The organism is Streptomyces sp. NPDC031418 (assembly GCF_055581605.1).
In genome coordinates, this window is sequence record NZ_JBVIJC010000005.1 from 114,192 (window position 1) to 344,877 (window position 230,686).

Annotated in this window: 163 protein-coding genes and 1 pseudogene (1 of these 164 running past the window's edge); 76 read left to right on the forward strand and 88 right to left on the reverse strand. The window is 72.5% G+C overall.

The features are described from left to right. Positions 1-98 precede the first annotated feature (98 nt). From ACZ5CZ_RS08230 to ACZ5CZ_RS08250, 5 genes are all read left to right on the forward strand, one after another. Positions 99-2,420, forward strand: coding sequence for a GH92 family glycosyl hydrolase (locus ACZ5CZ_RS08230; RefSeq protein ID WP_468940367.1), 2,322 nt, complete (start codon positions 99-101; stop codon positions 2,418-2,420). Positions 2,421-2,562: 142 nt separating this feature from the next. Next, complete coding sequence (locus tag ACZ5CZ_RS08235; RefSeq protein ID WP_385846124.1) at positions 2,563-3,894, forward strand: wax ester/triacylglycerol synthase family O-acyltransferase; 1,332 nt, start codon at positions 2,563-2,565, stop codon at positions 3,892-3,894. A 195-nt stretch (positions 3,895-4,089) separates the two neighbouring features. Beyond that, positions 4,090-5,583: an SDR family NAD(P)-dependent oxidoreductase gene (locus ACZ5CZ_RS08240; protein WP_468940370.1), complete on the forward strand. Its 1,494-nt coding sequence runs from the start codon at positions 4,090-4,092 to the stop codon at positions 5,581-5,583. Positions 5,584-5,958: 375 nt separating this feature from the next. Further along, entirely contained in the window at positions 5,959-6,132 is a 174-nt protein-coding gene (locus tag ACZ5CZ_RS08245; protein WP_385846121.1) for a hypothetical protein, read from the forward strand. Positions 6,133-6,192: 60 nt separating this feature from the next. Continuing rightward, positions 6,193-6,678 carry a GNAT family N-acetyltransferase gene (locus tag ACZ5CZ_RS08250; protein ID WP_468940373.1) on the forward strand — a complete coding sequence of 162 codons (486 nt, stop codon included), beginning with the start codon at positions 6,193-6,195 and terminating at the stop codon, positions 6,676-6,678. 51 nt (positions 6,679-6,729) lie between these two features. On the opposite strand, the gene ACZ5CZ_RS08255 is transcribed toward ACZ5CZ_RS08250, so the two are convergent. Then, the gene (locus ACZ5CZ_RS08255; RefSeq protein ID WP_468940375.1) at positions 6,730-7,506 is read right to left on the reverse strand and encodes a MerR family transcriptional regulator; all 777 of its coding nucleotides are present in this window, start codon (positions 7,504-7,506) and stop codon (positions 6,730-6,732) included. Positions 7,507-7,602: 96 nt separating this feature from the next. Between ACZ5CZ_RS08255 and ACZ5CZ_RS08260 the strand changes: the two genes are divergently transcribed. After that, positions 7,603-8,697: a serine hydrolase domain-containing protein gene (locus ACZ5CZ_RS08260; protein ID WP_468940378.1), complete on the forward strand. Its 1,095-nt coding sequence runs from the start codon at positions 7,603-7,605 to the stop codon at positions 8,695-8,697. Positions 8,698-8,721: 24 nt separating this feature from the next. Here ACZ5CZ_RS08260 and ACZ5CZ_RS08265 read toward each other — a convergent pair whose 3' ends face one another. From ACZ5CZ_RS08265 to ACZ5CZ_RS08305, 9 genes are all read right to left on the reverse strand, one after another. Continuing rightward, positions 8,722-10,068: an amidase gene (locus ACZ5CZ_RS08265; RefSeq protein WP_385846115.1), complete on the reverse strand. Its 1,347-nt coding sequence runs from the start codon at positions 10,066-10,068 to the stop codon at positions 8,722-8,724. A 162-nt stretch (positions 10,069-10,230) separates the two neighbouring features. Then, positions 10,231-11,667: an SMI1/KNR4 family protein gene (locus ACZ5CZ_RS08270; protein ID WP_468940381.1), complete on the reverse strand. Its 1,437-nt coding sequence runs from the start codon at positions 11,665-11,667 to the stop codon at positions 10,231-10,233. 35 nt (positions 11,668-11,702) lie between these two features. Beyond that, the gene (locus tag ACZ5CZ_RS08275; RefSeq protein WP_468940384.1) at positions 11,703-13,358 is read right to left on the reverse strand and encodes an alpha-keto acid decarboxylase family protein; all 1,656 of its coding nucleotides are present in this window, start codon (positions 13,356-13,358) and stop codon (positions 11,703-11,705) included. Between the two features lie 18 nt (positions 13,359-13,376). Then, on the reverse strand, positions 13,377-14,168 hold the full coding sequence (locus tag ACZ5CZ_RS08280) for an MBL fold metallo-hydrolase (RefSeq protein WP_468940386.1): 792 nt from the start codon (positions 14,166-14,168) through the stop codon (positions 13,377-13,379). Positions 14,169-14,220: 52 nt separating this feature from the next. Beyond that, positions 14,221-15,213 (reverse strand): sugar phosphate isomerase/epimerase family protein, encoded by a 993-nt coding sequence (locus tag ACZ5CZ_RS08285; RefSeq protein WP_468940389.1) that lies wholly within the window; start codon positions 15,211-15,213, stop codon positions 14,221-14,223. Positions 15,214-15,215: 2 nt separating this feature from the next. Further along, positions 15,216-16,130 (reverse strand): myo-inosose-2 dehydratase, encoded by a 915-nt coding sequence (gene iolE, locus ACZ5CZ_RS08290; RefSeq protein ID WP_468940392.1) that lies wholly within the window; start codon positions 16,128-16,130, stop codon positions 15,216-15,218. After that, positions 16,127-16,651 (reverse strand): hypothetical protein, encoded by a 525-nt coding sequence (locus tag ACZ5CZ_RS08295; protein ID WP_468940395.1) that lies wholly within the window; start codon positions 16,649-16,651, stop codon positions 16,127-16,129. Before ACZ5CZ_RS08295 ends, iolE begins: the two co-directional genes overlap by 4 nt. Further along, a complete protein-coding gene (locus tag ACZ5CZ_RS08300; RefSeq protein ID WP_468940397.1) occupies positions 16,648-17,760 on the reverse strand; it encodes a ferritin-like domain-containing protein in 1,113 nt (370 codons plus the stop codon). Before ACZ5CZ_RS08300 ends, ACZ5CZ_RS08295 begins: the two co-directional genes overlap by 4 nt. Continuing rightward, positions 17,757-19,658, reverse strand: a complete 1,902-nt coding sequence (locus ACZ5CZ_RS08305) for a GMC family oxidoreductase (RefSeq protein WP_468940399.1) — start codon at positions 19,656-19,658, stop codon at positions 17,757-17,759. Before ACZ5CZ_RS08305 ends, ACZ5CZ_RS08300 begins: the two co-directional genes overlap by 4 nt. 587 nt (positions 19,659-20,245) lie before the next feature. Between ACZ5CZ_RS08305 and ACZ5CZ_RS08310 the strand changes: the two genes are divergently transcribed. Beyond that, complete coding sequence (locus ACZ5CZ_RS08310) at positions 20,246-22,084, forward strand: glycoside hydrolase family 15 protein (RefSeq protein WP_385846104.1); 1,839 nt, start codon at positions 20,246-20,248, stop codon at positions 22,082-22,084. Between the two features lie 29 nt (positions 22,085-22,113). Here the strand turns inward: ACZ5CZ_RS08310 and ACZ5CZ_RS08315 are convergent, their stop codons facing one another. Beyond that, complete coding sequence (locus tag ACZ5CZ_RS08315) at positions 22,114-23,535, reverse strand: lipase maturation factor family protein (protein ID WP_468940403.1); 1,422 nt, start codon at positions 23,533-23,535, stop codon at positions 22,114-22,116. A 187-nt stretch (positions 23,536-23,722) separates the two neighbouring features. Between ACZ5CZ_RS08315 and ACZ5CZ_RS08320 the strand changes: the two genes are divergently transcribed. Together ACZ5CZ_RS08320 and ACZ5CZ_RS08325 are read left to right on the forward strand one after the other, a co-directional pair. Beyond that, positions 23,723-25,807 (forward strand): SpoIIE family protein phosphatase, encoded by a 2,085-nt coding sequence (locus ACZ5CZ_RS08320; RefSeq protein WP_385846101.1) that lies wholly within the window; start codon positions 23,723-23,725, stop codon positions 25,805-25,807. A 42-nt stretch (positions 25,808-25,849) separates the two neighbouring features. Then, the gene (locus ACZ5CZ_RS08325; RefSeq protein WP_468940406.1) at positions 25,850-26,713 is read left to right on the forward strand and encodes an Fpg/Nei family DNA glycosylase; all 864 of its coding nucleotides are present in this window, start codon (positions 25,850-25,852) and stop codon (positions 26,711-26,713) included. Positions 26,714-26,734: 21 nt separating this feature from the next. Here the strand turns inward: ACZ5CZ_RS08325 and ACZ5CZ_RS08330 are convergent, their stop codons facing one another. From ACZ5CZ_RS08330 to ACZ5CZ_RS08340, 3 genes are all read right to left on the reverse strand, one after another. Further along, positions 26,735-27,388, reverse strand: coding sequence for a zf-HC2 domain-containing protein (locus ACZ5CZ_RS08330; protein ID WP_468940408.1), 654 nt, complete (start codon positions 27,386-27,388; stop codon positions 26,735-26,737). Positions 27,389-27,666: 278 nt separating this feature from the next. Further along, positions 27,667-28,182: a hypothetical protein gene (locus ACZ5CZ_RS08335; protein WP_385846097.1), complete on the reverse strand. Its 516-nt coding sequence runs from the start codon at positions 28,180-28,182 to the stop codon at positions 27,667-27,669. Between the two features lie 144 nt (positions 28,183-28,326). Continuing rightward, entirely contained in the window at positions 28,327-28,875 is a 549-nt protein-coding gene (locus ACZ5CZ_RS08340; RefSeq protein ID WP_450783983.1) for a sigma-70 family RNA polymerase sigma factor, read from the reverse strand. 293 nt (positions 28,876-29,168) lie between these two features. Here ACZ5CZ_RS08340 and ACZ5CZ_RS08345 point away from each other — a divergent pair, with 293 nt between their 5' ends. Then, entirely contained in the window at positions 29,169-30,320 is a 1,152-nt protein-coding gene (locus tag ACZ5CZ_RS08345; RefSeq protein ID WP_468940411.1) for a CapA family protein, read from the forward strand. Between the two features lie 22 nt (positions 30,321-30,342). On the opposite strand, the gene ACZ5CZ_RS08350 is transcribed toward ACZ5CZ_RS08345, so the two are convergent. Together ACZ5CZ_RS08350 and ACZ5CZ_RS08355 are read right to left on the reverse strand one after the other, a co-directional pair. Further along, positions 30,343-31,767, reverse strand: coding sequence for an amino acid permease (locus tag ACZ5CZ_RS08350; protein WP_468940413.1), 1,425 nt, complete (start codon positions 31,765-31,767; stop codon positions 30,343-30,345). A 1,009-nt stretch (positions 31,768-32,776) separates the two neighbouring features. Next, positions 32,777-33,232, reverse strand: a complete 456-nt coding sequence (locus tag ACZ5CZ_RS08355) for a universal stress protein (protein ID WP_385846092.1) — start codon at positions 33,230-33,232, stop codon at positions 32,777-32,779. 89 nt (positions 33,233-33,321) lie between these two features. Here ACZ5CZ_RS08355 and lysX point away from each other — a divergent pair, with 89 nt between their 5' ends. Next, a complete protein-coding gene (gene lysX / locus ACZ5CZ_RS08360; protein ID WP_468940415.1) occupies positions 33,322-36,606 on the forward strand; it encodes a bifunctional lysylphosphatidylglycerol synthetase/lysine--tRNA ligase LysX in 3,285 nt (1,094 codons plus the stop codon). Here the strand turns inward: lysX and ACZ5CZ_RS08365 are convergent. After that, positions 36,542-38,026, reverse strand: a complete 1,485-nt coding sequence (locus tag ACZ5CZ_RS08365) for an MFS transporter (protein WP_468940418.1) — start codon at positions 38,024-38,026, stop codon at positions 36,542-36,544. The two genes, lysX and ACZ5CZ_RS08365, sit on opposite strands and share 65 nt — an antisense overlap. A gap of 190 nt (positions 38,027-38,216) precedes the next feature. On the opposite strand from ACZ5CZ_RS08365, the gene ACZ5CZ_RS08370 reads away from it, so the two are divergent. After that, a complete protein-coding gene (locus tag ACZ5CZ_RS08370; RefSeq protein WP_468940421.1) occupies positions 38,217-39,056 on the forward strand; it encodes a polysaccharide deacetylase family protein in 840 nt (279 codons plus the stop codon). A gap of 33 nt (positions 39,057-39,089) precedes the next feature. Here the strand turns inward: ACZ5CZ_RS08370 and ACZ5CZ_RS08375 are convergent, their stop codons facing one another. Further along, the gene (locus ACZ5CZ_RS08375) at positions 39,090-39,761 is read right to left on the reverse strand and encodes a class F sortase (protein WP_387055431.1); all 672 of its coding nucleotides are present in this window, start codon (positions 39,759-39,761) and stop codon (positions 39,090-39,092) included. A 332-nt stretch (positions 39,762-40,093) separates the two neighbouring features. Between ACZ5CZ_RS08375 and ACZ5CZ_RS08380 the strand changes: the two genes are divergently transcribed. Then, the gene (locus ACZ5CZ_RS08380; protein ID WP_468940424.1) at positions 40,094-40,927 is read left to right on the forward strand and encodes a hypothetical protein; all 834 of its coding nucleotides are present in this window, start codon (positions 40,094-40,096) and stop codon (positions 40,925-40,927) included. Between the two features lie 52 nt (positions 40,928-40,979). Here the strand turns inward: ACZ5CZ_RS08380 and ACZ5CZ_RS08385 are convergent, their stop codons facing one another. The 3 genes from ACZ5CZ_RS08385 to ACZ5CZ_RS08395 all read right to left on the reverse strand — a co-directional run bounded on the left by ACZ5CZ_RS08385 (position 40,980) and on the right by ACZ5CZ_RS08395 (position 42,636). Next, positions 40,980-41,537 carry a hypothetical protein gene (locus ACZ5CZ_RS08385; RefSeq protein ID WP_468940427.1) on the reverse strand — a complete coding sequence of 186 codons (558 nt, stop codon included), beginning with the start codon at positions 41,535-41,537 and terminating at the stop codon, positions 40,980-40,982. A 172-nt stretch (positions 41,538-41,709) separates the two neighbouring features. Further along, positions 41,710-42,474, reverse strand: a complete 765-nt coding sequence (locus tag ACZ5CZ_RS08390) for a bestrophin-like domain (RefSeq protein WP_385846085.1) — start codon at positions 42,472-42,474, stop codon at positions 41,710-41,712. Between the two features lie 33 nt (positions 42,475-42,507). Further along, positions 42,508-42,636 carry a hypothetical protein gene (locus tag ACZ5CZ_RS08395; RefSeq protein WP_385846083.1) on the reverse strand — a complete coding sequence of 43 codons (129 nt, stop codon included), beginning with the start codon at positions 42,634-42,636 and terminating at the stop codon, positions 42,508-42,510. Between the two features lie 666 nt (positions 42,637-43,302). On the opposite strand from ACZ5CZ_RS08395, the gene ACZ5CZ_RS08400 reads away from it, so the two are divergent. The 4 genes from ACZ5CZ_RS08400 to ACZ5CZ_RS08415 all read left to right on the forward strand — a co-directional run bounded on the left by ACZ5CZ_RS08400 (position 43,303) and on the right by ACZ5CZ_RS08415 (position 48,765). Continuing rightward, positions 43,303-44,262, forward strand: a complete 960-nt coding sequence (locus ACZ5CZ_RS08400) for an SCO0930 family lipoprotein (RefSeq protein ID WP_385846137.1) — start codon at positions 43,303-43,305, stop codon at positions 44,260-44,262. Between the two features lie 253 nt (positions 44,263-44,515). Beyond that, on the forward strand, positions 44,516-45,328 hold the full coding sequence (locus ACZ5CZ_RS08405; protein ID WP_385846082.1) for an SAM-dependent methyltransferase: 813 nt from the start codon (positions 44,516-44,518) through the stop codon (positions 45,326-45,328). Continuing rightward, a complete protein-coding gene (locus tag ACZ5CZ_RS08410; protein ID WP_385846081.1) occupies positions 45,325-47,469 on the forward strand; it encodes a putative bifunctional diguanylate cyclase/phosphodiesterase in 2,145 nt (714 codons plus the stop codon). The genes ACZ5CZ_RS08405 and ACZ5CZ_RS08410 overlap by 4 nt, the downstream gene beginning before the upstream one ends. Positions 47,470-47,493: 24 nt before the next feature. Then, complete coding sequence (locus ACZ5CZ_RS08415) at positions 47,494-48,765, forward strand: protein kinase domain-containing protein (RefSeq protein ID WP_468940432.1); 1,272 nt, start codon at positions 47,494-47,496, stop codon at positions 48,763-48,765. Positions 48,766-48,771: 6 nt separating this feature from the next. On the opposite strand, the gene ACZ5CZ_RS08420 is transcribed toward ACZ5CZ_RS08415, so the two are convergent. Next, complete coding sequence (locus tag ACZ5CZ_RS08420; protein WP_385846079.1) at positions 48,772-49,656, reverse strand: LysR family transcriptional regulator; 885 nt, start codon at positions 49,654-49,656, stop codon at positions 48,772-48,774. A gap of 120 nt (positions 49,657-49,776) precedes the next feature. Between ACZ5CZ_RS08420 and ACZ5CZ_RS08425 the strand changes: the two genes are divergently transcribed. The 5 genes from ACZ5CZ_RS08425 (at position 49,777) to ACZ5CZ_RS08445 (ending at position 55,008) form a co-directional block, all read left to right on the forward strand. Then, a complete protein-coding gene (locus tag ACZ5CZ_RS08425; protein ID WP_450784236.1) occupies positions 49,777-50,448 on the forward strand; it encodes a succinate dehydrogenase in 672 nt (223 codons plus the stop codon). A gap of 1 nt (position 50,449) precedes the next feature. Beyond that, on the forward strand, positions 50,450-52,399 hold the full coding sequence (locus tag ACZ5CZ_RS08430) for a fumarate reductase/succinate dehydrogenase flavoprotein subunit (protein ID WP_385846077.1): 1,950 nt from the start codon (positions 50,450-50,452) through the stop codon (positions 52,397-52,399). Further along, positions 52,396-53,145, forward strand: coding sequence for a succinate dehydrogenase/fumarate reductase iron-sulfur subunit (locus ACZ5CZ_RS08435; protein ID WP_385846075.1), 750 nt, complete (start codon positions 52,396-52,398; stop codon positions 53,143-53,145). Before ACZ5CZ_RS08430 ends, ACZ5CZ_RS08435 begins: the two co-directional genes overlap by 4 nt. Positions 53,146-53,389: 244 nt before the next feature. Then, positions 53,390-54,160, forward strand: coding sequence for a GNAT family N-acetyltransferase (locus ACZ5CZ_RS08440; protein WP_468940436.1), 771 nt, complete (start codon positions 53,390-53,392; stop codon positions 54,158-54,160). Then, on the forward strand, positions 54,160-55,008 hold the full coding sequence (locus ACZ5CZ_RS08445) for a lysophospholipid acyltransferase family protein (RefSeq protein ID WP_468940439.1): 849 nt from the start codon (positions 54,160-54,162) through the stop codon (positions 55,006-55,008). The genes ACZ5CZ_RS08440 and ACZ5CZ_RS08445 overlap by 1 nt, the downstream gene beginning before the upstream one ends. 15 nt (positions 55,009-55,023) lie before the next feature. On the opposite strand, the gene ACZ5CZ_RS08450 is transcribed toward ACZ5CZ_RS08445, so the two are convergent. From ACZ5CZ_RS08450 to ACZ5CZ_RS08480, 7 genes are all read right to left on the reverse strand, one after another. Beyond that, positions 55,024-58,347, reverse strand: a complete 3,324-nt coding sequence (locus ACZ5CZ_RS08450; protein ID WP_468940441.1) for an SAV_2336 N-terminal domain-related protein — start codon at positions 58,345-58,347, stop codon at positions 55,024-55,026. After that, the gene (locus ACZ5CZ_RS08455; protein WP_385846070.1) at positions 58,344-59,294 is read right to left on the reverse strand and encodes an AAA family ATPase; all 951 of its coding nucleotides are present in this window, start codon (positions 59,292-59,294) and stop codon (positions 58,344-58,346) included. The genes ACZ5CZ_RS08450 and ACZ5CZ_RS08455 overlap by 4 nt, the downstream gene beginning before the upstream one ends. Then, positions 59,291-61,435: a VMAP-C domain-containing protein gene (locus ACZ5CZ_RS08460; RefSeq protein ID WP_468940444.1), complete on the reverse strand. Its 2,145-nt coding sequence runs from the start codon at positions 61,433-61,435 to the stop codon at positions 59,291-59,293. Before ACZ5CZ_RS08460 ends, ACZ5CZ_RS08455 begins: the two co-directional genes overlap by 4 nt. A 3-nt stretch (positions 61,436-61,438) precedes the next feature. Beyond that, on the reverse strand, positions 61,439-61,855 hold the full coding sequence (locus tag ACZ5CZ_RS08465) for a CU044_2847 family protein (RefSeq protein WP_468940446.1): 417 nt from the start codon (positions 61,853-61,855) through the stop codon (positions 61,439-61,441). A gap of 93 nt (positions 61,856-61,948) precedes the next feature. Next, positions 61,949-64,285, reverse strand: a complete 2,337-nt coding sequence (locus tag ACZ5CZ_RS08470) for an ATP-binding cassette domain-containing protein (protein ID WP_468940448.1) — start codon at positions 64,283-64,285, stop codon at positions 61,949-61,951. A gap of 30 nt (positions 64,286-64,315) precedes the next feature. After that, positions 64,316-64,507 (reverse strand): antitoxin, encoded by a 192-nt coding sequence (locus ACZ5CZ_RS08475; protein WP_385846063.1) that lies wholly within the window; start codon positions 64,505-64,507, stop codon positions 64,316-64,318. 70 nt (positions 64,508-64,577) lie between these two features. After that, positions 64,578-65,585, reverse strand: coding sequence for an LLM class flavin-dependent oxidoreductase (locus ACZ5CZ_RS08480; protein WP_468940451.1), 1,008 nt, complete (start codon positions 65,583-65,585; stop codon positions 64,578-64,580). Positions 65,586-65,754: 169 nt separating this feature from the next. On the opposite strand from ACZ5CZ_RS08480, the gene ACZ5CZ_RS08485 reads away from it, so the two are divergent. Then, complete coding sequence (locus tag ACZ5CZ_RS08485; RefSeq protein WP_385846060.1) at positions 65,755-66,246, forward strand: phosphatase domain-containing protein; 492 nt, start codon at positions 65,755-65,757, stop codon at positions 66,244-66,246. 24 nt (positions 66,247-66,270) lie between these two features. On the opposite strand, the gene ACZ5CZ_RS08490 is transcribed toward ACZ5CZ_RS08485, so the two are convergent. Beyond that, complete coding sequence (locus ACZ5CZ_RS08490) at positions 66,271-66,486, reverse strand: dodecin (RefSeq protein WP_385846059.1); 216 nt, start codon at positions 66,484-66,486, stop codon at positions 66,271-66,273. Between the two features lie 193 nt (positions 66,487-66,679). Here ACZ5CZ_RS08490 and ACZ5CZ_RS08495 point away from each other — a divergent pair, with 193 nt between their 5' ends. Continuing rightward, positions 66,680-67,939, forward strand: a complete 1,260-nt coding sequence (locus ACZ5CZ_RS08495; protein WP_468940456.1) for an extracellular solute-binding protein — start codon at positions 66,680-66,682, stop codon at positions 67,937-67,939. A 1-nt stretch (position 67,940) separates the two neighbouring features. Here ACZ5CZ_RS08495 and egtD read toward each other — a convergent pair whose 3' ends face one another. From egtD to ACZ5CZ_RS08525, 6 genes are all read right to left on the reverse strand, one after another. Continuing rightward, positions 67,941-68,903: an L-histidine N(alpha)-methyltransferase gene (gene egtD, locus ACZ5CZ_RS08500; protein WP_385846056.1), complete on the reverse strand. Its 963-nt coding sequence runs from the start codon at positions 68,901-68,903 to the stop codon at positions 67,941-67,943. Next, complete coding sequence (gene egtC, locus ACZ5CZ_RS08505) at positions 68,900-69,679, reverse strand: ergothioneine biosynthesis protein EgtC (RefSeq protein WP_468940461.1); 780 nt, start codon at positions 69,677-69,679, stop codon at positions 68,900-68,902. Before egtC ends, egtD begins: the two co-directional genes overlap by 4 nt. Further along, positions 69,679-71,016 carry an ergothioneine biosynthesis protein EgtB gene (gene egtB, locus ACZ5CZ_RS08510; protein WP_468940463.1) on the reverse strand — a complete coding sequence of 446 codons (1,338 nt, stop codon included), beginning with the start codon at positions 71,014-71,016 and terminating at the stop codon, positions 69,679-69,681. Before egtB ends, egtC begins: the two co-directional genes overlap by 1 nt. Next, on the reverse strand, positions 71,013-72,374 hold the full coding sequence (gene egtA / locus ACZ5CZ_RS08515) for an ergothioneine biosynthesis glutamate--cysteine ligase EgtA (protein WP_385846051.1): 1,362 nt from the start codon (positions 72,372-72,374) through the stop codon (positions 71,013-71,015). The genes egtB and egtA overlap by 4 nt, the downstream gene beginning before the upstream one ends. Before the next feature lie 343 nt (positions 72,375-72,717). Then, positions 72,718-73,164 carry a type II toxin-antitoxin system PemK/MazF family toxin gene (locus tag ACZ5CZ_RS08520; RefSeq protein WP_450783947.1) on the reverse strand — a complete coding sequence of 149 codons (447 nt, stop codon included), beginning with the start codon at positions 73,162-73,164 and terminating at the stop codon, positions 72,718-72,720. Positions 73,165-73,218: 54 nt separating this feature from the next. Beyond that, a complete protein-coding gene (locus ACZ5CZ_RS08525; RefSeq protein ID WP_468940467.1) occupies positions 73,219-73,647 on the reverse strand; it encodes a cupin domain-containing protein in 429 nt (142 codons plus the stop codon). A gap of 119 nt (positions 73,648-73,766) precedes the next feature. On the opposite strand from ACZ5CZ_RS08525, the gene ACZ5CZ_RS08530 reads away from it, so the two are divergent. Together ACZ5CZ_RS08530 and ACZ5CZ_RS08535 are read left to right on the forward strand one after the other, a co-directional pair. Further along, positions 73,767-74,441 carry a helix-turn-helix transcriptional regulator gene (locus ACZ5CZ_RS08530; protein ID WP_468940469.1) on the forward strand — a complete coding sequence of 225 codons (675 nt, stop codon included), beginning with the start codon at positions 73,767-73,769 and terminating at the stop codon, positions 74,439-74,441. Positions 74,442-74,494: 53 nt separating this feature from the next. Beyond that, entirely contained in the window at positions 74,495-74,923 is a 429-nt protein-coding gene (locus ACZ5CZ_RS08535; RefSeq protein WP_385846045.1) for a hypothetical protein, read from the forward strand. A 24-nt stretch (positions 74,924-74,947) separates the two neighbouring features. On the opposite strand, the gene ACZ5CZ_RS08540 is transcribed toward ACZ5CZ_RS08535, so the two are convergent. The 5 genes from ACZ5CZ_RS08540 to ACZ5CZ_RS08560 form a co-directional block, all read right to left on the reverse strand. Continuing rightward, on the reverse strand, positions 74,948-76,408 hold the full coding sequence (locus ACZ5CZ_RS08540) for an SPFH domain-containing protein (RefSeq protein WP_385846044.1): 1,461 nt from the start codon (positions 76,406-76,408) through the stop codon (positions 74,948-74,950). A gap of 134 nt (positions 76,409-76,542) precedes the next feature. Continuing rightward, complete coding sequence (locus tag ACZ5CZ_RS08545; RefSeq protein ID WP_385846043.1) at positions 76,543-76,761, reverse strand: hypothetical protein; 219 nt, start codon at positions 76,759-76,761, stop codon at positions 76,543-76,545. A 29-nt stretch (positions 76,762-76,790) separates the two neighbouring features. Next, positions 76,791-78,212, reverse strand: coding sequence for an amidase (locus ACZ5CZ_RS08550; RefSeq protein WP_468940473.1), 1,422 nt, complete (start codon positions 78,210-78,212; stop codon positions 76,791-76,793). A 50-nt stretch (positions 78,213-78,262) separates the two neighbouring features. Then, positions 78,263-79,258 carry an alpha/beta hydrolase gene (locus ACZ5CZ_RS08555; RefSeq protein ID WP_385846041.1) on the reverse strand — a complete coding sequence of 332 codons (996 nt, stop codon included), beginning with the start codon at positions 79,256-79,258 and terminating at the stop codon, positions 78,263-78,265. 35 nt (positions 79,259-79,293) lie between these two features. Then, positions 79,294-80,529 carry an MFS transporter gene (locus ACZ5CZ_RS08560; RefSeq protein WP_468940476.1) on the reverse strand — a complete coding sequence of 412 codons (1,236 nt, stop codon included), beginning with the start codon at positions 80,527-80,529 and terminating at the stop codon, positions 79,294-79,296. Positions 80,530-80,992: 463 nt separating this feature from the next. Here ACZ5CZ_RS08560 and ACZ5CZ_RS08565 point away from each other — a divergent pair, with 463 nt between their 5' ends. After that, the gene (locus tag ACZ5CZ_RS08565; RefSeq protein WP_468940478.1) at positions 80,993-81,562 is read left to right on the forward strand and encodes an ArsR/SmtB family transcription factor; all 570 of its coding nucleotides are present in this window, start codon (positions 80,993-80,995) and stop codon (positions 81,560-81,562) included. 66 nt (positions 81,563-81,628) lie between these two features. Here ACZ5CZ_RS08565 and ACZ5CZ_RS08570 read toward each other — a convergent pair whose 3' ends face one another. Next, the gene (locus tag ACZ5CZ_RS08570) at positions 81,629-82,192 is read right to left on the reverse strand and encodes an NAD(P)H-dependent oxidoreductase (RefSeq protein ID WP_467544704.1); all 564 of its coding nucleotides are present in this window, start codon (positions 82,190-82,192) and stop codon (positions 81,629-81,631) included. A gap of 99 nt (positions 82,193-82,291) precedes the next feature. Between ACZ5CZ_RS08570 and ACZ5CZ_RS08575 the strand changes: the two genes are divergently transcribed. After that, positions 82,292-82,981, forward strand: a complete 690-nt coding sequence (locus ACZ5CZ_RS08575) for a TetR/AcrR family transcriptional regulator (protein WP_385846035.1) — start codon at positions 82,292-82,294, stop codon at positions 82,979-82,981. Positions 82,982-83,090: 109 nt separating this feature from the next. Further along, positions 83,091-84,092 carry a LacI family DNA-binding transcriptional regulator gene (locus tag ACZ5CZ_RS08580; RefSeq protein WP_385846034.1) on the forward strand — a complete coding sequence of 334 codons (1,002 nt, stop codon included), beginning with the start codon at positions 83,091-83,093 and terminating at the stop codon, positions 84,090-84,092. 54 nt (positions 84,093-84,146) lie between these two features. Here the strand turns inward: ACZ5CZ_RS08580 and trxA are convergent, their stop codons facing one another. Beyond that, positions 84,147-84,521, reverse strand: a complete 375-nt coding sequence (gene trxA, locus ACZ5CZ_RS08585) for a thioredoxin (protein WP_385846032.1) — start codon at positions 84,519-84,521, stop codon at positions 84,147-84,149. Between the two features lie 131 nt (positions 84,522-84,652). Here trxA and ACZ5CZ_RS08590 point away from each other — a divergent pair, with 131 nt between their 5' ends. Continuing rightward, positions 84,653-86,083 (forward strand): dihydrolipoyl dehydrogenase family protein, encoded by a 1,431-nt coding sequence (locus ACZ5CZ_RS08590; RefSeq protein ID WP_468940483.1) that lies wholly within the window; start codon positions 84,653-84,655, stop codon positions 86,081-86,083. A gap of 9 nt (positions 86,084-86,092) precedes the next feature. Here ACZ5CZ_RS08590 and ACZ5CZ_RS08595 read toward each other — a convergent pair whose 3' ends face one another. The 4 genes from ACZ5CZ_RS08595 to ACZ5CZ_RS08610 form a co-directional block, all read right to left on the reverse strand. Further along, positions 86,093-86,737, reverse strand: a complete 645-nt coding sequence (locus ACZ5CZ_RS08595; RefSeq protein WP_468940485.1) for a peptide deformylase — start codon at positions 86,735-86,737, stop codon at positions 86,093-86,095. 87 nt (positions 86,738-86,824) lie between these two features. Beyond that, on the reverse strand, positions 86,825-87,172 hold the full coding sequence (locus ACZ5CZ_RS08600; protein ID WP_385846134.1) for a tetratricopeptide repeat protein: 348 nt from the start codon (positions 87,170-87,172) through the stop codon (positions 86,825-86,827). Between the two features lie 93 nt (positions 87,173-87,265). Further along, positions 87,266-88,603, reverse strand: a complete 1,338-nt coding sequence (locus ACZ5CZ_RS08605; protein WP_468940487.1) for a jacalin-like lectin — start codon at positions 88,601-88,603, stop codon at positions 87,266-87,268. A 181-nt stretch (positions 88,604-88,784) separates the two neighbouring features. After that, positions 88,785-90,116 carry a phosphoribosyltransferase family protein gene (locus tag ACZ5CZ_RS08610; RefSeq protein WP_468940490.1) on the reverse strand — a complete coding sequence of 444 codons (1,332 nt, stop codon included), beginning with the start codon at positions 90,114-90,116 and terminating at the stop codon, positions 88,785-88,787. 197 nt (positions 90,117-90,313) lie between these two features. Here ACZ5CZ_RS08610 and ACZ5CZ_RS08615 point away from each other — a divergent pair, with 197 nt between their 5' ends. Next, positions 90,314-91,420 carry a baeRF2 domain-containing protein gene (locus ACZ5CZ_RS08615; protein ID WP_468940492.1) on the forward strand — a complete coding sequence of 369 codons (1,107 nt, stop codon included), beginning with the start codon at positions 90,314-90,316 and terminating at the stop codon, positions 91,418-91,420. Between the two features lie 54 nt (positions 91,421-91,474). Here the strand turns inward: ACZ5CZ_RS08615 and ACZ5CZ_RS08620 are convergent, their stop codons facing one another. Next, entirely contained in the window at positions 91,475-91,894 is a 420-nt protein-coding gene (locus tag ACZ5CZ_RS08620; protein ID WP_385846024.1) for a CBS domain-containing protein, read from the reverse strand. Positions 91,895-92,136: 242 nt separating this feature from the next. Here ACZ5CZ_RS08620 and ACZ5CZ_RS08625 point away from each other — a divergent pair, with 242 nt between their 5' ends. The 4 genes from ACZ5CZ_RS08625 to ACZ5CZ_RS08640 all read left to right on the forward strand — a co-directional run bounded on the left by ACZ5CZ_RS08625 (position 92,137) and on the right by ACZ5CZ_RS08640 (position 95,702). Next, a complete protein-coding gene (locus ACZ5CZ_RS08625) occupies positions 92,137-92,523 on the forward strand; it encodes a DUF190 domain-containing protein (protein WP_385846023.1) in 387 nt (128 codons plus the stop codon). A 31-nt stretch (positions 92,524-92,554) separates the two neighbouring features. Further along, entirely contained in the window at positions 92,555-93,763 is a 1,209-nt protein-coding gene (locus ACZ5CZ_RS08630) for an MFS transporter (RefSeq protein ID WP_468940495.1), read from the forward strand. Positions 93,764-93,917: 154 nt separating this feature from the next. Next, positions 93,918-94,781 (forward strand): esterase/lipase family protein, encoded by an 864-nt coding sequence (locus ACZ5CZ_RS08635; RefSeq protein WP_468940497.1) that lies wholly within the window; start codon positions 93,918-93,920, stop codon positions 94,779-94,781. A 42-nt stretch (positions 94,782-94,823) separates the two neighbouring features. After that, positions 94,824-95,702 carry a GNAT family N-acetyltransferase gene (locus tag ACZ5CZ_RS08640; RefSeq protein WP_468940499.1) on the forward strand — a complete coding sequence of 293 codons (879 nt, stop codon included), beginning with the start codon at positions 94,824-94,826 and terminating at the stop codon, positions 95,700-95,702. A gap of 20 nt (positions 95,703-95,722) precedes the next feature. Here the strand turns inward: ACZ5CZ_RS08640 and ACZ5CZ_RS08645 are convergent, their stop codons facing one another. The 4 genes from ACZ5CZ_RS08645 to ACZ5CZ_RS08660 all read right to left on the reverse strand — a co-directional run bounded on the left by ACZ5CZ_RS08645 (position 95,723) and on the right by ACZ5CZ_RS08660 (position 100,462). Next, positions 95,723-96,730: a hypothetical protein gene (locus ACZ5CZ_RS08645; RefSeq protein ID WP_468940501.1), complete on the reverse strand. Its 1,008-nt coding sequence runs from the start codon at positions 96,728-96,730 to the stop codon at positions 95,723-95,725. A gap of 246 nt (positions 96,731-96,976) precedes the next feature. Further along, positions 96,977-97,336: a DUF488 domain-containing protein gene (locus tag ACZ5CZ_RS08650; protein ID WP_467541167.1), complete on the reverse strand. Its 360-nt coding sequence runs from the start codon at positions 97,334-97,336 to the stop codon at positions 96,977-96,979. Positions 97,337-97,467: 131 nt separating this feature from the next. Then, positions 97,468-98,280, reverse strand: a complete 813-nt coding sequence (locus tag ACZ5CZ_RS08655; RefSeq protein WP_468940504.1) for a hypothetical protein — start codon at positions 98,278-98,280, stop codon at positions 97,468-97,470. A gap of 169 nt (positions 98,281-98,449) precedes the next feature. Further along, complete coding sequence (locus ACZ5CZ_RS08660) at positions 98,450-100,462, reverse strand: ATP-binding cassette domain-containing protein (protein ID WP_468940506.1); 2,013 nt, start codon at positions 100,460-100,462, stop codon at positions 98,450-98,452. A 216-nt stretch (positions 100,463-100,678) separates the two neighbouring features. Here ACZ5CZ_RS08660 and ACZ5CZ_RS08665 point away from each other — a divergent pair, with 216 nt between their 5' ends. The 3 genes from ACZ5CZ_RS08665 to ACZ5CZ_RS08675 all read left to right on the forward strand — a co-directional run bounded on the left by ACZ5CZ_RS08665 (position 100,679) and on the right by ACZ5CZ_RS08675 (position 104,428). Further along, on the forward strand, positions 100,679-101,869 hold the full coding sequence (locus ACZ5CZ_RS08665) for an NAD(P)/FAD-dependent oxidoreductase (protein WP_468940509.1): 1,191 nt from the start codon (positions 100,679-100,681) through the stop codon (positions 101,867-101,869). 10 nt (positions 101,870-101,879) lie between these two features. Further along, positions 101,880-102,818, forward strand: a complete 939-nt coding sequence (locus ACZ5CZ_RS08670) for a sigma-70 family RNA polymerase sigma factor (RefSeq protein WP_468940512.1) — start codon at positions 101,880-101,882, stop codon at positions 102,816-102,818. A 209-nt stretch (positions 102,819-103,027) separates the two neighbouring features. After that, a complete protein-coding gene (locus ACZ5CZ_RS08675) occupies positions 103,028-104,428 on the forward strand; it encodes an NAD(P)/FAD-dependent oxidoreductase (protein ID WP_468940514.1) in 1,401 nt (466 codons plus the stop codon). Between the two features lie 12 nt (positions 104,429-104,440). On the opposite strand, the gene ACZ5CZ_RS08680 is transcribed toward ACZ5CZ_RS08675, so the two are convergent. The 5 genes from ACZ5CZ_RS08680 to ACZ5CZ_RS08700 all read right to left on the reverse strand — a co-directional run bounded on the left by ACZ5CZ_RS08680 (position 104,441) and on the right by ACZ5CZ_RS08700 (position 110,171). After that, a complete protein-coding gene (locus ACZ5CZ_RS08680) occupies positions 104,441-105,892 on the reverse strand; it encodes an amidase (protein ID WP_468940517.1) in 1,452 nt (483 codons plus the stop codon). A 59-nt stretch (positions 105,893-105,951) separates the two neighbouring features. Next, on the reverse strand, positions 105,952-107,061 hold the full coding sequence (locus ACZ5CZ_RS08685; RefSeq protein WP_468940519.1) for an alpha/beta fold hydrolase: 1,110 nt from the start codon (positions 107,059-107,061) through the stop codon (positions 105,952-105,954). Positions 107,062-107,259: 198 nt separating this feature from the next. After that, positions 107,260-108,009: a thioesterase II family protein gene (locus ACZ5CZ_RS08690; RefSeq protein ID WP_468940522.1), complete on the reverse strand. Its 750-nt coding sequence runs from the start codon at positions 108,007-108,009 to the stop codon at positions 107,260-107,262. After that, positions 108,006-108,257 carry a DUF5132 domain-containing protein gene (locus ACZ5CZ_RS08695; RefSeq protein WP_468940525.1) on the reverse strand — a complete coding sequence of 84 codons (252 nt, stop codon included), beginning with the start codon at positions 108,255-108,257 and terminating at the stop codon, positions 108,006-108,008. Before ACZ5CZ_RS08695 ends, ACZ5CZ_RS08690 begins: the two co-directional genes overlap by 4 nt. A gap of 105 nt (positions 108,258-108,362) precedes the next feature. Further along, a complete protein-coding gene (locus tag ACZ5CZ_RS08700) occupies positions 108,363-110,171 on the reverse strand; it encodes a DUF885 domain-containing protein (protein WP_468940528.1) in 1,809 nt (602 codons plus the stop codon). Positions 110,172-110,327: 156 nt separating this feature from the next. Here ACZ5CZ_RS08700 and ACZ5CZ_RS08705 point away from each other — a divergent pair, with 156 nt between their 5' ends. The 5 genes from ACZ5CZ_RS08705 to ACZ5CZ_RS08725 all read left to right on the forward strand — a co-directional run bounded on the left by ACZ5CZ_RS08705 (position 110,328) and on the right by ACZ5CZ_RS08725 (position 117,260). Continuing rightward, positions 110,328-111,926, forward strand: a complete 1,599-nt coding sequence (locus ACZ5CZ_RS08705) for an ABC transporter substrate-binding protein (RefSeq protein WP_468940531.1) — start codon at positions 110,328-110,330, stop codon at positions 111,924-111,926. A 34-nt stretch (positions 111,927-111,960) separates the two neighbouring features. After that, entirely contained in the window at positions 111,961-112,947 is a 987-nt protein-coding gene (locus tag ACZ5CZ_RS08710) for an ABC transporter permease (RefSeq protein ID WP_385846003.1), read from the forward strand. 85 nt (positions 112,948-113,032) lie between these two features. Then, complete coding sequence (locus tag ACZ5CZ_RS08715) at positions 113,033-114,892, forward strand: dipeptide/oligopeptide/nickel ABC transporter permease/ATP-binding protein (protein WP_468940534.1); 1,860 nt, start codon at positions 113,033-113,035, stop codon at positions 114,890-114,892. Further along, positions 114,889-115,929, forward strand: coding sequence for an oligopeptide/dipeptide ABC transporter ATP-binding protein (locus ACZ5CZ_RS08720; protein WP_468940537.1), 1,041 nt, complete (start codon positions 114,889-114,891; stop codon positions 115,927-115,929). The genes ACZ5CZ_RS08715 and ACZ5CZ_RS08720 overlap by 4 nt, the downstream gene beginning before the upstream one ends. After that, entirely contained in the window at positions 115,926-117,260 is a 1,335-nt protein-coding gene (locus tag ACZ5CZ_RS08725) for an NAD(P)/FAD-dependent oxidoreductase (protein ID WP_468940540.1), read from the forward strand. Before ACZ5CZ_RS08720 ends, ACZ5CZ_RS08725 begins: the two co-directional genes overlap by 4 nt. 62 nt (positions 117,261-117,322) lie before the next feature. Here ACZ5CZ_RS08725 and ACZ5CZ_RS08730 read toward each other — a convergent pair whose 3' ends face one another. The 7 genes from ACZ5CZ_RS08730 to ACZ5CZ_RS08760 all read right to left on the reverse strand — a co-directional run bounded on the left by ACZ5CZ_RS08730 (position 117,323) and on the right by ACZ5CZ_RS08760 (position 146,552). After that, a complete protein-coding gene (locus ACZ5CZ_RS08730) occupies positions 117,323-117,511 on the reverse strand; it encodes a hypothetical protein (RefSeq protein WP_468940542.1) in 189 nt (62 codons plus the stop codon). A gap of 31 nt (positions 117,512-117,542) precedes the next feature. Then, positions 117,543-118,280, reverse strand: a complete 738-nt coding sequence (locus ACZ5CZ_RS08735) for an SRPBCC family protein (protein WP_385845997.1) — start codon at positions 118,278-118,280, stop codon at positions 117,543-117,545. A gap of 30 nt (positions 118,281-118,310) precedes the next feature. Beyond that, on the reverse strand, positions 118,311-119,558 hold the full coding sequence (locus tag ACZ5CZ_RS08740; protein WP_468940544.1) for a cytochrome P450: 1,248 nt from the start codon (positions 119,556-119,558) through the stop codon (positions 118,311-118,313). Between the two features lie 10 nt (positions 119,559-119,568). Further along, a complete protein-coding gene (locus ACZ5CZ_RS08745; protein ID WP_385845994.1) occupies positions 119,569-119,784 on the reverse strand; it encodes an MbtH family protein in 216 nt (71 codons plus the stop codon). 5 nt (positions 119,785-119,789) lie between these two features. Further along, positions 119,790-143,603 carry a non-ribosomal peptide synthase/polyketide synthase gene (locus ACZ5CZ_RS08750; RefSeq protein ID WP_468940547.1) on the reverse strand — a complete coding sequence of 7,938 codons (23,814 nt, stop codon included), beginning with the start codon at positions 143,601-143,603 and terminating at the stop codon, positions 119,790-119,792. 108 nt (positions 143,604-143,711) lie between these two features. After that, the gene (locus ACZ5CZ_RS08755) at positions 143,712-146,006 is read right to left on the reverse strand and encodes an ABC transporter ATP-binding protein (RefSeq protein ID WP_468940550.1); all 2,295 of its coding nucleotides are present in this window, start codon (positions 146,004-146,006) and stop codon (positions 143,712-143,714) included. Between the two features lie 168 nt (positions 146,007-146,174). Next, positions 146,175-146,552 carry a DUF5132 domain-containing protein gene (locus ACZ5CZ_RS08760; protein WP_467541206.1) on the reverse strand — a complete coding sequence of 126 codons (378 nt, stop codon included), beginning with the start codon at positions 146,550-146,552 and terminating at the stop codon, positions 146,175-146,177. A 619-nt stretch (positions 146,553-147,171) separates the two neighbouring features. Here ACZ5CZ_RS08760 and ACZ5CZ_RS08765 point away from each other — a divergent pair. Continuing rightward, positions 147,172-150,330: an NACHT domain-containing protein gene (locus tag ACZ5CZ_RS08765; RefSeq protein WP_468940555.1), complete on the forward strand. Its 3,159-nt coding sequence runs from the start codon at positions 147,172-147,174 to the stop codon at positions 150,328-150,330. A 33-nt stretch (positions 150,331-150,363) separates the two neighbouring features. Here ACZ5CZ_RS08765 and ACZ5CZ_RS08770 read toward each other — a convergent pair whose 3' ends face one another. Genes ACZ5CZ_RS08770 through ACZ5CZ_RS08800 form a run of 7 tightly spaced genes read right to left on the reverse strand, consistent with a single transcriptional unit; the run spans position 150,364 to position 156,833 of the window. Continuing rightward, positions 150,364-151,551 carry a 4-hydroxybenzoate 3-monooxygenase gene (locus ACZ5CZ_RS08770; RefSeq protein ID WP_468940558.1) on the reverse strand — a complete coding sequence of 396 codons (1,188 nt, stop codon included), beginning with the start codon at positions 151,549-151,551 and terminating at the stop codon, positions 150,364-150,366. Next, positions 151,548-152,693, reverse strand: coding sequence for a bifunctional 3-oxoadipate enol-lactonase/4-carboxymuconolactone decarboxylase PcaDC (gene pcaDC / locus ACZ5CZ_RS08775; protein WP_468940560.1), 1,146 nt, complete (start codon positions 152,691-152,693; stop codon positions 151,548-151,550). The genes ACZ5CZ_RS08770 and pcaDC overlap by 4 nt, the downstream gene beginning before the upstream one ends. Beyond that, positions 152,693-154,042, reverse strand: coding sequence for a 3-carboxy-cis,cis-muconate cycloisomerase (gene pcaB / locus ACZ5CZ_RS08780; RefSeq protein WP_468940564.1), 1,350 nt, complete (start codon positions 154,040-154,042; stop codon positions 152,693-152,695). Before pcaB ends, pcaDC begins: the two co-directional genes overlap by 1 nt. Further along, complete coding sequence (pcaG, locus tag ACZ5CZ_RS08785; protein WP_385846225.1) at positions 154,029-154,598, reverse strand: protocatechuate 3,4-dioxygenase subunit alpha; 570 nt, start codon at positions 154,596-154,598, stop codon at positions 154,029-154,031. The genes pcaB and pcaG overlap by 14 nt, the downstream gene beginning before the upstream one ends. Then, positions 154,595-155,377, reverse strand: coding sequence for a protocatechuate 3,4-dioxygenase subunit beta (pcaH, locus tag ACZ5CZ_RS08790; RefSeq protein WP_468940567.1), 783 nt, complete (start codon positions 155,375-155,377; stop codon positions 154,595-154,597). The genes pcaG and pcaH overlap by 4 nt, the downstream gene beginning before the upstream one ends. Continuing rightward, positions 155,374-156,078, reverse strand: a complete 705-nt coding sequence (locus ACZ5CZ_RS08795) for a CoA transferase subunit B (RefSeq protein ID WP_468940570.1) — start codon at positions 156,076-156,078, stop codon at positions 155,374-155,376. The genes pcaH and ACZ5CZ_RS08795 overlap by 4 nt, the downstream gene beginning before the upstream one ends. Next, positions 156,078-156,833 (reverse strand): CoA transferase subunit A, encoded by a 756-nt coding sequence (locus tag ACZ5CZ_RS08800; RefSeq protein ID WP_468940572.1) that lies wholly within the window; start codon positions 156,831-156,833, stop codon positions 156,078-156,080. The genes ACZ5CZ_RS08795 and ACZ5CZ_RS08800 overlap by 1 nt, the downstream gene beginning before the upstream one ends. 139 nt (positions 156,834-156,972) lie before the next feature. Between ACZ5CZ_RS08800 and ACZ5CZ_RS08805 the strand changes: the two genes are divergently transcribed. From ACZ5CZ_RS08805 to ACZ5CZ_RS08865, 13 genes are all read left to right on the forward strand, one after another. After that, positions 156,973-158,601, forward strand: a complete 1,629-nt coding sequence (locus ACZ5CZ_RS08805) for an IclR family transcriptional regulator domain-containing protein (RefSeq protein ID WP_468940574.1) — start codon at positions 156,973-156,975, stop codon at positions 158,599-158,601. A 148-nt stretch (positions 158,602-158,749) separates the two neighbouring features. Continuing rightward, positions 158,750-159,394, forward strand: coding sequence for a dihydrofolate reductase family protein (locus ACZ5CZ_RS08810; protein WP_468940577.1), 645 nt, complete (start codon positions 158,750-158,752; stop codon positions 159,392-159,394). Positions 159,395-159,569: 175 nt separating this feature from the next. After that, the gene (putP, locus tag ACZ5CZ_RS08815; RefSeq protein ID WP_468940580.1) at positions 159,570-163,151 is read left to right on the forward strand and encodes a sodium/proline symporter PutP; all 3,582 of its coding nucleotides are present in this window, start codon (positions 159,570-159,572) and stop codon (positions 163,149-163,151) included. Positions 163,152-163,598: 447 nt separating this feature from the next. Next, on the forward strand, positions 163,599-164,678 hold the full coding sequence (locus ACZ5CZ_RS08820) for an SGNH/GDSL hydrolase family protein (protein ID WP_468940745.1): 1,080 nt from the start codon (positions 163,599-163,601) through the stop codon (positions 164,676-164,678). 233 nt (positions 164,679-164,911) lie between these two features. Next, entirely contained in the window at positions 164,912-165,973 is a 1,062-nt protein-coding gene (locus ACZ5CZ_RS08825; protein WP_385846215.1) for a sugar ABC transporter substrate-binding protein, read from the forward strand. A 49-nt stretch (positions 165,974-166,022) separates the two neighbouring features. After that, positions 166,023-167,552 (forward strand): sugar ABC transporter ATP-binding protein, encoded by a 1,530-nt coding sequence (locus tag ACZ5CZ_RS08830; protein WP_468940584.1) that lies wholly within the window; start codon positions 166,023-166,025, stop codon positions 167,550-167,552. After that, the gene (locus tag ACZ5CZ_RS08835; RefSeq protein WP_385846213.1) at positions 167,545-168,585 is read left to right on the forward strand and encodes an ABC transporter permease; all 1,041 of its coding nucleotides are present in this window, start codon (positions 167,545-167,547) and stop codon (positions 168,583-168,585) included. Before ACZ5CZ_RS08830 ends, ACZ5CZ_RS08835 begins: the two co-directional genes overlap by 8 nt. A gap of 92 nt (positions 168,586-168,677) precedes the next feature. Beyond that, complete coding sequence (locus ACZ5CZ_RS08840; protein ID WP_385846211.1) at positions 168,678-170,003, forward strand: L-fuconate dehydratase; 1,326 nt, start codon at positions 168,678-168,680, stop codon at positions 170,001-170,003. 21 nt (positions 170,004-170,024) lie between these two features. Then, positions 170,025-170,462: an RbsD/FucU family protein gene (locus ACZ5CZ_RS08845; RefSeq protein ID WP_385846210.1), complete on the forward strand. Its 438-nt coding sequence runs from the start codon at positions 170,025-170,027 to the stop codon at positions 170,460-170,462. Beyond that, on the forward strand, positions 170,459-171,502 hold the full coding sequence (locus ACZ5CZ_RS08850; RefSeq protein ID WP_385846209.1) for a zinc-dependent alcohol dehydrogenase: 1,044 nt from the start codon (positions 170,459-170,461) through the stop codon (positions 171,500-171,502). Before ACZ5CZ_RS08845 ends, ACZ5CZ_RS08850 begins: the two co-directional genes overlap by 4 nt. Next, entirely contained in the window at positions 171,499-172,260 is a 762-nt protein-coding gene (locus ACZ5CZ_RS08855; RefSeq protein ID WP_385846207.1) for an SDR family oxidoreductase, read from the forward strand. The genes ACZ5CZ_RS08850 and ACZ5CZ_RS08855 overlap by 4 nt, the downstream gene beginning before the upstream one ends. Before the next feature lie 39 nt (positions 172,261-172,299). Next, positions 172,300-173,310, forward strand: a complete 1,011-nt coding sequence (locus ACZ5CZ_RS08860; RefSeq protein WP_385846206.1) for an aldo/keto reductase — start codon at positions 172,300-172,302, stop codon at positions 173,308-173,310. Then, positions 173,301-174,017, forward strand: coding sequence for a FadR/GntR family transcriptional regulator (locus ACZ5CZ_RS08865; RefSeq protein ID WP_385846205.1), 717 nt, complete (start codon positions 173,301-173,303; stop codon positions 174,015-174,017). Before ACZ5CZ_RS08860 ends, ACZ5CZ_RS08865 begins: the two co-directional genes overlap by 10 nt. On the opposite strand, the gene ACZ5CZ_RS08870 is transcribed toward ACZ5CZ_RS08865, so the two are convergent. The 3 genes from ACZ5CZ_RS08870 to ACZ5CZ_RS08880 all read right to left on the reverse strand — a co-directional run bounded on the left by ACZ5CZ_RS08870 (position 174,009) and on the right by ACZ5CZ_RS08880 (position 178,153). Beyond that, complete coding sequence (locus ACZ5CZ_RS08870) at positions 174,009-176,003, reverse strand: glycoside hydrolase family 31 protein (protein ID WP_468940589.1); 1,995 nt, start codon at positions 176,001-176,003, stop codon at positions 174,009-174,011. The two genes, ACZ5CZ_RS08865 and ACZ5CZ_RS08870, sit on opposite strands and share 9 nt — an antisense overlap. 33 nt (positions 176,004-176,036) lie before the next feature. Continuing rightward, positions 176,037-177,017, reverse strand: a complete 981-nt coding sequence (locus tag ACZ5CZ_RS08875; protein ID WP_468940592.1) for an expansin EXLX1 family cellulose-binding protein — start codon at positions 177,015-177,017, stop codon at positions 176,037-176,039. A 92-nt stretch (positions 177,018-177,109) separates the two neighbouring features. Next, positions 177,110-178,153: a LacI family DNA-binding transcriptional regulator gene (locus ACZ5CZ_RS08880; protein ID WP_468940595.1), complete on the reverse strand. Its 1,044-nt coding sequence runs from the start codon at positions 178,151-178,153 to the stop codon at positions 177,110-177,112. Positions 178,154-178,657: 504 nt separating this feature from the next. Here ACZ5CZ_RS08880 and ACZ5CZ_RS08885 point away from each other — a divergent pair. The 17 genes and pseudogenes from ACZ5CZ_RS08885 to ACZ5CZ_RS08965 all read left to right on the forward strand — a co-directional run bounded on the left by ACZ5CZ_RS08885 (position 178,658) and on the right by ACZ5CZ_RS08965 (position 206,065). After that, positions 178,658-180,100, forward strand: coding sequence for an arabinofuranosidase catalytic domain-containing protein (locus ACZ5CZ_RS08885; RefSeq protein ID WP_468940747.1), 1,443 nt, complete (start codon positions 178,658-178,660; stop codon positions 180,098-180,100). 93 nt (positions 180,101-180,193) lie between these two features. Next, complete coding sequence (locus tag ACZ5CZ_RS08890) at positions 180,194-182,644, forward strand: RICIN domain-containing protein (protein WP_385846199.1); 2,451 nt, start codon at positions 180,194-180,196, stop codon at positions 182,642-182,644. A gap of 57 nt (positions 182,645-182,701) precedes the next feature. After that, complete coding sequence (locus ACZ5CZ_RS08895) at positions 182,702-183,841, forward strand: ricin-type beta-trefoil lectin domain protein (protein ID WP_385846197.1); 1,140 nt, start codon at positions 182,702-182,704, stop codon at positions 183,839-183,841. Between the two features lie 39 nt (positions 183,842-183,880). Then, a pseudogene (locus tag ACZ5CZ_RS08900) lies at positions 183,881-185,347 on the forward strand (glycoside hydrolase family 10 protein); the annotation flags it as partial. Positions 185,348-185,749: 402 nt separating this feature from the next. Continuing rightward, positions 185,750-187,171: an arabinofuranosidase catalytic domain-containing protein gene (locus tag ACZ5CZ_RS08905; RefSeq protein ID WP_468940600.1), complete on the forward strand. Its 1,422-nt coding sequence runs from the start codon at positions 185,750-185,752 to the stop codon at positions 187,169-187,171. Between the two features lie 43 nt (positions 187,172-187,214). Further along, positions 187,215-188,852: a glycoside hydrolase family 27 protein gene (locus tag ACZ5CZ_RS08910; protein ID WP_385846194.1), complete on the forward strand. Its 1,638-nt coding sequence runs from the start codon at positions 187,215-187,217 to the stop codon at positions 188,850-188,852. A 138-nt stretch (positions 188,853-188,990) separates the two neighbouring features. Continuing rightward, positions 188,991-190,460: an arabinofuranosidase catalytic domain-containing protein gene (locus ACZ5CZ_RS08915; RefSeq protein ID WP_468940750.1), complete on the forward strand. Its 1,470-nt coding sequence runs from the start codon at positions 188,991-188,993 to the stop codon at positions 190,458-190,460. A 22-nt stretch (positions 190,461-190,482) separates the two neighbouring features. Continuing rightward, on the forward strand, positions 190,483-192,891 hold the full coding sequence (locus ACZ5CZ_RS08920) for a ricin-type beta-trefoil lectin domain protein (protein WP_385846193.1): 2,409 nt from the start codon (positions 190,483-190,485) through the stop codon (positions 192,889-192,891). Between the two features lie 54 nt (positions 192,892-192,945). Next, entirely contained in the window at positions 192,946-194,928 is a 1,983-nt protein-coding gene (locus ACZ5CZ_RS08925; protein ID WP_468940604.1) for an alpha-L-fucosidase, read from the forward strand. 53 nt (positions 194,929-194,981) lie between these two features. Further along, the gene (locus ACZ5CZ_RS08930) at positions 194,982-196,307 is read left to right on the forward strand and encodes a ricin-type beta-trefoil lectin domain protein (RefSeq protein WP_385846190.1); all 1,326 of its coding nucleotides are present in this window, start codon (positions 194,982-194,984) and stop codon (positions 196,305-196,307) included. A 140-nt stretch (positions 196,308-196,447) separates the two neighbouring features. Further along, on the forward strand, positions 196,448-197,698 hold the full coding sequence (locus ACZ5CZ_RS08935) for a sugar ABC transporter substrate-binding protein (protein WP_468940606.1): 1,251 nt from the start codon (positions 196,448-196,450) through the stop codon (positions 197,696-197,698). Positions 197,699-197,708: 10 nt separating this feature from the next. Continuing rightward, positions 197,709-198,629: a carbohydrate ABC transporter permease gene (locus ACZ5CZ_RS08940; RefSeq protein ID WP_385846188.1), complete on the forward strand. Its 921-nt coding sequence runs from the start codon at positions 197,709-197,711 to the stop codon at positions 198,627-198,629. Positions 198,630-198,688: 59 nt separating this feature from the next. Then, positions 198,689-199,450 (forward strand): carbohydrate ABC transporter permease, encoded by a 762-nt coding sequence (locus ACZ5CZ_RS08945; RefSeq protein ID WP_468940753.1) that lies wholly within the window; start codon positions 198,689-198,691, stop codon positions 199,448-199,450. A 77-nt stretch (positions 199,451-199,527) separates the two neighbouring features. Next, entirely contained in the window at positions 199,528-201,264 is a 1,737-nt protein-coding gene (locus ACZ5CZ_RS08950; RefSeq protein WP_468940610.1) for an amylo-alpha-1,6-glucosidase, read from the forward strand. Positions 201,265-201,336: 72 nt separating this feature from the next. Continuing rightward, positions 201,337-203,187 (forward strand): RICIN domain-containing protein, encoded by a 1,851-nt coding sequence (locus tag ACZ5CZ_RS08955; RefSeq protein WP_468940612.1) that lies wholly within the window; start codon positions 201,337-201,339, stop codon positions 203,185-203,187. A 671-nt stretch (positions 203,188-203,858) separates the two neighbouring features. After that, positions 203,859-204,875 (forward strand): helix-turn-helix transcriptional regulator, encoded by a 1,017-nt coding sequence (locus tag ACZ5CZ_RS08960; RefSeq protein WP_468940615.1) that lies wholly within the window; start codon positions 203,859-203,861, stop codon positions 204,873-204,875. Between the two features lie 41 nt (positions 204,876-204,916). Then, positions 204,917-206,065: an MFS transporter gene (locus tag ACZ5CZ_RS08965; RefSeq protein ID WP_468940617.1), complete on the forward strand. Its 1,149-nt coding sequence runs from the start codon at positions 204,917-204,919 to the stop codon at positions 206,063-206,065. A 26-nt stretch (positions 206,066-206,091) separates the two neighbouring features. Here the strand turns inward: ACZ5CZ_RS08965 and ACZ5CZ_RS08970 are convergent, their stop codons facing one another. Genes ACZ5CZ_RS08970 through ACZ5CZ_RS09025 form a run of 12 tightly spaced genes read right to left on the reverse strand, consistent with a single transcriptional unit; the run spans position 206,092 to position 222,686 of the window. After that, positions 206,092-207,543, reverse strand: coding sequence for an MFS transporter (locus ACZ5CZ_RS08970; RefSeq protein WP_468940620.1), 1,452 nt, complete (start codon positions 207,541-207,543; stop codon positions 206,092-206,094). Beyond that, positions 207,540-208,349 (reverse strand): thioesterase domain-containing protein, encoded by an 810-nt coding sequence (locus tag ACZ5CZ_RS08975; RefSeq protein ID WP_468940622.1) that lies wholly within the window; start codon positions 208,347-208,349, stop codon positions 207,540-207,542. Before ACZ5CZ_RS08975 ends, ACZ5CZ_RS08970 begins: the two co-directional genes overlap by 4 nt. After that, on the reverse strand, positions 208,342-211,509 hold the full coding sequence (locus tag ACZ5CZ_RS08980) for a non-ribosomal peptide synthetase (RefSeq protein ID WP_468940624.1): 3,168 nt from the start codon (positions 211,507-211,509) through the stop codon (positions 208,342-208,344). Before ACZ5CZ_RS08980 ends, ACZ5CZ_RS08975 begins: the two co-directional genes overlap by 8 nt. A gap of 58 nt (positions 211,510-211,567) precedes the next feature. Further along, positions 211,568-212,392 carry a shikimate dehydrogenase family protein gene (locus tag ACZ5CZ_RS08985; protein WP_468940627.1) on the reverse strand — a complete coding sequence of 275 codons (825 nt, stop codon included), beginning with the start codon at positions 212,390-212,392 and terminating at the stop codon, positions 211,568-211,570. Further along, positions 212,392-213,372 carry an amidohydrolase family protein gene (locus ACZ5CZ_RS08990; RefSeq protein WP_385846176.1) on the reverse strand — a complete coding sequence of 327 codons (981 nt, stop codon included), beginning with the start codon at positions 213,370-213,372 and terminating at the stop codon, positions 212,392-212,394. Before ACZ5CZ_RS08990 ends, ACZ5CZ_RS08985 begins: the two co-directional genes overlap by 1 nt. 26 nt (positions 213,373-213,398) lie before the next feature. Continuing rightward, entirely contained in the window at positions 213,399-213,668 is a 270-nt protein-coding gene (locus tag ACZ5CZ_RS08995) for a phosphopantetheine-binding protein (protein WP_385846175.1), read from the reverse strand. Further along, entirely contained in the window at positions 213,668-214,645 is a 978-nt protein-coding gene (locus ACZ5CZ_RS09000) for an amidohydrolase family protein (protein WP_385846174.1), read from the reverse strand. Before ACZ5CZ_RS09000 ends, ACZ5CZ_RS08995 begins: the two co-directional genes overlap by 1 nt. After that, positions 214,642-216,159 (reverse strand): AMP-binding protein, encoded by a 1,518-nt coding sequence (locus ACZ5CZ_RS09005; protein WP_468940630.1) that lies wholly within the window; start codon positions 216,157-216,159, stop codon positions 214,642-214,644. The genes ACZ5CZ_RS09000 and ACZ5CZ_RS09005 overlap by 4 nt, the downstream gene beginning before the upstream one ends. A gap of 23 nt (positions 216,160-216,182) precedes the next feature. Further along, complete coding sequence (locus ACZ5CZ_RS09010; protein WP_385846171.1) at positions 216,183-217,871, reverse strand: aspartate aminotransferase family protein; 1,689 nt, start codon at positions 217,869-217,871, stop codon at positions 216,183-216,185. Between the two features lie 16 nt (positions 217,872-217,887). Beyond that, a complete protein-coding gene (locus ACZ5CZ_RS09015; protein WP_385846170.1) occupies positions 217,888-218,556 on the reverse strand; it encodes a GNAT family N-acetyltransferase in 669 nt (222 codons plus the stop codon). Then, positions 218,553-219,500 (reverse strand): fatty acid desaturase family protein, encoded by a 948-nt coding sequence (locus tag ACZ5CZ_RS09020; protein WP_385846169.1) that lies wholly within the window; start codon positions 219,498-219,500, stop codon positions 218,553-218,555. The genes ACZ5CZ_RS09015 and ACZ5CZ_RS09020 overlap by 4 nt, the downstream gene beginning before the upstream one ends. A gap of 60 nt (positions 219,501-219,560) precedes the next feature. Further along, a complete protein-coding gene (locus tag ACZ5CZ_RS09025; RefSeq protein WP_468940634.1) occupies positions 219,561-222,686 on the reverse strand; it encodes an amino acid adenylation domain-containing protein in 3,126 nt (1,041 codons plus the stop codon). 510 nt (positions 222,687-223,196) lie between these two features. On the opposite strand from ACZ5CZ_RS09025, the gene ACZ5CZ_RS09030 reads away from it, so the two are divergent. After that, positions 223,197-224,282 (forward strand): NAD(P)-dependent alcohol dehydrogenase, encoded by a 1,086-nt coding sequence (locus tag ACZ5CZ_RS09030; RefSeq protein WP_468940637.1) that lies wholly within the window; start codon positions 223,197-223,199, stop codon positions 224,280-224,282. Between the two features lie 103 nt (positions 224,283-224,385). Continuing rightward, a complete protein-coding gene (locus tag ACZ5CZ_RS09035; protein ID WP_385846166.1) occupies positions 224,386-224,556 on the forward strand; it encodes a hydrophobic protein in 171 nt (56 codons plus the stop codon). Between the two features lie 86 nt (positions 224,557-224,642). On the opposite strand, the gene ACZ5CZ_RS09040 is transcribed toward ACZ5CZ_RS09035, so the two are convergent. Both ACZ5CZ_RS09040 and ACZ5CZ_RS09045 read right to left on the reverse strand, forming a co-directional pair. Beyond that, complete coding sequence (locus tag ACZ5CZ_RS09040) at positions 224,643-227,054, reverse strand: SpoIIE family protein phosphatase (protein WP_468940641.1); 2,412 nt, start codon at positions 227,052-227,054, stop codon at positions 224,643-224,645. An 82-nt stretch (positions 227,055-227,136) separates the two neighbouring features. Then, on the reverse strand, positions 227,137-230,686 hold the 3' portion of the coding sequence (locus ACZ5CZ_RS09045; protein WP_468940643.1) for a HAMP domain-containing protein. 728 nt of this gene lie beyond the right edge of the window; only the last 3,550 of its 4,278 coding nucleotides appear in the window; its start codon lies off the right edge, out of view; it ends in the stop codon at positions 227,137-227,139.

Below are 230,686 nucleotides of genomic sequence, written 5' to 3' on the forward strand. Positions count from 1 at the left end.
GCGACGCGTTCCGTGTGATTCCTGTCGGTTGCCCGGGTTTGCGCCGCCCGGCCCTCAGGATGCAGGCAACGATGTCGAACCTCCGGAGGTCATCCGACATGAGAGGGACCCGGCGCACACGGCTGTGCCTGGCCGGGGTGATGGCAGCGTCCGCGCTGATCGCCACCCCCGCCGCACGGGCCGCCGAGCGGACCGACGGCCACCTCGCCGACCTGGTGAACCCCTTCATCGGGAGCCAGAACGAGGGCAACACCTTCCCGGGCGCGGCCGTGCCCTTCGGCATGGTCCAACTCTCCCCGGACACCGGGCACAGCACCGGCTACGACTACACCCAGGACCGCATCCGCGGCTTCTCCCTCGTCCACCTCTCCGGCGTCGGCTGCCGGATCGGCGGCGACCTGCCCGTCCTGCCCACCACCGGCGAGGTCACCCAGACGGACGCCGCCCGGTACGCGGCCGCCTTCTCGCACCGGGACGAGGAGGCGAGCCCCGGCTACTACCGCGTCGGCCTCGCCTCCGGCATCCGCGCCGAACTGACCGCGACCGCGCGCACCGGCGTGCAGCGCTACACCTTCCCCGCCACCGACAAGGCCAACGTCCTGCTGAACGCGGCCCAGGCACTGCACAAGCCGGGCGGCAGCAGGGTCGAGATCCTCGACGACCGCACCGTGCGCACGGAGATCACCGGCCACGGCTTCTGCCGGGACACCGGCCCGTACACCGTGTACACCGTCACCCGCTTCAACCGGCCCTTCACGGCGTACGGCACCTGGGACGGCCCGGCCGTCACCCCGGGCGCGCGCAGCGGGACGGGCGGCGCCTACGTCCGCTTCGACACCACCGGGGACCGCACCGTCGAGGCGACCACCGCGCTGTCGTACGTCGACGCGCGCGGCGCCGCCACCAATCTGCGGGCCGAGGGCGGGCGTTCCTTCGACGCCGTGCGCGAACGGGCGCGCGGGCAGTGGGAGCGGCGGCTCTCCGCCGTGCGGGTCCAGGGCGGCACGGGCACCCTGCGCCGTACCTTCTACTCCTCGCTGTACCGGTCGTTCCTGGCGCCGAACGTCGGCAGCGACGCCGACGGCCGCTACACCGGCTGGGACCGCCGCACCCATCACGCGGACGGCTACACGTACTACCAGAACTGGTCGCTGTGGGACACCTACCGCACCCAGGTCCAGCTGCTCGCGCTGCTCGCGCCGCGCGAGACCCGGGACATGGCCCGGTCGCTGCTCGCGGTCGACGAGGACGGCGGCTGGCTGCCCAAGTGGGGGTACGGGCCGGTCGAGACGAACGTGATGAGCGGGGACCCGGTCACCCCCTTCCTGACCACCGCCTACCAGACGGGCCTGCTCAAGGGGTTCGAGGAGCGGGCTTACCGCGTGCTCCGGAAGAACGCCGACGGGGTGCCGCCCGCCGACTACCCGGGCATCGGCCGCGAGGCCAACGCCGAGTACATCGAGCACGGGTTCGCGCCGTACATCAAGGACCGCCCGTACGCCAAGATGGGCGACTCCGACTACCACCACGGCGGCTCGGTCACCCTGGAGTACGCCCTCGCCGACGCGATGCTCGCCCAGATGGCCCGCGGTCTCGGCCACGAGGGGGACGCCGCGCGGTACGCGGCCCGGTCGCGCAACTACCGGAACGTCTTCGACCCGGCCACCGGCTTCTTCCGGGCGCGCGACGCCTCCGGCGCCTTCACCGGCCCGGCCGACCCGGCCCGCGGGACCGGCTTCCACGAGGGCACGCCCTGGCAGTACCAGTGGCTCGTCCCGCAGGACCTGCCCGGCATGATCGACCTGATCGGCGGCAGGAGCGCCGCGAACCAGCGCCTCGACCGCTTCTTCGCCTACGACCGGCTGCTCGCCGACCCGGCGCGCACCGCCCGCGAGGTGTGGGTGCACGGAGACCCGTACGCCTACTACAACGCGGCCGTGTACAACCCGATGAACGAGCCCGACCTCATCGCGCCGTACACCTACCTGGCCACCGGCCGGCCCTGGAAGACCACCGATGTCGTGCACGCGGCCCTGACCCTGTTCACCGACGGTCCCACCGGGATGACCGGCAACGACGATCTCGGCACGATGTCCGCGTGGAACGTGCTGTCGTCCATCGGCCTGTTCCCGATCCAGCCCGGCTACGACACCTGGGGCCTGTCCACCCCGGTCTTCGACCGGGTCGACCTCGCCCTCGACCGCCGCTGGTGGCCGAGCGGCCGGCTGACGGTCACGGCGCCCGGCACCTCCGCCGCCGACCGCTACATCCAGGACGTGCGCGCCGACGGACGGCCGCAGGCACGGACCTATGTGACGACGGGCGCGCTGCGCTCGCTGCGCTCCCTCGCGTTCACGGTCGGCCCGCGCCCGTCCGAGTGGGGTACGTCACCCGAGGCGGCCCCGCCCGTACTGAGGTGACCAGCTGTTTGCCGAGTTCCGCCCCGTTCCAGGGGCGGGACTTAATCCGCCGTTAACGGTGCGTAACTTGATCGTACTTGACCGTAATCGGCGGACAGGGATTGACTGCTGTGCATCCGTCGCCGACGTGTGAGGCAAGCCCTTGACTTCCGATCTGCTCGCTCCCCTCGACCTGGCGTTCTGGAACATGGAGTCCGACCGGCACCCGATGCACCTCGGTGCGCTCGGTGTCTTCGGCGCGCACTCGCCGACCGCGGGAGCGCACGCCGCCGACCTGCTCGCCGCCCGCGCCGCCGCCGTCCCCGGGCTGCGCATGCGCATCCGGGACGTCTGGCAGCCGCTCGCCTTCGGCGCCGCCGCCCGGGAACCCGACCCGGACTTCGACCCGCTGCACCACGTCCGGCTGCACGCCCCCACCGGCGACTTCCAGGCGGTCGCCGGCCGGCTGATGGAGCGCCCGCTGGAGCGCGGCCGGCCACCGTGGGAGGCGCACGTACTGCCCGGCGAGGACGGGGTGTCCTTCGCGGTGCTGTTCAAGTTCCACCACGCGCTCGCCGACGGGCTGCGCGCGCTCAAGCTCGCCGCCGGCGTCCTGGACCCCATCGACCTGCCCGAGCGCCCACCCCGGGCCATCGAACCGCCACGCGGCCTGCTGGCCGACGTGCGCCGGCTGCCCGGACTCGTCCCCGAGCTGGTCAGGGGCGCCCTGTCCGACGTCGGCCGGGCCCTGGACATCGGCGCCTCGCTGGCCCGCTCGACCCTCGGCATGCGCCCGACCTCCGCGCTCACCTCCCCACCCAGCGGCACCCGCCGCACCGCCGGGGTCGTCCTCGACATCGACGATGTGCACCGGGTGCGCAAGACCGTCGGCGGCACCGTGAACGACGTCCTCATCGCCGTCGTCGCCGGTGCGCTGCGCCGCTGGCTGGACGAGCGCGGCGACGGCAGCAAAGGGGTGGCGCCCCGCGCCCTGATCCCCGTCTCGCGGCGCCGCCCGCGCACCGCGCAGCCGCAGGGCAACCGGCTCTCCGGCTACCTGATACCGCTGCCGGTGGACGAACCCGACCCGCTCCACCGCCTCGGTGCCGTGCGGGCCGCGATGGTCCGGAACAAGGACGCGGGCCCCGACCGGGGCGCGGGTGCCGTCGCCCTGCTCGCCGACCATGTCCCCGCGCTCGGCCACCGGCTCGGCGGCCCGCTGGTCGGCCAGGCCGCCCGGCTGTGGTTCGACATCCTCGTCACCAGCGTGCCGCTGCCGGGGACCGGGCTCCGGCTCGGGGGCCACGAACTGGCCGAGGTGTATCCGCTGGCGCCGCTCGCGCCCGGGCAGTCCCTGGCGGTGGCGATCTCCACCTACCGCGGCCGGGTCCACTACGGCCTGGTCGCCGACGCACAGGCCGTGCCGGACCTGGACGTGTTCGCGCGGGCGGTGGTGGAGGAGGTCGGGTCGCTGCTGGTGGCCTGCCAGGCCTGAGCCACGGTGGCGGGAGGTGGGGCGGAGCCGGTCCGCCCCACCAGCCCCAAAGGCCCCACCAGCCCCAAAAAAGCCCCGGCAGACCCGGTTCTGATCACGGGTTTGGTGGCCGGGCCCACCGCTTCGTAAAATTCAGCGTTCGAAAGCGGGCGCGAGTCGGAGCGCTGCGCGGGTGATCAGGGAAGCGGCAGCGCGATGACGGTGACAGAAGACGGCCCCACGGCCATGGACGAGGTCGTCTACGGCCCCGGTATCGACCCGGAGCGGCTCGCCGTCTGCCTGAGCGTGCTGGAGGAGCTGGACCGGCTCGACGTGGACCACCCCGACGCCATCGCGGTGCGCCGGGCCACCTCGCACATCTACCGCACGGTGAAGCAGCGCCGCCGCCAGGAGCGCCGGGCCGCCAAGACCGCGCACGACAAGGCGGTCACCGAGGCCACCGCCACCGGCTCCGCCGAGCGCATCGACGACGAGACCGAGGGCATCCTTCCCTCCTCCAAGGTCGAGGAGGGAAGGATCGCGGGCATACTCCAGCGCCCGCGCTCCTGCTACACCTGCAAGACCCGCTATGTCGAGGTCGACTACTTCTACCACCAGCTCTGTCCCGAGTGCGCCCGGCTGAACCGGACCAAGCGGGACGCCCGCGCCGACCTCACCGGCAAGCGCGCCCTGCTCACCGGCGGCCGCGCCAAGATCGGCATGTACATCGCGCTGCGGCTGCTGCGGGACGGCGCGCACACCACCATCACCACGCGCTTCCCCAAGGACGCCATCCGCCGGTTCAAGGCGATGGAGGACTCGGCGGACTGGCTGCACCGGCTGGAGGTCGTCGGCATCGACCTGCGCGACCCGGCGCAGGCCGTGGCCCTGTCCGAGCAGGTCGCCGAGGCCGGCCCGCTCGACATCCTGATCAACAACGCCACCCAGACCGTGCGCCGGCTGCCCTCCGCCTACGCGGCCCTGGTCGAGGGCGAGAACGCCCCGCTGCCCGCCGGTGAACTCCCCGCCCACCAGGTCATCGGCGCCTTCAACTCCGGCGCCGTCGACGGCATCGCCGCGCTGCCCGTCGGCACCAGCGGCCTGGAGGCGCAGAAGGTCGCCGACCTCGCCCTGGTCGCGGGCAACGCCAGCGTCGCCCGGCACCTGGACGGCACCGCCATCGACGCCGGCGGCCTCCTCCCCGACGTCGTGGAGAGCAACACCTGGGTGCAGACCATCGAGCAGATCTCCCCGGTCGAGCTGCTCGAGACCCAGCTGTGCAACTACACCGCGCCGTTCATCCTCATCAGCACGCTGCGCCCGGCGATGGCCGAGGCCGCGCGGAAGGCGTCCAGCGGGCGCTCGTACGTCGTCAACGTCTCGGCGATGGAGGGCGTCTTCAACCGTGGCTACAAGGGCGCCGGTCACCCCAACACCAACGCCGCCAAGGCGGCCATGAACATGGTCACGCGGACCAGCGCCGACGAGATGTTCCGGACCGACGGCATCCTCATGACCTCCGTCGACACCGGCTGGATCACCGACGAGCGCCCGCACTTCGACAAGCTGCGGCTGGCCGAGGAGGGTTTCCACGCCCCGCTCGACCTGGTCGACGGCGCCGCTCGCGTATACGACCCGATCGTCCGCGGCGAGGCCGGCGAGGACCTCTACGGCGTCTTCATGAAGGACTACGCGCCCGGCAAGTGGTGACCGGACGTTCGCACACGTAGGCCGGACGGGTGATTCAGTCGACCCCTCATGTGCTGCGCTTGGTTACAAATAGCGGCATATTGAGGGGTATTGAGGGGCTGGGCTTAGCGCGATAGTTACACCAAGTTTGCGCTCCCTATCGAGCGCAGGGGCGCTCATTTGGTTAACCTGAGGTGGACGGACAGCAGTCAGGGGTCCCACCCACACCCACCGTCCGTCCCGGGGCGAGCCGGTCGACAACGGCCTGCTCCGCATGAGGTACCGGCGCCACCGCGTCCGAACTGGCCCTGTATCCAGACCTGAGCGGGCGTTGACCGCCGGAACGCAAGCTGTCCGGTATGCCCCAAGGGTGACCCGACACATAAGGAGTGCGCGGTGACACCGGAGAAGACGAATCCCGAACAGCGCCCCAAGGAACGCACGGAGCGCACGGGCCGGCGGCCCGGAGAGATCGGCAGCCTCGACGTCTGGGCCCGGTCGGCCCCGATCCGCCTCGCCGGCTACGAGGACGACCTCGCCGAACCCCACATCCTGCCCAGCGTGGACTGACCCCCGGGCCACCTCCGCACGATGGCGCACGCATGGGCGTGACATGACAGACTCACGCCCATGCAGATCAGAGAAGCCGTGGCCGAGGACTGGCAGCGGATCTGGCCTTTCTGGCACCGCATCGTCGCCGCCGCCGAGACCTACTCCTGGGACCCCGACACCACCCAGGAAGCGGCCCGCGCACTGTGGATGGCCCCGGCCAAGCGCGTCTACGTCGCCGAGGACCACGACGGCACCGTGGTCGGCTCCGCCTGTCTCACCGCCAACTACGGCGGACCCGCGGCCCGCGTGGCCAACGCCGGCTTCATGGTCGACCCGGACCACACCGGCCGCGGCATCGGCCGCGCCCTCGCCGAGCACGTCCTGGCCGAGGCCCGCACGCACGGCTACCGCGCGATGGTCTTCAACGCCGTGGTGGAAACCAACCCCGCCGTCCGCCTGTGGACCTCCCTCGGCTTCACCGTCCTCGGCACGGTCCCGGCGGCGTTCGACCATCCCCGGCACGGACCGGTGGGTCTGCACATCATGTACCGCGCCCTTGACTAGGGCCTGTCTTTCGGACGCCGGCAAGATCCGAAAGGCAGGCACTGGGGTCCGTCACTGACGCGGGACCTCGATGCCCGCCGCGCGCAGATGCCCTTCGATCAGCGTGTTCAGCCGTGCGATGGACGGTGCCTCGTCCTCCCGATGATGGTTGACCACGCCGTACCGGGAGGCCGCGTCGGGCCGGTGCCGTCGTACGGTCGGCATCGTCAGCAGCGCGCGGTCGGCCAGCAGGTTGGCGGCCACCGCGGAGGCCAGCTCCTCGATCCGCGGGTCGTCGGGATCCCAGGACCGCGCCTCCCAGCCGCGCTTGGTCAGCTCGACGAACTCGGGGTCGCCGAGCCGGTGTTCGAGGTTGACCAGGAAGAGGTCGAAGACCTCGGGAGCGAGCGCCCGCGACAGCACCAGGGCCTCCCGCTGGGTGGTGACGTAGTCGGGGCTGAAGCCGAGCTCGGCGAGTCGGTCCAGGACCGCGCAGGCCCGGTCGGGCAGCAGGGCCCGATCGCCGTGGGCGAGCCGGTGCAGGGTGTCGCGGCGGGCGGTCAGCTCCTCGATCTGTGCGGTGAGCCGGCGGCGGACGTCGTCCAGGGCGGTGGCGAACCGCTCGGGCTCGGCGTCGAGCAGCTCGCCGATCTCGGCCAGCGGCACGCCCGCCCCCGCCAGGGCCCTGACCTGGACAAGGCGCAGCAGATCGGCTGACCCGTAGCGCCGGTAGCCGGAATGGTCCCGTTCCGGTTCGGCGACCAGGCCGAGCCGGTGGTAGTGCCGCACCGTCTTGACGGTGATACCGACGAAAGCCGCCGCCTGACCGATCGTGAGCCCGTCTGCCATGGGGCGAGGCTAGCCCTCATCTGTCGCCTTGACCTTGACCTTGGGGCAGGGTCCACGCTCCTCTCACACCCGCTGACGCGAGATGAGGGAATCACCATGAGTGAGCAGAACACCGCCGCCGCGCAGGACCGCCCCGAGCTGCGGAAGGCCATGCAGGAGATCGTCGACGCCGGTTTCGCCGGCGTGCAGCTGCGCGTGAACGACGAACTCGGAGAGTGGGTCGGCAGCGCCGGGGTGAGCGAGCTGGGCCGGACCGCGAAGCCGCCGACCGACGGGCACTTCAGGGTCGGCAGCGCCACCAAGACCTTCGTCGCGACCGTCGTCCTGAAGCTGGTGGCCGAGGGCCGGCTCGGTCTCGAGGACCTGGTGGCCGACCACCTGCCCGAGTTCGGGCTCGACCGGCGGATCACGGTACGGATGCTCCTCCAGCACACCAGCGGGCTGTTCAACTTCACCGGCGAGTTCTCCCAGGACGGGTCGGTCGAGGCCGGTGTGGTCGCCGGATGGGGCAAGGAGTGGGCGGACCTCCAGCATGCGACCTACCGGCCGGAGGAGCTGGTGCGGGGCGCGCTGGCGAAGCCGGCGCGGTTCGAGCCGGGAACGGCCTGGAGCTACTCCAACACCAACTACGTCCTGGCCAGGCTGCTGATCGAGCAGGTCACCGGCCGCTCGCTGCCGGAGGAGACGCACCGGCTGATCCTGGGCCCGCTTCGGCTGACGGGCACCCTGCTGCCGGAGACCGGCGAGGAGATCCCCGAGCCGCACGCCCACGGCTACTACGGCTACGACGACGCCGGCCGGTGGAAGGTCATCGACACCACCCGCTTCAACCCCTCCTGGATATCCGCCGCCGGCGACATGATCTCGACCAGCCGGGACCTCCACACGTTCTTCGCCGCACTGAACGGCGGCACGCTCATCCCGTCCGAGCTGCTGGCCGAAATGCGCGTCCCGGACCCCCCGATGGGTTACGGACTGGGCGTGTTCGTGGAGGAACTGGACGGCGGCGGCACCGTCCTCCACCACAACGGAGGGTTCTGGGGCTGGGGCGCGCTGATGTACAGCACGCCCGACGGCACCAAGACCCTGACCGGCTCGCTGACCTCCGGGGACGCCGAAATGGACCTGCCCACCATGGCCGGGACGTTCGAGAAGGTGAAGCAGACCCTGGTCAAGGCGGTGTTCGCCTAGGGGGGCGTCCCCGGGACGGCGCCGCTAGCCCGCCACCGGCGCCGTCCGCCGCCAGGGGTGCAGCCGCTCCAGCTCCTCCGCCACGGCCAGCAGGGTGGCTTCCGTGCCCGGGCGGCCGACGAGCTGGACGGCGCACGGTGCGCCCGAGGGCAGGGTGCCGAAGGGGACGGACATCGCGGGCCAGCCCGTCAGGTTCCACGGCGGGGTGAACGGCGAGTACGCCGTGTTGGCCAGCACATTGCGCAGCCAGCCGTGCTGGTGCCACGGCCCGGCCTGCGGGGAACGCCGGGCCAGCGCCGGGGTGAGCAGCACGTCGTGCTCGGTCAGGAACGGCAGCAGCCGGTTCCGCAGCCGCTCCCGGCCGTCGCCGGTGCGCACCGTGCGGACGAACCGCCGGCCCACCGCCGCGTGCACCCGGGTCCGCGGGGCCAGCCGCGCCGGATCCAGCGCCGCCGCGTCCACCGCCGTACCCGCCGTCCAGTGCTGGAGCGAGGTCACGCCCAACGACAGCGGGTACGGCGGCTCGGCCCGCCGCACCCGGTGCCCGGCCCGCGCCAGCAGCCCCGCCGCCTGCCGCACCGCGGTCGTGTACGGGCGGCTCACGCGCACCCCGGCGAGCGGACTGCGCAGCCCCACGGCGATCGTCAGACGGGCCGGCTCGTCCGCCGCCGGGACATCCGTGCCGCCCAGCACACCGAGCATCAGCCGCAGATCCGCCACCGTCGTGGCCAGCGGACCGTTCTCCGACATACCGAACCAGTCGCCGTTGCCGATCCCCGCCGGCAGCACCCCGTGTCCCGGCTTCAGCGTCACCAGACCGCAGTTGGCGGCCGGGATGCGCAGCGAGCCCATGCCGTCGTTGCCGAGCGCCAGCGGCACCAGCCCCGCGGCCACCGCGGCCGCGCTGCCCCCGGAGGAACCGCCCGCCGTACGGGAGGGATCCCACGGATTGCGCGTGGTGCCGTACACCCCCTCCGTGGTGCCGAAGACACACAGCTCGGGCACGTTCGTCAGACCCACCACGACCGCACCGGCGGCCCGCAGCCGGGCCACCGTGACATGGTCCTCGGCGGCCGGTGTGTCGGCGGTGGCGGCCGAGCCGTTCCGGCACGCCTCACCGCGCACGGCCAGATTGTCCTTCACCGCCACCGGCACACCGGCGAGCGGCAGTTCGGCGAGGTCGGAACGGGCGGCCACCTCGTCCGCCTCGGCGAGCGCCGCCGCGCCGCGGACCTTCCGGAACGCCTCGATCCGTCCGTCGAGCCGCTCGATCCGCGCGAGGTGCTCGGCCACCACCTCCCGGGGCGTGACCCGCTTCCCGCGCACAGCGTCGGCGATCTCGATGGCGCTCCGCCCGGCCCAGTTCCCCACGGCACTCCTCGACTACTCGCTGGTATCAAGCACGGTGCAGGGAGAACTGTGCCGCCTCCGCGCCGCCACGTCGAGAGGCGGGCGGGCGTACCGTCCGCGGACCCGGTGGGCGGGGTACGACCACCACGGTCCGGGTCTCGCTGCTGCGCGCGCCCCACGCCATCACGGCAGCGGCCCGAGGTCTCCTTCGAGGGCGGTCTGGATGATCGGGGGCCGGTCCCACAGGGCCAGCAGTTCATTGGCGAGCGCCACGACCGGCAGCGGATCCTCGGTGCCGTACACCGAGACGGCGGCGGCCGACAGGGTGCGCGGCACGGCTTCGGCGTCCAGGAGGCGGCGCCAGTCCGCGGGACCGAGTTCCAGGAACTCCAGCCCGGTGAGAGCGGCGATCTCCAGCGGATCGGCCAGCGTGCCGGGGTAGGCGGTGAGGGTCCGCAGCCGGGGCAGCCCGACGACCGGGGCCAGGCTGAGCGGTTCGGCGTCCCACACCCCGATGGACAGGACCTCCAGGCCGGGGTGCGCGGCGGCCTCGACACCGGGCACGCCAACGCCACTGCTGTTGACGTACGCCACCGCCTCCGGCCCGCCCGTACCTTGCGAGCCTCTGCCGTGCTCGACGTGCCGGCCCAGCACCAGATCGGTCAGCGAGTGGGCGATCAGTTCGGCGCCGATGTTCTCCTCATGGCCGATCATGATGATCTGCCCCAGGTGGCCGCGTGGGCCGGGCGTCAGATCGACGGCCAGCCGGTCGCCGCCGCCGTTGTCCCCGAACACGATCCAGCCGGGGGAGCCGACCAGGCCCTGCACGGCGGCGTCCGGCGGGGTGACGACCGCTTCCTTGGCCGCGAACCGCCAGGGGCAGCGCCGGGACGACGCGACGGCGACGTAGAGGTCGTCGAGCGGGAAGAGTTCGCAGCCGACCGCTCTGCACTCGCGTTCCGCCGCCTCGTCGTCGTCACCCCAGTCCTCCCAGCGGGCCCGGGTCACCCGGTAGAGCGCCTTCAGCTCCTCGGGCAGGGCGATGCAAAGGCGCGCTTCGGCCGCCGCGATCTCCTCCTCCGTCGCGCCGACGGCGCCGGGCAGCCGCTCGCGGAGCGTGCGGTGCAGGAGCCGTACGTCGGCGGACGGGGCCGGCACCGCCCCCGGCACCGGTTCGGGTCCGCGGCGCCACGGCTCGGGCACGGCGCCCTCGACCAGCACGAGCGCCCCCGGATGCGGCCTGCCGAGGCCGGGCTCCACGGCCGGACTGGGGGCGAGCAGCCGCAGTACCGTCCTGCCGTCCGGTGCCGTCTGCGCCGTGAACGAGATGTCACCGATGCCGGCTTCCGCGAGCGCGCCCTGCACCCGCTCCACGGCCTCGACCTCCTCGCGCATGTCCTCGTACTGCGCGGCCCGGCCCGGCCGCCGCCGGTGCCGCACGGGCAGACTCCAGCCGTGCCGGCCTATGTTCCCCGCGACGCGGAGACCGGCCGCGTTTTGTTCGGCCGCAGCGCTGCCCCGCAGCAGCCGCAGCACGGGCGCCCAGGTCGCGAAGTCGTGGAGCGAGGCGGAGGACGCAGGGGAAGCCGGGGAAGGCGGGGGAGGGATCCGATCAACCATGCTCCGACCGTAGTACGAGGCTGCCCTGGCACCCGTCAATGGGCCTTCCAGTTCGCATTGTCGGGGATCGTCTTGTCGGGCACATGCACCTGGATCAGGGACGGGCCGCCGGTGTTCTCCAGCGCGCCCGTCACGGCATCCCGCAACTCGCCGTACGTCCCCACTTCCCACCCCCGGCAGCCGAAGACCTCTGCCAGCTTGCTGTACTTCCACCGGTGCAGCAGGCAGGGCTTGTAGAACGGCTCGTCGGAATGGAACACCCCTGCGTCGGCGAGCCACTGCTCCACGGCGTAGACGCCGTTGTCGATGACGAAGATGATCGGGTCGAGCCCGAACCGGGTCTGTGTCGAGAGGCATTGGGCGGTCATCTGGAAGCCGCCGTCACCCGAGAAGACCAGGACCCTCTGTTCGGGGCCCTTCGCCAGGCAGATCCCCGTCGCGGCCGGCCCGCTGTAGCCGATCGACGAGTACGACGACTGTACGACGAACCCTCCCGGCCTGGGCACATCGAGCAGCAGGCTCCCGAAATAGTTCATGCTCGCGTCGGCGCTGACGATGGTGTTCGTGTCGACGTACTGCTGGATGTAGGTGTAGAACCCCTGGTACGTGATGACGTCGGTATCGCCCCCGGTCGGCACGCTGTGCGCCGGCTTGTCCGGGAGCTTCCGCTCTCTGCGTTCGATCTGCCTCGCCAGGATGTCGTCGACCAGGTGCTCGAGCGCGACCTGGCCACCGAAAAAGGTTCCGAACTTGACCGCGTCGAACGACGCGAACGCCGTCTTGTCATAGTCCGGGTCCCAGCCCAGCGAGTTGATGTCCGTCAGCCACACGCCGAGGGCCAGAATGAAGTCGGACTGGTCGGCCAGAGTCGTCACGGCCGTCGAGGACGCCTGGCCGTCGAGCACGCCGACGAACAGCCCGTCGTCCTCGGAGACGACCGCCTTGCTCAGGAGTTCCGTGACGAACGGGATATTGAGTTGGTGGATCAGACTCAGGGCCTTGTCCTGGAGGCCGAACCGGTCGATCTCCACACCGAGCCAGATGAGCGGGTTCTCGGCGCTTTCGAGCCGTGCGCAGATCCTGTCCACCGACTGTTGCAGGCTGGTCTCGTCCGACAGGATCCTGGCCGGCTTCAGCTCACCTCTCGGCTGCTCGCACTCCAGGTCGACCATGTCCTGGAGCAGCTCGATATAGATCGGACGCCGCTCGCTGATGCACTGGGTCAGCGCGTAATCTATCAACGTCGGCGCGAGGTCCGGATTGTCGATCCGTATGGCCGCGACCGTCAGGTGCTCGAACGACTGAAGATCCGTCTGGCGTCCGCTGATGAAGTGATGCGCACTGAAGCCGGTCTGCTCGAAGGTGATGGTCTTCTTGACGCTCGGTGTGCCGTTGATCAGCACCAGCGGCACCTTCTCGACATACGCGCCGGCGACCGCGTTCACGGCACACAGTGCCCCCGCGGAGTAGGTGACGCAGAGGGCGCCGATTCCCTTCATCCTTGCATAGCCGTCCGCCGCATAACCGGCGTTCACCTCGTTGACTTCCTCGACGATGTCGATTCCGTTGGGCGCGACATACCGGTTCAGCCACTCTATCGAGTAGTCGCCCGCGATGGCGAACAGGTGCTCCAGACCGAGCTGGCGCAGGCGGTCCACCAGGTATCGTCCTACAGTGCAGCCGTCGTTCATGGCGGAACACCTCCGTGGTCAGTAGTCGCTCGCGCCGCCGAACAGCCGGGGCATGTAGATGTCGAAGATGCCCGGGCACTTCCGCTCCGGATACCGTTGCAGCAGGAAGTCCTTGAAGGCGTCGTCCATCAGCCCGTTGCCGATGGCCTGTTGTGCGGCAGCGAGGTACTCGATGTTGCGGGCGACCTCGTTCTTGTCGGCGGGCAGGCCGTGGCCCGGCATGATCAACTCGCAGTCCGACGCCAGGATTCCTTGCAGCACCCGAATCCAGTGGTCCATGTGTTTCGTCAGATAAAGATGGGTGCCGCTGTAGACCAGGTCCTGAGCGAAGAACACGCCCAGGTCGGGGAGTTCCACGGTGAGGTGGTAGTCGATCTCGGTATCCGTCACCCGGTCGAGGACATACCTGACCCCGTCGATCGTCTCCGCACCGGGACGGGCGACTTCTTTCGGCACGACTATGCGCTCCGGGGCGAGGTCACCGAGTTTCCAGTGGTCGCTTCTCGACTCCTCCCCATGGTCGTGGATGAAGGCCATGGTTTCGGACAGCGCGTAGACCGTGATGTCGGTGAACGCGGTCCCCAGACCGAACCAGTGGTCGGGGTGCCGGTGGGAGAGGTACAGCCGCTCGATCGGCTTGCCCAGGCTGTCCGCGTAGTCCCGGAACGCTCTCGCATAGGGGACGAGGAACTGTCCGTCGATGAGAACCAACTGGTTCTTGGTTTCTATGATGTGCGTGGCGTTCGCGATATTGCTGTACGCGAAGGACGCGACGAACGTGTGAATACGGACATCGCCCGTCTGCTTCACGACCATGACGATGGGATCTGACAGCTGACCCGGCATGCGAAACCTCCCGAGGCTATGGGATCCGCGACCGCAGCTCCTCCAACGCGGCCTCTGCGACGTCGTAGGCGCTGTCCCTGCCGGGCACCGGGTCGTCCTCGCCCGGTCGCCAGAACCGCCGGCGTGCCATGCGCATGGAGCGGTCGAACGGCGGGATCGCGTTGAACACTTCGATCAGGTACGGCCCCTGATACACCGGCTCGATCTCGTTCAGGACGGTGTCCCACGGGATCCAGCTGTCCTTCACCGCGCCCCGGTCGGGGGCAGAGATATGGACGTAGTAGAGCCGCTGCTGTTCCACGGCTCGCCTGACGTTCTCCTTGAAGACCGACGGACCCCGGCTCTCCATCACGAGCTGCGCGGTGTCGATCGTCACGCCGCCCTGCGGGTGCTCCAGGCCCTCGAGGAAGTCCAGTGCCTCCGAGACCATGTTGGGTGGCGGTGTCTCCCAGCTCTTGACGGGTTCGACGGCGAGCTTCACCTGTTGCGCGGTGGCGTACTCCACCAGCTCTTCGAAGACGGAACGCGCCGCGTCGTAGCGCGGCTTCATCCAGTCTTGCAGGGCGTCGCTCCAGATCGGCTCATCGGTGTCGGTGACCGGAAAGACCCCGTAGGGGTAGAGGAACGGCCCGGACATGATCGAGTCGCCGCCCAGGACGCTCGTGATGTCGACGCGTGACTTCAGGTAGGACAGAGCCTGCCTGCGCTGCTCCTCGTACGGCGACGTCGGGTCGAAGGTCCGCGTGGTCCCCACATTGGTGGTGAACCTGACCCCGCCGAACCCGGCCTGGTCGAAGGCCTTCCTGAGGCGGATGTAGCTGTCGACCTCGAGCTTGTGCACGACGTTCGGGGGCTGTGCGGCGATATGCACGTCGAAGCCGTCGTAGCCCATGGCGGTCAGGGCGTCCAGGTGATCGACCAGGGTGCGCGTGTACCGTGCGTCCAGCGGCCGCAGGTCGGCCGTGAACATGAAGAAGCTGAAGAACACGTCTCGTCGTTTCGCGTTCATCGTCACCAGCCCAGAACGTCGGTGAGGTAGGCGCGGGCCTTCTTGGCGTACTCGAGCGGAACGGCCTTGTTCGGATCCTGCTCCGCCTCCACGACCAGCCACCCCTGGTAGTGCGCTGCGGCCAGCACGTCGAGGATGGGCCGGAAGTCGATCGCGCCGTCTCCGGGCACGGTGAAGACGCCGAGCGCGATGGCCTCCTGGAAGGAAAGGCCCTCGTCGCGCACCCGTTTCACGACCTCGGGCCGGATGCTCTTCAGGTGGACGTGGCCGATGCGGTCGGTGTGGGCCCGGGCCACCAGCAGCGGGTCGTCGCCGGCGAAGGCCGCGTGTCCGGTGTCGAGCAGCAGATGGACCAGGTGCGGGTCGGTCGATTCCATCAGCCGGTCGATGTCGGCCCGGGTCATGACGCCGGTGCCCATGTGGTGGTGATAGCTGAGCCTCATCCCGGCCGAGCTAGCGATCTTGCCCAGCTCGTCCAGGCCCGACGTCAGGTCGTCCCACTGGGCGTCGGTGAAGACCGGGCGGTTGGCGAACACGTCCACCGGAAGCAGGTGTGACGAGGCGCCGAACTCGGCCACGACCAGCTCGGTCCCGCCCAGTGCCCTGATATGGGCCAGCGTCTCCTCGAAGGCGGCGATCGTCTTCCGCCGCATCCTGCTGATGGTGAAGTACGTGCTCGTCCAGGGCTCGGAGACCCGTAGGCCGCGCAGATCGAGAGCGGCCTTGAGCTCCGCGGCGTCCGTCGGGTACTTGTGCCCGATACTGCATCCCTCGAAGCCGGCGAGCGCCATCTCGCTCACGGCCTGGCCGAAGGGGATACCGGCGTCGATGCCGGGGAAGTCGTCGTTCCACCACAGGGTGCAGCAGACGCCGAGCTTCACCGTGTCCGGGCTGAGGCGGTCGGCCGGATCCCTCATCCTGTCGCCCCTTTCAGGTAGCGCTCCGGGATACGGGGCGGCTGGGCCCAGGAGCCGTATCCGGGTGCCTTGGCACCGGGGGGATTGGCCCCGATGGCCCGCCACAGCAGCCCTTCCTGATAGGAGGCGGCGGTGACCGTGGAGGTGCGGGCCGCGGTGTGGGCCCCGTGGCGGTCGACCCACTCGGGCGGCAGCGCGTACCACATCCCGGCGTACCAGAGCTTGATCACATTGCGGGCCACCGGGCCGAGCCGGTCGTCGCTGAAGATGCGGTGGCGCAGGGCCACGTCGAACGCATCCCGGTCGAGCGGGGTCCGGGCACGGTCTCCGGCGTCACCCGCTGCCTCGGCCCGGGCCGCCCGGTGCGCTTCCAGCAGGGCGGTGACGATCTCGTCGCCGCAGGCGGCCCGCACTTTCGCCAGATAGGTGTGGGCCATGCCGGTGCCCAGCAGATCGGTCTCCTCGAAGGCGGTGAGGTCGACCGACAGGCAGAGGAACTCCTCGAACGACGGGGCGGTCATCGCGTCACCCCCTCGATGGTCCCGCCGGCACCCGCCGGGCCCTGCGGATCGGGCCCGGCCGAGGCCGGAATCTCGAAGGTGGGAGCGGCGTGCAGACCGCCGCTGCCCGGCAGGGGAGTGCGCACCAGCCGGTTGAACCCGTCCCGCAGACGGAACATCTCGCAGACGGCCTCCTCCAGGAGGTCCGGCTGCCCGTTGAGCGCCTTGGTCAGCAGGGCGAGGAAGGCCCCGTAGTCGGCGTTGAAGTCCCGGGCGACACGGGCCAGCTCCGATCCCGCCGGGTAGTCGGTCAGCCGGGTGCTCACCTTCACCCGGTACACATCGTCCCAGTCGATGCTCAGCGCGGGCCCCGACGGTTCATCGGGGTGGTCGCCGACCTGGTAGTAGCGCTCGAGGAGCAGCTGCCGGAACCGGTAGTAGTGGGCCAGCTCCCCGTCCGCGTCGTACATGCCCGCATCGAGGCCCTCGCCCTGGGCGGCGATGAAACGCAGCGCCCGCTGGGCCGAGTCGAGGTCGGAGACGACGATCATCACCCCGCCGCCCGAGTAGAAGTACTCGGGCCCCACCTGGAGGGCCGGGTCCCCGCAGAAGAGCTTGGGGTCGTCGGCCGCCACCCTTTCGATCCCCTCGATGATCTCCTCGTAGAACTCGCCGATGCTGTAGAAGCGCAGCCCCTCGGCCGTGGGACTGGAGATGAGGAGCGGAGTCGCGCCGGCCGGTGTCCTCACCAGCCGTGCGTCGGCACTGGGGGCCTTGCCCGGCCGCTCGATCTTGCAGAACGTCTCCACCGCCTCCCGGGAGAACGGCCGCAGATCGACGGTGAAGTCGTCCTCGCCGTCCGGCAGATAGGCCGGATACGACGGTACGAAGCCGGGACGGGTCAGGTCGGGGCTCCCGCCGAGGGCGTTCAGCACGTTGGCGACGAGGGTCAGGTGCAGCATCTCCTCCACCGCGGCCACCCGGATGATGTGGGCGGCGTCGGAGTTGGTGGTCGAGCGGATGGAGTAGTACGCGGTCAGGTACGGGGGGATGGTCGCGTGTTCCAGCGCCATCGCCGCGTTCAGGTAGCTGATCAGGTCGTCGCGGTTCTCGATGGTCGACGCGGTCACCGGGCCACCTCCCCTGAGGTCGCGTTGATCGGTGCGGTCTCGGAGTCGAGCTGGGCCAGCATGGCCCGGGCGCTGCGCAGGCACAGGGCGGCGACGGTGAGCGTCACGTTCGAGGTGCCCACGGTGGGCATGCTGCCCCCGCCCACCAGGTACAGGTTCTCGTGGTCCCAGCACCGCTGGTCCGCGTCGACCACCGAGGTCTTTGGGGTGGCGCCCATCAGGTGGGTGCCGGCGAGATGGTTGCCCCCGCGGATCTCGTACCCCACTCCGTCGTGGACCGTGTAGCCCCAGAAGTTCGGGTCGTACACGGTGTGGTCCTCGGCGCCGAGCCGGGCGAAGATCCGTTGCGACAGCTGCCGGGCGTACGCCACCCCCCGCATCGTGTACTCGGGGATCCCGTAGCTGAGGACGGGCCGCATGTTCCCCAGCTGGTCGGTGAAGTCGGGGCTCACGGTGACCCGGTTGCTCGGGTCGGCGGGCACCTCGACCATGAACGCCAGCTGAAGCTGGCGGGACACCCGGTCCACCAGGCCCTGGCGGAGGGACTCGCCGTAGCGGCCGGCGGAGTCGACCAGGTCGATGAGATCGGTCATCGGCGCGCCCCGGGCCCAGCCCCAGCCGTCGTTGTGGATGTCGATGCTGAACGCCGCCTGGCGGCTGCGGAAGCGGCCCCCGCGCAGGTCGGTGATGCCGCCGGTGCAGTTCGTGCCACGGAAGGTGCCGGCCACCTTCGGCAGCAGGCCCCACGCCAGCAGATAGGCGTGGTCCATGAAGTTCCGTCCCATCAGGCCGCTCGAACCGCGCAGTCCCGAGGCCAGCATCAGCCGGGGGTTCTCCACCGCGTTGGCGGCGAGGACGTACAGCCGGCCGCGGGCCCTCGCCGGGGTGAAGCCGGGGCTGTCGGGCCGCGCATAGCGGCGGTACTCGATCTCCGTCACCCGGCGCGTGTGCTCGTCGATGTGCACCTTGTAGGCCACCGCCTGCGCCACCAGGTCGACCCGGCCGCTCTGGAGGGCCAGTGCGAGCGTCTTCCCGGCGTTGTACTTGGCCTGCACCGGGCAGAGGGGCACGCAGTTGTTGTTGCCCTGGCACCGCCCGCCGACCTCGACCTGGTACGCGCTCACCGCCCCCCGCGGCATGTAGCCCTTCCCGCCGTCGTAGGCCGGGTTCGGTATCCCGTTCCGGCCCTGCGGGAACGGCCGGACGCGCAACTCCCGGTGCTCCCCGTCGAGTTCGACAGGCATCCCGTCGACGTCCCTGGCGACCATCCGGTCCAGGTAGGACAGGGGCAGCCCCTTCATGGGGTACACATAGCCCTCGTCGAAGGCGATCCCGAGGTACGCCTGGTCCGCCACGTCGGCGGAGACCCCGATCTCGCGTTCCGCCTCGTTGTAGTAGGGGGCGAGGTCCTCGTAGCTGAGCGGCCAGTCCGCCCCCTCGCCGTAGAGCGTGCGCATCCGGAAGTCCTCGGGCAGCATGCGCAGCGTCTTGCCCTCCCAGTGCATGGTGGTGCCGCCGAGGACCCGCGTGTAGGTGGTGTCGGTGGCGAAGGGCCCGCTCTGGACGATGTAGGAGGAGGCGTCTGGCGCACCCGGGGTGATGGGCCGTGCGTCGGTGCCACGGGGCATCGGGGCGTTGGGTACGGCCGGGTAGGGGGCCTGGTTGTCCTTGCTGATGGCCGAGTAGAACCGGTCGAGATAGCGCTCGTATCCCCTCAGGGTGAGGTCCTCCGCCGGACCCGCTTCGAGCATCAGCACCCGCTTGCCGGCGTTGCTCAGCCGCAGGGCGATGAGGGAGCCGGAGATCCCGCCGCCGACGATGACGGCGTCATAGAGGACGTTCGCCGCGGCCTCGGGGTCGGTGCGCTTCGTCGCCCCCTGGGGGAACTTCGCGTACATGAGGCAGTCACTCCTCCTCTGCCAGGCGCAACCGGGGACCGGCGTGGCGGCAGGGCGGACAGGTCGTCCACGGGGACCGTGTCGCTCGACTTGATCTCGGCGGCCAGCTTGTAGTGGGCGGGCACGAGCTCGTTCGGCTTCCCGATGCCGTCGACGGCCGAGGCCTGGATCTCCTCGAAGCAGCGCCGCATGCCGGCCTTCGCCACCCCCATGGCCGTCAGGGCCCCGTCGCGCACCCAGTTGTAGAGGCCGTAGATGGTTCGAGGGGTTCGATGATCAAGCTGCGAGTCGGTGTCGCTGCCGGCAAAAGCCTGGCGCGCAGACCACTGCCGCGTCACCAACGATACGCCGGAACCCTCACGATCGCCGCGTGAGCCGTGAGCCGTGAGCCGTGAGCCGTGAGCCGTGAGCCGTGAGCCGTGAGCCGTGAGCCGTGAGCCGTGGGCATGCACCGGGTACGGCCGCTGCGCCCGCCGGGCAGCCGTGTTGCGGGTCATCCCCCGAGTGCTTTGATGGAAAGGAAGGTGCTCACTGTCCATTCCCGTGCCGTGCGTCCAGGTGAAGCCGGCACCGAAGGGGGCGCCCCGATGGACGGTTACCCGCTGATCGAGAACCACGGCCTCATCGGCGATCTGCAAACCGCAGCGCTCGTGACCACCGAGGGAGCGGTCGACTGGTTCTGCTCCCCGCGGTTCGACTCGCCGAGCGTCTTCGGGGCGCTGCTGGACAAGCAGAACGGCGGGCACTGCACGGTCCGGCCGGTGCACCGGACGCATGCGACCAAGCAGCTGTACCTGCCCGACACGGCGGTGCTGGTGACCCGGTTCATGACCGAGGCGGGCGCGGGCGAGGTGGTCGACTTCATGCCCGTGACCGGTACCCGGGCCACCTCCCGCCACCGGCTGGTGCGTCTGATCCGTTGCGTGCGCGGCAGCATGACCTTCCAGGTGGAGATCTCCCCGCGGTTCGACTACGGCCGCAGCAAGCACGAGCTGCACATCACCCAGCACGGAGCGGTCTTCGCCGCGGAGGACGGCGCGGCGCTCACCGTGCACCCCATCCGCGAACCGGAGGACGAGCGGCTGATCGACGTACTCACCGACCAGGGTGCCGACCTGCAACTGTCGCTGGCGTTGCAGGCCGGCCAGCAGCGCGGACTGGTGCTGGAGACGGGCGCCGAGGGACCACCCGCCGAGGTCCGCCTGGACGCATACCAACGGCTCTTCGACGAGACCGTGGCGTTCTGGCGCTCCTGGCTGGCGCAGTCGCGCTACACCGGACGCTGGCGGGAGATGGTGCACCGTTCCGCGATCACACTGAAACTCATGACGTTCGCCCCGAGCGGCGCCGTGGTGGCCGCCCCGACGACGGCTCTCCCGGAGCAACTGGGCGGCGAGCGCAACTGGGACTACCGCTTCACCTGGATCCGGGACGCCTCCTTCTCCGTCTACGCGCTGCTCGGGCTGGGCTTCACGGAGGAGGCCCGGGCGTTCATCCGCTGGCTGGCCGACCGGGTCAAGGAGCGGGCCGGCAGCGGCGGGACCACGGGCCCGCTCAACATCATGTACAAGGTCGACGGCTCGTCCGACCTGGAGGAGCAGATCCTCGACCACTGGGAGGGCTATGCGGGCTCCGCGCCGGTACGGATCGGCAACGGCGCCGCGGCACAGCTCCAGCTGGACATCTACGGCGAGGCCCTGGACAGCATCTACTTCGCGCAGCAGCGCGGAATCCAGGTCGGGCACAAGGGATGGACGTCGATCCGGGAGGACCTGGACTGGCTCGCCGACCACTGGGACCAGGCGGAGGAGGGGATCTGGGAGACCCGCGGCGGTCGCCAGGACTTCACCTACGGCCGGGTCATGTCGTGGGTGGCGTTCGACCGCGCGCTGCGGCTCACCGAGGCGAACGGCTGGCCGTCGGCGGCCGGACGCTGGCAGACCGAGCGGGACGCCGTCTACGAACAGGTCATGGCGAAGGGGTGGAGCGAGGAACGGCAGGCCTTCATCCAGCACTACGGCAGTGAGGTGCTGGACTCCTCGCTACTGCGCATGGCGACGGTCGGGTTCGTCAGCCCCGAGGACTCGATGTGGGCCTCGACGCTGGACGCCATCGACCGGGAACTGGTCTGTGACAGCCTCGTCTACCGCTACAACCCGGAGGCGTCGCCCGACGGACTGCGCGGCTCGGAGGGCACCTTCTCGCTGTGCACGTTCATGTACGTGGACGCTCTCGTCCGTGCGGGGCGGACGGACATGGCACGGCTGGTGTTCGAGAAGATGATGGGGTACGCCAACCATCTGGGCCTGTACTCGGAGGAGATCGACCCGACCGGCCGCCAACTGGGCAACTTCCCCCAGGCGTTCACCCATCTCGCCCTCATCGACGCCGCCCTCACCCTCGACAGGGCGCTCGACCGGCGGTAGCCCGGTCCCGCCCACCCCCCTGTCACCGCCTACGACTGCCGTACGGCCCCCGCCAAGCGGGTCGGCGGAAGGTACTCGCGTACATACGTCCGCTCCCAGCAGGCGCCCGTCTGCCGCAGCTGCTGCCAGGTGGTGTAGCGGTAGCGGAAGAGGCGGGCGCGGATGTGCCGGGGCGGGGTGTCCGGCGGGAAGGGGGAGCGGCGCAGCAGCCGCAGGGTGTCGCGGTCGTTCTCCAGCAGGCGTTCCACCAGGGGGCCGAACCAGTCGCCGGCGTAGGCCGGGGACAGTGCCGCGAACCACATCAGCCAGTCCAGGCGCAGATGGTACGGCGCGAACTGGCGCGGCCAGCGCCGGGGATCGCCGGGCTTGCCCCGGAACTCGTACTCCCGCCAGTCCGAGTCCTCCCGCGGCACCTCGTCCAGCGTGCCCTCGACCACGACCTCGTAGCGGACCCGGCTGACGCTGCCGAACGCGCCGTAGGTGTTCACCAGGTGCAGCGGGTCGAAGGAGCGGTTCATCACCTGGCGCCGGGAGACCATGTTCGCCACCGGGCGGTAGCTGAGGAAGAGCAGCAGCGCGGCGACGGCGAGCACCAGCACCTCGTACCACAGCGGTGCCGCCGGGACCTGCGGCGCGGTCGCCGGGAGCCGCAGCGCGGACAGCGCGAGCACGATGGTGATCCAGTTCAGCCAGGAGAAGTTGCCCGAGAGGACCAGCCACAGCTGGGTGACGATCATCAGCGCGGCGGCGCCCGAGGCGATCGGCTGCGGGGTGAACAGCAGCACCGGTACGGCCAACTGGGTGACGTGGTTGGCGGCCACCTCCACCCGGTGCAGCGGCTTCGGCAGATGGTGGAAGAACCAGCTCAGCGGGCCCGGCATGGGCTGCGTCTCGTGGTGGTAGTCCAGGCAGGTCAGCTTGCGCCAGCACGCGTCGCCGCGCAGCTTGATCAGCCCCGCGCCGAACTCGACGCGGAAGAGGATCCAGCGCAGCAGGAACAGCACGACGATCGGCGGAGCCACCGTGCCGTTGCCGAGGAACGCGGCGAGGAAGCCGGTCTCCAGCAGCAGCGACTCCCAGCCGAACGCGTACCAGGTCTGTCCCACGTTGACGATCGACAGATACAGCGCCCACGGCACCAGCCACAGCAGGATCCCGGCCCACAGCGGCAGCAGCGAGTCCGCACCGGTCAGCAGGGCCGCCGAGACCGCGCAGCCGGCCCAGGCGCACCCCGCGAAGAACCGGTCGGAGTAGTGCAGCTGGAACAGGCTCGGAGCCCGCTTGAAGGGCACCCGCGCCACGAACCGGGGGACCGGCAGCATGCCGCGCTCGCCGAGCAGGGCGCGGAACTGCCGTGCGGCCGTCAGGAACGCGAACAGGTACACGCCGGCCAGGGCCCGCTGGAAGACCAGCCGGGTCAGCCAGTAGTCGGGTGCGGTGAACCAGTCCACGCCTCGGTCGTCTCCCTCATGGCCTGTGCTTCGAGTTGCCGCCCGGACGGGAGTGATGCCCATCATGGTGGGGAATCACTCAGAGTGATGATAAGTGGACGGTGCGGAGATGGCCTGATGGGGCGTCTCGCGCACCCAACCGGTCGACCGGGTCGAAGAATCGGCCAAATCCTGGCAAGGTGGGCGCATGGCTGATCGGGGAGCGAGTGCCCTGTCACTCCCGGAGGACTGGCCCGCCCATCCGGACCCGATCCTGGAGCTCAACCACATGGGCACCTTCGACTGGGACCTGGACACGGGCCAATACCACATGGACGCCCAGGCGCACCGGGTGTTCGATATGCGGCCGGACGAATTCGACGGCCGCATCGAGTCGCTGACCGCCCGCGTGCCCCAGCCCGAGCTGGCCCGGCTGGACGCGGTGGTGGCCCGCGCCATCAAGGACGGCAGCGAGAACTACGGCGCCTACTTCCGCATCCGCCGCCAGGACGGCAGCACGCGCTGGACCCACACCCAGGGCTACATCCGCCGGGACGGCACCGGCCGCCCGCGCCGGGTCGTCGGCGTGGTCCGCGACGCCACCGAGGAACTCACCGACAGCGTGGCCCGCACCGTGCGCACCGCCCAGGACGAGGCGTTCCGCCAGCAGACCAACGTCGTCCAGGCCATCTCCGCGGCCCTCGCCCACGCCCGCACCGTCCAGGACGTCATCGAGGTCCTCAAGGACACCCACGGCATCCGCAACGTCGGCGCGGCCAGCCTGGTGATGGGACTGGTCGAGGCGGGCCGGATCCGGCTCGTCGCGGAGGGCCCCGCCTACGCCTCGGTGCCCGGCACGGAGGTCACCCGGATCGACGAGCCGTATCCGATGAGCGAGGTCGTCCGCACCCTCGTACCGCGGTTCATCGAGTCCCCGGAGGAGTTCGCCGAGGACTACCCGATCCTCTGGCCGCACCTCACCGATCTGCACATCACCTCGGCCGCCTACCTCCCGCTGATCGCCCAGGCTCGCCCGATCGGCGGTATCGGGCTGCTCTACAACGACCGGCGCGGCTTCTCCGCCGAAGAGCGCGCGGTGCTGGTCGCGCTCGGCAGCAGCATCGCGCAGAGCCTCCAGCGGGCCATGCTCTACGAGCAGGAGAAAGACCTCGCCCAGGGCCTCCAGCAGGCCATGCTGCCCCGCACCATCCCCAGCGTCCCCGGCGCCGACATCGCCGTCCGCTACCGCGCCGCCACCGCCGGCGGCACCCTCGGCCGGGACATCGGCGGCGACTGGTACGACCTCATCCCGCTGCCCGGCGGCCGGGTCGGCGCGGTCATCGGCGACGTCCAGGGCCATGACACCCACGCGGCCGCCGTGATGGGGCAGCTGCGGATCGTGCTGCGCGCCTACGCCGCCGAGGGCCACACCCCGGCCACCGTGATGGCCCGCGCCTCCGTCTTCCTGCACGAACTGGACACCGACCGCTTCGCCACCTGCCTGTACGCGGAGGCCGACCTGTCCACCGGAGTGGTGCAGGTGGTGCGCGCCGGGCACATCGACCCGTTCATCCGGGACACCGACGGCACCTGCCGGCGCATCCAGGTCGACGGCGGGCTGCCGCTCGGCCTGTCCGCCGAGTTCGGACGCCTGGAGTACCCGGTCGGCACCCTGGAACTCGACCCCGGACAGACCCTGCTGCTGTGCACCGACGGGCTGGTCGAACAGCCCGGCACCGACCTGGACGACGGTGTACGCAGTCTCGTGGAGCACATCTGCGCCGGCCCGGAGGACGTGCGCGCCCTGGCCGACCGGCTGATCCAGCTGGCCGAGGAGCGCGGCGGCGACGACGACGTGGCCCTGCTCCTGCTGCACCGCCAGGAGCCGGAGGCCGCCGGGCCGGGCGGACGGCTCCAGCAGCATGTGGCCCCCGGCGACCCGGACGCCCTCACCCAGGCCCGGCACATGATCCGTGCCGCGGTCGGGGTGTGGGGCGCGGGTGACCGGGCCGACGAGATCGAGCTGGTCGCCGACGAGTTGGTCACCAATGCGCTGATGCACACCGAGGGCTCGGCGATCGTCACCCTGCGGGAGCTGGCCGGCAGCGACCGCAGGCTCCGGATCGAGGTGGAGGACTCCTCCAGCGCCCTGCCGCGCCGCCGCGAGGCGGGCGAGGACGGCGTCTCCGGCCGCGGTCTGTTCCTGGTGGAGATGCTCGCCGACGGCTGGGGGGTGGAGGCGCGCGGCAGCGGCAAGGCGGTGTGGTGCGAGTTCCGCGTCCCGGGCGGCTGAGTCCCGGCTGGCGGTGCCGGCACCGGATGGCACCCTGGACGTATGCCGGAACTGCCCGAAGTGGAAGCGCTGGCGGACTTCCTCGCCGAGCACCTGGCCGGCCGCCGGGTGGTGCGGGTGCTGCCGGTCGCGATCAGCGTCCTGAAGACGTACGACCCACCGGTCGGCGCCCTCGAGGGCGGCACCGTGACGGCCGTACGCCGGTACGGCAAGTTCCTCGACATCGCCGCGGACAGCGGGCTGCACCTGGTGACCCACCTGGCCCGCGCGGGCTGGCTCCAGTGGAAGGACCGGCTGCCGGACACCCCGCCCCGCCCCGGCAAGGGCCCGCTCGCGCTGCGCGTGGCGCTGGACGGCGGCGAGGGCTTCGACCTGACCGAGGCCGGCACCCAGAAGCGCCTCGCGGTGTACGTGGTCCGCGACCCGCAGGAGGTGCCCGGTATCGCCCGGCTCGGCCCGGACCCGCTCGCCGCCGGTTTCGACGAGGCCCGCTTCGCCGCCCTGCTGACGGACGAGCGGCGGCAGCTGAAGGGCGCGCTGCGCGACCAGTCCCTGATCGCGGGCGTCGGCAACGCCTACAGCGACGAGATCCTGCACGCGGCGAAGATGTCCCCGTTCAAGCTCGCCGCCTCCCTCACCCCCGAGGAGACCCACCAGCTGTACGAGGCTCTGCGCACCACCCTCACCGAGGCGGTCGAGCGCTCGCGGGGCACGGCCGCCGGGCGGCTGAAGGCGGAGAAGAAGAGCGGGCTGCGTGTCCACGGCCGCACCGGCGAGCCCTGCCCGGTGTGCGGCGACACCATCCGCGAGGTCTCCTTCAGCGACTCCTCGCTCCAGTACTGCCCCACCTGCCAGACGGGCGGCAAGCCGCTCGCGGACCGGCGGCTGTCCCGGCTGCTGAAGTGAGCGGGCGGGGCGGCAGAGGCTTCAGGGCGCCTTGACGGTCACCAGGGGCCGGCCGTCGGCGGTGCGCACGTCGAAGTGGGCGATCTGGTCCGGGTGCAGGGCGGTGGAGCCGAGTCCGGTGAAGACGGCGGTGCCGTGGCCGGACTCCTGCCAGGTGCCGACGACCTGTTCGGAGCCGTCGCGGCCCACGGCCACCAGTCGGCAGGTGTGCGGTCCGGTGCCGTCCTTCACCCGCAGCAGCAGCCGGCTGCCCGAGTCCCCGTCCGCGGCCGTGACCTCGGCCCACACCCCGGTGTGCGGATCGGTCGCCGCGCTGACCCGAGCGGCCGGCGCCCCCTGGCCGGCGAAGGCCGTGATCCCCGAGCCGGCCGCGGCCAGCACCACCGAGGCGGCCAGGCCGTACAGCAGCCGGCGGCGGGCCGCCCGGCGCCGGTGCGCCAGCTCGGCGAGCAGTCGTTCCAGCAGCCGGTGGCCGGGGTGCGCCAGGGGCTGCACCCAGCGCGGCGTGGCCCGGCGGTAGAGCGACAACTGTCGTGCGGTGGGGCGGAATTCGGTCACCTGCGCCGCGCACCGGGGGCACTCCATGAGGTGGTCCTCGAAGCGGAAGGCCTCCGCCTCGTCCAGCACGCCGAGCGCGTATGCGCCGACGTCGCGATGCCTTTCCAGGGACCTCATGCCGAATCCTCGTGCCGGTGAGTGGGGGTGGGGTTACTCCTTGCTCCCATTCGTACGCAGCCGACAGCCGAATCACTCAAGCCAGGCCGAGAATCACGCTCAGAGGATTCGGAGCGGCCGGCCCGGCGGATTGGTCGCTTTCCCGAAAAAGTCTCAGGGAGGTCGGCGCGGGCCGGAAGGGCGCGGGCAGTCAGAGGCGTGCCCGGAAGATCGCGGGCCGTAAGAGGCAGGCTGAAGAACCGGTGGGTGGGGAGCCGGGGGGTGGAAGGTGCAGGGGGTCAGAAGAGGTGGATCGCCAGGTGGCCGAGGGGGAGGCCGAGCCGCCAGGCCGGGGTCCATACCTGTGGGCCCTCCTCCTCGCCGGTCAGCGCCCCGCCGCCCGGCACCGCGTCCAGGTCCGGCGCGAGCAGCTCGGTCTGCTCCAGCCAGCGCCAGGCCTGGTCGGCGAGCGCCAGGTCGGGCGAGGCGGTGCCGGCGGCGGCCGCCCGCTCGGTCAGCTCGGCCATGCGGGTGCGCACCCAGTCCTGCCACGGCTGGTCGTAGGCGGTCAGCGACAGCCACTTCTCCAGCTGGGAGATCACCCGGATGCCGGACAGCTCCCCGTCGGTGTCGGACAGGAAGACGGTCAGCGCCAGGGCGTCCCGGCCGGCCCGGAACTCGAAGGACGCCGGCGGCATCAGATCCCCGGTGCGCAGCAGTTCGTCGGCGATGTACTCGGCGTACAACCAGGCCATCGGGACGGCCAGTTCCCCGCCACCGGTGCCGTCCGTGCTCTCGTGACCTCTGTGCAGCATCCCTTCCTGCCCTTCCTCCGGTGCGTGCGCGTCGCCCGAACCCCCCGGGCCGCCATCCCGCCCGGAACGTGGATGAGGACAGCCCATTGCCCCGACGGGGGCCTCAGCAAGGCGCTTTGCGAAGGCTTTGCGCTGCCTTCGGTTTCACCGCAGGTCGGTCGCATAACCGGGCAGGACCCGGCGCAGAGCGCGCAGCCCGTAGTAGGCGCGGGACTTCACGGTACCCGGTGGAATGCCGAGGGTTTCCGCCGCTTCCGCCACACTCGCCCCGCGGAAGTACACGAGTACGAGCACGTCACGGTGTTCCGGGGTGAGCGTTTTCACAGCCCTGCGCACATCGAGCGCCGCGGTGGCCCGCTCGGCGTGGTCGGCGGTGACCCGCGCGTCCTCGGGCACCGCGTCGCCGATCTCGCGGGGGCGCGCCTCCCGGGCCCGCCGGGCGTCGATCGCGAGCCGCCGGGCGACGGTCAGCAGCCAGGGCCGTACCGAGTCGAAGTCCGCGGCGTGCAGTGCCTCGGGATGCTGCCAGGCCCGCAGCAGAGTCTCCTGCACGAGGTCCTCGGCGCGCTGCCGGTCACCGTCGCAGAGCCGGTGGAGCAGGGCGAACAGGGGGCCGCCGTGCTCGCGCTGGAGCGCGGCCAGCTCGTGCTCGGCGGTCGTCGTCCCGGGGTGGAGTGAGGTTCCGGCCGTCATGGCCGTATCGCAGCGCAGGCCCGCGGGCGACGGACAGGGAGCGGGCCCGGCCGTGCGCCGGACGGTCGATCGGGTCGGCGAACGGTCCGACGAGCGGTCGGACGAGCGGTCCAGGGCGCCCCGGGCGGTCCTGGGCGGGGGTGGATGAGTGCGTCCGGGTCATTTGTCCGGTGCGTCAGCTTCACCCTGACGGTCCCGCCCTCCCTTTGTCGGTAAATACGACATCGATAAATGCGACATCGATACCTATGTCGTACAGCGTGTACGCCTGTTCGACGACCCGGGGTGAGCTGATGATCGGACGCAGAAAGCAGGTGGCCCTGGCCCTGACCGCCGTCCTCGCGGCCGCGGCCGCCTGTCAGAACCAGGAGCGCCAGGAGTCCGCCGGGCAGGGCCGCCCGGCCCCCGCGGCGGACCGCGGCTTCACCCTGGTCGCCTCCGGGGACGTGCTGCCGCACACCTCCGTCATCGACCGTGCCGCCTACGACGCCGAAGGCGACGGCTACGACTTCCGGCCCATGCTCTCCGGTGTCGAACCCGTCGTCTCCCGCGCCGATCTGGCGCTGTGCCACATGGAGACCGTCTACGGCGCCGACGGCGACTACTCCGGCTACCCGGTCTTCAAGTCCCCGCCGCAGATCGCCCAGGCCCTCGCCGCCACCGGCTACGACGGCTGCTCCACCGCCTCCAACCACTCCCTGGACGACGGCGCCGCCGGCATCGAGCGCACCCTCGACGCCCTGGACGCGGCGGGTCTGAAGCACGCCGGCACCGCTCGCACCGAGACCGAGGCCGGCTCGGTCACCGTCTACCGGGCGGGCCCGGCCAAGGTCGCCCATCTGGCGTACACCTTCGACACCAACGGCAACCCGCAGCCCCCCGGCGAGCCCTGGGCGGTCCGGCTGATCGACCCGGAGCGGATGATCGCCGACGCCCGTGCCGCCCGGCGGGCCGGCGCCGACGTGGTCGTCCTCTCCGTGCACTGGGGCACCGAGTGGCAGGACGACCCCGACCGTCAGCAGCTCGCCCTCGCCCGGCGGCTCACCGCCGCCACCACCGGCGGCCGCCCGGACGTCGACCTGATCCTCGGCACCCACGCCCACATCCCGCAGGCCTACGAGAAGGTCAACGGCACCTGGGTGGTCTACGGCATGGGCGACCAGATCGCCGGCGAGATGTACAACGACCGGGGCGTCCAGGACCCGCGCGGCAACGAGTCCACCCTCGCCCGCTTCACCTTCGCCCCGCCCGCGCGCCCCGGCGGCCGCTGGCGGGTCGCCAAGGCCGAGTTCGTGCCGCAGCTGTACGACCTCGACGCCGGCCGGGTCGTGAACCTCAACCGGGCCATCGCCGACGGCGCCGACCTGGAGGGGGTGCGCGACCGCATCCGGGACGTGGTGCTCAGCCGGGGGGCCGCCAAGGACGGCCTGGTCATGGGGGAGTGAGCGGTGCCGGTGCCGGTGTTGCTCAGGCCGCCGGGGGCCGGGTGGCTAGTACCGACCGCCGGTACGAGTAGGTGAAGTAGATCGCGCACCCGATCACGAACCACACCGCGAACCGCACCCACGTCTGCCACTGGAGGAACGTGATCAGCCAGATCGAGAAGACGACCCCCAGCGCCGGCACGACCGGCATCCACGGCGTGCGGAAGGTGCGCGGCAGCTCCGGCTGCCGGTAGCGCAGCACGATCACGGCCGCGCACACCACGACGAACGCCAGCAGGATGCCGATGTTGGTCAGTTCGGCCGCCTCGGCGATCGGGACGAACCCGGCGATGGCCGCCGACGCCACCCCGACGATCCAGGTCACCCGGGTCGGCACATGCCGGGTGGGGTGCGTCTTGGCGAACCAGCGGGGGAGCAGTCCGTCCCGGGACATGGAGAACCAGACACGAGTAACCCCCAACATGAACGTGAACATGACAGTGAGGATGCCGATGATCGCGCCCACCGCGATCACGTCCGCCAGCCGGTCCAGCCCCACCGACTTGAACGCCGTGGAGAAGCCGCTCTTCTTGTCGATGTCCTTGTAGTTCTGCATGCCGGTCAGCACCAGGCAGGCCGCCACGTACAGCACCATCGAGATCGCCAGCGAGTAGATGATCGCCTTGGGCATGTGCCGCTGGGCGTCCTTCGACTCCTCGGCCGCCGTCGACATCGCGTCGTAGCCGAACACCGCGAAGAACACCGTCGCCGCACCGGTGAAGGCACCGCTGATGCCGTACGGGAAGAACGGGTGGTAGTTCGCGGTGTCGATGTGGAACACGCCCACCCCGATCACCAGGAGCACCACCAGGACCTTCAGCACCACCACCACCGTCTCGAAGCGGGCCGCGCTGCGGATGCCCAGGTTCAGCAGCCAGGCGATCAGCAGGCACAGCGCGGCCGCGAACAGATCGACCCGGTGCCCGCTCCCGGTCCCCGGCGCGCCCAGCATCCACTGCGGCAGGTTCGCGCCCATCTCCTGGACCAGGAAGCCGAAGTAGCCGGAGATGCCGATCGCCACCACCGCCACGATCGCGGTGTACTCCAGCAGCAGGTCCCAGCCGATGAACCAGCCCGCGAACTCGCCGAGCACCGCGTAGCCGTAGGTGTACGCCGACCCCGCCTTCGGGATCAGCCCCGCGAACTCGGCGTACGACAGCGCGGCGCAGGCGCTCGCCAGGCCGGCGATGAGGAAGGACACCACCACCGCGGGGCCGGCGATGCCGTTGGCGACCGTGCCGGCCAGCGTGAAGATGCCCGCTCCGATGATGCCGCCGACGCCGATCGCGGTCAGCTGCAACAGCCCGAGCGACCGCTCCAGCCGGGGGCCCTCGGCGACCTCGGTCTCCTCGATGTGCTCGATGGGTTTGCGGCGGAGAATCCCCTCACCCGCGCGGAGCCGGTCCATGCGCCTCACCTCTTCCCCGACGGCAAACGGCTGACGGCGGATCATGATGGCCCACCCGGCACCCCTACGGAAGACGCCACGCACATCACACCCGGACCACCTCCGGCCCTATTGCCGGGCGGCCCGGGAAAGCCCGCCCCGCACGTCACCGCCCCCCGCTCCCAGCCCCCGCGCCTGTGCGCGCTGCCGCGGACGCGCTGCAGCGGCGCCCTACGGCCCGCCCGCCACTCGGCACACCCAGGCGGTGCCCCCGGCATCGGCATCACCGGCTCAGGGAATCGGCCTCACCGCCCCCGGCCGCGCCCCTCGCCGCTCACCGGCCCCCGGCTCCAGCCCTCGTTCCTGCGCCCGCAGACGCGCTGCCGCGCTGCCGTAGCGCCCTACGGCAGTCCGGCACTCGGCATGCCCGAGCGCTGCCCCGGCACCGGTTCCACCGGCTCACCGGAATCGGCATCACCGCCCCCGGCCCCGCACCCCGCCGCTCACCGCCCCCCGGCTCCCAGCCTCCGCGCCCGTTGCTGCGGTCGCGCTGCCGCGTGGCCCTACGGCCCAACGGGCACTCGGCATGCCCGAGCGCTGCCCCGGCATCGGTACCACCGGCTCGCCGGAATCGGCCTCAGCGCCCCCTGGCCCCGCGCCTCGCCGCTTAGCGCCCCCCGGCTCCCAGCCTCCGCGCCCGCTGCTGCGGTCGCGCTGCCGCGTGGCCCTACGGCCCAACGGGCACTCGGCACGCCCGAGCGCTGCCCCGGCACCGGTACCACCGGCTCACCGGAATCGGCATCACCGCCCCCGGCCCCGCACCCCGCCGCTCACCGCCTCCCCGGCTCCCAGCCTCCGCGCCCGCTGCTGCGGTCGCGCTGCCGCGTGGCCCTACGGCCCAACGGGGACTCGGCAGGCCCGAGCGCTGCCCCGGCACCGGTTCCACCGGCTCGCCGGAATCGGCATCACCGCCCCCGGCCCCCTGCCGCTCACCGTCCCCGCACCCCGCTGCGCGGCACGCTGCCCGTGCCTACGGCACCACCGTCACCGGCCAGCGGCCGGCCTTGACCAGCCGCACTGCCACCGAGCCGATGATCCGGTGTCCCGCCTGTTCCGAGGTGCCCACCACCACCGCGTCCGCCTTCAGGTCCTCGGCCGCCTTCACCAGGCCGGTGTAGGGGTCGCCGCGGAAGGTGTGGAACTCCCAGCGCACCTCGAACATCCCCTTGGCCCGCTCGGCCGCCGCCCGGATCTGGGCGACCAGGTCCTCGGCGATCTCCTCGGCCGGGTCCACCACCGGCACCCCGAGCGCCGTCCCGGCGGCCAGTACCGGCTGCACGTACACCACCGCCAGCAGCGCGTGCTGGCGCCGGGCGAGCCCGCTCGCGTAGGCGGCCGCCCGCATCGAGGAGTCGGAGCCGTCCACCCCGACCAGAATCACCTTCGGACCGTCCGTGCCCCGCTCGAACCGATGCTGTTCCGTCACGGCCCGAGGCTATCGGAACCCCCTGTTCCCCCCGCCCGCCGGGCCCGCTCGACGGGCGAGCGGCCCGGCCCCTTCCTACAGTCGGAACCATGACTGCCACCGCGGAGCACCCCGCACGGCGGGACGGCGCGGCCCCGATACGCCCGGCCGCCGGCGGCCGCCTCGGCTGGGTGCCGGAGGCCTTCGGGACCCTCTTCGCCGCGCTGGGCCTGCTGTGCGCCGTACTCGCGATCGTCGAGCCGCTGCGCCGGCTGCTCCGCCCCGTCGTCCACGCCCTCGACCTGCTGCTGGTCCCGATCAGCGCGAACCTCGCCTACGCCGTCTTCCTGTTCCTGCTGGCCGCGGCCACCGCGGCCCGCAAGAAGGTCGCCTGGTGGCTGGTCGTCGTCTACCTCGGCCTGCTCGTCCTCAGCGATGCCCTGGGCCTGGCCCTCGGGCTGTACGCGCAGTCACTGCCGTCCCTCGTGCTGTGCGCCCTGCTGCTGCTCCTGCTGGTGGTGGCCCGCGGTGAGTTCTACGCCGCCTCCCGCCGCGGCGCGGTGTGGCGGGCGCTCACCGTGCTGCTGGGCGGACTCGTCGTGGCGATCCTGCTGGGCTGGGGCCTGGTCCTGCTGTTCCCCGGCACGCTCCCGGCCGACCAGCACCTGGCCTGGGCGGCCGACCGGGTGTGCGGCGGACTCGTCTCGGCAAGCTCCTTCGACGGGCGGCCGCCGCGCCAGGTCACCTTCGTCCTCGGCCTGCTCGGCGCGCTCGCCCTGCTCAACGCCGCCGCCACCCTGTTCCGCTCCCAGCGCCTGGAAGCCGCCCTGCACGACGACGAGGAGGCCCGCATCCGCGCCCTGCTCGGGGCCTACGGCGCACGCGACTCCCTCGGCTACTTCGCCACCCGCCGGGACAAGGCCGTCGTCTTCTCGCCCAGCGGCAAGGCCGCCGTCACCTACCGTGTCGAGGCCGGTGTCTGCCTCGCCAGCGGCGACCCCGTCGGCGACACGGAGGCCTGGCCGCACGCCATCGCCGCCTGGCTGGACGTGGCCCGCCGCTACGCCTGGGCGCCCGCCGTGATGGGCGCCTCCGAGGACGGCGCCCGCGCCTACGCCCGCGCCGGGCTCGGCGCCCTGCAACTGGGCGACGAGGCGATCGTGCACGTCGCCGCCTTCGACCTGGACGGCCGCGAGATGCGGGTCACCCGGCAGGCCGTGCACCGGGTCCGCCGTACCGGCGCCACCACCCGGATCCGCCGCCACGCCACCCTCACCGAACGCGAGATGGAGGAGATCGTCGACAAGGCGGACGCCTGGCGCGACACCGAGACCGAACGCGGCTTCTCCATGGCCCTGGACCGGCTCGGCGACCCCGCCGACGGCGACTGCCTGCTCGTCGAGGCCCTCGGCGAGGACGGCCGGCTCCTCGCCCTGCTCTCCTTCGTGCCCTGGGGCCGCGACGGCATCTCCCTGGACCTGATGCGCCGTGACCGGTCCGCGCCCAACGGGGTGATGGAGTTCATGGTCGCCGAACTGTGCGCGGCCGCCCCCAAACTGGGCGTACGCCGGATCTCGCTGAACTTCGCCGTCTTCCGGTCCGTCTTCGAGGAGGGCGCCCGCATCGGCGCCGGACCGGTCCTCAGGCTCTGGCGCCGCCTGCTGCTGTTCTTCTCCCGCTGGTGGCAACTGGAGGCCCTGTACCGCTCCAACGCCAAGTACCACCCCGAGTGGTACCCCCGGTTCCTCTGCTACGGCGACACCGGTGCCCTCGCCCGCATCGGCCTCGCCTCCGGGATCGCCGAGGGCTTCGTCTCCGTACCGTCCCTGCGCAAGCTCTGGGGAAAGGGGCACCCGAAGAAGACCGGACAGCGGCCCGCCACCACCCACGGGCTGCCGTCCCTGACGGCGCTCGGCCTCGACGGAGGGGACCAGGCCGGGCCCGCAGCCCCGGACGCGGGCCTGCCCGACCAGGTCCGCGTCCGGCACCGCACCCTGGACCGGCTGCGCGCCACCGGCACCGACCCCTACCCCGTCGGCGTCCCCGCCCCCACCCACGCCCTGGCCGGCCTGCCCCCGGACACGGACGTCACCGTGGCCGGACGCGTCATGCTGGTGCGTGACTTCGGCGGCATCGTCTTCGCCGTGCTGCGCGACTGGTCCGGCGACCACCAGATCGCCCTCACCCGCGACACGACCGGCGCCACCGCCCTCGACCGGTTCACCGCCGACACCGACATCGGCGACCACATCACCGCGAGCGGCCGCACCCGCCCGAGCGACCGGGGCGAACCCACCGTCTTCGTCACCTCCTGGCAGCTCACCGGCAAGTGCCTGCACCCGCTGCCGGACAAGCGCCGGGGCCTGGCCGACCCCGAGACCAAGGTCCGCCGCCGTCATCTCGACCTGATCACCAGCCCGGACGCCCGCGCCGTGCTCCGCGCCCGTTCCGCCGCCGTACAGGCGCTGCGTCAGACCCTCCTCGACCGCGGCTACCTGGAGGTCGAGACACCGATGCTCCAGCAGGTGCACGGCGGCGCCAACGCCCGGCCCTTCACCACCCACAGCAACGCCTACGACCTCGGCCTCTATCTGCGCATCGCCCCCGAGCTGTATCTGAAACGGCTGTGCGTCGGCGGCCTGGAGAAGGTCTTCGAACTGGGCCGCACGTTCCGCAACGAGGGCGTCTCCTACAAGCACAACCCCGAGTTCACGATGCTCGAGGCCTACCAGGCGTACGCCGACTACGACGTCATGCTCGACCTCACCCGGGAGCTGGTCCAGGCCGCCGCCACCGCCGCCTTCGGCTCCCCGGTGGCCCACAAGGACGGCCAGGAGTACGACATCTCCGGCGCCTGGCAGGTCAAGACCGTGTACGGCGCCCTGTCCGAGACGCTGGGCGAGGAGATCGGCCCCGGCACCGAACTGCTGAGGCTGCACCGACTGTGCGACCGCACCGGAGTGCCGTACACCGCGGACGACACCCCCGGCGACGTCGTGCTGGAGATGTACGAGCGGCTCATCGAACAGCACACCCGGCTGCCCACCTTCTACAAGGACTTCCCGACCGACGTCTCCCCGCTCACCCGGCAGCACCGCACCGACCCGCGGCTCGCCGAACGCTGGGACCTGGTCGCCTTCGGCACCGAACTCGGCACCGCCTACTCGGAGCTGACCGACCCCGTCGAACAGCGCCGCCGTCTCACCGAGCAGTCCCTGCTGGCCGCGGGCGGCGACCCCGAGGCGATGGAGCTGGACGAGGACTTCCTCCAGGCCCTGGAGTACGCGATGCCGCCGACGGGCGGCCTCGGCATCGGCGTCGACCGGCTCGTCATGTTCCTGACGGGGCTGACGATCCGGGAGACCCTGCCGTTCCCGTTGGTGCGCCGCCGCTGACCCCCGGGTCCCCGGCGGGCTCCGGGAGGTACCGCCGGGACAGCGTCAGCAGCGCGATCACGGCGGCGGTCAGCGCCAGGGCCACCCCGAGGACGAAGCCGTCCCGGACCGCGCCGAGGAAGTACCTCTTGTAGTCCTTGAACGCGACCGTCCCGCCCGAGGGCATCTTCTGCTGCGCCGCGGTGAAGATCCCGTCGAACAGCGACACGCCCAGACCGGCGCCCAGCTGCCGGGACGCGTTGAGCCCCTGCGGCAGCGCACCGCTGCCGGACCGCGCGAACGCCGCCGGCAGGGCCAGCACCCCGCAGCCGAAGCCGACCAGCAGCAGCGGCAGCAGCACATCGCCGGCCCCGAACGAGTCCTCCAGCGTCAGCAGCAGAAACCCGGCGGCCGCCACACCGCACGCCCCGGCCACCGTCGGCCCGATCCCGGCCGCCCCGGCCAGCCGGGGCAGCACCAGACAGCCCAGCACCAGACCGGCGACGGTCGACAGCATCGTCCAGCCGACCTGCATCGGCGACAGCCCGCCGATCTCCTGGAGGGCGAGCGTGAGCGCGAACATGAAACCGGCCAGCCCGGACGCCAGCAGCACCACCACCGTGTACGCGCCGAACGCGGCCCGCTCCCGGCCCAGCCGGGCGAGCAGCTCGGGCATCTGCTCGCGCCGGCCGAACCAGCCCAGCGCGGACGGCACCAGCGCACCGGCCACCGCGACGGCGATGACCGTGGTCGCGGACGTGCTGTGGTTCCCCAGCCAGTCCGTGAACCACGCCAGGAAACCCAGCGGTACGACGGCCAGCGCCGCCCGGCCCACCCGTCCGGCGGCATCCGGCACGGGCTCGGACTCGCCGAGCGTGAACGGGGTCAGCAGCAGGAGCAGCAGTCCGGCCGCGGCCTGCACCCAGAACACCGTCTCCGGGGGCCGGGTGAGGTCCAGCAGCATCAGCGTCGGCAGCAGCACGGCCGGCCCGGCACAGGCGACCACCGCGAAGTGCACGTTCAGCGCCCGGTCCCGGCCCGGCCCCTCGGCATGCGTGGCGTCGATCAGGGCCAGCGCACCGGCCGTGATGACCGCCGCCGCGATCCCCTGCACCGCCCGCGAGGCCAGCAGCAGCGTGGCGTCCGCCGTCACCGCCGGCACCACCGCGGCCGCGCTGGACAGCGCCAGCCCGCCCATCAGCACCCGCCGCTGCCCGAACGCCCGGCCGAGCGCCGTCGCGAGCACCGGCAGCGCGGCGAAGCACACGCTGTACACGGTCAGCAGCCAGACCAGTCCGGTGAAGTCCAGCCCCGACCGGTACATGATCCGGGGCAGCCCCATCGTGAACACCGTGGTGTCGAAGACGACCAGCACCTGGGCCGCGCCCAGCAGCACCACCGCCGGACCGCTGCGCCGCGGCCCGTCCGCTCCCCCCTGCACCAACTTCCCTCGCCCCCCTGCCCGTTGCCAGCCGTGCCGGCAGTCTCCGGAAATTCCGCGGACTGAATGACTATCAGAAGCCCCCCACCGGGTTCCACACCGCCGCGGAACTGCTCCGACCGGGTGCTTTCCCCCCGCCGCACCGGTGCCGTTGTGGTGGCCCGGAGGTTCGCGGGGCGACTGATGAGTCATGCAGAAGGATCAGTTGTTCACACGACGCCGGATGCTCCTCGCCGGTGCGGCCGCCCTGGGAGCCGCGGGAACCGCCGGAGCCGTCCTCGCGGCCGGCGGCGAGGAGACCGCCCCCGCCTCCGCTCCCGCCCCCGTCGCCGGACCACAGGCCCGCCAGGTCCTCAAGTCCTCCGCCTTCCGGCTCCAGCCGCTCACCGGCTACGGCCCGCCGCCCACCGCACCCCGCAGGCTCAAGGTGCGCAACGAGCCCATCCTGCGCATCTCCGGGCGCGGCCGGCACATGATGCTGACCTTCGACGACGGTCCCCACCCGGACTACACCCCGCACATCCTGGACACCCTCGCCCGGTACGACGTCCGCGCCATGTTCTTCCTGTGCGGCGAGTGCGTCGTCGACAACAAGGAGCTGGTGGCCCGGATGGCCGACGAGGGCCATGTCGTGGGCAACCACACCTGGACCCACCCGCTGCTGACCACCCTCAACCGCCGCGAGATCCGCTCCGAGATGGAGAGCACCAGCGACATCATCGAGGACGCCTACGGCGAACGCCCGCAGTGGTTCCGCGCCCCCTACGGCGCCTGGAACCGCGCCGCCTTCCAGCTGGGCGCCGAGATGGGCATGGAACCGATGGCCTGGACCGTCGACACCACCGACTGGATGACCCCGGGCACGAGCACGATCGTCGACCGGGTGGAGAGCGGCGCCGCCCCCGGTGTCGTGGTGCTCTCCCACGACGCCGGGGGCGACCGCTCGCAGAGTGTCCGCGCGATCCGCGAGTACCTGCCCTATCTGCTCGACAACGGCTATCACCTCACCGTGCCGCGCAGACGCGTATGACCTGCTGACCCTCCCCGGTCTTCGCCCGCCCGCTCAGACGACCGAGACCAGGCGGGCGAAGACCACGACATTCCCGTCGTAGCCGTTCTGCTTCGAAAAGCCGCCACCACAGGTGATGACCCGGAGTTCCGGGTCGCCCTTCGAGCCGTACACCCGGTCCCCGGGGAAATGGCTCTTCTCGAAGACCTCGATTCCATAGACCTCGAACACCGCGGTCTTTCCGTCATGGCGCAGAATCTCGACCCGGTTTCCCTTCTTCAGCGCCCCGAGTCCGTAGAACACCGCCGGCCCCTGCTTGTTGTCGACATGGCCGACCACGACGGCGGTGCCCTTCTCGCCGGGGGAGACCGCGCCGGTGAACCAGCCGGCCAGATTGGGGTCCTCCGGCGGCGGAGCGCCGACCCAGCCGTCCGGGTCCAGGCCGACCGGCATCACCGGGGCGTCCACCCGGATCGCCGGGATCCGCACCCGGTCCACCGCGGAGAACGGCAGCGGGGCGGGCGCGCCACCGAGCAGGTCCGCGGTGCCGCGGCTGTCCGGAGCCGCGGCCGAGGCCGGCTGCGGCGGGCCGACATCGAACTCCCCCGAACCATTCCGAATGAGCGCCAGACCGGTCAGCAGAACAAGCGCTATCACGCCCCACGGGGCGCGCTTCCTCCGCCGCTCCTCCTCTTCGGCAAGCTCGGACAGCTCGGTCGCAGACATTCGCCATCCCCTCTCGACGCGGCATGCGCCCCGTCGTCGCGCATGGGAAAACGCTAAGTCCCGCGCGCGCGACGGGCGACGGGTCGACCGGCGAACGGGTGGCCCGGAGTATCTCCGGTGCGCCATCCGAGTTGCCGTTCGCAGGAAATTTCTGACGGTCCGTGACCTGCGAGAATATCCGATTGTGTGCTTTCCGCACGGTGTGGCGTATCACCAGGACGGACCATTCTCGACATGCGGGCGTGTTCCGCGCGCCCGAGGGTCTTCCCGGGAGGTGCTTTCTCGCCGATCGACCGGGTACGGGACCCGGCCGGCCTCCCGCGGAGGATCACATGCGAAACCAACGTGCCCTGGCGGCCGCGGTCGCCGCGGCCGCCGTGCTCGGGCTCGCCGCCCCTGTGGCCGTCGCGGACGGCATGGGCAACGGGGGCGGCCCGTCCAACAACAACACCAACATCGGGCCCGACACCGGCAGCAGCTTCAGCGGCACCTTCAACGGCCACTTCAACGGCACCGGCCCCTTCCGCGACCCGGGACGGGGGGACGACTTCGGGGGCCGCGGCCGGGGCGACGACTTCGGCGGGCGGGGCCGCGGGGACGACTTCGGGGGGCGGGGCGACAACAACCGGGGCGACAACAACCGGGGCGACGGCAATCGCGGCGACGGCAACCGGGGTGACGGCAACCGGGGTGACAACAACCGCGGCGACGGCGACCGGGACGACAACTGGGGCGACCGGAACGACAACTGGGGCGGCGGACGGGACGACGGCGGCCCGCGGAACATCGCGGCCACCCCCAGCGTGATCGCCGCCGGAGGCCGGCTCACGGTCACCGTGGGCGGCTGCCGCGGCGGCAGCATCTTCTCCCGCGCCTTCGGCACCGCCCCGCTGTCGCCGTTCCGCGACGACACGGCGCGGGCGATCGCCACCATCGACCGGGACGCCCGCCCCGGCCGGTACGACCTGACGGTCCGCTGCGACGGCCGGAGCCTGACCCGCCCGGCGGCCTTCACCGTCATCGGCGGGGTGCACGGCGGTGTCGGCGGCGGTACGACCACCGGCGCCACCCCGGCCGACATGGCCATCGGCGGCGGTCTGGTGGGCACGGCGCTGATCGGCGGGGCGTTCTTCTGGCTGCGCCGCCGCGGCGAGCGAGGCCTCTGAGCCGTCCGTCCGGTGCGGCCGCGGTCCGCCCACCCGCAGCCGGTGCGGCCGGTCAGCCGCCGTGCCCCGTGGACCGGCGGTGGGTGAAGTGGTAGGCCGCGGCCGCCGAGCCGGTGATCAGGGCCGCGCCCAGGGCGATCCGCCCCGGGTCGAACCCGCCGATGCTGCCGCCGGTGCCGGCCCGCACCCCGCGCTGCACCGGATCGACCGGGTCGACCGGCTCGCTCCGCCCGGGCCGCTGGTAGCCGTCGTCGCGGCCGCCGCCGATGGTGAGGTCCGTGCTGCCCCGCGTCCCGTCACACTCGAACGTGACCGAGTACGCGGTCGCCGGCCGGGCGCCCCGGTCGACCACGGCGGTCGCCGAGGAGCGCCCCGGCGGAATCCGCACGGTGTCGAAGATCCCGGAGGACACCGTGGCGGTGCCCCGGCAGCCACTGCCGTCCCGGTCGAACCGCAGGCTCACCGTCTCGCCCGCGGCCACCGTGGTCGGTGTGATCCGGAAGCCGAACGGTGTGACATCGTGGTCGTCACCGGCCATGACCGCCGGCGCGCACACGGCGAGGGCGCCGAGGCCCAGCAGTGCGGCCGACGCGAGGCGTATCGCGCGCATGGTGTTTCCTCCGGTCCCCGAGGAGCAGCCGCGGACCTTCTTCCGCCAGGCGCGAGATGTGCACCTCGATGAGCGGAACGCTAGAAACATCCGTACACCCGCGCGATCGCAGTAACGCGAACGGGGGACGGGTGTCCGCCGTCAGGGTGAAAACACTGCTGCGGCCGGGGGACTACCCGGTGACGGACGGGAACAGATTGAGGAACGGTTCCGCGGTCACCGCGATGCCCCGGCTGAACGGCGCGTCGAAGTCCCAGATGAGGAACAGCATGAAGGCGATGGTCGCGGAGAACAGCCCGGCCAGCACCAGCTCCCGCTTGGTGCGCCGGATCTGGAGTGCGAACACCATGCCGACGGTGATCACCGCGCCGGTGAGCAGCCCCCACCACACCACCGGCGGCATGGTCGCCCCGGTGGAGTCGGCGCGGGCGTTGCGCGCCTGGTCGGCGGCGGTCATCTGGTCCAGCAGCGGCTGGTAGGCCTGCGCCTCGAAGTCGTTCTTCGGCTGGTAGTCGGTGACGTCCTGGCGGACCTTCTGGAGCAGTTCGGAGCCGCGGCCGGTGACCTGCTCCTCGCGTGACATCGCCGGCCACTCGGTGCGCACCACATAGCCGACATAGGCGTCGACGTCGGCCCGGACGCGGTCGCGGACGTCCGGCGGGTAGACCCGGACCCGCTCCGAGATCTCGTGCAGCGCCTGGGCCTCGCTCTGCACATAGTCCTGGGCGGAGTTGCGGGCCTCCCACACCCCCGCGATGGCCAGGCCCAGGACGATCGCGTACACGACCCCGATCCACATGGTCATGTACTCGATGACGTCCGGGGTCTCGCTGGGGTCCTCGTCCTCGGGGGCGCGCTTGTGCCGTAGGACGGTCACGACGACCACCACGGCACAGGCGGCCAGCATCGCGAGGACGAGAACAAGCCAATCCGACAACGGATACCTCCGGGGGTGGGGCGGGCCGGCGGGTCAGCGCGGCCGCAGGGCCGCGACGGCGACGATCGCCGGGACGGTGATGAGCAGGACGTAGGTGACCGGCGTGGTGTGGCCGGGTGCGGAGTGGGCGACCGGGTGCGGGTGGTACGCCGGGTAGCTCACCGGGGTCACCGAGGGCCGCGGGGTGGGCCTGGGCTTCGGCTTCGGCGGGGGCGGTGGCTTCGGTGCGGGGGGCGGGGTGGGTGTGGGCGTGGGGGTGGGGGTCGGCCGGGGTGCGGGCGGCGCCGGGGCGGGTGGCTTCGGCCGGGGCCTGGGTGTCGGCTTCGGCTTCGGCGGGGGCGGTGGCTTCGGCGTGGGGGTCGGTGTGGGGGTGGGGGTCGGCGTGGGCGGGCATGGGGGCGGGGTGGGCGCGGGGCAGGGCGGGGGAGTCGGCCAGTGCCGGCCGCCGGCCCAGGCCACCGCCACGGTGCCGTCCGGTCCCGTCGAGGCGTACGCACACGCGTCGGCCGACGCGCTGCCGACCGGGCAGCCCACCAGGGTCCAGGTCAGTGTCAAGAGGGTCAACACCCGTGTGGCGGGCGCGCATCGGGTCGTTTCGGGTCCAGGCACGACGAAGATCATGGGGCGCGGAGCACCGTCGCACGCCGGAGCGCGCCCAGATTGATCCGAAAGAGGGACAACGGGCGCCCTGAGGTTTGACCGGCGTCCCAGGTTCCGGCAAGAAATTCCGTCTCCCGTTGAACGCTCCGGCCCCCGCGCCGCGTACCCATGTCCGTGCGGCGGCGCGGCAAGGCGCTGCAACATCCAGGCGATGATGTGGAGTTGACGATGAAGACCTCCTGGCGGACCGCCTCACTGGGGGCCGCGGCCGCGGCGGTGCTGGCGCTGACGACGGCGTGCGGTCAGGACAACGCCTCCGCTCCCGCGTCCTCCGCCCAGAACGTGGGCGCCACGGCCGCGGCGGGCGACTACGGCAGCGCGGGCACCGGCACCGGCACGGGCAACGGCTACGGCGCCGACGGCAACCAGAGTTCCGGCTCGGCCGCCCCCGGCGCCCCGGCGGGCAAGCTGACCGCGGCCACCAACGCCGAGCTGGGCAAGGTGGTGACCGACGGCGCCGGCATGACCCTGTACCGCTTCGACGAGGACACCGCCAACCCGCCCAAGTCCAACTGCTCCGGGGACTGCGCCACCACCTGGCCCCCGGTGCCCGCCGACGACGCCACCGCCGGTGCCGGCATCGACAAGGCGCTGCTCGGCGAGGTCACCCGCGCCGACGGCAGCAAGCAGCTCACCATCGCCGGCTGGCCCGCCTACCGTTACGCCAAGGACGCCAAGGCCGGTGATGTGAAGGGCCAGGGCGTGGGCGGCAAGTGGTTCGCCCTCGCACCCGACGGCAAGAAGGCATCCCTGTCCGAGCTGCCCGGTCTGTCCGTCCGCAAGGACGCCAAGCTCGGTGACATCGTCGTCGACAGGAACGGCATGACGGTCTACCGCTTCCTGAAGGACCAGGCCTGGCCGAAGCCCGTCTCCCACTGCACCGGCGCCTGCCTGGAGAAGTGGCCGGCCGTCGGCGTCGTGAGCGCCGACGACACCAAGGGCGTCAAGAAGAAGGGCCTGATGGGCTTCACCCGTCCCGACGGAGTGAAGCAGATGACCGTCAACTGCTGGCCCGTCTACACCTTCTCCGGGGACAAGACCCCCGGCGACATCAACGGTCAGGGCGTGGGCGGCACCTGGTACGCCGTCTCGCCCGACGGCAAGCCGGTCGGCGCGCCGGGCAAGTAGATCACCTCCCCGGGTCGATCACCCGCCCGCCCGGCACCCGGCCGAAGGTCCGCCCCCTCCGCACCGCACGGAGGGGGCGGACCGCTGCGTTCCGGAACCTTCACGCAACGGGGTCGTCCGGGCACTTGCCGCAGGCAGTGACCGGGAACGGACGGTCAATTTCCGGTTCAGGTCGCTCCTTTCGCGGGCGATCAGTAGCCTCTGCTCGAACACCGGATCGCCTACGACTGTTGTCCACGCCTTGGAGAGATACATGGAGCGTCCCGCCTGGGCCCCACGGAGCATCGACATCTCGGTGCCGAGCGTCTCGCGGATCTACGACTACTACCTGGGCGGTTCGCACAACTTCGAGGTCGACCGGGAAGCGGCCCGCAGGGCGCTGGAGTTCATGCCGGGCCTGCCCAAGATCATGCAGGCCAACCGGGCGTTCATGCGCCGGGCGGTGCGGTTCGCGGCCGCCGAGGGCATCACCCAGTTCCTCGACATCGGCTCCGGCATCCCCACCTTCGGCAATGTCCACGAGGTGGCGCAGGCGGCCGTACCCGGAGCCCATGTCGTGTACGTGGACCACGACCCGGTGGCCGTCGAGCACAGCCGGGCCGTGCTCGCGGGCAACCCCGACGCGGACGTGGTCGCCGCCGATCTGCTGGGCCCCAAGGAGATCCTCGACAGCCCCGAGGTACAGCGGCTGATCGACCTGAACCGACCAGTGGCCCTGCTGCTCGTTGCCATACTGCACTTCGTGGAAGACGCGGACGACCCCTACGCTGCGGTCGCCGAGCTGCGCGACGCGCTCGCCCCCGGCAGCCTGCTGGTGCTCACCCATGCCTCGTACGAGGGAATCCCGGTGCCGGCTGATCGGGCCGAGGGCGCGGTGGACGTATACAAGGACATTCGCAACCCGCTGATCATGCGCTCGCGCGAGGAGATCGCGCGGTTCTTCGAGGGGTACGACATGGTGGAACCCGGACTGGTGCCGATGCCGCACTGGCGCCCGGATTCGGCGCCGGAGGACGAGGATCCGTATGCCTTCTCCGGGTTCGCCGGCGTGGGGCGTTCGGCGTGAGCGCGGAACCGGACGGGCCGGAGGACAGACTGCGCCGGCTGACGACGATCTGGAGCCGGGCGCTCTACCCGGTGACCTCGACGTCACTCACACGCGTGGAATTCGAGGAGCAACTGCTCCCGCTCGCCCGCCGGCTGAGCGAGCTGCTGCTGGCCCGCAGCTTCGACGCGGACGGGGCCAAGGCGGTCGGCGCCGCCCTGGTCGAGGCGCACTGCACCGACCCCGAGACGCTGAACCGCACCCTGGACTGCGTCGACGCGTACCTGGTGCTCTACTGCGGCGAGGACGGCCCGCAGGAGGAACTGCGCATGCGCTCCTCGCGGTTGCAGCACGCGATGGCCGCCGGCTACGCCCAGGCGCTGCGCCGCCGCACCCTCGCCGAGCAGGAGGCCATCGCCCAGGCCGCGTTGCAGGCGCAGGGCGTGGTGGCCCAGGCGCTGCACGCCAGCGAGGCCCGCTTCCGCGCGGTCTTCGAGGGCGCCGCGATAGGGATCGGCATCGCCGACCTCGACGGCAACGTCCTCCAGGTCAACGAGGCGCTGCTGCGCATGTTCGGGCTCACCGACCAGTCGCTGCGCGGCCGCCGGGTGCAGGACTGGACGCACCCCGAGGACGCCCCGCAGACCTGGAAGCTCTACGACGAACTGGTCAACGGCGAACGCGAGCATTACCACCTGGAGAAGGCGTTCAACCGCCAGGACGGCACGGTCCTGTGGACCAACCTGACGGTCTCCCTGCTGCGCGACGCCGACGGCAGGCCGCAGTACCAGCTCGCCCTCATGGAGGACACCACCGAGCGGCGGCTGCTCAACCTCCGGCTGCGCTACGAGGCCACCCACGACGCCCTGACCGGACTGCCCAACCGCACCCTGTTCTTCGAGCGTCTGGAGAAGGTCCTCAACGCGGGCGAGGGCCAGCGCTTCGGCCTGTGCTATCTCGACCTGGACGGCTTCAAGACCATCAACGACAGCCTCGGCCACGCGGCCGGCGACCGGCTGCTGGTGGAGGTCGCCGACCGGCTCCAGTCCTGCGCGACCGCGCCCGGCGAGATGGTCGCCCGGCTCGGCGGCGACGAGTTCGTCGCCCTGACCACCGGCCCCGGCACCGAGCGCTCGGTGGACGAACTGGCCGAGCGGATCATGAACGCGCTGGTCACCCCCATCAGCATCGACGGCCGGGACCTGCTGGTGCGCGGCAGCCTCGGCATCGTCGAGGGCCCGGCGGGCGAGCGCACGGCGGCGGAGGTCCTGCGCAGCGCGGACATCACCATGTACCGGGCGAAGTCCGCGGGCGGCAACCGCTTCGAGCTGGCCGACCCCGAGGCCGACGCCCGCGCCATCACCCGGCACGGCCTCACCACCGCCCTGCCGACGGCGCTGGAGCGCGGCGAGTTCTTCATCGAGTACCAGCCGCTCGTCCACCTCGGCGACGGCAGCGTGCGCGGCGCCGAGGCCCTGGTGCGCTGGCTGCATCCGCAGCACGGCGTCCTCGGCCCGGACCGGTTCATCCCGCTCGCCGAGCACACCGGCCTGATCGTGCCGCTGGGCCGCTGGGTCCTCCAGGAGTCGGTCCGCCAGGCCCGCGAGTGGCGCGAACGCTACGGCGAGCAGACCAGCGCCGGACCGCTGCGCATCAACGTCAATCTCTCGCCCTGCCAGCTCAGCCATCCCGGTCTCGTCCAGGACACGGTGGACATCCTCGAACGCGCGGGGGTCACCCCGGACGCCCTGTGTCTGGAGGTCACCGAGTCGGCCCTGATCGGCGCCGACGACGACCTGCTCAAACCGCTGCGCCGGCTGGCCGAGATGGGCGTGGACATCGCCCTGGACGACTTCGGCACCGGCTACTCGAACCTCGCCAACCTGCGCCGGCTGCCGGTGAGCATCCTGAAACTGGACCGCTCCTTCACCCAGGGCATGCAGCAGTTCCCGGCCGACCCCGTCGACCTCAAGATCGTCGAGGGGATCGTCTCGCTGGCCCACAGCCTCGATCTCGCCGTCACCGTCGAGGGAGTGGAAACCGGCGCGCAGGCCGAGCAGTTGCGGATACTGGGCTGCGACACGGCCCAGGGCTGGTACTACGCTCGCCCCGGCCCACCGGAGCGCCTGCACCAGCTGGCACTGGTGGACGCGACGGGCTGACATGGGGCGAGTGGGGGGAAGAGCGTGCCTCAGGGGCTGTTGGACGGGCGCTACCGGCTGACGGAGCGGATCGGCGCGGGCGGCATGGGCGAGGTGTGGCGGGCGCACGACGGGCATCTGCACCGCGAGGTGGCGGTCAAGCTGCTCACCGTGCTCACCGCCGAGCGGGACCCGAGCCTCGCCGCCCGGTTCGTACGGGAGGCCCGGGCCGCCGCCCGGCTGTCCAGCCCGCACATCGTCACCGTCCACGAGCTGGGCATGGCCCGCCGGGACCCGGGTGAGGAGGTGCCGTACCTGGTCATGGAGCTGGTGCGGGGCCGCTCGCTGGCCGGGGTGATCAGCGAGGGGCTGCCCTCGACGGCCGACACGCTGCGCTGGGCCGGCCAGATGTGCCGGGCGCTGGGCACCGCCCATGCCGCCGGGGTGGTGCACCGGGACATGAAGCCGGGCAATGTGCTCGTCACCGGCGACGAGGGCGAGGACCCCGCGGACCGCCAGGTGAAGGTGCTGGACTTCGGCATCGCCCGCCTGCTGGAGGGGCCCGGTGCGACGACCACGCTCACCGTCACCGGCCAGATCGTGGGCACGCCCGCCTACATGTCGCCGGAGCAGGCCCGCGGGGACGTCCCGGTGGACGCCCGCACCGACCTGTACTCGCTCGGCTGCATCCTCTACGAACTCGTCACCGGACGGCCCCCTTTCCAGGCCGGTGCCTGGCACTCGCTGCTGCTCAAGCACATCGAGGAGCCGCCCCAGCCGCCCGGCCGGCTGCGGCCCGGACTGCCGGCCGCCCTGGAACAGCTGATCCTCGACCTGCTGGCCAAGGACCCCGCCGCCCGCCCCGCGACCGCGGCGGAGGTCCGCACCCGTCTGACGGCACTCACCGCACCCCCGCGAGGGCGCAGCGCGCAGCCGGCCGGCGCCCAGGCCGATGTGCGCGCCCGCGCCGTCGCCGCGTCCCCGGACCCCACGGCCACGGCGACGGCCGCCGGCACCCTGGAGGGCCCTACCCCGTACGACACCCCGCCCGCGCCCACGATCCCCGCCCCGCTGCCCCGGCCACCGCGCACCCCACCCGTTCCCGCCCAGGCGCCGCGCACCCCGCCCGTGACCGTTGCGCCGGCCGCGCCCCCCTCCGTCGCCGTGCCCCTGGCCGTCGGCTCGGTCGCGCTGGTGCTGTGCCTGCTGCTGGTGCCCTGGTACACGGCGATCCCCGTCGGCATCGGCCTCGGCCTCGCCAACCGCTTCCTCCAGGTCCGCGTGAACGCCCACCTGTACCAGGGCAGGCACCGCTAGGGCCGGTCAGCGTTCCAGGAGCATGCGCTGGAGTTCCTGGGCCGCCCGGGGCGGGGCCACATCGCTGCGGTGGGCCAGCGCGATGGTCCGGTGCAGTCCCGGGCGGGCGAGCGGTGTCACCCGCAGGCCCTGCCCGGACCGCGTGGCGACCATCCGCGGTACGACCGCCACGCCGAGCCCCGCCCGGGCGAAGCCCAGCACCGCGTCCATCTCGCCGCCCTCCACCGCGAACTCCGGCTCGAACCCGGCGGAGCGGCACGCGGCCACGGTGAGTTCGCGCAGGTCGTAGCCGTGCCGGAACATCACCAGGCGCTCGGTCTCCAGATCGGCGATGCTCACCGCCCGTCTGCCGCGGCCGGGCGCCGGCACCTCGGGGGAGGACACCACCACCAGCTCCTCGCGCAGCAGCTCCACCGTCGACAGCGCGGGTGCGGGGGTCGGCAGCGGCAGGACGACCAGGGCGAGATCGAGCGCGCCGCGCGCCAGCTCCCGTACCAGGTCGTGCGAGCCGCCCTCCTCGATCAGCAGCCGGATGCCCGGGTAGCGGTCGTGGAAGGCCCGCAGCACGTCCGGCAGCAGGCCGGTGCAGAGGCTGGGCGTCGCCCCGAGCCGCACCCGGCCGCGCCGCAGCTGCACCAGCTCCTGCACCTCGTGCCGGGCCGTGTCCGCGTCGGCCAGAATGCGGCGGGCGAGCGGCAGCAGCGCCTCTCCCGCGTCGGTGAGCGTGATGTTGCCCCGGGCCCGCAGGAACAGATCCGCGCCCAGCTCCCGCTCCAGCGCCCTGATCTGTTGGGAGAGTGACGGCTGGGCGACATGGGTCAGTTCGGCGGCACGGGTGAAGTGCCGGGTCTCGGCCACGGCGACGAAGTACTGGAGCTGCTGGAGCTGCATGCAGCCACGATAGCCTCTCCCTATGGAAACAAGCTGGTGCATCTCTTGGACTGATAAGGCCGTTCGGCCCTAGCGTGCTGTTCCATGGCTCTGGCAACGCGGACGGACCGACGGCCGTCCATGGCGCGCACACTGTGGGACTCCTCCGTCGGCAAGAAGACGGTGATGGCCGTCAGCGGCCTGATCATGCTGCTCTACCTGGTCGCGCACATGATCGGGAACCTGAAGATCTACTTCGGGGCGGGCGAGTTCAACCACTACGCCCACTGGCTGCGCACCATCGGCGAACCCTTCATGCACTACGAGTGGACGCTCTGGCTCATCCGGATCGTCCTGGTCGTCGCCGTGGTGGCCCACGCCACGTCCGCGTACCAGCTCAGCCGCCGTGACATCAAGGCACGGCCCAGCAAGTACGTGCACGCACGGCCCCGGGCGAGCTACGCGACCCGCACCATGCGCTGGGGCGGGGTCATCCTCGGCCTGTTCGTCGTCTGGCACATCCTGGACCTCACCACCGGCACCGTGCACTCCGGCGGCTTCCAGGAGGGCCACCCGTACCAGAACGTCGTGGACACCTTCTCCACCTGGTACGGCAACGTCATCTACATCGTCGCGATGCTCGCGCTCGGACTGCACATCCGGCACGGCTTCTGGAGCGCCGCCCAGACCCTCGGCGTCGGCAGCCGCGCCCGGGACCGCGCCCTGAAGATCGTCGCGAACGTCCTCGCGTTGCTGCTCACGGCCGGCTTCATCGCCGTACCGGTGGGCGTCATGACCGGAGTGGTGAGCTGACATGACCGAATACGTGAACTACACGACGGGCGAGCCGGTCACCGACACCAAGGCCCCGTCCGGCCCGATCCACGAGCGCTGGGACAAGCGCCGCTTCGAGGCCAAGCTCGTCAACCCGGCCAACCGGCGCAAGCACACGATCATCGTCGTCGGCACCGGACTCGCCGGCGGCTCCGCGGGCGCGACCCTCGCCGAACAGGGCTACCACGTCGTCCAGTTCTGCTACCAGGACTCCCCGCGCCGCGCCCACTCCATCGCCGCCCAGGGCGGCATCAACGCGGCGAAGAACTACCGCAACGACGGCGACTCGATCCACCGGCTGTTCTACGACACCGTCAAGGGCGGCGACTTCCGCGCCCGCGAGTCCAACGTCCACCGGCTCGCACAGATCTCCGTCGAGATCATCGACCAGTGCGTGGCGCAGGGCGTGCCCTTCGCCCGGGAGTACGGCGGTCTGCTCGACACCCGCTCCTTCGGCGGTGTCCAGGTCTCCCGCACCTTCTACGCCCGCGGCCAGACGGGCCAGCAGCTGCTCCTCGGCGCCTACCAGGCGCTGTCCCGGCAGATCGCGGCCGGCAACGTGGAGCTGCACGCGCGCACCGAGATGCTGGACCTGATCGTCGTGGACGGGCGGGCGCGCGGCATCGTGGCCCGGGACCTGATCACCGGGAAGATCGACACGTACTTCGCGGACGCCGTGGTGCTGGCCAGCGGCGGCTACGGCAACGTGTTCTACCTGTCGACGAACGCCATGAACTCCAACGCGACCGCCATCTGGCGGGCGCACCGGCGCGGCGCCTACTTCGCCAACCCCTGCTTCACCCAGATCCACCCGACCTGCATCCCGCGCACCGGCGACCACCAGTCCAAGCTGACCCTGATGAGCGAGTCGCTGCGCAACGACGGCCGTATCTGGGTGCCCAAGGCCGAGGGCGACAACCGGCCGCCGAACGAGATCCCCGAGGACGAGCGCGACTACTACCTGGAGCGCATCTACCCGTCCTTCGGCAACCTCGTGCCGCGTGACATCGCCTCCCGCGCCGCGAAGAACGTCTGCGACGAGGGACGCGGGGTCGGCCCCGGCGGGCAGGGTGTCTACCTGGACTTCGCCGACGCCATCAAGCGCATGGGCCGCAAGGCCGTCGAGGCCAAGTACGGCAACCTCTTCGACATGTACCAGCGGATCACCGACGAGGATCCGTACCGGGTGCCGATGCGGATCTACCCGGCCGTGCACTACACGATGGGCGGGCTGTGGGTCGACTACGACCTCCAGACCACCGTCCCGGGCCTGTTCGCGATCGGCGAGGCCAACTTCTCCGACCACGGCGCCAACCGGCTCGGCGCCTCGGCGCTGATGCAGGGCCTCGCCGACGGCTACTTCGTGCTGCCCGCCACCATCAACGACTACCTGGCCCGCAACCCGCACCAGGAGGCCGTGACCGACGACCACCCCGCCGTGCGGGAGGTGCTCACCGAGACCGAGGACCGCATCCAGCGGCTGCTCGCGGTGGACGGCGACCGCACCCCCGACTCCTTCCACCGCGAGATCGGTGAACTCATGTGGGAGTTCTGCGGCATGGCGCGCACCGACGCCGGGCTGCGCAAGGCGCTCCAGCGGATCCCGCAGATCCGCGAGGAGTTCTGGCAGCGCATCAAGGTCCCCGGCACCGGCGAGGAGTTCAACCAGTCGCTGGAGAAGGCCAACCGGATCGTCGACTACCTCGAACTCGCCGAGCTGATGTGCCTCGACGCGCTGCACCGCAGCGAGTCCTGCGGCGGCCACTTCCGCGAGGAGTCCCAGACCCCGGACGGCGAGGCGGCCCGCAAGGACGACGAGTTCGGCTACGCGGCGGCCTGGGAGTTCACCGACACGGGTGCCGCCCCCGTCCTGCACAAGGAAGACCTGGTCTTCGAGTACGTCCACCCCACCCAGCGGAGCTACGCATGAAGCTCACCCTGCGCGTCTGGCGGCAGAAGAACGCCGACGCCGAAGGAGCGATGTCCACTTACGAGGTGGACGGCATCTCGTCCGACATGTCCTTCCTGGAGATGCTGGACCTCCTCAACGAACAGCTCATCCTGTCCGGCGAGGACCCGGTCGCCTTCGACCACGACTGCCGCGAGGGCATCTGCGGCGCCTGTTCGCTGGTGATCAACGGTGACGCGCACGGCCCCGAGCGCACCACCACCTGCCAGCTGCACATGCGGTCCTTCAAGGACGGCGACACGATCGACATCGAGCCGTGGCGGGCCGCCGCGTTCCCGGTGATCAAGGACCTGGTGGTCGACCGGTCGGCGTTCGACCGGATCATCCAGGCCGGCGGCTACATCACCGCACCGACCGGCTCCGCGCCCGAGGCGCATGCCACGCCGGTGCCCAAGGCCGACGCCGACTTCGCGTTCGAGCACGCGGAGTGCATCGGGTGCGGGGCCTGCGTGGCCGCGTGCCCGAACGGCGCGGCGATGCTGTTCACCTCCGCGAAGATCAACCACCTGAACGTGCTGCCGCAGGGGGCGCCCGAGCGGGAGACGCGGGTGCTGGACATGGTGTCGCAGATGGACGCCGAGGGCTTCGGCGGGTGCACGCTGGCCGGTGAGTGCGCGACCGCGTGCCCCAAGGGCATCCCGCTGGTCTCCATCACCAGCATGAACAAGGAGTGGCTGCGGGCCACCCGGAAGGTCGGCAAGCGGTAGCGCGGGACGCTTGCAGTCGACGTTCGCCGGGGAAGGTGAACGGGCGGGACCGGGAGAGGTGCTCCTCCCGGTCCCGTCTGGTTTTCCGGGACCCGTCGCATCCCGGCGTTCAGCATTCCCACATCCACTCTCCCGGTCGCGGTCACACACCGGCCAACCGGCGTCGGAAGAACAGAGACAGCGGGCCGTGCGCCACCGGCCCGCCGCCCCTGTCGCCGTACCGGCCCACGACCAGGAGAGAGCCATGACCGGCCTGTCCACGCTCCACCGCCCCCCGCAGCCCGCGGCGCCCGCCGGCTACACCGTCACCCTCGCCCGGGACGAGGCCGACGTGCGCGCCGCGCAGCGGCTGCGGCACGATGTCTTCGCCGGTGAGCTGGGCGCCCTGGTGGCCGGCCCGGAGCCGGGGTACGACACCGACGCCTTCGACGCCTACTGCGACCACCTGCTCGTCCGCTCCACCGCGACCGGGCAGGTCGTCGGCACCTACCGGCTGCTGCCGCCGGAGCGGGCCGCGGTCGCCGGCCGGCTCTACTCCGAGGGCGAGTTCGAGCTGGGCGCACTGGACGCCATCCGCCCGGGCCTGGTCGAGGTCGGCCGCTCCTGTGTGCACCCCGACCACCGCGACGGCGCCGTCATCGGCCTGATCTGGGCCGGCATCGCCCGCTACATGACCGACCGGGGCCATGAGTGGCTGGCCGGCTGCTGCTCGGTGCCGCTCGCCGACGGCGGTGCCCTCGCCACCGCCACCTGGCACCGGGTCCGCGAGAGGCACATGGCGCCCGCGGAGTTCCGGGTACGGCCGCTGCTGCCGTGGCACCCGGGTGCCGAGACCCCCGCCGACCGGACGGAACTGCCCGCCCTGCTGCGCGGCTACCTCCGCCTCGGCGCCTGGGTGTGCGGGGAGCCCGCGCACGACCCGGACTTCGGCGTCGCCGACCTGTATGTGCTGCTGTCGATGCGCCGGGTCAACCCGCGCTATCTGCGGCACTTCCTCTCCCTCGTGCCCGCCTGATGAGCGTCTGGCTGCCCAGCGCGCCCTGCACCCCGGGCGCCTGCGTGGAACGGGCCCGGGCCGCCGCGGCCGTACCCCGGGCCGTGCTGCGGCTCACCGCGGTCGCGGCCCTGGTGCTGGCCGGGATCGTGCTGTCGCCGCTCGGCGGGAGGATCCCCGCAGCATGGGTCGGGCGGTGGTGCCGGGCGATCGTCCGGGCCATCGGGGTCCGGGTCCGCTTCACCGGCACCGCCGTACCGGCCGGCGGGGTGCTGCTGGTCGCCAACCACGTCTCCTGGCTGGACATCCCGCTGCTCACCGCCGTACGCCCGGCCCGGATGCTCGCCAAGGCCGAGGTCCGGCGGTGGCCCGTGGCCGGCGCGCTCGCCGCGCGCGGCGGAGCGCTGTTCATCGAACGCGACCGGCTGCGCGCGCTGCCCGGGACGGTCGGGCGGATCGCGGCCGCGCTGCGCGAAGGGGCGGCCGTGACCGCGTTCCCCGAGGGCAGCACCTGGTGCGGGCGGGCCCACGGCCCCTTCCGCCGGGCCGTCTTCCAGGCGGCGCTGGACGCGGACGTGCCCGTACAGCCGGTCCGCCTGCGGTACCGGCAGGACGGCGGCGGACCCGGCACCGCGGCCGCGTTCGTCGGCGAGGACACCCTGTTCGCCTCCCTGTGGCGGGTCGCCCGCGCCCGGGACCTGAGGGCCGAGGTGGAGATCCTCCCGGCCATCCCGCCCGGCCGCCACACCACCCGCGCGTCCCTCGCCAGGGCCGCCCAGCCCGCCCGCGTGGGCGAACCGGACCGGACGCACGCCGTGCCGGACCCCGCTCGGGTGGGCCAGAAGGCGCCCGCGCCGCAGCCGACCTGATCCGTAAGAAGGGCCCTAGACCGGCCGTACGACCTGCTCCGCCAGCCGCAGATAGGCCTGGACGGTGGCCGTGCGCAGGTCCTTCAGCTCCCACCGCGGTGACTGGAGCGCGGTGTCGAAGGGCACCTGCACCACCTGCTCCGGCCGGATGTTCAGCTGCCGGTGGACGTCCCTGGGCACCCCGCGCCGGCTGGAGCCGTCCGTCCGGGTGTCCACGACGACCGCCTGGTCCGCCAGACCGTGCCGGCCGGCCGCCCGCAGCTCCTCGAAGGTGCGCACCACGGCGCCCTGGAGCCAGTGCGTGGTGCCGCAGCACACCACCAGCCGGTCGGTGAGGTCCAGGACCACGTCCGCCGACGGGGTCAGCCGGACGGGCGCCCAGTCGGTCAGCACAAGGGAGTAGTACGGCGCCGTATGGGCCAGCACCCGCACATACTCCTGGGCGTGCGTGGAGTTGGGCCCGTTGTGCCCCCGGCGGATCGCAAGCACCTCCAGGCCGGAGGGCAGCCGGGTGGTGAGCGCCCGGATCTCCTCGTACGACGGCTCCAACGGCAGGGCGGCCAGGTCCCGGGGGACCGCCCGGTTGCGGTCGCGCGGCAGGAAGGAGGCGAGCGCGCCCTCGGTGGCGGCCCCGTCGAAGGCGAGCACCGGCTCGGCCCGCACCCCGGCCAGCAGGGAGCCGAGCGCCATCGTCGCGGTGGCCCGGCCGCTGTAGTGGCCGGCGCCGATCAGCGTCACCCGCAGGCTGTGCCGCAGCGGGGCGCGCAGCCGCGCCAGGCGGCCCAGCGCTTCTCTGCGCGCGGTGCCGAAGCGGGGCAGGGCCAGCAGCGGTTCGGCCCGCGCGGCCGGCTTCGGCGGGGTGAGCGGCACGGGCTCCGGCACCCGCGTGCCGGTCTGCGGGCCCGGCACCGGGACGTCGCCCGCGAACCGCGCCCGGGCCAGCGCGATGTACTTGGCGAGCGCGTCGGCGACCTCGCTGGCGGTGGGCCGGGCGGCCGGGTCGTCGCCCAGACAGCGCAGCACGAGAACGCGCAGCGGCTCCCAGCCGTCGCCCTGCCACAGGTGCATGCCCTCCGGCAGGTTGGGCACGTCCACGCCGGCCTTGCTGCTGATCAGCTGGAGCAGCGAGCCCAGCGCCCGCATGCTGTCCGCGACGGTCGGCGCGGGACCCGGGCCCACCCAGCGGCCGTCGACGGCGTAGTCGGACAGATCGGCGAGGATCACGGTGCGGCGCAGCACATAGACGCTGTCCATGCCGAAGTCGGCGGGCACCAGGCCGCCGGCGTGGCACAGCGCCAGCGCGTTCGCCAGATGCCACGAGACCAGCAGCCCGCGCACCAGGTCGAACGGCGCGGTGCCGCGCTGGAGGGAGCGGGCGAACACCTCCGACAGCCGCTGCGGTTCCCCGGTGGTGTCGCCGTCGCGGACCGGTGCCATCGCGAGCCACGGCGGGGAGTCGGAGAGCCCGGTCGCGAGCAGCGCCGGCGCGTACTGCCCCTGCAACCGGGCGAGCGCCTCCGCCTCCACCTCGATCAACTGGGCGTTGGCCGCCGGCAGATCGGGCCGCGGAACGCGCAGCACCGCCTCGCCGCCGTTGCGGTCCACGCCCCGGTAGAGCACGGTACGGCGGCCCCGGCGCCGGTCGTGCAGGGTGTAGCCGCCGAGCCGGACCGGGTCCGCGTCGGTGAGCGGCATCCAGTCGTCGCCGGACGGCGCGGCGGCCTCCGTCCGGGAACCGGGCAGTCCCGGCGTCCGCTCGAACGACACCCCGAAACGGGCGAGGAGCCGGCGCTCCACACTGGTGAACGGCTGGTGGGTACCGGGCAGACGGGCGGAGCCGTCCGGATGCGCCAGCCAGGCCGGGAAGTCGGGGGAGTTGCCCGCGAGTTCCTCCAGGTGCGCGCCGATCCGCCGGCTGGTGCGCAGCAGTTCGGCCTGTGGCACCGAGTCCAGGAGCACCGCCTTGGACTCCTCGGAGAAGTCGAACACCCGGTGCTTGACGGGCAGCGGGCCGGGCACCGGCGCCGGGTGCGGCCGGACCAGGCCGCCCAGGAACACCTCCGCGAGATGCGAGGTGGTGGCCGGCCAGGGCACCGCCGACTGCACCAGCCGCATCACCGGCACCGACAGCGGCGAGACCGCCGCGAGATGCGCCGCCAGCCGGTACGCCTCCGGGGTGGCCGCGTCCCGGAAGTGCTGGGCGCTGGTCAGCCCCCGGGCGGCGGTCACGCTGCCGTACGGGTCGGGGCGGGTCAGCAGGGGCAGTTCCACGGTGGTGCCGGGGGAGGCGAGCAGCCGGGCCCAGCCGCGCAGCGACTCGGCGGACGGCTCCAGGACCGGCACCGGCACGCCGTCGAACTCCGGCAGCACCGGATCGCTGATCTCCCAGGCCGTGTTGGCGCCGCCGATCCGCCGCGTGGTGACCTGCCAGCGTTCCGCGGCGATCCCGGACGCCTCCCACATGTCCGGCGGCAGCGTCTGCACGACGGCGACCGGTCCGTGCGCCGCCCACCGCGCCAGCAGCCGGTGCAGGGCGCCGGACCGCCAGGCGGAGCCCATGCCGTCGCTGACGACCAGCACCAGGGTGCGGCCGGAGGGATCGTTCACCGTGCTCAGCGGCAGGGCGCCGCTGTCCGGCCGGAACGGGCGGGCGCGCAGACAGGGCGCGCGGGACCCGCGGGAGTCGAGGCCGAGGACCCGGGTGGTGCCGAAGGCGCCCAGCCGTTCGAGCAGGGTGCGCAGTTCGGCGCCCAGCCGGTGCCACAGCAGCATCGACAGACCGTCGTCCACCAGCAGCACCAGATTCAGCCAGCGCTCCCGCACCGGCCGCTCCACCACATCGGCGAGGCCCGTCTCGGCGAGCTGCGCGGCGGTGCGCTCCTCGTCGATCTCGGTGCGGTGGCGGCTGTCCAGGCGGCGCCGCAGCGGCCGGAGCGCCCGGCCCAGCTCCAGCTCGTCGGCGAGTGCCTTGTCCTCCGGCACCCGCACCGGCATCGCCCGCCGGGGCTCGGGGGCGGACGCGGCGAGCCGCACCTCCACGGCGGTGCCCTCGTCGGCCGCCCCGTACAGGGAGGGCGAGGTGAGGTCGGGCAGATCCGGGTCGTCCGGGGTCGGCGGGGGCGGCTGCGGGGCGGTCTCGCCGGGCTCGGGGGCCGGCACCTCGGCCGGACGGCCCGGCGTGGGCGGCGGCTCCCGCAGCAGCGGCGCCTCCGCGCCCGCGGGCAGCCGGCGGGCGAGCCACAGCACGTCGAGGACCTGCTCCGCGTCCAGGTCACGGCCGCAGGCGGCCAGCACCCGCAGCACCTCGGCGATCCGCTCACCCCCGCCCGGCACGGTCACAACGCCCCGGTGAGCTGGTGCAGTACGGCGTCCAGCAGGCCGTCGGCGTCCAGGTCGATACCTCCGGTGCGCAGGAACACGGCGTTGAGCAGCTGGTCGGTGGCGAGTTCGCCGAGCGCGCGGCGGCGCAGGAACACGTCGATCAGGTCGTCCGCCTCCCGCAGCGCCTCCTCGCCGAGGTGCGCGGCGACGATGGTGCGCAGCCGCTCCTCGTCCGGCACGGGCAGCTCCAGCCGGAGACAGCGGCGCAGGAACGCGGGCGGGAAGTCCCGCTCCCCGTTGCTGGTGATGATCACGACGGGGAACTCCGCGCACTGCACCAGCCCCTGGTGCACCCGGACCGTGCCCCGGTGGTCGGAGGTCTGCACCTCCACGTCGGCGGTGCCCTCGGGCAGCCGGACCAGCTCCTTGATCTCGAAGTAGCCCTCCTCGAACACGGTGAGCAGGTCGTTGGGCAGGTCGACGTCGCCCTTGTCCATCTCGTCGATGAGCAGACAGCGCGGCGCGGCCGACGCCACCAGCGCCGTACCGAGCGGGCCGAGCCGGATGAACTGGCCGATGGACGGCTCACTCTCGCCGCGGTCCCGGCTCAGCGTGGTCTCGCGCAGCCGGCCGATGGCGTCGTACACGTACAGCGCGTCCGGCACGGTCGAGCGGCTGGTGACGGACCAGCGCAGCAGCTCGCCGAGGCACAGCTCGTGCGCGACGGCCCGGGCCAGGGAGGACTTGCCGGTGCCCGCGGGGCCGGTCACCAGCAGCGGACGGCGCAGGTGCAGTGCCGCGTTGACGATGTCGGCGTGCCGCGGGTCGATCACGTACGGCAGTCCGGGGCGCCGGGCGCGCTCCGGGGTGAAGCGGCGCCAGGGCGGCGCCGCGGGCAGGGCGACGGCCCGGGGGGTGCCGTCACCCCGGAACAGCCGCCAGTCGGCGTCGGAACCGGACGTCATGGGCCCTCCTGGGGTTCGGACAGGTGCAGTCGGGGCACGGTGCGGTCGGCGTCGGCCCAGGCGAGGACCGGACGCCCGGGGAACTCGGGTGGATTGGCCTGGGCGTTGGCGCGGTAGTGGTGGACGCCGTCGGGCAGTTCGCGGGTGGCGACCCGCTCCATGTGCCGGACGCTGTGCGAACCCCCGTCCTCCCGGCGGTCCCACATCACCACAGGTATGCCCAGCGCCAGACAGGTCTGCACGATGCGGTCCCGGGGCGGCCCGGGGGGTACGTCCACGGAGACGCGTACCGTGTCGAGTTGGTTGACAAGCCGGGAGTAGAGCGTGTCCCGGTCCAGCGGCTCGTCCACGACCAGCGTCTTGCCGGAGTCCAGGCGGCTCCAGCGGCTGCGCCAGCGGGAGACGAACCGGCCGTTGCGGCGCAGGAGTTCCGGGCAGTTCACGACCAGCGGGAACTCCACCCCCAGCACCCCGGGCACCAGTTCGGCCGGGTCCCGGACCGCCCACTCGTCCACGGGCAGGTTCAGCGCGCTGCGGTCCACCAGCACCTCCACCAGGGGCGGCCGTTCGTCCTCGGCCGGCGGGGTGAGCGAGTCCAGGACGCGCAGCACCTCACGGGCCGCCTCCGAGGCGGAGTACGACGTCGTGCTCTCCGCGGAGACCTGCCGCGGACCGGCGCCCTCGTCGCACCAGATCCGCAGCCGGTGCCGGTTCCGGCCGGCCTTCGTCACCTGCACCAGGACCCGCACCCGGGCGTCCCGGCCGGCTGCCGTACGGGCCCACTCCTGGGCGTCGTAGCGCCGTTCGCCGAGCGCCGAGCGCTGGATGCCGAGCCGGGCGGCCACCCCGTCCGCCCACATCCGTAACAGCGCCCGCTGGGTGTCCGGGGCCAGCGCGGCGACGTACTCCACCACCCGCAGCAGGGCGGGGACCCGGCGCTCCCCGTCGCTCGCACGGCCGTCGCCGGACAGGGCCTCCAGCTGGTCGAGCAGCCCCTCCACGGTGCCGCCGCCGGGCCGGGCGGCGAGATGCGGCAGCGCGGCCCGGACCACCTCGGGGAAGCGGCTCAGCAGCGCGGGATCGAGGGCGCGCAGATGCCCGCGCAGCTCGGTGTCCTCGGCCGGGGACAGCAGCCGGGGCGTGCGGGACTGGGCGCCGGCCAGGAGCAGCCGGTCGGTGGCGCCGGGATCGTCCCGGCGCAGGATCCCGCTCAGCGCGGCCAGCGCCCGCGGATGCGTCAGCAGGAACGCGGCGAACTCCTCCGGGGTGGGCGGCACCACGTCACTGCCGTGCCCCACCCCGCACTGCCGGGCCAGCCGCCGCGCGTAATCGCCCCGCGTGCTGGGCGAGGGCAGCGCGTCCTCGATGGTCCGCAGCAGCAGCCAGTAGGCGTGGTCGTCGGGGTCGACCCGCTCCGGCCGCAGCCCGTCCAGCGCACCGAGCGGGCGCAGTTCGGCCTCCACGGCCTGCCAGGGCAGCACCCAGCTGCGCCGGATGACCTGCTGGAAGCTGGGCGGCAGCGGCCGTCCGGCGGCGTCCACCGGCAGGAAGTGCCCGACGACCACCCCCACCACCGCCTGCTCCTTGCGGCACCACAGCGGGCCGCCGCTGTAGCCGGGGCTGACGGCCATGCCGGTGGGCGCGCCGTCCACATAGGCCAGGGCGCCGTGCAGACCGGCGACGGTGAGCCGGGCGAGGGTGGAGGGGTTGCCGCTGCCGTGCCAGGCGGCCAGTTTCTGCCCGACGGACAGGGCGGCCTGTCGGGGCGCGGGCGGCAGCCCGGCGGCCGGCGCGTCCACCCGCAGCACCGCCAGGTCGCCGCGCCACTCGACGCTGCCCGCGCGCACCGCGCCGCCGTCCGGGGCGCGCGGCGGGATCCAGTGCGCCACCCGGGCGAGGTGGCTCTGTCTGGCCTGCCTGTCGTAAGAGACATCGACCGTGACCTCGTCGACGACGGGTGCCCGGGAGTCGAACATGTCCCGGCCGAGCGCCGCGTTGACGACATGCGCACAGGTGAGCACCGTGTCCGGGCCCAGGACGAAGCCCGCCCCGGCGGACTTGCCGTCATGGGCGCGCCGGACCGACACGACATGCAGGGAGGGATCGGCGAAGCCGTCCCCCGCGGCAGCGAACCACCCCACCCGTCACCCCGCGGGCGTCGATGCGGGGCCCGGGCCCGGCTTCCAGCTGGCGGTGACGGTGAGATGCGCCTGCCCGGCCGCCCCGACGACCCCGAACTTGAGGTCCTGGCCCACCTGCACACCGAAGGTCACGCTCAGCTCGGTGGGCGGGTCGGGCACCGCCGTGGCGGCGTCGTGGACCTCCTGGAGCAGCGGGCCGATGGGGCTCAGCGCGCCGCGCAGCGCGGCGGCCGCGAAGTTGGCGACGGCGCGGCCGGCCGCGCCGACCGGCACCACCCGGCCCATGCCCTCCGGCAGATCGTCGTCCGCGGGAAGGGCCGCCGCGCCCTCCCCGGGCGCGAGCAGGAACCGGACCGGTGTGCCGTCGTCGAGTGCGAGACCGGGTGCGGGATCGGGCGAGAGATCGGGTGATGAGGACACGATCACCAGTATGGTCACGAGCGACGGATGGGACCGCGGGATGCCCAACTCGGTTACGTCATTGATGCATTGGGCACCCGTCGCACTCCGGACTCAGGGCAGCACCCGCGCCAGATACGGCGCCGTGGCACTGTCCGGCGCGGTGGCCACCTGCTGCGGCGGCCCGGCCGCCACGATCCGGCCGCCCCGGTCGCCGCCGCCCGGACCGAGGTCGATCACCCAGTCGGCGCCCGCGACGACCGTCATGTCGTGCTCGACCACCACGACCGTGTGCCCGGCGTCGACCAGCCCGTGCAGCCGGTCCATCAGCACCTCGACATCGGCCGGATGCAAGCCGGTCGTCGGCTCGTCCAGCAGGTACAGGGTGTGACCGCGCCGGCCCCGCTGCAACTCGCTGGCCAGCTTGATCCGCTGCGCCTCCCCGCCGGACAGCTCGGTCGCCGGCTGGCCGAGCCGGAGATAGCCGAGCCCCACGTCGAGCAGTGTGCCCAGGCTGCGCGCCGCGGCCGGGCTGTCCGCGAAGAACTCCGCGGCGGCCTCCACGGTCAGGTCCAGCACCTCGGCGATGCTGCGCCCCCGGTAGGTCACCTCGAGCGTCTCGGGGTTGTAGCGGGCGCCGCCGCAGTCCGGGCAGGGCGCGTAGGTGCTCGGCAGGAACAGCAGCTCGACGCTGACGAACCCCTCGCCCTGGCAGGTCTCACAGCGCCCGCCGGCCACGTTGAAGGAGAACCGCCCCACGCCGTAGCCGCGTTCCCCGGCCGCGGGGGTCGCCGCGAACACCTTCCGTACGACGTCGAACAGGCCGGTGTACGTGGCCAGATTGGAGCGCGGGGTCCGCCCGATCGGCTTCTGGTCGACCCGGACCAGCCGGTCGACGCCCTCCGCCTCCTCCGTCAGCGCGCCGATGAGCGTGGACTTGCCGGAGCCGGAGACACCGGTGACGGCGGTGAACGCGCCGAGCGGGAACGCGGCGGTCACCGCCCGCAGATTGTGCCGGGTCACCGGTCCCACCGTCAGCCAGCCGCGCGGCTCGCGGACCGCCCGCGCCGGGCCCGGTGACTCGTCGAAGAGGAAGGCGGCCGTCGCCGACTCCTCGACCGACGCCAGCTCGGCCGGTGGCCCGCTGTACAGCACCCGGCCGCCGTGCTCGCCCGCCCCGGGACCCACGTCCACCAGCCAGTCGGCGCCGCGCACCACCTCCAGGTGGTGCTCCACCACGAACACCGAGTTCCCCGCCGCCTTCAGCCGGTCCAGCACCGTCAGCAGTGCCTCCGTGTCCGCCGGGTGCAGTCCGGCGGAGGGCTCGTCCAGCACGTACACCACGCCGAACAGCCCGGAGCGCAACTGTGTGGCGAGCCGCAGCCGTTGCAGCTCGCCCGCCGAGAGGGTGGGGGTGGCCCGGTCGAGGCTGAGATAGCCGAGACCCAGCTCGACCACGGGGGCGATCCGGGACTCCAGGTCCGCGGTGAGGACCTGGGCGGTTCGGGTGCCGCCGCTGTCGGCGAGAACCGCGGCCAGGTCGGTCAGCGGCAGCGCCGCCAGCTCGGCGATGGTCCGCCCGTCGAAGGTCACCGCCAGCGCCTCGGGCCGCAGCCGGCTGCCCCCGCAGGCCGGGCAGGGCGCGCTGGTCAGGAAGCGTTCCGCCTTCGCCCGCAGCGTGGCCGACTTGGTGTCCGAGAAGGTCTTCAGCACATACCGGCGGGCGCTCATGTACGTGCCCCGGTACGGCCGTTGGATGCGGTCGGCGTCCCGTACCGGGTGCACGGTGACGACCGGCTGCTCGTCGGTGAACAGGATCCACTCGCGCTGTTCTGCGGGCAGTTCACGCCAGGGCCGGTCCACGTCGTACCCGAGCGTGTCCAGGATGTCCCGCAGGTTCTTGCCCTGCCAGGCGCCCGGCCAGGCGGCGACGGCCCCCTCGCGGACGGACAGCGTGGGATCGGGGACCAGGAGTTCCTCGGTGGTCTCGTGCACCTGGCCGAGGCCGTGGCACTGCGGGCAGGCACCCGCCGCCGTGTTCGGCGAGAACGCGTCCGAATCGAGCCGCTCGGCGCCGGGCGGGTAGTCACCGGCGCGCGAGAACAGCATGCGCAGGGAGTTGGAGAGGTTGGTGACCGTACCGACCGAGGAGCGGGAGCCGGGGGCGGAGCGCCGCTGCTGGAGGGAGACCGCGGGCGGCAGCCCGGTGATCTCGCCGACCCTGGGCGCCCCGACCTGGTGGATCAGCCGGCGCGCGTACGGCGCGACCGACTCGAAGTAGCGCCGCTGGGCCTCGGCGTAGAGGGTGCCGAAGGCCAGGGACGACTTCCCCGAGCCGGACACGCCGGTGAACACGGCCAGGACGTCCCGCGGGATGTCGACGTCGACACCCTTGAGGTTGTGCTCACGGGCGCCGCGGACGCGGACGTACGGGTCATGGGGGTGGTGCATGGGGGCAAGACTCTACCCGCCCATGTCCGGTCAAGCCTGCGGAGGGGGGTTTCCCTGGTCGCGGCCCAGCTGCTCGTCGATGCGCCGCTGTGCGTCGTCGACCTGCGACTGGTACTTGTTCCCGGTCCGCGCGTCGAAGGCGTCACCGGCCTTGTCGACGCCCATCCGGGCCTGGTCCTCGTGGCCCTTGAGCAGACCCTTGAGCTTGTCCAGCATGGACATGGCAGCCCTCCTCGTCGCTTGGGTTCCCTCCCAGGGTCACCGGGGCGGGCGCGGTTCGCATCTCGGGCCCTCAGGACCCGGGCGCGAACAGCCCGGCGAGCCGCCGGTAGGAGTCCAGCAGCGCGGCACGGTCGTATGTGCTGGTGGTGACCAGGATCTCGGCGGCGCCCGTCTCCTTGAGCACCGTCTCCAGCTCCCGGGCGACCTGTTCGGCGGTGCCGGCGATGTGCCGGGCGAGCCCGGACTCGTACAGGTCCCGCTCCCTTACGGTCATCGCGCGGGCCTCGATCTCCTCGGCGGGGGCGAGGGGCGGGAAGGTGCCATGGGTGCGCGCGTACGCCATCGACCAGGCCTCCGGCACCAGCAGCCGGCGCGCCTCCTGCTCGGTGCCGGCGACCGCGACGGTGCCGGAGACCACGACGTACGGCTCCGCCGCCCAGGGGGAGGCCCGGAACAGCGAGCGGTACTGGTCGATCCCGCGCAGCAGCTTCTCGCGGCCCCGCAGATCCCCGATGACCAGGGGCAGACCGGCGCGGGCGGCGATCGCCGCGCCCTCGCCGATCGCCAGCACGAACGGCGGTACGCGCAGGCCCTCGGACGGGCGGGCGTGCACCCCGGTGGGCGAGGTCCCGGTGAAGAACTCCAGCAGTTCGCCCAGCTGTGCCGCGAAGTCCTCGGCGTCGCCCCGGTCCCGGCCGAGCGCCCTGCGCACCCCGTCCGTGAAGCCGACGGACCGGCCGAACCCCATGTCGATGCGGCCGGGGAACAGCGCCTCCAGCACCCCGAACTGCTCGGCGACGACAAGGGGCCGGTGGTTGGGCAGCATCACCCCGCCGGTACCGACCCGGATCCTCCGGGTGGCCCCGGCGACCGCCGCCGCGAGCACGGTCGGCGCGGAACCGGCGACGCCGGGCACACCGTGGTGCTCGGACACCCAGAAGCGGTGGTAACCGAGCGCCTCGACCTCGCGCGCCAGCGCGACGGTGTCCCGCAACGCCTCACCGGGCGGCCGGCCCTCGCGCGTACGGGAACGGTCGAGAACGGAGAACCGGGTCCGGTCGATCAGTGCGCTGCTCACACAGGGTTCAACGCGTACGAGACCCGGGGATTCCCGCTGCCGGGAGGGTGGCTGGGCGGGTGGCATGGTGGGGTGCGGGGCGCTGACAGGTGGTTGACCACTGTGTGCCGGTCGGCACCGGGATGGCCGGGGGCGTGGCGAAGTGGGGGGCGCTGGTTAGGGTTCGGGTGTGAGCGATGACAGCAGACGGCCGATCGCCGTGTTCGATCTCGACAACACCCTCGCGGACACCGCCCACCGGCAGCGCTTTCTGACCACGCGGCCGAAGGACTGGGACGCGTTCTTCGCCGCCGCGCCCCAGGACCCGCCGCTGGAGCGCGGGGTGGCGCTGGCCGTGGAGACCGCCCTCACCTGCGAGGTCGTCTATCTGACGGGCCGCCCCGAGCGGTGTCGCCGGGACACCCTCGACTGGCTCGCGCAGCACGGGCTGCCCGAGGGGCGGGTGCACATGCGGAGCAACTCCGACCGCAGGCCGGCCCGGTTCACCAAACTGGAGACGCTGCGCCGGCTCGCCCGGGACCGCGAGGTCCGGATGCTGGTGGACGACGACGATCTCGTCTGCGACGACGCCGAACGCGCCGGGTTCACCGTCGTACGGGCCCGGTGGGCGGTGAAGTCGGCAGCCCTGGAGGAGGCCCAGGAGCGCGAGGGCCGTACCTGAGACCCGGCCCGGCGCCCGGGCGGGTCAGTCCTCGTCCTCGATGCGGAAGCCCACCTTCATACACACCTGCCAGTGCTCGATGTGCCCGTTGTCGAGCTGGCCGCGGATCTGCGTCACCTCGAACCAGTCCAGGTTGCGCAGGGTCTGGCCGGCACGGTCGATGCCGTTGCGAATGGCCTGGTCGACGCCCTCGTGGGAGCTGCCGACGATCTCGGTCAGCCGGTATGTGTGGTTCGACATGGTTCCACGGTGCCGCATCCGGGCCCGGCCCGCACGGCGTCGAGGCCAGGGGCCGTATTCCCACGGGACCTTGACCTCCGCATTGGTCCATACCAAAATCCAGCACACCCCGTTCGAGCACCGGCTGCTCGACCCCCCACGCCGGGACCCCGCCCTGTCCGCACCGCCCAGGCCAGACAGAACAGGACCCCTCGTGAGACGTCGTCGCCTGCTCGCCCTCCTCTGTGTCACCGGATCCCTCCTCGGCGCCTGCGGGCTGCTGCCGGGCGGGCACGAGCGGAAGACCGTCACCGTGTGGCTGATGCAGGACAGCGCCTCGGCGGACTTCCTCGAACGCTTCACCGCCGACTTCGAACGCACCCACCAGGACCTGCGCCTGGACATCCGCATCCAGCAGTGGACCGGCATCGTCGAGAAGGTGCGCGCCGCGCTCCAGGACCACTCCGGGCACGGCCCCGACGTCATCGAGGTCGGCAACACCCAGGTGCCGCTGTACGCCGACGGCGGCCGGCTCGCCGACCTGACGCTGGACGCGATGCGCGACTGGGACATGGACACCTGGCTGCCCGGCCTCGCCGAACCCGGCAAGGACGGCAACAAGCAGTACGGCATCCCCTGGTACGCGGCCAACCGCGTCGTGATCTACCGCAAGGACCTCTTCGCCCGGGCCCGGATCACCCGGCCGCCGCGCACCCGTGCCGAGTGGCTCGCCGACACCGAGCGGCTCGACACCGGTGGCGACCAGGGCATCTACCTGGCCGGCCAGGACTGGTACACCCTGTCCGGCTTCATCTGGGACGAGGGCGGCGATCTGGCCCGGCAGCGGGACCACGTGTGGGAGGGTGCCCTGGACTCCCCGGCCGCGCTGCGTGGCATGGCCTTCTACCGGCGGCTCCAGGCGCTGGGCGCGGGGCCGGTGGACGCCGACGAGGAACACCCGCCGCAGGCCGGCGTGTTCGCCGGCGGCAAGGTCGCCCAGATCGTCGCCGTACCCGGGCTCGCCCAGGCGATCGTGCGGCAGAACCCGGGGCTGAAGGGCAAGCTGGGCTTCTTCCCGGTGCCCGGCCCGACCGCCGCACGGCCCGGCACGGTCTTCACCGGCGGCTCCGACCTGGTCGTCCCGGAGAACACCAAGGACCAGTTCGCGGCCACCGCCGTGGTGGGCGCGCTCACCGGCGCCAAGTGGGACACCGAACTGGCCCGCACCATGAACTACGTGCCCAACAGGAGCGCCCTCGCCGCCTCCGTCGCGGACGAGGCGGGGGTCGCCGCCATGGCCGTGGGCGCGGCGCACGGCCGGGCGACCCCGAACACCCCTCAGTGGGCCGACGTCGAGGCCGACAACCCGATCAAGCGGTACATGACCCGGGTGCTGACCGGGGCGGACCCGGCGACCGAGGCCCGCAGGGCCTCCCGGAAGATCACCGAGGCGCTCGCTCCGGACCTCGGCTGACTCAGCGCGCCACGCTCAGCGACAGCGCGAACCGGCCCTGCTCGTCCGTCCACCAGTGGGTCAGGTCCAGGCCCACCGCGGCGAGTTCACGGGTCACACCCTCCTTCCGGAACTTCGCGGACACCTCCGTGCGCAGCTCCTCGCCCGCCGCGAACTCCACCGCGAGACCGAGCGCGGGCACCTTCACGGTCTGCGCGGTACGGGAGCGCAGCCGCATCTCGATCCATTCGCGCTCGGCGTCCCACAGAGCCACGTGCGCGAAGGCGTCCGGGTCGAAGTCGGCGCCCAGCTCGCGGTCGATGACGGCCAGCACGTTCTTGTTGAAGGCGGCCGTCACACCGGCCGCGTCGTCGTACGCCCGGACCAGCACCCGCTCGTCCTTGACCAGGTCTGTGCCGAGCAGCAGCCCGTCGCCCGGGGCGAGCAGCCTGCGCACCGAGGCCAGGAACTCCGCGCGTTCGGCCGGGAGCAGATTGCCGATCGTGCCGCCGAGGAAGGCCAGCAGCCGGGGCCCCGGCGTGGTGGGCAGCGCCAGCGGGGCGGTGAAGTCGGCGATCAGCGCGTGCACCTCCAGCCCCGGGCGCTCCGCGACGAGTGCCTGCCCGGCCTGGCGCAGGGCGCTCTCGCTCACGTCCACCGGGACATAGGCGGCGAGCCCGGTCAGCGCGTCGATCAGATAGCGGGTCTTCTCCGAGGAGCCCGAGCCCAGCTCGACCAGGGTCCGGGCACCGCTCGCGGCGGCGATCTCGCCCGAGCGGACCGCGAGGATCTCCCGTTCGGCGCGCGTCGGGTAGTACTCGGGCAGCTCGGTGATCTCATCGAACAGCTTGCTGCCGCGGGCGTCGTAGAACCACTTCGGGGGCAGCGACTTGGGGTTTGCGGTGAGGCCGCGCAGGACGTCGGCGCGCAGCGCGGCGTCCGTGGCGTCCTCGGGGAGGGTGCGGGTGACGTGCAGGGGACTCAACGGCAGGGCTCCTTCTCGGTTGCGGGCGCCGGATCCTCCAGCGGGGCGAGCAGCACGCCGGCGCGGTTCGCGGTGAGCACGGTGCGGTCGGGGGCCTCCTGCCAGAGCGGGTCGTCGTCGTACGGCTCGGAGGCGACGACCGTCCCGCGACCGGGCTCCGTGCGGTACCAGAGGCTGTCGCCCCAGGCGGTGGCGGCGATCGTGTCGCCGTCGGTCAGCAGCAGGTTCAGCCGGGCGGCGGGCGCCGTCCGGGCGACCAGCCGCACCGTCTCGCCCAGCGCCAGGTCCGGCTCGTCGCCGGAGTGCAGCCGGTGCAGGACCAGCGCCCAGACGAACGCCGAGTCGGTGCGGGCCGCGAGCGCGAGCAGCTCGGCCGGGGGCAGCGCGGACAGCAGCGGCGCCGCCGTGTCCGGCCAGCCCGCGATGGCGCCGTTGTGACTGAACAGCCACCGCCCGGCCGCGAACGGCGCCGCCGCGGCCTCCGCGTCGGCGCCCGCGAGGGTCGCGTCGCGGACGGCGGCCAGCACGGCGCCGGAGCGCACCACCCGGGCCAGGTCGGCGAAGGAGAGGTCCGCCCAGATCGGCCCGGCCCGCCGGTAGCGGGCCGGCACCGGATCGTCCGGGGCGTACCAGCCCACCCCGAAGCCGTCGGCGTTGACGGTGCCGTAGCGCTGCCGGCGCGGCGCCCACGACTGTCGCAGCAGACTGTGCGGGGGCTGCACGAGCAGCGTGCCGAGCGGTGTCTCCGGGCCGACATAGGCGATGTGACGGCACATCAGCAGGGCTCCGAGCAGGCGGTGCGGAAGCCGGAGAAGATCTGCCGCCGGATCGGGTAGTCCCAGTTGCGGAACGTGCCCCGGCAGGCCACCGGGTCCACGGCGAACGAACCGCCGCGCAGCACCTTGTAGTCGGAGCCGAAGAACACCTCCGAGTACTCCCGGTACGGAAACGCCCGGAACCCCGGGTACGGCAGGAAGTCGCTCGACGTCCACTCCCACACGTCACCGATCAGCTGCCGTACGCCCAGTGGCGAGGCGCCGTCCGGGTAGCTGCCGGCGGGGGCGGGTCCGAGGTGCCGCTGGCCCAGGTTGGCGTGGACCGGCTCCGGATCGGCGTCACCCCAGGGGTAGCGCCGGGAGCGGCCGGTGACCGGGTCGTGGCGGGCGGCCTTCTCCCACTCCGCCTCGGTGGGCAGCCGGCGCCCGGCCCAGCGGGCGTACGCGTCGGCCTCGTACCAGCTCACATGGAGCACCGGCTCGTCGGGCGGCACCACCTCGGTGACGCCGAACCGGCGGCGCAGCCACTGGCCGCCGTCCCGCCGCCAGAACAGCGGCGCGGAGATCCCGTGCCGCCGGATGTGCGCCCAGCCCTCCGGCGCCCACCAGCGCTCGGTGTCGTAGCCGCCGTCCGCGATGAACGCCTGGTAGGCCGCGTTGGTCACCGGGGTGGTGTCGATCCTGAACGGCGCCACCTCGCGGGTGTGCGCGGGGCGTTCGTTGTCCAGCGCCCAGGGTTCGGCGGAGGTGCCCATGGTGAAGGGGCCGCCGGGGACGAGCACGTCGGGCGGCCCGGTGAAGGGCGGGGCCGGCGCCGGATCGGGGGCGGTCAGGGCCTGCGGGCCGGTGCGCAGCTGATGGGTGATCAGCATGGTCTCGTCGTGCTGCTGCTCGTGCTGGGCGATCATGCCGAAGGCGAACCCGGCCGCGGTCAGCCGGGTGCCGTGGAAGTCGGCCGCCGCCAGCACGTCCAGGGCCCGGTCGCGCACCTCGGCCGCGTACCGGCGGGCCTCCTCGGGCGGCAGCAGCGGCAGCGTGGGGCGCTCGGCGCGCGGGTGCTCGAAGGCGTCGTACAGGGTGTCGATCTCCGGGCGCATCGCCTCCCGGCCGCCGACCGCCCGCAGCAGCCACAACTCCTCCTGGTTGCCGATGTGCGCGAGGTCCCACACCAGCGGCGACATCAGCGGGGAGTGCTGCGCGGTGAGGTCCGGGTCCTCGACACAGCTGGTCAGCAGGGTGGTGCGGTCCCGGGCCGCGGTGAGCGAGGCGAGCGCCCGGGCCCGCAGGAGGTCCGGATCGCCGCCGGTGGCGGAGGTGTCGGTCTCGGGGGCCGTCATGTGCGGATGTCCTTCCTCCCGGAGGCGGTGGGGGCGCCGCCCCCGCTCAGTACCCGGTCGTTCAGTTCGCGAACGCTCGGTCCGTCCTCGTCCAGTCCGTCCAGCAGGTCGTCGGCGGGGCAGCGGCCCCTGGCGACATAGCGGTCCCGGTAGGCGCTCACGGCGTGCAGGACGGCATCGCTCGCGCCGAGCCGGGGCAGCGCCTCCAGGGCGGCCGCGAAGCAGACGTCGGCGGCCTCGCGCAGCTCCCGGTCGGCGAGGGCGTGCCGGGCCGCGTCCACCCACAGCGGGTTGTGCGGGGCGGGCAGGCCCAGCGACCGCTCGGCGAGCGGCTTGACCGCCCGGTACGCGGCCTCGGCGGCCGCCGGATCGTCGAACAGCGCCGCCGTCACCGCGAGCGGCACCATCCAGCCGTCCGGGCCGGGCTGGGCGTCCATCATCCGCAGCTCCAGATGGCCGCGCGGCCGGACCGGCGGGAACAGGGTGGTCAGGTGGTAGTCCAGGTCCGCCCGGGTCGGCGGCCGGGGTGTGCGGGAGCGGGTCCACTCGCGGAAGGTGAGCCCCTCGGGCACCTCCCACGGCCCGCTCTCCCGGCGGACGCACATCACCGGGGCGTCCAGCACATGCCGGGCCCACGCGGCCCGCGGGTCGGCGTCCAGCGGGGGAGCGCCCGCGCGGCCGGCGCCGATCTCCGTCCACAGCAGCTGACGGGTGGACCGCCAGCCGGTGGGCCGGCGCCCGATCAGCGGGGAGTTGGCGAACGCGGCCACCAGGACCGCGCCCAGCTGGTGCGCCAGCCACCAGCGCCGTACATGGCCCAGCGGACCGGGCTCCTCGTGGCCGGCGTCCACGCACACCTGTACGGAGGCCGAGGTGCACATCATGTGCCGGCCGGCCGGACCGGTGCGGTCCAGGCAGGCCTCCATGGCGTCGTAGCGCGGTTCCCGCAGGAACCTGCGGGGCGCGTGCCAGGGGTCGTGGCCGATGCCGAGGATGCCGAGGCCGTCCTCGGCGAGCACGGCGCGGACGGCGTCCAGGTCGGCCGAGACGGTGTCCACGCACTCCATCAGGGAGGCGGCGGGCGGCGAGCTGAGCTCCAGCTGGCCGCCGGGTTCGACGGTGAGCGCCGAGCCCAGGGGTACGGCCCGCAGCCTGGCGTAGGCCGCTTCGAGCCGGTCACAGCTCACGGGAAGCTGCGGCGTCCGCAGCTCGTGGACGAGCCACTCCAGTTCCACACCCAGCGCCCGGGGCGGTCCGGTCTTGAAGCAGATGCCCCTGACCAGGGCTTCCACCTCGGCGTCGGTGAAGGCTGTCCGGGACTCCGTACAGTCGCCACCGTCGCTCTTGGAATCAGACATGTCGGGATCCTCCTGAGAGACACCACCATGTCACCGGCCCGGTCCAGGGTGGTCCGGGCCGGCACTCGTTCCACCCAAGACCCTCGCGCCGGTTCGCACAAGGGTGCCCTGCCGGATGTTCCGGATCGGTCATCCCCGTTTCCGTGCCCGTTCCCGGGACGTTCCCGGGGACGGGAAACTCCGTTGCACCGCATCACCAGCATCGCCCAGGATGCCTGCGTGAGCACGACGGGGGAGACCGCGCGGGCCGTGGTCACGGCGTCCACGGGGGTGGCGCCGTGAGCGCCGGCCCGCGCGGAACCGCCCCGGAAGCGGACGTCCGCGGCAGCCCCGCGGCGGCCGGTCAGGTCCAGCCGTAGCGCTCGTGCAGCCGCTGCCGCACCAGGTTGAACCGCATCCGGTCCAGCGCGCAGGCCTCCCGGCGCATGCCGCTCTCGTGCAGCCTCAGCACCCGGTCCACGTCCACCCAGGAGTCCCGGCCGGACCGGTCCCAGGGCCCGCTGCCGATCGCCACCCACTCGCGGTCGCCGTCGTGCCGCTTGCTGGAGAGCTGTACGGCGAGGAAGGTGCCCGCCGCCTCCCGGGCGACGACCAGCACCGGGCGGTCCTTGCCCCGCCCGTCGTTCTCCTCGAAGGGCACCCAGGTCCACACGATCTCGCCGGGGTCCGGGTCGCCGTCGTGGGCCGGGGAGTACTCGGTGCGCACCCGGCCGACCTCGCGCGGGTCGGCCTCGGTGGTGGCGTGCGGGCCGTAACGGCCGGGGACGTTCTCATCGGTAAACGTGGTCACGGCGGCACCCTAGTGGTACGGATCATGCCGCAACGAGCCGCCGGACCCCGCGGATTACTCCGATGCGGTGTCGGCGCGCCGGCCGATGGCCATGCCGGGGCGGCGCACGTGCACCGTCAGATACGTCAGCCCGCCCGGCCCGGCGGTGATGCTGCGCGTCGCGCCGTGCGGCAGCCACACCAGGGCCCCCTCGGCGAGCGGCTGCGGTTCCTCCGCCGCGCCCTGTCCGAGCACGCCGTCCCCGGCGACCACCATCAGCAGCACGTCCAGCCGGGGCTCGGCGTGCGCGGCGACCCGGGTGTCCGGGGCGAGCCGGACCACGTTGGCGTCGAGCTGGCGCCCGCTCTCGGCCAGCTTCCACAGCACCCCCGAGGGGACCGGTGGCGCCTCGGCCAGGGCCCGGGCGTCGCACAGCAGACGCGGTTCAGGCTCGGGCCCGAGGCCGCCGACCGGCCGGTTCCCGATCGCGGACTGCTGTCTCATCTGCTGTTCCTCTCGGCTCTTGTCGTCCCCCGTGCCCGACTACCCCCGCCCGCACTCTACTCATTAATACATGTAGGATTCGTGAAAAATCAGCGCAGGTGAGAGCGGGGTGCCCGGACATGGCCACACGGGAGAGCCCACGACGGCGCGAGGTGCTGGACACGCTGCGTGCCGCGCCCGCACCGCTGGGTGTCACGGAGACGGCCGAGCGGATGGGCATCCACCCCAACACCGTCCGCTTCCATCTGGACGCCCTGGTGGCCGAGGGCCTGGTCGAGCGCCGGACCGAGGCACCGTCCGGACCCGGCAGGCCGCGCACCGTCTACACGCCCCGCCCCGGCATGCCCCGCGGCGGCACCCGCTCGTACCCCCTCCTGGCGCGGATGCTGCTCAGCCGCTGGGCGGCCGCCGATCCGGCCGAGGCACACGCGGAGGCGCTGGAGACCGGCCGCGAGTGGGGCCGCTTCCTGGTGGACCCGCCGGCGCCGTTCGAGCGGCCCACGTCCGCGCGTGCGGCGGCCGGACTGGTCGCCCTCCTGGACGACCTGGGCTTCGCACCCCGCCCGGAGGGCGCGACGGAGCCGGACGGCCCACCGGAGCGGATCCGGCTGCACCACTGCCCGTTCCTCGAACTGGCCGAGGAACACGGCCGGCTGGTGTGCCCGCTCCATCTCGGCCTGATCCAGGGCGCCCTGGCGCGGCTCGACGCCCCGCTGACCGCCACCGGACTGGACCCCTTCGCCGAACCGGACTCCTGCGTGGCCCGTCTGGCCGAGCGCCCGGCCGCCGCCTGAGCCCTCCCGGCCCCTCGCTCCCGCTGCCCCGCGGCGGAGAAAGGCACCCCTTCATGAACGCCACGTCCGCCGCCACCGCGAGCGCGGTCACCTTCGTCTGGCTCGGCATGGTGCTGGCGATCTCCTTCCTGGAGGCGCCGCTGAAGTTCCGTGCGCCGGGCGTGACGATCCCGATCGGCCTCGGCATCGGCCGGCTGGTGTTCCGGGCGCTGAACGCCGTCGAGGCGGTCTTCGCCGTCGCGGTGATCGCCGTGGCCGCCGCGGGCGGGGCCACGGCCGCCGTCGGCTGGGCGACCGGCGCCGCGGCGGCCCTCCTGCTCGCCCAGCTGGCCGTCGTACGACCGCTGCTCAACCGCAGGTCCGACCGGGTGCTGGCGGGCGAGGACCTGCCCCGCTCGCGCAGTCACCTCTGGTACGTGGCCCTGGAGCTGGCCAAGGTCGCCGCCCTGATCGCACTCGGAGTGGCCCTGAACACCCGGTGACGGTGGTGTTCCGGGGGGCTCCGCTCAGTCCTCCTCGTCCACCGGTACCGGCAGGGAGGGCGAAGTGGCCGGTGCCGCCGGGGCGTTGTCGCCCATGGTGGCCAGCAGCTTCCGGGCGAGACCGAGGCCGGTGCCGCCCATGGTGAGCGCCTTCGCGAACAGCTCGCCCATGCCGTCGGCGCCGTTGAGCAGCACCATGTTGTCCACATTGCCGAACGCGGACGCGCCGGCCTGCACGATCTCCGGCCACTTCTCCGCGAGTTGCTGGGCGACGACCGCCTCCTGGTTCTCGGCGAGCGCGGCGGCCCGCGCCTTGATGGCCTCCGCCTCCGCCAGACCCTGGGCCCGGATCGCCTCGGCCTCCGCCAGACCCTTCGCCTGCGCGGCCGCGGCCTCCGCCTGACCGGTGGCCCGGGTGGCGTCCGCGCCGGCCGCACCGCGCGTCTTGGTCGCCTCGGCCTCGGCGGCCGCGGCCGTCTTCACCCGGGTCGCCTCGGCCCCGGCCGCCAGCTCCGTCTCCTTGGCCTTGGCCTCGGCCGCCGAGATCCGCGCATCGCGCTCGGCCTCGGCCAGGGTCCGCTTCTCGTACGCCTTCGCGTCCGCCGGCTTGCGGACGTCGGCCTGGAGCTGCTGCTCGCGCCGGTGCGCCTCCAGCTCGGCGACCCGGGTCTCCTGCACCACCACCTCCTGCCGGGCGCCGGCCTCGGCCAGCGGACCGGCCTGGCGGGCCTTCGCCGCCGCCTTGTCCCGCTCGGCCTGGTAGCCGGCCTGAAGGATCTCGCTGTCCCGGGTGGCCTCCGCCATCCGCGCGAACGACTGCTGCTCCGCCTCGGTGGCCAGCCGGTTCGCCTCCGCCTGCGCGATCCGCGCGTCCCGCTGCACAGCCGCCGCGTGCGGCATCGCCAGGTTCTGGATGTAGCCGGTCGGGTCCTCGATCTCATGGATCTGCAACGAGTCCACGATCAGCCCGAGCTTCTCCATCTCGGTACCGCAGGCCGCCCGGGTCTGCCCGGTCAGCTTCTCGCGGTCGCGGATCATGTCCTCCACCGTCAACCCGCCTACGATGGACCGCAGATGACCGGCGAAGACGTTGTGCACCCGGTCGGACATCAGCTTCTGCTGGTCCAGGAAACGACGGGCCGCGTTGGCGATCGACACGAAGTCGTCGCCCACCTTGAAGATGACCACGCCCCGCACCTTCAGCGGAATGCCCTGGTGCGTGACGCAGTCCACGTGCAGCTCGGTCTCGTTCAGGTCCAGGGACAGCTTGCGCACCGCCTGCACCCCGGGCAGCACCAGCGTGCCGCGCCCGGTGACGATGCGGAACCCCATCCCCTCCTCCAGGCCCTCCGTACGGTGCTTGGAGCCGGAGATGATGAGCGCCTCGTTCGGCTCGGCGACCCGCCACATCAGCTTGAAGAGACCGACCAGCACGAGGACGGCCACCACGACCGCCCCCGCAACGACGCCGACGATCATCGGCATTCGCCCCCTTTGCATGGTGCCTGATCCGGCACCGGACGAAGGGAGTGTGCGCCCGCCCGGACGCCCCGAGAAGACGGCGGGGAATCCTTGTTGCCATCTTGACGCACACCGCCCTCACCTGGGGCGCAGCCCGCTCAACTGTCGTAGGCGGCGATGACGTACACCGTCCTGGGCGGCAGGTACTCCACCACCGTGACCACCGTCCCGGGCGAGAGGCGGGCGGTGCCGTCGGCCGGGTGGGCGAGGAAGTGCTCCGCGCCGCCGCGCACCCGCACGATCACCTCGCCGACCAGCCCGGGCCCGACCGTGCCCGTCACCCGGCCGAGCAGCCCGACCATCGACACATCGTCCATGGCCCCAGCGTACGGGCGGAACGCCGGCGTCAGAGGACCCCTGCGGCCTCGTCCCGGCGCGGCGGCCGGTGCGTGTGCCAGCGCAGCTCCGCCTCCACCTGGGCGGCGAGCCGGACCAGCAGCGGCTCGCTGCACGCGGGCCCGAGCAGCTGGGCCCCGACCGGCAGACCGTCCCCGACGAACCCCGCGGGGATGTTCACGCCGGGCCAGCCGAGCACGTTCCACGGCCAGGCGTAGGGGCAGGCGGCGATCACCGCCCGCTCCGTGGCCGTCCCGCCCAGCCGGTGCAGGGCGCCGATCCGGGGCGGGGGAGCGGCCGTGGTCGGGGCGAGGACCACGTCGTACGTGTCGAAGAACGCGCCGATCCGCCGGTGCAGCACCGCCTCTGCCCGCCGGGCCGCCCGCAGTGGGGCCCCGCCGAGCAGCCGGCCGAGCCGGGCGGTGCCCCGGGTGCGCGGATCGAGCAGCGCCGGGTCGGGCGCCTCGCGGGCCCACTCGGCGACACCGGCGGTGGCCCGCGGCACGAAGGTCAGCCCGATCTGCCCGTACGGCGGATCCGCCGGTACGACCGTGTGCCCCAACCGCTCCAGCAGCTCGGCGAGTTCGGTCACCCGGGCGCGGATCCCCGGGTCCAGCCGGGCGGGTACGGCGGTGAACGGCGGCCGCAGGGAGAGCGCGACGCGCAGCCGGCCGGGGTCCTGGCCGACCGCGTCCGCCACCGTGAGCGCGGGCGGCCGGTGCGGGTCCCGGGCGTGGTTGCCGCTCGCCGCGTCCAGCAGCAGGGCCGCGTCGGCGACCGTACGGGCCAGGGTGCCGTTGACCGTGATGCCCTGGAAGGGCTCGGCGCGCGGCCAGGTGGAGATGCGGCCGCGCTGCGGTTTGATGCCGATCAGATGGGTCCAGGCGGCGGGGATCCGCACCGATCCGGCGCCGTCGGAGCCGAGCGCGGCCGGGACCAGCCCGGCGGCGACCGCGGCGGCCGAGCCACCGGAGGACCCGCCCGGGGTGTGCCCGGGGTGCCAGGGATTGCGGGTCTCACCGAACGCCGGCCCCTCGGTGAACGGCCACTGCCCCAGCTCGCAGGCGTTCGTCTTGCCGACGATCACCGCGCCGGCCGCGCGCAGCCGCCGTACCGCCTCGCCGTCCGCGGCCGCCGGCGGGAAGTCCCCCCGGCAGCCGAAGGCGGTCGGCTCGCCGGCCACGTCCATGTCGTCCTTCACCGCGACCGGCACCCCGAGCAGCGGGCGCCGTCCGCCGGCGGCCAACTCCTGGTCGGCCGCGTCCGCTTCGGCGAGCGCGGCCTCGGCCCGGACGATCCGGAACGCGTTCAGCGTGCCCTGGGTCCGCTCGATCCGGACGAGCGTCCGCTCCACCAACTCCCGTGAGGTCACGGCTCCTTCGCGCAGGGCGCGGCGCGACTCCACGAGACCGGCGACGGGATCGGACACCATGGCGGAGCACCTCCGGGAGACTCCGGGACCTTGTCTACCGAACAGTAACGTCAGTGGGGTCCCGGCGGTACGGGCTCCCGCACCAGCCGGCGCAGCCAGTCCCGGCGGGCCGTCCGGGCCGAGCGGGAGAGGGCCGCTTCGGGGGCGAGGGTGTCGAAGCCGTGGAAGCCGCCCGGCCAGACGTGGAGTTCGGCCGCGCCGCCGCACTGCCACAGGCGCGAGGCGTAGGCGACCACCTCGTCCCGGAAGGTCTCCGCCGAGCCGACGTCCAGATAGGCCGGGGGCAGCCCGGACAGATCGGTGGCGCGGGCCGGCGCGGCGTAGGGGGACACGTCCGGGCCGCCCCGGCTCTCGCCCAGCAGCGCCGTCCAGCCGGTCTCGTTGGCGGTGCGGTCCCAGACGCCCCGGCCCGCCATCTGCCGGCTGGAGACGGTGTCGTTGCGGTCGTCGAGCATCGGGCCCATCAGCAACTGGCCCAGCAGGCGGGGGCCGTTGCGGTCCCGGGCGAGCAGGGCGGCCGCCGCGGCCAGTCCGCCGCCCGCGCTGGCGCCCACGACGACGATCCGGTCCGGGTCGCCGCCGATCTCCCGGGCGTGCCGGGCGGTCCACACCAGGCCCGCGTACACGTCCTCGACCGGCGCCGGATGCGGGTGCTCGGGGGCGAGCCGGTACTCCACCGACACCACCACCGCGCCGAGTTCCCGGGCCCAGGCCAGGGGCACCTCGACACCGGCCCGGTTGGTGCCGAGCATCATGCCGCCGCCGTGCACGTGGTAGAGCACCGGCAGCGGGGCGGCGGGCGCGCCGGCGGCGGGACGGCACAGCAGCAGGGAGACGTCCGGGGCGCCCGGCGGGCCGGGCACCGTGCGGTCCCGGGCCGTGAAGGCGCCGTCCAGGGTGACGTCGACCAGCGCGAGCAGCTCGGGGCCCGTGGCCCGGCGGGCGGCCGCGAGGTCGTCCCGGGTGAAGCCGGGCGCCAACGCGTCCTCGGACCGCTCCAGCACGGCGGCCAGTTCCGCGTCGAACGGCGGCGGGACCAGGGACATCGCTTCTCCTTACAGAGCTCCTCCGACAGCACCGGTCACCCCGGCACACCCGTCCGGCACGACCGGGCACCGGTTGCATACCCCGCCAGCTGCCGGCTCAGGGCCACCAGGGTCAGGAGTGCGACCAGGCCGCACACGCCGGTCCAGCCGTACTGGGCGAAGGCCCGGGTGCCCAGCCAGGAGCCCAGGCTGCCGCCCAGATAGGCGCAGGTCATGTAGGCGGTGTTGAGCCGGCTGCGGACGCCGGCGCCGAGGCCGTACACCCGCACCTGGTTGGCGACCATCCCGGACTGCATGCCGATGTCCAGCAGCAGCGTGCCCCCGGCCAGGGCCGCGAGCCCGGGCGCCCCGCCGAGACCGCCCAGGGCGAGCAGCCCGGCGGAGGCGGTGACCAGCAGGAAGCAGACCAGGTTCACCGCGTCCGGGCCACGCCGGTCCACCCGCCGGCCCGCATACGGGGTGACGACCATGGTGACCGCGTTGACCAGCGCGAACCCCCCGACGGCGGCCGCGCCGAACCCGTACCGGGGGCCGGTGAGCAGCAGCGGCAGTCCGGTCCACGCGGCGGAGAAGGCGGCGAAGACGGCGGTCTGGTAGCAGCAGGAGCGGCGCAGGGCCGGTTCGGTGCGCAGCAGCCGCAGCGGCTCGGCCAGCAGCCGCGGATACCGCTGCCGGGACGGCGGCTCCCGGTCCGGCAGCGCGCGGGCGAGCAGCCCGGCGACCGCGAGGGTGAGCAGGGCGGCCAGGAGGTACGGCGCCCGCCAGCCCAGCTGCTCGCCGAGGGCGCCCCCGGCCGTGCGGGACAGCAGCATGCCCGCGAGGGACCCGCTCAGCAGAGTGCCGCCGGCCACGCCCCGCCGCTCGGCCGGCACCAGGCCCGCCGTCAGCGGCCCGGCCAGCGGGGCGATCACGGTGCTCGCCCCGGTGAGCGCGCTCGCCGCGAGCAGCTGCGGCAGCCCGGGCGCGGCGGCAGCGGCGCACAGCCCGAGACCGGTGAGCACGAGCAGCGCGACGAGCAGCGGGCGGGGCCGCAGCCGGTCGCCGAGCGGGACCAGCAGGAAGATCCCCGCCGCGTAGCCGAACTGGGTGGCGGTCACCGCCCCGGCCGCCGCGTCCGCAGAGACGCCGAGGCCGGCCGCCGCGAGCGGCACGATCGCCTGCGGGAAGTAGACGTTGCCGACGGCCACCCCGCAGGCGAGCGCCAGCAGCGGGACGAGCCGGGAGACGCCCGGCGGCAGCGCGGTACCCTGCCCGGTGTGATGATCCGTCATAGGCGCAAGTCCACGTCGCACGCCGGCCGTTGCCCAACGATGTAGCCGGGGGCTGAATGATCGGCATCCTGCTCGGGGTGGACGACCTCGCCGACACCCGGTTCGCGATCTCCCCGCTCGGCCAGCTCATGGAGAGTCTGCGGGTGCTGCGCGCCCCCGGCCTGCACCCGCTGCACCGCGACTGGCGCCGTACCGTGCTCGGCGCGCTCGCCCCCGCCGACCGGCCCCTGCTGTCCGCGCTGGTCGGCGCCACTCTGGCGCTGCCCGACTTCCTCACCCCCGGCCCGCCGCGTACGCCCCCTCGTTCGACGAGGAGCTGGCCGTCGTACGGGCCACACCCGCGCGGACCGTACGGCACGATCTGCGCGCCGCCCACGCGCCACACCCGCTGCCCGAGCCCCTGCGGCAGGCCGCCGCACCCGGCGACGGGCCCGTCCTGGACCTGCTCGACACGCTCTGCGCGGTGCTGCGCCGCTACTGGGAGACGGCGCTGCTGCCGTACTGGCCGCGGATCCGGCTGGTGCTGGAGGCCGACATCACCTACCGGGCGGGACAGCTGGCCACCGGCGGCGCGTGCGCCCTCTTCGCCGGTCTCCACCCCCACCTGCGCTGGCGCGACGGAATGCTGACGGTGGACAAGATGATCGGCCGGCACACGGTGGCCGCGGACGGGCGGGGGCTGCGGCTGGTCCCGTCGGTGTTCGCGCACAAGCCGGCGCCGCCGATCAGCGCCGACGCCGCGCCGATGCTGGCCTACCCGGGCCGGGGCACGGCCACCCTGTGGGAAGCGCCGCCCGCGCCCGAGGCGTCCCCCCTGACCGCCCTGCTCGGCGCGCCCAGGACGACCCTGCTGCGGCTGCTCGCCGAGCCCCTGCCCACCGTCGAGCTGGCCCGTCGGCTGGGGGTGACCCCGAGCGCCGTCTCGCAGCATCTGCGGGTGCTGTACGACACCGGTCTGCTCACCCGCGCCAGGGACGGCAGACGGGTGCTCTACCGCCGCAGCCCGCTCGGGGAGCGGCTCGTCGCGGGGTGACCGGGAGGGCGCGGACACGGCGAAGGGGCCGGAGAAACTCCGGCCCCTTCGTGGTGCGGGTGCGGCTCAGGCGGCCGCGGCCTCGGCGATGGTGCCGTGCAGCCGGGCCACGACCTCGGTCAGCTGGGCGGCGACCTCGGCGTCCTCGGACGGGTGGGTCTCGGCGAAACGGGTCATGGAGCCGGGGATGGACAGCTTGATGTCCTCGATCACCTTGCCGCCGGCGATGCCCACGGCCTTGCGGGTGTCGTCCTGCGCCCACACGCCGCCGTACTGGCCGAAGGCGGTGCCGACCACGGCGACGGGCTTGCCGCCGAAGGCGCCGGCGCCGTACGGGCGGGACAGCCAGTCGATGGCGTTCTTCAGGACGGCCGGGATGGTGCCGTTGTACTCGGGCGAGAAGAACAGGAACGCGTCGGCGGCCTGGGCGGCCTCGCGCAGCGCGGCGGCGGCGGCCGGAACGGCGCCCTCGACGTCGATGTCCTCGTTGTAGAACGGCACGTCGGCCAGGCCCTCGAAGAGCACGACCTCGGCGCCCTCCGGAGCGAGCTTGGCGGCCGCCTCGGCGAGCTGGCGGTTGTGGGAGCCGGCGCGGAGGCTGCCGACGAGCGCGAGGATGCGAACGGACATGGGTACTCCAAGAGGCTGAAACATCGCGGTCACAATCCGGACCGGGGTCCGGTTAACTGTGTACCATCCTAAACGGACCGCGGTCCAGTTTTCTTCCCGATGCTTTACGCTGGCTCCATGTCCAGCCTCCTGCCCCCCTGCCCGGAGCCCCGTGAGCCCCTCGGGCCCCAAGAGGAGCCCGCCCTGCTCGACATCGGCACGGCCGCCGACGAGCCCTGCCTGCGCGCCGACGCGGCCCGCAACCGGGCCAGGCTGCTGGACGCCGCCTCCCGGCTCATCGCGGAACACGGAGTGGCCGGGGTGACCATGGAGGCGGTCGCCACCGCCGCCCAGGTCGGCAAGGGCACGGTCTTCCGCCGCTTCGGCGACCGCACCGGTCTGCTGATGGCGCTGCTCGACCACTCCGCCCGCCAGCTCCAGTCCGACTTCCTGAGCGGCCCGCCGCCGCTGGGCCCCGGCGCGCCGCCCCTGGAGCGGCTGCGGGCGTTCGGCGTGGCCGTGCTCTACCGCTCGGCCGAGGCGCTCGACCTGGAGCTGGCCGCCCAGCCGGAGCCCGCCCGCCGGTACGCCCACCCCGCCTTCCAGGCGCTGCGCACCCATGTGACCATGCTGCTGCGCGAGCTGGTGCCGGACGGCGACTGCGATCTGCTGTCCCACACCCTGCTGGCGGCGCTGGACCCCGGCCTCATCCACCATCTGACCCGCCAGTGCGGCATGCCCATGGAACGGCTGGAGCAGGGCTGGTTCGACCTGGTCGCCCGGGTGACCGGCACTCAGCCGCTCCACTGAGCCGGACGCCGGACCGGTCGGGCCGGACACAGAACCGGTTCGTCCAATTCCGGACCACGTTCCCCCGCCCGCGGCGGGCGTCCGGCGCTCTGCCAAGATGCGCTCTGTCATGGTGCAGATACCGAACACGCCCACGAGCGCCGACGTGGCCCGGCTGGCCGGCGTCTCGCGCGCGACCGTGTCCTACGTCCTCAACAACACCAGCGCGGTCCGGATCAGCGAAGCCACCCGCCGCCGGGTGCACGAGGCCGCGCGGGAACTCGGGTACGTGCCGCACGCGGCCGCCCGCAGCCTGCGCGCCGGGCACAGCCGGATGGTCGTCATGCCCGCCCCCGCGATCCCGGCGGGCCCCCTCTACAGCACGTTCCTCAACGAACTCCAGTGGGCCCTCGGCCGCCTCGACTACACCGTCGTCCAGTACGGCACCGTCGGCCTCCAGGGCGACGAGGCCGCCCGCGCCTGGGCGGAGCTGCGGCCGGTCGCCGTCCTGGTGCCCGGTACCGGACTCGGCCCGCAGGGCGTCGCCGTCCTCAAGCGCTCCGGCGCCCGGGCCGTGGTCACCCTCGGCCCCGCCCGGGTCGACGGCGCCCACGCCCTGCTGATGGACCACACCGCCGTCGGCCACACCGCGGCCACCCACCTGTACCGGCGGGGCAGACGGCGGATCGGGGTCGTGATGCCCGAGGAGCCCGGCCTGGAGGCGTACTCGGAGCCCCGGCTCGCGGGCGTGCGTCAGGCGCTGCACGACACGGACGCGACCGTGACCGTGCTGCCGCTCGCGTACACCGAGCGGTCCGCCGCCGCACTCGCCGCCCGCTGGTCCGAGTCGGGCCTGGACGCGGTGTTCGCCTACAACGACGAGTACGCGATGCTGCTCATGCGTGCCCTTCAGGACGAGGGCGTACGCATCCCCGAGGACGTCGCCGTCATCGGCGCCGACGACCTCATGCTGGGCCGGCTGCTGCGGCCCCGGCTCAGCACGGTCCAGGTCGAGCTTCCGTCGGCACGCGACCTCGCCGAACTGGTCGACCGCGCGGTCCGCGACCCGGGGGGCGACCCGGAAACCCACAAGGTCCTGGGCGCCTCCCTCATCCACCGCGACTCCACCTGACCTGGACCAGCTCCCGGGGCCCTGTGCGCACCACCGAGCCCCACCGCGGAGCGGTTACTCGCCCTGGGCCTCCTGGGCCGCGATGCTCCGGCGGACCTCGTCCATGTCCAGGCCGCGGGCCTGGCTGATCACGTCCGCGAGGGCGGGTTCGGGGAGGGCGCCGGGCTGGGCGAAGATCGCCACCTTGTCCCGGACGATCATCAGTGTCGGGATCGACTGGATGCCGAAGGCCGCGGCCAGCTCCGGCTGGGCCTCGGTGTCCACCTTGCCGAAGACCAGGTCCGGGTTGTCCGCGGCGGCCTTCTCGTAGACCGGCGCGAACTGCCGGCACGGGCCGCACCACTCTGCCCAGAAGTCGATGAGGACGAAGCCGTTCTTCTCGACCGTCTGGTCGAAGTTCTCCTTGGTCAGCTCAACGGTGCTGCTCATGGCCTGCTTCCCTCTTCCTGGTATGGGGCTCTGCCGACGGCGGAAACACGGCCGTGCGACGGCCTATTCCGGGGCGCCCCGGGCGCGTACCCCCTGTGGCCTCCGCGCACACCAGCCACCAGACTGACCCCATGACGGAAACGGAATCCATCGCGTACGACGTCGTGGTGCTCGGAGCCGGACCCGTGGGGGAGAACGTCGCCGACCGCACCCGCGCGGCCGGACTCACCACCGCGGTCGTGGAGAGCGAACGGGTCGGCGGCGAGTGCTCGTACTGGGCGTGCATGCCGAGCAAGGCGCTGCTCCGCCCGGTCATCGCCCGGGCCGACGCCCGCCGCCTGCCCGGCCTGGCCCCCGCGGTCCAGGGCCCGCTGGACACGCCCGCCGTTCTCGCCCGCCGCGACGAGTACGCCTCGCACTGGCGGGACGACGGCCAGGTCCGCTGGCTGGACGGCATCGGCGCCTCCCTGTACCGGGGCCACGGGCGACTCGCCGGCCCGCGCACCGTCACCGTGACCGCTCCCGACGGCACGGTGACCACCCTCACCGCCCGCCACGCCGTCGCCGTCTGCACCGGCACCCGCGCCCAGCTGCCCGACCTGCCCGGTCTCGCCGAGGTGCGGCCCTGGACCAGCCGCGAGGCCACCAGCGCCCAGGCGGCACCGGCCCGGCTGATCGTCGTGGGCGGCGGAGTCGTCGCCACCGAGATGGCCACCGCCTGGCAGGCCCTCGGCTCCCGGGTCACCCTGCTGGTGCGCGGCAAGGGCCTGCTGAACCGCATGGAGCCGTTCGCCGGCGAACTGGTCGCCGAGTCCCTCGCCGAGGCCGGCGCCGACATCCGCACCGGCACCACCGTGGAGTCCGTGCGCCGCGAGAACGGCACCGTCGTCGCGGTCACCGCCGGCGGCGACCGGATCGAGGCCGACGAGATCCTCTTCGCCACCGGCCGGGTCCCGCAGACCGACGACCTCGGCCTGGACACCGTCGGCCTGGAACCGGGCTCCTGGCTGGACGTCGACGACACCCTGAGGGTCACCGGCACCGACTGGCTGTACGCGGTCGGCGACGTCAACCACCGCGCCCTCCTCACCCACCAGGGGAAGTACCAGGCCCGGATCGCGGGCGCCGCCATCGCCGCCCGCGCGGCCGGCGGCCCGCTCCTGGACGAACCCTGGGGCGCGCACGTCGCCACCGCCGACGGCAGCGCCGTACCCCAGGTCGTCTTCACCGACCCCGAGGCCGCCGCCGTGGGCCTCTCCCTCGCCGAGGCGGAACAGGCGGGCCACCGGGTCCGCGCCGTCGACGTCGCGTTCTCCTCCGTCGCGGGCGCGGGGCTCTACGGCGACGGCTACCAGGGCCGGGCCCGGATGGTCGTGGACCTGGAGGAGGAGATCCTGCGCGGGGTCACCTTCGTCGGCCCGGGCGTCGGCGAGCTGATCCACTCCGCGACCGTCGCGGTCGCGGGCCGTGTCCCGGTCGACCGGCTGTGGCACGCCGTCCCGTCCTACCCGACCCTCAGCGAGGTGTGGCTGCGCCTGCTGGAGGCGTACCGGGACAACTGACCTTCCAGGTCAGGGCAGTTCGAAGCCGAGCGCGGCCGCGGCCGCGCTCGGCGCGGGCTGTGCCCACAGCGCCGCCACGGCCTCGTTCGTGGACAGCGAGCGCAGCTCGGCGCGGTCCAGATACAGGGTGCCGTCGAGGTGGTCGGTCTCGTGCTGGACGATCCGGGCCGGCCAGCCCGCGACCACCTCGTCCAGCGCGCGGCCCCGCTCGTCGCTGCCGCGCAGCCGCACCTCGGCGTGCCGGGCCACCACGGCCTGCCAGCCCGGCACGCTCAGGCAGCCCTCGAAGAACGCGGCGCGGGCGGTTCCGACGGGTTCGTAGGAGGGGTTGACCAGGACGCGGAACGGCTGCGGCACCCGGCCCCGGGCCGCCGCGACCTCCTCCGGCACCGGCGCCGGGTCCTCCAGGACCGCGATCCGCAGCTCCACGCCGACCTGCGGCGCGGCGAGGCCCACGCCCGGGGCGGCGTGCATGGTCAGGCGCAGAGCCTCGATGAAGCGGGCCAGCAGGGCGGGGCCGAGCTGGCCGTCGTACGGCTCGGTGGCGCGGCGCAGCACGGGCTGTCCGGCGGCGACGATGGGCAGGGGGCCGCCGGCGGCGAGGAGTTCCTCGACCCGCTCGGCGAGCGGTGCGTGATCACGGGTGGCTGCCATCGGGTCAGGATGCCATGACAGGGGGCCGGCGACACCGCGGTGCGCCTCCGCCGCGGTGCCCCCGCGGGCACGGGGGCACCGCCCGGCTCACCGCTCCGGGAACTCACCCGCGAGCGCTCCGGCGATCCGCAGGTGCTGCTCGGCCTCCTCGTGCCGGGCCTGCCGCTGGAGCGTGCGCCCCAGCATCAGCCGGGCGTACTGCTCCACCGGGTCGCGCTCGACGATGATCCGCAACTCGGCCTCGGCGCGCCGCAGTTGGGCGGAGTGGTAGTAGGCGCGGGCCAGCAGCAGCCGCGGAGCGGTCTGCTCCGGCACCTCCTCGACCAGCCCGGCCAGCACCCGCGCCGCACCGGCGTAGTCCCTGGCCTCGAAGAACAGCTGCGCGCGCGTCCAGCGCTCGGCCGCCGTCCCGTGGTCGTAGTACGTGTTCTCCACTCGCGTCTCCACTGGTGACCTCCTTCGACGGCCACAACGGAGCAGAGTTGTTCAATATTCCACTACTCCGCCGTGCCGGCCGCCTGGGCGGGGTCAGTGCCTGGTGTAGACGAAGCCGAGCTTGTCGATCTCGTCGCCCGAGCGGCCGTGGAAGCCGGCGATCTGCCAGCCGGATGGGGCGGTCCGGGTCACGCAGTCGGACGTGGTGGTGCCGCCGGAGAGGACGCGGCCCAGGTTCGTGGTGAAGGCGGCGGAGAAGATGCGGCTGTGGCCGTCCTTCTGCCCCTCGCACAGCCGGGCGGAGGTGACGTACTCCCCGCTGCCCAGGGTGAGCGACGAGGCCGTGCCGCCGGTGCCGCCGTGCGTCACGGCCGTACCGTCGCCGTACGTGATGCCGACGCCGTCGACGCGCGCGCCGCTGCGCAGTGAGAGGGTCGCCGGCGCGCTGGTGGCGGGCACGGTCGCGATGTCGGTGAAGTAGTCGCCGTGCGGGCCGCCGAACTGGTCGCTGAGCTGGAAGTCCGGATTGCGCGACCAGCCGAAGGACACCGCGATCGGGTCGTGGTCGGACAGCATGAGCCCGTCGCCGGTGAGGAAGCCGGCGTGCTTGTTGTCGTACGCCGTGGCGTCGAGCGAGACGAGCCGGTTGCCGCGGTAGAGGACCTTGTCGACGACCTCGCAGGTGTTCGTGATCGCGTTCTCGTCGCACAGCAGCGGGTCGGAGCCCTTGGCGGGCGGTGTGCCGCCGCGTTCGAGCCGGACCCAGGCGTCGGTGAGGCCGTTGTCCCGGGCGAACTCGGCGATGGTGTCGCCGGCGCGCGTGTAGCGGGTGTTGGTGTCGCCCATGACCACGACGGCGTTCCCGGCGGAGTGGGTCTTGATGAACGTGGTCAGCTGGCTGAGGTTGTCGGCGCGCGAGGCCAGGTCCCCGTCGTTGGTGCCGGCGTTGGTGTGGAGGTTGTAGAAGTCGACGTACACGCCCTCCGCCAGGCGCTCGCGCAGGAAGGTGAAGCCCTTGGGGGTGAGGCAGTCGCCGGAGTCCACCTGGCAGGAGTTCCAGTGCACCCGCTCGAAGTCGTCGGTGTCGTAGGGGAGGTCCGACAGGGTGTTGAGACCGCTGCCGATACCGGCTCCGCCGCTGGTGGGGGTGCGGTAGGGGTGGGTGTCGGAGGCGTAGAGGTCGGAGTGGTAGTTGAAGTCCTCCTGAACGTTGACCACGTCGTAGGTGCCGATCCGGGCGCCTATCGCGGTCGTGCTCGGCGCGCGCGGCGTGGGGGCACTGGAGAGGCCCTCCGGCAGCCCCGCCACGTTGTAGGAGAGGACGCTGAACGTCCCGGAGGTTCCGTCGGGGGCGGTCTGGGCGGCCGCGGGGGCGGTGAATCCGCCGAACGCGGCGGCCGCGACCGTGAGGCAGAGCAGAAGACGGCGCACGGGCTGGCCTCCTGAGGGGGCGTCAAGGGGAGCGGGCGGCAGCAACTTACCGCCGGTAACGCTGCTTCGTGCGCCGGTTCGGCCAAGGGTGAGGAAAAGTTCACCGGCCGGACCGGAGCCGTTGCCGCCCGTACGCCCCGCCGTCCCCGCGGGCGCCACCGGCCGACCGGCCCGGGTGCGCTCAGCGGGCCGCCGCGTGGTGGGGTGCCATGTGGTCGGTGAACCAGTCGCGGGCGAGGCCGGCGGCCTGCTCCAGGGTGCCGGGCTCCTCGAAGAGGTGGGTGGCGCCGGGTACGACCGCGAGCCGGTTCTCGCACCGCAGCCGGGCCTGGGCCTCGCGGTTGAGGTCGAGGACCAGCTCGTCGCGGCCCCCCACGATCAGCAGCGTGGGCGCGGTCACGGCCGGCAGCCGCGGCCCGGCGAGATCGGGCCTGCCGCCGCGGGAGACCACCGCGCCGATCCGCGCCTCCGGCTCGGCGGCGGCCCAGAGCGCCGCGGCGGCACCGGTGCTGGCACCGAAGTAACCCACGGCCAGCCCCGCCGCCTCGGGCTGCTCGCGCAGCCAGCCGGTGGCTTCGGTGAGCCGCCCGGCGAGCAGCCCGGTGTCGAAGACGTTGGCCCGGTCGGTCTCCTCCTCCTCGGTCAGCAGGTCGAACAGCAGGGTGCCCAGCCCCGCCCGGTTCAGCACGTCCGCGACGAACCGGTTGCGGGGACTGTGCCGGCTGCTGCCGCTGCCGTGCGCGAACACCACGACCCCGCTCGCGCCCTCGGGCACCGTCAACCGCCCCCGCAGGCCCGCCCGCCCCGCGCGCACCTCCGCCTCCCGGTCCCCGGGGACCGCCGAGCGGCCCGGCCGGGCCCCGCGGGTGCCTTCCCGGCGGGCGAACGAGTCCTCCAGGCAGGCGATCACCTCGTCGTCGCCGGTCTGGGTGAAGTCGGCGTAGAACTGCCCGATCGCGTAGAACTCCGCCGGGGTGTGCAGGCACACCCCCTCGTCGGCGTCCGCGCCCAGCCGCGCCGTCCAGTCGTACGGTGCCACCGGAACGGCCAGCACCACCCGGGCGGCGCCGCGGGCGCGCGCGATCCGGCAGGCCGCCCGTGCCGTCGACCCGGTGGCCACCCCGTCGTCGACGACCAGGACGGTACGGCCCGCGAGCGGCACCGGTGCGCGGTCGCCCCGATAGCGCCGGGCGCGGCGCGCCAGCACCTCCTGCTCGCGCGCCTCGACCTCGGCCAGCTCGTCCGGGGTGACCCGCGCATGCCGGACCACCTCGTCGTTGATCACCCGGACGCCGCCCTCGCCGATGGCCCCCATGCCCAGCTCCGGCTGGACCGGCACGCCCAGTTTCCGGACCAGGCACACGTCCAGCGGTGCGTCCAGCGCCTCGGCGATCTCCGCGCCGACCGGGACTCCGCCGCGGGGCAGCGCCAGCACGACGGCATCGGAACCCCGCAGGTGTTCGAGCCGGGCGGCCAGCCGGCGGCCGGCGTCCCGGCGATCGGTGAAGAACACGATCCGGCCTCCCTGCCACCAGGAAATGTCCGTACCTCCATCGTCGCCCCGGCGGAAGCGGGGCGCGCACCGCGCCAGGAGACGATCCGCACCGTGCCAGGAGGTGATCTGCACCGCGCCACGAGGTGATCTTCCGAGTCGCCCCGGCGCGCCGGGACGCGCACCATGGACAGGGAGCGCCTCACCCGGGAGTGAGCATGCGACTGTCGTTCCTCGAACCCCTCTACAAGCACCCCGGTCCGTTCGCGTCCGTCTATGTGGACACCTCCCGCGACACCGCCGTCGGCGATCCCGACGCGGCCATGGAGCTGCGCCGCCGGCATCTGCGGGACGCCCTGCTGGCCGAGGGGGCCGACCCGGACTCCGTCACCGCGGTGGCGGGCACCGTGGGCAGCGACACGGACGTCCCCGGCACCCACGGGCAGGCCGTCTTCGCCGCCCGGGGACGGCTGGCCCTGCTGGACGAACTGCCCACACCGCCGGCCCGGGACACGGCGTACTTCGGAACGCTGCCCGACGCCATGCCGTTGGCCGTCCAGCACGCGCCCGGGATCCCGTACCTCGCCGTGCATGTGCACTACGGCGGCCGTCACTCCACGGAGGCCCCCGGCACCGTACGGATCGACGCGGAGGCCGGCAGCTGGCCCCTGACCAGGGTGCGGCCCGGGCACCGGCTGCACGAGGAAGTCCCCGTGACCGACTGGCTGAACGCGGCCGAGGTGATCGGGGGCGAGCTGGAGGGCCATGCGCGGCGCATCGGCGCCGAGGCGGTGGTCGTCGCCGGAGACGTCTGGGCCCGGGGCATCCTCGTCCGCCGGCTGCCCCCGGCACTGCGCGGCGAGGTGACGACCGTGGAGGGCGCCGGCGCGTCCGAGCCGGGCCGCGCCCTGCTGGAGCAGCGGCTCGAGCAGCTCTTCGGCGAGCGCATGGCCGCGCACGACCGGGCCCTGCTCGACGCCTTCCTCGCCCAGCGGGGCCGCCATGGAGCGGCCGCGGAGGGCTTCCGGGCGGCGGTGTCGGCGCTCCAGCGGGGCAGCGTCAGAGCCCTGCTGCTCAACGACCACCCCGAGTCACCGCTGCGCCTGTGGATCGGCCCGGAACCCAGCCAACTGGCCTTCACCGACACCGAGTTGCGCTTGTACGGCATCACCGACCCGCAGCTGGAACGGGCCGACGCGGCCCTGACCCGGGCCCTGGTCGGGACCAGGGCGGAACTCGTCGTCGTACCCGAACAGCGGGTACGGCTGCACGAGGGCGTGGGGGTCCTGCTGCGCTACGCCGGTCCCGCGCGGGCCGCCGCCTGACGTCGCGGGCCGGTGCCTGACGTCACCGGCCGGCGCCGTGCGCGCCGCTCCCGGTCAGGGCGCGGCGGTGATCACCTCGACGAAGTGACCGACCCGGCCCTCGGGCAGATGACGGGCGAGGTCCGCCTCGCTGATCATGCCGACGAGCCGGTGGTTGTCGATCACCGGCAGCCGGCGGATCTTGTGGTTCTCCATGACCCGGAGGACAAGGTCGGCGTCGGCCCCGACATCGATCGTGACCGGCTTGCCCTGCTCCAGCTGGCCCGCGGTCACGGTCCTCGGGTCCTTGCCCCTGGCGACGCACTTCACCACGATGTCGCGGTCGGTGACGATCCCGTGCAGCCGGTCGTCGGGGCCGCAGATCGGAAGGGAGCCGACGTTCATCTCCTTCATCCTGCGTGCGGCGGCCTCCAGCGTCTCCCGCTCCGCGACGCAGGCCGCACCCGTGTGCATGATCTCCCGGGCGGTGGTCATGGCGGTCTCCTTCGAGCGTCGCTCGTCCGCGCCGGGAGAGCCCGCGGAGTCTGGCCCGCCCCGGCCGGTACTCCTCAGCACCAGTGTGGGTTCCCCGGCGGCCGCCCGCACTCCCGGCACACGTGCCGGGCCACACCGGACGGCCGTACCGCGGGGCGGCGGCACCCTGCTCGCCGCCCGGCCCCCGCGGCGGTACTGTTCGCGGCGACGGCGACGTCCGCGACGGTGGCCGGGAGGCAGCGGTGACAAGGCTTACGGGCGATGCCCTGCGCGTGACGGTCTTCATCGGTGAGAACGACGTCTGGCACCACAAGCCGCTCTACAGCGAGATCGTGCACCGGGCGCACCGGGCCGGGCTGGCCGGTGCCTCGGTGTTCCGCGGTGTGGAGGGCTTCGGCGCCTCCTCCCTGATCCACACCTCGCGGTTGCTGTCGCTCAGCGAGGATCTGCCGGTGGCGATCGTGATCGTGGACACCGAGGAGCGGGTGCGGGACTTTCTGCCGCAACTCGACGAGCTGGTCGGCTCGGGGCTGGTGGTCCTCGACGGCTGCGAGGTCATCCGGTACGTCGGCCGGGAGGCGACGACCGGGCCGAAGAGCCGGCCCGGGGGCCGGGGGAAGCACGCGTGAACCGGCTGCGCCCGCCGGGGACGTCCGGGGCATGAACCGGTCCGGGCCCGGGACGGGGGAGGCCGCGCGGATGGGGCCGTGGCGGTTCGTGGTCTGGTTCGGCACGGTCAGCCTGCTCGCCGACATCGTGTACGAGGGCGCCCGCTCGATCACCGGCCCGCTGCTGGCCTCGCTGGGCGCGTCCGCCCTGGTCGTCGGGGTGGTCACCGGCGCGGGGGAGGCGGCGGCGCTCGGGCTGCGGCTGGTCTCCGGCCCGCTCGCGGACCGCACCCGCCGCTTCTGGGGCCTGGCGATCGCCGGGTACGCCCTGACGGTCGTCTCCGTGCCGCTCCTGGGCGTGGCCGGAGTGCTGTGGGCCGCCTGCGTGCTGGTCATCGCCGAGCGGGTCGGCAAGGCCGTGCGCTCGCCCGCGAAGGACACGCTGCTCTCGCACGCCACCGCCGCCACCGGGCGGGGGCGGGGCTTTGCCGTCCACGAGGCGATGGACCAGATCGGCGCCCTGATCGGCCCGTTGCTGGTGTCCGGCATGCTCGCGCTGACCGGCGGTGACTACGCCGCGGCGCTGGGCGTCCTCGCCGTACCCGGGGTCGCGGTGCTGGGCCTGCTGTTCCGGCTGCGTGCCCGGGTACCGGACCCGGAAGGCTACGAGCGCGAGCTGACGGCCGCGGCGGCCGCCCCGCCCGAGGAGCAGGGCGGGCGGCTGCCCAGGACCTTCTGGACCTACGCCGCGTTCACGGCGGCCACCACGACCGGGTTCGCGACCTTCGGCGTGCTCTCCTACCACCTCGTCCAACGGCATCTGCTGAGCACCGCCTGGGTGCCCGTGCTGTACGCGGCGGCGATGGCCGTGGACGCGGTCGCCGCGCTGGCCACGGGCTGGCTGTACGACCGGGTCGGCCCGCGCGTCCTGGTGGTGCTGCCGGTGCTGACCGTCGCCGTGGTCGCGCTGGGCTTCACCGGCACGCTCGCCGTCGCGGTGGCCGGATCGCTGGTGTGGGGCGCGGCCACGGGCATCCAGGAGTCCGTCCTGCGCGCCACGGTCGCCGACCTGGTGCCGAGCGGCCGGCGGGCCACCGCGTACGGCCTGTTCGCCGGCGTGGTGGGCGCGGCCAGCGTGACGGGCGGCGCGCTGACCGGCGGCCTGTACGGCTATTCGATCCCCGTGCTGATCACGGTGGTCGTCGCCGTCCAGGCAGTGGCCGTGGTCCTGCTGGCCGTCACCGAGCTGAGCCGCCGCTGAGCGGCCGGGGACGAGGCCGTCAGGCTTTCCTTCGCTCCAGGTACGGGGCCTTGAAGAGGCGGACACACGTTTTCCGTGCCATGGTGGGGGGCACCTCGGGGCGTAACCGAGGAGGTGAGCCGCTACGAGCACTTCCTTCGAAACGCAGCTGTCCGTGCCGGGCCTGTCGCCGGTGCTCGGTCTCGGTGTCGAGGCCGGACGCGCGGCGGTACGACTCGCCCGGCTACCGCTCGACATCGCCGAGGAGGGCGTCGGGACACTGACCGGCTGGCTCGGTCACCCCCGCGCCGCCCGGGCGGCCGACGCCACCGCTCCACCGGACGACCCCGTCAGCACCGTCCCGGTGCTTCTGGTGCACGGTCTGGCCGACCGTGAGTGGGTGGTCTCCTCGCTCCACCGCGGCCTGGACGGCTGCGGCGTGGGCCCCTTCGTCCCGGTCGACTACAAGGCGCTCAGCCCCGACATCCGGTCGGCGGCCCGGGTGCTCGGCGACCAGGTCGAGGCGGCGCACGCCCGCAGCACCGGCCGGTCCGTGGTCCTGATCGGCTACAGCCTGGGCGGCCTGATCGCCCGCTACTACGTGCAGCGGCTCGGCGGTGACGCGTATGTGTCCCTGCTGATCACCCTGGCGACGCCGCACACCGGGACGGCGACCGCCCTGCTCGCACCGCCCCACCCACTGCTGCGCCAGCTGCGGCCGGGCAGCGACGTCCTGGCCGAACTCGCGGAGCCGGCCGCGGGCTGCCGCACCCGGTTCGTGGCCTTCTACAGCGACCTGGACGAGGCCGTCGTACCCGCGGCCCGGGGCCGGATCGACCATCCCGACCTCGAGGCACGCAATGTCCTCGTGCCCGGGGTGGGCCATCTGACCCTGCCCCTGCACCAGCCCGTCATCGAGCAGATGCGCTCGCTGCTGACCGCCGCCGGGGCCGCGGTGACCGCCGGGTCTCCGCCCCGGTGCGCGAGGGGAGGCGTGACAGCGGGGACGAACCGGAGGACGCTGAAACGGAGCCGGTGAGCACACCGCCGCCGGCACGCCGGCGCCCCGCGGACCGACATCATGGCCCCTGCACCCAGCCCCGACCCCGGCACGCTCGTACGCCCGTACCGCCCCGAGGACGAGCCGGGCGTGTGCGCACTGGTCGCGGCGGACCGGCTGCCCGGGCAGCGGCCGTGCACGGCGGAGCAGCTGGCCGCCGCGCGGCGCGGCCCGCCCGCCCTGGCCGGCTGGACCGCCCCGGCCCCGCCGCGGGTCGGCGTCCTGGCCGAGGCCGGGCACCGCCCCCGCGGGGTCATCGGCTACGTGGCGTGGACGGACGCCCGTACCGGCGTCATCTGCTGGGCGTACGGCCGGGAGGACCCGCCCGTGCTGAGCGCTCTCCTCGGCCACGCCCGGGCCGAACTCGCCAACTGCCCGCGGATCGACGCGTTCGTCGCCGCCCCGCCGGGTCCGCTGGGGCCGGGCGGCCTGCCCCGCACGCGTCGCGCCGCCACCCATGACGCCCTGCTGGCGGCCGGGTTCACCGGCCGCTGCCAGAGCGCCTACATGCACTGCACGCTCCCGGCCGTGCCGTCGCCGGTGACACCGGTCGCCGACGTGCTGCCCTGCGAGGTCCCGCCGGGACACCGGCTGATCGTCCACGACGGAGCCGAGCCGGTCGCGGAGGCCGTGGTCGGCACCGGTCCCGGCCGCACCGCGACCGTCTACTGGATCGAGACCCGCCCCACCCACCGGGGCCGGGGACTCGGCCGCGGGCTGCTCGGCCAGGCCCTCGCCCTGCTGGCCGAGCAGGGCGCCTGCGAGGCCGCGCTCGTCATCGACGGCACCCCGGAGCGCGAGGCCGCGGCCCGGCTCTTCGCCTCCTTCGGCTTCACCCTCGTGGACCGGCTGTGGACCTACCAGCTGCGGCAGCTCCCGGCCGCCGGCCCGCCCGGGTGACGTGCGGGCCGTACCGCCGGTCAGGCGGGCACCCGGTCGGCGGTCCTCTCCACGGCCCGCTCCGCGGCCTTGAGCACGGTGGTACGGCCCTGGTGGCGCCGCTCGTACTCCAGCACCCGCCGGCAGTGTCCGGGGCCGGCGTCGTTCAGCCGCTTGACGACCTCCTCCGCCGTCATGCCGTCGTAGCCGGGCCACGGCACCGGACCGAGCAGGGCGGCGACCCGGCTCAGGACGGCCGGGCGGCCCGCGTGGGACCGCTCGTAGGCGCCGACCATGGCCAGGTCGGTCTGCGGCAGGTAGGGGAGCCGGTCGACGACCGTCTTGGTGCTGAGCCTGCGGTAGTCGGCGATCGGCAGCTGGTCCTCGCTGATCAGGGCCCCGCGCGGGGCGCCCTGGAGCCGGTCCGCGCCCGGCATGCGCTCGGCCGTCTCCCGCAGCCAGCTGCTCCACTCGCGCACCGCCAGGGCGGCTCCGGCCACGCCCGGCCCCGCCGCGGTCCCGGTCGCCGCCACCGCGGCCTCGGCGTGCTGTTCGACCGCGTGGGCCAGCTCCTCCAGCGTCTCCTCGTCGTCCCGGCGGATGGCGTCGAGCAGCTCCGTCGTGACGCCGTCCGCGGTCTCCTGGGCGATGCGCTCGGCGGCCCGGCACACCACGAGGGCCAGCGCGGTGACCGCGTACTCGTCCTGGGCGTTCTTCAGCAGCCGCAGTTCGGTGGCCGGTCCGCGGCCGCGGAACACCGCCGCCGGGACCGACGCCGCCATGTCGAAGGGCAGCCGGGCCGCCTGCCCGGTGAGCTGCCAGGCGCCGCCCAGGACGCTCTGCACCAGGCCGCGGGGCTGGAGCACGTCCAGGCGTTCGTCGAGGCGGTACACATGGCCGCGGGCGTCTCCGAGGCGGCGCTCCAGCACGTCCCGGTGTTCACCGGGCGGGGTGACGGCGAGATGGGCCTTGAAGCGGTCGGCAAGCGCCGCCTTGGTCTCGCGGACCTCGCGCAGCGCCGGGACGAGCAGGTCTGTGGCTACGGACATCAAGGTTCCTTCGGATGCTCGGGAGGGATCGGCCGGAGTCCGGCACAGCCCCCACCGTGCCCCCAACCGCCCACCCCCGCATCTCCCGCCGCTGCCACGGCAGTCGGCGCGGGCACCCGCGGCCGGCCGGGCTCGCCGCCGAAAGCGCGGGTCCGGGGCCTGCCGTGCCACGGACGGCTCAGGCACCGGGTGCCGTACGTCCGGTCGGGCGCGCTGCGCCATCCGGGGCCGCCCGCGGGGCGAGGGTCAGGCTCCGCCCAGCCATTCGGCGAGTACGGCGGCCTGGCTGTGGTCCACGTCCTTGGTGGCGGTCAGGAGCGTGACCCTGCCGTGGGCGGCGAGGTCCCGCAGATGCTCGGCGGCCTCCCGGTGTCCGGAGTCCTCCAGCTCGGCCAGATAGCGGCGGCGGAACTCGGCGAAGCGGCCGGGTTCATGGCCGTACCAGCGGCGCAGCTCGGTCGACGGGGCCACATCGCGCAGCCACTCGTCCAGGTGCGCGTCCTCCTTGCGCATCCCGCGCGGCCAGACACGGTCGACGAGGATCCGCTTGCCGTCCCTGGGCGAGGTCTCCTCGTAGACCCGGTGACAGGTGATGTGCTGGGCCATGACGACACCCTCCCGAGCGATCGGCCGTCCCGGCCCGCACCGGGTTCCCGTCGGCATCGCGGCCGTAACGGAGGCTCACCCGATCGGGCGAGCGCCCCGGCCCCCCGGCGGAGCGGCCGCCGCCCGGTGTCTCACCGCAGCAGGTCCGGCCGGGACTCGTAGTGCAGACAGTGGAAACGGCCGTCCGCCTCCCGCCCGGCGGGATCGCCGCCCAGCGCCCGCACCGCCGCGATCGCGTACCGCTGTTCCCGCTCGTCGGTGAAGAGACGCTGGGGGTAGGTCCGGGTGGCGTCGACCGTGGTGCCCAGTCCGTGCGCGGCCAGGGTGCGCACGATCGGGTGGTACGACACCGTCCGCAGCACGAACGCACTGACCCACACCGGTCTGCGGGCCCCCTCCAGCAGCGCGGTGAACGTCCGGGCGGTGACATAGCTGCCGCCGCCGGTCAGCGTGATGAGGCCGACCTCCGGGAGCGCCCGCGCCAGCCCGGGCCCGGGGGAGCCCTGCTCCAGGTCGTCGGTGAAGCCCTCGTCGAGCAGGCCCACCTCGATCGCGTACCGGACGGCGGGCGCCGAGACGTCCAGGCCGACCACCGCCACGGCGTCCGGAAGGCGCCGCTCGGCGTAGAACTCCTTGTCCCGGGCCGCGAGTTCGGCCGTCGACAGCCTCTCGACATCGGGGGAGGTGTACCGCTCGTACATCTCCGCCAGCGTGACGTCGTGGTTGAGCAGCGCGGCGTTGATCCCGTACGAGCAGCAGACGTCCAGCACCGCCGGCGGGCGCGGCCGGCCGTCGGCCAGCGCCGCCCGTTCGGCCGCGGCCCGCCGGAAGACCTGCTGGGCATGGTGCGGGATCTCGTACTCCAGCGGGGCCAGGCGTCCGAAATAGGCACGGGGGTCCGGCCGGTCGTAGATGTCGTCGAACCGCGCCTTGCCGCTCGCCACGCCCGCGGTACCCCCAGAGCCCGACCCGGCCATGCCGTACCCCTTCCCGCAGAACCCCTCGGCGTCTTTGCCATGTCTCGGCCTCCCACACCTCGGGACCCCGCAAACGCGCTACTCCGGAACGTTCAAGACATTTCGCCGCACGTGCCCCGTCGGCCTCCACGGCCGCTCATCCCGGTGCCGCCTCCGCCGCGGACGAGCCGGCCTGGTACGCGGCCGCCTGGAGGGTGAACATCTGCGCGTACTCGCCGCCGAGTGCCATGAGTTCGCCGTGCGTCCCCGCCTCGATGATCCTGCCGTCGGCGAAGACGTAGATGGCGTCGCAGTCCACGACCGAGGCGAGGCGGTGGGAGATCAGGACGGTGATGCGGTCCGGGCGGTGCTTGCCGCGCAGCACGGTCCGGTAGACGGCGTGCTCGGCGCGCGGGTCCATGCTCGCGGTCGGCTCGTCGAGGATCAGCACCAGGCCGTCCTTGTACTCGCCCCGGCCGACGGCCAGCTTCGCCCACTGGCCGGCCGAGAGTTCCTGGCCGCCCCGGAACCGCTTGGACAGGGTCGCGGTCCAGGTGCCGGGCAGGGACGCGATCACCCGGTCCGCGCCCGAGGCGGTGGCGGCCTCCAGGACCCTGGCCGGATCCGCCTGGGTGAGGGTGCCGCGGGAGACGGTGATGTTGGACAGGGCGGAGAACGGATACCGCGTCGGATCCTGGAGGACGGACGCGACCCGGGCCTGGACGGACTCCGCGTCGTACCGGGTCAGCGGCACCCCGTCCCAGCGGATCTCGCCCTCGGTGGGGTCGTACAGGCCGGCCAGCAGCTTGGAGCAGGTGCTCTTGCCCGAGCCGTTCGCGCCGACGAACGCGACGGTCTGCCCGGCGCGCAGGGTCAGGCTGATCCCGGCGAGCGCGGGCGTGTCCTTGCCGGGATACGTGTAGTGCACGTCGTCGAAGGTGATCGCCGCGACCGTCCGCGGGGCCTGCACGCCGGTCCGGCGCGGCAGGACCCCGCGGCAGCGCTCCTGGTGCTCCAGCAGGTCGCCCACCCACAGGCTCGTCTCGTACAGCAGGTGGGCCACGTCCACGACCCGGGTCATGGCGGACCGGGCGCTCTGCAACGCCAGCACCGCACCCGCACCGGCGGCGAGCGGCAGCCAGCCGTGGATCAGCATCAGGCCGAGCACCACGTAGGTGACGCCCGTCCCGATCCCGCCGGCGCTGCGGCCGATCAGCGACAGCCGGGCCTCGGCGAGGTTCAGCCGGACGTCCTCCGCGGTGATCTGCTCGGTGAGCCGGCCGTGCTCGTCCAGCAGTGCCTGCTGGGCGGTGTGGGAGCGCAGCTCCGCGGCGGTGTCCCGGTCCAGCATCAGCCAGGAGAACACCTCGGTGCGCCGGGACATCTCGTTGAACCGGCGGAAACTGTGGAAGCGGGCCTTCGCCGACTTCACCGCCGCCGCGCCCACCGGCAGCACCGACAGCGGGAGCAGGACCAGCAGCAGCGGATGCAGGACGGCGAGGACGCTCGCGGTGCCGATCAGCACCAGCGCCGCAGAGGCGAGGGTGACCACGTGCCCGACGATCTGCCGTGCGTAGTGCAGCCCCTGGTTGCGCGCCCGGTAGCAGTCGTCCTGCCAGGTCGGGCTGTCCACGGCCTCCAGCCTCACATGCGAGGTGAGCCGGTAGAACTCCCGTTCCAGCGCGGCGCGGATCAGCGGCGTCAGCCGGCCCTGGGCGACGGTGACGCCGTACTCCAGCAGGGCGCGCACCGACAGGACGACGACCACCAGGACCAGCTGCGGAACGGCGGCGCGCACCCGCTCGGGGGTGGGGCCGTCGGCGAGGATGTGCTGGGCCACCCCGACCGTGGCGACGAGCCCGAACGCGGACATCACGGCCGAGGCGGTCTGGAGCACCGCCAGGGCGAGGGTGGCCGGCCGGCTCGCCCGCCATGCGAAGCCGCCCACCCGCCGCACCGTGCGGGGCAGTTCGGCCAGAATCTGCCCCAGGCCGGCGCGGGCGGACGCGCCCTGGTGCAGCAGCCACCAGGCCTCGACCATCTCCTCGCCGTCGTCCGCGTGCTGCGCGATGGCCGCGATCGTCGCGGGCGGCGACGGCAGGTCCTCGGCGCGCGGCCGCGGCACCCCGGCCGGCGCCGCAGGAGGCTGGTCCCCGGTCCGTTCGCTCACTCTGTCCTCCCCGCCGGTCGTCGAACGCTCAAGGAAACGACCGCCTGCCGTGGCCCGTAACGGCCGGATCCGGGCAAACTGCCGCACCGGCTCCCGGCTGCCCCGGACGCTCGGTCAGCGTCCTCGGTCCGGTGACCCGCATCACACCCGGCGCCTGTCAGCAAAGGGGCCGCCGTCTCGTTCAAGGGGCACGCGAACGAGACAGGAGCGATCGTCATGAAGCACCGCATCGTCGTCCTCGGCGCCGGATACGCCGGGGCCTTCAGCGCCGGCAGCCTGGCCCGACGGCTCTCCCCGGCCGACACCGAGATCACCGTCGTCAACGCCGTGCCCGACTTCGTCGAGCGGATGCGGCTCCACCAGCTCGCGAGCGGCCAGGACATCGCGTTCCAGGGGCTCGCCGACGTCTTCGCGGGCACCGGCGTACGGCTGCGCCTGGCGCGCGTCACCGGCGTCGACCCCGAGCGCAGGACCGTCGCGGTGACCGGCGAGGACGGCGACGGCGAACTCGCCTACGACACGCTGCTCTGGACGCTCGGCAGCTCCGTGGCCCGCCACGGCGTTCCCGGGGTGGCCGAATACGGCTATGACGTGACCGGCCGCTCCTCGGCGCTGCGGCTGCGCGAACGCCTGGCCGGCCTGGGCCCCGGCGGTACCGTGCTCGTGGTCGGCGAGGGACTGACCGGCATCGAGACCGCCACCGAGTTCGCCGAGTCCCGGCCCGACCTCTCGGTCGCGCTCGCCGCCCGCGGCGAGTTGGGCGCCTGGCTCTCCCCGCGGGCCCGCCGGCACCTGCGCCAGGCCTTCGACCGGCTCGGCGTCACCGTCCACGAACACACCGCCATCGAAGCCGTCGAGCCGGACCGGGCGATCGCCGCCGACGGCAGGACGCTCCCGGCCGATGTGACCGTGTGGACGGCCGGGTTCGCCGTGGACTCCCTCGCGGCCGCCGCCGGCCTGGAGGTCGCCGAGACCGGCCAGATCCTCGTCGACCGCTCCATGCGCTCGGTCTCGCACCCGGACGTCTACGCGGCCGGCGACTGCGCCTACGCGATCGGCGAGAACGGCCGGCCGATGCCGATGTCCTGCGCCTCGGCCGGCTACACCGGCATGCAGGCGACCGCCGCGATCGTCGCCCGCCTGACCGGCGGCGAGGTCCCGGCCGTCGGGCTGAAGTACTACGGCAACCACATCAGCCTCGGGCAGCGGGACGCGATCTTCCAGATGGTGGACGGGGACGTCCGGTCCAAGTCCTGGTACCTGGGCGGCCGGACCGCCGCGTTCCTCAAGTCGGGCGTGCTCAAGGGATCCGGGTGGAGCATCGCCCACCCGACCTTCGGCATGCCGACGCGCAGGCGCCGTCTGGCCACCGCCCCCGACCGCTCCGGGGTGCGGGCCGCCGCCTAGGCTGCACCGCATGGACACCGCAGCCATCGACCGGTTCGAGGCCAGCCGGGGCCGATTGGCCTCCCTCGCGTACCGTCTGCTCGGCTCGGCCGCCGACGCCGAGGACGCCGTACAGGACGCGTTCCTGCGCTGGCAGGCCGCCGACCGCGCCACGGTCGAGGTGCCGGAGGCGTGGCTGACCAAGGTCGTCACCAACCTCTGTCTGGACCGGCTCCGTTCGGCGCAGGCGCGCCATGAGCGCGCCGCCGGGGACTGGCTGCCCGAGCCGCTGCTCGAGGGCGACCCGATGCTCGGCCCCGCCGACACCTTCGAGCAGCGTGAGTCGGTGTCCCTGGCGGTCCTGATGCTCATGGAGCGCCTCTCGCCGGTCGAGCGGGCCGTGTACGTCCTGCGCGAGGCCTTCTCCTACCCCCACGCCGAGATCGCCGCGATCCTCGACATCACCCCGTCCGCGAGCCAGCAGCACGCCCACCGGGCCCGGCGCCGGGTCGCCGCCGAGCGACGGGGCGGCGGCGAGGTGGACGCCGCGTCCGCGCGCCGTATCGTCGAGGAGTTCCTCGCCGCCGCCACTTCGGGACGCACCGAACGGCTGGTGGCGATGCTCACCGACGACGTGACCGCGGTCTCCGACGGCGCCGGGCTGGCCAGGCGGCTGCTGCGGTACACCACGCGCGAGCGGGTCGCCTCCTTCGTGCGGGCCGGCTTCAAGCCCACCGAGGCCAAACGGCGGCTGGCCGGCGGCTCGGTCGCGCTGCACGCCGCGCTGGTCAACGGCTCCCCGGCCGTCGTCGCCGTGGTCGGCGACCGGGTCGTGGGCGCCGTGGCGTTCGGCGTCAGCGACGGCAGGGTCGCGTCCCTGCACGGCATCGCCGCCGCACGCCGGCTCGCGCGCCTCGACGCGGCCTGGCGGCAGCACGGATCCGACGAGCCGGTCGTCAGCGCCTGGTGAGCGGAGCCGGCGCAGCCAGGTGACCTGGTCCTGCTGGTCCGCCGGCGGACCGATCGCGTGGTGCCGAGGAAGCCGAGCGGCACAACGCCCGCCCAGGCCACGGAGGCAGAGGGCACCGGACATCTGCCCGGCGACAGGCGGTCTTCCCGGCGGGCGGCGCGGGACTGTTCACTGGCGGCGTCACGCAGTCCCGAGCCGGGGAGGCCGTCATGCCCGACGTACCACCGATGGAGGAGACGGACGTGCTGGTCGTGGGCGGCGGCCCGGCCGGCGCGACGGCCGCCGCGCTGCTCGCCCGCGAGGGCTTCGACGTCACCCTGCTGGAAAAGGATCGTTTCCCCCGCTACCACATCGGGGAGTCCCTCCTGCCGTCCCTGCTGCCCCTGCTGGACCTGCTCGGCGCCCGGGAGACCATCGAGGAACGCGGCTTCGTCCGCAAACAGGGCGCCTACTACGACTGGGGCGGCCAGCAGTGGCAGCTGACCTTCGACGACCTCGGGCCCGACGCGCCCTACAGCTTCCAGGTCGTCCGCGCGGAGTTCGACCAGGCCCTGCTGGAGCACGCCCGCGGCCAGGGCGTACGGGTCCACGAGGAGACCGCGGTCCGCGCCGTCGACCTCCCCGACGGCCGGGCGAGCGCCGCCACCTGGGCCGACCGGGCCGGCCGGCAGGGCCGGATCGTCTTCCGGTACCTGGTGGACGCCTCCGGCCGCGCCGGGCTGGTGACCGCACGGCACTTACGCACACGCCGGTTCCACGACGCCTTCCGCAACGTCGCCACCTGGACCTACTGGCGCGGTGCCGCACCTGCCGCGGACGCGCCGGACGGGGCGATCAGCCTGCACTCCCTGCCCGACCACGGCTGGTTCTGGGCCATCCCCCTGCACGACGGCACCCTCAGCGTCGGCCTGGTCACCGACAAGCACTCCTTCACCCTGGCCCGGCAGGCGCTCGGCGGCACCGAGCAGCTCTACGCCGACCGGCTGCTCCACGCCCCCGCCCTGGCCCGCCTGCTGACCGACGCCGAACAGACCACCGCGCTGCGGGTGGAGAGCGACTACTCCTACACCGCCGACCGCTTCGGCGGGCCGGGCTGGTTCGCCGCCGGCGACGCGGCCTGCTTCCTCGACCCCCTGCTGTCCACCGGCGTCCATCTCGCCATGTACAGCGGCCTGCTCTCCGCCGCGGCCATCGCCGCCGCCCTGCGCGACGAAGCCACCGAGGCCGAGGCCACCGCCTTCCACCAGGGCGCCTACCAGCACGCCTACGAACGCCTCCTCATCCTCGTCGGCGCCTTCTACGACATCCACCAGGGCCGCGACGCCCACTTCCGCCGCGCCCAGCACCTCAGCCACCGCGACCAGCAGCCCCTGCGCCTGCACGAGTCGTTCCTCAACATCGTCACCGGTGTCGAAGACCTCCACGACAGCCGGGACGACACCGTCCCCCGCCTCTTCCACGCCCTGCGCGACCCCCTGCCCGGCCACCGGCGCGTGGGCCTCGGAGGCCACGGCGCGAGCCGGCTGACCCCCTGGCCCACCACCCCCGACCGGGCGATCGCCGGCCTGCGCCTGACCCTGGAACCCCGCCTGGGCCTGCGCCGGGGATAGGGCGCCGCCGCCCTACCGCGGTGCCTGGAAGCCGCCGATCCTCTCCTCGAGCAGTTCCGCTAGTCGCAGCGGGGTGCGGTCCTCGAACATCGGGCCGATCAGCTGCACTCCCACCGGAAGACCCTCGGGGGACCGGCCCGCCGGTACGGCGGTGGCGGGCAGGCCGGGCATGGTCGCCACACCGGCCCACACCAGCTGGTCGAGGTAGGGGTACGCCACGCCGTCGATGTCGATCCGGCGTGCCAGCGGATCGGGATGGTGGTCGTGCGGGAACGCGGGGGTGGGCGTGATGGGACACACCACGGCGTCGAACTCTGCGAAGAGCCGCCGCCAGCCCTGCCGGTGGAGTTCGCGACGGCTGTTCGCCGCCACCCAGTCCCGGTGGCTGAACACCATGCCGCGCAGCCGCTCCGCGTGCAGACTCCGGTCGTCCGCGCTCAGCCCGGCGACACGGGCCCGCAGCTGCTCGTACGCCGCGTCGGGAAAACGCGCGACGGCACCCGAGAACCACAACTGCATGTAGATCACCGCGGCTTCGGCCAGGTCGGGCAGCAGCGGACTGTGCCGTTCGACGCGGGCGCCGCCGTCGGCAAGCGCCTCGGCCACCCGGCCGACGGCCGCCCGCACGGCGGAGCCGGTCGGGATGAACGGATGCTCCTCCAGGACCAGCACCCGGAAGTCGCGGAGCCGCTCGTGGCGCGCGGGCGGCAGCCTCAGGTCGTACGCCACACCGTGCGTCAGCGGGTCCGGACCGGCCATCACGTCGAGCAGCAGCGTGAGGTCGCGGGCACTGCGCGCCATCGGACCGACGACGGCGAGGTCCTGGTCGACCGGCAGCGCCGGCCCGGGCGGCGGGACCATGCCGCGGTTCGCCGCCAGCCCCAGGGTCGGCTTGTGCGCGTAGACACCGCAGAAGTGTGCCGGGGTGCGCAACGAGCCGCCGATGTCGGAGCCGATGGACAGCGCCCCGAACCCGGCCGCCAGGGCCGCCGACGATCCGCCGGAGGACCCGCCCGCCGTACGGCCGTGGTCCCACGGGTTGTTGGTGGTGCCGTAGATCTCGTTGAAGCTCTGTATGTCCTGGAGTCCCACGGGCACATTGGTCTTGCCGAGCACCACCGCGCCCGCGGCCCTGAGCCGCGACACCTGCACCGCGTCCTCGGCCGGTAGGTAGTCCCGGTGCTGGGGTATGCCCCAGGTCGTGGGCAGTCCGGCGATGTCGTACGACTCCTTGACCGTCACCGGGATGCCGAGCAGCGGCCGGTCCTCACCGCGGGCGCGCGCCCGGTCGGCATCGCGCGCGGCGGCCCGCGCACGGTCGAAGTCCGGCACACAGATCGCGTTGACCGCCGTGTCCTCCCGCTCGATACGGGCGATCGCCTGGTCGGTCAGTTCCGCCGAGGACACGTCACCGGCACGCATGGCAGCCGCGAGTTCCCCGGCCGTCTGAAAGGTCCACTCCATGATCCGGACCGTACCGGCCGCTCGCACAGGCCACGAAACACCGTTGCACGCAACGGGTTTCACAGCAGTGAGCCCACCACCTGCACCACGAAATCGGGGACCCGGTCCGGGAAGTCGTGGCCGGTTCCCTCCGGGGTGTGGACCTTCCGGGACGCGCTGGAGGCGGCGAGGTAGCGGTCGCGCACGGTGAGGAAGAAGTGCCGTACCCGGGCGCTCTCCACCGGATCGTCGACCGCGTCGAAGAGGTGGTCACCGCCCGTCAGATCCCGGGGTGCCACCAGGAGGAGGGGCAGCGCGCCGAGTTCGCCGTCGTGGACGACCGTCTGCCAGCCGTCCCGGGTGATACCGGCCGGCGACAGCTCCCGCAGGATCGACGCCGCGGCGCAGTGCGCCCGGGTCCGGGTCTCGACGGCCGCGAGCACATGCATCGGGTCCTGTGGAGCGTGCGCCCCGTTCCTGGGGGCGAGGGCGTGCAGGCCGAACAGGTGGCGCAGCGCGAGGACGGTCTGTCCCCGCGCGGCGTGCCGCAGGGTCCCGAGGGAAGGGCCGAAGGCGACGACGTCGGGCGGGGTGGGATCGAGCAGCACCAGACCGGCCACCAGGTCGGGGCGGCGCCGGGCGGCGTTGGCCATGAGCAGTCCCCCGAAGGAGTGCCCCACGAGGACGTAGGGACCCGTTTCGCCGGCCCGCTCCAGCGCCGTGAGCAGTTCGACCGCCTCGGCCGCTGTCGTACGCGGGAACGGGCCCGGGTCGCTCCAGCCGGAGCCCGGACGGTCCACCAGGACCGAACGCGTGCGTTCCCGTGCCAGCGCGTGCAGCCGGTGCATGGCGTACCCGCCGGCATGGCCGCCCGGCATCCACACCACGGTGGGCCCCGGTCCGGCGTCTCCCTCGGCGAGGACATGCATGCGGTAGCCGCCCACGTCGGCCAGGCGCCCGGGCGGCGGATACCGCTTTTTCACCCGGGCCACATGCACCAGATGGCGCAGCGCCCCGAAGCCGAGCACGAGGGCCGCGGCGCAGAGCACACCGCCGAGAACGCGCCAGCCGGTTCCCAGGGTGACGCACCACGCGCCCACGGCCGCCGTCAGCAGGGCGATGGCCAGCCCGGCCCAGTCCCGGCTGAGCAGCCGGAGCACCGTGTCGGCGACATGCGTGCCCGGTCGCATGGGTTCCCTCTCCGTCCCGCCCTCGTGGCCGCTGCCCGGGACACCGCGCATCTCGGCGGCCGGCACGAGCATCGTCCCCCGGAAACCCCGCGGGCGCCATGCGGAGCGCGGGGCCCCGCCCTCCGCCCTCCGCCACGGCCGCAGGCGCAGCCGCCGGGGCCGAGACGCCGACCCGCCGCGGCGGGCCTGCCCCGCGCCCTACGCGCGGGTGAGGCGTGCCGCCACGTCCACGACCACCTCGGCCTCCCCGGGCACCAGATAGAAGTGGTCCCCGGGGAACGCGCGCAGCTCGAAGGAGCCCGGGGCCGTCAGGTCGGACCAGGCGAGGACGTCGTCGAGTGCGCAACTGGTGTCGTCCCGGCCGGCGTACGCGGTGATCGGTGCCTTCACCGGAGCCGGACGCACGGGCCGGTAGCCCTCGATGAGCCGGTAGTCCGCGCGGAGGGCGGGCAGCAGCAGATCACGCAGCTCGGGGATGTCGTAGGCCTCCGAGTGCAGGTCTCCGAGCTGCCGGACGTGGGAGATCAGGCTTTCGTCGTCGGCGCGGTGCAGTGCGCCGCGCCCGGCCCGCTGGGGGGCCGCGTGCGCGGAGACCAGCAGGTGTTCGGGGACGACACCGCGGGCCTCCAGCCGTAGCGCCAGCTCGTAGGCGACGCAGGCGCCCATGCTGTGTCCGAAGAGCGCGAGCGGCCGGTCGAGCCAGGGCTGGAGCGCGTCCGCGATCAGCTCGGCCAGGGTGTCCATGGAGTCGATGCAGGGCTCCGCGAGCCGGTCCTGGCGGCCGGGGTACCGCACGGCGAGCACCTCGACGTCCTCCGGCAGCAGCGCGGGCCAGCCGTGGAACAGCTGTGCCGTGCCACCGGCGTGCGGCAGACACACCAGTCGGAGTACGGGGTCCGCCGCGCGCCGGTGGACACGGAACCACTTCGTCGCGTCATGTGCCGTCATGGCCCGGCCGTCCGCGCGGCGCCGCCGCCGTCCTCGGCTCCGTACATCGCCCGGGCGGCGAGGATCTCGGCGGTCGCCTCGGACGCGAGACCCTGGATCTCCTCGCTCGCTTCGTGGACGGCCTTCCTGACCTCGAGTCCCAGCCCCACCGACGTCTTGACGAGCCCGTGGAGGACGGGTTTGCCCACCTTCTTGACCAAGGACGCGGTGAGCAGGCCGATCAGGAACGGAGGCACGACAGGCGGCATGGCAGGACATCCTTCTCTTCTGCCGAGGCGGCGACGAGGGAAAGGGCGACGGGATCACAGACAGTATCCGGGTTTGCGCGCACGGTCGCCGGTTCCGCCGTGCCTTCACCCGTTCGAGGAGAACGGTGCTCCCGTGACGGGCTGTTCCGGGCCCGCACCGGTGGCCGGACGCCCGTGCAGTTCTCTCGCCAGCCGTCGGCGCAGGGCGGGAAACGGCAGCGTGCCGCCGGCCAGCACGGCCTCGTGGAAGGCGCGGACGTCGAACGCGGCGCCGGCGTCGCGCTCGTACGCCGCCCGCAGTGCCGTGAACTCGGCATGCCCCGCCCGGTACGACAGCGCCTGTCCGGGCAGATCGGTCGCATAGCGCAGCAGCTCGGTGGTGATCTGTTCCTCGGACTCGGCTGCCGCGTGGGCCTGCATGAAGGCGCGCGCCTGCTCCAGCGTCATCGTGCCGAGGTTGAGACCGGTGTCCACGACGAGGCGCTGCGCGGTGAAGCGTTCATGGGCCAGGCGTCCGTACGCGTCCCACGGGTCCTCGTACAGCCCCATCTCCCAGCCGAGCCCTGCCGCGTACTCCGCCCAGCCCTCCTGGAAGCCGTCGAAGACCGCCAGTTCGCGGCGCAGGTCGGGCAGCGCGGTGTTCTCCGCCTGACGGGCGAGGTGGAAGTGGTGTCCGGGCGCGAGTTCGTGGTAGATCAGCGCGGCCGCCCCGAGCAGCGACCGGTGCGCCAGGTCCGAGGCGTTGTAGCGGTAGCGCCCCCTCGGCCGCGCGGCGGTCGGCGGTTCGTAGTAGCCGAACGTCATCGACGCCTCCAGCGCCGGATCGAGGCGGGCCACGCCGTAGGGCGCGCGCGGCAGGACCGCGAACCAGCGCGGCAGCAGCGGCGCGAGCCGGTCGAGGTGTCCGTGGTAGCGCGCCTCGACCTCCTCGGGGGTGGTGGCGTACAGGCGGGGCTCGGTCGCGAGCCGTGCGTGGAACTCCGCCTCGGTCCCCGTGAAGCCGAGGGCGTCCCGCATCTCCCGCATCCGTTCGCCGAGTTCGCGGCAGTGCTCCCGGCCGAGCTGGTGGAGGCGTTCGGGCGGTGTGTCGCCGGAGGTGTAGGTCCTGACGAAGGACCGGTACGCGGCTTCGCCTTCCGGGTGGTGGGCCCAGCCGACGGCCTGCGGGGCCCGCCCGGCGTAGTCGGGGTCGGCCACGAGGGCGAGGAGTCGGTCGAAGGCCGGCTCCAGCTCGGTGGCCACCAGCTCCGCCACCGTGTCGCACAGCCGGCCCCGGCCGGCCGCGTCGAGCCGGGTGAGCCGGCCGGCGTCCACGCGGACATACCGTGCCGCCGACGCCCGCAGGCGGGTGAGGGTGGTCCGGACCCCGGCCAGCGCCGGTGCCGGGACGCGGAAGCCCCGTGCCGCCTGCCCCGCGGCCTTGTCACCGATCGTCCCGACACAGCGGGCCAGATCCCGTACAAGGGACAGGTACCGGTCCACGTCGGCGCGGCTCTCGATGCCGAACGGGCGGAAGACCGTGTCCCCGTACTGCTGGAGATGGAAGACCTGGTACGGCGTGGCGGTGGGGGTGAGCCAGTGGAAGCGTCCCGCCTCCGCCTCCTGCTCGGCCAGCGCCCGGAGGAAGCCCGCGGTGTCGGCGGCGGGACCGGGCAGCTCCGTGGGCCGCAGCGTGTCCAGCCGGTGCAGCACCCCCGCCGCGAACCCCGCGCGCTCGTCCGCCTCCGCGGCGGACACCCCCGGCAGCGACTCGACCGGCAGCCCGCGGCGGGTCCGCAGCGCCGGCTCGCGCGCGAGCAGGAAGTCCCAGTAGGAGTCCGCGAGCCGGCCGACCTCCCGCGCCGCCGAGCCGTCGGGGGAATGCGCCTCGCGTGCCGCCGAGCCGTCCGGGGAGTCCGCTGAGTGGTTCGCCATGGAGCCAGTGTGCGCGCCAGGTGACGCCGCATCAGAACCGGAGATCAACCGCGCGCCGGGCGGCCTCACTCGGACGGGGGAATTCGCCCGGCCCGTGTCCGCCCTGCCCTCGAGAGCCGGTCCGGGGCCCGCGGTCCCGGTGGCACGATGAACGCCATGCACCGCCGAACCGCGTCGTTGCCCAGGGCCCGGTCGGCCGTGGTGGCGTCCGCCGCCGTCGTGTCCGCCGTGCTGGCCGGTTGCGGCGGCGGCGACGTGTCGTCGACCCGCACCCCCGTCGTCGTGGGGGGAACCGTCACGATCGCCACCGCGTCCGAGACCCCGAGCTTCCATCCCTACGCGCAGTTCGGCTCCGCCCTGGCTCCTTACGCCTACGACTCGTTGGTCGGTGTGGCACCGGACGGACGCGTGGTCTCCGGGCTGGCCGAGACGTGGCGGGCCGGAGCCACCACCGCGCGTTTCACCCTGCGCAAGGGCGTGACCTGCTCCGACGGCACGGTCCTCACGGCCTCCGGGGTGGCCCGGTCCCTGACCTATGCGAGCGATCCCCGCAACCGGCTCGTCGGCGCCCGGGCGGCACTGCCCGGTGTGCCCTTCACGGTGTCCGCCGACGACGCGGCCCGGACGGTGTCGGTGCGGATGGCGTCGCCGTACAGCTTCGTCCTGCGCACGATCGGTCTGCTGCCCGTCGTCTGCCCCGCCGGGCTGGCCCGTCCCGGCGCGCTGGACAGGAGCACGGCGGGCACCGGGCCGTATGTGCTGAGCGGTTACACCTCGGGCGGCCCGTACCTCTTCACCCGGCGCAAGGGGTACGCGTGGGGGCCGGGCGGAGCGACCAACGCGGCCGCGGGCCAGCCCGAGCGGATCGTGGTGTCGGTGGTGCCGCAGGAGTCCACGGCGGCGAACCTCCTCCTCACGGGCGGGGTGAACATCGCGACGGTGACCGGCCCCGACCGGGCGCGGCTGTCCGGCCACGGCCTGGCCACCGCCCAGGTGCCGACCGTGGTGGGGCTGACCTTCTTCAACGAGCGTCCCGGGCGGCCCCTGAGCGATCCCGGCCTGCGGCGGGCTCTGGTGGGCGCCCTGGACCGCAAGGGCCTGGCCAATGTGGCGATCGGCGGCGACGGAACACCCGCCGACCATCTGACCGCCGCGGACTCCGTCTGCCACGCCGACGTGGCGGACGGGAACCTGCCCTCGCACACCGCCGTGCCGGCCCTGCGTGCCGCGGGCTGGACGAAGGACGCGCGGGGGAGACTGGTGAAGCACGGCAGACCGCTGCGGCTGCGGCTGCTCAGCAGCGCCGACCTCGGCTCCACCCTTCCCTCGGTCGCCGAACTGATGGCCGCTTCCTGGCAGGCGCTGGGCGCGCAGGTCGACCTGGTCAGCGAGGGCCGCAACGCGCTGGTCCAGGCCATGTACCAGAGCGGGGACTTCGACGTCGTGGTCGGCAGCTCACCGGGTCCGCCGCTGCCCGCGCAGCTCGTCCCGTACTTCTCCGGCCCGGCGCCGTCCGCGGGACTGAACTTCGCGCACGTCACCAACCCCGCGTACGACCGCTTCGTCGCCCGCGCCCTGCGCGCCGCGGGCACGGCCAGCTGCGCGGACTGGAACAAGGCGGCCGCGGCGCTGTTCCGCTCGGCCGACGCGCTGCCCGTCGCGGACGGCACGAGCACCGTGTACGGCTACCGGACGACCTTCGCCGTCGCGCCCGGCGGCCGGATCGTACCGACCAGCATCCGCCTGCACCGATAGCGGCGGCGACCGCTCCCAGCCGAGGAGAACTCCCATGACGACCGTGTCCGCGCGGCTCGCCGCCCTGGCCCGGCGCCACCCGTGGGTGGTGTTCTGCTGCCGGCGTGCGGTGCGGCTCACGGTCTCCCTCTTCGTGGTCGTCACCGCTTCCTTCGCGATGATCCGGCTGGTGCCCGGCGACCCCGTCCGGGCCGCGCTGGGCGTGGACGCACCGCCGGACCTCGTGGCGGCGAAACGCCACCAACTCGGCCTGGACGGCGCCCTGCTGACGCAGTACCGGCAGTACCTGCGGCAGCTGGCCCACGGGGACCTCGGTGTCTCCCTGGTGACCGGCGAGCCGGTGGCCGACCTGATCAGGGCGCGTCTGCCGGCCACCTTGCTGCTCGCCGTCCTGGCCTTCGGCTGCGTCCTGCTCGTCGCCCTCCCCGGAGGGCTGCTCGCCGCGGTGTGGACCCGCGGAGGGCGGCGGCCCCGGGCGGAACTGGCCTTCACCGCCACCACCTCCGTCCTCGCGGGCCTGCCGGACTTCGTGCTCGCGGCGGGGCTCACCGCGGGGCTGGCGGTCGCCCTGCCCGTCTTCCCGGCCGCCGGCGACCTCGGCCCCCGGTCCTATGTGCTGCCCGTGCTCGCCCTGGCGCTCGCCCCGACCGCGGTCCTGCTGCGGATCGTCCGGGTGGAGACGCTCAAGGTCCTCGCGACGGACTATGTGCGTGCCGCCCGCGCGAAGCGGCTGCCCGCCGTGGCGCTCTGTCTGCGCCATGTGGCACCGAACACGCTGACCGCCTCGCTCACGCTCGGCGGGAATCTGCTGCCCGCCCTGATCGCGGGGACCGTCCTGGTCGAGAAGGTGTTCGCCTGGCCCGGCATCGGTTCGGCGATGGCCCAGTCCGTGGCCGCGCAGGACTACGCGGTCGTCGAGGCGTCGGTCCTGGTGCTGGGCTCGGCCGTCCTGGTGGTGAACTTCCTGGTCGATCTGGCCCTCGCGCTGCTCGACCCCCGCTCGGTCATCCGGAAGACGTGATCCGATGGTGCTGACCTCCCCCGCCCCTTCCCCGTCGCGTGCCGCCGGCCGAGCGCGCGCGTCCCGGTCGGGCTGGACCTCGCCGATGGGCGTGATCACCCTGGTGATGCTCGGATCGCTCGCCGTGCCGGCCGTCGTGGGCACGGCGCTGTGGGGGCGGGCCGGCCACCGCGCAGACCCGTCGGCGGTGCTGCAAGGACCCACCGCCGCCCATCTGCTCGGCACCGACCATCTCGGGCGGGACCTGCTCGCCCGGCTGCTCTCGGCGACCTGGCTCTCCCTGCTGCTGGCCGTCGCGGCCACGCTCCTCGGGGCGGCCGCCGGCATCACCCTGGGCGCGCTCACCGCCGTCGTGGGCGGGCGCGCCCGCCGCCTGCTGGGAGCCCTGATCAACCTCCTGCTGGCCTTCCCCGCGCTTCTCGTCGCGATGTTCTTCGCGGCCCTCTTCGGCGCGGGCGCCGCCGGGGCGGTGGGCGCGCTCGCCGTGGCCGGTGCACCGGGCTTCGCGCGGATCACCCAGACCCTCGCCGCCGCGGTCGCCGGAACCGACTTCATGGCGGCGGCACGCGTGCTGGGCCTGCGCCGCCACCGGCTCCTGCTGCGCCATGTCCTGCCCCACATCGCCGAGCCCCTGCTGCTCAACACCACCGTCGCCGCGGGCTCGGCACTCGTGGCGCTGTCCGGACTGAGCTTCCTCGGCCTGGGGGTGCAGCCCCCGTCGTACGACTGGGGGCTGCTGCTGAGCCAGGGACTGGACCGCATCTACACCGAACCACTGCCCGCCGTGGCACCCGGCATCGCCATCGTCTACGCCGCGGTGGCCTTCCAGCTGCTGGGCGAGATGCTCGCCGGAGCCGCCGCCCGCCGGCCCCGCCCGTACCGGCCGGACGGACCCGCGCCGCGCCCGGCACACCCCGCCCGCCCGGCGGCCGCGGACCACGTCCTGGAGGTGGAGGACCTGCGGGTCGTCCTGCCCACGGCGGACGGGGTCCTTCGGCCGGTCCGCGGTGTCACCCTCGCACTGCGCCGTGGTGAGATGACCGGCCTGGTCGGCGAGTCCGGCTCCGGCAAGTCGCTGACCGCGCTCGCCCTCGCCGACCTGCTGCCGGACGGCGCCCGCGCGACCTGGCGCACCCACCGGTTCCTCGGCACGGACACCGAGTCCCTGTCCCGCGCGGAGCGACGCCGGCAGCTGGCGACGGGACTGGCGATGATCTTCCAGAACCCGGCCTCGGCCTTCAACCCCGCGCTCCGCATCGGGACGCAGATGACGGAGGCCGTGCGCACCCACCGGGGCACCCCCCGCGCCACAGCCGTCGAACAGGCCCTTGCGGAGCTTCGGCGGGTCGCGCTGCCCGGCGGGCGCCGGCTGCTGCGGTCCCGCCCCTTCCAGCTGTCCGGCGGTCAGCGCCAGCGCGTGGCGATCGCCGCCGCCGCGATGCTGCGGCCCGACCTCGTCATCGCGGACGAGCCGACGACCGCCCTGGACGTCACCGTGCAACGGCAGATCATGGACCTGCTCCGCCGGCTCCGGCACGACGACGGCACCGCCATCCTCTTCATCAGCCACGACATCGCCCTGGTCGCCGACGCCTGCGACCGGGTGCTCGTCATGTACGGCGGAACGATCGTGGAGAACCTCCCGGCCCGCGACCTGGCGACCGGCGCCCGGCACCCGTACACGCGGATGCTCGTCGCCTCCGTACCGGACCTGACCGCGGACCGTGACCGCCCCCTACGCGCCATCGAGGGAGGGCCGCCCGATCCGAGCGGTGCGGCCCCCGGCTGTCCGTTCCACGACCGATGCCCGCACCGGCTGGACCGGTGCGCCGTGGAGATCCCCGAGCTGTCCCCGCTCGGCCCGATGCACGACGTCGCCTGCTGGCGGCCGCTGCCCCCGGAACCGCTCCCCGGACGGCGTGCGACCGAGGAGGCCGGGACATGACGGAGCGGACAGGGCTCGCGCTGTACGACGTCACCGTGCGCCACCACGGGCCGTCCGGGCCGGTCACCGCGGTGGACGGGGTGTCACTGGAGGTTCCCCCGGGCACGACGGTCGGGCTGGTCGGCGAGTCCGGTTCGGGAAAGTCCACGCTGGCCCGCGCGGTCGTCGGACTGGACAGCCCGTGTGCCGGGCGGATCACGGTCGGCGGCCGGGAGTACCGCGGGCGCCGGGCCGCCGACCGCCGCCGGCTGGGGCAGCAGGTCCAGCTGGTCTTCCAGGACCCGGACACGGCACTGGACCCGCGGATGACGGTCCGCCAGTCGCTCGCCGAATCGGCCGGGGCCTTCGTCCGGCTGGACCGCCGCAGCCGCGAACAGCGCGTCAGGGGACTCCTGGAACTGGTCGGTCTCGACGCCGGCTGCGCCGACCGCGTGCCGCGGCAGCTGTCGGGCGGCCAGCGCCAGCGCGTGGCCGTCGCCCGCGCGCTCGCCGTCGATCCGGCGGTGCTCGTCGCCGACGAGGTCACCTCGGCTCTCGACATGTCCGTCCGGGCCGCGCTCCTCACCATGCTCCGGGACCTCCAGCGGCGCATGGGCTTCGCCATGCTGTTCATCAGCCACGACCTCGCCGCCGTCCGCCATGTGTCGGACGCCGTCGCCGTGATGTACCTCGGCCGGATCGTCGAGACCGCCGCCACCGAGCACCTGCTGCGCAGCCCCCGGCATCCCTACACCCGGGCGCTGCTGTCCGCCGTACCGAGCCTGCGCGCCGGGCCCCGGCCGGTCGGTGAACCGCTCCTTCCCGGAGAGCCGCCCGACCCCGCAGCGCCACCGTCCGGATGCCGCTTCCACCCGCGGTGTCCCGTCGGGCCGAACCGCCGCCCCGGTCGGGACGTCTGCGCCGCGCGGGACCCCCAGCAGGACGCGGCCGGGCAACCGCACCGCGCCGCCTGCCACTTCCCCCAGGGCGCCGACGGCGTTCAGCGGGACGCGAACGGCGACCGGGCTCCGGGGAACCCCCGGGAGCTGCCGTCATGACGGCCCGGGAACCGGACGCGCCGCCGTCCGGCGCGGACGCGGTCGTCGTGGGCGCCGGTGTGATCGGTGCCGCCGTGGCGCTGGAACTGGCGCGCACCGGGCGGCGCGTGGTGACCGTCGACAAGTCCGGCGGCGTCGGCCACGGATCCACCAGCGCGTCCAGCGCCGTCATCCGGTTCAACTACTCGACCTGGGACGGAGTCGCCACCGCCTGGGAGTCCCAGCACTGCTGGGCAGGCTGGGCGGAGCACCTGGACACCGCGCACGGCCCCGGCCTGGCGGCGTTCCGGCGCACCGGTGCCGTCCTCCTCGACCCGCCGGGCGACGGCGTATCGCAGGTCGTCGCCCTGTTCGAGCGGGCCGGCGTGCCGTACGAGCGCTGGGACGCGGAAACGCTGCGCAGCCGGATCCCCGGCATCGACACGGGACGCTACGGCCCGCCCCGGTCCCTGCGCGACGAGGAGTTCTTCTCCGGCCCGCACGGGGAGCTGGGGGCGCTGTTCACACCCGACGCGGGCTTCGTCGACGATCCCCAGCTCGCCGCCCGCAACCTCGCGGACGCCGCTGCCCGCCTCGGGGCGCGCTTCCTCTTCCATCGCACGGTCGTCGGCGTCCTGCGCCGCGCGGACCGGGTGGCGGGCGTCCGGCTCGCCGACGGCACCGAGATCACCACACCGGTGGTGATCAACGCCGCCGGTCCCTGGTCGGGCGCGTTCAACCGGATGGCCGGGGCCGGGGCCGAGTTCACCGTCGGGGTGCGTCCGCTGCGCCAGGAAGTCCACCAGCTGACCGCACCGGGAGGCCGGAGCGGCGCCGAGGCCGGGCCCGGCCCGGTCGTGGCCGACGTCGACCTCGGGACCTATCTGTGCCCCCGCGACGGACACCTCCTCGTCGGCAGCACACTGCCGGCCTGCGACCCGCTGGAGTGGCTGGAGGATCCCGACCTGTGCAACCCGCACCCGACGCCCGCCCGGTTCGACACCCAGGCCACCCGGGCCGCACGCCGCTTCCCGCTGCTCGGGGTGCCCAACCGGCCGACCGGCATCGCCGGCGTCTACGACGTCGCCGACGACTGGTGCCCCGTCTACGACCGCACCGATCTGCCCGGCTTCTACGTCGCCATGGGAACGAGCGGCAACCAGTTCAAGAACGCCCCGCTGGCGGGCCGGTTCCTCGCCACCCTGGTCGACCGGGTCGAGGCCGGCCACGACCACGACCGCGAACCGTTGCGGTACACGGGTGAACACACCGGCCTCGCCATCGACCTGGGCGCCTTCTCCCGCCGACGGCCCGTGGCCGAGGGCGCCGCCGCCCGCTCCGTCATGGGCTGACGTGCCGCGGAGGCGACGCGGGGCCGGTGCCGTCCGACACCGGCCCCGTGACACCGGCAGGGCTACCGGCGGCCGCGTGCCAGGGCGGAGCCGAGCTTGGAACTCAGCACCGACAGGAAGGTCGGGAGCCTGTCCACAGCGGACTTGGGCACAGGGGTGACCTGGACGGTGCCCCGCACCACGTCCTGCACCACGAGCTTGTAGGCACCGTCCTCCTCGACGAGTTCGGCGGCGTAGACGAGTCTTTCCACAGCGGTCCTTCGGGTTGTGCCGGGCGAGGAGTCACGCGCCGTTGAGCCAGGCGTTCCACGCCTTGGTGGCCCGCTCCTCGTCCGCGTCCTCGGCGAACAGGTGATGGCCCAGCCAGATCGGCCAGTTCCAGGTGCTGCCGTTGAAGAACCGGTACAGCGCGTCCGGGCCGCGCAGGCCGACGAAGTCGGGGCTCAGCCAGTCCACGACCACCTCCTCCGGGCCGCCGTCCGCGCCCGGGAGGCCGAGCGACAGCCGGTCGCCGACGGCCGTGTCCTCGGCGAGGCCGAGGCGCCGGCGCAGCGCGGCGAAGTCGGCGGGGTCGTCGGTGCGCTCGGCGCGCCCGGTCTTGACGTAGACGGCGGGGCGCCCGGCGAAGTGCCGCAGATACTCGGCGAGGCTGTGCTGGTAGAAGTCGACGTGCTTCTCGGCCGCGTCCGCCTTGGTGTCCCAGTACTCGTCGACCACTCCGGTGTGCACCCAGTGGATGCCCATCCGCAGGTGGCTGGTGCCGTCCTCGCGCGGCTCGATCCGGTAGCTGAGCGTGTTGGAGAACCCGTCGTCCAGGGCGACGCGCGCGGCGAAGTGGTGCGGCGGCTCCCAGGCCACGACGGTGCCGTCGGCGCGGCTGACCTTTCCGCCGACACGCGGCTCGACCTCCATGGGGTACAGCCAGCCGAGGTTGCCGGCGCCGGTGGCGACCGCGTCCCAGACCTGCTCGGGCGGGGCGGGCAGGTCCTGCTCCCGGCGGACCTCGAACTCTCGGGCCATGCTCGGTTCTCCTTCGTCGTCGTTCAGGTGTCAGTAGGTGAGCGGGAGGGCGCAGAGCCGCCGTTGCAGCGGGTTGGGCCGCCATTCCAGGGCCGCCCCGTCGGCCAGGCGCAGCCGCGGCAGCCGGCGGACCAGCGTGCCGATGGCCACCTCCGCCTGGAGCCTGGCCAGCGGAGCGCCGAGGCAGAAGTGCGGGCCGTTGCCGAAGCCGAGGTGCCGGTGGCCGGCCCGGGCGAGGTCGAGCCGGTCGGGGTCCTCGAAGCGCTCGGGATCGCGGTTGGTCGCGGCGAGGAACAGGTACACCAGCTCGCCCTCGCGCAGCGTCCGCCCGCCGATCTCGACGTCCTCGGCGACGACCCGGACGATCGCCTGGGTCGGCGTGTCGTAGCGGGTGAGTTCGTCCACGGCCGTGCGGATCAGCGCCGGGTCCGCACGCAGCCGGGCCAGCTGGCCGGGGTGGCGCAGCAGCGCGAGCATGCCGTTGCCGACCAGGTGGGTGGTGGTCTCGTCGCCGGCGGTGATCAGCACGAAGCAGGTGGACAGCAGTTCGGAGTCGGTGAGCCGGTCGTCCTGCGCCTGCGTCGCGACCAGGGCGCTGACCAGGTCGTCGCCCGGGTCGGCCCGGCGCCTGCGGACGAGCCGGGCGAGGTACTCCTCGTACTGCCCGATCGCCGCCTCGGACTTGTCGATGTCCTCGGAGAGCCGGCCGAAGCGCCGGAACCAGCTCTTGACCTGCGGACGGTCCTCGTCCGGGATGCCGAACAGCTCGCAGACGACGGACAGCGGCAGCGGGGAGGCGACCGCCTCGATCAGGTCCATGGACGGGCCCGCCGCGACCGCCTCGTCGACGAGCCGGTCGACGATCCGCTGGATGCCCTCGCGCAGCGCCTCCACCCGCCGGGCGGTGAAGGCGCGGTTGGCGAGCTTGCGCAGCCGGGCGTGGTCCGGCGGGTCGGTGTTGGTCATCACCCGGCCCAGTCGGTCGGTGAGCCGGCTGAAGGCCTTCAGATCGCCGCCGAGCCTTTCGTAGGCGCGGGTCATCCGGTCCCGGTCGTTGGACAGCCGCAGGTCTCCCAGGGCCGCCTCGACATCGGCGTACCGGGTGAGATACCAGATGCCCTGCGCGCTGCGGTGGACCGGGCTCTCGCGCCGCATGCGGGCGTAGACCGGGTACGGGTCCCGGCGGGCCTCGGGGGTGAGCAGGGCTGCGGCGAGGTCGTCGGGCCGGGCGGGGCCCGCGGCTTCGCGGGTCCCGCCCAGCGTGTCGGTGGAGGTCACGTCGGCCGCGCTACCGCTGGGCGTCCATGGCGTCGGCGAGGCTCCTGGGCCGCATGTCGGTCCAGGACCGCTCGACGTACTCCAGGCACGCGGCCTGGCCGTCGGGGCCGTGGACGACGGTCCAGCCGTCCGGCACGTCCGCGAACTGCGGCCACAGCGAGTGCTGGTTCTCCTCGTTGACGAGTACGAGGAAGGTGCCGTCCTGGTCGTCGAACGGGTTGGTCATGGGGATCAGTCCTCCTGGGTGTGGGTGGTGGTGTCACCGGTGGCCTCGGCGAGCCTGGCCGCCAGCACCGGTCCGAGCTGGGCCAGCGAGCCCGCCTGGGTCATCCGGTCGTGCCGGGTGGTGATCTGGTGCGAGTCGATCCGGCCGGCGATGTACGGGCGCCAGGTCTCCGGTCCGGCGTCGTCCTTGCCCCGGTCGATCGTGGAGTTGAACAGCAGCAGGTCTCCGTCGAACCTGCCGGGGACGAAGTCGGCCGCCAGCTTGGCGTTGTTGATCATGATCTGGACGACGATCTCGATCTGCGGCCCGGTCAGTCCGGCCAGCGCGCTGCCCCGTTCCCGCAGGATCTCGGAGACCTCGTCATAGGTCAGCGGCCGGTCGCCCAGGTCGTCCAGGCTGCAGTCGAGCACACCGACGAGCACGTCCCGCTCGGTGGGCACGGGCAGCTCCTCGAACGTCACGTCCTTCACCGGGTAGGCGTCGAGGACCGCCAGCAGCGCGGTGCGCTCGCCCTGCGCCTGGAGCTCGCAGGCGACCGCGTGCGCGATCAGCCCGCCGGCGGACCAGCCGAGCAGCAGGTACGGCCCCTCCGGCTGGACCTTGCGGATCTGGTGGACGTAGTCGGCGGCCATCTCCTCGAACGACGCCGGCAGGGGCTCGGGCCGGCCGAGGCCGCGCGCCTGGATCGCGTAGACCGGGTACTCCGAACCGATGTGGTTCAGCAGCCCGCTGTACGACCAGCTGATGCCGCCGCCGGGGTGGATGCAGAACAGCGGGGTCCGGCTGCCCGTCGTGCGCAGCGGCAGCAGCACGTCCAACGCGTCGTCGGGGTCGTTCATGACCAGGCGTTCGGTGAGCCCGGCCACGGTGGGCGCCTCGAACAGCGTGCGCAGGCCGACCTCGACGCCGAGGGTCTCGCGGACGCGGGAGACCAGGCGGGCGGCGAGCAGCGAGTGCCCGCCCAGGTCGAAGAAGCTGTCGTCGATGTGCACCTGTTCCCGGCCGAGCACCTCGGCGAAGAGGTCGCACAGCAGTTGCTCCTGCGGGGTCCGGGGACCGCGTCCGGAACCCGGCGCACCGTAGTCCGGAGCCGGCAGGGCGGCCCGGTCCAGCTTGCCGTTGGCGGTCAGCGGCAGCGCGTCCAGGGTGACGAACGCCGACGGCACCATGTACTCGGGCAGTTCGCGGCGCAGCCGGTCGGACAGCGCGCCCGCCTCGGGCGCCCCCTCGGGAGCGGGCACCAGGTAGGCGACGAGCCGCTTGTCGTCGGGCTGGTCCTCACGGACGACGACGGCGACCTGGGCGACGCCCGGGCAGCCCGAGAGCACCGCCTCGATCTCACCGGGCTCGATCCGGAAGCCGCGCAGCTTGACCTGGTGGTCGGCCCGTCCGGCGAACTCCAGGGTGCCGTCGGGCAGCCACCACGCGAGGTCACCGGTGCGGTACATCCGGCTCCCGGCCGGCCCGTACGGGTCGGCGGTGAACCGCTGGACCGTCAGACCGGGCCGGCCGACATAGCCCCGGGCCACGCCCAGCCCCGCGAGATACAGCTCGCCGACCACACCGGGCGGCACCGGCCGCAGCGCGGCATCGAGCACGTAGGCGCGCATGTTCGCCATCGGTCGGCCGATCGGCACGGTCGCGGCGTGCTCGGCCAGGTCGTGCACCGGGTGGCAGGTGGCCAGGGTCGTGGCCTCGGTGGGCCCGTAGCCGTTGACCACCCTGATCCCGGGGCAGGCCGCCCGCACCCGGGCGACGGCGGCGGGAGAGACCACATCACCGCCGGTCCACACCTCGCGGACCCCGGCGAGCAGCTCCGGCCGCTCCTCGGCGACCAGGCGGAACAGCCCGGCCGTCAGCCACAGCCCGGTCACCCGGTGCTCGCCGACCGTCTGCTGCAACTGCTCGAGATCGAGCCGTCCGGCCGGTGCGACCACGATCCGGCCGCCGCCCAGCAGGGGCACCCAGTGCTCGTACGTCGAGAGGTCGAACGCGGTGGGGGAGTGCAGCAGCACCCGCTCGTGTCCGCCCTCGTGCCAGCAGGGCGTCAGGGCATGGGCCACCACATCGCGGTGCGTGACGGCCACGCCCTTCGGCCGCCCGGTCGAGCCGGAGGTGTACATCACGTACGCCAACTGGTCGGGATGGCAGGCGACTTCCGGGTCGGAGGAGTCGGGTTCGGCCTGCACCAGCGCGGTCAGCACATCCTCGGTGAGGACCAGCGCGGCGCCCGCCTCCCGGACGATCAGGTCGATCCGGGACTGCGGGAAGCGCGAGTCCAGCGGCACATACGCACCGCCCGCCTTGATGATCGCCAGGATCGCCACGACCAGGTCCGCCGAGCGCTCCAGCAGGACCGCGACCGGTGTCTCCGGCGCCACGCCCTGGCGGATCAGCGCCCGGGCCAGGCGGTTGGCCCGCAGGTCGAGCTCCCGGTAGGTCAGCTCGGTGCCGGCCGCCACGACGGCCACCGCGTCCGGGGTCGCGCGCACCTGACGGGCGAACAGCTCCGGCAGCGCGGCCTCGGGCAGCTCGACGGCGGTGTCGTTGAACTCCGCCAGCACCCGGTGCCGCTCCTCACCGGACAGGATGTCGATCCGGCTGATCGGCCGGTCGGGGTCGGCGACCACCGCGCGCAGCAACCGCGCCCAGCGGGCGAACAGCAGCTCCACGGTGGCCGGGTCGAACAGATCGGTGGCGTACTCCACCGCACCGGCCAGGCCGTCGGGGCCGCCGTCCGGCCGGTACTGCTCGGCCAGGCTGAACGTCAGGTCGACCCGTGCGGTGCCGGTCGGCGCCTCCAGGTAGCCGGTCGACAGCCCCGGCAGCGTGAACTCGCCGAGCGGCGCGTTCTGGAGGGCCAGCATGATCTGGAACAGCGGGTGGTGCGACAGCGACCGGGCCGGGTTGACCACCTCGACCAGGTACTCGAACGGCACGTCCTGGTGGGCGTACGCGGCCAGCGCCTTCTGCCGTACCCGGCCCAGCAGTTCGGCGAAGCCGGGGTCGCCGCTGGTGTCGGTGCGCAGCACCAGTGTGTTGACCATGAACCCGACGAGGTCGTCCAGGGCCTGGTCGGTGCGCCCGGCGATGGGGCTGCCGACCGGGATGTCGGTGCCGGCGCCGAGCCGGGTGAGCAGCGCGGCGAGGCCCGCCTGGAGCACCATGAACATGCTGGCGCCGCGCGCGGTGGCCAGCTCCCGCAGCGCCTGGTGCAGCTCGGCGTCCAGCCGGACGGTCAGCCGGCCGCCGCGCTGGGAGGCCACGGCCGGCCGGGGCCGGTCCGTCGGCAGCTGAAGCCGCTGCGGCAGCCCGGCCAGCTCCTCGCTCCAGTAGGCGAGTTGCCGGGCGAACAGGCTGTCCGGGTCGGCGGCGTCGCCGAGCAGCTCGCGTTGCCACCGGGTGTAGTCGGCGTACTGCACCGGCAGCGGGGACCACCGCGGTTCCTCGCCCCGGCAGCGGGCCGCGTACGCCGTCGCCAGGTCCCGGGAGAGCGGGCCCATCGACCAGCCGTCGGCCGCGACGTGGTGCACCACCAGCAGCAGCACATGCCGGTCGGGTGCGAGCGCGAACAGCTCCGCGCGGACCGGCGGCTCGGCGGCCAGGTCGAAGCCGCGCCGGGCCCCCTCCGCCAGCCGCCCGGGCAGCCGTACGTCGTCCAGCTCGACCACCGGCAGTTCGGGGTACGCCTCGTCCGCGCCCAGCACGAGCTGGTACGGCACGCCGTCCGCCTCGCGCAGGACCGTCCGCAGGCTCTCGTGCCGGGCGATCACGTCGGCGAGCGCGGCACGCAGCGCCGGCCGGTCCAGTTCGCCGTCCAGGCGGAGCGCGAGCGGCATGTTGTAGGTGGCGCTCGGCCCCTCCATCCGGTGCAGGAACCACAGGCGCTGCTGGGCGAAGGACAGCGGCATCCGCTCGGGGCGCGGACCGGCCATCAGCGCGGGCCGCTGGGTGACCGAGCCGTCGAGGCGGGCCGCCAGGGCGGCCACGGTCGGGTACTCGAAGAGCGTGCGGACCTCGAGCTCCGCGCCGAAGGCCGCCCGCACCCGGGAGGCCAGGCGGGTCGCCAGCAGGGAGTGCCCGCCGAGGTCGAAGAAGCTGTCCTCGACGCCGACCCCGGGCAGTCCGAGCACATCGGCGAAGAGATCGGCGAGCAGCTGCTCCTGCGGGGTGCGCGGGGCCCGCCCGGTCGCGGCCGTCCCCAGGTCGGGGGCGGGCAGCGCGCGGCGGTCGACCTTGCCGCTGGCGGTCAGCGGCAGCGCGTCCAGGACGACGATGGCCGACGGCACGAGGTAGTCCGGCAGCCGCTCGCGCAGCCGGTCGCGGAGCGCGCCGACGAGGGCGCCCGTGGCGCGGCTCCCGGTGGGGCGGTTGGTGAGCGAGGACAGCGCGGACCCGGCCGGCCGCAGCGGCCGGTAGGCCTCGACGGGGCCGTCTCCCGGGGCGCCGCCGATGACGACGTCCAGGGCGTCGGGCGCGCCGGCCGACCAGGTGACGTCCACCCGCTGGCCGAGTTCCTCGCCGAGCCGGCGGAAGTCCTCCGGGTCGGGCAGGTCGTCGCTGGCCGGGCCGTGCAGCCGGTCCAGCAGTTCGGCGAGCGTCCCTTCTCCGTTCTGCACCGCCCGGGCCAGTGCCGCCTCGCGGGCGACGCGCCGGTTCGGCACCCCGCAGAGGCGCAGCGGCTGCGTGCCCTGGCGGGCGAGCAGTTCGCGTACGTCCGCCAGGCCGGTGATCTCCCGGCCCCAGGTCAGCTCCTGCGGGGCCGGGGCCGCCGGGGTGGCCGGCTGCTGGTGCAGGGTGACGTCGTAGCGGTAGCGGGTCAGCTCGTTGTGGTGCCGGCCGCGCTTGACCTCCACGGCCACCGCGCCGACGGTGCCGCGATCGCGCAGGGCGGTGAAGAAGTCCGGGTCGACCAGGAGTTCCTTCTCCACCAGCAGGGCCTGCTCCACGGCCCGGCGCACCGAGGGCAGGTCGGCGTCCTCGGCGGCCCGGTGCAGCTGGACGGCGGTGGCCAGCGGCCGCAGCAGCCGCAGGTTGCGGACGTCGCCGACGAAGAGCGCGCCGCCGGGGGCGAGCAGCCGCATCAGCCTCCCGATGACGTCCGCGAGGTAGTCGGCGGACGGGAAGTACTGCACCACCGAGTTGATCACGATGGTGTCGAACTCTCCGGCCGGCAGTCCGTCGGTGTCGTGCGCCGGGCGCGTCTGCAACACCACACGCTCGGCCAGCCGCTCCTCGCGGGCCACCTGGGCGGCCAGCGCGTCGATCGCGGTGGCGGAGAAGTCGGTCGCCCAGTAGGCCTCGCAGTGCGGCGCGATCTGCGACAGGAGCAGGCCGGTGCCGACACCGACCTCCAGCACCCGGCGCGGACGCAGCGCCAGGATGCGGGCCACGGTCGCGTCCCGCCACTCCCGCATCTGCTCGACCGGGATCGGGCTCGCGTCGTAACTGCTGTTCCAGCCGACGAAGTTCTGCCCGAAGTCCGCTTCGCCGGGGGCGATGGGCAGGGCGTCGTAGATGTCCCGCCACTCGCCCACATGGTCCGCTTCGAGGCCGCTGTCCCGGGCCGCCTCCTGGCGCGGGACGACATAGCCGATGAGCCGGTCGCCGTCGGCGAGGACGGTGGTCTGGGCGACGGCGGGGTGTTCGGCGAGGGCGGCTTCGATCTCGCCGGGTTCGATGCGGAAGCCGCGTACCTTGACCTGCTGGTCGGCGCGGCCGATGTAGGCGAGGTCGCCGTCGGTGCGGCGGCGTACGAGGTCGCCGGTGCGGTACATGCGTTCGCCGGGGGTGCCGAAGGGGCAGGGGACGAAGCGGGCGGCCGTCAGTGCGGGCCGGTTGAGGTATCCGCGCGCCAGTCCCGGGCCGGCGACGTACAACTCCCCGGGCACGCCGGGCGGTACCGGTCGCAGCCGCTCGTCAAGGACGTACACCCGGGCGTTGGCGATCGGCCGGCCGATCGGCGGGGTGCCCGAGTCCGGCGCGAGGGGTGCGCTCATCGTCGCGCACACCGTCGTCTCCGTCGGTCCGTAGGCGTTGATCATCCGGCGTCCCGGCGCCCACCGGGCCACCAGCTCCGGCGCACACGCCTCACCCGCCACCACCAGTGTCGACACGGTCACCGCGGCCTGCGGCAGGGCGGCCAGCACGGACGGGGGCACGGTCGCATGGGTGACCGCGAGCTGCGGGTCGGTCAGCGCGGCGACCGGCTCCGCCGCCGGGGGCAGCACCAGGGCCGCGCCGCGCAGCAGGGCGGTGAAGACCTCCGACACCGAGGCGTCGAAGCTGGGCGAGGCGAACTGGAGCACCCGGCTGTCGGGTTCGATCGCGAACCGCTCGATCTGGGCGGCGACCAGACTCGCCACGCCGGTGTGGCTCACCATGACGCCCTTGGGGCGGCCGGTGGAGCCGGATGTGTAGATCACGTAGGCCGGATGCCGGAGGTCGACGGCGATCTCGGGGTCGGTGTCCGGCCGGTCGTCCGCGGTGACCATGGCGGGGTCGTCGATCACCGCCGTGGGGCGGGCGTCGTCCAGCATGAAGGCGATCCGGGACGGGGGATAGGACGGGTCCACGGGAAGGTAGGCGGCTCCGGCCTTCAGCACGCCGAGGACCGCCACGACGGACTCGACCGACCGGGGAAGGGCCACCGCCACGATCTGCTCCGGGCCGACGCCCTGGGCGATCAGCTCGTGGGCGAACCGGTTGGCCCGGGCGTTCAGCTGACGGTAGGTCAGCTCGGTGTCGCCGCAGACCAGTGCGACCGCGTCCGGCACCGCCGTCACCCGCGCCGCGAACGCCTGCGCCACCGGTACCGCGTCCACCTCACGGGCGGTCGCGTTGCCGCCCTCCAGCAGCCGGTGCCGCTCCTCGGCGTCCAGGATGTCGATCAGCCCGATCGGCTGCTCCGGGTCGGCCGTGACCGCCTCCAGCAGGAGCGTCCAGCGCCGGGCGAGCGCGGCGACCGTGTCCCGGTCGAACAGGTCGGTGGCGTACTCGACCACACCGGTGATCCCGGCCGGGGAGCCGTCCGGACCGAACCGCTCGGCGAGGTTCACACCGAGGTCGAACTTGGCGGTTCCGGTGGCCACCGCATAGGTGGCGACCTCCAGACCGGGCAGCGAGAAGCGGCCCATCGGCGCGTTCTGCACGGCCAGGATGGTCTGGAACAGCGGGTGGTGGGACAGCGACCGGGAGGGGTTCAGCACCTCGACCAGGTGCTCGAACGGCACGTCCTGGTGCGCATAGGCCGACAGCGCCGTCTCCCGCACCCGCGCCAGCAGCTCGGCGAACGTCGGGTCCCCGCTCGTGTCGGTGCGCAGCACCAGCGTGTTCACGAAGAACCCGACCAGGTCGTCCAGCGCCTCGTCGGTACGCCCCGCGATCGGGCTGCCGATCGGGATGTCCGTCCCCGCGCCCAACCGCGTGTACAACGCGGCCAGAGCCGCGTGCAGCACCATGAACAGACTGGTCCCGGTGCGCCGCGCCAACTCCACCAGCGCCGCGTGCAGTTCGGGGCCCAGCTCCAGGCCGACCTGGTCGCCGTGCCAGCGGGCGACGGCCGGCCGGGGCCGGTCGGTGGGCAGCTGGAGCAGCTCCGGCAGCTCGGACAGCTGGTCCTTCCAGTACGCGAGCTGCTCGGCGAACCGGCTCTCCGGGTCGGCGGCGTCACCGAGCAGCTCGCGCTGCCACAGCGTGTAGTCCGCGTACTGCACCGGCAGGACCGGCCGGTCCGGTGTGCGGCCCTCGCACCGGGCGGCGTACGCCTCCGCCAGATCACGGGCGAGCGGACCGGTGGACCAGCCGTCGCCCGCGATGTGGTGCATCACCAGCAGCAGCACATGCTCCGTAGGCGAGAGCGTGAACAGCTCCGCCCGCAGCGGCGGCTCCGCCGCCAGGTCGAACGGCAGCCGCGCGAACTCGGCCAGCCGCCCAAGCAGTTCGGCCTCCGACACCTCCGTCGACCGCACCCGGGGCCGGGCCGCACCCGGGTCCAGGACGCGCTGGCAGGGCACGCCGTCGACCTCAGGGAACACGGTCCGCAGACTCTCGTGGCGGGCCACCACGTCGAACAGCGCCCCGTCCAGCGCCGCGGCGTCGAGCGTTCCGGTCAGCCGCAGCGCCAGCGGGATGTGGTACGTCGCCGCGGTGCCGTCCATGCGGTGCAGGAACCAGAGCCGCCGCTGAGCGAACGACAGCGGGACCACGTCCGGACGCGCGTGCGCCGTCAGCGCCGGGCGGGTCCGGCCGGCCTCGGCCAGCGCCGCCGCCACTCCCGCCGCGGTGGGCGCCTGGAAGAGCGCGCGCAGCCCCAGCTCCACGCCGAGCACCGAGCGGATCCGCGCGGCCAGCCGGGTGGCGAGCAGGGAGTGTCCGCCCAGGTCGAAGAAGTCGTCGTCGGCCCAGACCCGCGGTACGCCCAGCACCTCGGCGAACAGCTCGCACAGGATCTGCTCCTGCGGGGTGCGCGCCGCCCGGCCCGGCGCCGTGGCCACCGACTCCGGCGCCGGCAGCGCCGCCCGGTCCAGCTTCCCGTTCGGCGTCAGCGGCAGCGCGTCCAGCACCACGAACGCCGACGGCACCAGATAGTCGGGCAGACGGTCGCGCAGGTACGCCGTCAGCTCCGCCGGACGTACGACCGTGCCGGGACGCGCCACCACATAGCCGATGAGCCGGTCGCCGTCGGGGAGGACGGTGGTCTGGGCGACGGCGGGGTGTTCGGCGAGGGCGGCTTCGATCTCGCCGGGTTCGATGCGGAAGCCGCGTACCTTGACCTGCTGGTCGGCGCGGCCGATGTAGGCGAGGTCGCCGTCGGTGCGGCGGCGTACGAGGTCGCCGGTGCGGTACATGCGTTCGCCGGGGGTGCCGAAGGGGCAGGGGACGAAGCGGGCGGCCGTCAGTGCGGGCCGGTTGAGGTATCCGCGCGCGAGTCCCGGGCCGGCGACGTACAACTCCCCGGCCACGCCCGGCGGCACGACACGCAGACGATCGTCCAGCACGTAGGCCCGGAACCCCGCGACCGGCCGGCCGATCGGCGGGACGCCCGAGTCCGGCGAGAGGGGCGCGCTCATCGTCGCGCACACCGTCGTCTCCGTCGGTCCGTACGCGTTGATCATCCGCCGTCCCGGCGCCCACCGGGCCACCAGCTCCGGCGCACACGCCTCACCCGCCACCACCAGGGTGGCCGCCGTGACGTCCGCGCCGTCGAGCGCCGCCAGGACCGAGGGCGGAAGGGTCACATGGGTGACGTCGAGCCCGCGGTCCGTCAGGGCCTCCGCCGGGGCCTCGGCCGGGGCCAGGACGAGGGCGGCACCGGTGAGCAGCGCGCTGCACAGGTCCCAGAACGACGCGTCGAAGCTGGGCGAGGCGAACTGGAGCACCCGGCTGCCCGGCGCCACGCCGAGCCGCTCGACCTGCGCCGCCACCAGCCCCGCCACGCCGGTGTGGCTGACCATGACGCCCTTGGGGCGGCCGGTGGAGCCGGATGTGTAGATCACGTAGGCGGGATGCCGGGCGTCGTGGGCGATCTTGGGGTCGGTGTCCGGCCGGTCGTCCGCGGTGACCATGGCGGGGTCGTCGATGACCGCCGTGGGGCGGGCGTCGTCCAGCATGAAGGCGATGCGGGACGGGGGGTACGACGGGTCCACGGGAAGGTAGGCGGCTCCGGCCTTCAGCACGCCGAGGACCGCCACGACGGACTCGACCGACCGGGGCAGGGCCACCGCCACGATCTGCTCCGGGCCCACCCCCTGGGCGATCAGCTCGTGGGCGAACCGGTTGGCCCGGGAGTTCAGCTGACGGTAGGTCAGCTCGGTGTCGCCGCAGACCAGCGCGACCGCGTCCGGCACCGCCGCCACCTGCGCCGCGAGCAGCTCCGGCAGGGTCGTGACGGCAGCCCCGCGCTCGGCGGCGGGCAGCAGCTCGCGGCGCTCCTCGGCGGACATCAGATCGATCTCGCCGATCGGCCGGTCCGGAGCGGCCGCGACCGCGGACAGCAGCCTGGTCCACCGGGCGAACAGGGTCTCCACCGTCGAGTGGTCGAACAGATCGGCGCTGTACTCGACCGCGCCGCTCAGACCGGCCGGCGTGCCGTCGGACCCGTGCTGCTCCGCCAGGCCGAAGGTCAGGTCCAGCCGGGACGTCCCGGTCGGCACGGCCACCTGGGTCGCCCGCAGACCGGGCAGCTCGAAGTCGCCGCCCGGCGCGTTCTGCACGACCAGTCCGGTCTGGAACAGCGGGTGGTGGGAGAGCGACCGGGACGGGTTCAGCACCTCGACCAGGTGCTCGAACGGCACGTCCTGGTGCGCATAGGCCGACAGCGCCGTCTCCCGCACCCGCGCCAGCAGCTCGGCGAACGTCGGGTCCCCGCTCGTGTCGGTGCGCAGCACCAGCGTGTTCACGAACAGCCCGACCAGGTCGTCCAGCGCCTCGTCGGTACGCCCCGCGATCGGGCTGCCGATCGGGATGTCCGTCCCCGCGCCCAACCGCGTGAACAGCGCCGCCAACGCCGCCTGGAGCACCATGAACAGACTGGTGCCGGTACGCCGCGCCAACTCCGCCAGCCCCGCGTGCAGTTCCGCGTCGATCCGGACGTCCAGCAGCCCGCCGCGGTACGACATGGCCGCCGGACGCGGCCGGTCGACGGGCAGGGACAGCTGCTCGGGCAGCCCGGCCAGCGCCTCGGTCCAGTAGCCCACCTGGCGCGCGAACACACTGTCCGCGTCGCGCTCGTCGCCCAGGAGCTCGTGCTGCCACAGGGTGTAGTCGCCGTACGCCACCGGCAGCGCGGGCCAGTCGGGCGCTCCGCCGTCCCGCCGGCTCGTGTAGGCCGCGGCGAGGTCGCGGGCCAGCGGGCCCATGGACCAGCCGTCACCCGCGATGTGGTGCAGCACCACCAGCAGGACGTGCTCCTGCGGCGCCACGGCGAACAGCTCCGCCCGCAGCGGCGGTTCCGACGTCAGGTCGAAGGCACGCACGGCCGCCTCGCGCAGCAGGGCCGGTACCTCGGCCTCCGCGGCCGTGCGGACCGTCAGCGGGACGGCGGCTTCGGCGGCGTCCAGCACCCGCTGGTGCGGAACACCGGCGGTGTGCGGGAAGACCGTGCGCAGGGTCTCGTGCCGGGCCACCACATCGGCGAGCGCGGCGCTCAGCGCCTCCCGGTCGAGAGCACCGGACAGCCGCAGCGCGAACGGGATGTGGTACGTGGCGCTCGGCATCCCGAACTGCTGGAGGAACCAGAGCCGCCGCTGCGCGAACGACAGCGGCATCGGCTCGCGGCGGGGCCGCGGCACCAGGGCCTGCCGCGCGGTACCGGCGGCGTGCAGCCCGGCGGCGAGCCCGGCGGGCGTCGGCGACCGGAACAGGGCGCGCAGCTCCAGCTCGACACCGAGGGTCGCCCGGACCCGCGAGACCAGCCGGGTGGCGAGCAGGGAGTGCCCGCCCAGGTCGAAGAAGTCGTCGTCCACCCCGGCCCGGGGCACGCCCAGCACCTCGGCGAACAGCTCGCACAGGATCTGCTCCTGCGGGGTGCGCGGCGCGCGGCCGCCCCCGGCGGCACCCGGCTCGGGCGCGGGCAGCGCCGCCCGGTCCAGCTTCCCGTTCGGCGTCAGCGGCAACGCGTCCAGCAGCACGAACGCCGACGGCACCAGATAGTCCGGCACGCGGTCGCGCAGGTACGCCGCGAGCGCCGCCGCGCTCGCCCCGGTCCCGGCCGAGGGGACGACGTACGCGACGATCCGGCCCTCCAGGGCGAGCACCGCGACCTGCGCGACACCCGGGTGCGCGGTCAGCTCGGCCTCGATCTCGCCCGGCTCGATCCGGAACCCGCGGACCTTGACCTGGTGGTCGACCCGGCCCGCGAACTCCAGCTCGCCGCCGGCGCGCCAGCGGACCAGGTCGCCGGTGCGGTACATCCGCGCGCCGGCCGGGCCGTACGGGTCGGCGACGAACCGCCCGGCGCTCAGTCCGGGCCGGTTCAGATAGCCGCGGGCGAGTCCCTCCCCGGCGAGGTAGAGCTCACCCGTCACACCGGGGGCGACCGGCCGCAGGGCCGAATCCAGCACATAGGTCCGGCAGTTGGCGATTGGGCGCCCGATCGGCACCGGCAGCGGGCAGTCCGCGGGGTCGGCCGGCAGCGCGTACGCGGTGATCACATGGGTCTCGGCGGGGCCGTAGTGGTTGTGCAGCACCCGGCCCGGCCGCCGGGCCTGGAAGCGGCGTACGGCACCGCCCAGGCGCATCGCCTCGCCGGCCTGTGCGACCAGCCGCAGGTGCGGCAGCTCCAGCCCGGCTTCCTCGGCGGCCTCGGCCACCGCCTCGACCACCAGGTTCGGCGCGAACAGCTCCTCGACCCGGTGCCGGTCCAGCCACCGGGCGAACAGCTCGGCGCTACGGCGCTGCTCCTCGGTCGGCACCACCAGGGTCTTGCTGTACAGCAGCGCGGAGAGGGTCTCCTGCACCGAGACGTCGAAGCTGATCGCGGTGAACTGCGCGGTGCGCGTGCCCGGTTCGCCGCCGACGGCCCGGTGATGCCACGCCAGCAGGTTCAGCAGCCCGGCCGCGGGCATCACCACGGCCTTGGGGCGGCCGGTGGACCCGGAGGTGTAGATGACATAGGCGGGATGCCGCCCGTCCACGGCCACGGCCGGGTCGTGCTCCGGCAGCTCCCCGGCCGGGGTGACGGCCGCGAGGTCGTCCAGCACCACGGCCGGCCGCGCGTCCTGGAGCATGTACGCGATCCGGGCGGCCGGGTAGTCCGGGTCGACCGGCAGGTAGGCGGCGCCCGTCTTGAGGACCGCGAGGACGGCGACCACCAGCTCGGCCGAGCGCGGCAGCCGCAGGGCGACGACCTGCTCCGGCCCCACTCCGCGTGCGATCAGCGCGTGCGCCAGCCGGTTGGCCCGGCGGTTCAGCTCCCGGTACGTCAGCACGGTGTCCTCGAACACCACCGCCGGCGCCTCGGGGGTCGCCCGCGCCTGGTCCTCGAACAGGGACGGCAGGGTGGCATCCGGGACCGGGCGGGCGGTGTCGTTGCGGACGACCAGCAGCTCGTGCCGTTCCTCGGCGGTGAGGACGTCGATCCGGCTCAGCGGCCGGCCCGGCTCGGCGACCACCGAGGCCAGCAGGCGCAGCCACCGGGCGACCAGCGCCTCCACCGTGGTGCGGTCGAACAGGTCGGTGCTGTACTCGACCCGCCCGACGATGCCCTCGGCCGGTCCTCCGGTACCGCCGCGCTCCAGCAGGTGGAAGCCCAGGTCGAACATGGCCGTCGGCGTCCGCACCAGGACGATCTCGGCGGCCAGACCGCTCAGCGCGAACTCGGTGCGGGGCACGTTCTGGAGCGCGAGCAGCACCTGGAACAGCGGCTGACGGGCCAGCGACCGGGACGGGTTGAGGGCCTCGACCACGTGCTCGAACGGCAGGTCCTGGTGCGCGTACGCGGCCAGCGCGTTCTCCCGGACCCGGCCCAGCAGCTCGGCGAAGGTGGGGTCCCCGCTGGTGTCGGCGCGCAGCACCAGGGTGTTGACGAAGAACCCGACCAGGTCGTCCAGCGCCTGATCGGTCCGGCCGGCGATCAGACTGCCGACCGGGATGTCCGTCCCCGCGCCGAGCTTGTCCAGCACAGCCGCCAGCGCGGCCTGCAACACCATGTACACGCTGGCGCCGTGCTCCCGGCCCAGCCGGACCAGCCCGGCGTGCAGGTCGGCGTCCATCTCGACGGCCAGGTGACCGCCGGCGTAGGAGGGAGCGGAGGGGCGGTGGCGGTCGGCGGGCAACCGGAGCTGCTCCGGCAGGTCCGCCAACGCCCGAGTCCAGTAGGCCGCCTGGCGGGCGAACAGGCTGTCCGGGTCGTCCGGGTCGCCCAGCAGCCGGTCCTGCCAGAGGGTGTAGTCGGCGTACTGCACCGGCAGCGGCGCCCACTGCGGCTCCTCGCCCCGGCAGCGCGCCGCGTACGCGGTGGCCAGGTCGCCCGACAGCGGGCCCAGCGACCAGCCGTCACCGGCGATGTGGTGCACCACCACCAGCAGCACGTGCTCGTCCGGTGCCGCCTCGAACAGCTCGGCGCGCAGCGGCGGTTCGGTCGCGAGGTCGAATCCGCGCCCCGCCGCCGCGACCAGCAGCCCGGGCAGCTCCGTCTCGTCCGCCCGGGTGACCGGCAGCTGCGGCCGTACCGTCCGCGCGTCCAGCACCTCCTGGTACGGCACCCCGTCGACCTGCGGATAGACCGTGCGCAGGCTTTCGTGCCGGGCCACGAGGTCGGCCAGCGCCTGCTGAAGTGCCGTGCGGTCCAGCGGCCCGGAGAGCCGCCACGCCAGCGGCATGTTGTAGATCGGTGCGGCGCCCTCCAGCTGGTGCAGGAACCACAGCCGGCGCTGCGCGGACGACAGCGGCACCCGCTCGGGCCGCTCCGTCCGCACCAGGGCGAGCCGCGCCCGGTCGGCGCCGCCCAGCGCGGTGGCCAGGCCGGCCACCGTCGGGTTCCGGAACAGGGTGTGCAGCGCCAGTTCGACGCCCAGGGTCGCCCGGACCCGGGCCACCAGCCGGGTGGCGAGCAGGGAGTGTCCGCCCAGGTCGAAGAAGCTGTCGTGGAGGCCGACCTGCGTCAGGCCGAGGACCTCGGCGAACAGCCCGGCCAGCACCTGCTCCTGTGGTGTGTGCGGGGCGCCGCCGGCCCGTGATCCGGTGAACTCGGGCGCGGGCAGCGCCTGCCGGTCGAGCTTGCCGTTGGCGGTCAGCGGCAGGGCGTCGAGGGTGACGAACGCGGCGGGCACCATGTAGTCCGGCAGCCAAGCGCGCAGGTGGGCGCGGAGTTCCTCCGGCCGGAGTCCGGCGCCGGTGGCGGGCACCACGTACGCGACCAGGCGAACGTCCTCCGTCTGGTCCCGCCGGGCGATCACCGCGGCCTGGCCGACCTGCGGGTGCCCGGCCAACGCCGTCTCGATCTCGCCGAGTTCGATCCGGAACCCGCGCACCTTCACCTGGCCGTCGGCGCGGCCGACGTATTCCAGCTGCCCGTCGGTGCGCCGGCGCACCAGGTCCCCGGTGCGGTACATGCGCTCACCCGCCGCACCGAACGGGCAGGCCACGAACCGTCCGGCGGTGAGCCCGGCCCGGTTCAGATAGCCGCGCGCGAGGCCCGGCCCGGCGACGTACAGCTCCCCGGTCACCCCCGGCGGCACCAGCTCCAGCCGCTGGTCCAGCACGAAGGCGCGGAACCCGGCGACGGCCGAGCCGATCGGCGGCACGCCCGAACCCGGTGCCAGCGGCTCGCTCATCGTCGCGATGACCGTCGTCTCCGTGGGGCCGTACGCGTTGATCATCCGGCGCCCGGGCGCCCAGCGCGCCACCAGCTCCGGCGGGCATGCCTCACCGGCGACCGCCAGCGTCGGCACGGCCACGGCGTCCGGCGACAGCGCCGCCAGCACGGACGGCGGCACCGTCGCATGGGTGAGGGCAAGGCGCGGGTCGGTCAGCGCGGAGACCGGCTCGGTCGCGGACGCCGGCACCAGGGTGGCACCGGTGAGCAGGGCCCCGCACAGGTCCCACAGCGAGACGTCGAAGCCGGGCGAGGAGAACTGGAGCACCCGGGCGGCCGTGTCGATGCCGAGCCGCTCGACCTGCTCGGCCACCATCCCACGCAGGCCCGCGTGGCTCACCATCACGCCCTTGGGGCGTCCCGTCGACCCGGACGTGTAGATCACGTAGGCCGCGTTCCGGGCGTCCACGGCGACGGCGGGGTCGGTGTCCGGCCACCCGGACACGTCGGCGACCATCGCCGGGTCGTCGACCACCACGGCCGGCCGCGCGTCGTCCAGCATGAACGCGATGCGCGACTCCGGATAGCCCGGGTCGACCGGCAGATAGGCGGCCCCCGTCTTCAGCACGCCCAGGACGGCCACCACGAACTCCGTCGACCGGGGCAGTGCGACCGCCACGAGCTGCTCCGGACCCACCCCCCGGCCGATCAGCGCGTGCGCGAACCGGTTCGCCCAGGTGTCCAGCTGACGGTAGGTCGTCTCCACGCCCTCGAAGGACAGCGCGACGTTCTCGGGTGTCGCCGCCACCTGCGCCGCGAACATCTCCGGCAGGCTCAGGGTGGCCGCCCCGCCCTCGACGGGGGGCAGCAGCGCACGGCGCTCCTCGGCGGACAGCAGATCCAGCCGGCCGAGCCGCTGTCGCGGGTCGGCGACGGCCGCCCGCAGCAGCCGCACCCAGCGGGCGAGCATCGTGTCGACGGTGGCCGGGTCGTACAGGTCGCTCGCGAACTGGACGAACGCGTCCATCCCGGCCGGGGAGCCGTCCCCGGCATGCCGCTCGGACAGCGAGAAGACCAGGTCGAACTTGGACGTGGTCGTGGGCAGCTGCACCTCGTCGGCGCGCAGCCCCGGTGGGGCGAAGTCGGCCCGGGGCACGTTCTGGAGCACCAGCATGACCTGGAACAGCGGGTGGTGTGCCAGCGACCGCGCCGGGTTGAGGGCCTCGACCAGGTACTCGAACGGCAGGTCCTGGTGGGCGTACCCGGCCAGCGAGGTGTCCCGGACCCGGCCGAGCAGCTCGGCGAAGGTCGGATCGCCCGAGGTGTCCGTACGGAACACCAGCGTGTTGACGAAGTAGCCGACCAGCTCGTCGAGCGCCTGGTCGGTGCGGCCGGCGACCGGGCTGCCGACCGCGATGTCGTCGCCCGCGCCGAGCCTGCTCAGCAGCGCCGCCAGCCCGGCCTGGAGCACCATGAACAGACTGGTCCCGTGCGCGCGGGCCAGCTCGCGCAGCCCGCGGTGCAGTTCCACGTCCAGCCTGGCCCGCACAAAGCCGCCCCGGTGCGAGGCGACCGCCGGGCGGGGCCGGTCGGCCGGCAGCTGGATCTGTTCCGGCAGACCGGCCAACTGCTGCTTCCAGTAGTCCGCCTGACGGGCCAGCAGGCTGTCCGCGTCGGCGGTGTCACCGAGCAGCTGGTGCTGCCACAGCGTGTAGTCGGCGTACTGGACCGGCAGCTCCTCCCACCGCGGCTCCTCGCCACGGCAGCGTGCCGCGTAGGCGGCGGTCAGGTCCCGCGTCAGCGGGCCCAGCGACCAGCCGTCACCCGCGATGTGGTGGAGCACCAGCTGGAGCACATGCTCGTCCGGCCCCAGCTCGAACAGCTGGGTGCGCAGCGGCACTTCGGCCGCCAGGTCGAACGGACGGGCCTGCGCCGCCGCCAGCGCGCCCGGCAGCTCCGCCTCGCCGGTCCGGCACACGTCCAGCCGCGGACGGCCCGCCACGACGTCCAGCACCTGCTGGTACGGCACCCCGTCCACCGCCGGGAAGAGGGTACGCAGACTCTCGTGCCGGCCCGCCACATCCGCCAGGGCGGCTTCCAGGGCCGGCCGGTCCAGCTTCCCGGACAGCCGCCACGCCAGGGAGATGTGGTAGTTGGCGCCCGCACCGTCCAGCTGGTGCAGGAACCAGAGCCGGCGCTGCGCGAACGACAGCGGCACCCGCTCGGATCGCGGCCGGGGCACCAGCGCCGACTGCGCCCGGCCGGCCCCCGCCAGCGCGGCGGCCACCCCGGCCGGGGTCGGGGTCTCGAACAGGGTGCGCAGCTCCAGCTCCACCCCCAGGGTCGCCCGGACCCGGGCGGCCAGCCGGGTCGCCAGCAGCGAGTGCCCGCCGAGGTCGAAGAAGCTGTCCTCGACACCGGCCTCGGCCACCCCGAGCACCTCCGCGAACAGGTCGCACAGGACCTGCTCCTGCGGCGTCCGCGGAGCCCGGCCGGTGGTCACCGGAGCCGACTCCGGCTCGGGCAGCGCCCGCCGGTCCAGCTTGCCGTTGGCCGTCAGCGGCAGGCTCTCCAGCGTGACGAACGCGGCCGGCACCATGTACTCCGGCAGCTGCGCCCGCAGATGCTCGCGCAGTTCGGCCGGGCGCGGGGCGGCACCGGCGGCCGGCACCAGGTAGGCGACCAGCCGGGTGTCGTCGGCCCGGTCCTTCCGCGCCAGGACGGCGACCTGGGCGACGCCGGAATGCGCCGCGAGCGCCGCCTCGATCTCACCGAGTTCGATCCGGAAGCCGCGGACCTTCACCTGGTCGTCGGCCCGGCCCACGAACCGCAGGCCGCCGTCCGCGGACCGGCGTACGACATCGCCGCTGCGGTACATGCGCGCACCGGCCGGCCCGAACGGGTCGGCCACGAAGCGCCCGGCGGTCAGCCCGGGCCGGTTCAGGTAGCCGCGCGCCAGCCCGGCGCCCGCGACGTACAGCTCGCCGGGCACCCCTGGGGGCACCGGCCGCAGACGGGCGTCCAGCACATAGGTGCGCAGGTCCGGGAGGGCCGTACCGATCCGGCCGGCGACGGTACCGGACCCGTCCAGCGCCGCGTGGGTCACATGCACCGTGGTCTCGGTGATGCCGTACATGTTGACCAGCAGCGGAGCGTCGTCCGGGTGCCGCTCGTACCAGCTCGCCAGCCGGGTGTGCTCCAGCGCCTCGCCGCCGAACACCACCGTGCGCAGGGCCAGCGAACGGCTGGTCCCCGGCGCCTCCGCGTCCGCCTGCATCAGCTGGTAGAAGGCGGACGGCGTCTGGTTGAGCACCGTCACCCGCTCACGGGCGAGCAGCTCCAGGAACCGGTGTGGCGAGCGGCTGGTCTCGTGGTCCACGACCACCAGTCGGCCGCCGTACAGCAGCGGGCCCCACAGCTCCCACACCGAGAAGTCGAAGGCGTAGGAGTGGAAGAGGGTCCACACGTCCTCGGCGGAGAAGCCGAACAGCTCCTCGGTGGTGCCGAACAGCCGGACCACGTTGCGGTGCGGGACCACGACACCCTTGGGGGCGCCGGTGGACCCGGAGGTGTAGATGACATAGGCGGGATGGCCCGGGTCGAGGGGAACCTCCGGGTCGGTGTCCGGCAGCCCGCTCGGCCCGGCGTCGTCCAGCAGGAGCCGCTCCACCGTCTCCGCACCCGGCAGCCCGCCGATCCGGCCCGTCGTCACGAGCAGCGACGGCCGGGCGTCCCGCAGCAGATAGGCGATCCGGGCGGCGGGATACTCCGGGTCCACCGGCACATAGGCGGCGCCCGCCTTGAGGACCGCGAGGACCGCGACCACCAGCTCGGCCGAGCGCGGCAGGGCCAGCGCGACCAGCTGCTCCGGCCCCACCCCGCGGGCGATCAGCCGGTGCGCGAGCCGGTTGGCCCGGGCGTTCAACTCGCCGTACGTCAGCGTGGCTTCGGGGCTCACCACGGCGACCGCCGCCGGGTTCGCCCGTACCTGCCGCGCGAAGAGCGCGGGGATGCTGCTGTCCGGCAGCTCTCCGCTCCGGCCGACGGCGGCCGGCACCAGCGCGCGGAGCTCGTCGGCGGACACCACGTCCACCTGGCCGATCCGCCGGCCGGGGTCGGCCACCACGGCGCGCAGCAGCCGCAGCCACCGCTCGACGATCCCCTCCACGGTCGCCGCGTCGAACAGGTCGGTGCTGTACTCCACCAGGCCCGACAGCCCGTCCGTGCCGGGCTCCTCCGTCAGCATGAAGGTCAGGTCGCACTTGGCCGTCCCGGTGTGCACCAGATCGGCCGCCACCCGCAGCCGCGGCAGGTCGAACGTGCCGAGCGGCGCGTTCTGCAACGCGAGCATGGTCTGGAACAGGGGGTGGTGGGCCAGCGACCGGGCCGGGTTCAACGCCTCCACGAGGTGCTCGAACGGCACGTCCTGATGGCCGTACGCGGCCAGCGCGCCGGCGCGCACCCGGCCCAGCAGCTCGGTGAACGACGGGTCGCCGGACAGGTCGGTGCGCAGCACCAGGGTGTTGACGAAGAAGCCGACCAACTCGTCCACGGCCTCGTCGGTGCGCCCGGCGATCGGCGTGCCGATCGGGATGTCGTCGCCCGCGCCGAGCTTGCCCAGCAGGGCGGCCAGCCCGGCCTGGAGCACCATGAAGAGGCTGGCCCCGCCGTCGCGGGCGAGCGCCCGCAGCCCCTGGTGCAGTTCGGCGTCGATCCGCACCGGCAGATGGGCGCCCCGGTAGGACATCGCCGTCGGCCGGGGCCGGTCGAAGGGCAGCTCGACCTGCTCGGGAAGCCCCGCCAACCGCTCCTTCCAGTACGCCAGTTGAGCACCCAGCAGGCTGTCCGGGTCGGAGCCGTCCCCGAGCAGCTCCCGCTGCCAGAGGGTGTAGTCGGCGTACTGGACCGGCAGTGGGGACCACTCCGGCTTCGCGCCCTCGCAACGGGCCGCGTAGGCGGTGGTCAGGTCCCGCGAGAGCGGCCCCATCGACCAGCCGTCACCGGCGATGTGGTGCACCACCAGCAGCAGTACGTGCTCGTCGGCGCCCAGCTGGAACAGCTCCGCGTGCAGCGGCGGCTCCGTGGAGAGGTCGAAGCCGTGCCGGGCCGCCTGTGCCAGCCGGTCCGGCAGGTCGCCCGCGCCGGCCTCGGTCACCCGCAGCCGCGGCCGGGCCCGGTCGGCGTCCAGCACCCGCTGGCAGGGCACGCCGTCGACCACCGGGAAGACGGTGCGCAGACTCTCGTGCCGCTCGACCACGTCCGCCAGGGCGGCGTCCAGGGCCCGCTGGTCGAGGCGGCCGGACAGCCGCAGCGCCAACGGGATGTTGTACGTGGCGCTCGGGCCCTCCATGCGGTGCAGGAACCACAACCGGCGCTGCGCGAAGGACAGCGGGACCGGCTCGGGCCGCTCGCACGGCCCCAGCGCCGGCCGCGCCCGGCCCGCCACGTCCACCGCCGCCGCCAGTTCCGCCACCGTCGGCGCGTCGAACAGGTCGCTCAGCCGCAGCTCCACGCCCAGCACCGACCGCACCCTGGCGACCAGCCGGGTGGCCAGCAGCGAATGCCCGCCGAGGTCGAAGAAGCTGTCGTCCGGCCCGGCCTCGGCGACCCCCAGCACCTCGGCGAACAACCTGGCCAGCAGGTGTTCGGTCGCCGTGCGCGGAGCGCGGCCCGGTACGCCCGCGGACTGCCCGGGGGCCGGCAGCGCCCGCCGGTCGAGCTTGCGGTTCGGCGTCAGCGGCAGCGCGTCCAGCAGCACGAACGCGCCCGGCACCAGGTACTCCGGCAGCCGTTCGCGCAGGTGCTCCCGGAGCGCGGGTACGGCCACCGTGGCACCGGCCGCCGGCACGCAGTAGGCGACCAGCCGGGCGTCCTCCCCGCTGGGCACCACGACCGCGGCCTGGACGATCTGCGGGTGATCGAGCAGCACGGTCTCGATCTCGCCGAGTTCGATCCGGAAACCCCGGACCTTGACCTGGTCATCGGTGCGGCCGAGGAACTCCAGGTTCCCGTCCGGCCCCCACCGCACCAGGTCACCTGTGCGGTACATCCGCGCGCCGGCCGGCCCGAACGGGTCCGCCAGGAAGCGTCCGGCGGTCAGCCCGGGCCGGTTCAGGTAGCCCCGGGCCAGGCCCGCGCCGGCGATGTACAGCTCACCCGCCACACCCGCGGGCAGCGGCTGCAACGCGCTGTCCAGGACGTACATCCGGGTGTTGTCGACCGGCCGGCCGATCACCGGACGCCGGCTCGACCCCAGCGGCGCGACGGACGCGTTCACCGTGCACTCGGACGGCCCGTAGAAGTTGACGCAGGACACCCCGTCGGCCGCGCGCAGCCGCTCCCACAGCTGCTGCGGGACGGCCTCCCCGCCCGCCGCGACCAGCGCGGGCCGCGCCTGCCGATCGTCCAGCAGCCCCTGGGCGACCAGAACATGGAGGTACGACGGGGTGGCCTCGACGAAGTCGAGGCGGCAGCGCCTGGCGTAGTCGACGAAGGCCTCCGGGTCGGTCCAGGTCGCGTGGTCCAGGACGTGCAGCTCATGGCCCGCGAACAGACTGAGCAGCTGGTTCCAGGACGCGTCGAAGGACACCGACGTGGTGAGCGCCACGCGCAGCCGGTCCCGCTTCCCGACCAGGGGCGGGTACAGCGCCCGCTGCTGGCCGGCGAACAGGTTGAGCAGGCCCCCGTGCGTCGGCAGCACGCCCTTGGGCCGCCCGGTGGAGCCGGAGGTGTAGATGACGTAGGCCGGATGCTCCGGTGCGACGGCCACGTCCGGGTCCGTCGCCGGGCAACCCGCCAGCAGTGCCGCGGTCCGCGGGTCATCGAGCACCAGAGGTTCGGTGGAACCGGCCTCGGGCAGCCGGTCCCGGGTGCGGGAGTCCGTCACCACCAGGACCGGGCGGGCGTCGTCGAGCATGTACCCGATCCGGGCGGCGGGGTACTCCGGATCGACGGGAACGCAGGCGGCACCGGACTTGAGGACCGCGAGGACGGCCACCACCAGTTCCGCCGAGCGCGGCAGGGCCACGGCGACCAGCTGCTCCGGCCCGGCCCCGCGGGCGATCAGGGCGTGCGCCAGCCGGTTCGCCCGCGCGTCCAGCTCCGCATACGTCAGCGACGCGTCCGGCCCCACCACCGCGACCGCGTCCGGAACCGCCCGCACCTGCGCCCGGAGCGCCTCCGGCAGGCTCCCGGCACGGGCCGGCGCCACCCGACCGGTACCCCAGGCGGACAGCTCGTCGCGCTCCTCGGCGGACAGCAGGCCGATCCGGCCGACCGGCTCCCGCGGGTCGCAGGCCGCGACGGCGTCCAGCAGCGCGGTCAACCGCGCCTGGTGCTCGGCGAGTTCGTCGTCGCTCCAGGCGTCGGGCGCGCCCTTCAGCTCGACCTGGACCTCGGCGGCCCCGCGCCGGCCGGTGATCCAGAGGGCGAGCCCGGTGGCCGGGTCCGGGAGCAGATAGTGCAGCGTGGCGGGGTGTCCGGCGAAGGCCGGAGCGGAGTCGAAGACCAGGATGTTGACGACCAGCGGGAACGCCGTGCCGCTGCCGCCGAGGTCCCGGAACAGGTCCTCGCTGCGGTAGCGCTGGTGCGCGAAGGCCCCGTCGGCTGCTTCCGCCACCTCGGTGACGAGGTCGTGCCACCGTGTCTCCGGTCGCACCGGCAGGCGCAGCGGCACCACGTTCGCCACCGCGCCGGGCGTGGTGAGCAGGGCCCGTTCGGCTCCCTCGCGCCCGGTGACGGGAAAGCCGATCAGCACCTCCCGGTCTCCGGTGAGCCGGTGTGCGTAGAGGGCCGCCGCCGCGGTCAGCGGGCGGGACCAGTGCACTTCGGTCTCCGCCGCCGCCGCGCGCAGTGTGTCCACCCGGAGCACCGCCGGTTCCACCGGGCCGCGCGGGTCGCTCCCACTACGGGGGGTCCGGCCGGTGAGCCGGGCCGGTTCCGGCCGGTCGGCGAGCCGCTCCGTCCAGTACGACCGGTCGGAGCCGAACTGCTCGGAGGCGCGGTAGCCGGCGTCACTGCGGATCAGGTCGTCCAGCGAGCCGAACGGCGACCGCGGAACCGGGCCGCCGCCGGCCAGCGCCGCGTACATCCGGGTCGTCCGGCGCCGGACGAGGGAGAGGCCGAACCCGTCCATGACCAGGTGGTGGTAGTTCTGGTAGATGAGGTGGTGCGTCGGCGAGAGGCTGATCAGCGCGAAGCTGAAGAGCGGATCGCGGGCGAGGTCGAGCGGACGCATCCGGTCCCGGGCCATCCATGCCAGGGCCGCCGCCCGGGGGTCGAGCTCCGCGCTCAGGTCGAGCAGGGCCGGCCGCCAGTCCCATGTCCCGCGGACGATCTGCCGCGGCTCCTGCCCGTCGTCGACGAAACTCACGTGCAGGGCGTCGATCTCGTCGACCACCCGGCGCAGCACGGTCTCCAGGAGTTCCCCGTCGACCGGGCCGTGGACCTCCAGATAATCCCCGATGCGGTAGGCCTCGAGCGCTGTCCGCGCGCGCTGCTCGGCGAGCCAGATCTCACGCTGGGCCGCCGTCAGGGGAAGGACGTCGCCGTCGCGACGGGACATGGGGGTACCTCCAGAGATGTGGGCGGCGGGGTCGCTGGGCGCGCCGGGACACGCCGGCCGCGGTGATGTCACGCGGCCGGCGTTCGGGGGGTGGTGCGGCAGGTGGGGTCAGCCGGCGAGTTCGCCGGCCTGGAGCTGCCAGAGGGATGCGTAGAGTCCGTGCTGGGCGAGGAGTTCGTCGTGGGTGCCCTGTTCGGCCACGACTCCGCCCTTGTCCATGACGTAGATCCGGTCGGCGTGCCGCACGGTGGAGAGCCGGTGGGCGATGATCACCATGGTCCGGCCGGCCGCGAAGCCGCGGAGCGCGCGCTGGATGGCGGCCTCGGTCTCGTTGTCCACGGCGGAGGTGGCTTCGTCGAGGATCACGACCGGCGCGTCCTTGAGGATCGCGCGGGCCAGGGCGATGCGCTGCCGCTGACCGCCGGAGAGTGCGGCGCCGCGTTCGCCGATCACGGTGTCGTAGCCGTGCGGCAGGGTCGCGACGAAGGGGTGTGCCTCGGCCAGCATCGCCGCTTCGACCACGGCCTTGTCCGAGGCGTCGAAGCTGCCGTAGCGGATGTTGTCGGCGATGGTGCCGTCGAAGAGGAAGGGGTCCTGGGCGACGAAGCCGATCGCGTGGCGCAGGTCGTGCCGGGGCAGGTCGCGCACGTCCCGCCCGTCGAGCAGCACGCTGCCGAACTCCGTGTCCTGGAAGCGCATCAGCAGTTTGGCGATGGTCGTCTTGCCGGAGCCGGTGGCGCCGACGAGGGCGGTGACCTGACCGGCGGGGATGGTCAGCGAGAGATCCTCCAGCGCCGGCGGCCGGCCGGGGTAGGCGAAGGTGACGTTGTCCAGGACGACCTCCCCGCGCACCGTTTCGACGTCGAGCGGTCCGCCGGTGCCGTCGGTCTCGGCGGGCAGGGCGCGCAGCTGCCGGACCCGGTCGTAGGCGGTGATCGTGCGCTGGTACTGGTCGACGATGCCGCCGAGCCGGTTCATCCGCAGCAGCACCATCTGGGGCAGTCCGATCAGCGGGCTGAACACCTCGAACGGCAGGCTGCCGTTGAGTACCGACCGGCCGCCGATCAGCAGGGTCCCGGCCATCGAGCCGGTGGTGCAGACCCGCACGATCTCGGCGTGGCGGATGGTGCTCCGGTCGGTCTGCTCGTTGCTCTGCCGGGCCTCGCCGCTCAGCCGGTCGATGCGCTCGGCCTCGTAGTCCTCGGTGCAGAAGCTCTTGACGGTGGCGCCGGCCTCCAGCGTGTTCACCAACTGGCTGTGCAGTCTGGCGCGGCGCTCGCCGGAGACGGCGTAGTCGTGCGTGACCTTGTCCTGGTAGTGGAACGACAGCCAGGCGATGACCGGGATGGGCAGGAACGCGATCCAGGCGATCTGCGGGGCCAGCAGCAGGAACACCGGCACCAGGAGGGCCACGCTGGTGCCCAGTTGCAGCACGTCGTTGGCCGAGGTGGCGAAGAAGGTGCCCAGCTGGCGGACGTCGTCGGTGAGCGCGCCGGCGATCCGGCTGGTCCGCTCGCCCTCCAGGTGCCGCAGTTCGAGGTGCTGCACATGGGCGTACGTCCGGTTGCGCCAGTCGTGCTCGATGTCCTGGCCGAGCCGGCGCCACTGGAGGTTCGAGGCGTACGACAGGCCCGCCACGGCGGCACAGGCGGCGGTCACCAGCCCTGCCAGGCCCCACAGTTGGGCGGACGCGGTCGTCAGCCCGAAGCGGACGAGCGGTGCGGCCTCGCCCTTGATGAGGACCAGTGCGGTCCAGCCGAGGAAGGTGCCGAGTGCCATCTCCGAGACCTGACAGGCGACCGACAGCGCGGAGGCGCGGTAGAGCCGCCCGCGGTGCGGTCCGACGATCTCCAGCAGGGGGTGTGGCCCGGTGTCCGCTCCGGGCAGGTCACGGGTCGCTTCGGCCGTACTGCGCCAGGCCTTCCGGACGACGGCCGCGGTCGCCGCCGCGACTCCGCCCAGCGCGACCAGCTGCTTGCTCAGCGCCGACCCGCGGAGCAGGGCGACACCGGCCGCCACCCCGCCCCCGACGGCGAGCACGGGACCCACGACACCGCGCTCCGCGCGCGGGGCCGACTCGGCGGCGGGTCCGGCCGGCGCCGGGCCCCCGGCACCGGCCTGTCCCTCCAGGACCAGGGTGACGGCTCTGCGGACGAGCCGGCCGACGTCCGTCGCCCTTAGCCGGGCGTCGTGCCGGACGAGGACGCCGCCGGTGACCGGACTGGCCTTCGCTTCCGTGATGCCGGGAAGGCGTCGCAGGGTCGCGGCGAGGACGTCGGCCGCCCGTGGCCGCCCGAGAACGGGCCTGACGTCCCAGCGCTGGCGGCCCGGAATGACCGAACGCGGGCGCACGTCCACATCCAAGGGGTGATATCCGGCTGCGGCACCCAGCAGAGATGTCATGTGTACGATCCCCTGTTTGCGGAGGTTGCAGAATCCGTCACGTGCACGACGCATTCATGCGGCAGAGTGGTAATTCTGGGGAAAAGCGATGCGACCAGCGGATTCGGGACCGACCACCGCTCGGGTGCATTTTTCTGCACCCGAGCAGCGGCCCGGACCGCCGAACCGTCAGCGCGTCTTGCCGGCGCCGGCGCCGGCGCCCGCGCCGGCGGTCGCGCGGATCTTCGGAGCCCTCGCCTCGCCCTCGGCCCGGGCGGCGGCCTCGTCCTTCTCGCTCTTCGGGGCGGTGCTTTCGACGGCGGCCTGCCGACCGTCACCGGAACCGGCGTCGACGTCACCGGCGGCGATCTGCGCCGCCATCATCTCGGCGGCCACCTCGGCGGCCAGGTCGTGGATGTTCTCCCCGGCCTCGAGGGTCGCCTTCTTCACCTCGAGGACGAGGCCGACGGAGGTCTTGACGACGCCGCGCACCAGCGGCTTGAGGAGACGCTTGGCCAGTGGCGCGGCGATGAGGCCGACCAGGAAGGGCGGTACTACGGGCGGCATGATGCTCCATCCTCTCTACGCATACGTATGACAGGGAGCCCGGGTGCTGCGAACACCGAAGCAGCACACAGATGGGCGGAAGGAAGCACCCATTTCCAGATTTCGGGGTTCCCTGGCTGGGCCGGAAATTCTTGTCGATGGGGCCCAGCACCCGCTCTTCCATCACCGTAGTCGAGTCATGTGTGTCGAAGCCAAATGGTGCGGACTGTTTCACTCATGCGAGTGCTCTTGATCTTTCCGGGCCACGTTGGTTGCAGGGTGCATACTCATGAAGTGATGGTCAGTGTGATTTTCCTATATACGGAAGGTTTGCGGGTGTGCGTCCGCACCGACGGCGAGGTGCGGGGTCATCCCGGACCGCGTAGCCTGGTTCCTGGCACCAACCCAGTCGGGTCACCGAGGGAAGGCCAAGATGAGTCAGATCATCCGGCGCCCTGAAGGGAAGTACCGGCCGGCGAACGAGTCGCTCCGTCTGCACGGGAAACGGTTCTGGTCTCGGGTGGGCACTTACTGGCCCCAGAGATCGAGAATGTTTCGAATTAAACGGGAAGCCAAGCGCAGGGTCCCGCTCGCCCGGCGTTGGCGTCTGCGGAGGACGCCCGCGACATATATCAGGATATTGTCCTACTGTGCCGCAGTTCTGTTTTTGGGCTGGCTGGCGTGGGCCATCTATGCGATCGTCAACAACCAACCCGGTGCTGTTGACCATCGCTGTGAACATAAGACTGAGTCCTGTGGTGTCGTCATCAGTTTCGCCACGCCATTTCTCGCCTTTGCCCTGAGTCTCGCAACGTTTCTCACTCTGCGATATGTCAAGACGATCCATCGGGTGCGTCGCATCGCCAGGAAGACCCCGCGGAAACTGGTACCGACGGCGGGGACGATCGTCGACGAGGTCGTCGGCCGGGAAGAACTGTGCTCGGTGATGGCCCAGGCCCTTCGCAACCGTCGCTGGCGTCGGCCGTATCTGCTCGTCGGCGGAGTCGGCAGCGGAAAGACGGCGGTACTCGTGCAGCTGACGCAGGTACTGGCCAAAAAGGGAGTGCTCCCCGTTCCCATCCATCTGCGGAGAGTCGACCTCGACGGTAGCGAGCTGAATTTCAGCGAAATGGCCAAAAAGCGGTTCTGCGACCTGGTGGACCCAGGGGTGATTTCCAGGGCACAGGCCGAACGCATCTGGCGACAGCTCTGCATGGACGACAAGGTTGTCGTCATCGCGGACGGACTGGAAGAGGCGTTCAGTGACGACGATCGCCAGGCGGAGCGGGACGGACTGATCCGCTACGCCATCGAACGAGCGGAGCAGCAGGGGATTCCCCTGGTGATCGCCTCCCGCCCGCATGCCGCGGTCGAAGGCACACGGGCGGCCGTGATCGATCTGGAGCCGCTCAGCGACGAGGCCGCGCTCACCTACCTGGGGCAGCAGAACTCCGGTGCCGAGGGCCGGCGGCTGGACTGGATCGTGGAGACGGCCGCCGTCGCGGAGTCACCCCTGTATTTGCAGGTCGCCCGTCAGCTCAAACAGCGCCAACTGCTCGAGCACTACGAGGGTGCCCGCGACCGGGGGGAGATGGACACGCGGGGCGGTGACCGCGCGGGGATCCGGCTGCGGCTGCTGCGGTCATGGGTCGACGCCCTGGTCCGTGGCCATCTGCGCGAGCGCTTCGACATCCCGCACGAGCAGCGGGTGAGAACCGTCGAGGTCATCTCGGCCATGGCGTGTATCGGTCTGCTCCGGGACCGGCAGGAGGTCAATTTCGCCCAGCTGGTCAACTGGAGCGGCAAAAAGAGAGGCTGGCGGTATCCGGAGATTCGCTATCCGGCGATCGTCAACGAATTGAGAAAGCGGGTCGGCGGCCTGCCGGGGCGTGACGCCTCGGAGGGGTGCTGGCGAGCTACCTTGTCGCGATTTGCGGCGCAAGGGGATCAGCTTGGCCTGGTGGAGGCGTACAGCCACAAGGTGAGGTTTCCGCACAGTATTCTCCAGGCATATCTCGGCTCCAGTTTCCTCGACGCTGTCCAGGAGAATTCCGATTCCGTTCTCAAGGAGGCACTGGCCGACCCGGCTCGTGAACTCCTCATCGCATTGATCATGCGTTCGCGGCACAACGGGGAGGCGCCGCAGCGGTCCACTGTGGACCTGCTCCTCAAGGCTGCCGAAGGCCGCGAGGACGAGAAGGCGTTCGAGCTGTACGCGGCGGCACTGGAGATCGACACCGGTAAGATCGGCGACTCGGCTCACGCGGATATCGCGCGAAGAGTTCGGGAGCGCTGGCCCGAACTCAAGGGCGGCGACGCGAGGACGCTCGACGACGCGAAGCTGAGGCTCGTGCAGCGCTTCGGCGAGGCGGCGCGCCGACTGGACGAGGCAGCCAAGGGTGCGGATTCCCAGGCATGGGAGAAACCGGCTTACAGCGATCTGATGAGGATCAGCTGGAAAGAGCCCAGCTATCCCGTCAGGCTCGCTATCGCCCAGGAGATGGGCGCGGGAGGCGACCACGCGTTCGACGCCGTGCGCCAGCTCTTTCCCTGGCCGAAGAAGAGGGAGGACCCGGACTCCGAAACCGACGATCCCTGGGAGCAGTACAGAAAGGCCATGGCCGACCAGAAATACTGGGAGGGCCTGGAACGCGAGAAGAAGCTCAGCCCTCCGGCCCGGCAGCAGACGGAGAAGCCGACCGACGCGGTCGAGATCTGGCGCCAGTTCGTCACCAGGGCGTGGCTGGTTCCCATGGTGGTGGGTTCCGTGGGCGTCGACCGCAGGAGTGTGGCCAGGGAACGTATGGATCTCTGGCTGCGGCACCTGGTCCCCAACTCCGCGACCGGACGGGCCGACCTTCCCATATCTCTGGAGATCGCTCTCGCTCAGGGGTTCAAGGGGGCCGCGAACCGCCGCAGGCGGCACCCCGCGACCTCCAACGAGACCCGCGAGTTCCTGATCGAGCAGGCGGAACGCATGCTCACGCACGCACGCTACTGGTACTCGCAGCTCACGCTCATCCACGCGCTGTGTCTGTGGGAGCTTCGCGACAGCGGCGACGGCCCCGACAGCGAGGAAGACGGGAGCCGGCTTGGGGCCGAGCCGCTTCGGGCCGTGGAACGCTGGCTGAGCATGGCCGGCTCCGCGCAGGCCCCCGGTGACCGGCCCGCCGACGAACTGACGGTGAAGGGGGGAAAGCGGCTGCACCCCTTCGTCGCCGAGGCCGGGGACCTCGCGGCACTGGCACTCCAGACCGGGCATCCGGAGCGGTACATCTGGATCGACGAGACGGGGGCCACTCTGAAGATCGGCTCAAGTCCGGCGGATCCGACGGACTATCGCAAACACAACCTGTGGATCCCCCCGTCCGTGGGTTGGAGCACGCTGCACCCCCGGGCCCAGCAACTCATCGCCGACGTACTGCTGCTGCTCAACCTCACGGAACGGGACGGAGTCTCGGTCGACGACCGCCTGCAGCGGACCAACCGGACGGAACTGCCGCCCTGCCTCACATCGGATCGGACGGTTCTCCATCCCGAGCGAACGGTCGGCATGCCGGGTAAGGCCGCGCCCGGCACATGCTGCCTGCGCGGTTGCAAGTTCGAGCTGTGCCCCTACCCCGCGAAGGGGGAGCAGCCGGCCGCGGAACTGCGTGAGCCCTTCTGTCGGCAGCAACAGTCACTGGTGTCCGGCCTGATACCTCGACGCAAGCGAGCGGGCTGGCAGGGGATGAGCAACCGCAAACTGCGCCGCTTCTGGAGAGCGATGGCAGAGCGCACCCGCACGCCGTCCGCGTAGCCGGCCCGGACAGCCGGTGCCGCCCGGGGCGGGTCAGGCCACCGGGAGACCCGCGTAGTTCTCCGCCAGTTCCGCCGCCGCGTGCGGGGAGGTGGCGATCCGGTCGAGCTGGGCGAGTTGCAGCTTGGTGTCGAACGGGTTCTGGTCCGGGGCCGTGTGCATCGTCGTCGTCATGAACCAGGAGAAGTGCTCCGCCCGCCAGACCCGCCGGAGGCAGGTGTCCGAGTAGGCGTCGAGCGCGGCCGTCGTGCCGGTGGCGGCCCAGTCGGTGAAGGCGCGGGCGAGCACGACGACGTCGGCGGCGGCGAGGTTGAGGCCCTTGGCGCCGGTCGGGGGGACGATGTGCGCGGCGTCGCCGGCCAGGAAGATGCGGCCCCAGCGCATCGGCTCCGTGACATGGCTGCGCAGCGGCAGGACGGCACGCTGGGTGATGGGGCCGCGGTTGAGACGCCACGGCCCGTCGACTGCGAAGCGCTCCTCCAGCTCGTCCCAGATCTGCTCGTCGCTCCAGGCGGCGGGATCGGTGCCGTTCGGGACCTGGAGGTAGAGCCGGCTCACCGAGGGCGAGCGCATGCTGTGCAGGGCGAAGCCGCGCGGCGAGTGGGCGTAGACCAGCTCGTCGCAGGCCGGCGGTGCGTCGGCGAGGATGCCGAACCACGAGTACGGGTAGACCCGCTCACAGGTCCGCAGTGCCCCTTCGGGTATCGCCTTGCGGACGACACCGTGGAACCCGTCGCAGCCCACCACGTACGCGCAGTCCAGGGTCCGCGCGACGCCCTCGTGGGTGTAGTGGACGACGGGCCGCCCGGTGTCCGCTCCGGTCACCGCGCTGACCTCGGCCTCGAACAACAGGGGTGCCCCGTCGGCCAGTTGGAGGGCGATCAGGTCCTTGACGACCTCGGTCTGGGCGTACACCCAGACCCGGCGGCCACCGGTGAGCGACGGGAAGTCGATCCGGTGGCCGCGGCGCCCCCAGCGCAGTTCCACGCCGTCGTGCACCAGGCCTTCGCGGTCCAGCCGCCCGGCCGCGCCGCAGTCGCGCAGGGCGTCGACCGTGCCCTGCTCGAGGATGCCGGCGCGCTGCCGCTGCTCGACGTAGGCACGGTCCCGGGACTCCAGGACCACGCAGTCGACGCCGGCCCGGTGCAGCAGCCGGGCGAGCAGCAGCCCCGCCGGGCCGCCGCCGACGACGGCGACCGTGGTGTGGGAGGGGATCGTCATGGGGCGCTCTCTTCGTCGAGTACGTCGAGTTCGGCGAGGACGCGGTCGGCGACGGCGAAGGCCTGGTTGGCGGCGGGCACACCGCAGTACACCGCGCTGTGCAGCAGCACCTCCTGGATCTCGGCGACCGTGAGGCCGTTCCTGCGGGCCGCCCGGACGTGCAGGGCCAGTTCCTCGTAGTGCCCGCGGGCGACCAGGGCGGTGAGGGTGATGCAGCTCCGGGTCCGGCGGTCCAGACCGGGCCGGGTCCAGATGTCCGCCCAGGCGTAGCGGGTGATGAAGTCCTGGAAGGGGGCGGTGAAGGCGGTGGTGGCACCGGTGGCCCGCGCCACATGCTGCTCACCGAGCACCGCACGCCGTACGGCCGTCCCGTCCCCGTGCTCGGTGATGCCGAAGTGGCCCGTCAGCGCCGTCAGCACCCGGGCCGGCTGCTCGGCCGGCGCCAGGTGGCCGGCGCCGTCGATCTCCAGGAGGGTGGACCGGGCGATGCCGTCGGCGAGCCGGCGCGCATGCGCGGGCGGTGTGGCCGCGTCCTGCCGGCCGGCGATCACCAGGGTGGGGGCGGTGATCCGGTCGAGCCGGTCACCGAGGTCGTACGAGGCCAGGGCGTCGCAGCACGCGGCGTAACCGGCGGGCGAGGCGGCCCGCTGGTCGGCGACCAGCGCCCGGGTGGCTTCCGTGCCCTCGAACCCGGGCGCGAACCAGCGGGCCGGAGCCGAGTCGGCGAGCCACGCCACGCCCTCGGAGCGGACGCGTGCGGCCCGCTCGCGCCAGGCGGCTGGCTCGCCGAAGCGGGCCGAGGTGCACACCAGGGCCAGCTGCGCGACGCGCTCGGGGTGGTGGACGGCGAGCCAGGCGCCGACCGCGCCGCCCAGGGACACCCCGGCGTACGCGAACCGGTCCACGCCGAGCGCGTCCGCCAGGTCCAGGACGAGGCCGCCGAGCGCGGCGACGGAGTTCTCCCGCAGCAGGGACGCCGGGGAGCCGCCGTGCCCGGGAAGGTCGTACCGGACGACCCGCCGGCCGCGGGCCAGCACCGGCACCTGCGCCTCCCACAGCCGGAGGCTGGTGCCGAGCGACGGGCCGAGGAGGAGTGGGGGCGCGTCGGGGCGGCCCTCGACGACATGGTGCAGAAGAGGCATCAGCTCTCCTTGTGGGGGTGTGCCGTACGCTCCAGCGCACGGTCCGTCAGTTCCGGCGCGGCGCCCAGGTACCGTGTGGGGTCCAGCAGGTCGTGCAGCCGGTCCGGGCCGAGCGCGTCCCGTACGGCGGGCAGGGCCGCCAGGACGTCCGCCAGCGGCCGCGGGCCGGTCGCGGCGTCGCGTGCGGCGTCCGTGAGCAGCTGCCGTGCCCGGGGCCGGCCGACGGACTCCGCGAGGGCCGCCACCAGCCGTTCGGAGACGATCAGGCCCTCGGTCAGATCCAGGCCGGCGCGCATGGCCTCTTGGTGGACCCGCAGCCCCGCGGTGAGTTCGGCCGCGTCCCGGGCGGCGCCGCCCGCCAGGCGCAGCGCGTCGCGGACCGTCTGCCACTCGGCGTGCCAGGCCCCGGCGGGGCGCTCGTCCTCGGCCGCGAGCGACGACAGCAGCACCGCGGCGTGCTGCGGAAGGCGGCGTGCCGCGGCGGCGATCAGGGTGGCCCGGACCGGGTTGGCCTTGTGCGGCATCGCGCTGGAACCGCCGCCCGTGCCCTCGCTCACCTCAGCGGTCTCGGTGCGGGAGAGGAGCAGTACGTCGGCCGCGAGCTTGCCCAGCGCGCCGCCGGCCAGGGCCAGGGCCGTGCCCAGCTCGGCGACCGGCGTGCGCAGCACATGCCAGGGAAGCAGGGGTTCGGCGAGGCCGGTGCGGGCGGCGTAGGCGGCGAGCAGGTCGACACGGCTGTCGAGAGCGGCGAGCGTGCCGGCCGCCCCGCCCAGCTGCGCGGGCAGGACGAGCGAGGCGAGGCGGTCTCTGGCGTCCAGGACCAGATGGCGCCAGCCGGCCGCCTTGAGGCCGAACGAGGTCGGCACGGCGTGCTGGGTGAGCGTACGGCCCGGCATGGGGGTGCTCCGGTGCGCCGTGGCGAGCCGCGCCAGGGCCTCGGCCGTGGTGTCGAGGTCGGCGAGGAGGAGCGCTCGGGCGCGGTGGGAGACCAGCATGAGCGCGGTGTCCAGGATGTCCTGGCTGGTGGCGCCCCGGTGCACCCAGGCGGCCGCCTCGTCGTTCACCGCCGCCCGGAGGTCGGCGACGAGGGGGATCACCGGGTTGCCGCCCGCGCGCGCCCGCTCGGCGAGGGCGCGCAGGTCGAAGCGGTCGGCGCGCGCCGCCGCCCCGATCTCGCGCCGTACGGACTCCGGTGCGCCCAGGGCGTCGGCGAGTGCCACCTCGGCGTCCAGCATGGCCTGGAGGAAGGCGCGGTCGCCGGTCGCCGCCGCCACGGGCGAGCCGGCCCAGCCGGGGGACAGCAGTCCGACGTCGGACGCCTCGTGGGCGGTGGTGTCAGCGGAACTCAAGGAAGACCGTCTCCTCGGTGTCGTCCCCCTGGAGCCTGATGTCGAAGCGGTGCACCCGGTCCCGCTCCTCGGCGGCGACCAGGGTGGCCCGCCGGTGCTCGGGGAGCCCGGCGAGCAGCGCGTCGTCCGGGTGGCCGGGCAGGTAGGCGCGGGTGTGGAGATGGTGCAGCAGCCCGCGCGCGAAGACGATCACGCTGAGGTAGGGCGCGTCGGGGCTCGGCGGCAGGGTGCGGACGGCGTAGTGGCCGTCGGCGTCGGTCGGGACGCGTCCGAACCCGGTGAAGGTGGTGCCGTCGCGGCCGATGACCGCGCCGGTGACGGGGTCGCGGCGCAGGGAGCCGGGCGCTCCGGTGCGCGAGCCGTCCGGGGCGGCCTGCCAGAACTCCAGGAGCGCGTCGGGAACGGGCGCGCCGGCGCCGTCGCGTACGACACCGTGCAGGGTGATGGTCCGCGGGTCTCCCACGGGTGCGATGTCGCCGCCGCCGGCGAACGGCAGTGCGTACCCGTAGAAGGGCCCGACGGTCTGGGAGGCGGTGACTCCTTCGGGCGGTGTCACGGCTGCGGGTCTCCTTCGGTCCAGGTGGCGGCGGGGCCGTCGAGCACGATGTCCCAGCGGTACCCGAGCGAGAACTCGGGGCGGGACAGATCGTGGTCGTAGGTCGCCACGAGGCGGTCGCGGGCGGCGGCGTCGGTGACCGACTGCAAGATCGGGTCGTACCGGAACAGCGGGTCGCCCGGGAAGTACATCTGTGTGACCAGCCGTTGGGTGAAGGCGGTGCCGAAGAGGGAGAAGTGGATGTGGGCGGGGCGCCACGCGTTGCGGTGGTTGCGCCACGGATAGGCGCCGGGCTTGACCGTGGTGAAGTGGTAGCGGCCCTGGTCGTCGGTCAGGCAGCGGCCCACGCCGGTGAAGTTCGGGTCGAGCGGGGCCGGGTGCTGATCGAGCTGATGGGCGTACCGGCCCGAGGCGTTGGCCTGCCATATCTCCACCAACTGGCCCCGGACCGGGCGCCCTTGACGGTCGAGGACCCGTCCGCCGACCGTGATCCGCTCGCCCTGCGGCTCGTTCGCGTGCTGCCGGGTGAGATCGGAGTCGAGGGCGGTGACGTCGGTGACCCCGAAGACCGGGCCGGTGAGTTCCACGGCGTCGGGATCGCCCTGGACGGTGACGGGGGAGTGCCGGGGGTGACGCAGGACGCTGCTGCGGTACGGCGGATAGGCGCGGTCGGGATGGACGGCACCGCTGGGGGGTACGGCGGCCATCTCGGCGTCGATGGTCGCCTGGGTCGCCTGGTCCGGGACGGGGGCCTGCCGGGGCAGGTGCGGGTGTGTCATGTCAGCGCTCCAGGACGAGGGCCAGCCCCTGGCCCGACGGTGCGGTTCTCCTCGCCGGTGCGGACGGCGTCGAGGCCGTGCACCTCGGTGGCGGTGCGCCGGCGGACCTCCTCGGGAGTGACCCCGGGCGCCAGCTCGACCAGGCGCAGTCCGTCCTCGGTGACGTCGAGGACGCAGAGGTCGGTGATGATCCGGTGGACGCAAGCCCGGCCGGTGAGCGGCAGGGTGCAGCGGTCCACGAGTTTCGCGGAGCCGTCCTTGGCGGTGTGCTCCATCAGCACGATGACCCTGCGGGTGCCGTGCACGAGATCCATCGCCCCGCCCATCCCCTTGATCATCTTGCCGGGGACGGCCCAGTTGGCGAGGTCGCCCTGGGCGGAGACCTGCATCGCGCCCAGCACGGCGACGTCGATGTGGCCGCCGCGGATCATGCCGAAGGACAGCGCGGAGTCGAAGAACGCCGCACCGGGGACGGTGGTGACGGTCTCCTTCCCGGCGTTGATCAGATCGGGGTCGACCTCGTCCTCGGTCGGATAGGGGCCCACGCCGAGCAGGCCGTTCTCCGACTGGAGGACGACGTCGACGCCGTCGGGCAGGTGGCCGGGGATCCGGGTGGGCAGCCCGATGCCGAGGTTGACATAGCCGCCGTCGGGCAGTTCACGGGCCGCGCGGGCCGCCATCTCGTCGCGTGTCCAGGGCATCAGCCGCGCACCGTCCTCTTCTCCACGCCCTTGTCGGCGGCCTGCTCGGGGGTCAGTTCCAGGACGCGCTGCACGAAGACGCCGGGCAGGTGCACCTCGTCGGGATCGATCTCGCCGGGCTCGACGAGCTGCTCGACCTCGGCGATCGCGACCCGGCCGGCCATCGCGGCGAGCGGGTTGAAGTTGCGCGCAGCCTTGGCGAACACCAGGTTTCCGTGGCGGTCGCCCCGGGCGGCGCGGACCAGCGCGAAGTCGGTGGTGATGCCGTGCTCCAGGACGTACGGGCGCCCGTCGAAGTCGCGCACCTCCTTGGCCGGCGAGGCGACGGCGACGCTCCCGTCGGCGGCGTACCGCCAGGGCAGTCCGCCCTCGGCGACCAGGGTGCCCACCCCGGCCGCGGTGTAGAAGGCGGGGATGCCCGCGCCGCCGGCCCGCAGCCGCTCGGCGAGTGTGCCCTGGGGGGTGAGTTCGAGCTCCAGCTCGCCGCTGAGGTACTGGCGGGCGAACTCCTTGTTGTCGCCGACGTACGAGCCGACGACCCGCGCGATCCGCCCCGAGGCGAGCAGCGTCCCGAGACCTCCGCCGTCCACACCGCAGTTGTTCGATACGACGCTCAGGCGGCCGGCGCCCTGCCGGTGGAGCGCGTCGATGAGTACGTTCGGGACTCCGCTGAGCCCGAATCCGCCCACGGCCAGCGAAGCGCCGTCGCCTATGTCGGCGACGGCCGCCTCGGCCGAGGGAACCACCTTGTCCATTGACGTCCGTCCGTTCGTCGGCGTGAGACGTTGCGGGTATTCGCCCAGTGAACTAAAGTTCATAAATGGAGATGCTTGCGAGTGTCCATCCGCCGCCGTCGGCTTGTCAACGGGTGCACCGCGCGCGCAGGGAGGACGAATGACGCAGAACGGCGCAGTCGAGGCGCCGGTCGGCCCGTTGGAACGGGGGCTCACGGTCCTCCGGCTGCTGGCCCGGTCTCCTCAAGGGCGGCTGACCGCAAGCGCGCTGGCGAAGGAGACCGGCCTGGCCCGGTCGGTCGTGGACCGCATCGCCACCACCCTGGTCCGCCTCGGCCACCTGCGCGAGGAGGACCGCGAACTCGCCCTCGCCCCCCGTGCGTTGACCCTCGGCACCGCCTATCTGCGCGCCTGCGGTGTGCCCGCCGCCACCGGCCCGCTCGCCGCGCGGCTCGCCGACGAGCTGGACGAGTCCGTCTCCGTCGCGGTGCCCGACGGCGACGCCGTCCGCTTCGTCGTCCAGCACACCCGGCGCCGCGCCCTGTCCGTCTCCTTCCGGGTCGGCGATGCGCTCCCCGCCGACCGCTGCGCCCCCGGCGCGCTGTTCGCCGCCGACTGGCCCGGCGAGCGGTTCGCCGCACGCCGCTCCCGGCGGCCCGAGGACTTCCCGGCGCTGCCCGGCCCCTACCGCCCGCGCCTGGACGACGCGGAGCTGCGCGCGCTCGCGGCCGCCGCGGCCCAACGCGGCTGGGCCCTTGACGACCAGCTCGTCGAGCCCGGTCTGGTCGCCCTCGCCGTCCCGGTCCACGACGCCGACGGCCGCACCCTGTGCGCCCTCAGCGTGGTCAGCCACACCAGCCGCCACACCGCCGAAGGCCTGCGCGAGCACGCCCTGGAACCGCTGCGGCACACCGCGGCCCTGATGTCCGACGCGCTCGCCGCCGTACGAACGGCACCTCCGGCCGCCCCCGCCGGCGATCCGGACCCGACCGCCGCCGCCAAGCGGGAACTCGGCCCCGAGTACCTCCAGTCGCTGGCCCGGGGGCTCGCCGTACTGACGGCTCTCGGCAGCCGCTCCGGCGCCGGTCTGACGCTGTCCGCGGTGGCGCAGGCCACGGGGCTGGCCCGCGCCACGGCCCGCCGGTCCCTGCTCACCCTGGAGCAGCTCGGCTACGCCACCTGCGACGACGGCCGGTTCACGCTTCTGCCGTCCGTGCTCGACCTCGGCTACCCCCTGCTGTCCGACCTCTCCCTCGGCGACATCGCCCGCCCGCACCTCGCCGCGCTCGTACGCGACGTACGCGAATCGGCCTCCCTCGCGGTGCTCGACGGCCCCGACATCCGATACGTGAGCCGGGTCGCGGCCGGCCGGATCATGAGCGTCGACATCACGGAGGGCACCCGCTTCCCCGCCCACGCCACCTCGATGGGCCGGGTCCTGCTCGCCGGACTGCCGGCCGCGGAGCGCGCGGCCTGGCTGTCCGCGGCCGACCTCTTGCCCCTGACCCCGTACACGGTCACCGGCCGCGACGAGCTCGCGCGCATCCTGGAGCAGGTGGACCGGGACGGCCACGCGGTGCTCGACCAGGAGCTGGAGCAGGGCCTCTGCTCGATCGCGGTCCCTGTGCGGGGCGCCGACGGGGAGGTCGTCGCGGCGGTCAACGTCGCCCTGCACTCGGGACGCACCTCCGTCGGGCAGGCGCGGACGGCCATCCTGCCCGCGCTGCTCGCCACGGCCGCCGAGATCACGGCGGACGCGGCGGCGGTCCTCGGCACCCGCGCGCGCTGAGCACCGGGCGGGCGGGCCGTCACGGCGTTCGGAGCCGGGCCGTGACAAAAAAGTCGCGGGCCGCTGTCGATCCCGCCGGATCCCGTTCGACATCCCTGTGTGCGGCGCCCTGCCGCACGACGACGCGACAGGACCTGGTGAGGAACACATGGAGCAACTGCTGAGGGTCATGAACTTCAACGTCTCGAGTGACGGCGTCGCTGCCGGTGAGCACCAGAGCCTCGAGAGACCGTTCGGCCTCGACCATGCCGAGAGGCTGTTCTCCTGGGCCGGCGCCACGGCCAGCTGGCCCATGCGCACGGATCCCGGGGGGAGCCGGGGCCTGGACGACTACTTCACGCGGGACTTCGCACACAACATCGGTGCCGAGATCATGGGCCGCAACAAGTTCGGGCCGCAGCGCGGGCCCTGGCACGACCACGCCTGGCGCGGCTGGTGGGGGGAGGAGCCCCCGTTCCACACGCCGGTGTTCGTCATGACGCACCACCCGCGTCCGTCGTTCACCCTCTCCGACACCACCTTCCACTTCGTGGACGCCGACCCGGCCACGGTCCTCGCACGGGCACGGGAAGCGGCGCAGGGCAAGGACGTCCGGCTCGGCGGCGGGGTCACCACCATCCGGCAGTTCCTCGACGCCGGCCTCGTGGACACCCTGCATGTGGCGGTCTCACCGGTGAAGCTCGGTTCCGGCCTGCGGCTATGGGATTCCCCCGACGAGCTGCGCGACCGTTTCCATCTGGAGGTCGTCCCCAGCCCGAGCGGGGTGACCCACCATCTGTTCTGGCGAAGGTGACACGAGGCCATGGCCGCATGACAGGGGGTGACACAGGCCTGCTCGTCGCGGCCGGGACGGGCTCCCTGTCGGCTAGTGGTGGCCGGAATCTGTAGATTTGCCTTGTAGGCCCAGAAACGGCCGTCCGGTGTGCGACGGCCGTGTCCATGGTCATGAACCTCGCAGGCGAGGCATTATGTCCGACTTGAGTGCGCAGATCGTGGTCACGTTCCTCGTGTACGTGGCCGTCATGATCGGAACCGGTGTCTGGGCCTACCGGCGTACCCACACCTTCGCCGACTTCGCCCTGGGCGACCGCCGGCTCCCCGCGCTCGTCGCGGCACTGTCCGCGGGGGCCAGCGACATGTCCGGCTGGCTCTTCCTGGCCTTTCCCGGGGCCGTATACGTGGCCGGTCTGGGGGCGAGCTGGATCGCGGTCGGGCTGGTGGTGTGCACCTATCTGAACTGGCTGATCGTCGCGCCGAGGCTGCGCACCTACACCGAGCGCGCCGGGAACGCCGTGAGCCTGTCGGCGTACCTGGAGGAGCGGTTCGAGGACCGCACCCGGATGCTGCGGCTGGTCTCCGCGGCGGTCACCCTCGTGTTCTTCACCTTCTACGTCGCCAGCGGGCTGGTGGCCGGCGGAGTGCTGTTCGGCCACATCTTCGGTGCCGGGTTCCGGCTCGGAGTGGCCCTGACCGCCCTGGTCATCGTCGTCTACTCGGGACTGGGCGGCTTCCTGGCCGTGAGCCTGACCCATGTCGTACAGGCCACGCTGATGTTCCTGGCCCTGCTCGTGCTCCCCGTCGTCGGTCTCTCGGCGCTCGGCGGCTTCGGGGCGCTGCGCGACTCCCTCAACGGCAAGAGCCCCGGCCTGCTGGACATGGGCGCCAAGGTCGACCTGAGCGACGGCAAGTGGTCCGCGCACGGCGGGTCGCTCGGCGCCGTTGCGATCATCTCGCTGCTGTCCTGGGGCCTCGGCTACTTCGGCCAGCCGCACATCCTGGCCCGCTTCATGGGCATCCGCAGCACCGGCGCCGTTCCCGTGGCCCGCCGTATCGAGACCGGCTGGGTCGTCGTCGTACTCGCCGGTGCCACGCTCGTCGGGCTGCTGGGCGCCGCGCAGGCCGGTACGCCGCTGCACGACCCGCAGACGGTGTACATCACCCTGAGCCGCATGCTGTTCAGCCCGTGGGGCGCGGGGATGATGCTGATCGCCGTACTCGCCGCGATCATCTCGACCGCCGACTCCCAGCTCCTGGTGTCGTCCGTGGCCCTCACCGAGGACTTCTACCACGCGTTCCTCAACCGGCGCGCCTCGGACAGCTCGCTGGTGTGGGTGGGCCGCGCCGCCGTCGTCGGCGTGACGCTGGTGGCCTCGCTGATCGCGCTCAGAGGCGGCGGGCTGCTGGGCATCGTGGGCTACGCCTGGGCGGGCTTCGGAGCCGCCTTCGGTCCGGTCGTCGTGCTCTCGCTCTACTGGCCGCGCATGACCTGGGCCGGAGCCATGGCCGGGATCCTGTCCGGTGCGGCCACGGTGCTGGTGTGGAAGGAGGTCGGTCCGCTGCTCGGTCCCCCCTGGTCGGGGGTCTACGAGATGCTTCCGGGCGTCCTGGTCGCCACGCCCGCCGCACTCTTCTTCGGCAGATTCGTCGGCCGGCCCCCGAAACGGGCCTTCTGGCGGATGCCGGGCGGCGGGGTGAGCCAGCTGATGCTCACGCCCTTCCTGACCCATGCGCCGGTCGGCATCGCCGTGCTCGACACGGACCTGCGCTACGTCTGGGTGAACGAGTGGCTCGACCACCAGATCCCGATGAAGCGGCGGCTGGGGCGGCGGCTGGCGGAGGTCCTGCCGCAGGCCGAGGCGGAGGCCTTCGAGGAGCAGATGCGCCAGGTCCTGGAGACCGGCACTCCGGTGATGGACTACGAATACCGGGGGGCGAACTTCTCGCAGCCCGACCGGAGCCGCGCGATCTCCGTCTCCTTCTTCGCGATGAAGGACCGCCACGGCCAGAACGTGGGCGTCTGGTACATGATCATCGACATCACCGAGCGGTGGCGGGCCCAGGAACGCCTGGCCCTGCTCAACGACGCCGCGAGCCGCATCGGCAGCACCCTGGACGTGTCGCGGACCGCGCAGGAACTCGCCGACGACGCGGTGCCGGCCGTCGCCGACTTCGTGGCCGTCGATCTGCTGGACTCGGTGATGCGCGGCGAGGAGCCGGCCCCCGGTCCGGTCGGCATGGAGCCGGTCATCCGACGCGCGGCCCAGCAGTCGGTGCGCGAGGGCTGCCCCGAGGCCTCCCTGGCCGTGGGGGAGACGGTCCGGCGGGCCCCTGCGTCGCCCGTGACCCGCTGTCTGATGGAGAGCAGAACCCTGGTCGAACGGGTCCTGGACGCCAAGGGCAGCCCCTGGGTGACCGTGGACGAGACGCTGGGCGCCTCGCTCCTGCACTACGGCCTCCGCTCGGTGATGGTGGTCCCCGTGCGGGCCCGCGGTGTCACCCTGGGCGTGGCGACCTTCGCCCGCTCCGGGCGGCTGGGCCCCTTCGAGGAGGACGACGTACGTCTGGCCGAGGAACTCGTCTCCCGTGCGGCGGTGTGCATCGACAACGCGCGCCGGTTCACCCGCGAACGCAGCGCGGCCCGTTCCATGCAGCGCTATCTGCTCCCGCAGGACCTGCACGGGGGCTCCGCCCTGGAGGCGGCCTCCTGGTACCTCCCCGCGGACGCCCCCAGTGGCGTGGGCGGCGACTGGTTCGATGTGATCCCGCTGTCCGGTGCCCGCATCGCCCTGGTCGTCGGAGACGTGGCCGGGCACGGCATCAACGCGGCCGCGACCATGGGGCGCCTGCGCGTCGCCGTCCGTACGCTCGCCAACCTCGACCTCTCCCCGGACGAGCTGCTGGCCCATCTGGACGACCTGGTCATCGGTCTCATGGGAGCGCACACCGATGCGCCGGCGGCGGCCGAGGGCGAGACGCCGGGCGCCGCCTTCCTGGGCGCCACCTGCCTGTACGCCGTCTACGACCCGGTCAGCGGGCGGTGCGTCATGGCGCGAGCCGGTCATCTGCCCCCGATGGTCGTCGGACCCGGCGGCGAGGCGGAGATCCTGGACATTCCCGCCGGACCACCCCTCGGCCTGGGCTACCTCCCCTTCCAGGCCACCGAGACCGAACTGGCCGAGGGCAGCCTCATCGCGCTCTACACCGACGGCCTCGTGGAGTCCGTCGACCGGGACATCGACGTCGGGATCGCCCGGCTCGGCGATGTTCTCGCGGTGCCCCGGCCGACCCTGGAGGAGACCGGCCGCAGTGTGATCGACAGTCTCCTGAACGGTCCGCCCATGGACGACGCGGCCCTGCTCCTCGCCCGGACCCGGGTGCTGGCCCCGGAGCAGGTCGCCTCCTGGGACCTGCCCAGCGATCCGGCCGCCGTCGCGCACGCCCGTAGCCTCGCCACCCGGCAGCTGACCGACTGGGGCATCTCCCACCTGACGTTCACCACGGAACTCATCGTCAGCGAACTGGTCACCAACGCCATCCGGCATGCGAGCGGACCCGTCGTGCTGCGGCTGATCCAGGACCGGGGCCTGATCTGCGAGGTCTCCGACGGCAGCAGCACCTCGCCACGCCTGCGGCACGCCCGGACCACCGACGAGGGCGGCCGCGGCCTGCTCATCGTGGCCCAGCTGGCCCACCGATGGGGCACCCGTTACACCGCCCACGGCAAGATCATCTGGACGGAGCAGACCACCCAGGCCGACCCGATCGCCTAGGGCCTTTCTTTCGGATCAGGTCGGCTGCGGTGCCGGCGCCTTCTCGGCCGACCCGAGCGGGGTCATGGGGGTGCCCCCTGCTCATGGGGGTCCCCCCGCTCGAGCGGAGCCGAGAGTGGGGGAGGAGTCGAGAGCTTGGGGGAGCGTGCAGATGCAAGGCGGAGGAGCGAGTCGACGCGATGGGGGTCCCCCCGCGCGAGCGAAGCCGAGCGTGGGGGAGAGGGACGACAACGCCGCAGATGTGCGTGCCAGGGCCCGCGACGCCGGCAAGATCCGAAAGAGAGGCCCTAGCGAAACGGCCCTGTCCTCATGCCGCCCGATCCCGACCACGAAGCGTCGCCGCCCGGTTACTTGCGAAGCGCTTCGACAATATCGTGTGCGGGTATGACACTCAGGATGCAGTGGCGTGGCAGGTGTACGGGTGTGCTCACCGTGGTGACCACCCTGATGGTGGGACTGCTGACCGGCATAGGCGCCGCCGGGACGGCACATGCGGCCACCGTGGACACGAGCGCGCGGTACAAGGCGGGAGTGCTGGCGCAGGTGCACACCGCGGGGCGGGTCGAGGACGACGGAAGCTCGGTGCGGTACAGCTGGCCCGGCGTGTACTTCGAGGGCCGCGTCCGCGGCACCGGCGTGGGCATCGTCCTCGACGACTCGGCCGCCGACTACGACGTCCAGATCGACGGATCCACCGTCGCCACGCTCGTCACGCCCGGCAACACCACACACTGGATCAACGGCCTGTCGAACGGCACGCACACCGTCCGGCTGGTCAAGCGCAACGACACCCCGTGGAGCACCAGCACGTTCGGAGGCTTCGTCGCCGCGCCCGGTGGTGCCGTACTGAGCAGGCCTGCGGCCCGCAGCCGCCAGATCGAGTTCATCGGCGACTCCCTCACGGTGGGTTACGGCAACCTCTCGACCTCCCGTACCTGCACCGCGGACCAGCTCAAGCGGAACACCGACGCCGATGTGAGCTACGGCGCCCTCACCGCCCGGCGGCTGAACGCCGACTACCAGATCAACGGCTACTCGGGCCTCGGCATGGTGCGCAACTACAACGGAGGCTCGCCGGACGTGACGTACCGGACCTTCTACGACCGTGCCCTGCTGAACACGCCGGGCGATGTCTGGCGGAACCCGGGTACCTGGCGCCCCCAGGTGGTGGTGGTCAACCTGGGCACCAACGACTTCTCCACCGCCATCAACCCCGGTGAGCCGTGGACGCCCGACAGCCTGGCGGCGGCCTACCGCACCGCCTACGGCGACTTCGTGCAGAAGCTGCGGTCGCGCTACGGGGCCGGCACGACCATCGTGGCGGTGGGCGCCGGAAAGTACGCCGGCTATGTCCAGCAGGTGGTCAAGGCGCGCAACGACGCCGGCGACAGCCGGGTCCGCTACTGGCTCCTGGACGACTCGGGCCTGGACTTTCTCGGCTGCGACTGGCACTACTCGGCCCACGACGACCGCCTCATCGCCGACCGGCTCACCTCCTTCCTCGCCGGCCTGCCGACGGGCTGGTGACGGCACCGGGAACCGGCACGCAGCGGATTGATGGGATGGATCCCTGATCCTCTCAGGGTAGTACCCCCACCGAGGGGCGGCTGAAAACCAGATAATCCAAGGAAGTTGACGCAGAAGGCTGGACATCGCAAGAAGGCCGCGTCTATAAACATCCCATCTCTACCGCACGGCAACACACCGCTGTCGCCGAGGCGAAACGGCTCCCGCCCAGGGACGAGCGCGAGGAAGCATCGATGAGACTCAGAACCGCCCTCTGTTCATCCGTCTCCGCCCTGTCCGCACTGGCTCTGCTCAGCGCGTGCGGCAATGGCTCCACCTCCGCGTCGTCGGGCGGCGAGCCGCTGGTCGGGGTCGACTACCCGCGCTCCGACACCGACTTCTGGAACTCCTACATCAAGTACACGCCCCAGTACGGCAAACAACTGGGCCTGGACCTGAAGACCACCAACTCGCAGAACGACGTCGCCAAGCTCACCGCCAACGCCCAGACCTTCATCAGCCAGGGCGTCAAGGGCATCGCGATGGCGCCCCAGGACACCGCCGCCATCGCACCCACCCTCGCGCAGCTGGAGGCGAAGAAGATCCCCGTCGTCACCATCGACACCCGCCCCGACAGCGGCAAGGTGTTCATGGTGGTGCGGGCCGACAACCGCGCCTACGGAGAGAAGGCCTGCCGGTTCCTCGGCACGAAGCTGAACGGCACGGGCAAGGTCGTCATGCTGGAGGGCGGTCTCGACTCGATCAACGGCCGTGACCGCACCGAGGCGTTCAACGACTGCATGAAGAAGAACTACCCCGGCATCAAGGTGCTCGGCGAGGCCACCAACTGGGACGGCGCGGTCGCCGCCCAGAAGCTCCAGACCGACCTCACCGCCAACCCGGACGTCAAGGGCGTCTACATGGAGTCCAGCTTCGCCCTGTCCGGCACGCTCCAGGTGCTCAAGCAGAAGGGCTTGTTGGTGGGCCCGAAGGACAAGAAGCACGTCTTCATCGTGTCCAACGACGGCATCCCCGAGGAACTCAAGTCCATCGCCGAGGGCAAGATCGACGCCACCGTCTCCCAGCCGGCCGACCTGTACGCCAAGTACGCCCTGTACTACCTGAAGGCCGCGATCGACGGGAAGAGCTTCAAGCCCGGCAAGACCGACCACGACAGCACCATCATCAAGGTCCGCGACGGCGTGCTGGAGGACCAGCTCCCCGCCCCGCTCGTCACCGCCGACGGCGCCACCTACGGCGGCGTGCCCAGCGTCAAGAGCGACGCCACGTCGCTGTGGGGCAACAACCTCGGCTGACCTCCCCCGGAACCGGAAACCAACGGCCCACGAGAACAAGGCGGTTGAGATGAGCGACGGGGAGCGAGACATCACCCCCGCAGCCCCGCCCGTCGTCGAGGCGACGGGCATCGTCAGACGGTTCGGTCCGACAGTGGCCCTCGACGGGGCCCGGATCACCATCAGGCCGGGCGAGACACACGCGCTCGTCGGCCGCAACGGAGCCGGCAAGTCGACCCTGGTGTCGGTCCTCACCGGCCTTCAGGCCCCCGACGAGGGAACCGTGACCTTCGGCGGCGAGCCGGCGCCCCGGCTCGGCGACCGCGACGCCTGGCGGCGACGCGTGGCCTGCGTGTACCAGAAGTCGACGATCATCCCCGGGCTGACCGTCGCCGAGAACCTCTTCCTGAACCGGCACGACCGCGGAGCCGGCCGGCTCATCAGCTGGCAGGCCACCCGGCGCCGCGCACAGGAGCTGCTGTCGGCCTGGTCGGTGGAGGTCGACCCGCAGACCCCGGCCGGTGAACTGAGCGTCGAGCAGCGGCAGTTCATCGAAATCGCACGGGCGCTCTCCTTCGGTGCCCGGTTCATCATCCTCGACGAGCCGACCGCCCAGCTCGACGCGGCCGCCATCAACCGGCTCTTCGACCGCATCCGCGACCTGCAACGCCAGGGCGTGACCTTCCTGTTCATCAGCCACCATCTCCAGGAGATCTACGAGATCTGCGACATGGTGACGGTGTTCCGGGACGCCCGGCACATCCTGACCGCGCCGGTCGCCGAACTGCCCCGCGCCGACCTGGTCGCCGCCATGACCGGCGAGGCACCGGCCGGCCTGCGTGACGAACGCACCGGCACCCTGGACCCCGGCGCCACGGCCGCACTGACCGTCCGCGGCCTGCGGGGCGACGCATACGACGACGTGAGCCTCCAGGTCGGGGCCGGCGAGATCGTCGGCCTCGCGGGGGCGGCCGGCAGCGGCCGCACCGAGGTCGCCGAGACCGTCGTAGGACTGCGGGCGCCCCGGGCGGGCGAGGTGCGGATCGCCGGGAACCGGCCCCGGCCGGGCAGCGTGCCCGCGGCCCTCGCCGCAGGCGCCGGATTCGTTCCGCAGGACCGGCACCACCAGGGGTTCGTTCCCGGCATGTCGATCGCGGACAACGCCACGCTGTCCGTCCCGAAACGGCTCGGCCGGCACGGGTTCCTCAACCACAGCCGCCGGGACCGGCTCGCCGAGGACCTGATCGAGAACCTCGCGATCAAGACCCCCGGTCCCGAACTGCCCGTCTCCGCCCTGTCCGGAGGCAACCAGCAGAAGGTCGTCATGGCCCGCGCACTGGCCGACGACCCGCGGCTGCTGGTGCTGATCAACCCGACCGCGGGTGTGGACGTGCGCTCCAAGGAGTTCCTCCTCGGCAAGGTCGAGGAGACCGCCAAGACCGGCACCGGAGTGCTCGTCGCCTCCGACGAACTCGACGACCTGCGCATGTGCGACCGGGTCCTGGTGATGTTCCAGGGCCGTGTGACCTCCGAGATCGGCCGCGGCTGGCACGACCACGACCTCGTGGCCGCGATGGAAGGAGTGGACCTCGATGCCTGACACCGTCCTCGCGGACCAAGCCGCCAAGGCCGCGGCACCCGGGCGCAGGCGCACGGCGCTGCTCGGCGGCCGGATACCCCTGGCCCGGCTGCGCGACCTCGCCCTCGTCCCCGCGATCGTCGTCATCGCGGTCGTCGGCCAGATCGTCAACCCGGTCTTCCTCCAGGCCGACAACCTGATCAACGTCCTCCAGACCATGTCCGAGATGGCCCTGCTGGTCCTCGCCCAGACGATGATCCTGATCGTCAAGAAGATGGACCTGTCCCTGGAGTCCACCATGGGCCTCGCGCCCGGCGTCGCCGCGTGGCTGGTCGTCCCGGCCGGCGCCGGACACGGACTCGGCCTCCTCCCCGGTGCCTGGGCCGTCCCCGTCACCCTCGCCGTGGGCGCCCTCGTCGGCGTCGTCAACGCCCTGCTGATCATCCGCTTCGGCCTCAACGGCTTCATCGTCACCCTGGGCATGCTGATCGTCCTGCGCGGCATCCTCACCGGTATCTCCGGCGGCCAGACCTTCTTCCAGCTGCCGCCGTCGATGCTCTACATCGGCACCGCCGAATGGTTCGGGATGCCCGCCTCCATCTGGATCTGCCTGGCCCTGTTCGCGGTCGCGATCGTGGTCCTCGGCTGGACCGGCTTCGGCCGCTCGCTGTACGCCATCGGCGGCAACGTCGACGCCGCCAAGGCCGCCGGCATCCGCACCGACCGGGTGCTGTGGATCGTCATTGTCACCGGCAGTGTGCTCGCCGCCCTCGCCGGACTGATGCTCTCCGGACGCCTGGCCTCGGTCGCCTCGGCGCAGGGCAACGGCTACATCTTCACCGTCTTCGCCGCTGCCGTCATCGGCGGGATCAGCCTCAACGGCGGCAAGGGCACGATGTTCGGCGCGTTCTGCGGCATCCTCCTGCTGTTCATGATCCAGAACGTGCTGACGCTGGCGGGCGTCCCCGCCCAGTGGATCGGCGCGCTCAACGGCCTGATCATCCTGGTCGCCCTCGCCATCTCCCGCATCACCGGCGGCAAGGTCCAGGAGTGACCCGGGCGGCCCGCCGGCCGCCCGCCCTCCGCCGTGTCCACGTCCCGTCGCAAGGGGACCGGTTCCCCCTTGTCCTCACAGGAGTTGCCGCCATGTCCTCCACCGTGCCCTCATCCGCCCGCATCACCGCCCTGGACGTGCTGGACGTGCGGTTCCCGACGTCCGAGCACCTGGACGGCTCGGACGCGATGAATCCCGAACCCGACTACTCCGCGGCCTACGCCGTCCTGCGCACCGACGCCGGCGACGGACTGGAGGGCCACGCACTGGCCTTCACCACCGGCCGCGGCAACGACGTCCAGGCCGCCGCCATCGCCGCCCTCGCCCCGCACGTGGTGGGGCGGTCGGTCGAGGAGGTCTGTGCCGACCTCGGGGCCTTCTCCCGCTCCCTCGTCCACGACCCCCAACTGCGCTGGCTGGGGCCGGAGAAGGGTGCCATCCACATGGCCACCGGCGCGGTGGTCAACGCCGCCTGGGACCTGGCCGCCAAGCGGGCCGGCAAGCCCGTGTGGCGGTTCCTCGCCGAGATGCCGCCCGAGGACCTGGTCGCCCAGGTCGACTTCCGCTGGCTCAGCGACGCCCTCACCCCCGAGGAGGCCCTGGACATCCTGCGCCGCGCCGAACCGGGACGCGAGGAGCGGACCGCGCGGCTGCTGGAGCGCGGCTACCCGGCCTACGCCACCACACCCGGCTGGCTCGGCTACTCCGACGAGAAGCTGGCCCGCCTGTCCCGGGAGGCGGTCGCGGACGGCTTCACCCAGATCAAGCTGAAGGTCGGTGCCTCGCTGGAGGACGACGTACGGCGCCTGCGCGTCGCCCGCGAGGCGGTCGGCCCGGACATCCGCATCGCCGTCGACGCCAACCAGAGATGGGACGTCGGCGCAGCGATCGACTGGATGCGCGCCCTCGCCCCCTACGACCCGTACTGGATCGAGGAACCCACCTTCCCGGACGACATCCTCGGGCACGCGGCCGTCCACGAGGCCGTCAGCCCCATCAAGGTCGCCACCGGCGAGCACGTCGCGAACCGGGTCGTCTTCAAACAGCTCCTCCAGGCCGGCGCGGTGGACATCGTGCAGATCGACTCCGCGAGGGTCGGCGGCGTCAACGAGAACATCGCGATCCTGCTGCTCGCCGCGAAGTTCGGCGTGCCGGTCTGCCCGCACGCGGGCGGCGTCGGCCTGTGCGAGATGGTCCAGCACCTGTCGATGTTCGACTACGTCGCCGTCTCCGGCACGACCGAGGACCGCGTCATCGAGTACGTCGACCACCTGCACGAACACTTCATCGACCCGGTGCGCGTCGTCCGCGGCCACTACCTCGCGCCGACGCTGCCGGGGCTGAGCGCGCAGATGCACCCCGAGTCCCTCAAGGAGTACTCCTACCCCGAGGGCCCCGTCTGGACCGCCCGTGTCTGAAGCCCCGAAGGAGGGAATCCGGTGCTCCTGACGGAACTGCTGCACCCCGGAATCCTCGAAGCCCTCGCCGGATCCGGGCACGGCGCCCGCGTCCTGCTCGCCGACGGCCACTACCCCGCCGGTACGGCCACCGGCGAGCGGGCCAGAACCGTCCACCTCAACCTCAGTCCGGGCCTGCTGGACGTCACCACCGTGCTCGACGTCCTGCTGCGGGCGATCCCCGTGGAATCGGCACAGGTCATGGTGGCGCCCGAGGGCGAACCGGAGCCACCGGCCATCGCCGAGTACCGCGCCCGGCTCGCACCCGCCCCGGTGCAGACGCTGGGCCGGTTCGAGTTCTACGACGCCGCACGGTCGCCCGACCTGGCACTGGCGATCGTCACCGCCGACACCCGCACCTACGCCAACCTGCTGCTGACCATCGGCGTCCGCGCTGAAGGGACCCTGACCCCACGATGACACTCGCCGTCCGTTACACGTCCGCCCGCACCCTGGACACGGCGCCCGCGCTCAGCGCGCCGCCCGGTCCGGGCGAGGTGGAGCTGGCGCCCGCCTACGTCGGTATCTGCGGTACCGACCTGCATATCTTCCACGGCGACATGGACGCCCGGGTCGCCGCGCCCGCCGTCATCGGGCACGAGATGTCCGGCCGGGTCGTACGGGTGGGCCCCGGCGTCGATGACTGGGCACCCGGCGACGCGGTGACCGTGATGCCGCTGCGCTGGGACGGCACCTGTCCCGCCTGCCGCAACGGCCACCAGCACATCTGTCAGCATCTGGACTTCATCGGCATCGACTCGCCGGGCGCGATGCAGCAGCGCTGGACCGTGCCCGCCTCGACCCTCATACGGCTGCCCGACGCGCTCCCGCTGGACCGGGCCGCGCTGGTCGAGCCGACCGCGGTCGCGGTGCACGATGTGGGCCGGGCCCAGGTCGGCGAGGGTGAGAAGGTCGTCGTGGTGGGCGGTGGTCCGGTCGGTGTCCTCATCGCGCTGGTCGCGCGCTCCGCGGGCGCCGAGGTGCGGGTGGTGGAGCTGAGTGCGCACCGGCGGCTGCTCGCCGAGGAGCTGGGTCTGGAGACGTGGGATCCGGCCGCGGACGATGTGCCGGCGTTGGTAGGTGCATGGACCGGGGACGCGGGCGCGGACGTCGCCTTCGAGGTGTCCGGTGCGGCGGGTGGCGTGGATACGGCGGTCGATGTCCTGCGCGTACGCGGCCGTCTCTGCCTGGTGGCGATCCACCCGCGTCCCCGTGAGGTGAACCTGCACCGTTTCTTCTGGCGCGAACTGACCCTGGTGGGGGCCCGGTTGTACGACCGCTCCGACTTCGAGAAGGCGGTCGCTCTGGTGGCCGACGGGACCATTCCGGCGGAGCGGCTGATCAGCAAGGTCGTGCCGCTCACGCAGGCGCCGGCCGCGTTCGAGGCGCTGGAGGGCGGCGGAGACGTGATGAAGATCCTCGTGGACTGCACCGACGACGCCCAGGAGGCCGCCGTATGACCGCCTTCGACCTCACCGGACGGCTCGCCGTGGTCACGGGGGCCCGGCGCGGGATCGGGCGGGCCATGGCCCGGGCGCTCGCCGAGGCCGGCGCGGACGTCATCGGCGTGAGTGCCTCGCTGGAGGAGTCCGGCAGCGCGGTGGAGAAGGACGTCACCGCCGCGGGCCGTACCTTCGAGGCGATCCGGACCGACTTCGCCGACCCGGCCGCCGTACGGGCGCTGGGCGCGGACCTGGCCGGGCGGGAGCGGCCGGTGGACATCCTGGTCAACAACGCGGGCACGATCCGCCGCGCCCCTGCGGCCGAACACACCGACGCCGACTGGGAGTTGGTGCTCCAGGTCAACCTCAACGCGCAGTTCGCGCTGACCCGGGCGGTCGGCGCGGCCATGGTGGCCCGCGGAAGCGGGAAGGTCATCTTCACCGCGTCGCTGCTCAGCTTCCAGGGCGGCATCACCGTTCCCGGCTACACCGCCGCCAAGCACGGCATCGCCGGACTGACCAAGGCGCTGGCCAACGAGTGGGCCCCGCACGGCGTCAACGTCAACGCCATCGCGCCCGGCTACATCGCCACCGACAACACCCAGGCGCTCCAGGACGACCCCGTGCGCAGCAAGGCGATCCTGGACCGCATCCCGGCCGGACGCTGGGGCGACGCCGACGACCTCGCGGGCGCCACCGTCTTCCTCGCCTCCGACGCCGCCGCCTACGTCCACGGCGTCGTCCTGCCCGTCGACGGCGGATGGCTCGGCCGATGAGCGGCGGTGCCTCACTCGCCCGCACCCCAGGAGCACACCGTGCAGCACCGGAAGATCCCGCACACGCCTGTCGCACTCACCGAGCTGGGCTTCGGGGCGTCCGTGATCGGCAACCTCTACCGCGTCACCCCGGACGACGAGGCGACCGCCGCCGTCGACGCGGCCTGGGAGGCCGGCATACGGTACTTCGACACCGCGCCGCACTACGGCCTCGGCCTCTCCGAACGCCGCCTGGGCGCCGCCCTGCGAGGCCGCCCGCGCGAGGAGTACGTCATCTCCTCCAAGGTCGGCAGGCTCCTCGTCCCCAACGAGGAGCCACGCGGCACCGACAGCGAGGGCTTCGTCGTACGGGACGACCTGCGCCGGCGGTGGGACTTCAGCCGTGACGGCGTCCTGCGCTCCCTCGAGGACACCCTGGAACGCACCGGCCTGGACCGCCTCGACATCGTCTACCTGCACGACCCCGACGACCACTGGCGCCAAGCCGCCGACGAGGCCATGCCCACCCTCGCCGAGCTACGCGACCAGGGCGTGATCGGCGCGATCGGCGCGGGCATGAACCAGTCGGCCATGCTCGCCCGCTTCCTGCGCGAGACCGCCGCCGACGTGGTCATGCTCGCCGGCCGCTACACACTCCTGGACCAGTCGGCGCTGGACGACGTCCTGCCCGCCGCACTGGAACTCGGCAAGAGCGTGGTGGCGGTAGGCGTCTTCAACTCCGGCATCCTCTCCCACGACCGGCCCGCCGAGGGCGCGAAGTACGACTACCAGGACGCTCCGCCGGCCCTCGTCGCGCGCGCTCAGGCCATCGCCGAGGTCTGCGAGGCGCACGGCACCACCCTGCCCGCGGCCGCGATTGCCTTCCCGTACACGCATCCCAGTATCATCAACGTCACCCTCGGCATGCGCACTGCGGAACAGGTCGGACAGAACGTGGAACTCCATGACCGGCGTGTTCCGGACGGCCTCTGGGCCGATCTCCGCACTCAGGGGCTGATCAGGTCGGACGTGCTCGCGGGCCGGGGTGGGAGGGATGCGCGGTGTCGCTGACGGACAAGGCCATCGAGCGGATCCGCGAGCTGATCCGGACCGGCGCGCTGCCCCCGGGCTCGAAGCTCCCGCCCGAGCCGGATCTGGCCGCCCAGCTGGGGCTGTCCCGCAACCTTGCCCGGGAAGCGGTCAAGGCACTGGCCGTCGCGCGGGTCCTGGAGGTGCGGCGCGGCGACGGCACTTATGTGACCAGCCTTCAGCCGAGCCTGCTGCTGGAAGGGCTCGGCGGTGCGGTGGAGCTGCTCCAGGGCGACTCGGTCGCCCTGCGGGACCTCATGGAGGTACGGCGGCTCCTCGAACCGCTCGCCACGGCCCTGGCGGCCACGCGGATCTCCGACGAGCAGCTGGCCGACGTGAAGCAGCACCTGGACGCCATGCGCGCGGCCCGCGACGACGTCGAACGGCTCAACGCCCACGACGCCGCCTTCCACCGCGCCGTCGTGGCGGCCACCGGCAACGAGACCCTCCTCACCCTCCTGGAAGGCATCTCCGGCCGCACCCTGCGCGCCCGTATCTGGCGCGGTCTGGTCGACGACAAGGCGGCGGCCCGCACCCTTGCCGAGCACGAGGCGATCTTCAACGCACTGTCCACCCGCGACGCCGCCCTCAGCCAGGCCGCCGCACTGCTGCACGTGAGCAACACCGAGCAGTGGCTGAGGGAACACCTGCGCGCAGGCGAACAGTACGTCGACCCGTCCTCACCCTGACAGTTCAGCGAAGCAGGCCGCGACGTCGGCTCCTTCCCGCACGAAGACCGGGATGCGCTCCAGCGGGGCCGCGGCGTCGAGCGTCGTACCGCCCTCCAGCACCCGCCCGGTGACCGGGTCGAGCCAGCGGGTGCCGGACGGCAGATAGGCCCGGCGGGCCCGGGCACCCGCCTCGTACACGGGCGCCACCAGCACATCGGGGCCGAGCAGGAACTGGTCGTCCACGTCCCAGGCGTGCTCGTCCGCGGGGAAGTCGAAGAACAGCGGGCGCATCGGCGGGGCGCCGGTGCGGTGGGCGTCCTCGGACAGCCTCTTCAGGTACGGGCGCAGGCGTTCCCGCATCAGCAGGTGGTCGCGGAGGATGCCGTACGCCTGCTGGCCGTACGACCAGACCTCGTTCGGCCCGCCGGTCATGTCCGCGGAGAAGGTGGGATGGTGCGGCTCGCGGTCCCCGTGCAGCCGCATGACGGGGCTGAAGGTGCCGTACTGGAACCACCGGATCAGCAGCTCGCGGTAGGCGGGGTCGTCCGGGTCGCCGCCGGCGAAGCCGCCGATGTCGGTGTTCCACCAGGGGATACCGCTCATCGCGACGTTGAGTCCCGCCCTGATCTGGCGCGCGAGGGAGTCGAACGTGGGCGGGATGTCGCCGGACCACAGCAGGGCGCCGTGCCGCTGGCTGCCCGCCCACGCGGAGCGGACCAGCGACAGCGGCCGGTCCTCGCCCGCCGCGCGCAGGCCGTCGGCGACCGCACGGGTGTGCTCCAGCGGATAGAGGTGCGCGGCCGCGGCGGCCGGCCCGGCCGCGTAGACGGCGCGCTCGGCGAGGTCCCGGGGCAGGTCGGGTTCGCAGGCGTCCAGCCAGAAGCACTGCACGCCCAGCGAACGGTAGTTGTCGTTCAGCCGCTGCCACAGCGCGGCGCGTGCCCCGGGGTGGGTGGCGTCGTAGTACGCCATCGGGCGGGTCGGCGCGTCCCCGCCGTACCGGGACGGCCAGGGGAAGGTGAGCAGGCCGCCGTCGGCGTCCCGGACGAGGTGTCCGGCCGCGCGCAGCTCCTCGTGTGTGTCGCTGCCGGGCTCCACGGTGGGCCACACCGAGACGGCGAGTCTCACCCCGAGGCCGGTCAGCTCCTCGACCATGGCGGCGGGGGAGGGCCACTCGCTCTCCTCGAAACGCCAGTCGCCCATCCTCGGCCAGTGGAAGAAGTCGCAGACGATGACGGACAGCGGCAGCCCCCGCTCCCGGTACTGCCGTGCCACCGCCAGGAGTTCGTCCTGGGTGCGGTAGCGCAGCTTCGACTGCCAGAAACCGGACGCCCACTCGGGCAGCAGGGGCGCGCGTCCGGTGGCCCGGGTGTAGGAGTCCAGGATCCCGGCCGGGGTGTCACCGGCGGTGATCCAGTAGTCGATGCGCCCGCCCGCGTCGGCGGTCCACCGGGTGGCGTCCGCGCCCAGCTCGGCCCGGCCGGTGGCGGGGTTGTTCCACAGCAGTCCGTAGCCGCGCGAGGAGTGCAGGAAGGGGATGGCCGCCACGGTGTTGCTCTGGACGAGGTCGATCACACAGCCCTTCTGGTCCAGGCGCCCGTGCGGATGCTGCCCCAGACCGTGCAGCCGTTCGCCGTCGTAGGCCTGGAAGGACTGTTCCGTCCGGCCGCCCGCCGCGTGGACGCGAGCGCCGGTGTGATGCGCGTTCGGGAGCCGCTCGGCGAGGAGTTCGCGGCCCGAGGCGGCGTGCCGGAACATCAGCCGGCCGTCCGCGGACGCCTCGACCGCCAGGCGGCCGTTGACCAGGCGGGCACAGCCGTCGTCCGACACGGACAGCTCGGCGGGCGGGCCGGGCGGGGGGCTCTCCAGCGCGCCGGGGGCGCCGGGGTCGATGGTCCCGGACGAGGCCCGCACCCGGACGGCGTCCGGTCCCCAGGGCTCGATGCGGAGGATCTCTGCGGCGGTGTGCCGTTCCAGACCGCCCGCGCGGATGCTGTAGGGCAAGGTGGATTCCTTTGCTGCGTGACGGCGGTGCGGTCAGTGGCGTGAGAACTGGACCCCGGTCGGCTGTACGACGTCCGGCCGCAGCGCGATGCCGCTGAGGGTCAGCCGTTCACCGTAGATGTCCGTGAGTCTGATCGCGCCGCCGCAACCGCTGCCGTCGGCCGAGAGGAAGTAGTCGTAGCCGGTACGCGGCAGGCGCCGCCAGCCGTGCGCGGTGCGGACCTCGAGGGCGGCCACCGGATTGCGGTGGCCGATCGCCTGGATGCCGCACCAGTAGGGGCTGGAGCCCGTCTTGTACCGGATCGAGAGGGTGCCGACCGCCCCGGGGCTCACCAGCCTCCAGGTGATCGGGATCCGGCCGGCGGAGAGGTCGGCGAGTCGGGCGAACGCCTGCCGGCTGAGGTCGATCTGGCCGGGCGCGCAGGGAGCCGGGCACTCGTTGGTGATCCGCACCGTGACGGAGGCGCCGTTCGCCGCGCGGACGAGGACGTACGCCCCGCACGCCCTGGACGACTCGTAGTCGGTGGTGTTCATCGCGGCGACCATGAGGTCGGGGCTCGGGCCGAACAGGCAGGCGCCGTTTCCGTCGCCGGCCTCGTAGGCGGTGGCGACGCCCCGGTAGGTGGTGCCGGGCCGGATCCGTCCGGCCGCCGGTGCCGTGGTGGGCGCCGGGCGCGGAGGCCGCGACGTACCCGTGGCCGAGGGCTGCGCCGCCGCGGATGCCGCCGGTGACGCCGGGGGGCGCGCCGGAGTCGCCGTGCGCGTCCCCGTCGGGGTCACCGTCCGGGCCGGGGCACCCGGCGGGGTCGGGCCGCCCGCCTCGGGCGAGGTCGTCGGGATCGCCCGGGCGGTGACGGCGGTCCCGGCGTCGGCCCTGTGGTCGGGGAGCAGCGCCAGGACCAGAGCGGCCAGCACCCCCGCCGAGGTCAGCGCGACGGCGGTGCCCAGCATCAGCCTGCGTCTGCGCCGGCGCTGTCGCGCGGCCCGCCGCGCGGTCATGGTCTCTGTCTTCATGTCGGTCCGTTCGGAGCATCGCGTCGATGGTGCACTGTTCAGTGACCGCAGGACGCGGAAACGTTGCCGACGAGTTCTGACACGTCCCCGGTTCAGCGCGCCGCGCGCTCGACCCGCGCCGTGCGGCCGGTGGGTGCGGCGCCGGTACTGGAGCGCAGTGAGATGGGTGGGGTCAACAGGATGTGCCGGGCCGGGGTGTCCGGTGCGGCGATGCGTTCCACCAGCAGGGCGACGGCCTTCTCGCCCATCTCCTGGGCCGGTACGTCGGCCGCCGTGAGCGGCGGGCGGAAGTCCTCGGCCCAGGTCCTGGCCGCGACTCCGGTCACGGAGAAGTCGTACGGCACACGGAGGCCGCTGTCCGCCAGCGCGCGCTCGATGCCGGGCAGCGCGGCCTCGTTGATGGTGGTGACCGCGGTGAGTCCGGGATGGTCGCGCAGCAGCGCCTCGACGCATTCCTGGCCGGAGCGGGCGTCGTCCTCGCAGGGCACTTCGATGCCGTCGAGACCGCGTTCCGCCACGGCCGCCCGGAAACCCTCACTGGCCCTGCGCGCGGGGCCGTAACCGGCCGAGACGAGTTCCCTGGACCGCGTGACCAGAGCCACCCGTTGGTGCCCCAGATCGGCGAGGTGCCGCACACAGTGCCCGACCAGGCCGGCGTAGTCGACGTCGATCCAGGACATCCGGTGGTCGTCGGCCGTGCGCCCGATGCCGACGAAGGGCAGTCCCGCCGCCTGGAGCCGGCCCACCCGTGGGTCCTCCAGGCGGATCTCCATCAGAATGACACCGTCCACCCGGCCCTCGGAGACCAACCGCTCGAAGGAACGGTCGTGCCCCCCGCCGGACGGGGACAGCAGCACATCGAGATCGGCCCGGGCGGCGGCGTCGACCACGCTGGCGACGAAGTCCAGTTGCATGTGGGTGAGCCGGTTGCCGGCCGGCGGTATGACCAGACCGATCGTCCGGGTCCGGCCCTCCTTGAGCGCCCTCGCGGTCGCGTTGGGGCGATACCCCAGTTCGTTGATCACGTCCTGGATGCGTTTGCGGGTGCTGGTCGAGACCGGTCGCTTGCCGCTGAGCGCGTACGACACCGTGCTGCGTGACACGCCGGCGCGCCGAGCGATCTCCCCGATGTTCATACAGCTCCTCACGCACTCACCCGCAGGGAGCCAGGGTACCTGGGCGTCGTGGGCGAGGGGGCTGCGAACCGATTCCACGCAAGCGCTTCGACAAAAGAGGCTACGACCGTACGAACTCCGGGTCAAGGTCCGGCCCTGACCGGTGCAATCCAGCCGTCGAATCGATTCCGCGACAACCTTGGTCCCGGACCTCCCACACCCTTGACAGCACTGCGAAACCGGGAGCACCGTCTCCCCCCGAAACCTCTCTGCAATCACGCTGCAAAGAAACGCGCGTTCAAGCGCTTCCGGAGCTGTCGGCGCCATCCGCACCAACCCGGCCGGGTTGCGTCGGCACGGTGGGGAGATCAGATGGGCACCGTACGTGGAAGACGTCACCCGCTGTCCGGCCGCGGTGGCGTCCAGCTGTTGCTCGAGGCGGTACGACGCCGCCGCAGGCCGGAAAGTGCGCCGGACCAGGCAGACATCCCTCCGCCGTCGCACCCGCCCCGCTCCCGGCGGACCATGGCCGCCCGGGTGGGGGCCGCGGTCGCGCTCGTCGCCGCGACGCTGATCGGCGCCACGGCCACGGCCGGCCCGGCGGGGGCCGCCACCTCGGGGCCGTGCGACATCTACGCGGCGGGCGGTACGCCCTGTGTGGCCGCGCACAGCACGACGCGAGCGCTGTACGCCGCGTACAACGGGCCGCTGTACCAGGTGCGGCGTGCCTCGGACAACACGACCCGGAACATCGGTGTGCTGAGCGCGGGCGGATACGCCGACGCCGCCGCCCAGGACGCGTTCTGCTCCGGGACGACCTGTCTGATCACGATCATCTACGACCAGTCGGGCCGCGGGAACAACCTCACCCAGGCGCCCGGGGGCGGGGCCGCGGGCGGCCCCGACAACCTCGCCAACGCGACCGCCGCGCCCACCATGGTCGGTGGCCACAAGGCCTACGGCGTCTTCGTGGCGCCCGGCACGGGCTACCGGAACAACCACACCAACGGCATCGCGACCGGCGACCAGCCCGAGGGCATGTACGCGGTCCTCGACGGCACGCACTACAACGGCGGCTGCTGCTTCGACTACGGCAACGCCGAGACGGACAGCAACGACGACGGCAACGGCACCATGGAGGCCATCTACTTCGGCAACATCAAGGTCTGGGGCTACGGTGCGGGCAACGGCCCGTGGATCATGGCCGACCTGGAGAACGGCCTCTTCTCCGGCGTGAACCAGCGCTACAACGCCAATGATCCGACCATCAACTACCGCTACACGACCGCCATCATCAAGGGCGGCCCCAACCACTGGGCGATCCGCGGCGGCAACGCCCAGTCGGGCAACCTGTCCACGTTCTACGACGGGGTGCGCCCCAACGTCGCGGGCTACAACCCGATGCGCAAGCAGGGGGCCATCATCCTCGGCACCGGCGGCGACAACAGCAAGGGCGCCCAGGGCACCTTCTACGAAGGCGTGATGACCTCCGGCTATCCGTCGGACGCCACCGAGAACGCCGTCCAGGCCAACATCACCGCGGCCGGGTACAGCAACACCACGGGCGGCACGAGCACCGGCGCGCTGCACGCGGTGGGCGCGGGCAAGTGCCTGGACGTGCCGAACTCGTCCACCACGGCCGGTACACAGGTGCAGATCTGGAGCTGCAACGGCGCCGCCAACCAGACCTGGACCCGTACGTCCTCCAACCAGCTGACCGTGTACAGCGGCAGCAGCCAGATGTGCCTGGACGCGTACGACAACCAGACGTCCGCCGGCACCAAGGTGGAGACCTGGCCGTGCAACGGCGGCGCCAACCAGCAGTGGCAGGTGAACGCCGACGGCACCGTCACCGGCACCCAGTCCGGACTCTGCCTCGACGTCACCGGCGCCTCCACGGCCGACGGCGCCCTGGCCGAACTCTGGCCGTGCAACGGCGGGTCCAACCAGCAGTGGAGCCTCAACTGACCTGAGCTGACCCGACCGGCTCCGGCCCGTGGCCGGGCACACCGCCGACCACGGGCCACCCGCCACCCGTCGCGCCACCACCGGAGGATGACCATGCCCAGAGCCAGAGCGCTCCGTGGCCTGTGGGCCGCCCCCACAGCTCTGCTCGCCCTACTCGCCGGCAGTCCGGCCACCGCCGGGGTCGCGTACGCGGTACCGGCAGAACACCTGGCCGCGGCCGCCGACCTGTACGTGGCGCCGGATGCGGCTCCCGGCGGCAACGGCACCGCCGGGCAGCCGTTCGCCACCATCGAGCAGGCGGAGCAGCCCGCGCACCGGCTCTCGGCCGACTCGGACGTCGTCGTCCACCTGGCCGGTGGCACCTACCGGCTGACCAAGCCACTCGTCTTCGGCTCCGGAGACGGCGGCCAGAACGGCCACACCATCACCTACCAGGCCGCCTCCGGGCAGCAGCCGGTCGTGACCGGCGCCCAGCAGATCACTGGTTGGCAGGTGCATGATCAGGCGAAGAACATCTGGTCGGCCCACGTCGGCACCGGTGTGAACACCCGCCAGCTGTACGTGAACGGTAAGGAAGCACCACGAGCGGCGATCCAGGTGCCCCGCTCCGCCTTCACCTTCACCCAGACCGGCCTGACCGTCACCGACTCCTCCCTCGACTACCTGGCCGGGCTCTCGGACCAGAACCACATGGAGGTCGAGAGCCTCAACTCCTTCACCGACCGCTATGCGCCGGTCCAGTCGATCAGCGGCAGGACCATCACCATGCAGCAGCCCGCGTGGAACAACAACTCCTGGGGCTACGACACCGTCAACGCACCGTTCGCCGGCGGGACGATGCACCTGGAGAACAACTACGCGTTCCTCCAGCAGGCCGGACAGTGGTACCTCGACGCGTCCACCGGCGACCTGTACTACCGGGCCCAGCCGGGGCAGAACCCCGGCAGCCTCGACATCGAACTGCCCCGGTTGCAGAGCCTGCTCGGCATCAGCGGCAGCTACGGCTCACCGGCCACCGGGCTCGCCTTCAGCGGCATCCGGTTCACCGGAACCTCCTGGCTCGGCCCCAGCGGACCCGACGGCTACGCGGACCAGCAGAGCGGCGCGCACATCACCGGCGCCTACCCGATGCCCGCCAACTGGCTGAGCACCTGCGCGTCGGGATGCACCCAGTTCGAGGCCACCCGCAACCACTGGGCGCAGATGCCCGCGGCCGTCCAGGTCTCGGCCGCCACCGGCATCACGTTCTCCGGCGACACGTTCTCCGAGCTCGGACAGGCCGGGCTCGGCGTGGGCAACGACGGTGTCGCCAACGCCTCCGGCACCGGCCTCGGCGCGAACGGCGTCACCATCACCGGCAACACGTTCACCGACACCGCGGGCAGCGGCATCCAGGTCGGCGGGATCCAGCCGGACGCGCACCACCCCGGCAACCCGCAGATGACCAACCAGAACATCACCATCAGCAACAACAAGGTCAGCGGGGTGGGCACCGACTACAAGGAGACCGCCGCCATCCTGTCCACCTACGTCACCAACGCCACCATCACCCACAACCAGTGCGACCACCTGCCCTACGACGGCATCGACATCGGCTGGGGATGGGGCGCCAACGACCCGGGCGGCAGCCAGGACTACGTCAACCGGGGCACGTACAACTACCAGCCCGTGTACAGCACCCCCACGACGCTGAAGAACAACACCGTCTCCCACAACCTGATCTTCGACACCAAGAACGCGATGTTCGACGGCGGCAGCATCTACAACCTGTCCGCGAACCCCGGCTCGGTGATCTCCGAGAACTACATGTACGACAACAACCGCACCACCGCGCTGTACCTGGACGAGGGCTCCCGCTATCTGAAGGTCTCCGACAACGTGGTTCAGGACGCGGGCAACTGGGCGCTCACCAACGCCAACGCGAACAACCACACCGACGACAGCACGTTCTCCGGCAACTGGTACAACGGCGGCAACACCTACGTGGCCACCGGCCCGCCGCACAACAACGTCCTGACCGGCAACGTCCAGGTCAGCGGCACCAATTGGCCGGCGGGCGCGCAGCAGGTCATCCAGCAGGCCGGCGTCCAGTCGTCGGGCGGTGGTGGCGGCTTCCCCACCGGCTCCCACCAGTTGGTGATCGGCAGCGGCGGTCTGTGCCTGGACGTGTACGGCAACTCCGGCAGCGCGGGCGCCGCCATCGACCAGTGGACCTGCAACGGGCAGGCCAACCAGCAGTTCCAGTTCGTGCCGGGCGCCGGCGGATACGGGCAGCTGAAGGCGCAGAACTCCGGGCTGGTGGTGGGGGTTTCGGGCAGCCTCACCGCCGCCGGGACGCCCGACATCGTGCAGCAGGAACCGAGCGGAGCGACCGGCGCGCTGTGGCTGCCGGTACGGCAGTCCGACGGCTCGTACTCCTTCCAGAACCAGAACAGCGGCCTGTGCCTGGACGTCTACGGCGGCGGCAGCAACGCCGGCCAGCAGCTCGACCAGTGGCCCTGCAAGAACACGGCCGGCAGCAACCAGGACTTCACGCCGCGCTGACCGACTCACCCGCTCGTTCACTCCCACCCGCTGTCCCCCACCCAGTGAGGAACACAGATGAAGAAGTACGGGGTACTCCTGGCCGCCGCGCTGACGGCGGCGCTCGGCACCGCCACCGCGGTGCCCGCGGCAGCCGCCACCGGCACCGGATCACCGGGCTCCGCCGCACGGGCCGCCGCAGCGCCCACCCCCTTGCGGCTGATGCCGCTGGGCGACTCCATCACCTGGGGCGTCGGCAGCCCCTCCGGGAACGGCTACCGGAGCTTCCTGTGGAACCGGCTGGCGGGGGAGGGGCATGCCCTGGACTTCGTGGGGTCGGGCCGCAACGGCACGATGTCCGACCCGGACAACGAAGGCCACTCCGGCTGGCACATCGACGAGATAGCCGGCATCGCGGACTCCGTGCTGGCCCGGTACCGGCCCAACGTGATCACCCTGGAGATCGGCACCAACGATCTGAACGGCGGCTCCGCGGCCCAGCCCGCCGCCGATCGGCTCCATGCGCTCATCGACCGGATCACGGCCGACGCCCCTGACGCGACCGTCCTCGTCGGCACCGTGATCGTCTCCACCAGCAGCACCGAGGAGGCCACCCGCCCCGCGTTCAACGCCGCGCTGCCCGGCATCGTCCAGGCCGAGCAGGCCGCCGGCAAGCATGTACGCCTGGTGGACATGAGCGCTCTGACCACCGCGGACCTGTCCGACCCCTTGCATCCCAACGACAACGGCTACGGCAAGATGGCGGACGCCTTCAACGCCGGGGTCCAGGCCGCGGACGCGGCGGGCTGGCTCAAGCCGCCGGTCGCCGTGGGCGGACCGGTCCGCTCCGGGGTCGCCGGGAAGTGCATGGACGTCAACGGAGGCAACAGCGCCAACGGGACCGCCGTGCAGATCTGGGACTGCAACGGCGGCGACGCGCAGTCGTGGTCCGCGCGCTCGGACGGCACCCTGCGGGCGCTCGGGAAGTGCCTCGACGCCACGGGCGGTGGCACCGCCAACGGCACCAAGATCGAGATCTGGGACTGCAACGGCGGCACCCAGCAGCAGTGGCAGGCCTACAACGGCGGTTACCGCAACCCGGCCTCCGGCCGCTGCCTCGACGACCCCGGTGCCTCTGCCACCAACGGTACGCAACTGATCCTCTGGGACTGCAACGGCGGTGCCAACCAGCAGTGGACCACCCTGCCGGTCTCCTGATCGGCGTCTTCCCCCCACACACGAGGAGAATGATCCTTCATGTCCTGGTTCAAGGACGGGCTCCGTCTGCGCACCACCCTGGCCTCCGCCACCGGTGTGACAGCCGCCACCGTACTGGCCCTGGCCGCGACGACGGCCCCCGCCGCCCATGCGGCTTCCGGCACCCTGGGCGCGGCCGCGGCCGGCAGCGGCCGCTACTTCGGCACGGCCGTGGCCGCCGGAAAGCTCGGCGACTCGACGTACTCCACCCTTCTCGACCGGGAATTCAACATGATCACCCCGGAGAACGAGATGAAGTGGGACACCACCGAGCCGTCCCGCGGCACCTTCAACTTCGGACCGGCCGACCAGATCGTCAACCACGCCACCGCGCACGGCCAGCGGATGCGCGGCCACACCCTGGTCTGGCACTCCCAACTGCCCGGCTGGGTCAGCTCCATCACCGACCCGAACACCCTGCGCAGCGTGATGGACAACCACATCACCACCGAGATGTCCCACTACAAGGGCAAGATCTACGCCTGGGACGTGGTCAACGAGGCCTTCGCCGACGGCGGCAGCGGACAGCACCGCAGCTCGGTCTTCCAGAACGTCCTCGGCAACGGCTTCATCGAGGAGGCGTTCCGCACCGCCCGGACCGCCGACCCCTCGGCCAAGCTCTGCTACAACGACTACAACATCGAGAACTGGACCGACGCCAAGACCCAGGGCGTCTACGCGATGGTCAAGGACTTCAAGTCGCGCGGCGTACCCATCGACTGCGTCGGCTTCCAGTCCCACTTCGGCGCCGGCGGACCGCCCGCGAGCTTCCAGACCACCCTGTCGAACTTCGCCGCGCTCGGCGTCGACGTCCAGATCACCGAGCTGGACATCGCCCAGGCGTCGCCGACGGCGTACGCGAACACCGTCAAGGCGTGCATGAACGTCGCCCGCTGCACCGGTATGACGGTGTGGGGGATCCGGGACAGCGACTCGTGGCGGACGGGGGAGAACCCGCTCCTGTTCGACGGGGGCGGCAACAAGAAGCCCGCCTACGACGCGGTCCTGTCCGCGCTGGGCGGTAGTACGGGGAACTCCGGCGGCATCGTCCCGGGGGCGGTGTACTCGCTGACCGACGTCGCCGCGGGCCGCGCGCTGGACGTACCGGCCGGGCAGACCGCGAACGGCACGCCCGTGCAGGTCTGGGACGCCGGCGGGGGTACGAACCAGCAGTGGCGGGCGAGCCAGAACAGCGACGGTTCCTACACGCTGACGAATGTCGGGAGCGGGCGGGTACTGGACGAGCCGGGTGGGCAGACGGGCAACGGCACACGGATGGAGATCTGGGACGCCAACGGCGGAGCCAACCAGCACTGGCGGGCGAGCCAGAACAGCGACGGTTCCTACACGCTGACCAACGTCGCCTCCGGCCGCGCTCTGGAAGTCCCGGGCGGGCAGGGCGCCAACGGGAGCCCCGTGCAGATCTGGGACGCCAACGGCGGAGCCAACCAGCACTGGACCCTCAAGTGAGGTAGCCGGCGCCCAGCACGCGGTCCTGCTCACGAACACCCGCGTCCCGCACGGCGACCGTGCCCGGACGCGGGTTTCGGCATGCCCTCACCGCGGCCAATGAAGCCCCCAGACATGGGATGTATAGGGCTCTCTGTCGCTCGGTTATATCTATTGACAGCGTCAGGGCCCTGTGGGATCACTGTGTGACATGGGATGTCTGAGCGTTCCTTGTGCGTGCCCTCGGGCCCGCTGACAGGAGGGCTCGACACCCCCTTCGGAGCCCCTTCCGACAGGCACGGCACTCTCCGTCCCCTTCCCCCGCAGATCCGAGGACACAGAATGCAGCCTTCCTCCGCTCCGCCCTGCCGTCCCACGGCTCGTGCCCCACGCCTGGCCGCGGCGGCAGCCGTAGGCGTGATGGCCCTGCTGGCCATGCTGCTGGCGACCGCCCCGACCTGGTCGGCGCCCGCTTCGGCGGCACCCCTGGTCAGCTCGGCGTCGGGGCGATGCCTGGATGTCAAGGGCAACACCGACGCGCCGGGCACGGTTCTGGAGATCTGGACCTGCAACGACCAGCCCAACCAGGCGTTCGAGTGGACCGCGGCCGGTGAGCTGAGGACGATGAACGGCACCCGCTGCGTGGACGCCTACGACAATCGGACGGCCCCCGGGGCACCGGTGGTCATCCGGCCGTGCGACGGGCGGCCGACCCAGGTGTGGCGACAGAACTCCGACGGGTCCGTCACCGGTGCGGCGTCCGGATTCTGCCTGGACGTCAGCGGGGCGGGGACGGCCGACGGCACCGCGGTCATCCTGTGGACCTGCACCGGCCGCAGCAACCAGACGTGGACCGCCTCGACGTCCCCGGCCGGCGGGTCGCGCCCGTGCGACATCTACGCCGCGGGCGGCACCCCCTGCGTGGCCGCGCACAGCACGGTGCGCGCGCTCTACGGGTCGTACAACGGCCCCCTGTACCAGGTCAGGCGCGCCTCGGACAACGCGACACGGGACATCGGCGTGCGGGCGCCCGGCGGTTTCGCCGACGCGGCGGCGCAGGACGCGTTCTGCGCGGGCACCTCCTGCGTGATCACGGTCGTCCGCGACCAGTCGGGACACGGCAACGACCTGTGGTACCAGGGCTCGGCCCAGGTGCCGGGATCGAGTCAGAGCAGCCCCGCGAAGGCGACCTCCGAGTCGCTGACCGCCGGGGGCGGCAAGGCGTACTCGCTCTACATCAACCCCGGCAACAGCTACTGGCGGGACGGCCATCTGACGGGTGTGCCGACCGGTGCCGCACCCGAAGGCGCGTACATGGTGACCAGCGGTACCCATGTCAACGGCGGCTGCTGCTTCGACTACGGCAACAGCGAGACCGACCGGAAGGCCGACGCCGCCGGGGCGATGGACGCGATCAACTTCGGCACCGAGTGCTGGTTCGGCGGCTGCTCCGGCAGCGGTCCCTGGGTGCAGGCGGACCTCGAATGGGGCCTGTACTCCGGCGGCAGCCAGTCCTGGAACACCAACCAGCGTGCGTTCCCCGACAAGTTCGTCACCGCGATGCTGAAGAACGACGGCACCTCGCGGTTCGCCCTCAAGGGCGGCAACGCGCAGTCCGGCGGCCTGACCACCCTGTGGGACGGCAGGCTCCCGAGCGGATACAGCCCCATGAAGAAACAAGGGGCCATCGTCCTGGGCAGCGGCGGCGACTGCTGCAAGCCCGGCGGCGGCGCCAACCTGAGCGCCGGCACCTTCTACGAGGGAGCCATCGTCGCCGGCTACCCCTCCGACGCGACCGACAACGCGGTCCAGGCCGACATCACCGCCGCCGGCTACCGCTGAGCGCCCGTCGGCTCTCCCAACCCGCCCCAGAAATGGATGAGGTATGCCCCTACACACTCGCTTTCAGTTGCAGCCTTCACTGCTGTCCCTGCGCAGAACCCTGGCGTTCGCCTTCTCGGCCCTGCTGCTCACGGTGGGCGTCCCCCTTCTCACCCTCGGCACGGCGCAGCCCGCCGCCGCGCTCGGCAACGGGCTCGCGCTGACCCCGCAGATGGGCTTCAACGACTGGAACGCGTACGGCTGCGACGTCTCCGAGTCACTGATCAAGTCCACCGCCCAGGCGATGCACACCAACGGAATGCAGGCGGCGGGCTACCAGTACGTCAACATCGACGACTGCTGGATGACCCACAACCGCGACTCCGGCGGCCACCTGGTCCCGGACCCGGCCAAGTTCCCCGACGGCATCAAGGGCACCGCGGACTACGTCCACTCGCTGGGCCTCAAGCTCGGGATCTACGAGGACGGGGGCACCGAGACCTGCGCCGGATACCCGGGCAGCCTGGGGCACGAGACCACGGACGCGCAGTCGTTCGCGTCGTGGGGCGTGGACTACCTGAAGTACGACAACTGCAACAACACCGGTGTGTCGGCGCGGACCCGGTACACCGCGATGCGCGACGCACTGGCCGGGACCGGCCGGCCGATCCTGTTCAGCCTGTGCAACTGGGGCCAGGAGAACGTGTGGACCTGGGGCGCCGGCGTGGGCAACAGCTGGCGCACCACGGGGGACATCACCCCCACGTACTCCAGCATGCTGTCGATCTTCCACAGCAACGTGGGACTCGCGTCCTACGCGGGACCCGGCCACTGGAACGACCCGGACATGCTGGAGGTCGGCAACGGGTCGATGACGTCCACCGAGAGCCGCAGCGAGTTCAGCCTGTGGGCCGAGATGGCCGCGCCGCTCATCGCGGGCACCAACATCGCCTCGGCCAGCCAGGACACCCTGTCCACGCTGACCAACTCCCGGGTGATCGCGGTCGACCAGGACTCCCTCGGCAAGCAGGGGACCATGGTGTCCTCCTCGGGCGGCCTGGACGTGCTGGCCAAGCCGCTGGCCAACGGTGACGTGTCGGTGGCCCTGTTCAACGAGACGGGCTCCACGGCGACCATCAGCACCAACGCGGCCGCGATCGGGAAGACCGGGGCGTCCTCCTACACCCTGACCGACCTGTGGTCGGGCGCCACCTCGACCACCTCCGGCACCATCAGCGCCTCGGTCCCGGCGCACGGCACGGTGATGTACCGGGTCGCGGGCGGCACCAGCGGCGGCGGCACCAGCGCGACGGGCCCGCTGCACGCGGTCGGCGCGGGCAAGTGCCTGGACGTACCGAACTCCACCACGACCGCCGGTACCCAGGTGCAGATCTGGAGCTGCAACGGCGGCGCCAACCAGACCTGGACGCACACCGCCGGCGGCCAGCTCACCGTCTACTCCGGCAGCGGCCAGATGTGCCTGGACGCCTACGACAACCAGACCACCCCGGGAACGAAGGTGGAGATCTGGCCCTGCAACGGCCAGTCCAACCAGCAGTGGACGCTCAACTCCGACGGCACGGTCACCGGCGTCCAGTCCGGACTGTGCCTGGACGTCACGGGAGGTGCCACGGCCGACGGAACCCAGGTCGAGCTGTGGAACTGCAACGGCGGCAGCGGCCAGCGGTGGACGCTGGGCTGACCCCGCCCCCCTCGGCCACACCGGCAGACGCGGTACCGCCGTACGGCGGTACCGCCACGGAGGAGGTCTACCTTGTCCGGATCAGCAAGCGACCGCCGGCGACGGCGGTTCCCCGCACTGCTCCTGATCGCCCTGGCGATGGCCCTGGCCGCGCTGGGCACCCCGGCGTCCGCCACACCCCCGCGGACCGGCACACCCGCCGCGGTCCGAACGGCACCGGCGCACGCCCGTGCGGCCGACGCGTCGCTGCCCTGTGACATCTATGCCGCGGGCGGCACGCCCTGCGTGACGGCACACTCCACGACCAGGGCGCTCTTCGCGTCGTACAACGGGCCGCTCTACCAGATCCAGCGCGCGTCCGACCACGGCTACCGCGACATCGGGGTGCTCGGCGCGGGCGGCTACGCCGACGCCGCGTCCCAGGTGTCCTTCTGCGCCGGCACGTCGTGCACGATCACGAAGATCTACGACCAGACCGCCCACCACAACGACCTGCCGATCTCCTGGGGCGGCTACTGGAAGGGCCCCGGCCCGAACGGGTCCGACGTCGGAGCGGACGCGATGGCCCTGCCGGTGACCGCGGCCGGCCACCAGGTCTTCGGCGTCAAGGTCACCCCCGGTGTCGGCTACCGGCTCGACCACGCCAGCGGCGTGGCCACCGGCGCCCAGCCCGAGGGCATCTACATGGTGACGTCGTCGAACTACACCAGCCAGTGGTGCTGCTTCGACTACGGCAGCGGCGAGAACTCCCACACCGACACCGGCAACGCCACCATGAACGCCATCTACTGGGGCACGGCCTGCTGGTTCGGCGGATGCACCGGCAGCGGCCCGTGGGTCGAGGCCGACCTGGAGAACGGGATGTACCACACCAACACGGGCTCCAACAAGGACCCGAAGAACCCCGGTGTGCACTACCCCTTCGTCAGCGCATGGCTGAAGAACAACGGCACCAGCAACTTCACGCTCAAATACGGCAACGGCACCAGCGGCGGCCTGACCACCACCTTCTCCGGCCCCCTGCCGAACGGCTATTCGCCGATGAAGCTGGACAGCTCCGTCCTGCTCGGCACCGGCGGCGACAACAGCCCCAACGGAGTCGGCGAGTTCTTCGAAGGCGCGATGACCGCGGGCTACCCGTCCGACGCCACCGAGAACGCCGTCCAGGCGAGCATCACCGCCGCCGGCTACGGCACGGGAAGCGGCGGCACCACCACGGGCGCGCTGCACGCCGTGGGCGCGGGGAAGTGTCTCGAGGTGCCGGGCGGGACCACCACGCCGGGTGCCCAGACACAGATCGCCGACTGCACGGGCGCGGCCAACCAGACCTGGTCCCAGAGCGCCTCCCACGAGCTGACCGTCACCTCCGGCGGCAGCCGCCTGTGCCTGGACGCCTCCGGGCAGGGCACCACCCCCGGCACCAAGGTCATCACCTGGACCTGCAACGGCCAGCCCAACCAGCAGTGGACGCTCAACGCCGACGGCACCGTCACCAGCGCCCAGTCCGGACTGTGCCTGGACGTGACGGGCGCCGCCACCGCCAACGGCACCCCCGTCGAGCTGTGGACCTGCAACGGCCAGTCCAACCAGCGATGGACGCTGAACTGACCCTGTGAAAGGAGGCTCCACCGTGTCACCACTCAGACGGCTGTTCCGGCGCCTGCGCGGCTCGACGGCCGTGCTCACGGGCCTTGTTCTCGCCGCCGGCGGCATCGTGGGCACGGCCGCCGCGCCGGCCCAGGCCGCCACCTCCATCACCGTCGACGGCGCGTCCGGCGGCCGGATCTTCGACGGCGTCGGCGCGATCAGCGGCGGGGGCGGCAACAGCAGGCTCCTGGTCGACTATCCCGAGCCCGAGCGCGGCCAGATCCTGGACTACCTCTTCCGCCCCGGCTACGGCGCCTCCTTGCAGATCCTCAAGGCCGAGATCGGCGGGGACACCAACTCCACCTCGGGGGCCGAGCCGAGTCACCAGCACACCCGGTCCGACCTGAACTGCGGCCGGGGCTACGAATGGTGGCTGATGGAGCAGGCCAAGGCGCGCAATCCGAACATCAAGCTGTACGGACTCGCCTGGGGCGCCCCCGGCTGGATCGGCGGCGGGAACTTCTGGTCCACCGACATGATCGACTACCTGCTCTCCTGGCTGGGCTGCGCCAAGCAGCACCAGCTGAGCATCGACTACCTCGGCGGATGGAACGAGAGAGGCTACAACGTCAGCTGGTACGAGCAGCTGCGCAGCGCGCTCGACAGCCACGGCTACGGCAACGTCAAGATCGTCGGGGCCGACTCGGACTGGTCCGTGGCGAACGACGTCGACGCCGACCCGAAGTTCGCCGCCGCGGTGAGCGTCATCGGCACGCACTACCCCTGCGGCTACCGGTCGTCCCAGTCCTCCTGCACGGTGCCGTCGGCCGCCACGTCGTCCGGCAAGCAGCTGTGGGCCAGCGAGAACGGCTCGGACGACTACAACGCGGGAGCGCCGGCCGTGGCCCGCGGCATCAACCGCGGCTACATCGACGGCCGGATGACCGCGTATCTCAACTGGCCGGTGGTCGCGGCGATCACGCCGAACCTGCCCTACCCCACCATGGGGCTCGCCCTGGCCGCGCAGCCGTGGTCCGGCCACTACGCGATCGGCAAGAACGCCTGGGTGATGGCGCAGACCACCCAGTTCACCGCCCCGGGCTGGCGGTACCTGGACTCCTCCAGCGGCTACATCGGCGGCAACCGGAACAACGGCAGCTACGTCACGCTGAAGTCCACGAACGACTCGGACTACTCCACGGTCGTCGAGACGATGGACGCCGGCGGTGCCCAGACGCTGAACTTCCGTGTCACCGGAGGGCTGTCCACCGGCACCGTCCACGTCTGGTCGACCGACGTCGACTCGGGCAACCCGGCCGACTACCTCGTGCACACCACGGACATCACCCCGTCCGGCGGCGGATTCAGCCTGACCGTACAGCCCCATCGCGTGTACACCCTGACCACCACCACCGGTCAGGGCAAGGGCACCGCCACCGGCCCCGCCGCGGGCGCGATGAGCCTGCCGTACAGCGACTCCTTCGACGGCTACGCCACCGGCACCGAGGCGAAGTACCTCATGGACTGGCAGGGCGCCTTCGAGGTGACCGGCTGCGGCGGCGGCCGTAGCGGCAGGTGCGTGCGCCAGATGAGCCCGCAGAAGCCGATCACCTGGGACGCGCTGTCCGATCCGCACGCCCTGCTCGGCGACGTGAGCTGGAGCAACTACACCTTCTCGTCCGACGTGCTGCTCGAACAGCCGGGATACGCCGAGCTGATCGGCCGCGCCAACGGGCAGGACTACACCAGCACCGGAGGGCTGAACGCCTACCACCTCCGGGTGAGCGACACCGGAGCCTGGTCGATCCTGAACTCCAGCACCAACGGCACCGTCTCCACCCTCGCCCATGGCACCACCACGGCGCTGGGCACCAACCGGTGGCACACCCTGGCCCTGACCTTCTCCGGCACCACCGTCACCGCCGTGATCGACGGCTCCCGGGTCGGTTCGGTGAACGACCGCACCTGGGCCGGCGGACAGGTCGGCTACGCCACCAGTCAGGGCGAGACGGCGCAGTTCGACAACCTGTCCCTCACCCCCGGCAGCGGCGGAACCGGCGGCGGTACGACCGCCCCGATCACCGGGGTCGGCTCCGGCCGGTGCGTGGACGTGCCGAACCAGTCGCAGACGCCCGGCACCCAGGTGGAGCTGTGGGACTGCAACGGCGGCAGCAACCAGCAGTGGACGAGCACCTCGACCGGTGAGCTGCGGGTCTACGGCAGCGCCTGTCTCGACGCCTCGGGCGGCGGCACCAGCCCCGGCACCAAGGTCGACATCTGGAACTGCACCGGCGGCGACAACCAGAAGTGGACGCTCAACGCCGACGGCACCATCACCGGTGTCCAGTCCGGCCTGTGCCTGGACGCCACCGGAGCCGGAACGGCCAACGGCACCCTGCTGGAGCTGTGGACCTGCACCGGCGCCAGCAACCAGAAGTGGACGCACACCTGATCCGGGCGACGCCCGGGATCACCCACCCCCGTCGATGATGTCGAAAGGCTCCGCATGACCTCCTCCCCCCTCCCGATCAGCCGGCGCCGGCTGCTGGCCGCGACCGGCGCGGCCACGGCCCTCGGCCTGCTGCGGTTCGCCCCCGAGGCCGCCGCGACCGACGGCCCCGCGAGCTACACCGCGAGCTGGTCCTCCGTGGACCAGCACCCGCCCGCCCCGGCCTGGTTCCAGGACGCCAAGTTCGGCATCTACTACCACTGGGGTGTCTTCAGCGTCCCCGCGTTCGGCAACGAGTGGTATCCGCGGAACATGTACATCAGCGGCTCGGCCGAGAACCAGCACCACATCGCCACCTACGGCGACCCCTCGGTCTGGCCGTACAACAACTTCATCGACGGAGCCCGCGACAAGGCGGGCAACTTCGTGCAGTTCGCCCCGAAGCTGGCCTCACAGGGCGGCAATTGGGACCCGGACGCCTGGGCGCGGCTGTTCAAGGCCGCGGGCGCGCGGTTCGCCGGCCCGGTCGCCGAGCACCACGACGGCTTCTCCATGTGGAACAGCCGGGCCAACCCGTGGAACTCGGTCAGACGCGGACCCAAACTCGACCTCGTGGGGCTCCACGCCCAGGCCATCCGCGGGCAGGGCCTGAAGTTCATGGCCTCGCTCCACCACGCCTACCACTTCAACGGCTTCTACGACCATGTGCCGAACCAGTCGGACCCGAACCTGCGCATCCTGTTCGGCCAGCAGGGTACGGCCGCCGAGAACCAGCTCTGGTACGACAAGCTGGTCGAGGTCATCGACGGCTACCAGCCGGACCTGCTCTGGCAGGACTTCGACCTCAACCTGGTGCAGGAGTCGGACCGGCTCCAGTTCCTCGCGTACTACTACAACAAGGCCGTCGCCTGGAACAAGGACGTCGTCGCGACCTACAAGGACGGCCTCGACAACAAGGGCGAGGTCTTCGACTTCGAGCGCGGCGGCCCGGCGGGACTGCTCACCCCCTACTGGCTCACCGACGACAGCATCTCCTCCTCCAGCTGGTGCTACACGGTGGGCATCGGCTACTACTCCACCCAGGCGCTGCTGCACTCGCTGATCGACCGGGTCAGCAAGGGCGGCACCATGCTGCTGAACATCGCCCCCATGGCCGACGGCACCATCCCCTCCGGGCAGCAGACCATCCTGCTCGACATGGGCGACTGGCTCCGCCGCTTCGGAGAGGCGGTCTACGGCACCCGCTCCTGGACCAGCTACGGCGAGGGCCCCACCAAGATGGGCGGAGGCTCCTTCAGCGGACCGGTGGCCGGCAAACCGCAGGACATCCGGTTCACCCGCAGCCAGGACAACAAGGTCCTCTATGTCACCGCGCTGGGCTGGCAGGGCGGCACCATGACCGTCACCACGCTGAACTCGAACCAGATCAACCTCAGCAGCCTGACCAGCGCCCGACTGCTCGGCAACACCGCCGGCACCTACATCGACCTGCCCGCACCGACCCAGGACGCCTCCGGCCTGCACCTGACCATGCCCTCGTCGAACCCGCCGTTCAGCGCCCTGGCGTACACGGTCAAACTGACCTTCGCCGGAGAGATCCCCGTCCTGAACGCACCGAGCGGCCCCACGACCTGGGTGAAGATCGCCAACGCCACCAGCGGTCTCGTGCTGGACAGCGGGGGCAACGTCGACTCCGGCTCCAACCTCAAGCAGTGGAACTACGACGGCAGCACCAACCTGCAATGGCAGCTGATCGACCTCGGCAACGGCTACCACCGCATCATGAACCGCACCAACGGCATGGCCGCCGACAGCTGGGGCAACACCGCCAACGGCGCTCCGGTCCGGCAGACGGCGTGGAACGGCGGCAACAACCAGCAGTGGTCCCTGCGCAGTCTCGGCGACAACCGCTACCAGATCGTCAACCGCGGCACGGGCACCGCGCTCGACGGCAGCGGCAGCACCACGGTGGGCTCCACGGCGGTGCTGTGGACGCCGAACTCCAGCACCAACAACGAGTGGACCATCACCGCTGTCTGACCCCCGGCGACCGACGCTCCCCGTCCACCCCACGACCAAGGAAGCAGGTCCGCATGAAACGCAATCCGCTCTTACTGGCCGTCGCGGCCGCGCTCCTCCTCGTCCTGTCGGCCGCGGGCACCTCCTTCGGCAGCGCCCGCGGCACGGCCACCACCAGTGCCGCCGGGGCGACCGCCGGCTGCGGCAAGGCACCGACGCTGACCAGCGGCACCCACACGATCCAGAGCGGCGGCCAGGCCCGCACCTACATCCTGCGGGTCCCCGCCGGCTACGACAACAACCACCCCTACCGGCTGATCTTCGGCTTCCACTGGCGGGGCGGCACCGCCAACGACGTCGACTCGGGCGGCACGGACGGATACAACTGGTCCTACTACGGCCTGCGGCGCCTGGCGGACAACGCGAACAACGGCACGATCTTCGTCGCCCCGCAGGGAAACGGCAACGGCTGGGCCAACCCCGGCGGCCAGGACGTGGCCTTCGTCGACGCCATGGTCAGCCAGCTCGAAGCAGGTCTGTGCGTCGACACCACCCAGGTGTTCGCCGCCGGCTTCAGCTACGGCGGTGCGATGTCCTACGCCCTCGCCTGCTCCCGGGCGACGGTCTTCCGCGCGGTCGCGGTCTACTCCGGCGCGAACCTCAGCGGGTGCGACGGCGGCACTCAGCCCGTCGCCTACATGGGTCTGCACGGCATCAGGGACAACGTGCTGCCCATCTCGTCGGGACGGGAACTGCGTGACACCTTCGTCCGGGCGAACGGCTGCACCCCGCAGAACCCGCCCGAGCCGGCCTACGGAAGCCTGACGCACATCATCACCACCTACTCCGGGTGCAGGTCCGGATACCCCGTCGTCTGGGCCGCGTTCGACGGAGCGGGCCACGACCCCGGTCCGATAGACGGCTCCACCGGCGACGGCTGGCACACCTGGACGTCGGCGGCGGTGTGGCAGTTCTTCACCCAGTTCGGCTCGAACCCGACACCGCCGCCGCCCACCGGCAACCAGGAGATCGTCGGTCAGCAGTCGGGGCGCTGCCTGGACATCAACAACTCCACGACGGCCAACGGCACGCAGGCACAGCTGTGGGACTGCAACGGCGGCTCCAACCAACGGTGGACCTACTCCGCCGGAAAGCAGCTGGTCGTCTACGGCAACAAGTGCCTGGGCGTCGGCCAGTCCGCCGGCAGCGGGACCCCGGCGGCGATCTGGGACTGCACCGGTCAGCCGGACCAGCAGTGGAACGTCAACCCCGACGGCACGATCACGGCCGCGCAGTCGGGGCTCTGCCTGGACGCCAACGGCCAGGGGACCACGAACGGGACGAAGGTCCAGCTGTGGAGTTGCACGGGCGGTGCCAACCAGCACTGGCGCTTGGCGTGATCGAATCGATTCGACAAACTAACACCCTGGGAGGCTGACCTGCCACCCGTCCGGCGCGGGATTCTCCGCGCCGGACGCTTCGTTAGGAGGTCAATTACGGGGTGTTGACAAGGAGTTCGCGGAGTTCCTACCTTCGGCTCATGCGAACCGATTCGACACAGCGCCGTCGGGCCGGCGCCGTCGTCACCGCCCTGGCCGTGGCCCTGAGCGCTGCCGCCTGCTCCTCCGGTTCCGGCGGCAGCAGCAGCCGGAGCGCCGACAGCGGGACGTACACCGTCTGGGACCCGTACCCGCAGTTCGACAAGGCCTCGGACTGGGCGAAGCTGCTCGACCAGTGCGGCAGCAAGGCCGGAGTCACGGTCAAGCGGACCGCCTTCGACACCGGCGACCTGGGCAACAAGACCCTGTTGGCGGCGCAGCAGGGGAACTCCCCGGACGTCCTGATCGTCGACAACCCGGTGGTGTCGACCCTCGCCGAGGCGGGCGTGCTCACCACGACCCACGACACCGGGCTGGACACCTCGAAGGCCGACCCCAACCTGCTCGGGGCCGGCCGGTCCGGCGGCAAGACCTACGGCACGCCCATCGGCGCCAACACCCTCGCCCTCTACTACAACAAGAAGGTGCTCCACCAGGCCGGGGTCGACATCGCCTCGGTGAAGGACTGGACGTCGCTGACGGCGGCACTGGAGAAGGCCAAGAAGGCGGGGAAGAAGGGCATCACCTTCTCCGCGATCGGCACCGAGGAGGGCAGCTTCCAGTTCCTGCCCTGGTTCTGGGGCTCGGGTGCCAAGCTGACCGCGCTCGACTCCGCCCAGGGCGTGCAGGCGCTGTCCCTGTGGAAGGGCTGGCTGAAGAACGGATACGCGCCCAACTCGGTGCTCAACAACACCCAGACCACCAGCTGGCAGGAGTTCGCCACCGGCGACTACGCGTTCGCTGAGAACGGCACCTGGCAGCTCGCGGGCGCCAAGAAGGCCGGCCTCGACTACGGAGTCCTGCCCATCCCCGGCGCCCGCGGAGGCAGCGCCGCCGCGCCGACCGGCGGCGAGTTCGTGACCGTCCCGGTGCAGCAGGACACCGCCCGCTACGCCACCACGCGCACCCTGGTGTCCTGCCTGACCAGCGCCGACCACCTCTACACCACCGACACCACCCTGTCCTACGTGGCACCCACCAGAGCGGTCCAGGACAAGCAGGTGGCCGCGAACGCCGCTCTGAAGCCGTGGGTCGACGCGGTCAGGACGGCCAAGGGCCGCACCAGCGACGACCTGGGCACCAAGTACCCCACCATCTCCGAACAGCTGTGGAAGGCCGTCCAGGCCGCCCTCAGCGGCTCCGAGTCGCCCCAGGACGCGCTCACCCATGCGCAGCAGGCCGCGGCCAGGTGACGTGAGCCCGATGAAGCAGCCGACACACCCGCCCGACCACCGGCCCCGCCACGTCCCGAGCGGGTGGGCCGCGTGGGGCTTCCTCGCCCCGGTGGCCGTCTATCTCGCCGTCTTCTACGCCTATCCGCTCTACCGCAACCTCGATCTCAGCCTGCGCGACTACACCGTCCGCTCCTTCGTCCAGGGCGACGCGCCGTTCACGGGCCTGGCGAACTACCGCAAGGTCTTCGCGGACCCGACCTTCGCCCCGGCCCTGCTGCACACCGCGGTCTTCACCGCCGTATGCCTGGTCTTCCAGTACGCCTTCGGGCTCGCGCTCGCGGTCTTCTTCAACCAGAACTTCCGGCTCTCCGCCACCCTGCGCGCCCTGTTCCTGGTGCCGTGGCTGCTGCCGCTGATCGTCTCGGCGTCCACCTGGTCGTGGATGCTGAACAGCGAGTCGGGCGTCGTCAACGCCGCCCTGCAGGCCGTCGGCATCGCTCCGGTGAACTGGCTGACCTCGCCGTCCTGGTCCCTGACCTCGGTGATCATCGCGAACATCTGGATCGGCGTCCCGTTCAACCTGGTCGTCCTGCACAGCGGCTTGCAGTCCATACCGGCGAGCCTGTACGAGGCCGCCGCCCTGGACGGGGCGAACGCCTGGCAGCGCTTCTGGCGCGTCACCTTCCCGCTGCTGCGGCCGGTGTCGGCGATCACCCTGCTGCTGGGGCTGATCTACACGCTCAAGGTCTTCGACATCATCTGGATCATGTCCAAGGGCGGCCCGGCGGACTCGTCCACCACCTTCGCCACCTGGTCCTACCGGCTCGGCTACGGCAACCTGCTGCCCGCCTTCGGCCCCGGCGCGGCCGTCGGCAACCTGCTCGTGGTCGTCGCCCTGGCCTTCGGGCTGGTCTACCTCCGGGTACAGAGAAAGCAGGCGCTGTCGTGAGCCGAATCCGCACACGCTCGTGGGGGAGGACCACGATCGGCGTCCTGCTGACCGGGGCCATGCTCTTCCCGGTCTACTGGATGCTCAACGTCTCCCTCACCCGGGACCAGGACATGCGCAAGAGCCCGCCGGACCTGCTGCCGCTGCACGGCACCCTGGCCGGCTACCGCACCGTCCTGGACGAGCAGCTGCCCTACCTGGGCACCAGCCTCGTCATCGGCCTGGGCACCGTCGTACTCACCGTCGTCGTGTCCGCACCGGCCGGATACGCCCTGGCCAAGCTGCGCCCGCGCGGAGCCGGCATCCTGAGCTTCGTGCTGCTGGCCGCCCAGATGATCCCCGGCATCATCATGGCGATGGGCTTCTACGCCATCTACCTCCAGCTCGGCCTGCTCCAGTCCGTCCCGGGCCTGATCGTCGCCGACTCCACCCTCGCCGTCCCCTTCGGCGTCCTCATCTTCACCGCGTTCATGTCCGGCATCCCCCGCGAACTGCTCCAGGCCGCCACGACCGACGGCGCCGGGCCGCTGCGCACCTTCTGGTCCGTCGTCCTGCCGGTCAGCCGCAACGCCGTGGTCACCGTGTCCCTGTTCGCGTTCCTGTGGTCCTGGTCCGACTTCGTCTTCGCCAGCACCCTCGTGAACGGCGGTGCCCACGAGCCGATCACTCTCGGCATCTACCACTACATCGGCAACAACAACCAGCAGTGGAACGCCATCATGGCCACCGCCGTGGTCGCCTCGCTGCCGGCCGCGGTCATCCTCGTCCTCGCCCAGCGCTACGTCGCGGCCGGCGTGACCGCCGGCGCCGTCAAGGACTGACCGCCACGCCCGACTCCCGTGTGCCGGCCGGACCGTGCGCCGGCCGACACCCCCTGCCCAGAAACGAGTCACACCACATGACCGCCCTCCGGCCCGGCCCGGCCTTCTCCGTCCACGACATCCCGTTCAGCATGTGCGGATCCTGGTTCGACATCTCCCCGGTGGTGGCGGAGAAGACGTACGCCGAGGACCTGCACCTCGTCTCGCACCAGAACGGCATGCACGCCGTCCTGCGCCTGGTCCCGCTGGACCCGGGCACGGGCGGCCGTGCCGAGACCCGTGTCGAGGCGACCCCGGGCCTGCTCGGCTGGACCGGCGGGAGCGGGCGCGTCGACCTCGCGTACGAGTCGCCGGACACCGTACGGCTGCGGGGGAGCGGCCTCGGCCTCGGCGTCTTCGCCGCCGCATGGACCCTGACCCCGTTCAGCGGAACGTACTTCTTCCACGACCGGGCCACGGACGCGCATGTGTTCACGTCGTACGAGACCGGACGCCGCTACCGGGTCACCGTGCTGTCCGGCACCCTCGCCGAGACGGTCGGAGCACAGGCCCTGGGCAGCGCCGACCGCGGTCTCGCCCTGGCCGCCGCGGCGGACGGGGGCTGGGAGATCGCGATCGAGGAACTCGACACCGCCCGCCCGCCGTACACGTCCTCGGCAGCCTTCGACGAGGTCGTGGCCGCCGCGCGGCGGGCCTTCGCCGGCTTCGCCGACGCGGTGGCCCCCTGGCGCTCGTCCGCCACGCCGGCCGCGGAACTGGCCGCGTACGTTCTCTGGTCGGCGACCGTGGCGCCGACGGGTCTGGTCACCCGGCCCGCTGTGCTGATGTCCAAGCACTGGATGGACAAGGTCTGGAGCTGGGACCACTGCTTCAACGCCCTGGCCCTCGCCCCCGGTTCGCCGGAGCTGGCCCTGGACCAGTTCCACCTGCCCTTCGACCACCAGGACGCCGCCGGGGCCCTGCCGGACTCGGTCACTCACTCCGAGGTCCTCCACAACTTCGTCAAGCCGCCCATCCACGGCTGGGCCTTCGGCCGTCTGCGCCGCCGGCTTCCTACGGCGCTCAGTCAGGAGGAACTGACCGCCGTATACGACCGGTTGACGCGCTGGACCGACTTCTGGCTCACCGCGCGGCGCGCGCCCGGCGCCGGACTCGCCCACTACCAGCACGGCAACGACAGCGGTTGGGACAACGCCACCGTCTTCGACCCCGAGCGGGTGGTCGTCACCGCCGACCTGGCCGCCTTCCTCGCCCTCCAGCTTCGTGAACTCGCCGACCTGGCCGCCGAGTTGAGCAGGCCGGACGAGGCGGCCCGGTGGACACGCACCGCCGAGGAGATGCAGAGCGCACTGCTCGACCAGCTCTGGACCGGCGACCGGTTCGTCGCCCGCGGGGCCGACACCGGGGACACCTGGAGCAGCGCCAGCCTCCTCGACCTGATGCCCATCGTGCTGGGCGAACACCTGCCCGACGAGTTCAGCAGCGCGCTGGCCGACCGCATCAAGGCCCACCTGACGCCGTACGGCCTGGCCACCGAACTCACCACCTCACCGCACTACCTCGCCGACGGCTACTGGCGCGGCCCGATCTGGGCCCCGGCCACCGTTCTGGTCGAGGACGGCCTGCGCCGCACCGGCCACCACCGGCTGGCCGACGACATCAGCGCCCGCTTCCGCGCCCTGTGCGAGACCCACGGCTTCGCCGAGAACTTCGACGCCCTCACCGGAACCGGCCTGCGCGACCGCGCCTACACCTGGACCGCCAGCAGCTACCTCCTGCTGGCCGAAGCCCACGCACATCGGGGCAGCCGCTGACCGGCCGTCCTCCGTGAGCCCCGGGGGCCGTTCAGTCCCCGGTCCGCCCCCCACCCCGTTAGGAGCCGCACAATGAAGTCGCTCTCCCAACCGACCGGACGCGCAGCGCGCACCAGACGCCGAGCCCTCTCGTCCGCGGCCGTCCTCCTGGCCACCCTGGCCGCGACCCTGGTGCCCACCGCTTCGTCACAGGCCGCCGACACCACCGTCGCCGTCGACTTCTCCGTCGCCGGGGGCGCCCCCACCTACCATGCCTCGGGCACCCTCTACGGGATGACCGAGGACGGTTCGCTGCCCCAGGACCACTTCTACAAGGACATCAAGTGGAAGCTGGAGCGGGCCGGCGGCGCCCAGTTGGACAGCCCCGGAGGCTGGGTCGCCGGCAAGTACGACCGCCGGTGGAACTCCACCCTCGCCCAGTACAGGCGCACCAAGGCGCTCGGCGGCACCTTCGTCATCCTGCCGCACGACCTCTGGGGTGCCGACGGCACCACCAAACCCACCTTCCCCGGTGACAACGGCGACTGGTCCGGCTTCGACGCCTTCTACAACCGTCTTCTCGGCGACGTGAAGGCCGCGGGCATGACCGACATCGAATGGGACATCTGGAACGAGCCCGACTGCCCCGGGTTCTGGGATCCCGGCATGCCCCAGTACCTGGAGATGTGGAAGCGCGCCTACCAGAAGATCCGGGCCGCCATCCCCGGCGCGGTGATCGTCGGCGCGAGCACCTGCGGCCACCCCACGGTGGACAACGGCTGGTGGACCACGTACCTCGACTACGTGAAGGCGAACAAGGTCGAGCCGGACATCTACAGCTGGCACGACCTCCCCGGCGACCCGGTCGCCCACAGCAACTCCCTCAGGTCCCTGCTGGCGGCACGGTCGATGACGACCAGCCGACCCTTCCAGGTCAACGAGTACGGCGCCAGCAACGAGCAGAACCCCGGCCGCGGCGGCTGGTACATCTCCCGTCTGGAGCGCGCCGGAGCCGACGGACTGCGCGCCAACTGGGCCTGGGGTGCCAACCTGCACGACTTCGAGGCGAACCTGCTGACCAAGACCGGCAGCCAGTATCTGCCCCTGGGCGAGTGGTTCCTGTACCGGTACTACGGCTCCCAGACCGGAAACATCGTGAACCTCACGCCCGGTACGAACACCGACGGGCTGGCGACGAAGGACAACGCCGCGCGGAACGCGAAGATCCTGCTCGGGAGCAACGGCAACACGGGCAACGTCACCGTCGGCCTCAACCGGCTCGACACCACCTCGGTCGTGGAGAACGGCCGGGTCCGCGCGATAGTCCAGCGCATACCCAACAACGGCGGCGCCGCGGTGACGGGTCCGGTGACGGTCTCGGACCAGACCCTGACCGTGAGCGGGAACTCCGCTTCGGTGACCGTGCCGTGGACGGACGCGGCCGACGGCTACACGGTCACGCTGCTGCCGCCGTCGAACACGACCGTCTCCACCGTCGCGGTGGCCGAGCACAGTGGTCAGTGCCTGGACGACACCAACCTCTCCGCCGCCGACGGCACGCAGTACCAGCAGTACCTCTGCGAGGGCGGCTACCAGCAGATGCTGGACTTCAAGCCGGTCGCCGGACGGGCGAACACCTACACGATCGTGGACGAGCACAGCGGCAAGTGCCTGGACGTCTCGGGTGCCTCCACGGCCGACGGTGCCGCCGTCATCCAGTGGACCTGTAGCGGCACCACGAACCAGATGTTCACCCTGAACCCGGTGACCGCGCTGGGCAACAGCAAGGACTACCAGCTGGTCGCGGTGCACAGCGGCAAGTGCGTCGACGTCAGCGGGGTCTCGACCACCCCCGGCGCGGTGATCCACCAGTGGACCTGTGACCCGGCGAGCGCGCTGAACAATAAGAGGAACCAGATCTGGCGCCTCCAGGGCATGCGCTGACCCGTCCCCGGGCGGGGGCTCCCCGCGTGAGAGGGAGACCCGCCCGGGCCGACCGGTGACGCGGCGGACGGCCTTCGGCCCGCTGCCGGCCCTTTCCCGGTGACAACGGAAGGGCCGCCGACGACGGCCTGCGCGGAAACCGGGGGTCGGGCACCGCACTGCACGACCACGAGGCCAACCTGCTCACCAAGAACGCCTCCGGCCAGTACCTGCCGGGCGGCGAGTGGTTCATGTACCGCTACTGGGCTCCCAGACGGGCGACGCCAACCTCCACGAAGAAGAACCAGAGCTGGCGCCTGTCCGGCACGAGCTGACACCGATGGCCGCGCGCGGTTGGCCGTAAATCCCCGGTCCGGCACGAGCCGGAGGACCCTGGAGAACACGGCCACCGCGCCGCGTTTCCGCCATACGCGCCACCGAAAACGAGCCGTACCTCTCCTTGAATTCCCCTGATCCGAGCAGCCGTTCGGAATCAGCCATACTTGTATGACGCATGTTCAGCTGCCGTGACTCCGCGTTCTCATGGGTAGAGATCGACGCGCCGTCTCCCGTATAGGCCGCACGGCCTATTGAGACAGCAGCCGGGACGGTGGACAGTATGCGAAGAGGAAGGGAGAGCTCCGGTGGCGGCACGAGACCTCGACACATGGGTACAGGAACTCTATCGGGCCATGTCGAGGAACTCCGGTCTGGGAGTGACCGAGGCCGCCGATCTGGCCCGGATACCGACCGCGCGGCTCGGTGAGACCCAGCAGCGGCTGATCGAACTGGGCCTGCTGGAGCCCGTGCCGGCCACGGCCGGCGCGGTGGGGGAGACCCGCCCGGCGCGGCATGTGACGTCGACACCGGAGGTGTCCCTCGCCCGGCTGATGCAGCGCAGCGAGGACATCTGGACCCGTCTCCAGCGCGAGATGCAGACGACGTACGCGGCGATGTCCGTGGTCGCCTCCGAGTTCACCCGCACCCAGGCGGCGAAGATGCAGGTCATCCACGCGGACGTGCTCACCGACCGTGGCCGGATCGACCAACTGCTCCGGGACGCCGCCGAGTCGGCGACGGAGGAGATCGTCAGCATGCACGCCGGTGTCTCCTCCTCGGTGGAGGCGCTGGCGGCGGCCCGGGAGCGCGACCGCAGGGCGCTGGAGCGGGGGGTGCGGATGCGCGCCGTCCATCTGGCGTCCACGGCGCGCAGTCCGCACGGGTACGCCCACCTCAAGGCCCTCGACAAGGCCGGGGTCGAGGTGCGGCTGCTCCATCACGTACCTTTTTGCTTTCTCATAGTGGATGATTTATTCGCTGTTACCCCGAGGTTTCAGCAACCGGGGAATTCGGCGGTCACCGTGCTGCGCGGGCGGGAGATCACCCGGATGCTGGGAGAGGTATTCGAATTCTGCTGGCTCAACGCCAGTTCATTCGCTTCCGTGAACGAACCCGTCGTCCAGGGGCCGGAAAACGAGGCCGACGGCGGACAGCAGCCGACGGCCCAGCAGCGGGTCGTACTGCAAATGATGTCGGAGGGTATGAAGGATGAAAGCGTTTCCCGGAAACTGGGAATCTCGGTCCGCACGGTGGGCCGCGCGGTCAATTCCCTCATGGCCCAGCTGAACGTCCAGACCCGGTATCAACTGGGCGTGCGCGCGGCCCGGATGGGCTGGATCACCGGCACGGCACGGGACGCCGAGACATAGGACTCCCCGCCTGGCGGCGCTGCGCCGTCGTCGCCGCCCTCATGCTGGCCGCGTTCGCCTTCAACACCACCGAGAACCTGCCGATCGGCCTGCTGCGGCTCATCTCCGTGGACCTGCGGGTGTCCCTCCCGGCCGTGGGGCTGCTGGTCACGGGGTACGGCGTGACGGTGGCGGTGATGTCCCTGCCCGTCGCCCAGATGACCCGTGCACTGCCCCGCCGCCATCTGCTCACCGGTCTGCTGGCGGTGTTCGCCCTGTCGAGCTGGGCACCCGTGGCGTGCGGTCGCTCGTACCCGGCACTGCTGGCGGCCCGGCTGGCGACCGCGCTCGCCCAGGCGCTGTTCTGGGCGGTCTCGGGACCCGTGGCCGTGGGTCTGTTCCCGCCCGCACGGCGCGGCCGGATCATCGGCCTGGTGTCGGTGGGCGGTTCACTCGCCCAGGTGCTCGGGGTGCCGGCCGGCACCTGGCTGGGCGGCAGATTCGGCTGGACGACACCCTTCGTGGTGCTCGGCGGGGCAGGCTGTGTCGCCCTCGCCGTGATCGCGCTGCTGCTGCCGACCACACCTCCGGACCGGGGGCACGCCGTGCGCGGCAGCGAGCCGGACGCCCGGCGCTTCACGGCCGTCCTGCTCACCACCGCCCTGTCGGCCGCCGGGGTGTTCACCGGTTTCACCTACCTGACGGCCTTCCTGAGTGACGTCGCACGGTTTCCCGGCGGTGCGGTGAGCATGCTGCTGTCCGTGTACGGCGGCGCCGGGTTCGCCGCCGTCGTCCTGGCCGGGCCCCTTCTCGACCGCTTCCCGCGCGCCCTGCCCGTGCTGCTGGTGGCCGGTCAGACGGCGGGGCTGTGCGGGCTGTACGCGGCCGGCGGGCACGGGCGGGGCGTGACCGTGGGCGCGCTGGTGCTGCTCGGGGTGTCCATGGGGCCGTTCTTCATGGCGACCCAGAACCTGGTCTTCCGCGCGGCGCCCGGCCGCACCGAGCTGGGCCTGGCCGGTAACTCCGCCGCGTTCAACGTGGGCGTGGCGGTGGGGGCCTCGACGGGCGGGGTGCTGCTGCCCGCCGTGGGCGTGCGGGGTGCCTTCCTCGTGGGCGGGCTGCTCACGGCCCTGGCACTGGCGGTTCTGGCAGGCCCCGGCCGGCCGCCGCGTCCGGCCGGCGACCGGGCCGCCGCGGTCCCGGCCGAATGAGGGCACCCCACGGACGCGGGCAGGCGCTATACCCGCTCTCTCGTCCGGGACTCCAGCCTGGCGAGCAGCACCAGGCTCAGCAGGCCGATGAGGACGAGGGCGAGGACGCCCGCGCGGAAGGCGGGCACATAGGAGTGGTCGCCGAGAGCCGAGCTGTAGGCGGCGCCGACCGCTGCCACGCCGAGGGCGCCCGCGAACTGGGAGGTCATCAGGATGCCGCCGGAGGCCGCCCCCACGTCCGCGGTGTCCACGCCCCGCAGGGCCAGGGAGAGCAGGGACGGCAGGACGAGGCCCTGCCCCATGCCGCACAGGACGAGGCCGGGCTCCAGCCAGAGCGCCCGGACGAGCGTGCCGCCGCCCATGGCGGCGCCGACCGGCAGATAGACCAGTCCCAGCAGGATGACCACGGTGCCGCCCAGCAGGGCCCTGCGGCCGAACCGGGGCACGAGCCTGCGGGCGGCCAGTGAGGCCAGGGCGAAGGCCGTGCCGAGCGGTACGAACGCCAGTCCCGCGGCCGGCGGGGACAGCCGCAGGCCGTTCTGGAGGTGGAAGGCGAGCACGAGGTAGAAGCCGGAGTTACCGGTGTAGAAGGCGAGCGCGGTGGGGACGCCGTTGGCGAAGCCGGGCAGTCTGAACAGCCGCAGCGGCAGCAGGGCCGAGCCGCTGTCGGCGGGGAACCGTGCCTCCCACCGCAGGAACAGGGCGAACACGGCGAGCGCGGCGGCGAGCACCGGCCCCACCCACAGCGGCCAGCCGTACTGGGCGCCGAAGACCAGCGGGCAGAGCAGCAGCGGCACCGCCAGCGAGATCAGCAGCACCCCCACCGGATCGAATCCGGGGCGCCTGCCGGATTCCTGCCGGCCCGGCAGGGCGCGGGCGCCGACCAGCACCGCGGCGAGGCAGAACGGGATGTTGACGAGGAAGATCAACCGCCAGCCGAGGCCGGCCACATCCGACGTGATCAGCACCCCGCCCAGCACCTGACCGGTGACGGAGCCGCAGCTCAGCGTCGCCCCGTAGAGTCCGAGCACCCGGGAGTGCTCGGCGGGCGGGAAGAGCACCTGGATCAGCGACAGCACCTGAGGGAGCATCAGCGCGGCGCTCAGACCCTGGAGCAGGCGGGCGGCGATCAGCTGGCCGGCCGAGCCCGCCACCGCGCACAGCACGGAGGTGGCGCCGAAGCCGGCCATGCCGTACAGGAACATCCGGCCGCGGCCCCACAGGTCGCCCAGGCGTCCGCCGGTGATCAGGCCGACCGCGAAGGCCACGATGTAACCGCTGATGACGAGCTGCACCTCGGCGAAGGTGGCGTGCAGCTGCTTCTCGATCGAGGGCGCGGCGATGTTCACGATGAACGTGTCGAGCATCGCCATGAACGGCGCCACCAGCAGCACCAGCAGCGCCACCGTGCGGTGCCGCCCCTGCCGGGTGTGGTCAGGCGTGGTGCGGGTGCTCGTCGTTCCGCGGACGTCGCTCATCGGACCTCCGCCCCGGCGAGCCTGTCGGTGACCTCGGCGGCGATGCGGGCCAGGCCCGCCCCGGACCAGATCGAGTGGTGGTCGCCGGGCACGGTGACGACCTCGGCCCCGTCGAGCACGCCGTCCCAGGTGCGGCCCACCGGGGGTGACTCGGCGGCCTGCACGCACAGGGTCCGGCCCCGGTGGCCGGGGCGGGCGCGGTGCGTGTACAGGGCCTGGACGTGGGCGCGGAAGACGTCGTAGCGGCGGCGCAGCAGGGCCGGGGAGAGGTCGGCGAGCAGCGAGTCACCGGCGGTCGCCGCGGCGAGGAAGCGCTCCGGAGAGGACTCCTCGGGCAGGGCCGCGACCGTGGCGCGGACCGTGTCGGCGGGCACCCCGGCCTCGCTCAGCAGATCGTGCACGAACCGGCGCAGCAGTTCCGGCTCGGCGGGCACCGGTGCGGGCACCGGGCAGGTGGAGTCGACGAGGACCAGCAGGGCCACGTCCGTCCCGGCCCGGTCGAGCCGGAGCGCCGTCTCGTGGGCCACCACTCCGCCGAACGACCAGCCGAGCAGGGCCAGTTGGCCCTCCGGGTGGCGTGCGTGCAGCAGTGCCGCGTACCGCTCGGCGAGTTCCGGGACGTCGGTGACGGGAGCGCTGTCGTTGTCGAAGCCGGGGGCCTCGAGGGCGAAGACGGGCCGGCCGGCGCCGAGGGCCCGCCCCAGCGGGACGTACGGGAACGGTGAACCGGAGACGGCGTGCACGCAGTACAGCGGCGGCAGCGCGCCGGTCTCGGCGAGGGTCAGCAGCAGGGCGTCGTCAGACATCACTGGCGCCTTCCTTCCGTGGGGCGCCGAGGAGCCGGGCCACCTCCGCGGTGACGTCCTCGACCGTGGGGTGGGCGTACAGGGTCCTGGTGCTCAGCTCGGCGCCCAGCTGCTTGTGGATCCGGCCGACCACCCGCATGGCCTGGAAGGAGGTGCCGCCCAGATCGAAGAAGCCCTGGCCGGGGCGTATCTCGGCGCCGTCGAGCACCTCCGAGAAGATCCCGGCGACCCGGCTCTCCAGCTCGCTGCCCCACTGCCCGCCCTCGGCCCGGGCGGTGTCCGGCTCCGGGCCCGGCTCGGGCAGCCGGCGCCGGTCGACCTTGCCCGAGGAGGTGAGCGGCAGCTCGCCGAGCAGCACCCACGCCGAAGGGATCATGTAGGCGGGCACCGCCTCGGCGAGCAGGCGGCGCAGCCGGGCGGTGTCCAGGTCCGCGGGCTCCGGGGTGCCCACATAGCCGACCAGCCGTTTCGCGCCGTCGGCGGAGGTGTGCAGGACGACGGCCGCGGTGGTCACGGCGGGATGGCGCAGCAGGGCCGACTCGATCTCGCCGGGCTCGATCCGCAGCCCGTTCAGCTTGACCTGGTGGTCGCGTCGCCCGTGGAACTCCAGGGCGTGTTCGGCGTTCCAGCTCACCAGGTCGCCGGTGCGGTACACCCGCTCGCCCGGTCCCCACACGTCCGGCACGAACCTCTCGTCGGTCAGCTCCGGTGCGCCGAGGTAGCCGCGGGCCAGCCCGGCGGGCCCGCCGACCAGCAGCTCGCCCGGGACGCCGCGGGGCACGAGGTTGCCCCAGCGGTCGACGACGTAGAGCAGGCGGTTGTGCTGGGGTCTGCCGATGGGCGGCACGGTCGTCCAGGTGCGCCCGGCGCAGACGTGGTGGGCGCAGGCGACGGCGGCCTCGGTCGGGCCGTACATGTTGACCATGGTCCGGCCCGGCAGGTTCCACTTGTTGACCAGTTCGGCGGCCAGCACGTCGCCGCCGGCCATGAGATGGCGCAGCCGGGGATACGGTTCCGGTTCGAGCAGGGCGAGCAGGGCGGGCATCAGGCCGGCGTAGGTGACCTCGCTCTCCCGCATCAGCGCCGCCAGCTCGCCGGGGGAGCGGGCGGTGTCGGCGGGGACCAGGACCAGCGTGGCGCCGACGGTGAGGGCGGTGAAGATCTCACCCTGTGCCATGTCGAAGGTGAGCGCGGAGAATTGCAGCAGCCGGTCCTCGGGGCCGAACGGGAAGACCTTGCGGTAGCCCTCCACGAAGCAGGTCAGCGCCGCGTGTTCGACGACCACGCCCTTGGGCTTGCCGGTCGAGCCGGAGGTGTACAGCACATAGGCGGCGGAGTGTTCCGTGGCCCAGTCCGGGAGCGGTCCGTCGGCGTCGGACTCGTCGTCGGCGGCCGGGCGGGGATCGTCCACGAGCAGCGTGACGCGGTCCGGGTCGGGCGGTGCGGCGTCGCGCAGCCGGTCGCGGGTGATCAGCACCCGGGCCCCGGCGTCGGCCAGCAGCAGGCCCAACCGGGCCCGCGGCTGAGCGGGGTCCAGGACCGCGAAGGCGCCCCCGGCCTTCAGCACCGCCAGCTCGGCGACCAGGGCGTCCAGGTCCTTCTCCAGCAGTACGGCCACCACGTCGCCGGCCCGCAGGCCCGCCCCGCGCAGCCGGCGCGCCAGCCGGTCCGCCCGGCGGTCCAGCTCGGCGTAGCCGATCTGCTCGTCCCCGCACACGGCGGCGACGGCATCGCCGCGCCGGGCCGCCGTCCTGGCGATCCGCACGTGCAACGGCTCGGCGGGCAGCGGGAGTTCGTCGCCCGTGCCGACCCGCAGCAGTTCCTCCCGCTCGGCGCCGGTCAGCAGCGGTACGGCGGACCGCCGCAGCCCGGGGTCCTCGGCCACCGCCTCCAGCACGGCCGTCAGATGGCGGGCCAGCGCCTCGATCCGCCAGCCGTCGAAGAGCTCGGTCGAGTACTCCAGATCCAGGGTGATCCGGTCGCCGGCCTCGAAGAAGTTGACGGCGAGGTCGAACCTGGACTGCGGGATCCTCGGGGTGACGATCTCGATGTCCGCGTCCGGCAGCCCCGGCCCGGCCTGGGCGGCGGGGTCGGCCACCAGCTGGACGGAGACCTGGAACAGCGGGTTGCGGCCGGGCTCGCGCACCGGGCGCAGCCGCTCCACCACCCGCTCGAAGGGGACCCAGCCGAAGTCGTGCAGGTCGATGGTCTGGTCGAGCACCCGGTCCAGAAGTTCCCCGAAGCTGGGGTCGTCGGACAGGTCGGTCCGGAACACGACCATGTTGACGAAGTGCCCGACGACGCCCTCGGCTTCCGGGTCGCCCCGCTCGCCGAGCGGCACGCCCAGCGGGATGTCGTCCTCGCCGGTGTAGCGGCTGACCAGCACGTTGACGGCGGCGGCGAGGACGACGAACAGCGAGACGCGGCGGCTGCGGGCGAGCTGCCGCAGCCGGGAGACGAGTGCGGGCGGCAGCACCTGGCGGACGTGGTCGCCGCTGGTGGAGGGGGCGGAGCCGCGCAGCCGGTCGGCGGGCAGTTCGGGCACGGGCAGCGCGGCGAGCCGGTTCTCCCAGAAGTCGAGGCCCGCGGCGAGTTCGCCGGCCTCGTCGACCTCCTCGCGGCGCCGGCGCACCCAGGCGCTCCAGGAGGGAGCCGGCTCCTCGGCGGCGGAGCCGTCACGGTAGAAGGCCAGCAGATCGGAGACGACGAGGCCCAGGGAGGTGCCGTCCACGACGATGTGGTGGAAGACCAGGGACAGCACATGGTCGTGCGGGCCGAGCCGCAGCAGCAGGAAGCGGTGCAGGGGGCCCGCGCGCAGCGAGAAGGGCCGGGCGGCCTCCGCCGCGAGCAGGTGGTCCAGCTCGCCGGCGCCGGCGTCCTTCTCCTCCCAGTGCGCGGGTGCGGGCGGGGCGAGGAGCTGGACGGGGCCGCCGTCGGTCTCCGGGAAGGAGACGCGCAGCGCCTCGTGCCGTGCGACGACCCGGTCGGCCGCGGCCCGCAGCCGGGCGGGGTCCAGCGGGCCGCGCACCCGCAGGGCCAACGGGACGTTGTAGACGGGCTGGTGGGGGTGGAGCCGGTCGAGGAACCAGAGTTGTTCCTGACCGTGGGTGAGCGGAAGCCGCTGCACCTGGGCATTACCGACGTCGTTCGGCGTCTTCATCGTCCCCTGTTCTCGCTCTCGCTCTCGCTCTCGTTCACGGTCTCGGTGCCGCTCCGGCTCAGGTCGACGGTGTCATGTCGCCCGCGAACATGAAATCCACCATCAGGCCGACCTGGGCGGCCAGCATCCGGCCGCCGTCGACGGTGGCGCAGCCCGCCGCGGCGGCCGCCGCGAGCAGCGCCGTCGGCCGGGGCGCGATGACCGCGTCGGCGACGACCTCGGCCCCGGTGAGCACGCCGGGCGCCACCGGTGGGCCGTCCTCGGGCCGCATGCCGACGGCGCTGGCGTTGACGACGAGGGCGTAACCGTCGCCCGGTGCCGTCACCGCAGTGACGCGGACGCCCGGGACGGCGGCCGCGACCCGGTCGGCGAGGGCGTCGGCCCGGGCCGCGGTCCGGTTGGTGATGTCCAGCTCCGCCACGCCGTGGTCGGCCAGGGCGAGGGCGATCCCGGAGGCCGCCCCGCCGGCCCCCACGAGGAGCACGCGGGCGTCCTTGACGGTGCCGCCCGCGTCCTGGATCGCTCGCACCATGGCCTCGCCGTCGAGCATGTCGCCGGTGAGGGAGCCGTCCTCCTCGCGCCGGATCACGTTGCAGGCGGCGGTGCGGGCCACCCGCTCGCCGGCCGTCGTCAGCAGGGGGACGACGGCGTGCTTGTGCGGCATGGTGACCACGGCGCCGCGGAACGTGTCGGTGACGCGCAGCGCGGCGGCGACCGTGGCGAGGTCGTCGGCGGCCACCCGCAGGGGCATCAGACGGGCGTCCAGGCCCCGCCGTTCCAGCTCCGCGTTGACCAGCTCCGGGGAGCGGGCCTGGACGACCGGGTCGCCCAGCAGCAGGGTCAGCGCGGTGCGCCCGGTGATCGGGGGGAAGCCGGCCGGCATCACGCACCCGCCAGGGCCGTGGCTGGCACGGTGTCCACCGCACCGGCCGGGAGCAGCCGGGTGAGGTTGCCGGAGAGGATCAGCTGCTGTTCGCGCCGTTTGACGCCCGCGAACACGGTGGGCCCGTGCACGATCTTCTCCACCAGCCGGGTCAGGCCGTTGGTCATGCGGTTCAGCGGCCAGTCCGTACCGAAGACGATCTTGTGGTTGATGCCCAGCCGGAACAGATGGTTCAGATGTGCCTCCCAGCCGTGCGGGAAGGCCGTGCCCGCGAAGCCGCCGATGTCCAGGTAGACGTTGCGGCGGTACGACGCGAGGTACCCGGTGACGTCCAGGTGCACCAGCCCGCCGTGGCCGAGGATGAAGTTGACGCCCGGGAAGGAGCGGGCCGCGCGGTCGATCTGGAGCGGGTGCGCCGGCTCGTAGGCGAAGCTGCCCGCGGTGGGGCCGGTGTGCACGAAGACCGGCAGGCCGCGCTCGGCACAGATCTCGTAGTACGGGAAGAGCCGTTCGTCGGACGGCGAGTAGCCGCACGGCGGATAGAGCTTGATGCCCTCGAACCCGTACTCGCTCACATGCCGTTCGAAGTCCCGCAGCCCCTCCTCTCCGCGCCGGGGGTCCACGCCGATGAACACCCAGAAGCGTCCGGGGTGCCGCTGCCGGATCTCGTGGTGGCGGGCGGCCATCTCGTCGAGGGACAGCCGCATCGGGTGCAGCAGCCCGAAGTCCGGCACCAGCAGGACCGTGCGGGCGACACCCGCACGGTCCATCTCCTGGACCAGCTCGTCCGCCATGTCGTCCCGGTGCTGGGCCTGAAGGGCCGTCAGCGCCCGTCCGGCGCGGGCCGGAATGCCCTCGGCGGTGTGCCGTCGCTCGATGTTGGCCGCGACGTCGGCCACGAAGCGTTCCGGGATGAAGTCCGCGGACGCCACATGGCAGTGCGCGTCGAAGATGACGGGCAGGTCGGTCGAACTGGTCACGGTTCTCCACTTCCGTTCGTTCGGACTCAGGCGTCGGTGGCGGCCGCCGTGGGGAAGCAGTAGGCCAGCAGGCCCCGGAGCGAGAACGCGCCGGCCTCCTCCGCGTGCTCGTAGTCGAACTCGATGTCCGTCTCGTCCTCCAGGTAGGCGATCAGCCCGGTGAAGCCCATCGAGTCCAGGACGCCCGCGGCGAACAGGTCGGTCTCCGCGTCGAGTTCGCCCTCGTACTCGCCCTCGTTCCACTCGACGACCCAGTCGAGCAGCTTCTGCTCCAGGGCCGCAAGGTCGACCGCCATCACTGTGCTCCCATCCGCCCGGCCGGCAGCCGGTCTCCTGTCAGGAGGCGCTCGATGGTGCCCCCCATGATCATCTTTCGCTGTGAACGCTTGATGCCCGCGAACACCGTGGAGCCTTCCCGGAACTCGCCGACCACCTGGGCCAGCGTCGCGGAGAGCCGGAAGGCCGGCCAGCTGGAACCGAACACGATCTTGTGGTTCAGGCCCAGCTTGAACACCCGGTTGAGGTGGTGCTGCCAGCCGTCCGGATCCAGTACCGACACGAAGCCGCTGACGTCCACGTACATGTTCGGCCGGTAGCCGCACAGGTACATGGCCTCCTCGACGTGCGTCACCGCTCCGTGCCCCATGATGAAGTTGACGCCCGGGAAGTCCCGGGAGGCCTGGTCCAGCAGCAGGGGCTGGCCGTAGGTGAAGTCCAGGGCCTGCCAGCCGGGCCCGGTGTGGCTGAGCACCGGTAGCCCGCGCGCCGCACAGATCTCGTAGTACGGGTACAGCCGCCGGTCGCTGGGCGAGTAGCCGGCCAGCGGATACAGCTTCATCCCCTGGAAGCCCAGTTCGTCCACGCAGCGCTCGAAGAGGGCCACCCCCTCGTCGCCGGCGCGCGGGTCGACACCCCACAGGACCCGGAACCGGCCGGGGTGCCGGCGCAGGATGCCGGCGTGCAGCTCGGCCAGCTCGACCGGGGTCAGCTTGGCGTCGGCGACATGGGTGAAGTCCGGGACGATCAGCACCGACTCGTCGACTCCGGCGGCGTCCATCTCCTTCACCAGCCGGTCGGCGTCATGGTCCTGGTACTGGGCGTGGACCCGCTCGTAGATCCGGTCGCGCTTGACCGGCTGGCCCATCGTGGAGAGCCGGTGGTAGGCGTTCTCCGCCTGCTCCTTGATGTACTCGGGCGGGATCGCGAGGTCGCTGCCCAGGTTGACATGGGCGTCGATGATACGGATCCGCTCCGGGCCGGCTGCGCTGGTCACGCGCGTTCCCCCTTGTTCTCGCGACGGGCCGACAACTCGGCGAAGTACTCCTCGACGGCTGCCCGGCGCAGCTTCATGTTCTTGGTCTGGAACCGCGGGTCGGAGTGCAGCGGGTGGTCGACGAAGACCAGGCTGCCCAGCCGGCGGTGCTGCTCGATGGTGCCGTTGACCTTCTCGATCGCGGCGCGGGCCGCGGCCTCGGTCTCGGCCGTGACCGGGCCGGCCAGGCTCACCACCGCGCCCAGCCGGCCGGAGGTGCCGGAGGAGACCACGACGAGTTCCGCGACCCCCTCGGCACCGGCGAACAGGGCCTCGATCTCCGCGGGGTTGACCTTGCGTCCGCTGCCGAGCGTGATGACGTCCTTGCGGCGGCCGCGCAGCGTGAGGAAGCCGTCCTCGTCCAGCGTGCCGAAGTCGCCGGTGAGGATGGATCCGTCGGGCAGGAAGGTCGGTTCGGCCGCGGGGTCCACCTGGAAGTAGCCGAGGCTGAGCGGGGCCGGCCGGGTGATGACCAGCTCCCCGTCCTCGGTGAAGGTGACGGCGCTCGGGTCGATCAGTTTGCCGACGGTGCCGGCGCGGCGGGCCTTCTCGGTGTTCCAGGCGATCATGCCGCACTCGGTCATGCCGTACGCCTCCAGCAGGCTCAGCCCGGCCGCCGCGTAGGCGTCCAGGGTCGAGGTGCGGATCGGCGCCATCCCGGTGATCATGAAGCGGATCCGGCCGCCGAGGAAGGCGTCCAGGGACTGGCCCTTGCCCGCCTTGCGGTGCAGCTGGAGCGTGGAGTCGTAGAACACCGGGGGCGCGATCAGGAAGGTCGGCCGTTCGCTCTGCAAGGCGGCGAAGACACGTTGGAACGGCGCCAGGGCCACGTCGGCACCGGCCCACAGACAGCAGTAGACGGACAGGCGCTGCTGGTAGTTGGAGAGCGGCAGGAAGATCAGATGCCGGTCCTCGGCGCTGACGCCGAAGGCCTCCAGGAAGCGGTTGATCACATACTCGGTGCCGCTGCGGGAGATCCTGAGCCCCTTCAGGGATCCGGAGGTACCCGAGGAGAACACCAGGCTGTGCAGGTTCGGCAGGTCCTGGACGGGGGCGTCCAGCCGCAGCCGGCGCCCGGCGAGACGGTCGCCGGGGGAGAGCACCGGGCCGTCCGCCGGCGGCTCCTGCCCGTCGTGCTCGGCGACCAGCGCGACCAGCCCGGCCTCGGCCAGGAACGCCTCGACGTCGTCGGGCGGCGGTGTGCCGTCGGGCAGCGCGTACAGATGCGCGCCGACTTCCAGCGTCGCCAGGTCCCAGACCAGCCATTCGAGGCTGTTGCGGGCGTTGATCCCGATCAGCTGGCCGGACCTGACCCCGGCCGTCCGCAGGTCGTCGATCCGCTCCCGCACCAGCTCGGCCAGCCGTGCGTGGCTGATCTCCCGGCGGGTGCCGCTGATGGAGATGTCCACCACCGTCGCCGTGTCGTTGCCCGTGTAGTGGTCGAGCAGACCCTGCAACCGCATCTCTTCGCTCACTGGTGCCTTCCTCTCGGTGGGCCTCACTCGGCCAGGTGCTTTCGGATCTCGTCGGCGAGCTGTTCGACCCTGGTCGCGACGAACCAGCTGATGCCTCCGGCGAGCAGGGCCTCGTAGCCCCCGGTGCCGGCGTCCCACTCGATGTCGATGTCGACGCGGCAGGCGGTCCCGCCCGACGGCACGACGGTGAAGCCGCGGCGCAGGGAGGTCCACATCCAGCAGTCGCCCGCGCTCAGGACCGGCCCGTCGGGGCCCGCCGCGTAGTGGTCCTCCCAGACCACGGGGTCCTCGCCGAGGGTGCCGGCGAACTCCGGTTCCACCGGCGGGCAGTCCTCCTGCTCGGGGTGGAGGCTGAACGGGTCCAGCGACCTGGGCCGCCGGCCGAGCAGTTCGCGCACCGCCGGTGCGGGGTAGGGCAGCTCCACGCTCAGCCGTTGCGGCGACATGGCGTCCACGCCCGTGGCGCCGCCGCCGGCCTGGTACGCCTCGACCTCCGCGAGCACCTCCTCCAGCACGTCCAGGCCCCGGTCGAGTTCGGCCTCGCCGATCACCATCGGCGGCTGCACCCGCAGCACGCTGTTGTTGTACAGCGAGTACGTCGAGGTCACCTGGTGCCTGATCAGCAGCCGGAGCACCAGGCCGCCGAGCGCCTCGTCGTGGAACTCCAGGCCGTGCATCATGCCGAGGCCCCGGTGGGCGCGCACCAGCTTGGGGAAACGGGCGGGAAGCTCCGTCAGCCGCCGCTGGATCTGCTCCGCACGGGCGTTCACCCGGGCCAGGAACTCCGGTTCCGAGGCGAGCTCGACGGCCGCGAGACCGACCGAGCAGGACAGCGGGTTGCCGCCCAGGCTGGAGCCGAAGGTGGACGGGGTGCGCTTCAGCGAGGTCCAGACCTCCGCGGTGCCCAGCACGGCCGAGATCGGCAGCAGGCCGCCGCCGAAGGCCTTGCCGATGCACACCAGGTCGGGGAGGACGCCGAACTGCTGGTGGGCGAAGAAGGTGCCGCAGCGCCCGAAGGCCGTCTGCATCTCGTCCAGGATCAGCAGCGCGCCGCGCTCGGTGCAGATGCGGCGCACCTCGCGCAGATAGTCCTCGGAGGGCACGATGACACCGCCCTCCGCCTGCACCGGCTCCAGCAGCACGGCGGCGGTGTTCTCGTCCACGGCCGCCTCCATCGCGGCGATGTCACCGAACGGCACCTGACGGAACTCGCTCATCAGCGGCCGGTAGACCGCCTCGTGCTCGGGCCGGCGGGAGGCGCTCAGGGTGGCGATCGTCTTGCCGTGGAAGCAGTCGACGGCGGTGACGAAGTACGGCCTGCCGGTGGCCGCGCGGGCCAGCTTCAGGGCGTTGTCGATGCTCTCGCCGCCGCCGTTGGCCAGGTAGGAGTAGCGCAGATGCCCGTCGGAGAGCCGCGCGAGGCGCTCCGAGAGACGGATCTGCACCTCCTCGAAGAGGATCTTCGTGCTGTTGAGGTTGGCGGTGTCCAGACGGTCCCGCAGGGCCTGCACCAGCCGTTCGTGCGAGTAGCCGAAGGACTGGTTGCCGTACTGGTCGAACAGGGCCAGGAAGGGCCGGCCGGTCTCGTCGTAGACATGGCATCCCTCCCCACGGCCCTGCACGCCGCAGCCCATGGTGAAGGCCATCTTGGCGTAGGTGGGGTGGTTGTACGCCGCTTTCGTCTCGGCCAGGGTCTGGCGTTGTGTACGCACGTCCGCTGCCTTCTCGTCAGTGGGAGCCGGAGGCCAGGACCGGGTCCTCCGTCTGTGCCGCGTGGGCTCGGCGCTGCTCGGCGTAGTCGCCGAAGAAGTACTCCAGCAACTGGCGTTCCTTGCCGTCGCTGTGGGCGATCCGCTCCGCGGCGCCGGCGAAGTCGAGGCCGCCGACCAGGCTGAGCGGTGCGCCGGCGAACCGCTCGTCGGGGTAGGGCTCGCACAGTGCGACGAAGCCGAGGGACTGGTAGAAGCCGCGCAGCGCGCCGGTGTCGTCCACGAAGAAGTCGCCGACCAGCCGGGTGGCGCCGCACCGGATGCCGTGCAGCAGGCCCGCGCGCATCAGGCCCATGCCGAGCATCCGGTGCCGGACGTCGGGCCGGGTCATCAGATGGCCCAGCTCCACCACCGTGTGCCCGTCCTTGAACTCGGTCAGGTCCGCCACGTCCTCGCAGGGCAGCCCCAGCTCCGAGTCGCGTACGACCTTGATGCAGCCGACCGCTTCGCCGTCCAGCCGGGCGAGGATGTAGTCGGCGTACGCGTCGAACCGGTCGAAGGTCCCGGCCATGTCGCCCGCGTCGTCGAGCCGGCCCTGGTCCTGGACGTACACCTGGTCCCGCAGCCGCATCACGGCTTCCTTGTCCGCGGTGCTCGTCGCGAGCGCGTAGGTGGTCTCGTCGGTCATCGCTCGGCCTTCCCTTCGCCGCGGACCAGCCAGCGGAAGAAGTCCCGGTAGCTGCGGTGGTGGTAGCGGGCCTGGGGGACTACGTCCCGGTGCATCTCGGACAGCTTGTGGAAGGGCAGGGTGGGCAGCAGGTGGTGCTCGACGTGGAAGTTGTTGGTGTTGGTCAGCCACGCCATGAAGCGGTTGGAGGTGATGGTGCGGGTGTTCTGGAACACGTCCGGGGTGTCGGTGTCGCAGCGGAAGTGCTCGGGCAGTTCGATCAGCGCGTGCGCCGGCAGCCCGACCAGCGCCATCGGCAGCAGCCAGGCCCAGACCACGGCCCAGGAGTGGGTGAGCGCACACACCGCGACCGACGCCGCCAGCGTGCCGAGGATGATCAGGTGGTCGCGCCGGATGCGGCGCTGGGTCAGCGGGCTCTCCTCGCCGATGTCGCGGCCGGTCAGGACCCGTCCGCTGGTCAGCAGGAACTGCTTGTAGTGGGCGATCATCGACAGGCGGTACAGCCACAGCCCGGTCGTGCGCACGAGGGTGCTCTTCTCGCTGCCGTACTGGTCGCCGTAGTCGAAGAACTCCTGGTTCTCCGGGGTTCCGAGGTCGCGGTGGTGCCGCAGATGCGAGACCTGGTAGGCGGCGAAGGACACCAGCGTCGGCAGGCCCAGGATCACACCGGCGATGACGTTGAGGCGCCGGCCGCGGAAGGCGATGCTGTGCAGGGTCTCGTGCTGGAGTTCCAGCATGTGCGCGAACATGAGCCCGACGACGACCGTGCCGAGCGCCCGGGCCCACAGGGCCGGGGTCAGGGTGAGCCAGATGCCGCCGGCCAGCAGGACGGCGACCAGGGCGAGCTTGGCCGCGAAGATCCGGCCGTCTATCTCCCGGCGCAGGTGTTTGTACTTGGCGAGTAACTCCGGTGTTTCCCGATACTGTTCCGTGCTTTCGAGCATGCCTTCTCCCAAGGGGACGGCGTGGTTGCCGGCCCCTGTGTCAGCGATTGCGGGCGCAGGTCAGGGGGTGGAGACCCGGCGGGCGAGGCCGGCCACGGTCGGGGCGTCGAACAGTTCACGCATGGTGGGCCTGACGCCGAACGCGGCGCGTACCCTGCCGAGCAGGCGCGCGGCGGACAGCGAGTCGCCGCCGAGCTCGAAGAAGTCGGCGTCGGCGTCCGGCGCGGGCACGCCCAGGACGTCGGCGAACAGGTCGGCGACACGCTGTTCGGCGGAGGTCAGCGGGGCACCCGAGCTTGTGGCACGGGCCACCGCCGGTGCGGGCAGGGCGGCGCGGTCGATCTTTCCGCTCGGGGTGAGCGGCAGCGTGTCGACCACGGTGACGAGCGGCACCAGATGGCCCGGCACCTGCTCGGCGAGGCGGGCGCGCAGCGCGGCGGGGTCGAGGGTGGCGCCGTCGGCCGGCACCACGTATCCGGCCAGCCGGCGCTCGCCCGGCCGGTCCTCCCGGACCATGGCGGCCGCCCGGGCGACGCCCGGCAGCCGCAGCAGAAGCGTTTCCACCTCGCCCAGCTCGATCCGGAAGCCGCGCACCTTGACCTGGTCGTCGTTGCGGTTGAGGAACACCAGGTTGCCGTCCGGGGTCCAGCGGACCAGGTCCCCGGTACGGTACATACGGCTGCCGGGCGGACCGAAGGGGTCCGGTACGAACCGGTCGGCGGTCAGCTCCGGGCGGCCCAGATAGCCGAGGGCCAGTCCGACGCCCGCGATGTACAGCTCACCGGGCACGCCGGCCGGGACCAGGCGCCGTCCCGCGTCCAGCACATAGACCCGGAAGCCCGGTACCGGCCTGCCGATCGGCGGTGCCGGCGCGTCCGCCAGGGTGAGTTCGTCGCTGACGGTCGCGTAGACGCTCGCCTCGGTCGGTCCATAGGCGTCGATGAGTCGGCGCTCGCCGGTCCAGTCCTGCACCACCTGGGGTGTACAGGCCTCGCCGGCCACCACGAACGTCACCGATGCGGGGACCTGCGCGGGGTCGAGCACCTGGAGCACCGAGGGCGGCAGCATCACATGGGTCACGGCGGACTCGGTGAGCAGCCGCTCCAGTTCGGGGCCGGGTTGCAGGCGCGGCTTGTCGGCCACCACCAGCGTCCCGCCCGTCAGCAGGGTCATCCACACGTCGGCGACCGACATGTCGAAGCTCGGTGACACGAACTGGAGCAGCCGGGTGTCCGCTCCCAGGCCGAAGCACTCGGTGGCCAGGTTGCGCAGGTTCGCGGCGCCGCGCTGCGGGACGACCACACCCTTGGGCGAACCCGTCGAGCCGGAGGTGTAGATGACGTACGCGGGGTCCTCCGGGTCGAGCGGTCGGATGCGGTCCGCCTGGCCGAGGGGCGCGTCGGACAGCCGGGCGAGCCGGCCCTGCACGCTCGGGTCGTCCAGGTTCACCCGGATCGCGTCCAGCGCCTCCATCGCCTGGTGGGTGCTCGCGTCGACCAGCAGCAGTACCGGGCGGGCGTCGGCGGTCATGTAGGCCAGCCGCGGTGCCGGATAGCCCGGGTCGAGCGGCAGGTAGGCGGCGCCCGCCTTGAGGACCGCCGCCATGGCGGCCACCAGCCGGATCGAGCGGGGCAGCCCGAGGGCCACCACATCGCCGGGTCCGACCCCGCGGGCGGCCAGCAGCCGGGCGATCCGGTTGGTCTGCGCGTCGAGTTCGGCGTACGTCACGGACGTGGTGCCGTCCTCGACCGCGACGGCGTGGGGGGTCGCGGCGGCCTGCACGTGGAAGAGGTCGGGGACCAGGTGGTGCGGGCCGCCGGGATCCGCCGCGGTGCCCCAGTCGAGCAGCAGCGCCCGTTCCTTGGCGCCGACCAGGTCCGGCCGGGACACCGGGGTGTCCGGTCCGATCTCCAGGATCTGGTCCAGGAAGTCGAGCAGGCGCCTGAGGTGGTCCTGTGCCTCCTGCTCGGTGTAGAGCCGCGGATTGGCGTCGACGATCAGCTCCACCTCGTCGGCGGACGACTGCCGGAAGGTGACACTGATGTCGTCCACGCCCACACCCTGCACGCTGCGCCGCAGGGCCGTGCAGGGCCCGAACGAGAGGTCCGACTCGAAGCCCAGCACGTTCACCACCGGCCCGGAGATCTGCCGGCCCCGCCCGACCAGGCCGAGGTCGCGCAGCAGCTCCTCCGCGCGGTACCGCCCGTGCAGCGTGATCTGCCGGATCTCGGAGCGCACCCGCCGGGCCAGCTCCGACCAGCTGTCCGCGGGGTCACACGTCACCCGCAGCGGAAGGATGTTGGCGGTCATGCCGGGCACGGTGCGGCCCGCCTTGCTGGTGCGGCCCGAGATCGGCATGCCGAGGGTCACATCGGTGCGGTCGGTGAGCCGGGCGACGTACACCGTCGTGGCGGTGATGGCCAGCTCGGACCAGGCCACGCCGAGGCGTTGGGCGGTGGCGAGGAGCCCTGCCACGCGCGCCGGGCCGAGGTCGGTCTTCACGCGCTGTGTCCCGCGCGGGCCGGGTGACGGCCGCGGGGAGAGCGTCGGCGGCTCCGGCGCCCCGGCGAGCCGGGCGAGCCAGAAGTCGCGGTCGCGGTCACGGCGCGTGGAGGAGCGGTAGGCGCTGTCCTCCTGCTGGAGGATCTCCATCGGGGCGAGCGGCGCGGACCGGGACTGCGGGACGCCGCCGGCGAGTTCGGTGTAGATCTCGGCAAGCCGGCGGCCCACGAGGTCCAGGCTCCAGCCGTCCAGCACGATGTGGTGGCCGCGGCGGTAGTAGAGCAGGTGGTCGTCGGCGAGCAGGAACAGGGCGGCGGAGAACAGCGGGCCGGCCACCAGGTCCGTCCGCCGCCCCATGTCGGCTTCCATCCAGGCGAGCGCGGCGGCCCGGGAGTCGGAGCGGTCCCGCAGGTCGACTCGTGTCAACGGCCAGCACGGTTCGTCGCCGAGGAGCTGCACGGGGCCGTCCTCGCCCTCGGCGAAGGTCACCCGGCAGGCCTCGACCTCCGCGCTGAGCCGGTGGTGCGCGAGCGTCAGCGTCTCGGCGCTCACCGGGCCCTTGATCTCGAGGTAGTCACCGACATTGAAGGTGGATCCGTCCGGGTCTGCTGCTTCTCCGGCGAACCAGACCCCGAGCTGGGCTGCGGTGAGGGGTCGGCTCGGCTTTTCGCCGGACTGGCGCATCACAGTGGGCCTCCAAGGAATTCCGGGCATTCCGACGGAGCCCTAGGGCCGCGGCAATGAGGCCTGTGGGCGGTGTGCAGGTGAAATGGCTGAGACGGCCAGAAATCTCTCAGCGAGCGGCGTTGCGACTCTGGTCCGGTGAGTCCGACCCCCTGGCTTCATCTTCACCGCAGGTCTCCCCGTGTCGCAACGATCTTGGGTGACCTGAACACGACATGACTGGAACCGGACAGCCGTGCATTCCGGTCGCGTGACAGAACGCGGTTTTCTGCCACGTGCACAAGAGAGCCCGTTCCACCTGGCCGGACGCCGGCCGCGGGCGGGGGCCAGGCCGACCGGCCTGCGCCGCGCGGCCGCCTCGGGTCGTTCTTGGCCATGTACGATCAGTCCGCGCGGGCCCGCCCGACCACCCCAACACCCCGACGTGGCCGCCTACTTCATCGGCTCCGACGGGCTCGGCCCGGAACCTCATGCCCCCGGTAGCCCTGACCGTCCCACCCGGAGAATCACATGCGCACCCAAGCGGCTGTCTCGCACGGACCCGACACCGGTTTCACCATCGAGGACGTCGAGATCTCCGACCCCCGCCCCGACGAGATCCTCGTCCGCCTCACCGCGGTGGGCATCTGCCACACCGACCTGGCCATAAAGGCCCGGATGCCCGCAGGCGTTCTGGCGGTGTACGGCCATGAAGGCGCCGGCGTGGTGGAGGCGACCGGTGCCGATGTCACCGGTGTGAGAGCCGGAGACCACGTCGTCCTGAGCTACAACAGCTGCGGCGCCTGCGCCTGGTGCGCCGCCGGACGGCGCGCGTACTGCGAGCGGTTCATCGCCCTGAACAACGCCGGGCGCCGCGAGGACGGCAGCTCGGTCCTCAGCCGTCCGGGCGGCGACGTCTGGTCCTCGTTCTTCGGTCAGTCGAGCTTCGCCCGGCACGCGCTCGCCACGCGCGAGAACGTCGTCGTCGTTCCGCGGGACACCGACCTCGTGACCGCGGCGCCCATGGGGTGCGGCTTCCTGACCGGCGCGGGCTCGGTGGTCAACCTGCTGCGGCCCACTCCCGGCTCCAGCCTGGTGGTGTACGGCGTCGGCGGGGTGGGACTCGCGGCGGTCATGGCCGCCGCGGCCCTGGGCGCCGGCACCGTCATCGCCGTCGACCTCTCCAAGGAGCGGCGGACCCTCGCGACGGAAGTCGGTGCCACCCACGCCCTCGACGGCGCGAGCGAGGACCTTGTCGAGCAGATCATGGAGATCACCGCGGGAGGCGCGACCCACGGCCTCGACACCACCGCCGTCCCGGGTGTGATCCGCAACGCGGCTCTGGCCCTGGCCCCGCTGGGATCCCTGGTCGTCGTCGGCCTCGGGACGGGGGACATCGCCCTCGACGTGATGGACCTCATCAGAGGAGGCAAGACGGTACGGGGCAGCATCGAGGGCGACGCGAACCCGCACGAGCTGGTGCCCCTCCTGCTCGACTGGCACGCGCAGGGCCGTTTCCCCGCCGACCGGATCATCTCCACGTTCGCCTTCCAGGACATCGACGAGGCGGTCGCCCGCATGCGGACGGACGTCGTCAAACCCGTCCTCACGTTCTGACACGGACTATGCGTCGTGCCCCGGCGCAGGCTTCATAAACAAGGCAGCCTCGGGGAATGCGGGCCACATTGCAGGGCACACGGGCGGCAGGAGGTTGATACATATGGTTCCCCTGCTGCTGGTTCTTCTTCTCGCGCTGGTCCTTTTCGGTGCCGGCTTCGCCATCAAGGTTCTCTGGTGGGTCGCCGTCGCCGTCCTGGTGCTGTGGCTCCTCGGCTTCGTCATGCGCTCCACCAGCGCCGGCGGCGGCCGCGGCCGCTGGTACCGATGGTGATCCGACCACCCTGGACAGCGCGTTCGCAGGGCCCGGCCGCTTGGACGGCCGGGCCCTGCGCGCATGCCTGGTGACCCGCGTCGCGGCTATGCCACGCGGATACCGACGACACAGGTGTCGTCGTCCGTGTCCGACCTGCTGTAGGTCAGCAGCCGGTCGAGCTGCTGGTCGAGGCTCTTCGGCGCGGTACGGGCCGTGGTCAGCAGGTGCGTCAGGGACTCCTCCACGGACCGGTCCCGGCGCTCGATGAGCCCGTCGGTGTACATCAGCAGCATGTCCTCCGGCTCGACCGGCAGCTCGGCTTCCTCGTAGTCGGCTTCGGGCACCGCGCCGAGCAGCAGGCCCTGGACCAGCGGCAGCGGGGCCGCCTCCCGGCCGCGGACCAGCACGGGCGGGAGGTGGCCCGCCCGCGCCCAGCGCAGCACGCGCCGGTCCGGGTCGTACAGGGCACACACCGCGGTGGCGGTGACCCCTCCGGTCAAGTGGTGCGCCACGATGTTCAGCCAGGACAGCAGCTGACCCGGCCCGGCACCCGTCACGGCGAGGCCACGCAACGCGTTGCGCAGCACGACCATGCTGGTGGCGGCCTCGATGCCGTGGCCCGCGACATCACCCACGCACAGCAGCACCAGCCCGGACGGCAGCATCACGGCGTCGTACCAGTCGCCGCCCACCAGATGCTCGGTCTCCGCCGGCCGGTAGCGCACCGCGACCTCCAGACCGGGCACCGTCAGGGGCGCCTGCGCGGGAGGCATGATGGCGTGCTGCAACTGAAGGGTCAGACGGTTGCGTTCCGTCGCCTGCTGCTCGGTGTGGGCGAGCTGGTCCCGGGTCGCGGCGAGCGCCACCTCCGTCCAGTGCTGGGCGGAGATGTCCTGGTAGGCGCCCCGCACGACGGACAGCCGGCCGTCGGTGTCCAGGGCCGGCTCGGCGACCACCCGGATGTGCCGGGTCACACCGTCGGGGCGCTGGAGCCGGAAGGCCGCGGAGGCCGGCCGGCGCCGGTGCAGCAGCGTGCGCAGGAACCGGCCGAGGGCCACCGCGTCGTCCGGGTGCGCGTGCGCGGGCAGCTCCTCCAGCGGTACGGGCTTGCTCGCCGGGGACCGGCCGTAGAGGTGGAACAGCTGGTCGTTCCAGGTGATCTCGCCGGTGAGCAGGTTCTCCTCGAAGCCCCCGATACGGCCCAGGCGTTGGGCGTGCTGGAGCAGGCTCGCCAGCCGCGCCGTCTCGTCCTCGATACGCCAGATCAGCAGCACGCTGCTGCCGTGGCGGCTGATGCTGAGGTCCGCGACCACCGACAGCGGCACCTGGTCGACGAGCGCGGTCAGATGCATGCGGCGGCCGCGGAACGGCTCCCCGGTGGCGTAGACCCGCTCGACCCGCTGGAACAGCTCGCTCTTCCCGGCGGCCATGGGGAACGCCTCCAGCAACAGCGCTCCGCTGACCACCGCGCGCGGCCGGCCGGCCGGGTCCAGGAAACGGCTGTTGACGTGCTGGATGCGGAAGTCCACCAGCTGGCCGGAGTCGTCGAGGTGCGGCACCAGCACCAGAGCGGGGTCGTGGAGCCCGTCGGCCAGGTCCATGAGCTCGACGGCGTCCGGCAGGAGCCGTGGTTCCTGGCCGACGCCCTCGCGCAGTATGGATGTCTCCAACGTGTGCGCGCACAGCTCGGCCAGGGCTTCCACCTGCCGGACGATCTGCGGCGGCTGCGGCTCCAGCGGCCCCGGCCAGGCGATCTCCAGGACACCGTGGATGCGGCCCCCCGTGCCGGCGGGCACCGCGACCCGGCCGCCGTCCGGATACATGTGCCGGCCGATGGTGGGCAGCCCGATGCCGGCGAGCGACTCGAACCACTGACCGGTGCGCTCGGTCAGTCCCCGGCGCGCCACGGTCGCCACCTCCGGAGGAACGTAACGCCACCGGAGGGCCTCGGCGGGGGAGAAGCCGGCGCTTCCGCCGAGGGTGAGCGAGCCGTCCGCGCCCGCGCTCCACACGGCGACGGCGACCGCGCCGAGCGGGCGCAGGGCATGCTCCAGCAGAGCGCCTGCGACGTCCTGAGTGTCGTCCGCGGCCAGCGCGCCGCTCTCCGCCGCCCGCAGCCGCAGGGCGGTGTCCTGGCGCGCGGGCGTCTCGGCGGCCGTGCTCAGAAAGGCGTCCGCGATCTCCGACACCCGGTCGCGGGCGGCCTGGTTGATGACGTCCACCGCGAACTCCAGCGGCGTCACCTTGGCCTGCTCGGTCAGCTCCGCGAGCTGCCGGGCGGCCTGCGCCGGACCGCAGCCCAGCCGCTCGACCAGGATGCCCTTGGCCAGCTCGATCAGCGCCCGGCCCTCGGCCTCCGCATGCGCGGTACGGACCTCGTGGCGCAGCCGTTCCACCGTGGCGGCCAGCCTGCCGACGGGGGAGGTGGGGGAGACGCCCGTGAGGTCCGGCGGGTCGGCGCGCAGCTCGATGCCGTCCGACTCACGTTGCTGCTCGGGCGTGTTCACGATGTGCATGCTCCTCGGCTGAACGACGCCCGGTCGCGGCTCCCGCCGCGCCGGGCGGTGCCCGACCTGCGGGCGGGTGGCACCGGCGCGTTCACGTGGACAGCCAGCGTCGGACGCAGGCGATGAGGTCGCGGGTGTCGACGGGCTTGGTGACGTAGTCGCTGGCGCCGGAGGCCAGGGACTTCTCCCGGTCGCCGGGCATCGCCTTGGCGGTGACGGCGATGATCGGCAGCTCGGTGTACTGCGGCAGCTTGCGGATCTCGGCCGTGGCCGTGTAGCCGTCCATCTCCGGCATCATCACGTCCATCAGCACGAGCGCGATCTCGGGGTGGGCGAGCAGCGTGTCGATGCCCTTGCGGCCGTTCTCCGCGTGCAGCACCCGGAAGCCGTACATCTCCAGGATCCCGCTGAGTGCGAACAGGTTGCGTGCGTCGTCGTCGACGACCAGGACCGTACTGCCCTGGAAGCTGTCGTCCACCGGGGGTGCGAGGTCCTGCGGGTCCTCGATCCGGACCAGGGAGAGCACCTCCCCGGGTGCCTCGGCGGCCAGGTGCAGGGCGATGCGTTCGCGCAGCTCGTCCAGGCTGGACAGGAACTCCAGGGACCCGTCGTCGCGGTGGGAGCGCAGCGCTTCGGCCCGTGCCGCCTCCGGCCGGTGGCTGCTGTGCACGAGCACCGGAACGTTCGCCAGCCCCGAGTCGCCTTCCAGGGCCTGGAGGAACCGGCTCGCCTCGCCGTCGGGCATGTCCAGGTCCAGTACGACGCAGTGGCAGGAGTCGGTGGCCAGTGCGCCCGCCGCCTCCTGCGCTCCGACGGCGGTGATGACGTCCACCGCCGGCAGCGGGGAGCCGTCGTCCGGGGCGTGCCGGGCCACGTCCGCGACCACGCTCTCGGCGACCAGGGTGAGCAGCCCGCGCGACCGCTCCTCCACCACCAGGAGTCGGCGCGGCGGCTGCTGGGCGACGCCAGGCCGCGGCCCGGCGGTGGTGCGGCCCGCGGTGGCGGCCGCCGCGAGCTCGGCCGGTTCCTTCGGGGCGGGCCGGCCGGCGCCGAGCAGCTCTTCGAAGTCCGGCCGGGCCACCGGCAGGTACAGCGTGAAGGTGCTGCCCCGGCCGGGCGCGCTGTCCACCGCCACGGCACCGCCGAGCAGATGCGCGATCTCCCGGGTGATGGACAGTCCGAGGCCGGTTCCGCCGTACTTGCGGCTCGTGGTGCCGTCCGCCTGCTGGAACGCCCCGAAGATCGACTCAAGGTGCTGCTCCGGGATGCCGATGCCGGTGTCCCGCACCCGGAACGCGACGACGGCACCGCCGCGCACGACGCCCTGCGGCACCTCGTCGTCCGTGGCGGGCTCGATGGCCAGCTCGACGCCGCCCTGCTCGGTGAACTTCACCGCGTTGGACAGCAGGTTGCGCAGCACCTGCCGCAGCCGGGAGTCGTCGGTGAGAAGGTCGGCGGGGGCGCCCGCCGCGGTGGTGACCGCGAACTCCAGCCCCTTCTGGGCCGTCATCGGGCGGAAGGTGGCCTCGACGTACTCGATGAGCCGGCGCAGCGGCACCCGCTCCGGGGTGACGTCCATCTTGCCCGCCTCGACCTTCGACAGGTCCAGGATGTCGTTGATCAGCTGGAGCAGGTCGCTGCCCGCGGAGTGGATGATCCCCGCGTACTCGACCTGCTTCGGGGTGAGGTTGCGCGAGGGGTTCTGGGCGAGCAGCTGGGCGAGGATGAGCAGGCTGTTGAGCGGGGTGCGCAGCTCGTGGCTCATGTTGGCCAGGAACTCCGACTTGTACTTCGAGGCCAGCGACAACTGCTGGGCGCGGGCCTCGAGTTCCTGCCGGGCCTGCTCGATCTGGAGGTTCTTCGCCTCGATGTCGCGGTTCTGCGCCGCCAGCAGGGAGGCCTTGTCCTCCAGTTCGGCGTTGGAGCGCTGCAACTCCTCCTGCTGGGACTGCAACTCGGCCGAACGCGCCTGGAGTTCGGCGGTCAGCCGCTGCGACTCCTCCAGCAGCTCGTCGGTGCGGGCGTTGGCCACGATCGTGTTGACGTTGACGCCGAGCGTCTCGCGGAGCTGTTCCAGGAAGTCCCGGTGGATGGGGGTGAAGGAGGTGACCGACGCCAGCTCGATGACGCCGAGGACCTGGTCCTCGAAGAGGATCGGCAGCAGGATCAGCGCGGTCGGCACCGCCTGGCCGAGCCCGGAGGAGATGGTCACGTAGCCGTGCGGCAGCTCGTCGACGGTGATGGTACGGCGGCTGCGCGCGGCCTGGCCGACCAGCGAGTGGCCGAAGGAGAACCGGGTGGGCCGCTCGTCGTCGTCGGGCCTGCCGTAGGAGCCGACGAGGCGCAGCTGCGGGCCGTGCTCACCGTCCTCGGCGAGGTAGAAGGCCCCGTACTGGGCCGACACCAGCGGCGTCAGCTCGTCCATGATCAGCTCGGCGACCACGGGCAGGTCCCGGTGGCCCTGCATGAGGCCGGCGATGCGCGCCAGGTTGGTCTTGAGCCAGTCCTGCTCCTGGTTGGCCCGGGTGGTCTCGCGCAGCGACTCCACCATGGAGTTGATGTTGTCCTTGAGCTCGGCGACCTCGCCGGAGGCCTCCACCGTGATCGAGCGGGTCAGGTCGCCCTCGGCCACCGCGCTGGCCACGGCGCCGATCGCCCGGACCTGGCGGGTCAGGTTGCCGGCCAGCTCGTTGACGTTCTCCGTGAGCCGCTTCCAGGTGCCCGAGACGCCCTCCACCTCGGCCTGGCCGCCGAGGCGTCCTTCGGTGCCGACCTCGCGGGCGACGCGGGTGACCTCGTCGGCGAAGGCGGAGAGCTGGTCCACCATCGTGTTGATGGTCGTCTTCAGCTCCAGGATCTCGCCGCGGGCGTCCACGTCGATCTTCTTCGACAGGTCGCCCCGGGCCACGGCGGTCGTCACCAGAGCGATGTTGCGCACCTGACCGGTCAGGTTGTTCGCCATGGAGTTGACGTTGTCGGTGAGGTCCTTCCAGGTGCCGGCCACGTTCGGCACATGCGCCTGGCCGCCGAGGCGTCCCTCGGTGCCGACTTCACGCGCGACGCGGGTGACCTCGTCGGCGAACGCGGACAGGGTGTCGACCATCGTGTTGATCACATCGGCCAGCGCGGCGACCTCGCCCTCGGCCGCGACCGTGATCTTGCGGGACAGGTCGCCCCGCGCGACGGCCGTGGCGACCTGGGCGATGGAGCGCACCTGGCCGGTCAGGTTCGACGCCATCACGTTCACGTTGTCGGTGAGGGCCTTCCAGGTGCCCGACACGCCCTTGACGTCGGCCTGGCCGCCGAGGCGTCCTTCGGTGCCGACCTCACGCGCGACGCGGGTGACCTCGTCGGCGAAGGCGGAGAGCTGGTCGACCATCGTGTTGATGGTGTTCTTGAGTTCGAGGATCTCGCCGCGGGCGTCGACGGTGATCTTCTGCGACAGGTCGCCCTCGGCCACCGCCGTCGCCACCTGGGCGACATTGCGGACCTGGGCGGTGAGGTTGCCCGCCATGAAGTTGACCGAGTCGGTGAGGTCCCGCCAGGTGCCCTTCACACCCTTGACGTCGGCCTGGCCGCCGAGGCGTCCTTCGGTGCCGACCTCGCGGGCGACGCGGGTGACCTCGTCGGCGAAGGCGGAC

What these genes read in the sequence shown, in the direction of transcription:
- ACZ5CZ_RS08230 (WP_468940367.1), top strand. Translation starts at nt 99, where the DNA reads ATGAGAGGGACCCGGCGCACACGGCTGTGCCTGGCCGGGGTGATGGCA.
- ACZ5CZ_RS08240 (WP_468940370.1), top strand. Translation starts at nt 4,090, where the DNA reads ATGACGGTGACAGAAGACGGCCCCACGGCCATGGACGAGGTCGTCTAC.
- ACZ5CZ_RS08250 (WP_468940373.1), top strand. Translation starts at nt 6,193, where the DNA reads ATGCAGATCAGAGAAGCCGTGGCCGAGGACTGGCAGCGGATCTGGCCT.
- ACZ5CZ_RS08255 (WP_468940375.1), bottom strand. Translation starts at nt 7,506, where the DNA reads ATGGCAGACGGGCTCACGATCGGTCAGGCGGCGGCTTTCGTCGGTATC.
- ACZ5CZ_RS08260 (WP_468940378.1), top strand. Translation starts at nt 7,603, where the DNA reads ATGAGTGAGCAGAACACCGCCGCCGCGCAGGACCGCCCCGAGCTGCGG.
- ACZ5CZ_RS08270 (WP_468940381.1), bottom strand. Translation starts at nt 11,667, where the DNA reads ATGGTTGATCGGATCCCTCCCCCGCCTTCCCCGGCTTCCCCTGCGTCC.
- ACZ5CZ_RS08275 (WP_468940384.1), bottom strand. Translation starts at nt 13,358, where the DNA reads ATGAACGACGGCTGCACTGTAGGACGATACCTGGTGGACCGCCTGCGC.
- ACZ5CZ_RS08285 (WP_468940389.1), bottom strand. Translation starts at nt 15,213, where the DNA reads ATGAACGCGAAACGACGAGACGTGTTCTTCAGCTTCTTCATGTTCACG.
- iolE (WP_468940392.1), bottom strand. Translation starts at nt 16,130, where the DNA reads ATGAGGGATCCGGCCGACCGCCTCAGCCCGGACACGGTGAAGCTCGGC.
- ACZ5CZ_RS08295 (WP_468940395.1), bottom strand. Translation starts at nt 16,651, where the DNA reads ATGACCGCCCCGTCGTTCGAGGAGTTCCTCTGCCTGTCGGTCGACCTC.
- ACZ5CZ_RS08305 (WP_468940399.1), bottom strand. Translation starts at nt 19,658, where the DNA reads ATGTACGCGAAGTTCCCCCAGGGGGCGACGAAGCGCACCGACCCCGAG.
- ACZ5CZ_RS08310 (WP_385846104.1), top strand. Translation starts at nt 20,246, where the DNA reads ATGGACGGTTACCCGCTGATCGAGAACCACGGCCTCATCGGCGATCTG.
- ACZ5CZ_RS08320 (WP_385846101.1), top strand. Translation starts at nt 23,723, where the DNA reads ATGGCTGATCGGGGAGCGAGTGCCCTGTCACTCCCGGAGGACTGGCCC.
- ACZ5CZ_RS08325 (WP_468940406.1), top strand. Translation starts at nt 25,850, where the DNA reads ATGCCGGAACTGCCCGAAGTGGAAGCGCTGGCGGACTTCCTCGCCGAG.
- ACZ5CZ_RS08330 (WP_468940408.1), bottom strand. Translation starts at nt 27,388, where the DNA reads ATGAGGTCCCTGGAAAGGCATCGCGACGTCGGCGCATACGCGCTCGGC.
- ACZ5CZ_RS08335 (WP_385846097.1), bottom strand. Translation starts at nt 28,182, where the DNA reads ATGCTGCACAGAGGTCACGAGAGCACGGACGGCACCGGTGGCGGGGAA.
- ACZ5CZ_RS08340 (WP_450783983.1), bottom strand. Translation starts at nt 28,875, where the DNA reads ATGACGGCCGGAACCTCACTCCACCCCGGGACGACGACCGCCGAGCAC.
- ACZ5CZ_RS08345 (WP_468940411.1), top strand. Translation starts at nt 29,169, where the DNA reads ATGATCGGACGCAGAAAGCAGGTGGCCCTGGCCCTGACCGCCGTCCTC.
- ACZ5CZ_RS08350 (WP_468940413.1), bottom strand. Translation starts at nt 31,767, where the DNA reads ATGGACCGGCTCCGCGCGGGTGAGGGGATTCTCCGCCGCAAACCCATC.
- lysX (WP_468940415.1), top strand. Translation starts at nt 33,322, where the DNA reads ATGACTGCCACCGCGGAGCACCCCGCACGGCGGGACGGCGCGGCCCCG.
- ACZ5CZ_RS08370 (WP_468940421.1), top strand. Translation starts at nt 38,217, where the DNA reads ATGCAGAAGGATCAGTTGTTCACACGACGCCGGATGCTCCTCGCCGGT.
- ACZ5CZ_RS08375 (WP_387055431.1), bottom strand. Translation starts at nt 39,761, where the DNA reads ATGTCTGCGACCGAGCTGTCCGAGCTTGCCGAAGAGGAGGAGCGGCGG.
- ACZ5CZ_RS08380 (WP_468940424.1), top strand. Translation starts at nt 40,094, where the DNA reads ATGCGAAACCAACGTGCCCTGGCGGCCGCGGTCGCCGCGGCCGCCGTG.
- ACZ5CZ_RS08385 (WP_468940427.1), bottom strand. Translation starts at nt 41,537, where the DNA reads ATGCGCGCGATACGCCTCGCGTCGGCCGCACTGCTGGGCCTCGGCGCC.
- ACZ5CZ_RS08400 (WP_385846137.1), top strand. Translation starts at nt 43,303, where the DNA reads ATGAAGACCTCCTGGCGGACCGCCTCACTGGGGGCCGCGGCCGCGGCG.
- ACZ5CZ_RS08405 (WP_385846082.1), top strand. Translation starts at nt 44,516, where the DNA reads ATGGAGCGTCCCGCCTGGGCCCCACGGAGCATCGACATCTCGGTGCCG.
- ACZ5CZ_RS08420 (WP_385846079.1), bottom strand. Translation starts at nt 49,656, where the DNA reads ATGCAGCTCCAGCAGCTCCAGTACTTCGTCGCCGTGGCCGAGACCCGG.
- ACZ5CZ_RS08425 (WP_450784236.1), top strand. Translation starts at nt 49,777, where the DNA reads ATGGCGCGCACACTGTGGGACTCCTCCGTCGGCAAGAAGACGGTGATG.
- ACZ5CZ_RS08430 (WP_385846077.1), top strand. Translation starts at nt 50,450, where the DNA reads ATGACCGAATACGTGAACTACACGACGGGCGAGCCGGTCACCGACACC.
- ACZ5CZ_RS08435 (WP_385846075.1), top strand. Translation starts at nt 52,396, where the DNA reads ATGAAGCTCACCCTGCGCGTCTGGCGGCAGAAGAACGCCGACGCCGAA.
- ACZ5CZ_RS08440 (WP_468940436.1), top strand. Translation starts at nt 53,390, where the DNA reads ATGACCGGCCTGTCCACGCTCCACCGCCCCCCGCAGCCCGCGGCGCCC.
- ACZ5CZ_RS08445 (WP_468940439.1), top strand. Translation starts at nt 54,160, where the DNA reads ATGAGCGTCTGGCTGCCCAGCGCGCCCTGCACCCCGGGCGCCTGCGTG.
- ACZ5CZ_RS08455 (WP_385846070.1), bottom strand. Translation starts at nt 59,294, where the DNA reads ATGACGTCCGGTTCCGACGCCGACTGGCGGCTGTTCCGGGGTGACGGC.
- ACZ5CZ_RS08470 (WP_468940448.1), bottom strand. Translation starts at nt 64,285, where the DNA reads ATGCACCACCCCCATGACCCGTACGTCCGCGTCCGCGGCGCCCGTGAG.
- ACZ5CZ_RS08475 (WP_385846063.1), bottom strand. Translation starts at nt 64,507, where the DNA reads ATGTCCATGCTGGACAAGCTCAAGGGTCTGCTCAAGGGCCACGAGGAC.
- ACZ5CZ_RS08490 (WP_385846059.1), bottom strand. Translation starts at nt 66,486, where the DNA reads ATGTCGAACCACACATACCGGCTGACCGAGATCGTCGGCAGCTCCCAC.
- egtC (WP_468940461.1), bottom strand. Translation starts at nt 69,679, where the DNA reads ATGTGCCGTCACATCGCCTATGTCGGCCCGGAGACACCGCTCGGCACG.
- egtB (WP_468940463.1), bottom strand. Translation starts at nt 71,016, where the DNA reads ATGACGGCCCCCGAGACCGACACCTCCGCCACCGGCGGCGATCCGGAC.
- egtA (WP_385846051.1), bottom strand. Translation starts at nt 72,374, where the DNA reads ATGTCTGATTCCAAGAGCGACGGTGGCGACTGTACGGAGTCCCGGACA.
- ACZ5CZ_RS08525 (WP_468940467.1), bottom strand. Translation starts at nt 73,647, where the DNA reads ATGAGACAGCAGTCCGCGATCGGGAACCGGCCGGTCGGCGGCCTCGGG.
- ACZ5CZ_RS08530 (WP_468940469.1), top strand. Translation starts at nt 73,767, where the DNA reads ATGGCCACACGGGAGAGCCCACGACGGCGCGAGGTGCTGGACACGCTG.
- ACZ5CZ_RS08535 (WP_385846045.1), top strand. Translation starts at nt 74,495, where the DNA reads ATGAACGCCACGTCCGCCGCCACCGCGAGCGCGGTCACCTTCGTCTGG.
- ACZ5CZ_RS08540 (WP_385846044.1), bottom strand. Translation starts at nt 76,408, where the DNA reads ATGCCGATGATCGTCGGCGTCGTTGCGGGGGCGGTCGTGGTGGCCGTC.
- ACZ5CZ_RS08545 (WP_385846043.1), bottom strand. Translation starts at nt 76,761, where the DNA reads ATGGACGATGTGTCGATGGTCGGGCTGCTCGGCCGGGTGACGGGCACG.
- ACZ5CZ_RS08550 (WP_468940473.1), bottom strand. Translation starts at nt 78,212, where the DNA reads ATGGTGTCCGATCCCGTCGCCGGTCTCGTGGAGTCGCGCCGCGCCCTG.
- ACZ5CZ_RS08555 (WP_385846041.1), bottom strand. Translation starts at nt 79,258, where the DNA reads ATGTCCCTGGTCCCGCCGCCGTTCGACGCGGAACTGGCCGCCGTGCTG.
- ACZ5CZ_RS08560 (WP_468940476.1), bottom strand. Translation starts at nt 80,529, where the DNA reads ATGACGGATCATCACACCGGGCAGGGTACCGCGCTGCCGCCGGGCGTC.
- ACZ5CZ_RS08570 (WP_467544704.1), bottom strand. Translation starts at nt 82,192, where the DNA reads ATGTCCGTTCGCATCCTCGCGCTCGTCGGCAGCCTCCGCGCCGGCTCC.
- ACZ5CZ_RS08575 (WP_385846035.1), top strand. Translation starts at nt 82,292, where the DNA reads ATGCTTTACGCTGGCTCCATGTCCAGCCTCCTGCCCCCCTGCCCGGAG.
- ACZ5CZ_RS08580 (WP_385846034.1), top strand. Translation starts at nt 83,091, where the DNA reads ATGGTGCAGATACCGAACACGCCCACGAGCGCCGACGTGGCCCGGCTG.
- trxA (WP_385846032.1), bottom strand. Translation starts at nt 84,521, where the DNA reads ATGAGCAGCACCGTTGAGCTGACCAAGGAGAACTTCGACCAGACGGTC.
- ACZ5CZ_RS08590 (WP_468940483.1), top strand. Translation starts at nt 84,653, where the DNA reads ATGACGGAAACGGAATCCATCGCGTACGACGTCGTGGTGCTCGGAGCC.
- ACZ5CZ_RS08595 (WP_468940485.1), bottom strand. Translation starts at nt 86,737, where the DNA reads ATGGCAGCCACCCGTGATCACGCACCGCTCGCCGAGCGGGTCGAGGAA.
- ACZ5CZ_RS08615 (WP_468940492.1), top strand. Translation starts at nt 90,314, where the DNA reads ATGCGACTGTCGTTCCTCGAACCCCTCTACAAGCACCCCGGTCCGTTC.
- ACZ5CZ_RS08620 (WP_385846024.1), bottom strand. Translation starts at nt 91,894, where the DNA reads ATGACCACCGCCCGGGAGATCATGCACACGGGTGCGGCCTGCGTCGCG.
- ACZ5CZ_RS08630 (WP_468940495.1), top strand. Translation starts at nt 92,555, where the DNA reads ATGAACCGGTCCGGGCCCGGGACGGGGGAGGCCGCGCGGATGGGGCCG.
- ACZ5CZ_RS08640 (WP_468940499.1), top strand. Translation starts at nt 94,824, where the DNA reads ATGGCCCCTGCACCCAGCCCCGACCCCGGCACGCTCGTACGCCCGTAC.
- ACZ5CZ_RS08645 (WP_468940501.1), bottom strand. Translation starts at nt 96,730, where the DNA reads ATGTCCGTAGCCACAGACCTGCTCGTCCCGGCGCTGCGCGAGGTCCGC.
- ACZ5CZ_RS08650 (WP_467541167.1), bottom strand. Translation starts at nt 97,336, where the DNA reads ATGGCCCAGCACATCACCTGTCACCGGGTCTACGAGGAGACCTCGCCC.
- ACZ5CZ_RS08665 (WP_468940509.1), top strand. Translation starts at nt 100,679, where the DNA reads ATGAAGCACCGCATCGTCGTCCTCGGCGCCGGATACGCCGGGGCCTTC.
- ACZ5CZ_RS08670 (WP_468940512.1), top strand. Translation starts at nt 101,880, where the DNA reads ATGGACACCGCAGCCATCGACCGGTTCGAGGCCAGCCGGGGCCGATTG.
- ACZ5CZ_RS08675 (WP_468940514.1), top strand. Translation starts at nt 103,028, where the DNA reads ATGCCCGACGTACCACCGATGGAGGAGACGGACGTGCTGGTCGTGGGC.
- ACZ5CZ_RS08680 (WP_468940517.1), bottom strand. Translation starts at nt 105,892, where the DNA reads ATGGAGTGGACCTTTCAGACGGCCGGGGAACTCGCGGCTGCCATGCGT.
- ACZ5CZ_RS08685 (WP_468940519.1), bottom strand. Translation starts at nt 107,061, where the DNA reads ATGCGACCGGGCACGCATGTCGCCGACACGGTGCTCCGGCTGCTCAGC.
- ACZ5CZ_RS08690 (WP_468940522.1), bottom strand. Translation starts at nt 108,009, where the DNA reads ATGACGGCACATGACGCGACGAAGTGGTTCCGTGTCCACCGGCGCGCG.
- ACZ5CZ_RS08695 (WP_468940525.1), bottom strand. Translation starts at nt 108,257, where the DNA reads ATGCCGCCTGTCGTGCCTCCGTTCCTGATCGGCCTGCTCACCGCGTCC.
- ACZ5CZ_RS08700 (WP_468940528.1), bottom strand. Translation starts at nt 110,171, where the DNA reads ATGGCGAACCACTCAGCGGACTCCCCGGACGGCTCGGCGGCACGCGAG.
- ACZ5CZ_RS08705 (WP_468940531.1), top strand. Translation starts at nt 110,328, where the DNA reads ATGCACCGCCGAACCGCGTCGTTGCCCAGGGCCCGGTCGGCCGTGGTG.
- ACZ5CZ_RS08710 (WP_385846003.1), top strand. Translation starts at nt 111,961, where the DNA reads ATGACGACCGTGTCCGCGCGGCTCGCCGCCCTGGCCCGGCGCCACCCG.
- ACZ5CZ_RS08715 (WP_468940534.1), top strand. Translation starts at nt 113,033, where the DNA reads ATGGGCGTGATCACCCTGGTGATGCTCGGATCGCTCGCCGTGCCGGCC.
- ACZ5CZ_RS08720 (WP_468940537.1), top strand. Translation starts at nt 114,889, where the DNA reads ATGACGGAGCGGACAGGGCTCGCGCTGTACGACGTCACCGTGCGCCAC.
- ACZ5CZ_RS08725 (WP_468940540.1), top strand. Translation starts at nt 115,926, where the DNA reads ATGACGGCCCGGGAACCGGACGCGCCGCCGTCCGGCGCGGACGCGGTC.
- ACZ5CZ_RS08735 (WP_385845997.1), bottom strand. Translation starts at nt 118,280, where the DNA reads ATGGCCCGAGAGTTCGAGGTCCGCCGGGAGCAGGACCTGCCCGCCCCG.
- ACZ5CZ_RS08745 (WP_385845994.1), bottom strand. Translation starts at nt 119,784, where the DNA reads ATGACCAACCCGTTCGACGACCAGGACGGCACCTTCCTCGTACTCGTC.
- ACZ5CZ_RS08750 (WP_468940547.1), bottom strand. Translation starts at nt 143,603, where the DNA reads ATGTCCCGTCGCGACGGCGACGTCCTTCCCCTGACGGCGGCCCAGCGT.
- ACZ5CZ_RS08755 (WP_468940550.1), bottom strand. Translation starts at nt 146,006, where the DNA reads ATGACATCTCTGCTGGGTGCCGCAGCCGGATATCACCCCTTGGATGTG.
- ACZ5CZ_RS08760 (WP_467541206.1), bottom strand. Translation starts at nt 146,552, where the DNA reads ATGCCGCCCGTAGTACCGCCCTTCCTGGTCGGCCTCATCGCCGCGCCA.
- ACZ5CZ_RS08770 (WP_468940558.1), bottom strand. Translation starts at nt 151,551, where the DNA reads ATGACGATCCCCTCCCACACCACGGTCGCCGTCGTCGGCGGCGGCCCG.
- pcaDC (WP_468940560.1), bottom strand. Translation starts at nt 152,693, where the DNA reads ATGCCTCTTCTGCACCATGTCGTCGAGGGCCGCCCCGACGCGCCCCCA.
- pcaH (WP_468940567.1), bottom strand. Translation starts at nt 155,377, where the DNA reads ATGACACACCCGCACCTGCCCCGGCAGGCCCCCGTCCCGGACCAGGCG.
- ACZ5CZ_RS08795 (WP_468940570.1), bottom strand. Translation starts at nt 156,078, where the DNA reads ATGCCCTGGACACGCGACGAGATGGCGGCCCGCGCGGCCCGTGAACTG.
- ACZ5CZ_RS08800 (WP_468940572.1), bottom strand. Translation starts at nt 156,833, where the DNA reads ATGGACAAGGTGGTTCCCTCGGCCGAGGCGGCCGTCGCCGACATAGGC.
- ACZ5CZ_RS08805 (WP_468940574.1), top strand. Translation starts at nt 156,973, where the DNA reads ATGACGCAGAACGGCGCAGTCGAGGCGCCGGTCGGCCCGTTGGAACGG.
- ACZ5CZ_RS08810 (WP_468940577.1), top strand. Translation starts at nt 158,750, where the DNA reads ATGGAGCAACTGCTGAGGGTCATGAACTTCAACGTCTCGAGTGACGGC.
- putP (WP_468940580.1), top strand. Translation starts at nt 159,570, where the DNA reads ATGTCCGACTTGAGTGCGCAGATCGTGGTCACGTTCCTCGTGTACGTG.
- ACZ5CZ_RS08820 (WP_468940745.1), top strand. Translation starts at nt 163,599, where the DNA reads ATGGTGGGACTGCTGACCGGCATAGGCGCCGCCGGGACGGCACATGCG.
- ACZ5CZ_RS08825 (WP_385846215.1), top strand. Translation starts at nt 164,912, where the DNA reads ATGAGACTCAGAACCGCCCTCTGTTCATCCGTCTCCGCCCTGTCCGCA.
- ACZ5CZ_RS08830 (WP_468940584.1), top strand. Translation starts at nt 166,023, where the DNA reads ATGAGCGACGGGGAGCGAGACATCACCCCCGCAGCCCCGCCCGTCGTC.
- ACZ5CZ_RS08835 (WP_385846213.1), top strand. Translation starts at nt 167,545, where the DNA reads ATGCCTGACACCGTCCTCGCGGACCAAGCCGCCAAGGCCGCGGCACCC.
- ACZ5CZ_RS08840 (WP_385846211.1), top strand. Translation starts at nt 168,678, where the DNA reads ATGTCCTCCACCGTGCCCTCATCCGCCCGCATCACCGCCCTGGACGTG.
- ACZ5CZ_RS08850 (WP_385846209.1), top strand. Translation starts at nt 170,459, where the DNA reads ATGACACTCGCCGTCCGTTACACGTCCGCCCGCACCCTGGACACGGCG.
- ACZ5CZ_RS08855 (WP_385846207.1), top strand. Translation starts at nt 171,499, where the DNA reads ATGACCGCCTTCGACCTCACCGGACGGCTCGCCGTGGTCACGGGGGCC.
- ACZ5CZ_RS08875 (WP_468940592.1), bottom strand. Translation starts at nt 177,017, where the DNA reads ATGAAGACAGAGACCATGACCGCGCGGCGGGCCGCGCGACAGCGCCGG.
- ACZ5CZ_RS08880 (WP_468940595.1), bottom strand. Translation starts at nt 178,153, where the DNA reads ATGAACATCGGGGAGATCGCTCGGCGCGCCGGCGTGTCACGCAGCACG.
- ACZ5CZ_RS08885 (WP_468940747.1), top strand. Translation starts at nt 178,658, where the DNA reads ATGGCCGCCCGGGTGGGGGCCGCGGTCGCGCTCGTCGCCGCGACGCTG.
- ACZ5CZ_RS08890 (WP_385846199.1), top strand. Translation starts at nt 180,194, where the DNA reads ATGCCCAGAGCCAGAGCGCTCCGTGGCCTGTGGGCCGCCCCCACAGCT.
- ACZ5CZ_RS08895 (WP_385846197.1), top strand. Translation starts at nt 182,702, where the DNA reads ATGAAGAAGTACGGGGTACTCCTGGCCGCCGCGCTGACGGCGGCGCTC.
- ACZ5CZ_RS08905 (WP_468940600.1), top strand. Translation starts at nt 185,750, where the DNA reads ATGGCCCTGCTGGCCATGCTGCTGGCGACCGCCCCGACCTGGTCGGCG.
- ACZ5CZ_RS08910 (WP_385846194.1), top strand. Translation starts at nt 187,215, where the DNA reads ATGCCCCTACACACTCGCTTTCAGTTGCAGCCTTCACTGCTGTCCCTG.
- ACZ5CZ_RS08915 (WP_468940750.1), top strand. Translation starts at nt 188,991, where the DNA reads ATGGCCCTGGCCGCGCTGGGCACCCCGGCGTCCGCCACACCCCCGCGG.
- ACZ5CZ_RS08925 (WP_468940604.1), top strand. Translation starts at nt 192,946, where the DNA reads ATGACCTCCTCCCCCCTCCCGATCAGCCGGCGCCGGCTGCTGGCCGCG.
- ACZ5CZ_RS08930 (WP_385846190.1), top strand. Translation starts at nt 194,982, where the DNA reads ATGAAACGCAATCCGCTCTTACTGGCCGTCGCGGCCGCGCTCCTCCTC.
- ACZ5CZ_RS08935 (WP_468940606.1), top strand. Translation starts at nt 196,448, where the DNA reads ATGCGAACCGATTCGACACAGCGCCGTCGGGCCGGCGCCGTCGTCACC.
- ACZ5CZ_RS08940 (WP_385846188.1), top strand. Translation starts at nt 197,709, where the DNA reads ATGAAGCAGCCGACACACCCGCCCGACCACCGGCCCCGCCACGTCCCG.
- ACZ5CZ_RS08945 (WP_468940753.1), top strand. Translation starts at nt 198,689, where the DNA reads ATGCTCTTCCCGGTCTACTGGATGCTCAACGTCTCCCTCACCCGGGAC.
- ACZ5CZ_RS08950 (WP_468940610.1), top strand. Translation starts at nt 199,528, where the DNA reads ATGACCGCCCTCCGGCCCGGCCCGGCCTTCTCCGTCCACGACATCCCG.
- ACZ5CZ_RS08955 (WP_468940612.1), top strand. Translation starts at nt 201,337, where the DNA reads ATGAAGTCGCTCTCCCAACCGACCGGACGCGCAGCGCGCACCAGACGC.
- ACZ5CZ_RS08960 (WP_468940615.1), top strand. Translation starts at nt 203,859, where the DNA reads ATGTCGAGGAACTCCGGTCTGGGAGTGACCGAGGCCGCCGATCTGGCC.
- ACZ5CZ_RS08965 (WP_468940617.1), top strand. Translation starts at nt 204,917, where the DNA reads ATGCTGGCCGCGTTCGCCTTCAACACCACCGAGAACCTGCCGATCGGC.
- ACZ5CZ_RS08970 (WP_468940620.1), bottom strand. Translation starts at nt 207,543, where the DNA reads ATGAGCGACGTCCGCGGAACGACGAGCACCCGCACCACGCCTGACCAC.
- ACZ5CZ_RS08975 (WP_468940622.1), bottom strand. Translation starts at nt 208,349, where the DNA reads ATGTCTGACGACGCCCTGCTGCTGACCCTCGCCGAGACCGGCGCGCTG.
- ACZ5CZ_RS08980 (WP_468940624.1), bottom strand. Translation starts at nt 211,509, where the DNA reads ATGAAGACGCCGAACGACGTCGGTAATGCCCAGGTGCAGCGGCTTCCG.
- ACZ5CZ_RS08985 (WP_468940627.1), bottom strand. Translation starts at nt 212,392, where the DNA reads ATGCCGGCCGGCTTCCCCCCGATCACCGGGCGCACCGCGCTGACCCTG.
- ACZ5CZ_RS08995 (WP_385846175.1), bottom strand. Translation starts at nt 213,668, where the DNA reads ATGGCGGTCGACCTTGCGGCCCTGGAGCAGAAGCTGCTCGACTGGGTC.
- ACZ5CZ_RS09015 (WP_385846170.1), bottom strand. Translation starts at nt 218,556, where the DNA reads ATGACCGACGAGACCACCTACGCGCTCGCGACGAGCACCGCGGACAAG.
- ACZ5CZ_RS09020 (WP_385846169.1), bottom strand. Translation starts at nt 219,500, where the DNA reads ATGCTCGAAAGCACGGAACAGTATCGGGAAACACCGGAGTTACTCGCC.
- ACZ5CZ_RS09025 (WP_468940634.1), bottom strand. Translation starts at nt 222,686, where the DNA reads ATGCGCCAGTCCGGCGAAAAGCCGAGCCGACCCCTCACCGCAGCCCAG.
- ACZ5CZ_RS09030 (WP_468940637.1), top strand. Translation starts at nt 223,197, where the DNA reads ATGCGCACCCAAGCGGCTGTCTCGCACGGACCCGACACCGGTTTCACC.
- ACZ5CZ_RS09035 (WP_385846166.1), top strand. Translation starts at nt 224,386, where the DNA reads ATGGTTCCCCTGCTGCTGGTTCTTCTTCTCGCGCTGGTCCTTTTCGGT.
- ACZ5CZ_RS09040 (WP_468940641.1), bottom strand. Translation starts at nt 227,054, where the DNA reads ATGCACATCGTGAACACGCCCGAGCAGCAACGTGAGTCGGACGGCATC.